This is a genomic window from Microbacterium sp. XT11 (assembly GCF_001513675.1).
Taxonomy (GTDB): domain Bacteria; phylum Actinomycetota; class Actinomycetes; order Actinomycetales; family Microbacteriaceae; genus Microbacterium.
This window is the reverse complement of record NZ_CP013859.1, coordinates 964,723-1,194,274: the sequence shown is the minus strand read 5'-3', so window position 1 is coordinate 1,194,274 and position 229,552 is coordinate 964,723. Positions and strand designations below refer to the sequence as shown.

Here is a 229,552-nt window from a genome sequence, read left to right as displayed (position 1 = left end):
TCTCCGAGCCCTCCGCACGCCTCGCGGGCGGAGTCGCGCCGCTACGCCATGGCCGCGTCGATGAGCACCTCGGCGGCGCTGCGCGCCTGCACGGCCACCTGCGGGTCCGCCGAGATCGCCGCGGTGCTCTGCGCGCCCTCGGCGAGTATCGACAGCTGTGCCGCGAGGGACGCGGGCGCGCCGGCGGCGACGACGAGCTCCGCCATGTACGTCTGGAACGATGCCTTGTGCTCCCGCACGATCCGCGCGACCTCCGGGTTGGTGCCGCCGAGCTCACCGAAGGCGTTGATGAACGCGCACCCCCGGAAGTCCCCCGTGCAGAACCAGTCCTCCAGGTACCGGTAGACGGCGAGCAGCCGCTCGCGCGGGTCGTCGCCGGCATCCGTCACCGCCGCGGAGAGGGCGTGCTCCCATTCGCGGTGCTTGCGCGCGAGCACGGCCGTGACGATGTCGTTCTTCGCGGGGAACAGCCCGTACAGCCGGCGCAGTGACACGCCGGCCTCCGCCCGCAGCTCGTCCATGCCGACGGCCGCGTACCCCTTGCGGTAGTAGAGCTCCTCGGCGGCGGACAGGATGCGCTCGCGTGCCTCGTCTTCGGTCATGGCACCAGTGTACTTGACATGAGAACGATCGTTCTCTAGATTGATCCCCATCAGCGAGAACGATCGTTCTCGCCTCACCGAAAGGACAGGATCATGGGATACATCACCGTCGGCACCGAGAACAGCACGCCGATCGAGCTCTACTACGAAGACCAGGGAGAGGGACAGCCCGTCGTGCTCATCCACGGCTACCCGCTCGACGGCCACAGCTGGGAGCGCCAGACGCGCGAGCTGCTCGCCCAGGGCTACCGCGTCATCACCTACGATCGCCGCGGCTTCGGGCAGTCGTCGAAGGTGAACTCCGGATACGACTACGACACGTTCGCCGCCGACCTGAACACGGTGCTCGAGACGCTCGACCTGCGCGACGTCGTGCTCGTCGGCTTCTCGATGGGCACCGGCGAGCTCGCCCGCTACGTCGCCAGGTACGGCCACGAGCGCATCGCCAAGCTCGCCTTCCTCGCTTCGCTCGAGCCCTTCCTCGTGCAGCGCGACGACAACCCCGACGGCGTTCCGCAGGAGGTCTTCGACGGCATCGCCGCGGCCGCGAAGGGCGATCGCTACGCCTGGTTCACCCAGTTCTACGACGACTTCTACAACCTCGACGAGAACCTCGGCTCGCGCATCAGCGAAGAGGCCGTGCGGGCCAGCTGGAACGTCGCGACCGGCAGCGCCCCCGTCGCGGCCTACGCCGTGGTCCCCACCTGGATCGAGGACTTCCGCGGCGACGTCGAGGCCGTGCGCGCGGCAGGCAAGCCCACGCTCATCCTGCACGGCACGAAGGACAACATCCTTCCCATCGACGCCACGGCCCGCAGGTTCCGCGTGGCGGTGCCGGATGCCGAGTACGTCGAGGTCGACGGCGCCCCGCACGGGCTGCTCTGGACCCACGCCGACGAGGTGAACGCGGCCCTGCGGGCCTTCCTCGCCCGCTGAGCCGGGCCGGGCGCCGCGCCGGCGGACGTCGCGCGATGCGGCGGCCGGTCGGCGCCGGCTGCTCAGGCGTCGCGCGACCGCCAGAGCAGCCACACGAAGTACGGAGCACCGAGCAGCGCCACCACGAGGCCCGCGGGCAGCTGCGCCGGCTGGATCACCGTGCGGCCCAGGGTGTCGGCCAGCGTGACGAGCACGGCCCCGAGCAGCACGGAGACCGGGATGACCCGCGTGTGCCGTGCGCCCACGAGCGCGCGTGCGGCGTGCGGGGCGACGAGTCCGACGAAGCCGATCACACCGACGGCCGCAACGCTGAACGACGCGAGCACCGCGGCGACGACGAGCAGCACGAGGCGGGTGCGCTCGATCCCGATGCCGACCAGCCGCGGGGTGTCCTCGTCGAGCGAGAGCACGTCGAGCTCGCGGCGGGCGGAGAACACGAGCGGCAGCGCGACGAGCAGGACGATCGCCACGGGGATCACCTGCTCCCAGATCCGGCCGTACGTGGTGCCGGAGAGCCAGGTGTAGATCTTCGGCGTGTCCCACGGGTTGGCTCGGAGGAGGAAGAACGTCGTCAGGGCGGTCGTGCCGTAGGAGACGCCGATGCCGATGAGGATGAACCGGTCGGCGTTCAGTCCTCCTCGCCAGGCGAGTCCGTAGACGAGGGCGAACGCGAGGATCGATCCGACGAGCGCGGCGGCGATCATGCCCGCCGTGGAGGCGACCGCGCTCGTCACCACGAGCACGGCTCCGAGTCCCGCGCCGCCGGTCACGCCGAGGATGCCGGGGTCGGCCAGCGGATTGCGGCTGACGGCCTGGAAGATGCCGCCGGAGAGCGCGAGCGCGGCGCCGGCGACGAGCGCAGCCACGACACGTGGTGCTCGCTCGTCGAGAGAGAAGGAGATGAGCGGAGGCGCCTCACCACGCAACCAGAGCGCGATGTCGCCGGTGAGCAGCCAGGTGCTGCCTGCAAGCAGCCCGAGCAGCAGAGCCCCCGCGACCGCGGCGATCGCGACGACGAGCACCACGGTGAATCGGCGCGTGCTCCGCACCCCGAAGCGCACCTTCGGCGGTTCGCGGGTGGGGCCGGAGTCGCGCAGACGCCGCGCCATGAGGATGAGCACGACGGCGCCCAGCACCGTCGTCGCGACCCCGGTCGGCACCGAGATGGCGCCCTCCGCGCCGATCAGCGCCCGCAGCAGCGCGTCGGCGAGGATCACCACGAGCGCGCCGATCAGCCCGGCGGCCGGTACGACAAGCACGTGCCGGCCGAGCGCGGGAACGATCCTCGCCAGCAGCCGAGCGAGCACGGGCGCGCACAGCCCGACGAAGCCCATGGGCCCGGCGAGCGTCACCGAGGCCGCGATGAGCACGACGGCGAGCAGGATGCCGACCACCCTGGTCGAGCGGATCGGGACGCCGAGAGACGAGGCCGTGTCGTCGCCGAGCGCGAGCACGTCGAGCCGGCGCGACAGCAGCAGGGCTGCGCCGGTGACGACGAGCACCACGGGAGCGGCCTGGAGGAACGCGTCGAGCCCGAGCTGCGACAGGCTCCCGTTGCCCCAGGCGAGCAGCCCCTTGGTCTCCTCGTCGAAGAGCACGAGCAGGGTCGAGGTGCAGGCCTGGAAGGCGAGCGCCAGGGCCGATCCCGCGAGGATGAGACGCGTGGTGGACGACCCTGCGCCGCCGGCGAGCCCGAGCACGATGCCCGCTGCCACGATGCCTCCCGCGAACGCCACCGCGCCAGACGCCCACACGGGGATCGCGATGCCGAACGCGGAGACCGCCGTCACCGCCAGGTAGGAGCCCGCCGTCACACCGAGCGTGTCGGGCGAGGCCAGGGCGTTGCGCGCCAGGGACTGCAGGAGCACGCCCGCCACGCCGAGCGCGACGCCGACGGTGACACCGGCGGCGAGCCGCGGCAGCCGAGACCCCGTGAAGATCACGCTGTCGCCGAGGCCCGCCTCGCTCGTGCCTTGCGTGAGGTGCCACAGGCCCGCTGCGGCGAGCGCCAGCGCCAGGAGCAGCAGGACGCCGAGCGTCCCGAGCATCCGGCGCGGTCCCCCCGCCCCCGCGCCGCCCGCCGTCGCCGCACCCGCATCCGCGTCCGCGTCCGCGGGCGGTTCGGCGAGATCGACGGATGCGGTCGGGGGCGGGGTGCGGGTCACTTCGAGAGCACCTCGACGAACGCGTCGACGATCTGCTCGGTCGACCGCGGGCCGCCGAACGTCCACACGCCGGCGGGGAACGCGTGCACCCGTCCCTCGGCCACGGCGGGCAGCGACTGCCAGACCGGGTTGCTCTCGACGCCGTCCATGAAGCTCGATCCGTCGGTCTCCGCCGTGCCGGTGTGGAACAGGTTCGCGGCGCCCACCGCCGTCATGCCCTCGATGTCCGTCTGCCCCAGGCCGTACGCCGGGTCGACCTCACCCGTCCAGGCGTTGGTGAGGCCCAGCGCCTCACCGACCTCGCCCACCAGGGAGCCCTGACCGAAGGGACGGATCGACACGTTGCCGCCGTCGACCCACCCGTCGAAGAACACGAAGTCGGTGCTGGCCGGGGCGAGCTTCTCGACCTCCGCCTTCGCCTCGGCGATGTGCGACTCGAACTCCTCCGTGACCTGCTCCGCGCGCTCTTCGCGGCCGGTCGCCTGGGCGATGAGGTCGAACGTGCTGAGCATCTGGGCGATCGGGTCGGCGGCATCCGCACCGAGAGTCGCGAGCACGGGCACGCCGTACTTCTCGAGCTGCGCGATGATCGCGTCGTCGCGCGTGTACGCCTCGACGATGACGAGGTCGGGCTCGGTCGCGAAGAGCGCGTCGAGGTTCGGCTCCTGGCGCGTGCCGACGTCTTCGACCCCCTCGGGGAGCTTCTCGGCCTGCACCCACTGGCTGTACCCCTCGACGTCGGCGACGGCGACGGGCACGACGCACAGCGTGAGGGCATCCTCGACCTGCTGCCACTCGAGCACGGCGACGCGTTCGGCGGGCTTGTCGAGCTCGACGGTGCGCCCGAACGCGTCGGTGAGGCTGACCGGCCCATCGGACGTCGTCGTGGTGTCCGCCTCGCAACCTGCGCTCGCCGCTGCCGCGGGCGCGTCGTCGGTACCGGATGCCGGCTGCGTCGTGCCGCATCCGGTGAGGGCGAGCAGCAGCGCGCTGCCGATGGTCACGGCGGACAGGGAGGTCTTCTTCATGTGATTCGCTTCCTCGTTCGGGTGGTGCGGGTGCAGGGTTCAGTGCTGGTGCGGTGTCAGGGTCGGGTGGTGCGGTGTCAGGCTCGGATGCTGTGCGACATCAGGGCGCGGCGACGGGCGCGGTGCGCCGCACACGGTCGTGGTGCCGGCCGTGCGGAGCGACGTGGACGCGGCCTGTCTCCTCGTCGACGGTCGTGTCGATGCGGAGGCCGTAGACGTGCGACAGGTTCTCGCCGGTGAGCACGTCGTGCGGGTGGCCGGCGGCGTGCACGCGGCCTCGGTGCAGCAGCACGATCTCGTCGGCGACGGATGCCGCATGGTCGAGGTCGTGCAGCACGACGCCGACCGCCGTCCCGTGGTCGTCGGCGAGGTCGCGCACGAGGTCGAGGGTCTCGATCTGATAGCGCAGGTCGAGATGGTTGGTGGGCTCGTCGAGCAGCAGGATGCCGGTGTCCTGCGCGAGCGCCGTGGCCAGCCACACGCGCTGCAGCTCACCGCCGGAGAGCTGGTCGACGGCACGGTCGGCCATGGCCTCGAGCCCCGTGAACGCGAGCGCCCGGGCGATCGCCGCTCGATCCGCGTCGCTCATGCCGGCGAAGCGGCCACGGTGCGGATGCCGTCCGTACGCGACGACGTCGCGCACCTCGATGCCGGAGGGATGCGGGCGCGACTGGGACAGCATCGCCACCGTGCGCGCGAACTCCCTGGCCGACAGCGTCGAGGCGTCGCGCTGCTCGCCGTCGTCGTCTCCGATACGCACGCGGCCCCCGTCCATGCGGTGCAGGCGAGCGAGGGCCCGCAGCACCGTCGACTTGCCGCTGCCGTTCGGGCCGATCAACGCGGTCACGCGGCCCGGGGCGATCCGGAGCGAGACGTCGTGCACCACCCGCGACCGGCCGTAGCCGAGCGCAAGACCCTGCGCGTCGAGGAAGACGCTCGTGGATTCCGAGTGCATCCGTCGTCCCCTCAGCCGCGCATCGCGACGCCGCGTCGCCAGTAGCCCATGAACGCCACTTGAGCGCGGTCGATGCCGAGGTCCTTGACCAGGTGCCGGCGCAGCGTGGTGACGACACCGCTCTCACCGGCGATCCAGAAGTAACGGTCGGCGGGAGCATCCGTCGCCGCGATCTCCTCGCCGAGTCCGGAGTAGTCCGGCGTCTCCCAGAGCAGCGCCTCGCCCTCGATGTCGCGCACCTCCACGTGCGTGTGCGCGTCGCCGAGGTGGGCGAGCACGGCGGGGATGAGCGCCGAACCGTGCAGCTCGCCCGCCGCCCGCGGCAGCCAGGTGACCTCGACGCCCGACGGTGCGTCGATGGAGAGGATGTCGGATGCCGTCGGCACCTCGATGAAGGCCGTGCCGCGGAGGTCTCGCGGGGCATCCTCGAGGATGCGGGCGATGGCCGGCGCGGCCGTCTCGTCGCCGGCGAGGAGCACCGACCGGGCCGAACCGGGGGCGAACTCCGCGCCGCCGTGCTGCGAGGCGGGGACGCCGCGGCGCGGGCCGACGATGAACACCGGCTGCCCCACCTGCGCCGTGCTCGCCCACGTCGACGCGGGTCCGGTGAGCCCCGGCTCCAGATGCAGCACGAAGTCGACGACCAGCTCGGTGCCGGTCGTGCCCGATGCGCCGGTCGGATCGGCGACGGTCAGCTCGCGCACCGAGTACGTGCGCATGGAGCCGCGCTCCTCCTCGGGAACCGCGAGGTACGACCCCCACCAGTCGTCCGTCTCCCGGTCGATGGGGGGAACGGCGAACGGCGACGGCGGGAAGATGATCTTGATCCGCGCGTCGAACACGTCGCCGGGCGTGCCGAACTCGTCGAGATCGGCGCCGCCGAAGGTGATGCGCACGAAGCTGGGCGACACCCTCTCGACGCGCCGCACCTCGGTGAGCGCCAGCGCGTACGTCGGACGATCCGTGGTCGTGGTGCTCTCAGCGGACATGATGCCTCCCGATCGGGGTGACCATCGGCTTGCCGGAAACCGGGTCTGTGGTGATCTGATTGGCCAGCCCGAAGACGTCTTCGACGAGCTGGGATGTGACGATCTCGTGCGGGCTGCCGACGGCGTACACGCGTCCGTCCTTCATGGCGACGAGCTCGTCGGCATACCGGGCGGCGAGGTTCAGGTCGTGCAGCACCATGACGATGGTCGTGCCGCGCGAGACGCTCAGGTCGGTGAGCAGATCGAGCACCTCCACCTGGTGCGCGACGTCGAGGAACGTCGTGGGCTCGTCGAGCAGCAGGATGTCGGTCTCCTGCGCGAGGGCCATCGCGATCCACACCCGCTGCCGTTGGCCTCCGGAGAGCTCGTCGACGCTGCGATCGGCCAGCTCGGTCGTGCCGGTCACGGCCAGCGCGTCGGCCACCACCTCGTAGTCGTGCGCGGTCCAGCGCGACAGCATCCGCTGATGCGGGTGCCGCCCTCGACCGACCAGGTCGGCGACGGCGATGCCCTCGGGCGCGATGGGCGACTGCGGCAACAGGCCGAGCACGCGCGCGACCTCCCTGGTCGGCTGGGCGTGCACCGACTTGCCGTCGAGCACGATCTGTCCCGAGTCCGGCGACAGCAGCCGCGCGAACGAGCGGAGCAGCGTCGACTTGCCGCATCCGTTCGCCCCGACGATCGTCGTGATCTTGCCCGGGGCGAGGGTGAGGTCGAGTCCGTCGATGATGGTGCGGGCGCCATAGCCGAGCGTGACGGACTCGGCCGACAGGGTGTGCGCTGCGGTCACAGCGAGCCTCCCGAGCGGTTGGTGCGGATGAGCAGGTAGATGAGGTACGGCGCGCCCAGCACTCCTGTGATCACGCCGACGGGGTAGCGGGCGCCGAGGGCGAACTGGCCGACGAGGTCGCCGCCGAGCACCAGCAGGGCTCCGACGAGCCCGCTGGGCAGCAGCAGATTCGCACCGGGGCCGGTGAGGCGCGCGGCGATCGGGCCGGCCATGAACGCGACGAACGCGATCGGCCCCGTGGACGCGGTGGCGACGGCGAGGAGCACGACGGCGCCGAGGATGAACAGCAGCCGCGTCCGGGTGACGCGGATGCCGAGGCCCGACGCCGAGTCATCGCCGAGCTGCATGGCGCCGAGCGCCCTGCCCTGCGCGAGCATGAGCGGCACGGCGACGACGACCGCGACGACGAGCGGGAGCACGCGCTCCCACGAGGCGTTGTTGACGCTGCCCGTGAGCCACTGCATCGCGGTCTGGATGTCCCAGTTCGCGGCCCGGGAGAGCACATACGAGATGACGCTCTGGAGCATGGCCGCGACGCCGATGCCGATGAGGATGAGGCGTGTGCCGGCGAATCCGCCCTTGTTCGAGAGCAGGTAGATCACCGCGGCGGTCAGCACGGCGCCCCCGAGCGCGAGGGCGGACACCGCCGGTCCGTCGAGCGACAGCACGACGATGCCGACCACCGCTGCGGCGCCGGCGCCCTGCGAGATGCCGATGATGTCGGGCGAGGCCAGCGGATTGCGCAGCAGAGTCTGGAACGAGACGCCGGCGATGCCGAACGCGAGCCCGGCCAGCACGGCGAGCACCGCGCGCGGCAGGCGCAGCTCCCCCACCGTGAAGGAGGCTCCCGGCACGGTCTCGCCGAGGACGACCCGCAGCACCTGGTCGAGGGGATAGAAGGTGTTGCCGACCATGAGCGCCACGGCGAACACGACCGTGAGCAGTGCGGCGAGTGCGACCGTGACGGCGGCGTGCCGACGGTGACGTGCGCGGCGCCCGGCGATGACGGCGGCGACGGCAGGTGCTGCCTGCGAGCCGCGCGCAGCCGGAGCAGAACCGATGCGGATGCCGCTCACAGTTCACGCACCTTCTGGCGGCGGACGATCCAGATGAAGAACGGGGCGCCGATCAGGGCGGTGACGATGCCGACCTGGATCTCCTCCGACGAGGCTGCCAGCACCCGTCCGACGATGTCGCCCGCCGTGAGGAGCGCCGCTCCGGTGAGGGCCGAGAAGGGCAGCAGCCACCGGTGGTCGGTGCCGACCAGCATCCGGCAGATATGCGGGACGACGAGTCCGACGAACCCGATCGGGCCGGCGATGGCCGTCGCAGCGCCCGCGAGGATCACGGCGCCGAGTGCCGAGACGAGGCGCGTGCGGCCGACGTGCTCGCCCAGCCCCGCGGCCATGTCATCGCCGAGCGCGAGGGAGTTCATGCCCCGAGACGCGGCGATGCAGATGAGCGCGCCGAGGGCCAGCACCGGTACGGTCATGGCGATGCGCGGCCACTCGGCGCCGCCGACGCCGCCGATCTGCCACGACTGGTACGACCGCAGCAGATCGACCCGCGGCAGCATGATGGCGCTGACGAGCGAGGCGAAGGCGGCCGAGGTGGCGGCCCCCGCCAGTGCGAGCTTGAGCGGGGTGGCGCCGCCGCGCCCGAGCGAGCCCACCGTGTAGACGAAGACGGCGGCGAGCGCGGCGCCGGTGATCGCCAGAGCCATCTGTCCGTACGGGTCGGTGAGGCCGAGGAACGCGATGCCGATGACGACCGCGAGGGCCGCCCCGTTCGAGACGCCGAGGATGCCGGGGTCGGCGACCGGGTTGCGGGTCACGGCCTGCATCGTAGCTCCGGCCAGGGCGAGGGCCGCCCCGACGAGCAGTGCCAGCACGGTGCGCGGGATGCGCTTGACGATCGCCGCCTGCGCGATCGTGTCGTCGTGCCCCGACAGCGCCGCCACGATGTCGGGGGGCGACACCTCCCGCACGCCGAACGACACGGACAGGATGCCGAGCACGAGCAGCACGACGAGGCCGGCGAGCAGCCACGCGGTGCGCGCGGCCACCGGGCGCCGCAGGTCGGCGGTGCCCGGGGTCTCGCGGCTCGGCGTCTCCCTGCCTGGCGCGATGGCGGTCACGGTCGCTGGTCTTCCCGGATCGGGTCAGGAGGCGGCGAGAGGCTTCGCGAGCACGGCGAAGTAGTCGTCGAGCCCCCACGGGATCGACAGCGGCGACGGGTTCGCCGAGGCTGCCAGGGGCGTGGCGTCGCCGAGCACTGCGATGCGGCCTGCCGCGACGGCGGGGATCTTCGACAGCAGCGGATCGGCCTGGAGCAGCGGGATGATCGAGTCGTCGCCGTACGTCACGAACACGTCGACGTCGCTGAAGGCGTCGGCCTCCTCGGAACTCACCGTGAGGTAGAACTCCGAGGTGTCGGCGTTCTCCTCGACGATCGACGGGAACGGCAGCCCGATGTCGTGCAGATATCCGGGACGCGTGTCGATCGCGGTGTAGTACCCGATCTGGCTGAGGTCGCTCGGATCGATGTACGCGAACAGCAGCTTCTTGTCCTTGAGCTCGCTGTGCGCCTCGAGCGCGGCATCCGCCTGTGCATGCAGATCATCGATGAGCGCCTCGCCCTCCTTCTCGAGACCGAGGGCCGTGGAGTCCATCCGGATCATGTCGTCGACCGACGTGCCCCACGCGATGTCGGGGTAGGCGACGACCGGTGCGATCTTGGACAGGGTGTCGTAGTCCTCCTGCGTGAGTCCGGAGTATGCCGCGAGGATCACGTCGGGCTTGGTGTCGGCGACGGCCTCGTAGTCGATGCCGTCGGTCTCGTCGAAGAGCACGGGGGTGTCGGCTCCGAGCTCCTCGAGCTTGTCTTCGACCCACGGCAGCACGCCGTCGCCGTCGTCGTCGCCCCAGGTCGCCTTGCTCATGCCGACCGGCACGATGCCGAGGGCGAGGGGGACTTCGTGGTTGGCCCACGACACCGTCGCGACGCGCTCCGGCTTCTCGGTGATGGTGGTCTCGCCGTACGCGTGCTCGATGGTGACGGGGAAGGCGTCGTCGGATGCCGGGTTCTGGGCACCGGCGGAGTCGCTGCTCTCGGGCGTGGAGGTGGCGCAGGCCGTGAGGCTCAGGGCGAGCGCGGCGGCGGCGCCGAGGGCGAGGAGTCGGGAGGTGCGCACGGGCGTTCCCTTCGGTGTCGGGTGTGGGGCGTGGCGCCTCAGCGCCTGTCGGGCTTCGGTAAGCCTGACCTAACCTAACACACGCACTTAGGTCGCCCTAACCCCCGCCGTAACCGTTGGTCGCCGATGCCCCTGGTTGCGGGTTCCGGGCTCACCCGCCGGTTCAAGTCGCACGATTTGCCCTGTTCTGGGCCGAAACAGGGCAAATCATGCGACTTGAATCGCAGACGGGGCCGGGGCCGGGGCCGGAGCCGGGGGCTGGGGCGGGAAACCAAAAGCCGGCCGGATCCGAGGATCCGGCCGGCTCAGGAAGCCAGTACGCGATCAGAGACCGCGGATGTTCGCCGCCTGCATGCCCTTGGGGCCACGCTCAGCGTCGAATTCGACCTTCTGGTTCTCGCGGAGCTCCTTGAAACCGGAGCCGGCGATCGCCGAGTAGTGAGCGAAGAGGTCTTCCGAGCCGTCATCGGGTGCGATGAAGCCGAAGCCCTTCTCCGAGTTGAACCATTTCACAGTGCCGGTGGCCATGTGTTTCTTCTTTCTGTTGAACTGACCGCTGGCGCGGTCCGTGCCGCGCCGGAGCATCCGACACATGCCCGGTCAACGTATCACGGCCGCATGGCTGCGACACCGGGAATCGGTCAACGGACAGCGAGTTCGCCAGCAGCAGACAGAGGGGCGGATGCCGTGACCGCTCCCTCGGCGGCGCCGGCCAGCCCGGGCTGGGCCTCACGTCGGGCCATCACCGCCGCCTCGGTGCGCGTGCTCGCACCCAGCTTGCGCAACACCGCCGAGACATGCACGCTGACCGTCTTGACGCTGATGAACAGCCTCTCCCCGATCTGCCGGTTGCTGAGCCCCTCGGCGATGAGGTCGAGCACCTGACGCTCTCGAGCCGTGAGGGGATCGTCGCCGTCGACCGGATGCTCCGCGCCGCGGAGTCCCGCCGATGCGGCGAACTCGCCGACCTCGCGCCTCAGCTGCGCGTGCCCGATGCGGTCTGCCAGCTCGCCGGCCTCGTCGAGCAGCCGCGAGGCCGCGGCCCTGTCGCCGTCGCGCACGTGCAGGCGAGCGCGTTCGAGCCGCAGCACACCCCGGAACGTCACGGGCACGTCGTCGTGCTGAGCGACTCTCAGCGCGTCATCGAGACCGGCCGGCGTCGGGTCGAGGAGCGCGAAGAGCACCGCCTCCCAGTTGTCTCGGCGCAGCTGCGGATGCTGCGCCTCCCACGCCTCGCGAACGGCCTGCATCGCGGCGGAGACATCGGACCCGCTCGCGCGCAACGACGCGATGATCCACCCGGACTGCAGCAGCAGTCGGCGCTGATGCAGCGTGCGCGGGCCGTCGTCGTCGAGCATCCGCAGGATCGCGGCGAGCGCGCCGTCGAGGTCTCCCCTGCTCTCGGCGACCGCGACGGTCATCACCACGATGTCGTACCAGATCTGACGTTCGACGGTTCCTGTCTCACGGAATGCCGGCAGCGACTCGCTGAGCACGTCGGCGGCTTCTTCGTGGCGTCCGCGCCACGAGAGCACACGCACGCGGGTCATCGTGGTGTACATGCGGAACACGCGGAGGGTGTTCTGCGCGAGCTCGCGCGCGAGCATCTCTTCGACCCTCTCGATCTCGCCCAGCTCGAGCAGCGGCACCGCCATGTTCTGCGTCATGACCGAACCCGAGGTGCGCTCCACGCCGAACCGACGGGATCGGGCGAGCCCCTCTTCAGCCAGCTCGACGGCCTCGCGGTAGCGGCCGAGGAGAGTGAGGAGGTCGGAGTAGTTGACCCGGTAGCGCAGCTCTGCCGTCGAGCCGCGGGCGAGTCGCCGGGCGTCCTCGTACTCGCGCATGCCGAGCTCGACATCTCCCGCGTGCGCACTCGTCGCGGCGCGCACGTTCGCGGCGATCGACGCCTCGTCGTCGGAACCGGCCCGCTCGGCGTACTTCCCCGCTTCGACCGCCAGTGCGTGTCCGCGTTCGAGATCGCCGGCGATCATGTGACGGCTCGCGAGGTTGTTGAGGATCGTGGCGCGCAGGCGATCGTCGTCGACGCGACCGTCGAGCACCGACAGCGCCTCCTGCAGCAGGGGGATCGCGCCCGGCCGCCCGAGGTTCATGGTGTAGTACGCCTTGTCGCGCAGCAATCGCGCGTGCAGACGGGGGTCGACGGCGCCGGGGTCGACCTCGCTGAGCGCGAGGTTGGCCACCGCGAGCGCGCGCTCGGCATCGCCCGCGTTGCGCAGGATGGAGCCGAGCACGAGGAGCAGGTCGAGCCGCTCGATCGCGGCCGCCTCGGCGGCGTCGGGCACCTTCGACCACAGCCCGAGCGCGAGCTCGCCGAACCGCGCGGCGCTCGCGAAGGCGAACCGCGCCTTGGCATGGCGCATGGCGTCGACGGCGGCGATCAGCGCCTTGCGGTCGTCTTGGGCGAGCTGCCAGTGGTACGCCAGGGCCGCGGCGTCGGCCGTATCCGTATCGTCGCGTTCGGACTCCAGAGTCTCGGCATACGCGCGGTGCAGGCGAGAGCGCTCTCCGGGGAGGAGGTCGTCGTGCACTGCTTCGCGCAACAGCGCATGGCGGAACCGGAACTCGTCGTCGACGACCACGAGGATGCCGCTGCGCGTCGCCTCGCGCACGGCCTCGTCGAGCCGGTCGTCGGGGAGGGCGGCGAGCCGCGCGAGGAGAGGATGGGACACGGGCCGCTCCGCACCGGATGCGACCTGCACGACGTGTCGCGCGTCGTCGGACAGCCGGTCGAACCGGGCGAGCAGCAGGTCGCGGAGACCATCGGGCAGCGGACCCTTCGAGCATCCGGCGATCTCCTCGACGAAGAAGGGCACTCCCTCGGCCCTGTCGTGGATGCGTTCGAGGGCTCCGTCGCTCAACGGGTGCCCCGTGATCTGCTCGGCGATCTCGCGCACCGCCTCGATCCCGAGCCGCTCGAGCGAGAGTCGTTCGAGCAGCCGCGCACGCGTGGCCTCACCGATGAACCGGCTCACGGCATCGCCTCGGCGCACGTCGTCGGAACGGCACGACAGCAGGAGCAGGATGCGCCCGCGGCCGAGGGCGCGGAGCAGGAAGGAGAGGATGGCGAGCGTCGAGTCGTCGGCCCAGTGCAGGTCTTCGACCACGAGCACCTGAGGCGCCCGCTCGGACGCCCCTTCGATGAGGCTCGCGATGGCGTCGCGCAGCCTCTCGGGGCTGGTCGACGCGCGGTCCGTCTCGCGTGGCGCGAGCTCGGGCACCAGCATCCCCAGGGCGTCGACTCCTGGACCCACCGCCTCGCGCACGCCGTCGACCCCGAGCGTCTGCACGAGCGAACGCAGGATGCCGGTGAGCGGGCCGTACGGAGACCGCGCAGGGCCGAGATCGAGGCACCACCCGACGTGGATGTCAGCTCGACGCGCCACCTCGTCGGTGAACTCGCGCAGCAGCCGCGACTTGCCGATGCCCGCTTCGCCGTCGACGAGGAGGGCCGTCGGGATGCCGCCGCTCGCGCGCTCGAAGAGGGCGCGCACCTGCGCGAGGTCGGCGTCGCGGCCGACCATCGGGGCGCTCGCGGCGTACGGTGGCATGAACTCATCGTGCCACTCCCCTCCGACATCGGGGTCCGATCCGCTGATCGCCGTCGTCACCGCGCAGGGACCGCGTCGCAGGGCACGCCGACGGGCCGGTCCGCGCGCCCTCCCCGGGCGACGAGGCGCCGCAGCATGCGACGGATCGGACCGGCCGAACGCTCGACGATCTGCTCCGGATGCTCGTTGATGAAGCGGCGGCGTTCGACCGCACGCTCCAGCTGCTCGCGCTCGAAGTCCGTGATCCGCTGGCTGAGGTACGGGTGCTCGTACATGGTGTCTCCTCTGTGTGTACCCCTACACTCCGCTCTGAGGCGGAGGAGCCACATCGGACACCTTCCCTATCTTCTGCACCTGGGCGGGGATGCTTCTCCCTAGAGCATCCGGCGGACGCCTGAGGCGCGACGGGGCCGACCTTCAGCGGAGCCGCAGCGTCGCGCGCGCGGACGGACGGGACGCCTCGGGCGCGAGGATCGCGAGGACCCGCACGAGCGTCGTCATCCAGAGCAGCCCGAGGCCGACCACCATCGCCTCCAGGGCCGTGACGCCGTAGAGCCGCGGCCCGACGCACAGCACGACCGCCATGATCACCAGTGCCACGACGCCGATCGTCGTGATGGTGAGCGCGCGCGGCCGCTGCGGGAACGCCAGCGCGGTCACGACCGCCGCCACGGTGAACAGCGCGAGGGTCGCCACCGCCGCGATGTCGTGCGGAACCGGGAGCCGGTCGAGCGGGAGCAGTCCGACCGCGGCGAGCGCGACGCCGGTGACCGCCCACAGTGCCACGACGCGGGAGATCCGCGTGAGGGCCTCGTCGCCGAGCATCCGATGCAGGTCGCGTCCGATGTACGAGCCGACGGTCGCGACGAGCAGTCCTGCGACCACGAGGGTTCCGTTGAACGCCCAGCCGCCACCGCCTCCGAGCGTGGAGAAGTTGTGCTGCCACCAGCGGGGATCGGCCGCCGTCGCCATCGCGAAGAGCGTGCCGATGACGAGATACCCGAACAGGATGCCGGCGATGTCGGACGTGCGCAGGCCGATGCCGGCGCCGTAGGCGAAGCGTCCGCCGACGGCCGACGCCACGCCGGCCAGCATGCCGCCGCCGACCGTCGCGAGCCGGAGTCCTTGCAGCCCGCCGGACAGCACTTCGGCGGCGAGCAGCACTCCCATCGCGGCCACGGCTGCGAACGCTAGCGTGAGCGCGATCGACGACACCACCGATACGGTCGCCTGCCACCGCGGCATCGGCGCCGTCTCACCGCGGCGATGGCGCAGCGTGCTGACGATGAAGGCGGATGCCGTGACCGCAGCCGCCATGGCGGCGATGGGGACGGCCAGTCCGTGCTCGCCCGTGAGCGGACGCGGTTCGCCGCCGAGCACGGCCGCGCCGCCGACGGCGCCCACGACGAACGACGCGGCCGTCGCCCAGACGGCCTCGGTCTCGCCTCGCAGGCGCTGCGTCTCGTCGCGCGTGCGCCGCGTCTCGTCACGCATGCGTCCATCGAAGCATCCGCCGCCGACACTCCGCCGCGCGACGCGCGTCACCCTCAGTACCCCGCACACCCCGCACAGGGTCCAGTCAGGGCGGACGGATGCTCAGGCGGCGAGCCGGCCCACGGCGCGGGCGCGGATGAGCACCGCAGTCCCGTCGGAATAGGCCGCGGGAAGCTCCTCGACCGCGACGACCTCGATCGTCGACGGCTCCGCGCCCGCCAGGCGCGCCCGTTCGACGGCTTCGGCCGCGGCATCCGCACGGCATTCGCGACGGTCGCCGCCCTCGACACGGTAGATCTTCTCGACCTGGCCGGCCACTTCGCCGAGCGCCGCGGTCACGGTGGTCGGAACGGACGAGCGTGGCAACGCCGTCGAGCGACCATGGAGCGACTACGCCGTCGCCCACACCAGCCGATGCAGCAACGTTGTAGCAAGTCCAGCTGCGCGGCGAGCGAGCTCGGGTCGCTCCAATAACTTGACCAGGAGCGAAGGCCTAGCCCAATCGCTCGATCGCGAGAACCTCCGGGGCGTCACTCCCTGCGCCTCGGACATCCCGACGTGCGGTGCACTTTCTCAGGCGCGGCGGTAGAGGCAGGATGCTCGGAGTTCTCATTCGAGGACGCGACCATGCAGGCAACGCACCGCAACCCCGAGCCTGCCGACTTCACGACGACGGCAGCACGCGCTCCCAGACCATGGCAAGGGCCGCTCGCGGGGAGGATCACCCTTAGCCTCAACGACTACCCCTCGATCGATCCTGTCATGAGCCCTCGCCAGCACGGGGGGCGTGACCGCAACGGCCCGCCATGCGCGCAGTAACACGCCAACGACAGACGTTGACATATCTCAAAGACCGCGGGACTATGTCCCCGACCACCAAACATTGCCGAGCAAGGATAGAGAAAAGCATTGAATCTCAAGAAGAAGACTTCGGCAATAGCCGCCTTAACACTGACTTTAGCGGCAATTCTTGGCGGTGCGACAGCAGCCAATGCAAATGGTGGCGCAAATATCCACGACGCCCAGGCCGTTATCAAGAGCATAAGCCCCGAGCTGTTACCGCAGACCGCAAGCCTGACCGATTCACCTCTAGAACTATCCACCTCGCAGGCCGAAGCGGCGGTACTGACGATCGATCCGACGGACCTAGATGAAGCAGCTGTGCAGTCGAGATCCTCGAGTAATGCTCAGCAGATGGAGACCTCTCCGGCACTTTCAATTGAGCCTCAATATCTGAAGGAGAAGCTGTCAAGCGACGGTGGGATAGAAGTTTGGTCAACAGATTCGGATGCAGCAGCGGCTTATGTTCAGCCAACCATTGATGGCGTCCGAGTATTTACAGCCATCGCAGATAGAAGCGCGCCGACTCAGTATAGTTACAAAATGGATATTCCCGAAGGTTCGACACTTAGGAGAAACGGAATCGGATACCTAATTAGCGATCCTTTCGGATACAACCTCGGCGCTATCCTCGAGCCCTGGGCAAAAGATTCCCTCGGACGAGACTTGCCAACTGAGTACACGTTCACTGGCAACGGTGGATATCTCAGATCCAGACATTTCATTTCCTGTACTTATCGATCCCGCTTGGAGTTACACACATATTGCGGACCTCGTACTAGTTACCCCCGCGCAAGTCCACAACAAACTAAAGAGTTGCTTCAACTGCTACTTCCCTGTTGAGGGCGCTCCGGCTGGATGGCCGTCAATGAATCAATACTTGCCGCTGAAAGTGAGGCCCTTCGTCGGCTCACCCATCTGGTGGGACTTTAGCTGCTATTTCCAGACGTACTACATGGAATGGGATGGACCTCGAAGCTATTTTGGATATTACTTCACGGCGAGTTCAACACATGTCGACGGGGCAGGCTCATCGATTTCATTCGACTTCAACCCGGTGCTCGTTAGTGGTTCCAGCTACAGAACACAGCTCGTGGTCAATGGGTACATCATGAACACCGATCCACTAGGCACTGGACAGCCTGCCTATACTTTTGCGGCGTCCGCCACATGGAATAACTTCGCTTACAATCTAGATTTTACGTAATATGCGTATTCGAGCTGGCGTCGTTCGCGATTGGGTACTGTCTGCACTCGTCTTGGCCATAGTGCTGCCGCTGGGCGCGATACTAGTCGGCCCCTTCGGATGGTCCATGCTCCCGCCGTTGGCAATTTGCGTGCTCATTTCCGTCGTAATCGGCACTGGAATTGTGTGGGCAATTTCTCGGTACTCGCACCTGAAGGCGTCCCATGCTGTTGCTGTTCTGATTGGCGTATGGATTGTGGTTTTCGGAATCAGTGTCGTCCTCGCAGTTGCTTTTGTGGAAATGCCCCGAGGACTCCATAGCTCACTCGACTCAGCAGCGACGTGGGCGATACTCATCTCTCCGATTCCCGTTTGCGGCATCGTTGCGACACTTGCAGTGCACTGGCTCCGCCGGCGCGTGAGGAACGAATCCATCACTGAGCGATAGGCGCACCCGAGATGCCCATCAGGCCCGAGTAGCGTGGTGGCATGCGCATCCCCGTCGCGATCCGGGCCGCCCGGCGCTCACCCCTGCTGCAGGTGGTGAAGTCGGCCGCCGCCACGATCGCGGCATGGCTCATCGCGGGATGGGTGTTCCCCGCGCAGCTTCCGGTGTTCGCCGCGATCGCCGCCCTGCTCGTGGTGCAGCCGAGCGTCAACCAGTCGCTCTCTAAGGCCCTCGAGCGCAGCATCGGCGTGATCGCCGGCGTGGTCATCGCGCTCGGACTCGGCTGGCTGCTCGGCTCACCGGGCTGGATCGTGCTGCTCGCGGTCGTCGTCGCGATGCTCGCCGCGTGGGCGTTCCGCGCGTCGCCCGGAACGGGCAACCAGGTCGCGATCTCGGCGATGCTCGTGCTCGCCCTGGGGTCGTCGACGCCCGAGTACGCCGTCGCCCGCATCGTCGAGACGCTGATCGGCGTCGCGATCGGCATCGTCGTGAACGCCCTCATCGTGCCGCCGGTGCTGACCGCTCCCGCTCGCCGCGACCTGGGGCTGCTCGGCAGCGAGCTGGCCGCGAGCCTCGACCGGCTGGCGGCGGCGCTCCCCCACCCGCAGACTCCCGAGAAGCTGCAGGAGCTCATGGTCGAAGTGCGGCTGCTGCGGCCCATGAAGGATGCCGCAGCCGCGTCGATCGCGGCGGGAGAGGAGTCACTCACGCTGAACCCGCGCAGCGCCGCGCACCGTGCGCAGCTGCGCGAGATGCGGGCGCTCCTCGATCGGCTGTCGCCCATCGTCACGCAGACCATCGGCATGACCCGCGCCTACTTCGATCACTACGACGACACCATCGGCCAGGAGCCCGCGGTGCATGCCATCGCCGACCAGCTGCGCCGCGCAGGCCACGACGTGCGCCTCGCCGTGCAGATCGCCGACGTGGCTCCGGAGCCCGACGCCCTGACCTCGGCGATCCCTGCCCTCACCTCGCCGCTCGTGATCACCCCGCCGGCATCCGGCCACTGGATCCTGATCGGCTCGCTCATGGAAGACCTGCGTCGCATCCGCGGCGAACTGGTCGGCGACACGTGAGCCCTGAGCACGCAGGGCCCCGGCTCACGCTCTCTTGTCGTCGTACATGGCCTGGTCGGCGCGGTGCAGCAGCGACTCGACCGTATCGCCGGGCTGGAACTGCGCGACGCCCCACGACCACGGATGGCTCGCGAACCGGCGCAGCCTCAGCATGAGGGCAGCAGCATCGTCGGCATCCGTCTCGGGAAGCAGCATGGCGAATTCGTCGCCGCCGAGCCTGCCCACGATGTCGGTCGAGCGCGACATCGACATCCACTGCGCCGATACTGCTCGCAGCACATAGTCGCCCGCAGCATGCCCGGCTCCGTCGTTGACGTCTTTGAACTTGTCGAGGTCGAGCAGCGCGATGCTGAGCGGACGGTCGTGGCGGAGCGCGCGCCGGATCTCGGCTGCGGCCTTTGCCTCGAAGCCGCGGCGGTTCAGCGTGCCGGTCAGCTCGTCGGAGTGCGACTCGAGCCGCACGCGGTGGCGCATGAAGATGCCGGCCTCGAGACACATCCAGGTGAACAGCGCGGCGCCGACCATGTTCACCGGGCCGAGCAGGCCGCCGGGTCCTGTGAAATCCCCGACCGCAGTGGCGGCGCCCACCGCGACGATGATGACGAGCATGCCGATGCGCGCCAGCTTCGCGGCATAGAACCACGAGAAGTACATCGCCATGATGGGCAGTTCCTGGAAGGCGGCGATCGCGTTCTGGCGCTCGTCCGAGAACCCGAGGTAGTACACCGACACGAGCGCGTGAGCGCCGACGAGCGCGATCCCCGACCATGCGGGAAGCTCGACCGCGAACAGCGCGACAGTCGCGAACAGCCCGAGGCACACCGCGAGGATGCCCCACGACAGAAGCCGCTCGAACACGGTGAGGTCGGCTTCGAAGAGCTCGAAGACGCCGAGCACGCCGAAGTACAGCAGCAGTGTCGCCGTCACAACCGAGAAGGTCGACGTCCGCTCCCGTACCGCTTTCAGCCAGCCGAATCGCAGCCAGCGCAGATCTTCGGCATCCGATGCCTGAATCCCCTGAACGACCATGCATCCTCCCCAGGTGCGCGTTCCCCGGCATCCAGGGTACGGGATATATTGCGGGTCGAGTTATAAGGTGAACCGTGACCACTCGCGGGACCGCAGCTGCTGTCGAACCCCTCGACGGATTCCCGCACGCCCGCATCGTCTTTCAGCCGATCGTCGACCTGCGATCCTGGGCGGTCGTCGGCTTCGAGGCGCTCGCGCGATTCGACGACGGGGGCTCGCCGCCGTCGTACCTCGCGCACGCCGAGGAGCTGGGCGTGAGAGAAGAGCTGGAGCTCTTGCTCATCGCTCAGGCCGTCGCGATCACGCCGGAGCTCCCGGAGGGCATGTCGGTCACGGTCAACGCGTCGGGTGCGACCGTGCTCCGCGAAGAGCTCGCGGCGGTCGTCGCTCCCGTCACGCGGCGTTGGGGCGTGGAGATCACCGAGGGCGAGACGGAGGCCGATCTCGCGGCCGTGCGTGAGCGGGTCACTGCGCTCGGCGGCGGCTTGCTCGTCGACGACGCGGGTGCCGTCTGCGCCGACGAGACGCGCATCGCCAGGCTGCGGCCCGACGTGGTGAAGATCGACAGGGGGCTGTTCTGGCAACCGGCCGGAGACCGCGACGCACGCGCCCGGCTCGACAGCCTGCTGGCGGCGGCGCGAGAGGCCGGTGCCGGCGTGCTCGTCGAGGGCGTGGCGGATGCCGAGCATGTCGAGCGCGCCATCGCGCTCGGCTTCGATTACGGCCAGGGCTATCATCTCGGCATGCCGACGCCTGTCGATCAGATCGGTGAGCTGCTCTCAGACCTACACCGGAGCATCGGGGTGGATGCTCCTGGTCTCTGACCGCCTGCTCGCCCCGCGGTATGCGCGCCGCACGCGCACTTTCGGCACGATCTTGACGATGCCGAGGACGACGTAGATCAGGGTGTTGATCGCGACGAAGGTCGCCAGCACGCTGAACCACTCGGTCTGCAGCCACTCCTGCGGAAGAAGGATGCCGGTGTGGATCATGACGCGTCACCCATCGAGGCGCTCGGGGCGCTGGAGGCGCTCGGGGCGTTGGAGGCGCTCGCGGCGCTGGAGGCCGGGGCGGAGTCCGCGGAGACGACCGATGCCGCCGCGCCGTGGTCGACATGCTTCCAGGTCGCGCTGCGGGCGAAGGCGATCTCGAACACGCCCTTGAGGAACGCCAGGTCGAGGAAGCAGTCGTACACGAGCTCAGGGAACACGAGCACGGCCACGAACCTCGCACGCCACCCGCCCCGCCAGGCCGTGACGACCCGCTCGATCGCGAAGAGCACGCCGATGCCGAGCCAGAACGGGAACCACACCCAGGTGTCCATCGCGAGCAGCATGAGCACGAGGAGCGCGAAGTACGAGAACAGTGCCAGCACGCCGTAGCCGATGCCGACCTGCTGCGCCCAGTACCGCAGGGTCTGCGGCGTCAGGCCGTACGCACCGAGGTTCTCGAGCGCTCCGCGCTGCCAGCGCAGGCGCTGCGCCCACAGCATCCGCCAGGTCGGCATGAGCTCGGTGACGACCGTGCACTCCATGGGCGAGATCATCAGCGCGCCGAGCGACTTCAGCGCGATGGTGAGCTCGTTGTCCTCGGTGAGGGCGAAGGTGTCGTAGACGTCGCCCTTGATCCCCGGCAGCTCACTGCCTCGAGCATCCGCCACGGCCCGCAACCCCGAGGCGCGGAACACCGACGCGGTGCCGGTGAGCACGAAGACCCGGCCGCGGCGACGCTGGATCTCGCGCCGGTAGCGGATGTACTCGTTGCGCTGGAACTGCCCGAGCAGCCCGTGCCCTTCCTCCCCCTCGAAGAGACCGCCGACCGCCATGAGCGCGCGGTCGTCGGTGAAGCGTCGCACGGCCGCCGTGAGGAAGTCGTCACCGATCTGGCTGTCGGCGTCCATCACCATGACGGTGTCGTTGTCTCCGAGCCGGGGCAGCAGGTCGCGCAGGACCTGGTTCAGCGCACCGCCCTTCTTGTGCGTGTTGCCGACCGTCTCGAAGACGTCGACGCCGTGTGCTTTCGCGACCTCGACCGTGCGATCGGTGCAGTTGTCGGCCACGACGATGATGCGGTCGGGCGGGGTCGTCTGCTTCGTGAGCGAGACGAGGGTGGCGGGGAGGGATCGCTCCTCGTTGTGCGCGGGGATGAGGACCGTCACGGTGACGGGTCCGCCGAACACACCGCGCGTGCGCTCCATGACGGCGCGGGGCGCGAGGGTGAGCTTCGTCACCTCGCTGCCGGCGCGACGGTATCGGCTCGCGACGACGCGTTCGCCCACCACCACGAACAGCACCATGAGCAGCGCGATGCCGACGGCGGCGGCCATGATGCCGACGTTCGGGAGCTCCGCGCTGTACATCACCTGCCAGACTCCCGCGAGCGTCAGGTGCACCGGGTGCCAGAACGAGGGAGGGTCGGTCACGACGATGCCCCAGGTCAACAGCGCGGCCGCGAGCAGCACCACCAGAATGACGGCGAGCCCGACGGATCGCTGAAAGAACCTGTTCACTGTGAACCCCTCCACATGGCGCTTCCGCGCCCTCCCTCTCTGCAACCCTGCCATGCCGGATGCCTCGTGTCTGCCGAATCGCGCAAACGATGTTCTCCTGCGTCGAGATCGGGGACTCCGTCCGCTGCGAAAGGACCCTGAGACCGCGACGCGGCGCGGCTAGCCTGGTCACATGACGCTCGACGACGCACTCGCAGCCATCGCCGCGCTCGAAGACCCGAAGATGCGCGCGGCGAACGAGAAGCGCGGCGACGACCACGGCATGAACCTCAGCCGCCTGCGCGCGCTGGCGAAGACCATCAAGACCGATCACGAGCTCGCGCGCGAGCTGTGGTCGACGGGCGAGACCGGTGCACGGCTGCTCGCGCTGCTGGTCTGCGCCCCCGCCCGGTTCACGGCCGACGAGCTCGACCGGATGCTGCGCGAGACGCAGCCGCCCAAGGTCAACGACTGGTTCGTGAACTACGTGCTGAAGAAGTCTCCGCACGCCGAAGCGCAGCGGGAACGGTGGATGGACGACGCCGACGACACGGTCGCCGCGGCGGGCTGGGCCCTCACGGCTGTGCGCGTGGTGAAGAGCCCCGACGGCCTCGACCTCGATGCTCTCCTCGACGAGATCGAGCGCGACATGCGCGATGCGACGCCGCGCACGCAGTGGGCCATGAACGAGACGCTGGCGCAGATCGGCATCCGGCATCCGGCGCTCCGCGATCGAGCCGTCGGTATCGGAGAGCGGCTGCAGGTGCTCGCGGACTATCCGACGGCTCCGGGCTGCACGTCGCCGTTCGCGCCCCTCTGGATCGCCGAGATGGTGCGTCGGCAGGGCTGACCGCCTCCTGCGGAACCGGGTCGGCTCGTGAGTAGGGGATGATCGAAGGATGCTCCTCGACCCCGCCGCCCTGCCAGACGGCTCCGACGCGGATGCCGTGTACCTGGCGTTCGTCGAGTGGGCGGAGTCGACCGGCATCCGCCTGTACCCGGCGCAGGACGAGGCGCTCATCGAGATCGTCTCCGGGAACAACCTCATCCTCTCGACGCCGACCGGCACGGGGAAGTCGCTCGTCGCCGTCGGCGCGCACTTCTCGGCCATGATCGCGCCTCTTGTTCGATTGAGTTCCCCAGAAGACGTTCCCCGGAGTCATCTTGGCGAAGGTCCGAGGCACGTCGCCAAGCCGGAATACTGGTTGACCTCCGTCGGGGGTCATCATTCGGCATACGGGGTCAGGCCGCCGCTCTCTTCACGTGGCTGCGCGCGTGCGCGACCGCCGCGTCGAGGTCGTCGAAGAGATGGTTCTGGTGCCGCAGCGAGGCGAGCACCCCCACCCGCTCCGCCACGCCGCGGTGCTGCGGGGCGATCCCCTTGACCAGAACGGTGATGCCGCGGCGCTCCAGCGAGGTGATGAGCTCGGTGATGACCTGGGCGCCGGTCGCGTCGAGGATCTGCAGCTGCGACATCCGGATCACGACGACCTCCACGTCGCGCAGAGCGCTCACCCGCTCCAGCATCCGCTCTGCCGCACCGAAGAACAGGGCTCCCTCGAGCCGGAAGAGGGCGATGCGCTCGTCGCCCGCCTGGACGGCACCGGGCAGCTCCTCTCGATGCACCCCGCTCGTGCGGGCGAGCTGTCTGAGCGCGAAGAAGCCGGCGGCGAGCAGGCCGATCAGCACGGCGTAGATGAGGTCGACGCTGACGGTGATGACCGCGGTGAGGCAGAAGACCACGGCATCCGACCGCGTCGAGCGCAGCACCGTGCGCACGGTCGACGGGCTCATCATGCGGCACGCGGTGACCATGAGCACCCCGGCGAGAGCCGCCAGGGGGATGTGCGAGACGACGGACGCGCCGACGAGGGCGATCGCGAGCAGCAGCAGGCTGTGCGTCACGGCCGCGATGCGGGTGCGGCCCCCCGCGCGCACGTTCACGGCGGTCCGGGCGATCGCTCCGGTGGCCGGCATCCCGCCGAAGAGCCCGGCAACGAGCGAGGCCAGACCCTGCCCGACCAGCTCGCGATCGGCGTCGAACGGACCCGTGTCGGCCAGCGTGACGGCCACACGGGCCGACAGCAGCGACTCGATCGCCGCGAGAGCGGCGACCGCCGCCGCGGGGCCGGCGAGAGCGAGCAGAGAGGCGGGATCGAGCGCGGGCAGGGAGGGTGCGGGCAGGCCGGCCGGAAGCTCCCCGATGCGGTCGACCGGCATCGCGAGACCGGCGACGGAGGCCACGACGATCGCCAGCAGCGAAGCGGGGAAGCGCGGGTGCAGTCGCTGGGAGCCGATCATCACCACGACGACGATCATCACGAGCAGCAGCGACCAGCCGATCTTCGGCCACACGGCCGTGCTGAGCGCCTCCACCGCGGCGATCGCGGCGTTGGTGCTCTCTCCTGTCCTCGTTCCCGTGGCCGTGGGCACCTGCTGCAGGAAGATGATGATCGCGATGCCGAGGGTGAATCCCTCGATCACCGGCCACGGGATGTAGCCGACCGTGCGCCCCAGCCGCAGCACACCGGCGAGCAGCACGAGCACACCGGCGAGCAGGCACACGGTGGCAAGGGCACCGGTGCCTCGTTCTGCAAGGATCGGCGCGAGCACGACCACCATCGCCCCGGTGGGTCCGGAGACCTGCACGTTCGAGCCTCCGAAGACGGCGGCGACGACGCCCGCGACGATCGCGGTCACCAGTCCGCTCTCCGCGCCGGCCCCCGAGCTGACCCCGAAGGCCAGGGCGAGCGGAAGCGCGACGATACCGACCGTCACGCCCGCCAGCAGATCGCTCTTCCACGTACGAGGCACGTCGCCGTAGTCGGATGCCGACGGCACCAGTGTCAGCGGGTTCATGCGCGGCCCGGGATTGCCGGGAGCCCTCCGGTCTCGATCAGCTGCCGCTGGGTGGTCTCGAGGATCTCCCCCAGCAGCGTGCGCGCCACGCGCAGCAGGTCGGCGACCTCGGGGTACGCGAGCCGGTAGTAGACGAGGCTTCCTCGTCTCTCAGAGGAGACCAGGCGGTTCCGTCGCAGCACGGCGAGGTGCTGCGACACGTGCGAGGCCTCGAGGCCGACGACGTCGAGCAGGTCGGACACCGATGCCTCCCGTGCGGCGGAGAGGACCTCCAGGATGCGGATGCGGATGGGGTGCGCCAGTCCCTTGAACAGTCCCGCCTTGACCTCGTAGAGGGGCCGGTTCAGATCGTCGAGCACCACCGTCCCCCCGTTCTCACTCCATCAAATGATGGTTTCATCATATCGCTCTACCGAAGCCTCTGCACCTCGGCCGTATGGGGGATGATCGAAGGGTGCCCCTCGACCCCTCAGTGCTTTCCGGCGGATCCGATGCGGACGCCGTGTACCTGGCCTTCGTCGAGTGGGCGGAGTCGACCGGCATCCGCCTGTACCCGGCGCAGGACGAGGCGCTCATCGAGATCGTCTCCGGGCACAACCTCATCCTCTCGACGCCGACCGGCACGGGGAAGTCGCTCGTGGCCGTGGGGGCGCACTTCGCGGCCATGGCAGCCGGGCGCCGCTCGTACTACACCGCCCCGATCAAGGCCTTGGTGAGCGAGAAGTTCTTCGCGCTCGTCGACATCTTCGGCGCCGCGAACGTCGGCATGGTCACCGGCGACTCCTCCGTCAACGCTGACGCGCCGATCGTCTGCTGCACGGCCGAGATCCTGGCCAACCTCGCGCTGCGGCAGGGTACGGATGCCGAGGTGGGGCAGGTCGTCATGGACGAGTTCCACTTCTACGCCGACCCCGACCGCGGCTGGGCGTGGCAGGTGCCGCTGCTGGAACTCCCGCAGGCGCAGTTCGTGCTCATGTCGGCGACCCTCGGCGACGTGAGCGGCCTGGCCGCCGACCTCACCCGACGCACAGGGAGGGAGACGGCATCCGTCACCGGCGTCGAGCGCCCTGTGCCGCTGCACTACTTCTACGAGACGACGCCCATCCACGAGACGATCGACGACCTGCTGAACACGGGGCAGGCGCCGGTGTACGTCGTGCACTTCTCGCAGGCGGCGGCCATGGAGCGCGCACAGGCGCTGTCGAGCACGAAGATCGCGACCAGGGAGCAGCGCGACGAGATCGCCGAGCTCATCGGCGGGTTCCGCTTCACGACGGCGTTCGGCAAGACGCTGTCGCGGTTCCTCCGCGCAGGGATCGGCGTGCACCACGCGGGGATGCTGCCGAAGTACCGCAGGCTCGTCGAGCAGCTGGCCCAGCGCGGGCTGCTACGGGTGATCTGCGGCACCGACACGCTCGGCGTGGGCATCAACGTGCCCATCCGCACGGTGCTGCTCACGGCGCTCACCAAGTTCGACGGCACGCGGATGCGTCAGCTCACCGCACGCGAGTTCCATCAGATCGCCGGGCGCGCGGGTCGTGCGGGGTTCGACACCGCCGGGACCGTGGTGGCGCAGGCTCCCGAGCACGAGACCGAGAACCTGGCGGCGATCCGCAAGGCCGGAGACGACCCCAAGAAGAAGCGCAAGATCATCCGCAAGAAGGCGCCTGACGGCTTCGTGTCGTGGGGCGAGCCGTCGTTCCGCAAGCTCGTCGACGCGGAGCCGGAGACGCTGACGTCGCACATGCAGATCACCAGCGCCATGATGCTCAACGTCATCGCTCGCGGCGGTGACGTGTTCGGGAGCATGCGGAGGCTCGTGTTCGACAACCACGAGCCGCGCGCACGCCAGCGGCAGCTCGCACTGCGGGCCATCGCGATCTACCGCACGCTGCTCGAGTCGGGGGTAGTGGAGCGCACGGATGCCGGCGACATCCGGCTCACCGTCGACCTGCAGCCGAACTTCGCGCTCAACCAGCCGCTGTCGCCGTTCGCGCTGGCGGCCTTCGAGCTTCTCGATCCCGATTCCGCAGGCTTCGCGCTCGACATGATCTCCATCGTCGAAGCGACCCTGGACGACCCCCGGGCGGTGCTCAGCCAGCAGGAGTTCCAGGCGCGCGGCGAGGCTGTCGCGGCGATGAAGCAGGAGGGGATCGAGTATGAGGAGCGGATGGAGCTGCTCGAGCAGATCACCTATCCGAAGCCTCTCGATGAGCTGCTCGGCGCCGCGTTCGAGACGTTCGGCGCCGCGCAGCCGTGGATCCGCGACTTCGAGCTGCATCCGAAATCCGTGGTGCGCGATATGTACGAGCGGTCCATGTCGTTCGGGGAATACGTCGCCTTCTACAAGGTCGCGCGCTCGGAGGGCGTCGTGCTGCGCTACCTGTCGGACGCCTATCGTGCGGCATCGCAGACGATTCCGGAGCACCTGAAGGACGACGACCTCCGCGACCTCATCGAGTGGCTGGGCGAACTCGTGCGCCAGGTCGACTCGAGCCTGCTCGACGAGTGGGAGGAGCTGGTCAGCGGCCGCCCTGTCGACCACGAGGACGGCCCGGTGGTGCCTCCCGCGCCCACGCGCCTGACGAGCAACGTGCGCGCGTTCCGTGTGCTGGTTCGCAACGAGCTGTTCCGGCGGGTGCAGCTCGCCGCCAGGGAAGATGTCGACGCGCTCGCCGAGCTCGATCCGCATCTCGGCGCCGACGGGTGGAACGACGCGCTCGACGCCTACTTCGCCGAGCACGACGAGATCCTCACGGGTGCGGATGCGCGAAGCTCACGGATGCTGCTCATCACCGAGGGTTCGGGCGAGTGGACCGTTCGGCAGATCATCGACGACCCCGCCGGGGACCACGACTGGGGGATCTCCGCGACCGTCGACCTCGCGGCATCCGACGAGGAGGGCGCCGCCGTCGTCACCGTGACGGCGATGGACCGGCTGTAGCCGAGCGGCGCGCGCGCACCCATCCGACTGCGAGCAGCGGATCGAACAGCACACCGAGCCGCAGGCGCACCAATGCCGCATGCGCGGCGAGGCACAGCGCGATCACGACGGCCGTGAGCACGACCGGAGCGACGGCTTCGACCACCGGGGTGGTGCGCAGGCCGCTCGCACGGAGGGCAGCGTCGAGAAGCGCGAGCGGGATCATGTGGATGACATAGATCGGCAGCGTGCGACGGCCGAGCCACCGCAGCGGGCGCGCTATTGCCTCCGCTCTGCGGTCGAGCAGGGCGCACACCGTGATGCCGAATCCTACCGCAACCAGCGACAGCAGCGGCCAGACAGCCGGCCAGTGGCGCAGCCCGAGCACGCCCACCACCGCTGCGAGTCCCGCATATGCCGCACCGAGCATGAAGACCGTGAGCGCGCCGCTCCCGACGGCAAGGCGCTCGGCGAACGCGCGGAGCCGCACTCCGGCGAGGAAGAAGAACACGTTCTGCACGACCTGCCACAGGTTGCCGAGGTCGGGGAGAACGCCGGATGCCCCCACCGCCGACACCGCGAATGCGACAGGCAGCAGCACCACGGTCGGCACGGACCGCGCCATCCGCCCCACCGCGAGGTACACCGCCAGGGCGAGCAGATACCAGAGGTTCGTCGGGCTGAACGTCAGCTGCGCGAGCAGCTCACCGGCATCCGTCGCCCGCGCGGTGTCGAACTCCGGCGTGGGGGCGAGCGCGAACGTCTGGATGAGCACCCAGACGACGTAGAGCGCGGCCAGCCGCAGCGCGCGACGTCGCCAGTCAGCCCGGTCCGTCGCGGTCAGAGCGCGCGTCGCGAACATCCCGGAGATGACGAAGAACAGCGGCATCCGCAGGGGGAGCAGCTGCGCGTTCAGGGTGGCCCAGACGCTCGTGACCGCGCCCGCTCCGGGCACCTCGATGGCGTGCTTCGTGACGACGTGCCAGAGCACGACGAGGATGATGCACACGCCCTTGGCCACATCCGGCCACCCCTGTCGCCCTCGGTCGATCACGACCCCGCCCCGGGCACGACCGCGGCCCGGACGAGACGGTCCACGAGCTCGGGGTACGCGACATCGGCCGCGGCGAACATGCGCGGCACCTGCGACTGCGCCGTCAGCCCCGGCATCGTGTTCACCTCGTTCAGAACCGGTCCCTGCTCGGTGAGGAAGAAGTCCATGCGCGCCACGCCGGCGCAGCCGAGCGCGTCGAACATCGTCATGGCCGCGCGGGTGAGCGCCGAGGTCTCCGCCGATGAGAGCGCCGCGGGCACGCTGAACCGTGCGGTGCCGTCGTACTTCATGGCCGTGTCGAACAGCCCCGACGCATGGATCTCGAGAGGCGGAGCCGCCCATCGCACACCCCCGGACTCACGCAGCACGGCCACGTCGATCTCGCGCCCCCGCACGACCTCTTCGATGAGCACCCGCCGGTCGAACGACGCCGCCGTCCGCAGCGCGTCGAGCAGCTCCTCCTCCCGGCGCACGAGCGAGACCCCGTAGCTCGACCCTGCCGACACCGGCTTCACGACGACCGGGCCGCCGAACTCCACGTCTCCGATGTCGGATGCCGCGACGACCCGCCCTCGCGCGGTCGCGATGCCCGCCGCCGCTGCCACCAGCTTCGTCGCATGCTTGTCCATGCCGAGAGCACTGGCGCGAAGGCCCGATCCCACGACCCGCACTCCCGCGAGCGCGCACAGCGCCGCAAGGGCTCCGTCTTCCCCCGGCGCTCCGTGCACGGCCGGGAACACGACCTCGGCCCACGCGAGCAGTGGCATCGCCGCCGCGAGAGGCCCCGCCTTTCCGGCATCCGGCGCGGCATCCCACACCCCCTCCCGCGAGATCGTGACGCCACGCACGTCATGGCCGACCTCACGCAGCGCCGCCGTCACCGCGGCCGCCGAGGCGAGTGACACCTCATGCTCGGAGTTCTGCCCTCCGCCGATCACCAGCACCCTCGTCATCCTCTGCTCCTCTGCACGCGCGGGCCGATGCCCGTCACGATCGTGTGCGGAATGGTCCGCGCCCAGCGCGCCCAATCGTGCACGCTCGGCACCGGCCCTCCTTCGGGGCCGAAAACGGTGGCGACCGTGCCGCGCGGAACGGCACGGTCGCCGGTGTCGACGACGATCTGGTCCATCGACACCCTCCCCACGATCGGATGCCGCGACCCCCCGATCTCGACACCCGCTCCCTCCGTCAGCTCCCGCGGGATGCCGTCGGCGTACCCGACACCCAGCACGGCCAGGTGCGTCGCGGCCGCCGTCACATGCGTGCCGCCGTACCCGACCGGCGTGCCCGCCGGCACCCGCGAGGAGTGCACGACGGGGACGGTGAGACGCGATGCACCGTGCAGGGCGACGGTCTCCGACGGATCGATGCCGACCAGTCCCGCCCCCACGCGCACGAGATCGAAATGCGTCGCCGGGTCGGTGAGGGCGCCCGCGGTCGCCGCGAGATGCAGGAGCAGCGGACCGAAGCCGGCACGCAGCACCGCATCGCGCGCCTGCCGAAGGCGCAGCACCGCCGCTGCGTTCGCACCGGGGTCGGCCTCATCGGCGCGCGGCAGATGCCCCATGACGCCGACGACCTCGATCCGGCCTCGCGCCGCCCGCGCCGTGCCGAGCAGCTCGGCCCAGTCGTCGAGCGGGCAGCCGCCCCGCGACATCCCCGTGTCCATATGCAGGTGCACGCGCAGCGGCGCGACGGCATCCGCGGCCAGTTGACGCAGCTCCGCGACCGACCCGACCGCGATGTCGACCCGGTCGGCCGCGGCCTGCGCGGCATCGACGCCGGAGGGATTGAGCCACGCGAGGATCGGCACGTCGAGACCGGCGGCGCGGAGCTCACCCGCATCCGCGGCATCCGTCACCCCCAGCCACGTCGCCCCTGCCCCGACGGCCGCCCGGGCGACAGCGACCGCTCCGTGTCCGTAGCCATCAGCCTTGACGACCGCCATGATGGCGGCATCCGTGACCGCGCGCACACGCTCGACGTTCCGCGCCACCGCACCGGGCAGCGTCTCCAGCGTCGGTGCGTGCATGCGCGACAGCGACGCCGGAACGAGCACCGCGGTCATCGCTCGACCCGCGGATCAGCGGTCGGATCGGCGTACATCACGGGGCATCCATTCGCGGGAGCGGCCGGACGCAGCTCGAAGTGCCACGGCTCGTTCTCGTAGATCTGGCACAGACCGAACCGGGCGCCGTGGCGCGAGAGCCAGTCCTGTCCGGCCACCGGCCCGAGGTCGACGGCGTCACCCGACACATGCTCTGAGCGCTCGGGCGTCGCCACCCATCGCGCGGCCTCCTCCGCGGAGCCGTACTTCTGCACGGCATCCGCGAGCAGGGCGTTCTGATACGCCGGTGAACGCCAGCCGCTGTTCACGTGGATGCGCACGCCGTCGGCCTCCGCTACCGTCGCCGCGTCACGCAAGGCCGACAGCAGCGCGGGATCGAGGTTCGACACGGCCGGGGTGTCGTCGAAGACCGACACGCGGTCGGCCTCGTCGATGAGGCCGTCGTCCTCGCCCAGCTCGGTGTCGGTGAACGACGGGCCTGCCGACGAGGCACGGGCGGAGGACTGCTGCCCCGCGACGATGAGGGTTCCGATGGCGATGACGGCGATCAGCGCGGTGCCGAGCAGGAAGACGAGGCGTCGCTGTCGCAGAGAGCGGCTGGTGTTCATGCTCCCAGTGAAGAAGGATGCCCGTTGCGACGGCGTATGCGATTTTCCATACGTTCTCGATATGCCGGGGTGCGTAAGCTCTCAGCCATGCGCGTGCTGATCGTCGAGGACGAACCGTACCTCGCCGAGGCGGTTCGCGACGGCCTGCGCCTCGAAGCCGTCGCCGCCGACATCGCCGGCGACGGCGACACGGCCCTCGAACTGCTCAGCGTCAACTCGTACGACATCGCCGTGCTCGACCGCGACATCCCCGGCCCGTCCGGCGACGAGGTCGCACGGTGGATCGTCGCGTCGGGCAGCGGCATCCCGATCCTCATGCTCACCGCGGCCGACCGCCTCGACGACAAGGAATCCGGCTTCGAGATCGGCGCCGACGACTATCTCACCAAGCCCTTCGAGCTGCGCGAGCTCGTGCTGCGGCTGCGGGCGCTCGACCGTCGCCGTCACCGTGCGCGCCCTCCCGTGCTCGAGGTGGCGGGGCTGCGGCTCGACCCGTTCCGCCGCGAGGTGTTCCGCGACGGCCGCTACGTCGCCCTCACCCGCAAGCAGTTCGCGGTGCTGGAGGTGCTCATGGGCGCCGGCGGCGGCGTCGTCAGCGCCGAGGAGCTGCTGGAACGGGCCTGGGACGAGAACGCCGACCCGTTCACGAACGCCGTGCGCATCACCGTGTCGTCGCTGCGCAAGCGTCTCGGCGAGCCCTGGCTGATCCTCACCGTGCCCGGCGTCGGCTACCGGATCGGGACGGATGCCGATGACTAGGCGCCGCGGCATGACCGCCCGGATGAAGCTCACCCTGAGCTATGCGGGCATCGTGGTGGTGTCGGGCCTGCTGCTGCTCGCCGCCGTGGGGCTGTTCCTGCTGCGGTACGTGCCGGACACGGTCGACTTCTTCCCCAACCGCTCCGATCTGCTGCGGGCCTTCGTGCCGGTCGCCGCGCTCGTCATGATCGTGCTGCTCGTGATCGGGTGGGCCGGCGGCTGGTGGCTCGCCGGGCGGATGCTGGCGCCGCTCGACCGCATCGGCCACGCCGCGCAGCTCGCCGCACAGGGATCGCTCTCGCACCGCGTGGCCCTCGAGGGCCCCCGCGACGAGTTCCGCGATCTGGCGGACATCTTCGACTCCATGCTGGAACGCCTCGAGACCAACATGGCCGAGCAGAAGCGGTTCGCGGCGAACGCCTCGCACGAGCTGCGCACGCCGCTCGCCATCTCGCAGACGCTGCTCGAAGTCGCCCGCAACGACCCCGACCGCGACGTCGACGTGCTCATCGACAAGCTGCAGGACGTCAACGCCCGCGCCATCGAGCTCACTGAGGCGCTGCTGCTGCTCAGCCGCGCCGAACGCCGCTCGTTCACGCGCGAACCCGCCGACCTGTCGCTGCTCGCCGAAGAAGCGGTCGAGACGCTGCTGCCACTCGCCGAACGCCGGGGCGTCGCCATCGAGGTCGGCGGCGACCCGGCGCACGTGATCGGCAACACCGCATTGCTGCAGCAGCTCATCACGAACCTCGTGCACAACGCGATCGTCCACAACCTGCCGTCGGGCGGCCTCGTCACGGTGCGCACGCACTCCCGCCCCGACGCGGTGGCCCTGGTCGTGGAGAACACCGGGCGCCCGCTGTCGCCGTACGAGGTCGCGACACTCGCCGAGCCCTTCCAGCGGGGCGCCGAGAGGGCCCGCGCCGAGCGCGCCCCCGGCGACGACCACGCCGGAGTCGGACTCGGCCTCGCCATCGCCCGCCGCATCGCCGAGGCGCACGACGGATCGCTCGTGCTCACGGCGCGCCCCGAGGGAGGGTTGAACGTGACCGTGTGGGTGCGGCATCCGTTCCCCCTGCACGCGCCGGGCGCAGCGGCTTAGGCTGTCGCGGTGAGCGACGCACTCGACGACGGACCCTTCTTCCACGGCACGAAAGCCGATCTCGCCCCCCCGGCGACCTCATCACCGCGGGGTTCCGGTCGAACTGCCGGCCCGAGATCGTCATGAACCACATCTACTTCACGGCTCTGCGCGACGGGGCTGGACTGGCCGCCGAACTCGCCGCAGGAGACGGCGAGCCGCGCGTTTACCGGGTCGAGCCCACCGGACCGTTCGAGAACGACCCGAACGTGACCGACAAGAAGTTCCCCGGCAATCCCACGCGCTCGTACCGGAGCACCGATCCGCTGCGCGTCATCGAGGAGGTGCACGACTGGCCTCGGCTCGCACCCGAGGCGCTGCGGGAGTGGCGCGAGCGCATCGCCGCCATCCGCGCCGACGAACGCGCCGAGATCATCAACTAGAGCGGGGCACGTCGCCGGCGCGGCTGGAGCCGCTCAGGCGGCGTTACCCATCGCTGGCGCCTCGAAGGAACGCGAAGAGGCTGAGTGTGGTCTCGTCGACGCCAGGAAGAGCGAGGACGCGTTCAACCTGTGCGCGAGCGTACGCGAGGGCCGCATCTCTTGCAGGGTTCTCCGGCTGCTCAGCCAGCGCCCACAGCCTGAACAGATGGAGTTGCGCGGCGAGGTCCGGGCGCTCCGACTCCCACTCTCCGAGCCGAGACGCGACCGTGGTGAACGATTCGAGCGCTCCAGCGGAATCGCCCGCGTTGAGCTGCGCCTGCATGAGCCGCGCAGTGTCGATGCCCACTTCCTCGTGCACGTCGCCGAAGACCGCCCGGTCGATCTCGCGGGCACGGCGCAACAGCGCTGCCGCACGGCCGGGTTTGGTCAGCACGAAGGTGTCGGCGAGGGCGAACAGCAGCGCCGCATGCTCCCGGCTGGTCGGAGCGACCCCTTCATGCCGGCGCACGGCTGGTTCGAGGATGGAACGCGCCTCATCGAGCAGCCGCAAGCCCTCGGCCTCCGTGGACACCGTCCGTGCACGGAGCGTGAGGATGCGCGCGAGGTGCAGTTCGGGCATCACCGCGAGCGCGTGGTCCGGCGTCTCACTCCGGTAGATGTCGAGCGACCTCCGCAGGGATTCCTCGCCCTTCTCCAGATCGCCGGCAGCAATGTATGCCATGCCGAGGTCGTTGAGATCGCGGGCCACCGACTGACTGGCAGCTCCCGACGTCTCGGAGTCGATCTCCACGGCACGTGTCGCGAGATCGACGGCCGCATTCGGCTCCCCGCAGTCCAGGGCTGCGCGCGCTGCCATGACGAGGTAGAAACCCTCCATCCCGCCTCGGCCACGGGTTGAAGCGGCGAGGGCGGCGTACTCCGTCATGCGGCGCTTAGGGGCAGCGTCAAGCAGTGAGAAGTGTGAATGCAGCGCCTGGACGTCTCTGTCGGTCGGCACCAGGGTCAACGCCTCGGTGATCGATGCCTTCGCCGCTTCTGCATTGCCCAACAGGCTCTGCGACCACGCGACGATCACATGAATCGCCGCGACCACGTCGACCGGTCCGTCATCTCGGACTGTGTCCAGCGCGCTACCCGCCTCGCTCAAGGCCAGACGGGGAAGGCCCGCAGAAAGATGAACGCGGGCACACGCGAGGCACCGCGAGAGGTCGTCGACTCGTGTGCGCACCAGCGCGTCGGATGCCGCGACCTGCCGGTACGCGCTCGCGATCCTTCCGCTCTCCGCGAGAGCTCCCGCGAGGGAAAGGCGAGTCGGCAGGCGATGCTCGCTCTGCTCCGCAGCGTGGCCGTCCGCAGCGTCAACAACCGCGCTCAGCCGTGAGGTCGTGGCGCGACCCGGCGTCTCGCACAACGCGCTGACCGCTTCCAGGATGCGGTCTGCTGCGCGGCGGACTTCAGACGGGCCCGCGAGGTCGATGACAGTCGAGGCGATCAGCGCGTGACAGCTGAGCAGCCTCCTTCCGGCGGCTATGAGGCCGAGCCGCGCCAGTGCGTGCACCGATGGTCCGATGCCCCGCGGGTCCGTGTGCTTCGCGGCGACGATCTCCAGCACGTCGTGTGGCACATCGGTTGCACCGCTGACGGCGAGCGCAAGCAGCAGCGAGGCCGCGTACGGGTCGCTCGCGCGAAGCTCGGTGAACATGCGGGAGAGAACCTCGGTGAAGCTCGCCGGATAGTGCGGGCCGACCGGATCGGAGAGCACAGACGCGGGGGCGGATCGCAAGAGCGAGGACAGTTCGCTGATCCCCGCCCCGGTGGAGGCCATGTAGCGACACACCGTCACGATCGCCAGAGGGATCCGAGAGCACATCTCGAACGTCTCATGCAGTTCGGCATCACTGAGATGGGGAAGAATGCCACGCGCCATCCCCGCGAGGGCGTCCTCACCCACGGAGTCGAGCGAGACGACCTGCGAGGGGTGGAACGCCGACGTCGACCTGGTCGTTATGACCGTCTTTCCGCCGCGATGCCCTGCGGGGACGACGGCGCTGACGACAGACTGATCCTCGGCGGCGTCGATCACCAGCATCCATCTCTCCCGTTCGGAGAGCAACGCGCGCACCTGTGCCCTGGGGTCGTCGCCGGGGCGGACGCCATGGGCGTCGAGCAATGCCTCGCAGGAGGCGAGCAGCTGCTCGTCGCCGGACGCCGACACCCACCACACGAGGTCGACCTCTCCTCCGTCGAGCGCTTCCTGCGCCGCTGCCCGGGCCAGGAAGCTCTTGCCCATGCCTGGTCCGCCCGCGAGAACGACGACGCCGCATTCCCGCAACACGGCATTCATCGCAGCTCTCTCGGCACGGTCCACGAAGGGTTCACCGGGCAAGGGCAGAGTCCAGAGATTGGACGTCCGCCCTGTGGGTGTCACAGGATGCTTCTCCGAGACGCGGTTACCGCTGCGGCCCTCTCGATCGAGCAGCAACGAGACCGCGAAGGCGTTGTAGAGCGGGCTCTCGAAACGCGAAGCCTCCCGAGCCACGATTTCCTCGAGGAGCACCGCAGCATCCTCGCTCAGCCGATCCAGGTCGATCTCGTCGGCGACGATCGCGGAATCGCCCCGGGCCAATGTGACGAAGGCACTCCTCCACCGCGCGCGGTTGGAGGCGCTGGCGAGACGCTCGAGCTGCGGCGCGAACAGGTCGAGCACCTCATCGGCGCTCACGCGGGCCATCACGGCAGTGGCGAGTTCATCGAGCCGCGTATCGCTCGCATCGGTGGCAGCGCGCATAGCCTCCTCGACGCACTTTCTCAGGGTGGCTGCGATGGCCGTTCTCTTGAGCAGAGGCCGACCGACAGCACCCAGGATCTGCATGGTGCTGGCGGTGCCGCCGAGGATGTCCACCATCCGATGCTAGCGACCGCGCGCCCTCATGAACCCGCTCCGCGAGGCGTCGCGTCTGCATCACACCGGAACACCGGTGTTGACTCCCCTCGTCCGAGCTCCGTCCGTCAGCTGTTTCCTCCACCCAGCCGGCGGGGCCGCTCAGGCGGCGTTGGAGCCGCGACGCTCGGCGAGTTCCCGGCCGTAGGTGCGGGCGGAGTCCTCGGCGGCTTCCTTGAGCTCGCGGGCGACGTCGGTGAAGGCGTCGAGGGCGGGGTTCACGCCGACGAGGGTGAACGGACGCTGCACCACGCGCAGGTCGAGCCCCCAGACGTCTTTGAGCACGCGACGCAGCCAGCCGGTCGAGTGGTCCCAGCCCTCCTTGGGCGTCCCCGGGGCGTAGTTGCCGCCGAGCACCGTGACCAGGGTCGCGGGCTTGCCACGCAGCGCGGTGCCGGTCGGGTCGATGCGCGGATCGGTGTAGGCGAGGTCGAACCAGGTCTTGAAGTGCTGCGAGACGCCGTAGTTGTACAGGGGAACGGCGAACAGCAGCGCGTCGGCGCCGATGAGCTCGTCGGCGAAGGTCCGCGCGAGGGCCCTGGCCTCGTTCTGGCGGTCGGTGCGCTGGTCCTCGGGGAGGAACCCGCCGGTGACGGCATCCGCCCAGGCCGTCGCCGGGACGGGGTCGGCGGCCAGGTCGCGGCGGGTCACCGTCGAGTCGGGGTGGGATGCGGTCCACTCCGCTTCGACGAGGTCGGCCAGTGCGCGGCTTGCCGAGGATGCGGGAAAGATGCTGGCGTCCAGGCGGAACAGGGACATGATGACCTTTCGTAATCGGAGTCGCTCTGTTTTTCTTAGCGACTCGCGTTAACGTAGCACAGGTAGGATGGGGGCATGGCCGAGGCCGACGAAGACATCCAGCAGTGCGACGCCGCAGTCACACTGGCCTTCAGCGTGCTCGGCAAACGCTGGAACGGCATGATCATCTCCGCCCTCGGCGCGGGACCGACGACCTTCGTCGCACTGCGCCGGGCGGTCGCGGGGATCAGCGACACCGTGCTCTCCGATCGACTCGCCGAGCTCGCCGACGCCGGACTCGTGGTACGCACCGTCGACCCAGGGCCGCCCGTCACCGTCTCCTACACGCTGTCAGCCAGCGGCGACGGCCTGCTGCCGATCCTCGATCAGCTCGGCGCGTGGGCCTCGGCGAACCTCGCCTCACGCGCGCACTGAACCGGGCCGGGGCCCCGGGCCGCGCATCACCAGGGGCTGGGCACCGCCGTGGCGACGGTCACCAGGGGCTGGGCCCGTAGTCCTTGAGGAAGACGCCGTGGATGTCCTCGCCGGCCTCGCCGCGCACGATCGGGTCGTACACGCGGGCAGCGCCGTCGACGAGGTCGAGCGGGGCGTGGAAGCCCTCCTCCGCCAGTCGCACCTTCGTGAAATGCGGACGCTCGTCGGTGATCCAGCCGGTGTCGACGGCGGTCATCAGGATGCCGTCGGTCTCCAGCATCTCGCCGGCGCTCGTGCGCGTGAGCATGTTGAGCGCGGCCTTCGCCATGTTCGTGTGCGGGTGCCCCGGCCCCTTGTAGCGGCGGGAGAACTGCCCTTCCATGGCCGACACGTTCACGACGTACTTGCGGCGAGCCGGAGACGCAGCCATCGACGCGCGCAGGCGGCTGATCAGCAGGAACGGCGCCGTGGTGTTGCACAGCTGCACTTCGAGCATCTCGAGCGGATCGACCTGGTCGACCGACTGCACCCAGCTGTTCACGCGGTTCACGTCAGGCACGAGCCCGCCGGCGTCGATCGCGGTCCCGTCGGCGTGCTTCGCGAGCGACGACGAGCCGGGGGCCATCGCGAGCCGTGCGAGGTCTTCGGCGGTGAGCGCCTGACCGCCCTGCTCCGCGACCGTGCCGCCGAGGGCCGCGACCGACAGCAGCGGATGCGCGTCGACCGATGCCTGCAGCGCCTGCGGGTGCGGGTCGGCGGTATGTCCGAACGTCTCCATCTCGGGCAGCGGTCCGTCGGGCAACGGCTGCAGCTCGGCATCCGCCAGCAGCGAATAGGCGCCGGGCGAGCGCCGCACGGTCTGGGCGGCGTTGTTGATGAGGATGTCGAGCGGACCCTGCGCCGCGACCGAGTCGGCGAGGCCGATCACCTGGGCCGGGTCGCGCAGGTCGATGCCCACGACGCGCAGCCGATGCAGCCAGTCGGCCGCGTCCGGCAGCGCCGAGAAACGCCGCACCGCGTCGCGCGGGAACCGCGTCGTGATGGTGGTGTGCGCGCCGTCGCGCAGCAGCCGCAGCGCGATGTGCATGCCGATCTTCGCCCGACCGCCGGTGAGCAGGGCCCGCTTGCCGGTGAGGTCGGTGCGGGCGTTGCGCTTGCCGTGGCTGAACCGCGCGCAGTCGGGGCACAGCTGGTGGTAGAACGCGTCGACGAGGGTGTACGGCTGCTTGCAGATGTAGCAGTTGCGGGGTTTGATGAGCTCGCCCGCGATGGGGGCGTCGATCACGCTCGAGGCCAGGTCGATGCCGCGGGTCTCGTCGTCGATGCGGTCGGGGGCGCCGGTGGCGGTGCGTGCGACGACGGCCTTGTCGGCCTCAGCGATGGCGTCGCGGATCTCCTTGCGGCGGGCGCGCTTGACGGCCTTGAACATCTTCGCGGTCGCGCGGCGGACGGCGACGAAGTCCGGGTGGTCCTCGTCGAGCTCGTGCAGGCCGCCGAGCACGCGCAGAGTCGTCGCGAGGTCGGCGGGGTCGATGCCCCGGCCGGGTGCGTTGTCGTCGCCCGGGCCGGGAGCGGTGTCGTCGCCCAGGCCGGGAGCGGTGTCGTCGCCCGTGCCGAGGTCGGGGGTGGCGTCGGGCGCGTCGGTCATTGTGCCGATTTTACGCGACCCCCGCCCACCCCGCTCAGGTATGAGTTGTGGTCGGTTTTGGCGGCATTTTCCAGCCACAACTCATACCGGAGCGAAGGGGGCGAGGGGCGAGGGCGCGAAGGGATGGGGGCGGGAGGCTAGGACGCCGGGGGGCCTACGACCACGAACTCGCCGGGGACGACGTCGAGGGTTGCCGAGGCGACGACCTCACCCGTATGCAGATCGACGGCATGGATGCTCCTCGACGCCGGCTCCGTGACATACGCCAGGTCACCGACCACACGCAGACCCGGATGCGGCTGCTGCCACTCCTCCGGGCTCTCCCACGCTTCGATGACGGGCCACGAATCCTGCACGGCGCCCGCCTCATCCAGCACGACAAGCGAACCGTCGGCGCTCAGCACCACGATGCCGCCGTGCGCATCGCGACCCACGCCCCGCCAGGTGTATTCGACGCCGGCGGGCAGCTCGACCACCGACAGCGAAGGCGCCGCGGTGTCCACGAGCGTCAGGGCCGAGAGCAGGTACCCCTCCTGGTCGGGGTCGGACTTGTAATCCCCCACGGCGATCGCGCTCGAGTCGGTCACGTAGGCGTTGCCGGTGCGCCCGAACTCGTCGGGGGCGTCGAGCTTCGTGAACGCGCCGTCGTCGAACACCAGCATGCCGTTCTCACAGCCGAACACGACGACCTCGTCCTTCACTGCGCCCTCACCGTGCACGCCGGGGCACTCCTCGTTGCGGGCGAGTTCCGACCCGTCTGCCGCGAGATGCCGCACACCCGACCGCGACTCCGCCGTGCCGATCGTGGACAGTGTGGTGCCGTCGGACAGCTCGATCGCGACGCCGTGGTGTGCTGCCGGCGACTCGATCGTGTCGAACGCGGGCAGCTCGCCCGAACCGATCGCGTCGGTGTCGAACACCCGCACGGTTCCGGTGCCGTCGTCGAAGAGGGCGGTGCGTCCGGCGTGCGGCGTCACATGGCCCGGCGTGACCGCGTCGAACACCTCGCCGGTGAAGGAGACCTCACCGCTCTCGAGGCCGGTGTCGAGCACGTGGAAGCCGTCGTCGGCCGTGACGAACACATGGCCGGCGGTGTCGCCCGCACCGTTCACGCGCAGGAAGCCGTCGAGCGCGGCATCCCCCACCGGCTCCAGCGACGCGCCGTCGAGCACGAGCACGCCACCGTCATACGCGACGGCGACACGGGTGGCGGTGTCGCTTGCGGCCTGTTGCGAGGGTGTGGCGGTGGCAGCCGGCTGGACACCGGCGCATCCGGCCAGCGCGGCAGCGGCGGCCGCCGTCAGGATGCCGGTCGCGAGACGGCGCCGAGCGTGGCGCCATGACGGATCGGACGGGGAAGACGCGACAGTGCGCGCGGAAGGGAACATGGGCTCCTCCTTCTTTCGGTTGGACTTATCGGGCTCATCCGACGAGTTCGAGGAACCGCGGATCGGGCGCGTCGAACGTGCGTGAGACGATGCCGGTGTCGAGCTCGACCTCGTGGATCGCGCCGGCCTCCGGGTCGCTGACGTAGGCGTGTGACGAGTCGAGTACGAGGGCCACCCGGTCGCGCGTCCGCGGATCGGCGAGCGCCGCGGCGACGAGCGGCTCCGTGCGGGCGATGACCTCTCCGTCCTCCGCGAGCACGCGAAGCGCCCCCGCTGCGTCGATCGCGACGGTGCGGTGCGCGTCGTCGCCGAGAGCGGCCGCGCGGACGAGAGGAGCGTCGGACTCGAGCAGCGTCCAGGCACCCGCGCGCACGTCGAGACGCCACACCCCGAGATCACCCGCAGGCGCGGCGAGGTCGGGGCGATCGCCTCGCCCGGCGAGCGCCTCAGCCGGAGGAGCGATCCCCGCGACCGGGTCATCCGAGACCGAGACTGTTGAGCGCGGGGATGCCGCGGCCTCGCCGCCTGGGAGCGTCCCGTCCGACGGCGCGAAGGGCACGGCCCCGACGGAGAGGGCGCCGCCGACCTCGCGGCTCACGATGACGGCCGCGTCCGCGCAGGTGAAGACCGTTCCGGCGCGGGTCGTGTCGACATCGCGCACGCCGGCGCACGGCACCGACTCCTGTCCAGGGACATCCACCACCCCGTGCACCGCACGCACGAGTTCATCGCCGACCACCACGGAGAGCTCCGCACCGTCCGCGGCGACGCGCGTCGCGGCATCCGTTCCCTGCGATGCGAGTTCCTCGTACCGCAGGGCGACCATTTCGCTCCCGTCGAAGGTGATCGCCACGGCGTCGGCACCGACCACGACCGCCGCGTGGCCGGCTCCCGAGATCTCGCCGACCACCCTCGCCTCGCGATGGAAGTAGTGCGAGTGGTCGCCGTGCGGCTGCGTCCAACGACCGGAATCGACGATGAGCACCGAAGTCTCCGCCGCGTGCGTGCGAGCGAGGAAGAGGTACCGGCCGGAGCCGTCGACCGTCTGCACGGCGGAGCCGGCCGCCGCGATGACCGATCGCTCCTCGGTCGCGAGGTCGATGAGCGTGACGGCGCCGCGCTCGTCCACGACCGCGATGGCACGAGCCGGGCGGGCGACCTCGGCCGCACCGCCCCCGTCGACGGCGTCCGGCGCGTGCAGCGGCTCGGCGGTCGTCGCCGGGCGGGCAGCAGGAGCACACGCGGTGATCGCGGCGGCGCTGATGAGCGACACAGCGCCGACGGCAAGGCGGTTCCGGCGGCGCGGCTGGTGAAGACGGTGCGGGTGGTGCGTGGTCACATCGCCACCTTATTGATAATGATTCTCAAATTCAATTCGGCAGACCGTCCCGTGCGATTCGAGTCCCGTGTCGTGCAGCCCCGCGCAACCGAGCACCAGCGGCCCCCGTCCGCACGCGCGCAACGTCGGCACCCCGGCGTAGTGTCGGGGCATGAGCAGTCGCACAGCACCACACGGAGTCGTCCCCTCGTATCTGCTCGCGCGCCTCGCCGAGTCGGGCCGCTTCCCGCGCGCCGCCGCAGCCGCCCGCCAGACGCTCACCGCCGGCCGACCGCCGTTCCGCGCGCGCATCGACCTGTCGATCGACGAGAACGGCGACCTCGTCGCCCAGCTTTCTTCCGATGCGCCTCGGCGCAGCATCAGCGACGCGGGCAACACCCAGAAACTCCCCGGCGCGCTCGTGCGCAGCGAGGGCGAACCGCCGGTCGACGACGCCGCGGTCAACGAGGCGTACGACGGCCTGGGCGCGACGTTCGAGATGCTGCTGGGCGCGTTCGGCCGCAACTCCCTCGACGGCGCCGGGGCTCCGCTCGATGCGAGCGTGCACTATGGCGTCGACTACGACAACGCATTCTGGGATGGGTCGCGCATGGTGTTCGGCGACGGCGACGGCGAGGTCTTCACGGGCTTCACCCGTTCGACCACCGTGATCGGGCACGAGCTGGCGCACGGCGTGGTGCAGCACACCGCCGGTCTCGAGTACCAGGGGCAACCGGGAGCTTTGAACGAGTCGATCGCCGACGTGTTCGGTGCTCTCACAGAGCAGTACCTGCGCGGTCAGACAGCCGCCGAGGCCTCCTGGCTGATCGGCGCCGAGATCTTCACGGATGCCGTGCAGGGGCAGGCCCTCCGGTCGATGCTCCACCCGGGGACCGCGTATGACGACGACGAGCTCGGCAAAGACCCGCAGCCCGACCACATGAGCGGCTTCGTGCGCACCACGGAGGACAACGGGGGCGTGCACATCAACTCCGGCATCCCCAACCGCGCCTTCGCCCTCTTCGCGATCGACCTCGGCGGCAACGCCTGGGAACGTGCGGGAACGGTCTGGTACCGCGCGCTCACCGAAGGACTCCCCGCGACGGCGACCTTCGCGCAGTTCGCCGAGGCGACGATCGCCGCGGCGTCGACGCTCGACGAGCAGGAGGGAGGGAACCAACTCGCCGAAGCGGCTCGACGGGCATGGTCGACCGTGGGAGTCTGGGAGGGTGAGCGCGTCCCCGCAACCGACTGACGACAGGGTCGTCATCGCCGTCGTGCGCACCGGAGGGATCGCGGGTCTCCGTCGACGATGGCGGGTCGAGCGGGACCCCGCCGACGCCGAAGATCTCATCGCCCTGATCGACAGCTGCCCGTGGGATTCCGAGCCCGCCGCCGCGACCGGGGCAGATCGATTCGTCTGGAGCATCCGCGCCCGCACACCGGAGCACCAGCACGAGCAGGAGCTCCCCGATGCGGCGCTCGACGGACCCTGGCGCGATCTCGTCGACGCGGTGAGGGCAGCATCCCGCTGACCGCCGGCATCCAGCATCCGGCATCCGGCATCGGCATCCGGCATCCGGAATCGGCATCCGGCGTCCGGCATCCGCTCTCCCCACCGCACCGCGCCCCGACTACGCTGATCCCACACGACTCGCAGGGGGGACCATGCTCACAGCCGACGAAGCTTCGCGCCTGCTGGCCCTGTCACGCGATGCGCACGCGCGCGGCAACCTCCTGCTGCACCTGCAGGTGGAGGTGGGGCGGCTGACCGGCCAGACCTCCTCGTGGGGTTCAGCGGACAACGCGCTCGCCAGCAACGAGAGCGTCGGCTACTTCCTCGGCGAGGTGGAGAAGATCGGGTGGCGCCTCGAACACACCGGCTACACGTTCATCGAGTCGGGCGCCACGACGTCGAACCGCATCTTGAGCACGGGTACCGGCGTGGTCAATCACGGTGCGGTGTCCGGGTACTTCACGTTCCGTCGGGTACCTGCGGCGTCTTGAGCCCGCACAATGGATGCATGGGACTGTTCCAGCACCGTCCGGAAGAGGAAGAGAGCCAGTGGACTCTCCCCTCGGAGCCGTTCGAGCACGACACCGCCGACATGCTCGAAGCTGCGCCGTCGGTCGACACCCTGATGCTCGGGATGCCGAACCCGGCGTCATCGATCGTGTTCCCCGTCGCGGCACCGGCGCCCGAAGCCGCGGATGTCGAGTCCGGCGAACCCGAGGACTGACCCCGCTCACCGCGGGCGAGCGCTGTCCCCGGCCCCGGCTACGGTGGATGCATGACGATCACCGCCGCCGCAGACGGCTCCGCCCTGGGCAATCCCGGCCCGAACGGGTGGGCCTGGTACATCGACGACGCGAACTGGGCCGCCGGCGGGTCGCCGCACGGCACCAACAATCAGGGCGAGCTGCAGGCGGTGCTCGAGCTGCTGCGTGCGACAGCCGGTACGGATGAGAAGCTCCTCATCGAGTGCGACAGCCGGTATGTGATCGATTCGGTGACCAAGTGGATGCCGGGATGGAAGCGCCGCGGTTGGCGCAAGTCCGACGGCGGCCCGGTGCTCAACCGCGACCTGCTCGAGGCTATCGACGAGGCCCTTCGCGGACGTCAGGTCGAGTTCTCTTGGGTGCGCGGCCACGCCGGCCATCCGCTCAACGAGGCCGCCGACGAGCGCGCCAACGCCGCCGCAAAGGCGTACCAGCAGAAGCAGGAACCACGGCGAGGCCCCGGTTTCACCAGGGCGACGGATGCCGGAGCCGCCGTCGCCGCGTCAGCCGCCGTCGCCGCGGCCGCCACGGCGGGCACGGGCACGGGCGCGGTCGCCACGGCGGGCGCCAGCGCGCGCGCGGTCGCGGACGCGGTCGGCGACCTCCCCACGACGTCGAGCGCGCCCCCGAGCGTCGGCGACGACGGATGGGTCGACAGCCCCGACGTGGAGTGGCCCGACGCGCCCGTCGCGACGCCCTCACAGACCGAGCCGTTGTGGGCCGAAGCCTCCGATCTGCTTGAAGGTCTCGACGAGCCCCCGGCCGCGCCCGTCGTGCTGCGCGTGACGCTGACGGCCGACGAGCACGCACGGCTGTCCGACCGCGCGGACGCTCAGGGCATCTCGCTCGAAGAAGCCCTGCGCCGCCTGATCTGACGGCGCCGTCACGCGAGAGCCGGCCGACCCCGACATCGGGACCGGCCGGCTCTTCACACGCGGGAGAGTCAGAGCGCGGGCACCCGGGCGGCGCTCTGGCACGACTGCGCCGACGTCTCGCCGCCACCGCAGGCCGCGAACCGGGCGAACTGCGCCTGGATCTGCTCCTTCTTCGCCGCCGGCAACTCCTCCCACGGAAGCGGGGAGTTCAGGCGCCCGGCGGACGGCCCCTCCACCGAGTACCGCGAGATCGTCCCGCGATCTGCGCCCGTCACATGCTGCACGTAGAGCTCGCCGTTCGCGCGCAGGGAGAAGAAGCCTTCCTGCACCAGAGTTCCCGGCTCCGAGTCCGGGCCCGCCGTGCTCGGATCGGAGACCTTCGTGTGCACCGAGTACGCCCACTGCCGCCAGTTCGACACCTGCTCGCCGCGAATGAGAGGCAGGAGGTCCATGCCGTCGTTGTCCGCGAACGTGGTCTGCACACCTGAGATGCTCGGCTGCATCGCGGAGAAGGTCGGCAGCAGATCGACAGACTGTGTGAGCTCGGTGCGCACCATCCCCTTCGCGGCATCCGCACCCGCGACGACAAGCGGAACGCGCAGGTCGGTCTCGTATGGCGATCCCTTGCCGATCTTGTAGGGATCGCCGCCGTTCTCGATGAGACCGAGGTCGACCCCCTGCCCGAGGTGGAAGCCGTTGTCGGAGGTGAACACGAGATAGGTCGAGTCCCACAGCCCGTTCTTCTCCAGCTCGCTGCGCACCGCTCCGATGAGCTCGTCGAGCGACTGGGCCATGCGGATCCTGTCGTGCAGATACTGCTGCAGCTCGCAGGCGTCGTCCTTGCCGTCGGGCTTCGCGTAGGGCAGTTCGTAGAAGTCCTTGGCGCAGTCCATCTTCCCGTTGCCCGGCAGCGACTCGATGCGGATGTCGTAGCAGGAGCGCTGTACGCCGTCGGGCTGCTTACCGCAGTCGCCTCCGGGGAACTCTCCCGCGGGGTTGGCCGCGGTCTTCGGCAGATCGCGCGGGGCGGCGGGGAAGCTCCGCACCTCGGGGTTCTTCAGATCGCCGGCGTGAGTGGAGAACGGGACGAACGTCGCATGGAAGCTCTTGCCGAGCTTCGCCATGTTCGGAATGAAGCTGCGGGCTCGGTTGATCTGAGTGTCGGTTCCGTAGGTCGTGTTCTTGATCGCCTTCTTGCCGGGGATGCCGATGGCGAAGTTCATCTCCCCATAGGCGCCGTTGTTGTACGGACGCCACATCGTCCAGCCTGCGGGGCGGCGCACCACGTCACCCACCCCGAACGCGTTGTTGTAGCCGTTGAGATATTTGCCCTCGAGCATCGTGTAGTAGCCGCGGTCCTGTGCCTGCACCGCATAGGTGAACTGCTCGTTGTCTCGGGTCTCCCCCGACTGCATGAGCCCCCTGCGGAAGGCCTCGATTCCGCCCATCGGGCCGGAGTTCTGGTAGACGCCCGTGTTGTGCGGGAAGCGGCCGGTGAGGATCGATGACCGAGACACGCAACACAGGGAGTTCGTGACGTAGTAGTTGTCGAAGGAGACACCGTCGGCCATGAGCCGTTGAAGTTCGGACATGTACGGCACCAGGTCCCACGAGAGGTCGTCGGCCATGATCATGACGACGTTGCGCGGAGCGCTCGCCGCTTGCGCCTGCATCGGCGTCACCGCGCCTCCGCCGAGGAGGGTCACGACAACGGTGAGCACCGCGAGTGCAGCCATCCGCTTCGGCCTGCGCCTGGCAACCTGGCTGCGCATCGTGTTCAGAAGCGCGTTCGCCCCCATGACCGTCCCCTTATCGGGGGCACACGAGCGGGCGCCGCGAACGGGCCCCCACAACCGATCGCGCGCCCAGTACGGTAACAGCGCCACCGACGCACGGGGAACGGCCCTGCACGATGCGACGACCGGGTCAGACGGAATGACAGCGACGCCTCGGAGCGCAGTATCCCGCTTCCCGATTCGTCGGCGCAGACCGCTCTGATCTGCGCAGAACACCGCTGCCGCCGGCCCACCCCGGCATCGGGACCGGCCGGCGGCAGCGAGGTCAGGCGACAGGGTCGGCCGACAGCACCTCGCGTTCGAGGCGGGCGTACGACGCTTCCATGCCCTCGGCCATGCCGGTGGCGAGGATCATGTCGCGCGTCTCCTTGTCGGGGTACTCGATGATGAGCGTGACGAGGGTCGCGCCGTCTTCTTCGTAGAGGTTGAGGTCGTTGAGCGTGTCCGGACCCTCGGTGCCCTGCATCCGCTCGGTCGTGACGGCGCGACGGGGAGCGTCGACGAGGATGACCTCGCCCTCGAAGCCGAAGGCTTCACCCTCGGTGTCGCCGACCGGTGCCCACGACGTGCGGTGCGTGTCGCCGGGCGCGGTGCCGATGACGCACTCGGTCATCTCCCATCCGTCGGGTCCGAGCATCCACTTCCGCATCAGCTCCTCCTCGTTGTACGCACGCCAGACCAGCTCGCGCGGGCCTTCGACGAGCCGGGTGATGCGCACATGGGTGTCGTCGAGCAGCTCGACGATGGTGCCCTTGCCCTGCGCGAACTCGCGCAGATCCTGCAGCACGGCGTCGAGCTGGCTCATGGCCATCTTCGTGCCCTCGATGACCCCCATCGCGACGACCTGCTCCAGTGCCTCGACCGAGTCGAAGTAGCTCTTCCCGACCATGCGGGTGCCCTCGGCGGTCGGCTCGAACGTCAGCTTCATGCGCATCGGGGCGAAACCCTCGAGCGGGTTGCCGTCGTCGTCGACGAACGAGTCGAGCACCTCGAAACTGTGCGGTCCGTCGATCGACAGGAACTCCCACGAGCCAGACGACTTCTCTCCGCGCGGGCCGGTGAGCGTGTAGTAGGCGCGGCCGCCGACGGTGTGGTCCCAAGCGGTGAAGGTCGCCGGCCAACCGGGAGGGCCCCAGAAGCGCTCGAGCTGACGCGGGTCGCTGTAGGCGCTCCACACCCGTTCGACGGGTGCGGCGAAGTCGGCGACGATCGTCATCGTCAGGTTCTCCGGGTCGGTGGTGACGTCGGTGACGGGCATGTCAGTTCCCCTGTTCTGTCGGTTCGGTGGGTGCCGGCTCTGCCAGCAGGTCGTCGAGGCGGGCGATGCGCGATCGCCACAGTTCTTCGTATCGGGCGAGGAGCGCCCTGGCGCGGGCGATCATCTCGGGGTTCGCGCGGACGAGCCGCTCGCGTCCCTCGGCACGCTTGACGATGAGGTTCGCGGCTTCGAGCACGGCGACGTGCTTCTGCACCGCAGCGAACGACATCTCATATTCGGAGGCGAGGGTCGAGACGGACTGCTCCCGCTCGATCGTCCGGCGCAGGATGTCGCGCCGGACCGACGTCGCCAGTGCGTGGAACACACGGTCGACCTCCGCTTCGCTCAGTTCATGTACAACCATTTGGTTGTACATTATGGCGGCGCGGATGCCGTGTCAAGAGGGGTCGTGTGGGCAGGGTCAGCTCGGCCAGTAGCGTCGTGCCCGCGCGGCCGGCTCCTCGACCGACCCCACGTCGATGGTCACGTGCGTCTCGTCGATGCCCAGAGCCGGCCACTGCAGGACGACGTCGATCGGCCCAGCCGGGGGCAACGGCCAGAGCCACAGCTCATCCGCCGCCGAGTAGGTGCTCCCAGAGCCACCGCCTCCCCGTTGAAGACGACTCAGAACATGACCCTCGCGCCCGAAGGATGGATCCGCATGCCCCAGAAACGGGTGCGGATCGGCCAACACCTTCTCGCCGTCCGCCAGCTCGACCCCGAAGCGGAGGCGACCGGCGACATCGGTGGCGTCGAAGGGCGCCATGTGCTCCATGAATGTCTGACACAGCTCGTTCCACTCCCGCATCGGGATGCCGTTACGACGGATGAGGCGCTCCACGCGAAACGCGATGCCCTCGCTGTGCACGGCGACACCGGCGAGCACGAGGGCGACCTGATCGGTTCTGGCGAGGAACTCGGAGATCGGCAGGATCACCGGCAGCTCATCCTCCGGCGCCTGCCACCATGCCGGCTGTTCGGACTCGACGGGCTCCGGCTCGGGAACGTCGGGATCAGGAGGGAAGAACGGCATGCCGACAGCCCACCATCACACGGATGCCTGCGCAAGAGCGGCGTCGGTGTGGCCGCAGGCTGTGGCGGCAGGTGACATCCCGTGGAGCTGCCGGCTCTCGCAACTCCGGGGCTACACCCAGCCCCGTTGACGGCAGGCAGCGGCGATCAGCTCTGAGACCGTGCGCTGGCCCTCTGCGGTCAGATGAACGGCGTCCTTCCGGATGCGCGCGGGGACCACGGATGCCTCCTCACCCGATGCCGCGTAGGTCCGCCTCAGTTCCTTGTCCACATCCAGTACGTGGTCTTTCCAGGTCGTCGAGATCGCGGCGTTCAGAGTGGTGATGGCTTGACCGGTCGTCGCCAGCGGATGATCATCTTCGCCGTGCAGCACGGTGAGAACGAGGAAGCGGTCGGTCTTCAGCCTCGCGATCATCGCAGAGAGGTCCCTGATCACAGTGTGGACGTCGCGGAAGTTGTTCCTGCCGACCCAGAGCACCCCGATGCCCGAGAGATACGCATCGTGCACATACGGCATGAAGGCGGCGTGGCCCGCGAGAGGTGGTGGTGAGTCGCCGTCCGCGACGAAGACGTATCCTCCTTCGCCGTCGTCGCGCGCGAAGACCATCCCGGGCACCCCGTCGAGCCAGCCGCCAAGCAGGCTGTTCGCAGTGCCGCTTCCCTGCAGCAACGGGCGGAAACCTGCGGGTGAGACGAATGAGATGAGATATTCGCGGGGGTCGGGACTCCGGGAGACGGAAGCGGTTATCGGGAGAGCGCCCATGCGCCCGGCGACCGTCGTCGATGTCTCCCCGCCGACGCCCGCGTTGAGAACGGCTGCGCGAGTGAGCGCGCTGAGCCGCACATCGTCTCCCTGTTGTGTGAGCGAGTCGCCCCACCGAGCGATTATCGGTCGGGACGACCCTGGTGGGCTCTCGACGAGGGCGGCGATCATGCGAGGAGCATCTGCTGGGAGTGGCTGACGGCATGCGGCGTGGAGCCCGTCGTGATCACCCTCCTCAGTTCATCGAGGATGAATGCCGTCATCCGGTGGATGTCATTCCCCATAGCGCCCGCGATGTGAGGTGTGATGAAGCAGTTCTCCATGGTGGGCAGTCCACTGTTGGCTGGAAGCGGTTCGGGTTCGGTCACATCGAGATAGGCGAAAAGACGTCCACTGGTGCACTCGGCGGCTATCGCCTCGGTGTCGATCAAGTCCCCTCTCGCGGTGTTGATCACGGTTCCTCCGTCACGAAGCGCCGCGAGGCGGGAGGCATTGATCATCCCGCGCGTAGCGGGGAGAGATGGCGCATGCAGCGACAGGATGTCGCACCACCGGATGAGCTCGTCAAGCCCTCGAGGTTCAGCGCCGGCGGACGTGATCTCTTCGTCGCTGAGTGTCGGGTCGTACACCGAGACGTCCACGTCGAAACGCCGCAGCAGGCTCAGCAGATGCCGGCCTGTCGCAGACAGCCCGACGATGCCGATGCGGGTACCGTACAGCCCGGCGGTGGGGCGAATCGCAGGACTCCAGTAGTCAGTCCCCGTGCGGAGTCGATGCGCGAACAGGGTTGCGCGCTTGGCAGCCATGATCACGCAGGCGAGGGCGTACTCGGCGACCGGCACGGCGTTGGCCGTGCGCGCGGAGACCACGATCAGATCAGGACGCCACGCGGCTTCCGGGAGGAGGCCGTGAAGGCTGCCGCCGATGTGGAGGACTGCCCGAACGTCAGAAGTGATCAGTTCCGCTGGGATCCGACCGGCGCCCCACCCTGTCAGAAGAAACGCATGGTCGGCACGACTCGGCAATTCACCAGGGCGGATGTGCACCCAGTCGACGAGTTCCGTCATCGTCTCTCGCAGGGCGGGAGAGAACGCCGCACCGGCATCCTCTTCGCTTGCATACAGAACTGCGCGCGGGCGCGCAGCGGCTCCCTCATCGTCGCTCTCGATGCGTGGACTGCCCCCGAGCGCCTTCTCGCGTATGCCGTCGACGTTCACTTCGTCTCCGCCGGTGCAGCTGGCGCTGGACGCCCAGCGACTGCGAACTCGATCTCGATCTCGGACCTGGCGCCTACCGGGACAGACAGCTGGTGGACGCGCCCGGTGCCACCGAGCAAGGTCATGGAAGTGGGCGAGAGCGTCACCGCCGACTCGACGCCCCAGGAGATCTGCATGCGCACGCCGTTGCGCTGCACGCTGACCCAGGTCGCGTTCGCGGCGCTCGTTGCGTTGAACTGTGCGGTCGCACCACCCGAGTAGGTGACGTCGTCTGTCGCGCGCAGCACGAGAGGCACTCGGAATGCGCCCGCGGCCGCGGATTCCGTACGCAGGCTGAGGCCCGTGTTTCGCAGGGTGGTCAAGGTCCTCGTGCCGCTCGCGGAGCTGATCGCGTCGAAGGTGATGACGCCCGTCTCTGCGTCGAGCGCTTCCGGGGCGATCACCGCGCCGGAACCGCTGCCGCCGTGGCGATACACGACCGCCATGTCGGACAGGGTGGTGTCGGCTCCAGTCGAATCCACGAATCCCCACGAGGCCGCGCCGACCTTCGTGTTCGTCGCCGCCAGCACCGTGCCCATCTGCGGATGCCAGAGCAGACCCGGCCCCATTCGGTTCGGCGTGTCGGAGCGGGCGCCGAAGAGCGAGGAGAGGTAGTACGCAGGGCGGCGGGCGAAGACATAGTCCTGTGCGAGGGTCCCCACCCGCCGCTTCGTGAACCTCTCGGACGTGATGTACGGCAGCGACGCCTCTGACGCTGCACGATCGGCGTTCGACGGCACGTTGGGCCGCTCGACGACGTGCATCCAGAGCCGCGGGGATGTCGCCTGCTTGGCACGTGCGACCACCGGCTCGGAACGTGCAGCCCACGCGCCCCGCGACGCAAGCTTCTCCTCCAACGTCGTGAGGAAGGCCGCGAGCTCCGGAACCTCCGGGGCGAGCGCTGCACTCAGCGCACCGCGTTCGGCATCGTCGGTGAAGTCGGTCAGGAAGTTCCAGTCCGCCGTCCGCGAGCACGCGGCGGAGTGGGCGATGTAGCCCGACACATCCGGTTCGCGCACCACGGCGTGGCGGGCGAAGTCCGTCCACTTCTTCGTCATGTCGAGAACGACGGGGTTGCCCGTGATGGTGTGCAGGTCGGCAAGGTCTGGCAGCATCACGAAGAAGTTGTATCCGAAGTCGAAACCGAAGGGCTCGTGGAAGAACCCAGCCGGCGCTTGCCCGTGCTCGGCGATGAAGTCGATCCGGTCGCTCAGATCGGATACCAGCTGAGGATCGTCGAGGACGCGTGCCGCTCGCGCGATACCGGCGAGCCCGCCGACCGTCTGGTTCACGAACGGGAGCGGGATCTTCCAGTGGCCGTTCGTGAGATCCATGAACCAGGTCGCCGCGTTACGCAGCGCCGCCTCCAATTCGACCTGACGCTCGGGCAGCGCATTCGCGGACCGAAGATTCGCGAGCGCTTCAGAGAGAGCGACCATGCCGAACGCCGTCGCCGCGCGCGAGAACTCGGTCGTCGTGTACTCCGGGAACGAACCGTTCGGGTGCTGGATTCGCAGATAGTGCCCGATCGCGGCATCCAGCCGACCCAGCAGCGCGCTGTCGAGGTAGTACGGGTTCCAGGTGCGTTCGTTCGCGTAGAACCAGCTGAGTGTGGCCACATGTTCCTGCACGCGCGCGTTGAACGGCTCGCTCGGTGTGCGCCACCAGCCTCCGCCCATGAACCCGAATCGGTCCGGGTCATCGTCAACGATGTCGTTCGCCATGGGCGCGACGATCATCAGATACGCAGCAAGGACCTGCTCATTGGGTGCGAACAGCGTGCGATCGGGGGCGCCCTGAGGCAGGGCGTTGACGAGCGGGAGAACCGTGCCGGCGCTTGCTGCCGCGGCAGGCGAGCGATCGACGACTCCTAGCGCTGTGAATGCTGCTGCTCCGAGGCCGGCGAGGAGGAGGGTGCGACGCGAGATCGGCGGAAGCAGCGGAACGTCGGCAGAGAGGGAGGGATCAGTCATCGGTGACTCCTTTGTCGTGACGTGCGATGTGGATACTGCGAGACTCCGTCAGCCCTTGAGGCCGGATCGGGTGAGCCCTTCGACGAACTGCTTTTGAGCGAAGAAGAACACGATCAGCACCGGGATGACGCTCAGAGTGGTGGCGCCCAGCTGTGTGGTCCACAGGGGTTCGCCGTAGCCGTCCTGGTACCGGGTCAAACCCAGGCCGATCGGGAACAGCTCGGACGAGCGGAGGAAGATGAGCGGCTCGAAGTACATGTTGAAGCTCTTCAGAAACGTCATGATCGTGACCGTGGCGATCGCGGGCCCCGCCAATGGCATCGCCACACGGGCGAAGATCCCCAGGCGCCCCAGCCCGTCCAACCGAGCCGCCTCTTCGAGCTCGAGGGGGAGGCCGAGAAAGAACTGTCGGAAGATGAACGTCGAGACCACGGCGCCGGGGCCGAAGATCGGCAGGATGATCAACGGCCAGTACGTATCGACCAACCCCCAGGAGTTCACCACCTGGAAGATCGGAATGATGGTCACATCCGCGGGCACCATGATTCCGGCGAGCGTAAGGATGAACAGCGGTCCGGCGAGCGGGAACCTCATTCGCGCAAATGCATAGCCGGCGAGCGCGGACACCAGCACGGTGCCCGCGGTGGTGATCGCGGCCAGCCCCAGAGAGTTCGCGTACTGCCGGGCGAATGGATTTGCGGTGAACACCTTGGACCAGCCATCCAGCGTCCACGTCTGCGGCCACAGCGTCGGCGGGATCGCGAAGATCTCGCTGGTCGGCTTGAAGGCGGAGAAGACCATCCACAGCGTCGGGTAGAGGAAGGGAATCGCCAGCACAACGAGCAGCCCATAGAGGATGACCGTGCTGACGATCCGTCGGTGTCGTGCGCTCCGCGAGTCCCGCTGGGGGCGCGCCGGTCGAGGGCGCGCCGGTGTGCGGGGCCGCGAGTCCGCCACGACGGGGGCCACGTCCGGGGCAGTGTCGAGCATGTCAGACCTCATCGTGTACCCATGTCCTGCGCACCTTCCATTGCAGTGCGGTGATGGCGAGCGTGATCACGAAGAGAAGCACACCCAGCGTGGCGCCGTAGCCGAACTGCTGCTGGCCGAAGGCGGTCTGATAGATGTAGTAGGAGAACACCAGCGTGGAGTTCCCCGGCCCGCCACCGGTCAGGAGCTGCACCGGTGCGAACACGTCGAACGCGGAGATGGTGGTGATGATCAGCACCATGAGCAGCGTCGGGGTGATCAGCGGAAGCGTGATGGAACGGTAGGTCCGCCAAGGACTCGCGCCATCGAGGCGAGCGCTTTCCTTCAGTTCGGAAGGTACGCCCTGCAGCGCCGCCAGGAACAGGATCATGTTCATTCCCACGCCCTTCGACACCTGGACGATCACGAGGGCCGCCATGGCCCAGCCCGGCTCAGCGAGCCAGTTGGGCCCCTGTATGCCGAACATGCTCAGCACACCGTTGATGCCGCCGTTCGAGGCGAGCAGGAAGTCCCAGATGATGACCCACGCGACGATGGAGACCACCACCGGCGAGAAGAAGATCGATCGGAACACCACGGTCCCACGCAGACGCTGATTCAGGAGCGACGCCAGCGCCAGAGCGACCGCGACGTTCGTCACAACCAGGCCCAGGGCGAAGATTCCGGTCGCCTGGAGTGATTGGGCGACCGTCTTGTCCGTGAACATACGGACGTAGTTGTCCAGCCCGATGAACTCGAACGAGCCCAGGAAGACATTCCAATCGTGGAAGCTGTACCAGACCACGAAGCCGAACGGGATGATCCCCAGCAGCACGATGCCCAACACCTGCGGCGCGACGAAGGTGAGTCCGAGAATCCGATCAGCCCTCGCGTCCGGAAGCGGGCGCCCGGCGCGGGCTGCTTGACCGACGCCGGGCGCTTTCAGGGACGTCATCCCGCGCTCGCCTCCAGTGCCGGCTGGATGGCGGTGCACACGTCGCCGAGCACCTGAGCCACGTCGGCCGACGGGGTCCAGAGCGCGTCGAAGTTGGTCTGGATCACCGGGCTCACCTGGCTGTAGACGATCGAGTTCGCCTTCGTAATCGCATCAGGGATCGCATCGATCACGGTCTGCTGAATCTGCTCGGGAGACAGCGCAGGAGCGGCCTGCTGCAGGGTGTCGACGGTCAGCAGCGATGTGCGAGGAGCCGGAAAGAACTGAGCGAGCTTTGCGGCATTCTGGGCATCCGTGAAGTACGTGAGGAAGTTCGCGGCGGCTTCCGGGTGTGCACTCTTCGCGATCACGCCGATGGCGGCCTGGCCGACGACGTCGGTCTGCCCTGCCGGACCGGCCGGCAGGGGAAGGAAGTCCCAGTTCATGGACTCGTCGATGCCACCCGACGAGCTCATCTGCGCGATGAGCATCGCGGCACCGCCAGAGCCGAAGGAGAAGGTCTCGCCCGGCTTGGCGAACGCCGACGCCGCGTAGACCTGGTCGTGGTACCAGCTGACAGCATCCTTCATCTCCTTGGAGTCGAAGGTGCAGGTCGTGCCGGCCGCGTCCCACGGTGTCGCGTCCCAGCCTGCCCAGACCGTGGTCAGACCGTCCCACTGCTTGTCAGGGGCTGTCCCGATGACGATCGGTCCGGTGCCCGGTGTGGCTGCGGCCGCGGCAGCGGCGATCTGCGCTGCGGCGTCCCAGGTCCACTTTCCCTCAGCCAGGAGATCGGCCGGCTGCGGCTGCCCTGCGGCGGCGACGAGGTCGCGATTGACGAAGACGCCGAAGGGGCTCGTGGAGAACGGGTAGGCGTATATGCCCTTGTCGTCGCTCCAGAGATCAAGCGCGCTCGGGACCACATCATCGAATTCGAACTCCTCGGAGTCCGTGAAGTAGTCAGCGACGTCGAGCAGCACGCCGTTCTTGACGAACTCGGTGGCGTTGGCTTCGGCTACCCAGGCGAGGTCCGGGGTGCTCCCACCGGCGATCTGCGTCGTGAGGGTCGTGAGATAGTTACCTGCCAATGGCTGGAAGGTGACCGACTTGACCTCGTCGCCGTGCTCAGCGATGTAGGCGTCGGCGATCTCATCGAACACAGCGAGATGCTTGTCGTTGGTCGTCCAGACGGCCATCACCAGGTCCACGGGGCCGTCGGTGGCGGAATCCGGGTTCCCGGCGCAGGCCGACATCGTCAGCGCGCCGCAGGCAAGGGCGGCGGCGGCGGCATATCGCATGCCACGAGGGCTCTTCTTCACGATCAGTGCTCCTTTGTACTGTCCTCCCTCGCAGGCGAGGGCCTGGCGAGTGGAGCAGCCTGATCAATCGAACATCCCGTTCCGGAAGCATCAAGGCTCCTCCGAAACCCACTGTACCCGCGTTCCCGAGAATCGCAAGCAAAATTTGCGACAATTATTTCGCTCAGTCGGGCTGACGCGCTTGTGAGGACGCCCGGACGACGAGAGAGGTGGCGAGTTCCATGTGGTGCGTCGAGGGCTCCTCGCCGCCCGTCATCATGATGGCCGTGCGCATGGCGAGTGCACCCATCTCGGAGAGCGGTTGGCGCACGGTCGTGAGCGGCGGGGATGCGGACAGCGCGATCGGGAGATCGTCGAATCCGACCACACTGAGTTCCTCCGGCACGCGGATGGCGCGCTGGCGGGCGGCCTCGATGACGCCGAGCGCCTGATGATCACTGGCGGCGAAGATGGCGGTGGGCGGTTCGGGCAGCGCCAACAGTTCCAGCGCGCCCTCGACTCCAGACTCGAAGGTGTACTCCCCGGGCAAGATGAGCGCCGGGTCCACAGCGATGCCTGCAGCGGTGAGCGCTGCGACGTACCCGTGCTCGCGCGCACGCGAGGCGAGTGCGTTGCGGACGCCGATGAGCAAGCCGATCCGACGATGCCCCAGTGCGAGCAGGTGCTCCGTCCCGGCAAGTCCGCCGTTCCAGTTCGTACTGCCGACGCTCACCGTCTCGGGCTGCGGATCGTTGAACGGGTCGACGATCACGAGGGGGAGGCCGACCTCGTTCAGCCGGTCGATCTCCTTGGCGTCGAGCATCGACGTCACAGCGATCACCGCGTCGCGGCCGGCACGGACCATCGACTCGATCCAGGAACGGTCATCGCTGTCGTCGCGGTAGAGCGAGAGCACCAGATCCGCATCCGCGTGCTCGACAGCGGTCGCAGCACCTCGGAGGATCTCCAACGTATATGGCGAAGTCATGCTGCGGGCGAGCACGGCGATGGAGAGGCGACTGTCGCCTCGTCGGTCACGAGGCGGCACGTACTGGTGACTGCGGAGCGCCTGCTCGACTTTCCGGCGGGTCGCATCGGAGACATCGGACTTGCCGTTCACCACTTTGGAGACCGTTGAGATGGATACGCCCGTCTGCTCCGCGATATCGGCCAGGGAGGGCCTTCGCTGGGTTTCGACGGGACTCGACGGGCCGGCGTGACTCTTCATGACGTCCTTACCGTGCGGAGAAGATTGTGTTCCGCACTGACTTGCATTATGCCCCAGGTTCTGCAACCGTTGCCGATAACTTTTCGAAGAACTTGCGCCAATGGAGACTCATGCTTGACACGAATGCGGATGTGCTGGTCATCGGAGGAGGCTTCGGCGGGGTCTCTGCAGCACTCGCGGTGCTCCGTCGTGGGTACCACGTCATCTTGACGGAACAGACCGCCTGGCTCGGCGGCCAGTTGACCAGCCAGCTCGTGCCGACCGATGAACACATCCATATCGAGCGCACCGGGGCGAACCAGAGCTACCGTGACTTTCGCGATGCTCTGCGTGATCACTATCGCCGCTGGTATCCCCTGACGCCGGAGGCCCGCGCCGACGCCCACCTGAACCCGGGGGCGGCCTGGGTCAGCCCGGTATCGGTCGAGCCTCGAGTGGCGCTCTCAGTGATCGAATCGATGCTGCTTCCGTACGAGGCAAGCGGTCGGCTGCAGATCCTCCGTCGGACTCGGCCAGTCGCGGTGGAGAGTGACGGAGACATCGTGCGCGCAGTCGTGGTGGAGGGGATCGACACTGGTGAGCGAACCACGCTGACCGGCTCCTATGTCCTCGACGCGACCGAACTCGGCGACCTGCTGGAGCTGGGCGGAGTGGAGTTCGTCAGCGGGCGCGAAGCCCAGGCCGACACCGGCGAGCCGGGGGCGGCCGAGACCGCAGACCCGACCGACATGCAGGGTGCCACCTGGTGCTTCGTGATGGATCACCGAGCGGGCGAGGACCACACGATCGACCGTCCGGCGAACTATGAGCGCTACCGCGACGCCATTCCGCCGCATGCCACGAGCCCCCGCCGCCAACTGAGCTTCGTCACCGCGGTCGACGCCACGGGAGCGCCTACAGTGACCTACGGATTCCACCCCAACATGGATGATGATCCGGCTGCGATCGACCTCGACCACCACCAGATGGGCGCGGCGCCCGAACTCTGGAACTATCGTCGGGTCGCCGCGCGTCGACAGTTCACGGCGGGCTTTTATGCCAGTGACATCGTGGTCGTGAACTGGCTGCAGAACGACTACACGGACGGCCCACTGTTCGGCGTCCCCGATGCCCAGCGGCACTGGCAGGGAGCGAAGGACCTCAGCGCGGCGACGCTCTACTGGTTGCAGACCGAAGCGCCGCGGCCTGACGGGGGCACCGGCTGGCCGGGTTTGCGACTGCGTCCAGACGTCGCGGGGACCACGGATGGGTTCGCGATGATGCCGTATGTCCGAGAGTCGCGCCGCATTCGCGCGCGCAAGACGATCGTTGAGCAAGAGGTCTCGCTCACGTATCGGCCCGAAGGCGCCGTGCAGTATCGGGACACGGTCGGTACCGGCCACTACTTCTGGATCGACCGCCACCCGACCACGGGCGGCCACAGTTATCCGGCGAGTCTCCCCCAGCCGTTCGAGATCCCGCTCGGCGCTCTCATCCCACAGCGAGTCAGGAACCTCATCCCGGCCTGCAAGAACATCGGCACCACTCAGATCACGAACGGCTGCTACCGGCTGCACCCTGTCGAGTGGAGCATCGGCGAGGCGGCCGGTGCGCTTGCAGCCTTCTGTCTTCGCGCAGAGAGCGAACCCCATGCGGTGCTGGACGACGACGGGCGCCTGGAGGACTTCCAGGACGATCTGACCCGCGGCGGGGCGCAGCTGCGGTGGGACCGCTCACTGCTCGCCTGAAATTCACGTCTGCGAGAAGAGGAACCAATGCACGATCTCAGCGTGGCGCGCGCACAGCGCAGCACGGACTATCGTGACCAGAACGTCGCGTTCCCCGCGTCCTTCGTCTTCGGTGCGGCAACAGCGGCCTACCAGATCGAAGGTGCGGCCGCGGAGGACGGCCGTGGCGCGTCGATCTGGGATGTCTATTCCCACGAGCCGGGCCGCATCCTCAATGGCGACACCGGCGACGTCGCCGCGGATCATTATCACCGCCTCGACGAGGATCTCGATCTGCTGTCGGCTCTGGGGATTCCCGCGTACCGCTTCTCGACCTCCTGGTCCCGCGTCTTCCCCGACGGCCGCGGGCCGGTCAACGCCGCGGGGGTCGACTTCTACGACCGGCTCGTTGACGGTCTCCTCGCCAGAGGTATCACCCCCTACCTGACGCTGTACCACTGGGACCTGCCGCAGGCGCTCCAAGAGCAGGGCGGGTGGCGGAACCGCGAGACAGCGGAACGATTCGCGGATTTCGCCGGGTTCATGGGGCGCCACTTCGGGGACCGAGTGCACAAGTGGACGACGCTCAACGAACCCTGGTGCGCCGCCTACCTCGGTCACGCGTCCGGGGTGATGGCCCCCGGAATCACCGAGCCACTGGCGGCGTTGGAAGCGCTTCACCATCTGAACCTCGCGCACGGGCGCGCCGCGCAGGAGCTTCGCTCGGGCATCGCGCCTGGCGGGGAGGTGTCGGTGACCCTCAACTTCCAGTGCGCTCGCGCGTCGGGCCCGACCGGAGGCCAAGCGGTCGAGCGCATCGACCTCATGTCGAACCGGTCGTTCGCCGACCCGATCCTGCTCGGACGGTATCCGGAGCGACTGTTCGAGATCACATCGCACGTGACGGACTGGAGCTTCATCGCGGACGGCGACCTGGCTACGATCCACCAGCCGTTGGACTTCCTCGGGGTGAACTACTACTCGACGCTGTCGGTACGGATGTGGGACGGGCATTCGCCGCGGCTCGTGGAAGACGGGCACCGGCCGGGCGCATCGCCCTGGGTGGGGGCCGAGGATGTGGAGTTCCTCCCGCAGCCTGGGCCGTACACCCAGATGGGATGGAACATCGCTCCCGATGGGCTGGATGAGCTGCTGCGGACGCTCGGCACGCGCTATCCAGGCACCCCGCTGGTGGTCACGGAGAACGGCATGGCCTGGGATGACCGTGTCATCGCTGGACATGTCGACGACCCTGAGCGGGTCGACTACCTCCACCGACACCTCGCGGCGGTGAATCGCTGCATCGAGGATGGCGTCGACATCCGCGGGTACTTCGCCTGGTCGCTGCTCGACAACTTCGAATGGGCTCATGGCTACGAGCGGCGCTTCGGTCTGGTCCATGTCGATTACGAGACGCTCGTGCGAACACCGAAAATGAGCGCGTACTGGTACGCCGAACTCTGCCGAACGGCAGCGCTCCCGTCGCAGTCGATCCGGTGATCTGACTTCTCCTCAAGGAATGAGCGACATGGGAGACCGGGAAGAGGTCCTGGTGCATGCTCTCGGATCCACTGACCTTCGGTACGTCCGGCAGGACGGGATCGTCGGGCTCGAGATCGTCCCGACCGCGAGGCGGGGGGACCGACAGCCCCGCCGATCGAGGATCGACGACGTGCCGGCCGTCGACGCACTGCCTTTCGGCGCCGAGCTGCCAGCGGGACGGATCGATCCGCTGGTGTCTTTGCAGCTCCGCGGGGATTCAGCGTCGGGGATGTTCACGCAGGGTCGATCGACGCACTGGGCACCCGCCGGGAGTCGTCTTGAACTGGTCGAGCAGACGGCGTCGCTCGACTCCGTCTGCACGGTCCTGCAGAGCCCCGACGGATTGCAGGTCGTGCACAGCGTTGAGCTCGTGGCCGGAGGTGCACTCTTGTTCCGGTGCACCGTCGAGAACCTCTCCGCAGAACCGGTGGTCATCGAGGCCTTGTCGAGCTTCTGTCTGTCGGCGATCACGCCGTTCGCCCGGGACGACGCCAGTGGGCGCCTGGTCCTGCACCGGATGCGCAGCGCCTGGAGTGCAGAAGGTCGTCTCGTCTCCGAAGGCCTGGAAGACCTCCACCTCGAGCGCTCTTGGCTCGGTGTTGCGGGCATGAGCGAGCGGTTCGGTCAGGTCGGTTCGATGCCTGCGCGCGGCTGGATGCCGTTCGTGGCTGTCGAGGATCGTGTCGCGGGGGTCACATGGGGAGCGCAACTCGCCTGGGGAGGCAGCTGGCAGCTCGAGGTCGCGCGACTGGGCGATGACGTCGCACTCGCAGGCGGGCTGGCTGACCGGGAGTTCGGGCACTGGGCGAAGACGATCTCCCCTGGTCAATCGCTCACCTCGCCGGAGGCGATCGTGGCCGTGGTGTCCGGAGGTGTCGACGAGCTCCACGACGTTCTGCTCGAGGCGCAGGACGGACACGCTGATGATGCTCCCGAAGTGGAAGCCGACCTCCCCATCGTCGTGAACGAATGGTGTTCGAGCTGGGGGAGTCCGAGCCACGAGAGCCTTGTCACCCTTGCCGACCGCCTGGCGGGATCGGGCGTGCGCTATCTCGTCATCGATGCGGGGTGGTTCCGCCCCGAGGGCGAGAAGGCCTGGGCACAGGCCCATGGCGACTGGATCCCCAACACTGAGCAGTTCCCGTTCGGAATGAAGGGCGTCGCGGACGCCCTTCGCGAGCGCGGACTCATCCCGGGCCTCTGGTTCGAGCTGGAGACCGTCGGAGCCGACTCGATGGCATACCACTGCGTCGATCGGCTGCTCCACCGCGACGGCGTCCCGCTGACGGTCGGTTCACGGCGCTTTTGGAATCTCGCACGGCCGGAGGTGGTCGATCATCTCGTCGACACCGTCGTCGACGTGCTCGACGGCGCCGGGTTCGGTTATCTCAAGATCGATTACAACGAGACGATCGGCCTTGGCAGCGACCATGAGGACGGACTCGGAGAAGGCCTGCGCCAGCAGGTCCTCGGCAGCTATGGGCTGCTCCGGAAGATCAGAGAGCGGATGCCGGATCTGGTCGTGGAGAACTGCGCCAGCGGAGGGCATCGGCTTGAACCGTCGTTCGTCGGGCGGACCGCCATGACCTCCTGCTCTGATGCTCACGAGATCGTCGAGATCCCGATCATCGCGGCAGAAGTGCAGCGAGTCGTTCTGCCGCGAAAAGCACAGGTGTGGGCCGTGATCCATGCGGAGGATCCTCTCGACCGAGTCACCTACAGCCTCGCCGCCGGTTTTCTGGGTCGCCTCTGCCTCTCCGGAGCTCTCGCCGATCTCGGGGAGGAGCAATGGGCGCTCGTGCGCCGAGCGATCGATCTCTATCGGAATACGGCGCCGATACTCAAGCGGGGCACAAGTCGACGGTTCGGCCGCCGAGGAGGCTCGTGGCGCAGACCGGAAGGATGGCAGGCCGTCCGTCGACTCAGCGAGGACGGACGCCGCGCCCTCATCGTGCTGCATTCCTTCAGAGACGCCCCGAACCGATCCGACGTCCCTCTCGAGGGCGACGGGTGGTCCGTCGCGAGCGTGCTTCGCTCGACGGGCGGCGACGTGAGCATCGCCTCAGGCATGGTGAGCTTCGAAGACATCGTCGATTTCGAAGGGATCGTCGTGGAACTCGTGCGCGAATGAAAGGCGGAAACACATGGATGCTGTGCTTGCTGCACCCGACAGGCTGATGGTGCAGGACGACGGTCTGAGCATCGCAGAGTACGTCTTCGCGCCCCAGGAGGCGATCGTCGACTCGCCGCGTCCGTCCATGATGCTGCGCACGCACCAGGGACGTCCGGTCACGGCCAGCGCACCCGAGGACCATCCCTGGCACCGAGGACTCTCGCTTGCGCTTCCTTACGTCGGAAGCTCGAACTTCTGGGGCGGGCCGACGTACGTGCACCACGACGGGTACCGCGCGCTGCCGAATCACGGCATCCAGCGACATCGCGCATGGGAGATCCTGAGTCATGGCCGCGCGGGGTCCACAGAGACGGTCCGGGCACGTGAGTCTTTGGAATGGATCAGCCCCTCCGGCGAGCGCCTGCTCGCCGAGCAGCGCACGCTCATCGTGTGGCCCGTGAGCGACGGGACATGGGCGGTCTTCTGGCATAGCCGGTTGACCAATGAGACGCACACTCCGCTGTCGCTTGGATCTCCTGCGACGAACGGTCGGCTCGGCGCGGGGTACGGCGGAATCTTCTGGCGGGGATCGGCTGCGTTCCGCCACGGCAAGTTCATCGGCCCCTCAGGAGAGATAGACGAGCGGGAGGTCTCCGCGCGTCCTGCTGACTGGCTGTCGATGCTCAGTTCCGATGGGGAGATCGGCGTGCTGATGGCCGTCGACGAGCGCTCCCTGTGGTTCGCTCGGTCAGACCAGTACCCGGGACTTGGACCCGCACCGTTCTCCCGAGATGAAAGGCTGCTGCCGCCTTCGGAGGCGATCACGCTGGCCGTGACGACGGCGGTGATCGAAGGCCTCGCCGGTTGCAGCGACCCTCTGGGCCACATCCTGGAAGCGGCCGAGAGAACTGCAGACGCGCACAAGCGCCTCCATGCCGAGTCGACGGCGAAAGCATGAGCGAACGGATCCTTCGCTGCGCGATCGTCGGTGCCGGTGGGATCGCGCCGGAGCACGCCCAGGCCATCGCCTCCCACCCGCGGGCGCGGCTTGTCGCCGTTGCCGACGTATCGCGAGAACGCGCGGTCTCGCTCGGCGACAAGTGGGGCGCCACGGCATTCGACGCGCTGGACACTCTGCTCACGAACGAGGCCCCCGATGTCGTGATCCTCGCCACCCCGCCAGGTCTGCACCATGACCAGACCGTCACGGCTCTCCGCGCCGGTGCACACGTGGTCGTCGAGAAGCCGCCCGCGATGTCGGTGGCGGAGCTCGACCACATGACGCAGGTCGCCGTGGCCGTGGGACGGCGACTGGCCGTGGTGTTTCAAGGCCGCTCAGGCTCGGCCGCCGCCCACATTCGGAGCCTCCTCGCAGCCGGTGAGTTCGGGCGGCCGCTCGCTGCGGTGTGTGAAACGCTCTGGTATAGGGATGCGGACTACTACGCCGTTCCGTGGCGAGGCAAGTGGGCAACGGAAGGTGGCGGCACCACACTGGGTCACGGCATCCACCAGCTCGATCTGCTGACCTATCTGCTCGGCGACTGGCAGTCCGTTCAAGCCCGGCTCTGGCGCACAGACCGCGACATCGAGACCGAGGATGTGTCGACCTCCACGATCAGATTCGCCAACGGAGCCATCGCGCAGGCGATCACCAGTGCTGTCTCACCGCAGCAGGTGAGCCGCATTCGCATCGACACCCAGCTCGCGACGATCTCGGTCACGCACCTCTACGGTCACAGCAACGAGAACTGGGAGGTGACACCCGCGCCGCATGTGCCGCCCCATACTGCCGCGAGGTGGCGCTTCCATGGACCCGACGTCGCGAGCGGTCACACTCCGTTCATGCGAAGCGTGTTCGATGCGTTGCTCGATGGATCCCCCTTTCCGCCCGAAGCCCAACACCCCGCTCGCACGTTCGAGCTCGTCGCCGCGATGTACGCGTCGGCACGCCAAGACGGAGCCGTCATCACCCGCAAAGATGTGACGGACGCTGCGGCGGTTCGGAGTTCTTTGCGGAGCACCGTCATCGATGTCCGCCCGCCGGAGTAACCGAGATCGCTTGAGCGAACCCGGCGGCGGCGCGAAGCACGATCCCCTCGCTGTGCGACGACGTCGCAGGTGCATCCCCTACGCGTTGCTAGCGTGGGCACATGCCCGCACACGACGCCGCGATCTTCGATCGCCTGGCCGACCAGGGCTGGCCCGCGATCGAGAGCGAGCCGCTCGGCGCATGGAGACTCCGGGCGTCCTCCGGAGTCACCAACCGTGCGAACTCGGTGCTCGCATCCGGGATCGTTCCGCACCTGTCGAACGTGGTGGACGCGGCGGAACGCTGGTACGCGTCGCGGTCGCTTCCCCCGGTCTTCCAGGTGAGCCCGGCGTCTCCGCCGGAGCTCCCGGGACTGCTCACCACTCGCGGCTACGGCGCGCATTCGCAGACCGACGTCCTGGTCGCCGACCGGGCGGCGGTGGCGTCGGCCGCTCAGCACGGCGTCGTGATCGAAGACACGCCGACCGAGGGCTGGCTCGACACCTGGTGGGCTGTCGACGGCCGTGGCGGCGACCGCGAACGAGCGGTGGCATGGCGCATCCTGACCGGCGGCCCCGCCCTGTACGCGTCGTCTGGCGACCCCGCAGCGCCCGACGCCGTCGCACGCCTCGCCCTCGTCGGTCAGTGGGGTGGACTGTACGCCGTGGCGACCAGGCCAGAGGCGCGGCGACGCGGACTCGCCCGCGCCCTCGCCGAAGCTCTCGCGTCGGCTGCTGCCGAGTCCGGCGTGGACCGGCTGTGGTTGCAGGTGCTCCACGCCAACCATGCGGCTCGCGCCCTCTATGCATCACTCGGCTTCCGCGGCGCTTCAGGCTACGCGTAGTGGTCGCGCTGACCTCGGTGAGCGGCGCCGTCAAGCGTTCTCGTCGGGGCCGCTACTCGATGGCGGAGACCAGCTGAATGTAGTCGAGAGGAAGTTTGTAGCCCAGCGAGCTGGTGTTCTTGCCGACAGCCGTGAACGTGAACTCGTGGACGCCCGCGCTCAGCGTCACGCTTCCCAGATCGACAACCACCACTTTGCCCGACGGTCGAAACAGATCCACAGGGGCGCCGACGTCGTTCCCGTCGATCTGCAGCTGATACGTGCCGTTGTCGCTGAATCTCATGGTGCCGAGGACCAGGTCGTATGCCCCAGCATGCGATACAGGAACCGCATAGTCGATCTGCTCCGCGACGCCGTACGCGTTGAAGATCCGGTACTGGCCTCCGCTGGCGTCGGCATTGCTCTTGATCACTCCCGAACTGGCGGTCAGCGCCTCGGCCTCCAGCCTGGTGCTGACAGCAGCGGTCGTCGCGGTCGCTGCCGCACTGGCCTCCGAAAGACGGGCGGCATGGTCATACGCCCTCACGGTGTAGGTGTAGGTCGTCGACGGCGCCAACCCCGTGTCGCTGAAGGAGGTCGTCGTCGAGCTGCCGACCTCGGATCCGTCGCGGTAGATCCGGTATCCGGCGACCCCGTCTTCGCTCGTCGAGGCTGCCCAGCTGAGATCGATCTGCGAAACCGAGACGGCCAGGGACTCCAGATCCGTCGGCGCCGTCGGCGGCTGTGGATCACCTCCTCCGCCGTCCGCAGGGATGAGACGGAGGTAGTCCAGCATCAGCTTGTACCCCGAGGCGCTCGCGTTCTTGCCTGTCGTCGTCAGCCGGAAGAGGTGGCTTCCCGGCGTCGCGAAGGTGTGCGAGCCCAGGTCGAAGTCCTTGCCGGTCTCGGATGTGTTCCAGAACATGTCCCGGGGTGCTCCTGCATCCGTCCCGTCGACCGAGAGCTGGTATGTGCCGTTGTTGCTCGCTTTCAACGCCCGAGCACTCACTGCGTATGTCCCGGGCTGGGTCACGTCGACGCTGAACTCGACATAGTCGCCGATCGCGTTGTTGTTGATGCCCAGCTTTCCTCCTCCGCTGGCGTTCGCGTCGGTGTACACGGAGACGGAGTCGGTGCGGGAATGCACAGGCAGTGTTTCGGCCTCGTACGGGTCGGGGATCGCGATCGGCGCCGGGTTCGGCGTCTCCGCGCCGCTCAGCGAGAACTTCGCCGTGAGGGCCTTGCCGCGCGTACCGTTCACGTCCACCTTGAGGACGACCGTCGGCCGATACTGGATGACGGTGACTTCCGGATCCTTCGAGATCAACCCCGTCGCGCTCGCGTCGAGCGTCAGATAGATCATCCCGACGTTCTTCTGAGTCGGGTCCGAGACCGAGAGCTCGAGCTCGTCGGCGGTCTCGCTCACCATGACGGATGCTCTGCGGTCGGAGGTGACCCCGCCCGCCTTGGTCGGTTCGTCCTTCCAGAAGTTGATCCCTGTGACGTTCAGGCTGTTCTCCCTGACCGCTTGGACCGACTCGGAGTTCTCCAGGATGCTGATGTCGGGCGCCGCCGCGTAGGCACCCACCTGCGCGCTCGTCTTGTTCGGAAGCAGCACGTACGAGTATGACTCGTCAGTCGGATTCGTCCCATGGCCGATGGCCAGGGTCACGTAGTTCCGGGTGTGCGGGGTCGAATCCCCCCAGGCGGCGGAGGAGTTCACCTGCCTCCAGTTCCCCGTCCGCGCCTCACGCAACCCCTCGAGCGTGGCGCCTCCCGGGAAGTAGTAGCCGATGTCCGAACCGGGGACCGTGCCCGCGAGGTGCGCGTAGTCGACGCCGGTGAGCGTCTCCGACCATCCGAGAGCCGTCGGCTCCACCGCACCGTTCACGGTGAGCACGTTGTCGCCCGCGTCGTTGAGCTTCCTGTTCTCGACGATCGTCTCGGTGGCTATTCCGTCGGTGCTGCTGATCCCCGTCCCGAGGGCGACGATCTCATCGTCGAACATGAACCAGGACTTCTTGGCCTCCAAGCTCCGCCCCACCGGGTGCAGCTGCATTCCGGCCACCCCGTACTCTCCGCGCAGACCGGCGCCGCCGACCCAATCCTCGCCGTTGCGCGCGTTGGCCGCCTGCGTCGTGTTGCGCAACACGGTGGTGCCCGGCAGCCGGTAGCTGTCGACCGTCGGCCAGAAGTCGTCGTTGAACTGGCTCAGGTCGTCGTTGTACAGGTAGGTCATACCGTCGCCGGTGTGCCAGCCCTTGTTGTTCTCGGAGTTGATGGCCTCGTAGTTGCCGATACGGCTGGAGGACATGCTGATCCCGAACCCGAAGTCAGGACGCAGGTGGACGGTGCGATCCATGGCCGAGAACTGTCGGTGCGTCGTCAGTTCGCCACGAGCGGTGACGGACGGATCGCCCAGCATCCCGTTCGCGGCGACGATCAGATCCACGGGAGCCTGCTCGTGGAAGGTCTTGTCCGTATCGAGCTGCAGCCAGTACTTGACCATGCCCTTGAACGCGGAGGAATCCGCGGGCGATGCGACGTCGAACAACCGAATCATGGCCTCGAGCACGTCGACGGCCGCATCCAGATCCTGGGTTCCGTGGCGGGATATCTCCCTGCCGCGCACCATGTCCATCAGATTCCCCTTGTAGATGAACGGTTCATACGCCTCGTAGATCCACCGGAACACGTTGGCCTTGTTCGGGTCGACGACCTCCCAGGCTGAACCATGCAGCAGGTAGAGAAGGTCGGAGATCCCAGCGAGCAACGACACGCCGTAGCCGCCGTTGTACGCGTAGAAGCTGTGTTGGACGAAGGAACCGTCGGTCGAGAAACCGTCCCCGGAAGTGACGTAGGGGAACAGTGCGCTCAGACCATCGCGGCCCGCGGCGACCCGGGAGGAGTCCTTGGCGTTGATACCGGAGAGCGCGATGACCTGACTCTCCCACAGCCGGTTGGCTCCGGTCATGGTGACGCTCGGCTGCGTGTACGCGATGGCGGCCATGTAGTCGGAGACTTGCGTCGGCGTCAACTCGTCGTACAGCAGGGCGACGATGTCGTTCAGTGCCAGGGGGGCACCGATCTGCCAGTGCCACCAGTTCTGGTACATGGTGACGCCGTCGAAGAACTTGTTGGCATTCATCCAGTCCAGCGCGCTGATCAGGTCGGCCTTGAGCGCCGGGTCGCCTTCCAGATCGGAGCCGTGAGTCGAGTAGGCGAGCGCCATGTCCCGCAGACGGCTGTAGGTCGTCGTCATGCTGGCCGAGTCGCTGCCGAACGATGCGTCATTCCACAGACGCACGCGATCCGGCGCCTTCTGCATCGTGTCCCAGAGTCCCTGCGCTGCATCCGTGATCTGCACCACTCTCGCGGCGATGTCGGGGTCGGAGAGGCTGTACCCCGTTCCTCCTGTCAGCATCGTCCGGTACTTCTCCCTGAGCTCGTCGAACGCGTCCGCGACGCCGACCTCCGCCGCCGGACCGACGACGCTCGTGCTGTGAGGCATGTCAGCTCGCGCGTCGACAGGGGTGAGCAGCAATGCGGTCGTGACCATCAGCACGGCTGACGCGCTCAGCGCGCCCTTCATCGAGATCCTGAACATCTTCGTCCTCATCTGGTTGGCGGTGTGCGGGTGATGGTCTTCGGGCCCAGCGGACGGTGACCTCGTCGCCGCACACGCACCTCGAAGAGGTCGCGCACGGACGATCCGCGATCATCATGTGGTCGATGCCATCCGGTAGCGCAGTGTCATGATCTGGAACGGGCGCACCACGAGGTTCACACGACTCGGATCCCCGTCGATCCGCTCCGCGTCAGGCAGCGGCCGCTCCAGCAGATCCACGATCTGCACGTCGACGACCGCGGCATCGGTCGCGACCACGGTTGAGCGTCGTCCCCCGCTCGATTCGTACAGACGCACGACCATGTCACCGGTACGATCCTCGGCCAGCTTCACTGCTTCGATCCGCACGGCGGGATCGGTGGACCACACGAGCGGAGCGACCTCGTGGGCGCCCGAGATCTCGCGAAGGGAACGGTCCAGGCGATACCCCTCGGCCGCCGAGTCCGCGATCGAGGCACCGGGGCGGAGGGCGAAGCGGAGCACATGCCGCCCCTGATCCGAGTCCGGGTCGGGGAACGTGGGAGCACGCAGAGCCGAGAGCCCCACCCACGTCGTGGTGCCCCCGTCGGCCCGGACGTCACGAGTGACGGAGTGTCCGAAGGTCGAATCGTTCGCGATCGCCACTCCGTACCCTTCTTCCGCGACCCGTATCCAGCGGTGCGCCACGAACTCGAACCGAGCCTCGTCCCACGACGTGTTGGCATGGGTCGGGCGATCCACGTGACCGAACTGGATCTCCGAGGTCGATCGGTCGGCGTGCACATCCAGAGGGAAGACGATCTTGAGCAGCTTGTGACGTTCGCGCCAGTCCACGTCGAGTGTGATGTCGACGGCATCGCGGCCCGGTGCGAGGGCGATCGTCTGCACGATGAGCGACGCGCCCACACGCCGGGTGGCTTCCACGACCGCGACATCGTTGCGGTTCGTCGCCGTGACCTTCTCGGCGGAGACGAGGTCGACCGCTGCGGCCTGGTGATGCCGATCGATGTCCCACGCGTCCCACTTGTCGGGCACATCTCGGTGAAGGCGCAGCAGAGCGCCGCGCTCGCCGGGAGCGATGGCATCCCGCTCCGACTTGTCGCGCACCGACTGCAGGAACCCGTCGGCATCGACCACGACCCGCACGCGGCCGTTGTCGAGCACCCATCCTGACCGCCCGTCGCCGAGATCCTCGGCTCTGATCGTCGCCGGGGACGGCCGAGACGTCGGCGCCGCGGCGATGGCGCCCGCCGCGACGCCGTCGAGCGCGACGGCGGCCGAGTTCGCCCGGAGAGAGAGCGCACCCACCCCGGTGAGCGCCCTGATGGCCTGCTGCACGATCCGTTCGAGCTCGGCGGCAAGGCGTTCATGGTCGGCCTCCGCTTCTCGATGCACCCACGCGATCGAGCTCCCGGGGAGGATGTCGTGGAACTGCAGGAGCAGGGTCCGCCGCCAGATCCGCTCGAGATCGTCATAGGGGTATGGCGTGCCCACCGTGACCGTCGCAGTCGTCGACCAGAGCTCGGCCTCGCGGAGGAGTCGCTCGACCCGACGGTTGCCCTGCTTGGTGCGCAGTTGACTGGTCAGCGTCCCCCTGTGCAGCTCGAGGTACATCTCCCCCGACCAGACCGGCAGCTCCTCTCGCTCGGCGCGCGCCTGTTCGAAGAACTCTCGCGGGGTCCCCAGCTGCACGCGCGGCGACCCGTCGAGGTCGGCTTGACGATGGGCCGCCGCCACCATCTCGCGCGTGGGCCCACCGCCTCCGTCACCCCATCCGAAGGGCGCGAGAGAAACCGTGCCCGTTCCGTGATCGCGATACGTCCGTTGCGCGTGCGCCAGCTCGGCCGGCGAGAGCTCGGCGTTGTAGGTCTCGATCGGCGGGAAATGTGTGAAGACCCGGGTGCCGTCTATGCCCTCCCACCAGAATGTGTGATGCGGCATCGAGTTGGTCTGGTTCCACGAGATCTTCTGCGTCATGAACCAGTCCGACCCGGAGAGCCGGATGATCTGCGGCAGGGATGCCGTGTACCCGAAGGTGTCAGGGAGCCACACCTCGGTCGTCTCGACGCCGAACTCCTCGAGGAAGAATCGCTTGCCGTGCACGAGCTGTCGCACGGTGGACTCCCCGCCCGGCATGTTCGTATCGGGCTCCACCCACTGCCCGCCCACCAGCACGAACTGCCCGGCGGCGACCTTCTCGCGGATACGGGAGAACAGCTCGGGGTAGCGTTCCTTCACCCACGCGAGCTGCTGAGCCGACGAGCACGCGAACCGGAAGTCGGGATGCTCATCCATCAGCGCGATGACGTTGGAGAACGTGCGCGCACACTTGCGCACCGTCTCGCGGATCGGCCAGAGCCATGCGGAGTCGATGTGCGCGTGGCCCGTCGCCACCAGCTTATGGGCGCTCCGCGCGGCGGGCGCTGCGAGCGCCGGAGCGAGCGCATCGCGAGCTGCGGATGCCGTCTCTCCGACCGCGTCCGGATCGATCACGTCGAGCGCGGCGTCCAGCGCCGTCCACAGTTGTGCCGTTCGCGGAAGGTCGGGCGGCAGCTGCTCGGCGAGGCCGCGGGCGATCTCGATGTCCTGCAGCAGTTCCCACACCTCACGGTCGACGAAGGCGAGCTCCAGACGGCGGAGGCGGTACAGCTCCTCCGTGCCGGCGGTGCTCTTGTCTCCGAGTGCTGTGGTGCGCCAGTGGGACTCTGGAGGGATGCTCGGGTTCGCGGCGAGTTCGAGGAAGACGTCCACGACCCCTCCCGGATCGACGGGAAGGTGCGAGTTGCGAGGCGACACCCCTTTGACGATGGTCCCGTCCGGGCGGAACGCGAGCGCTTCCGCCTGGAAGCCGGGCGCCAACCCGTCGAAGCCCAGATCGATCGCCACTTCGGCGCGGTGGCGGAGGTCGAGCACCCAGTCGTCGGGGACCGCACCGCGAACGCGCAGCCATCGCGTGCTCCACGGTCTCCCCCACCGGGTGCCGACAGCGAAGGGCTCGAAGACCTGCTCCCGAGCCTCGTTGAAGGGGACGGGTTCGTCCGGCACCTCCCAGCTCGAGATCTCGAGCGGTGCGGTACGAGTACACAACGCACCGCGGAGGCTCTCCTCGACGAAGCGCGTGAGCCGGTCTCGGGTGCGGCGGGGATCGGAAAACACCAGTCGCTCGTCTCGTCAGCGCACAGGAGCGGCGGTGAGGGGAAACCCGACCGGATAGAGAGGATCGACGGTGTCGTTGGGCACGTCCTCCTGCGAGTTGCGCACCGCTTCCATCGACCGGGGGATCTCGAACGGCAGGCGTCCGCGCGATCCGACGACGCCGGTGAGCGCGGCGATGAGCGCGGCGTCGCTCGTTCCGAACGTGGCCACCAGCACCGAGGCCAGCGGCGCGAGCGGCGTGAGGATCGCCGGCCGATCAAGGGTGACGTCGAGCACGAGCGGCACCCGGTCGGCGATGCGTGAGAGTCGTGCCACGAGTCCTGGGCGGAACTCGAGCGACCCTTGACGGAATCGCGACTCGAACAGCAGATCGTCGCGCGGATCGAACGGTGCGGCGATGCGCACAACGGCGAGGTCGGCGTCCTCCACCCTTTCGACGACGACGCCCAGCACACGCGCGGCCTCCGGGCCGAGCCCCTCGACGTAGACGCGCCGCGCGGGGTCGGCGCCGAGCGGCAGCACAGTGACACCGTGGGGTCCGCCGTCGCGGAGGACGGTGACTGCCTCCGCCTGTGCTCGGAACCCTGCGGCTCGGTGCTCAGGGCGACCGACGACGGCTTCCGCGGCATCCTCGTCGACGAAAGGATCGTCGAAGAGACCAAGGCGGAACTTCAGCTCGAGCAGGCGCCGCGCCGACTCGTCGATCCTGGACTCGCTGACCCTCCCCTCACGCACGAGGTCGATCAGCAGATCGACGCACTCCTCGCCGCCGAACTGGTCGCAGCCCGCATCGAGCACCTTGATCAGCCGCTCCGCCGGGTCCAGATGTTCGACACCCCAGGCCTTCGCAGGGAGCACCTGCCCCTGTGCGACGTTGTCGTTGATGAGCTCCCAGTCTGTGACGACCACGCCGTCGAACCCGAGCTCGCCACGGAGAAGTCCCGTCACGATCTGCCGGTTGTAGCCGAATCCGACCTCCTCGATCGGGACCCCGTCTCGCACGAGGTCGATGGGCATCCCGTAGTACGGCATCATTCCGGCGGTGCCTGCCGCGATCGCCGTGCGGAACGGTTCGAGATGGAGGTCGAAGGCGCCACCCGGGTACACCTGCTCGCGACCATACGGGAAGTGCGCGTCCTCGCCGTCCTTCTGCGGGCCTGCGCCGGGGAAGTGCTTGGTCACGCAGGCCACGGACTCGGGCCCGAGATCGGCGCCCTGGAAGCCCTCGATGTACGCGGCCAGCGCACGGGAGGTCCGTTCGGGGTCGGAGCCGAAAGTGTGCAGCTGCCGCCCCCAGCGTGGTTCCGTCGCGAGGTCGACCTGTGGGTGAAGCGCCATCCGAATCCCCACTGCGAGGTACTCGCGACGGGCGATGTCGGCGAACTCGCGGATGTCGTCGTCGTCCAGGGCGGCCAGCCCGAGGGGCTCCGGCCACTGCGAGAACGAACCGGCGGCGAACGACGTGCCCTCGTTCTCGAAGAAGCCGTGCCGCGGATCGGTGCTGATCGTCACCGGGATGCCGTGCGGCGTCTGCGCCGCGAGGCGCTGCAGAGCATTCGCCCACCGCGCCGCGTCGCGCGCGGGTCCGAGCGCATGGACGTTGAAGTGGTTCATGTGCTTTCCGAGCACGACCGTGCTCGTCGGAGACTTGCTCAGCGCGCCGGGGGTCTCGAGGAGCTCCCCACCGGGTCCTGCCTCGATCACCGTGTGGAACATGAGCCCGACCTTCTCTTCGAGGCTCAATCGCCCCAGGAGGTCGGCCGTGCGTTCTGCCGGCGTCAGACGCGGATCCTCGTAGGGATCAAGGCGTCCGTTGCCGTTGAGATCGCGCCACACGAGGTCAGGGGAGTCGTCGGCGACGGGGAGGGATGCGGGCACGGTGAAGCGGTTCCTTTCGATTCGAGAGGTCAGCCCTTGAGGCCGGAGAATCCGATCCCCCGCGCGATGGAGCGCTGGAAGATCAGGAAGATCAGGATCGGGGGGATGCTGGCGATCAGCATCCCGGCGATCAGGTAGGCCGGATCGGTGGCCTGGGCGAGGCGCGGAAGGGCGACCGCGAGGGGCTGAGTGGTGGGGTCGGTCAGCACGATCAACGGCCAGAGGAACTCCTTCCAGGCCGTCATGATCGACAGGAGCGACACGACGGCGAGGATCGGACGCGACATCGGGAGCACGATGCGCCAGAAGATCGTCCACCATCCGGCACCGTCGAGCTGCGCGGCCTCGAAGAGGTCACGGGGGATCTCCTCGAAGAACTGCTTCACCAGCAGAATCGTGAACGCGTTCGCACCGGCGGGCAGCCACACAGCCCACGGGGTGTCGGTGAGCCCGATCCCGAGGAGCGGCATGTCGAGCACGGTCAGATACAGCGCGATGAGCGTCACGGTCCCCGGCACGAACAGCGTCACGAGGAGAGCGCCGTACACGATGCGCCCGAACCAGGGCCGGATGACCGCGAGGGCATACCCGGCGGTGGCCGAGACGAGCAGCTGCACCAGCCATGACCCTCCGACGAGGACGACCGTGTTCATGAGGTAGTGGCCGATGTCGAGCAGGTTCCACGCGGTGGGGATGTTCTCCCAGCGCGCGGGCTCGGGGATGAGGCTGAGCGGGCGCTGCACCAAGTCGGTGGTGCTCGAGATCGCGGCCCTCAGCATCCAGACCACCGGGACAGCACCGAGGGCGATGAGACTCGCGAAGAGCGCGATGTGCATCGCCCCCCACCCCACGAAGACGCGCGGGCGGCGCCAGTCGAATGCCGACAGGAGACCGCGCTCCCGTGTTCTGGGCTCACGGCGAGGCGTGCGCAGGGACGATGTCGGGGCGGTCATCGGGAGCTCCAGGATCGGGTCAGCCTGAGGTAGACGGCCGAGATGATGATGAGGACGACGGCGAGCAGGATGCTGAGGGCCGTGGCGACTCCGTAGTTGCCGAACAAGAAGGCATACCGGTAGATCATCAGCAGGATGGTGACCGTTGCGTTCGCGGGCCCCCCGTCTGTCATGACATACGGTTCGGTGAACACCTGGATCGCGCCGATGATCTGCAGAAGCAGGAGCACCAGGATGACGCCCCGCATCTGCGGCAGCGTGATGAAGCGCACACGCTGCCATATCGAGGCGCCGTCGAGCTCGGCGGCTTCGTACAGTTCGGCGCTCACCCCCGTGAGAGCAGCGAGGTAGATGAGGATGGCGGTGCCCGCACCCGACCAGGTGGCGACGATGACGAGGCTCGGCATAGCCAGTTCGGGAGACTGGAGCCACGGGAGCGGTCCGATGCCGACGACCGCGAGGAGGGAGTTCACGACCCCTGTCTCGCCCGGGCTGAAGAACACCTTCCACAGGAGCACCGCGACCACAGGGGGGACCACGACCGGCAGGTAGGCGAGCACCCGGGCGAGCGCACCGCCGCGCCGCAGCTCCGACATCAGCACTGCGCAGAGAAGCGGCACGGGCAATCCGATGGCGAGCGAGAGCACCGTGAACCACAGCGTGTTCAGTACCGCTCTCGGCAGCAGCGGGTCGGCGAACAGCACCTCGAAGTTGCGCAGGCCCACCCACTCCGCCGGCGCGACGAGGTTCGTCTGCTGGAAGGCCAGCATGATGCTCTGAAGGATCGGCCACCAGGCGAAGTAGCCGAATGTCACGAGTGCGGGGATCAGGAAGAGCAGCGCGGCGATCGCGGCGCGCCGGCGCTGCGGACTGCGCCGCCGCCGTGCGCCGGTCTCCCCGGGCGCCGCCGAAGTGGCGCGGTCGGTGACCGCACCACTTCGGCGTTCGGAGACCATCGTCATGACGCGTGCTGCGCCAGGATCGCGTCGACCCGGGACTCCGCGTCAGCGAGCAGAGCGTCGATGTCGGCGTTCGGGTCGGTCAGGACCGCCTGGACAAGCGGGTCGAGCGCCGCATAGATCTCCTGCGAGGCGACCGCAGGCTCCGGGACGTACTCGAAGGCATCCAGCGAGGCCACGTAGGGAGCGAAGTTCTCGACCGGGACGTTGACGTACTCGGCGATGGCCTCCTTGTACGCGGCGTAGGCCTCCTCGCTGAAGATCGGCGCGACGGGCACTCCGACGGGCAGTCCGTCCGCAGCCGAGGCCTCGGCGGTCTCGGCAGCGACCTCGAGGTCGTAGTTCGGGCGGAGCGCGCGCCAATCGATCCACTTCACGGCGGCGGCCTTCTCTGCGTCGGTCGCCTGCGCGTTCACCATGAGGACGGTCGCACCCGCGAGGGTCGCATCCGCTCCGCCTTGAGGCATGGGCCCTGCACCGAACGCCTCGGGGTCGCCCCCTGCGGCGATGTAGTTCGGGTAGACGTCAGGCGGTGCGGAGACCCACATTCCGACGTTGCCCGCCGTGAACTCGGCGACGAGATCCTCCTGCTTGCCGAGCACGTTGTCGCCCAGGGAGTCGTCCTCCCAGCGCATCGCCTTCCACAGCTCCAGCACCTTGCGTGCGTTGTCGTCGTTGAACGACGCCTTCCAGTCGCCGCTCGAGTCCTGTTCGATGATGCGCCCACCGAAGGTGTAGTCGTAACCGGTGAGATGCCACCCGCCGCTGTTGTTCGTGGTGATCTCACCGAAGCCGGTCTTGCCGGTCTTCTCCGCGATCTGGGCGGCGTACTCGCGGACCTCTTCCCAGGTCTTCGGCGGACTGTCCGGATCGAGGCCTGCCTGCTCGAAGAGGTCCCGGTTGTAGACGAGACCGAAGGCATAGCTCTTCTCGGGGATGCCGTAGACCGCTCCGTCGCGCTCGAGGAACTGCATGACGCGCGGGTTGAGGTCATCGAAGCTGTCCAGCTCCGATGCCACGTCAGAGATGTCGGCCACCTGTCCCCGCTCGATGAGCGCGGGCGGCTCAGTGAGCGGAACGCGCAGAAGCGTCGGCGCGCTTCCGCCCGCGAGGCGGGCGGCGAAGGTCTTCGCATCCCACGGTACGTCTGACGCTTCGATGGTGATGTTCGGGTTCGCCTCCTCGAACTCCGCAACCTGACGCTCGAACAGCGCCACAGCTGCCGTGTTGGTCGCCGCGGGCTTGCCCATGATCGTGATGGTGACTTTCTCGTCGCCGGCCTCATCAGGGCCTTCGTCTGGGCTGCTCGAGCAGGCAGCCATGCCTGCGAGGAGCGGGACCACGACGAGCGCCGCGACGGCGCGGCGGGTGCGTCGATGCATGTTTCCTCCGTTTCGGCGCGGCCGCTGCTGCAGCCGCGATCGTCGCCGACGGGCGGCAGTCCGGAGGTTCCGGGTAAACACCACGTCGTGCGTCACGCCCAGTATGCAGACAATCGGAACAGTTCGCAATTCTTATTATCATTTTGCTACATCTATCTTTCAATCTTGTGAACTTTGTTGCTTCTGTGCTCAGATGGTCTGCATGGCACAACTCATCGGAGAGCGCACAGATCGGGACCGCCCCTCGGGCCTCCTTCTGATGAATGCGCGCGCGTTCACCGACCTCTTCGACCCCGCTCGCCTCGCGAGACTGCACAGGCTGATCGCCCTGGACGACCCCATCCGCCTCGACGACCTGCACGGGCCAGACGCAGCGGCCCGCCTCGCCCGCACCGAGATCCTCATGACGGGCTGGGGCTCTCCCGTGCTCGGACCCGAGGTCCTCGCCGCGGCGCCGCGGCTCCGCGCCGTCATTCACACCGGCGGCTCCGTCAAACAGCACGTCTCGCCCGTTTTCTGGGATCAGGGCATCCTCGTCACGAGCGCCGCCGACGCGAACGCGATCCCCGTCGCCGAGTTCACGCTCGCCACCATCCTTCTCGAAGGCAAGCGCGCGCCCAGCTACATCGACGGGTATCGACGCCACCGCGAGGTGGGTGGAGCATGGCGCGACGCGATCCCCTCGGCCGTCAACTTCGGCGGAACTGTCGGCCTCATCGGCTTGTCGCGCGTGGGCCGCCGTGTCGCCGAGCTGCTGCGTCCGTTCGAGCTGCACGTGCTCGTCGCCGATCCGCACGCCAGTGCCGCCGATGCGGCCGCGGTGGGCGCCCGCCTCGTCGATCTCGATTCGATGCTCTCGGCGAGTGACATCGTGAGCGTGCATGCCCCGGAACTGCCCGACACCCACCACCTGCTGGATGAACGTCGCATCGCGCTGATGCGTCCGGACGCGGTGCTGATCAACACCGCCAGAGGATCGCTCATCGACACCGAGGCCCTCGTCCGTCGCTGCCGGACCGGAACCCTCCGCGCGATCCTCGACGTGACCGATCCCGAACCGCTTCCCGCGGATTCGGCGCTGTTCGATACGCCCGGAATCGTGCTCAGCCCACACATCGCCGGTGCGATGCACGCCGAGACAGGGCGCCTCGCCGACTCCGCGCTCGATGAGATCGAGCGGCTGCGTCAGGGCCTTCCGCCGGTGCACCGCGTCGAGAGCTCATCACTCGGCATCATCGCCTGACGTCTCGGGACGGGAATCCGGAGCTGACCGGATGCGGCGGGGTTCGCCCCGCCGCATCCGTCCTCTCTCAGCCCACAGCGACTCCCGTCACCAACGGCGTCTCGACCACCGCGGATGTCGTGTCGGTCGTGCGCACGAAGTAGCTGTGCACGCCCTTCACGAGCGACACGGCGACGGAGTACTGCGCGCCATCGGTCACGTCGGTATCACCGGGATCGACGGGCGACATCCGATGGATCACACCGTCGACGACGAGCTCGACGGCATAGGGGGCGACTCCGTCGGCGTCGGTGTAGGTCGCCTGGACCGTGACCGGGGTCGATGGTGTCAGCGGGCCGGCCGTATGGCTGACGTCCGAAAGAACCGGCGGGGTGCCGGCCTCCTCGTTCGTGAACTCCACCGAATCGACGAAGAGCTCCCCGTCGGTGTCGGCGGTCTGCTGCAGCCAGAACACGAGCTTCGCCTGCGACCGATCGAGGCCGGGGAACGCCGCAAGATCGAAGTCGTACGTCATCCAGTCGTTCGAGATCGCGATCGGCGTGGTCCCGGTCACCCGGTGGTTCGAGTCCGCGTCCGAGACCTCGATGCGCAAGCGGAGATTCGGCGATGGGCTGCGCATGGTCACCGACAGATAGCGATACCCGTCGGCGTCCACCGAGTGATGCCACGGCTGGAACTTCGCCTGCGACTGCTCGGTGGCGGGGTTCTGGAAGAAGCGACCGACGGTACGTCCATCCACGATCGTGTTGGTCACCTGCCCGACGCCGGCATGGTTGTTGTACCAATTCGCCCAGGTGTACCCCTGCACGCCGAACAGGCCGTCGCGACCGAAGCCGTCGTACAGCAGCGGCGCGTCGGGAGCCGGCAGGGGTGGCGCGACGGTGTAGTGCGTAGAGCTGTAGCTGTGGGCACCGCTCGCCTGCGTGCCGCGCACGTCGATACGGGCGTTCGTGTACGGCGCAAGGCCGCTCACATCGACCACACCGGTCGAGACTCCGGCCGACGAGGTCATCGGCGTCCAATCCGGACCGAGCGCGTGCGCCGTGAGCGAGGAGCCGCTCTGCGCGAACACGGTCACCTCGCCGGTGACGTACTGGCCGATCTTCGGGGATCCGATGGTCAGCGCCGTCGGCGGTGTCCCGGTGGACCACGGCGCGTCGCCGGCGGCGGCGAGCCCGAACACGGACGAGAACAGCCCAGCCTGGATGCTCACGCTGTACTCGTTGTATCGCCACTGCTGACCGACATCGGCGGAGCCTGGACGATCTTCGTACCAGGGGCTCGCACTGGTCGCGTCGAGCGGGTCCTTCGCATTCGGTCCCGAGACGAGCGCCCCCGGCAGGATGATCCCCGTGCCGCCCTGGGTCTGCGCCTGCTCGTCGAGCCGCGTGTGCAGGAACATCGTGTGCTTCTCACCCACGCCGGAGACCCAGCTCGTCCCCCACGGGTTGTTGCCGAACACCCAGTACAGGCCCTTCTGCACCGCTCGCAGGGCACGCTGGTCTCCGAACAGCTCCCAGTAGCGCAGCGCGTCGGCCATGTAGGAGACGTGCGGCTCGTTGACACCGAAGTTCTTGAACTGGTTGATCACGCCGTAGGGGGTGTCGTCGGTCGAGGAGAGGACGTAGTCGAGCTGCTTCTTGAGGTAACGCTGGATGTTGATCTTTCCGGTCGCCGTCGCAGCGGGATACAGCTCAGCCATCGACAGCGGCGCCATGTCCCAGTAGTTCGTACTGGACAGGATCGTGAACGGGGTCGCGGCGATCGTCGCTTCGGCCGACGTGCGATACGCCGCGTCGCCCGACAGAAGGTAGAGCTGCACTTCGGCGAACAGCAGGGAGTTGGCGATGCCGCCGCGCGTGGTCGAGTACCCGCCGAGCGGATCTCCGCGGTGCGTGTCGGCGTACTCGTAGAACGCGACCGCTGCTTCCTCGGCCTCGGCGGCCCGGGTCTCCCAGGACGCGGCGGCTCCGGCGTCGATGTCTCCGCTGTCGATGGCGGCGCGGATCGCTCTCGCTGTGGCGGCGAGCGAACCCGACGCCTTGGCCGAGCCGCCCACACCCATGCCGGAGACACGTCGGTCGTCAGCCGTTCCGATCACGCCGTCGGTGTGGAACTCGGGATGCCGGAAGCCGCCGCTGCCCTTGACATCCCAGAACGGGCCCCCGAAAGCGTCCAGCATCCGGAGCAGGTACTCGCTGCCGAACCAGGCCTCGTCGACGAGATCGGGCACGCCGTTCGAGTCGCCGTCGAACCCGACCGCGGGTGTGTCGCCGTATCGCAGATACGAGATGGCGATGTTCCCCGCGACCCACTGGTTCCCACCGTAGATGCCGTAGTCGCCGGCGTCGTACCAGCCACCCGTGAGGTCGTAGTGCTGCGTGCCGTCCTCGGACGCGGCATCGTCGAGATGACCGGCGGCGTGGAAGACCTTGTCGGACGGGGCGATGCTGCTGTAGCCCGCGGGGTATGCATCCTCGGTGTCCATTCCCGAGCGTTGCAACCTGTAGAACGCGATCATCTCATCGAGGTAGCCGGACCAGACGTTGTCTTCGATCGCGAAGCGCGGGGAGCGCACACCCCCGATCTCGAGGGCGAAGTCGGTGCCGACGTCGTCGAACGCGCTGAAGTCGACCTGATACACGCGGTCGCCCCAGGTCGTGCCGCGATCCAGAAGAGTGCAGGACGGCAGCACGACCGTCTCGCCCTGGAGCAGGCGACAGCTGGTCGAACCCGGAACTGCGCTGTCGGCGACGGCGAAGCCGACCTTGTAACCGCTGGCGCTGTAGCCCGCCTGGCTGACCGTGACCTTGTCGATGGTGGCGGCCGCGGCGGGCGGCGCAGCGATCACCGCCCCGCCCAGCACGACCGCCGTGACGACTGCCGCACCTCTCCACATCGAACTCGCTCGTCGTCGGGACATGACTTCTCCTTTGAAGGGTTGAGTCGGCATCATCGCCGGCGCCTCAGTATCGACACATTTGAAAACTAAACGCAAGGTTTGTATACTTGTCTTCACTCAAGCGCAAGCTTTAGCGCAATGATGATCGTTCCCGTTCGGCGTCCTATGATGGCGTGACACACTCAGCCCAAAGGAGGGGAACATGCTCGCAGCCGAGCGTCGAGCGCTGATCCTCGATCGTGCGAAGCATGACGGCGCTGTGCGTATCGCCTCGCTGGTGGACGACATCGGGGTCTCGCACGTCACGATCCGCCGCGACCTCGACGCGCTCGTCGCAGAGCGCGTCCTCGACAAGGTGCGAGGCGGGGCGGTGCTTCGCGACGGCAACGCCGCGCACCAGACCAAAGCCGCATTCACCGGCACGATCGGTGTGGTCGTGCCGACCTCCTACTACTACCGCTACGTCGTGGAGGGCGTCAGCGAGGCGCTGACGCCCGGCGGCGACATGAAGCTCGCGATCTCGGAGTACGACCTCGACGAGGAGTACCGCCTGATCGACGAGTTCATCCGCGAGGGCGTCGACGGCCTGCTCTGGGTGCCGACGGTCTCCGAGCGCGAAGCGCCCACCGAGTTCCGCGAGAAGGCCGAGAGCCTCGAGATTCCTGTGGTGTTCGTCGAGCGTGAGATGCCGGGCGGCGGGCTGGGTTCGATCTCGTCGGTGCGCTCCGCTCACGAACGCGGCGCGATGAGCGCCTTGAGCCACCTCTACGAGCTGGGTCACCGTCGACTCGTCATGGTCAGCCGTGGCAGCTCCCAAAGCTCGGAGTTCGTGCGGCGAGGGTGGCGCGACGCGCTCGATCGACTCGGCATGGACGAGCAGAGCGTCATCCTCGGACCCGAGGAACTCGGAGCAGGTCCCCGCTGGCAGCGCGGCAGCGCCGACGTCGTGCTCGACACGGTCGAGCGAATCGGCGCTACGGCGCTGTTCTGCCATGGCGACGAGAACTCTCTGTTCGGGCTTCTTCAGAGCGCACGCGCACGAGGGCTGTCGGTGCCCGACCGCCTCTCGATCGTCGCCTATGACGACGACGTCTCGGCGCACGCAGAGCCGCCCATCTCCGCTGTCGCACCCGATCGCCGGCGCGTCGGCGTCCTCGCGACGCAGCTTCTCATCGATCTCATCCGCGAGCCGAACGACGAGCCACCGCTTCAGATCCAGGTCGAACCCCGCCTCGTGCTGCGCGCATCGACCGCTCAGGCGTCGTGATCCCGGCTCCGTGAGGGCCCCCTGATCCGCCAAAAATATATAGACCGGTCTATTCTCGGATCATGACATCCAAGGGAGACCTCACCAAGGCGCGCCTGGCCGAGTCCATGCTCGAGCTCATCCAGACCAGCGGCTACAGCGGCACGGGACTGAACGCGGTTATCGACCACGCCGGGGCGCCGAAGGGGTCGGTGTACTTCCACTTCCCCGACGGCAAGGAGGGGCTGGGCGTCGCCGCGGTCGAACTCGCCGCACGGCAGTTCGAAGCGCTCATCACGGAGGTCGCGGCATCCGCAGGCGGCGCCGGCGAGGCCGTCCGCGCCGCGATCGCCGCACTGGCGAGCATCGTGAGCGGGAGTGACTACCGCCTGGGGTGCCCGGTCTCCATCGTCACGCTCGAGATGGGCGCCGAGAGCGAGCGCCTGCGTCAGGCATGCGCCTCCGCCTTCGAGTCGTGGATCGCCCCGACGACGGCCCTTCTCCAGGCCGACGGGGTCGGCCCCGACGAGGCCAGGTCGCTGGCCACCGTCGTCGTGTCCACGATCGAAGGAGCGGTCATCGTCTCCCGCGCCCTGCGCAGCACCCATCCCCTCGATGCGGCAGCCGATGTCGTGTCCACTCTCGTCGGGCAGCGCACCGGAGCGACCGGAGCCGCGCGATGACCGGATCCTCCTCCCGCCGCGCGCTCGTCTTCGGGGCATCCGGCCTCGTGGGCCGCCACCTCGTGCTGGCGCTCGCCCAGGCCGGCGCCGACGTCACGGCGGCGGTGCGGACGCCGGAGTCCGCCGAGCGGGTGCAGCGGTGGCTCGGCGAGCACGGGCCGGCCGAGCGCATCGCGACCGCGATCGTCGATTTCGATGCGCCCGAGATCATCACCGACCGCTCGGTGGATCTCGCCGAGGTCACCGAGATCCACAACTGCGCGGGCGTCTACCGATTCGGCATGACGGCACAGGAGGCTCGCAGCGCCAACGTGGGCATCGTCGAGAAGCTGATCGCCTTCGCCGCCGGTCTCCCGCGCCTGCAGCGCCTCGTCCACATCTCCGGGTACCGCGTCGGAGGGCAAGACCCGTCCGCTGTCCCGTGGTCGGACGAGCACCGCGCCGCGGTGTACGACGAGCTCGGCGCCTACGAGGCATCGAAGGTGGAGTCCGACGCGATCTTCCAGGCCCTCGCCACGGAGCACGGCATCCCGTGGACGATCGTGAACCCGGCCAGTGTGATCGGCGACAGCCGAACCGGAGAGTCCGACCAGAGCATCGGGCTGGCGGCCACCATCGAGCAGATCTGGGACGGCACCGCCGCAGCCCTTCCCGGCGACGACACGACGTTCCTCCCGGTCGTGACGGTCGACTACTTCGCCGCCTTCATGACGGCGGCGGCCGTCGATCCGGATGCCGTCGGCGCGGCGTACTGGGTGCTGGACGACGCCACCCCGCCCCTGGCCGAGCTGCTCACGCACGTCGGCCGCCACCTCGACGCAGCGGTCCCTCGATTGCGGATGCCGGTCGGCGTCATCACGCGGCTCCCGCGGTGGGTCACCAAAGCCGACCCGGAGACCCTCGGCTTCCTGTCGTCGGACCGCTACCCCACGGCATCCGCGAAGGAGCTCGCCGCCAGGCACGGCATCCGGATGCCGGACGTGCGGACGTCGCTGGAGCGGTGGGCCGACCACCTCGCGGCACACCGGTTCGGCGCGGCTCCCGCCGACGACCGCCGATTCATCGACGTGGGCGGAGTGAGGACGTTCGAGCTGGGCGCTCGCGGAGCCGATCGGGTGATCCTGCCCGGTCTCCCCGTGAACGCCGACACCTGGGCCGGGGTCGCGTCTGCGATCGGTGCACGGGCCGTCGACCTTCCCGGACTCGGCCTGAGCGGAGGCACGGGCGTGCCGGACTGGGAACAGTGGCTGCCCGCTCTGCTCGACGGAGACCCCGTCGAGCTCATCGGCCATTCCCTCGGCGCTGCTGCGGCGGTGATCGCGGCGGATCGGCATCCCGACCTGGTGCGGTCCCTCACACTGGTCGCACCGTTCTTCCTCCAGCCACCGACGGGGGCGCCGGCACGGATGCGCCCGCTGGTGCGCGCCTATCTGCGGCACACCGACGCGGCGCGGCTCTCGCGCCGGCTGACCGGATCGGACTCGAGCGCCGCCGCGCTGGACTCCAGCGTCCGCGACCTCCGGCGACGCACCGCCGGCAGGGCGGCCGAACAGCTGGCCCTGACGGCGTCGCCGCAGTGGCGGGCCGGGCTGAGGGAAGCGCTCGGCCGGTTCCCGGGGCCGGTGCGCATCATCACGGGGGCCCGAGACCCGCTCTCCTCCAACACCCGCAAGCTCCTCGCGGCGCACGAGAACCTGACGCTGAGCATCGTGCCGGATGCCGGTCACCACCCGCAGCTCACGCACGGCGACGTTCTCATCCGCGAGCTCACGAGCGCGCAGGCGCACGCGACTCCACGGTCATGAGACGCCGCTGACTGCGGCGGCCGTATCAGGCGCTCATCGCATGCAGACCGCGCACGGCATCCGCGCCGGCGTGCTGCTCGCGCGTGAGGTCGAGCCCCGCCGACGAGTTCGCACCGGCCATCATGGCGAGGAGGCGCTGCTTGCTCAAGGACGCCTGCTCGTCGACCATGAACCTCAGCGGGATAGACGCGTGCAGCCAGATGGTCTCTGCGACCTCGTCGTGTCCGCGCACCGTGAGGGCGAAGGACTCGCTGCGACGCAGCTTCGTCAGCGTCACGGATCTCACGTGCGCGAGGAGGTCGTCCTCGAGTTCGATCACGCGAGTGCCGCCGTAGATCAACTGCCCCATGTCGGTTCCTCCTCATTTCGTTCGATAAACACGTTACTAGTTAACCTAACTACATAGCAATGGCCGTTGGTCCGACCGCGACGACGCGCGGCAGGCAAGGACGTTTCATCCGCCCCGCCGACGGCGGATGGTCGCATTCACCAAGGGGCAGGGGTGCGAAGATGGAAGCCTGCCGGAAGGAACGCATGCTCGAGCGATCGCCCCTCGAAGAGACGGGCTACGTCCTCTACGACGATCTCGTCGCCCGGCTGCGCGACCGGTTCCCCGGCATCCCGATGGCACGCCTGGAGCAGATCGTGCTGAGCGAGAACGACGCCATCACCGGTGGCCGCCTGCACGTCGTGCCCGCCGAGGTGGAAGCAGGAGCCGACGAGATGCTGCAGCGCGAGTCACGGCGCTGGAGCGACGCGACGGAGGTCGCGTGAAGGAGAACGTGGACGACTACACGCCGTCGGGCTATTGGTACCCGGACACCGAGGCGGCGAGCACTGTCGATGTGCTCAACCAGCTGCGCCGCTATCGCGCCGCCGAGACCGCGATGCGCGCACGCACCCGCGCGCTCATGGGCATGAACGAGACCGATCTGATGGCGCTGCGCTACCTGCTGCGCGAGCATCGCGCGGGGCGCCTCGTGCGGCAGATCGACATCGCGCGAGTGCTCGACATTTCCACCGCATCCACGACGGCGCTCATCGACCGCCTCGAACGGGGCGGTCATGTGCGCCGCGAGCCGCATCCCACCGACCGTCGTGCGGGCATCGTCGTGCCGACCACGCACAGCGACGAAGAAGTGCGCACCACGCTGGGCGCCATGCACCGACGGATGCTGGCACTCGTCGACAGACTGAGCGACGAGGATCGCGCGGTCATCACGCGCTTCCTCGCCGGGATGACCGCGGCGATCGAAGAGGCCTCCGAGAACGACGACGCGGAGCACGACGCCGCGGCGCATGAGACAGACCGAGCACACGACACGGACGAGGCCGGCACGATCCGCGAATGACGCGGACGGCGGGCGCGTCGACCACCGGCGCACCGGCCGGAACCCGCATCCCGTCACGCACCCGGCGAGAGATCCGGATGCGCTGTCGTGCCGAACTCGTGCCGCAGCGCGGACAGCGCGGCGAACCAGCCCGGCATCCCGGTGACGCCGGGCCCGGGAGAGACGGATGCCGACGCGAGATAGACGCCGGGGATCGGAGTGCGCCACGGGTCGAGGCTGAGCACGGGGCGTCGCACCATCTGCCACAGGTCGGGCGACCCCGCCGCGATGTCGCCGCCGGGGTAGTTGGGATCGTGCCGCTCGACATCGCGCGCCGTGCGCGAGCTCACCGCCAGGATCGTGTCGCGGAATCCCGGCGCGAAGCGCTCGATCTGCGCTATCACAGCCTCGGCACGGTCTGCCGAGCTGCCCGCCGGCACGTGCGTGTACGTCCAGAGAGTGTGCGCGCCCTGCGGAGCACGCTGCGCGTCGAACAGGGAGGGCTGCGAGACCAGCACGTACGGCCGCTCCGGAAGGCGTCCGCGATGCACGCTGTTCTCGGCGTGCGCGACCTCGGCGCGTGTTCCTCCGAGATGCACGGTGCCGGCGCGACGCACCTCGGCGTTGGTCCACGGCACCGGCTCACGCAGCGCGAAGTCGACCTTGGCCACGCCGTCGCCGTAGCGGAACCGCCGCAGCGCGCGAGCGTAGCGGTCGGGCATGGCTCTTCCGGCGAGACGCACGAGGGCGTCGGGAGTGACGTCGAGCAGCGTCGCCGTCGCGGCGGGCAACTGGTCGAGAGCGGTGATCTCACTGTCGAGCACCAGCTCTCCGCCGTGCGCGCGCAGATCGTCGACCAGCGCATCGGCGATGGCCTGGCTCCCGCCGACCGGGATCGGCCACCCGCGTGCGTGCGCGTACGCCGTGAGGGCGAGTCCGGCGCCCGCCCCGGCGAGGCTCGGCTGCGCGAGGATGGTGTGGGCCGCGACCCCCGTGAGCATCGCCGGAGCTCCGTCGCCGCGAAAGCGCAGGTTCCACAGCGGCGAGCCCTGTTCGAGTGCACGCAGGCCGAAGCGCGCAGCGGTCATGGGATGCTCGGGGATGCGCAGAAGCGGCGCGCCGGTGAAGCCGGCCACCCGCGTCGACCGCTCGACCAGCGGGCGCATCAGGCGTTCGTACGCCCGGCCGTCGATCCCGAGCTCATCGCGGGTTCGCGCGAGGTCGCGGTAGGCGATGGCCGCGGCACCGCCGTCGAGCGGATGCGCGAACGAGACGTCGGGAGTCACGAACTCCACGCGCTGCGGAAGGGCGAACTCGCGGAAGAACCGAGACTCGAACGCCATCGGATGCACGGCGGAGCACACGTCGTGCCGGAACCCCGGGAGGGTGAGCTCAGCCGTCGACGCGCCGCCTCCGGGCTGTGACGATCGCTCGTACACGCGCACGGACAGCCCCGCGCGCGCGAGGGTCACGGCAGCCGCGAGGCCGTTCGGCCCGGCGCCGACGACGACGGCGTCGAGCTCGGCGCGACCGCGGCGAGCGCCGCCCCTCACGATGACGCGCCCCGCCCCTCGGCGGCAGCCTCCCCGTCGGCATCCGTCGCGGGTCCAGCCTCAGCCTCAGCCTCGCCCTCGCCCTCGGCCGCCACGCCGGATGCCGGTGACACGACGTACTCGACGGGCGCCGCGCGACCTTCGGCGAGATACGCGAGTCGGTGCAGCGTCTCGGCGTTGCGCCAGTGCAGCATCGCGTCCATGAGGACGCGCGGCACGAGGCGCCCCGGCCCTGCGATGGCCTCCTCGTGGATCCGCACGACGCAACCCGACCCGCGTTCCTTCACCTGCAGGGTCACGCGCGCCTCGCCGACCGGCCATCCGCGTGCCCGCATGACCATGCGGCGCGGCGGCTCGTACTCCTCCACCACCGTCTTGTCGTTGATGAGTACGGGCCACACGCCGACCGAGTGATGCAGTTCCGAGCCCGGCTGCGGCCACGTGGCGTCCACATCGCGCATCCGCGATGCGCCGACCACCCACGACGGATACAGCCACCCTTCGGCGAGCACCTCGAACACATCGGCGGGCGCGCACTGCAGCACCCTCACATTGCTGGACATCGCGTCTCTCCCTCGGCCTCGGCTCCCCCACACTCACGCTAGAGGCGCGGCCGACTCCGCGGCGAGCGGGTTGCGGCAGCGAGCCGTGTATGGCAGCCGGAGAACGCCGCGTCAGCGAGGTCCGCGGATTCCGCGGGCGAAGAGGGCGTGCAGCAGCGGCAGCGCCGACGCCGACATCAGGACGATCCCGAGCGGAGGCACCGGGGTCACGAGAATCGCTCCGCCGACGAGAAGACCCGCGAACAGCACACCGGAGGCGATGCGGCGCGCCACGCCCTCGAGCCTGTCCAGCCGACGCTCGAGGCGCGAGGTGTCGAACGTCACCGCACCCTCGTCGATGCGTGTGAGCAGCCCATCGATGCGCGTCGGCATCCGCCACAGCACCGCCGCGCTCGTCGCCGCCTGAGAGGCGAGATCCCGCACGAGCCCGGCGCTCTCCTCGCCGAGCAGCTGCGTCGCGTAGGGTTCGACGGCGTCCCACACGTTGAACTCGGGATCGAGCGCGCTGCACATGCCCGACGTCAGCGAGACGGCGCGGATGAGCAGCAGCAGCCGCTCGGGCAGCTGGAAGGGCAGCGACCGCATGACGTCGCCGAACTCCACCGCGAAATCCTGGAACTCGCGGGGGTCGACCTCCTTCAGCTGCGCGAAGCCCATGCCGCCGAAGCGCGTGAACAGCGCCGTGAGGGCGCGCTCCAGGTCGGCCGTCTCGGTCGTCGGCATGAGCACCCCGATCGCCCTGGCCGCTTCGATCATGCCGCGGCCGTCGCGCGCGGCGATCGCGATCACCAGGCTGCGCAGGCCGGAGCGGAGGCCGGCGGGCACCTCGGCCATCATGCCGAAGTCGATGAACGTCAGGCGGAAGGTGCGCGCACCGGCATCCGACGGCGTCACCGGCGTGACGAAGATGTTGCCCGGGTGCGGGTCGGCGTGCACGAACCCGTGCGTGAAGACCTGGTCGAACATCACCTCGGCGAAGACCTCTGCCACGGCCGACGGATCGATGCCGGCAGCGCGCAGAGCATCCGTGTCGTTGATCTTGATCGCCGTGACGTCTTGCAGCGTCAGCACGCGGCGGGTGCTCCGAGACCACACGACGGCCGGGGTCGTGATGCGGGGATCATCGGCGAAGTTCTCGGCGAACCGCTCCGCGCTCTCCGCCTCGTGCAGATAGTCGATCTCCTCGAGGCTCGTCTGGGCGAACTCCTCGACGAGAGCCGGGGCGTCGACCCGGCTCGACACGGCGCGCACCCGCCGCAGCCACCCGCCCACCTTGCGCAGCGCAGCGAGGTCGGTCGCGACGACGCGATCGATGCCGGGGCGCTGCACCTTGACGATCACGGGGCCGAGGCCGGTGTCGAGCGCGTCAGGGGCCGAGAGCCGCGCCCGATGCGCCTGCCCGAGCGACGCCGCGGCCACCGGAGTCTCGTCGAACCACGCGAACACCCGGTCGAGCGGAGCGCCCAGCTCGGCCTCGGCGAGCGGACGGATCTCCGCGAACGGCACCGCGGGCACCTCGTCTTGCAGGCCGGCCAGCTCGTCGGTGATCTCCGGAGGCAGCACATCGAGGCGCGAGGAGAGGAACTGACCGACCTTGATCATGAGTCCGCCGAGCTCGACCGCGAGATCGTGGAACCTGCGGGCGAGGGCCCGCAAGCGCCGCGTCCGGGAGCGGTCCGACACGCCGCCGAGACCGATGCGGGGCAGGAACAGCTCGAACCACCACAACTGCACGAGCTGCCGCGACGCGAACGCGAGGATCCGGCGGTACCGTCGTTGATCGGCCGGCGAGGCGGGCACGTGCACGGTCGCGCGCCGAGGCGCCTCGGCATCCGTCATCGCGCTCCTCCCGCCGGCATACTGCCGACCGGCATCCGATCAGTCCTGGGCGAGGATGGAGTACAGCTTACGGCGGGCGTCGTCGAGCACGTCGATGGCCTGCTGCACCTGCTCGGGCGAACCCGTGCGGCCGACCTGCGCGGCCGCCGCGGCGAGATCGACCCCGGCCTTCGGGAGCGCGCTGAAGCGGGCGTGGTCGCGCGAGCCGTCGCGGGTCGTCGACTCCCAGGGCGCGGGCGATTCGGATGCCTCGGCGGCGACGGCGGCGCCCGCTTCGGTGAGCGAGTAGGTCTTGCGGCCGTTCTGCTCCTCGGCTGTGATGAGCCCCTCGTCGGCGAGCAGCTGCAGCGTCGGGTACACCGATCCGGCGCTCGGCTTCCAGGTGCCGCCGCTACGCTCGGCGATCTCGCTGATGATCTGATACCCGTGCATGGGCTTCTCGGCGAGCAGCGTGAGGACGGCCGTGCGGACGTCGCCCCGGGCCATGCGCGAACCGCCGCTCGGGCGAGGGTCGAACGACTTGCGGAGCTGGTCCATGGCCTCGAAGAAGGCGGATGCCGCGCCGCCGGCGCCGCCGAAGCCCGGGCCGCCGAAGCCTGGACCACCGAAACCGGAGCCGCCGCGCCCGGAGCCGCCGTGACCGCCGAAGGGGAACGAGCTGTTGTTCATGATGACCTCCCGATATCGGTAGCGATAGTCAACGATATGTCGTTGAGACGCTCAGCGGAAGGCCTCGGTGCCCCGCCCTCAGGCGCGGATGCCGTTGAGCATGAGATCGAGGTGACGTCGCCAGTCATCCCCGTCGGACATGTTCGCCATCGCGCCTCGAGCGACCAGGATGAAGTCCTGAGCCGAGAAGTCGGCTCGCAGATGACCGGCATCCACCGCTCGACGCACGATGCGCCGGATGATCTCGCCGAACGCGTCCTTCTCGGCGGCGATGCGGTCCCACGCAGGCTCCCGCCGGTCGAGGACCGCCAGGCGGAAGGCGACGTCGGGCTCGGCGGACTTCAGGTACTCGACGAGCAGCGTCTCGAACGCCGCCCACGGATCCTCGAGCTCCTCGGCGGCGCGCGCGATCGCGATCATCGCCTCGAAGCGTCGGCCGATGATCGCCGCACGCAGAGCCTCCTTGTCGGCGAAGTGCCGGTACAGCGTCCCCACGCCGAGTCCCGCGCGCGCGGCGATCTCGCCCATCTGCACGTCGTCGCCGCGCAGGGCGAAGAGCTCGGATGCCGCGTCGAGCACCGCATCGCGGTTGCGACGCGCGTCGGCGCGCAGCGATCGGGAGGAAGCGTTCATCATCACCTCACTGTAGTTGCCCGGTCGTCCCATCTCCCCTATATTCGGAACCGGAATTCATGTTCACTTTAAAGGAGATCCCATGATCGTCGTCACCACCCCGACCGGACGCGTCGGCCGCCGGCTCGTTTCGCATCTGCTCGAGCGCGGCAGCGCCGTGCGCGTCATCGTCCGAGACGGGAACCAGCTCGACAGCGGCATCCGAGAGCGAGTCGACATCGTCGAGGGGACGCATGCCGACGAGCGCGTTCTCGACCGCGCTCTGCGCGGGGCCGAAGCGCTGTTCTGGCTCGTCCCGCCCGACCCGACCGCGCCCAGCGCGGAGGAGCACTATCTGCGCTTCGCTCGTGCGGGAGCGGCATCCATCCGCCGCAATCGCGTCGGCCGCGTCGTCGCCGTGACGAGCGCGGGACACGGATGGCGCGGGCCGGCCGGGCTGCTGTCGGCGGCGTTCATGATGGATGCCGAGCTGCGGGCCACGGGCGCCGCCTTCCGGGCGATCTCGCTGCCGTTCTACATGGAGAACCTCGCCGGTCAGCTGGACGGCATGCGGACCCGCGGAACACTCTCTCTCACCTTCGCCCCCGACCGGCCGCTCGCCATGGTCGCGACGCGCGACATCGCCGCGCACGCCGCCGATCTGCTGACGGATCCATCGTGGTCGGGCCAGCAGGACGTGCCGCTGTTCGCGCCCGATCGCTGGACGCCCGACGACATCGCCCGCGTGCTGAGCGAGGAGATCGGCTCCCCGGTCGCCTACCGGCGCATGAGCATCGACGACTTCGCGGGGATGCTGCGGGCGCGCGGCGCGGGCGAGCGGGCGATCAGAGACACGGTCGAGATGTTCGCGGCCCAGGACCAGGGGATCTACGACGAGGACTGGAAGACCGCGACGATCGCCGCGACCGACTTCCGTACGTGGTGCAGGGAGGAGCTGCTCATCGGGACGGACGAACACCCGGCCGGGGCACGCCGCAGGACCGGCGCGGACGCGGTGCTGCCGAGTTGACAGCGCACTCCTGCCCGATCGGGTCGACGCGTGAGCGGGGTCAGCGCCCTTCGGCCCGCTGACGCCGGAACGCCTCGACCTCCGCCAGGTCGGGGCAGGACGACTGCGCGCCCGAGCGCCTGCCCGCGCACGCACGTCCCCCGCCCGCAGAAACCAGCACCGGCCCCAGGCCCTCTCCGCGACTGTTCACCGCTCAGCATCCGCACGTTCATGCAGACCCTCTACCTTGAGTGCGGTCGCGCGAACGCGGCTACAAATTCAGAAGTTCTTTGTACGCAACCGACAAGAGCGGGGTAGGGTCGATTCCGACACTCCTCGACGACGAGAAAGGGCGACCATGGTCGACATCCGAAAGAAGCGCTGGGCCCTCATCGGGCTCACGGCCGCGGCAGCAGTTGCACTCAGCGGCTGCGCCGGCGAGAGCGGCGACGCCGCCGGCACCGAGGGTCCCGACGCGGGCGGCTCCGGCGAGAAGATCATCGTCTACACGAACTCCAACAGCGACGGCCGCGGCGAGTGGATCACCGAGAAGGCGAAGGAGGCCGGCTTCGACATCGAGATCGTCGGACTCGGCGGCGCTGACCTCACGAACCGCATCATCGCCGAGAAGAACAACCCGGTCGGCGACGTGGTCTTCGGCCTCAACAACATGTTCTTCGAGCAGCTCAAGGCCGAGGACGCGATCGAGGCGTACGAGCCGAGCTGGAGCGGCGAGGTGCCCCAGGAGTCCGGCGACCCCGCAGACGGCGCATACTGGCCGCTGGTGGAGCAGGCGATCGTGACCGTCTACGACCAGAACCGCATCACCGACCCGCCCGCCGACCTCGAGGAGCTGTACACCGGCACCGGCTACGCCGGACGCTACGAGGTCAACACGGCACTCGGCCAGGCCACGCCGCAGCTCGTGCTCGCCAGCATCCTCACGGAGAACCTCGACAAGGACGGCGACCTGGGCGTCAGCGACAAGGGCTGGGACCTCGTCGCGGACTACTTCGCCAACGGGTCGCCCGCGGTCGAGGGCACCGACCTGTACGCGCGCATCACGCGCGACGAGGTGGACTACGGCGTGCTGCCCTCCAGCGGGATCGCAGCACGCGACGAGGAGTACGGCACCAAGACGGGCATCATCGTCCCCGAGTACGGCGTCCCGTACGTGACGGAGCAGATCGCGCCGATCGCGGGCTCCGGAAACGAGGAGCAGGCGCAGAAGTTCATCGACTGGTTCGGCAGCGCCGAGGTCCAGGGCGAGTTCGCGGCGGAGTTCAACGCCATGCCCGTGAACGAGAAGGCCATCGAGAAGGCGAACCCCGAGGTCGTGAAGCTGATGGACAACCTGCCCCGGCAGGACATCGACTTCGGCTTCGTGAGCGAACACCTCGGCGACTGGGTCGAGAAGGTCACGCTCGAGTACATCGGCTGATCCGGCAATCCGGACCGTCAGGAAAGACAGAATGATCCGTTTCGACGATGTCGAGGTCGCATTCGGCGATCACCGTGCGGTCTCGCACCTCGATCTGGAGATCCAGGAGGGTGAGTTCTTCACCCTCCTGGGTCCGTCCGGATGCGGGAAGACCACCGCCCTGCGCACGCTCGCCGGGTTCATCCAGCCCACCGGCGGCAGCATCCACATCGCCGGCCGCGACGTGACCCGCGTGCCGAGCGAGAAGCGCGGCGTGGGCATGGTGTTCCAGAACTATGCGCTCTTCCCGAGCATGAACGTGCGAGACAACATCGCCTTCGGGATGTCGGTGCAGAAGGTCTCGAAGGCCGAGCGGAACCGCCGCGTCGACGAGATCGCGGAGCGCACCGGGCTCGCCTCCGCCCAGCTCGACAAGAACGTGTCCGAGCTGTCTGGCGGTCAGCAGCAGCGCGTCGCGATCGCCCGCGCTCTCGTGCTCACGCCGCGGATCCTGCTGCTCGACGAGCCGCTGTCGAACCTCGACGCGAAGCTGCGCGTGCAGCTGCGCGAGCAGCTCAAGGAGCTGCAGCACGAGGTGGGCGTGACCACGGTGTACGTCACGCATGACCAGGAGGAGGCGCTGACCCTCAGCGACCGGATCGCGGTGCTCGACGCCGGCCGGTTGCAGCAGGTCGGCACCCCGGAGGAGATCTACGACCGCAGCGCGACGCCGTTCGTGTGCCGGTTCATCGGCGAGAACAACCGGCTCACCTCTGCCCAGCTCGCCGGCATCGGCGCGGGCCTCGACCCCGCGGCGGAGAGCTACGTGCGGCCCGAGAAGCTGCGTCTGGACGCCGCGGATGCCGCGGCATCCGCCCCTGCGCTGGACGGCACGATCGTAGACCGGACGTACCACGGCAGCCACAGCGTCTACACGGTCGCCGTCGCGGACTCCACGCTCCGCGTGAGCGTGCCGGCGGCCGCGTCAGCGCGGCGGTGGAACCCCGGCGACGCGGTGCGCGTCGGCGTGGACCCGCAGTGGATCCTGCAGTACCCGGCGGCGTGAGAGGAGCAGGAACATGAGCGATCCGTCCTCCCCCAGCGATCCGTCCTCCCCCGTCCCGCCGCCGTCCGCGGGCCTCCCCGGCGAAGCGGGCGTGCTGACGAGCGTCGCCGACCCGCGATCCCGGCGCCGCACGCGCCGGCCGGGCAGCATCGCCGCGATGCTGCGCTCCCCGCTCGCGTGGGTCACGATCGTCGTCGTGCTGTGGTTCGCCGCGGCCTTCCTCGTGCTGCCGAACGCGGCACTGCTGGGCGTCACGTTCTTCCCGGACGGGCAGTTCAGCTTCCGAGCTGTCGAGAAGCTGCTCGGCAGCGAGCGCGCGCTGAAGACGCTCGGCAACAGCTTCCTGCTCGCGGTCACGCTGTCGGTCACGGTGAACGTGGTCGGCGTGTTCATCGTGCTCGTGACGCAGTACTTCCAGGTGCGCGGCTCGCGGCTGCTGTGGCTCGGATACGCGACCACGCTCATCTACGGCGGCATCGTGCTGGCCGCCGGATACAACTTCATCTACGGCCGGTTCGGGTTCTTCACGAACCTCATGGTGAACGTCTGGCCGGACCTGGACCGCGGCTGGTTCTCCGGCTACTTCGCCGTGGTGTTCGTGATGACCTTCGCGACCACGACCAACCACATGCTGTTCCTGTCGTCCTCGCTCGGCAAGGTCGACTACGCGTCGATCGAGGCCGCGAAGCTCATGGGCGCGTCGACCTGGACGATCCTGCGCCGCATCGTGCTTCCGGTCATGAAGCCGATGCTGTTCGCGGTGACGGTGCTCACGTTCCTGATCGGGCTGGGCGCCCTGACTGCGCCGCTCGTGCTCGGCGGACCCGACTTCCAGACCGTCGCGCCGCTCATCATCGACCTGTCGCGCAGCCCCGTCACGCGCGACATCGCCGCACTGCTCGCGATCGTGCTCGGTGTGGCCACGATCATCCTCATCGCCGTCATGAACCGCGCGGAGAAGTCCGGCGTGTACTTCTCGGTCGCGAAGGTCGCGACCCCGATCCAGAAGCAGCCGATCCGCAACCCGGTCGCGAACGCGATCGTGCACGTGATCGCGTACGCCCTGTGGGTGATCTACCTGATCCCGGTGGTGCTGATCGTGATCTTCTCGTTCGTGGATGCCCGCAGCATCCTGGCGGGGTCCATCACGTTCGACAGCTTCACGCTGGAGAACTACATCACGGTGTTCTCGAGCGCCGAGGCGATCCGCCCGTTCCTCGTGAGCGTCGTGTACAGCGCTCTCGCGTCGCTGATCGTCGTGGGCGGCCTGCTGTTCGTGGCGCGCCTGCTGCAGAAGCACCGGAACGTGGTCACGTCCGCGATCGAGTACGTGCTGCACATCCCGTGGATCCTGCCGATCGTGCTGATCGCGCTCGCCCTCGTCATGGCGTTCGACCGGCCGCAGGGCATCGTCGCGAACGTCGTGCTGACCGGCACGCCGGTGCTGCTGCTGATCGCGTACATCAGCGTGAAGATCCCGTTCACGCTGCGGCTGCTCAAGGCCGCGTTCGCGTCGGTGCCGGACTCGCTCGAGGACGCCTCCCGCATCCTCGGCGCGCGCTCGCTCACGACGTTCCGGCGCGTGCTGATCCCGCTCGTGCTGCCGACCGCGGCCGCGATCACGGCGCTGAACTTCAACAGCCTGCTGGACGACTACGACGCCGCGATCTTCCTGTACCACCCGCTGTACAAGCCGCTGGGCGTCGCGATCCAGGAGAGCACGCGCGGCGAGAACAACCTCGACGCGATGCCGATCACGTTCGTGTACACGGTGCTGCTCATGATCATCATGGGTGTCACGATGTATCTCGTGTATGGACGAGGTGCGCGGGCAGGGTCGCCACGACGACGGAGGTCGCGTTCGTGAGCCCCTCATCGGATGCCGGGACGGCGGATGCTGGGAAGCCGGATGCCGGGCGGCCGCAGGCCGCGTCGGCAGACAAGACGAAGGCGGATGCCGCAGGCCGCGGCGCCGCGACCCCCGCGCTGCGTGTCACGATCAGCGACGTCGCGGCGGCGGCGGGCGTCTCGCGGGCGACCGCGACGCGCGCGCTCAAGGGCGAGGGCCGGTTCGCGCCCGAGACGCGCGACCGGATCCTCGAGGTCGCCGAACGGCTCGGGTACGTGCGCAACACCATGGCCGCGGAGCTCGCGGCGGGGCGCACCGGCACGGTCGGCCTCATGCTCCGGGACGCGAGCAACCCCGCGTACGGTCTGCTGTTCTCCCGCCTGCAGGACGAGGGGCACCGTCGCGGGCTCGACCTCGTCACGGTCACGATCGGCGCCGACGAGCAGGGCGCGAAGCAGGTGGGCGCCCTGCACCGACTGCTCGGGATGCGGGTCGCAGGCCTCATCGTCGCGACCGGCGGCATCACGGCCGCGCAGCTCGAGCCGTTCGCCGACCAGGTGCCGATCCTGCGCGCAGGGCGCGTGGAGTCCTCGGAGCGGATCCACACCGTGCACTACGACGACTCCGGCCACGGTCGGCTGCTCGCCGAGCACATCCTGTCGCTGGGCCACCGCAAGGTCGTCGTGCTCGCTGGCAGCCCCGAGGCGTCGTACCCCGAGCATCTGCGAGCGACCGCGATGCAGGAGACGCTCAGCGCGGGCGGCGCCGAGGTGACGATGATCGCCGCGGGCGCCGGCCCAGCCGAGGGCGTGGACCAAGCGCTGTCGGCCGTGCGCGTGGGAGCGACCGCCGTGATGTGCGCCTCGGACTACCGGCAGCTCGCGGTGATGCGCGCCGCGCGCGCAGCCGGGATGGACGTGCCCGGGGACGTGAGCGTGACCGGGTGCGACGGCATCCTTCCCGGTGCCGACCTGCTGGGCCTCACGACCGTGCGGATCCCTGTGGAGGAGGTCGCGGCCGCCGCGGTCGAGACCATGCAGACGCTGCTGACGACCGAGAGTCCCGTTCCGACCGTGCGCCGCGGATTCACCGGCACGCTCGTGCCGGGGACGACCGCGGCCTCACCCTGACCTGTTCGCTGTTCGCTGTTTGTTACTCGCTGTTCGCTGTTCGACCCGGAAGAGACATGATCCTCACCGAGCACCCCCGCCCTTCGCACACCTTCGTGCACATCTCCGATACACACCTGCCGGGTGAGCGGTCGCCGCTGTACGGCAGCGGGGCCGATGCCGATTCCAATCTCTCGCTCCTGCTGTCGCGGCTCGTGTCGTCCGGGCTGAGGCCGGACGCGCTGCTCATGACGGGAGACCTGACCGATCGCGGCGACGCGTCGGCGTACCGGCGGCTGCGGGCGCTGATCGAGCCGGCTGCGGAGGCGCTGAAGTGCGAGGTGGTGTGGGTCGCGGGGAACCATGATTCCCGCGCCGCAATGCGCACCGAGCTCCTGGACAGCCCGAGTTCAGCCGACCCGATCACCTCGGTCACGTGGTTCGGCGACCTGCGCGTGATCGCGCTGGACTCCACTGTCCCAGGCGCGCACTGGGGAGAGCTCGACGATGCGCAGCTGTCGTGGCTCGCGGAGGAACTCGCGACCCCGGCGCCCGGAGGGACGCTCCTGCTCATGCACCACCCGCCGCTGCCCACCGTGCTGGACCTTGCGGTGACGGTCGAACTGCGCGACCAGCCCCGGCTCGCCGCGGTGCTGCGCGGCTCGGACGTGCGCGCGATCCTCTCCGGGCACGTGCATCACCCGTCGTTCGGCACGTTCGCCGGCATCCCGGTCGCGGTCGCATCGTCGAGCGCGTACGGCCAGGACCTCGCGCAGCCGGTCGGCGCGACGAGAGGCCAGGATGCCGCGCAGGGCTACAACCTCGTGCAGGTGTACGAGGCGACCGTCGTGCACTCGGTGGTCTCCCTGGAGCGCGGAGCCGACGTCGGTGAGGCGGTGCCGGCCGACGAGGCCGGGCGCCGGATCGCGGGGCGCGGGATCGGGTGGCGCGGGCAGCGCTGAAGGAGCCAGGTCGACGAGATCGCCGCCGTAGTAGATCAGCTGCACGCCGAGTTCGACGTCGCCGACCCCGGCGCCGCAGCGACTCGGCCATACGGCTTCGTGTTGCCTCGCGTCGGATCGCGGCAGCGGCTACCTGATCGCGTGGACGGATGCGGAGCCCACGGGATCTGCCAGCGTGAGGCCGAGATCGACGAGCACGAGACGTCCTGCGAGACGCGGCCCGTCGCCTGTTGCCAGACCTGCCTTCACGGCACCGAACGTCACGGTCGTCTCGGCCGCGAGCACGGTCCCGTCGGTGTCACCGGTGTCGGGATCGAGCCCGCTCGGGATGTCGACCGCGATCACCCGGGGATGGTGCGGGAGGAGCGCCTGCACTGCGTTGCGCGCCCGGCCGCGCAGTGCGCCGCGAGCGCCGATGCCGAGGATGCCGTCGAGGACGAGGTCATAGCCCGCGGGCTCGAGGAGGTCGAGTTCGACCTCCCGCGCACCCGCATTCATGGCCGCGGCGAAGCCCTCCTCGTGGGCGCGATCGGAGGTGCGGAGCACGTCGATCGCTGTGCCGCCCGACGCGAGCTCGGCGGCAGCGAAGAGCGCGTCGCCGCCGTTGTCTCCGGATCCGGCGATCACCAGCATCCGCTTCGGATCGCGTTCTGCGATCACTGCCGCGAGCGCGCGAGCAGCCCGGCGCATGAGCGGGACGCCGGCCGCGAGCAGCGGCGCCTCCGCCGCCCGCACCTGATCGGCGGTGTACGTGGGGACAGTGTGCGGCATGAGGAAACGGTAGCGCCGGGTACCGCAAAGCGACACGCGGAGAACGCCCGGACCGCCTGCCCGCTCGCAATGGTGGCCTTCGTGCTGCGCGCGCGGCGGGCCGACTGAGCCTGGCGGCTCACGAGCTGTAGACCATGGCCCGGTGACAGACTGGGGGCATGTGGATCGGCTGGATCGAGTTCGACGTGCTGCTCGGCGACGTGCACTCGCTGAAGGAGAAGCGCAGCGTGATCCGGCCGATCATCGCCGACCTGGCCCGGCGCACCGAGGCGGCGGCCGCAGAGGTCGGAGCGCAGGATCTGCATCGGCGCACGGCCATCGGCGTCTCGGTCGTGGCGACGCACGCATCGCATGTGCGCGACGTGCTCGACCAGGCGGAGCGGATGCTGTCGGAGCAGCATCCGGAGGTCACGGTGCTCTCGGCCCGGCGGGGCTTGCACTCCAGCGACGACTGACCGCCCGCGGCGAACCCGCCCGCCGCAAACGCGCCCCTGGCGAACCGGCCCGCGAGTATAGCCACGCTTCTTCTCTTGTCGACCCCCTCGGTCGTTCCGTTCGGGCTGCCTAGCGTCGGGAATCCGCCGCAGGTGGCGGCGAACTCGGAAAGGAGCAGAGATGAGCGACCAGAATCAGGGACAGTTCGGCAACCGCGAGGACACCGAGGAGCAGGCCCGCAAGGGCGGGCAGCAGAGCAGCGGCCAGTTCGGCGCGGAGAACGGCGCCGACCCCAGCGAGGCCGGACGTGAAGGCGGTCAGCAGAGCAGCGGCCGGTTCGGAGCCGAGAACGGCGCAGATCCGACCGAGGCCGGGCGCGAAGGCGGCCAGTCGTAAATCGACCTCTTCCGGATGCTGAGCATCCGGAACACGAGCAGAGCCGGTGACCCTCGTTATGGGAGGAGGGCACCGGCTCTCTCATGTCGAGGGCCCCTGTTGCTATCCGGTCACCGCGCCAGAGTGAGGATCTCTGCGCCGGTCTCCGTGATCGCGATGGTGTGTTCGGAGTGTGCGGTGCGGCATCCGGTGGCGCTTCGGAGCGTCCAGCCGTCATCGGGATCGGTGAGGAGATCGTCGGTGTCGGCCATGACCCACGGTTCGAGCGCGAGGAGCAAGCCTGGACGCAGCTGGTAGCCGCGCCCGGGGCGTCCGTCGTTGGAGATGTGGGGGTCCTGGTGCATGGTCGACCCGATGCCGTGGCCGCCGAACTCGAGGTTGATCGGGTAGCCGGCGTCGCGCAGCACCGAGCCGATGGCGTGGGAGAGGTCGCCGGTGCGCGCGCCGGGCCGTGCGACGGCGATGGCGGCGGCGAGAGCCCGCTCGGTCGCATCGATCATGGCGAGGTCGGCCGCGGATGCCGCCTCCCCCACGACGAAGCTGATGGCGGCGTCTGCGGCGATTCCGTGCAGCGAGACGGCGAGGTCGAGGGTGAGGAGGTCGCCGTCGGCGAGCGCGAAGTCATGGGGCATGCCGTGCAGCACCGCGTCATTCACGGCCGTGCAGATGTAGTGACCGAAGGGACCGCGGCCGAACGAGGGAGCGTAGTCGACGTAGCAGGACTGCCCACCGGCATCCGCGATGAGCTCTTGCGCCCAACGATCGAGGTCGAGGAGGTTCACGCCGGGCCTGGTGCGCTCTTTGAGGGTGTGCAGGATGGTGCCGACGAGAGCGCCTGCCTGCCGGGCTCGCACCAACTCGTCGCTCGTGAGGATCTCGATCATGTGCCTCGCCTTCCAATAAGTATCCCGGTAATACTATCCCGGGATTAGAATGGGTGCCATGATGGTCCGGATGCCGCTCACCCCCGCCGACGTCGAACGCGGCGAGCGCCTCGGAGCGATTCTGCGCCGCGCGCGAGGCGGGCGATCGATGCTGAGCGTCGCCCTCGACGCCGGCATATCGCCGGAGACGCTGCGCAAGATCGAGTCGGGTCGCGTCGCGACGCCGTCGTTCTCGACGATCGCCGCGATCGCCGGGGTGCTGGGCCTGTCACTCGACGAGGTCTGGGCCGAGGTCGGAACGGATGCCGCGGGGCGCGTCGCCTCGTAACCCCTGCGCCACCCGGCCCGCCGCCGGCGCCTGATGCCCGACACCCTGCGGCCTGATGCGCAGCACCCGCGCCCGGCGCCTGATGCGCGATCCGAATTTCGGACAATGCCACGTTCTTCGGATGATCCGCGCGATTCCCTCCGAAGCCCCTCGAACTCTCCGAAGTTCGGAGGGCGTGAACAGCGTCGGACGGCGCCCGGACGAGCCAGGGTGGACGAGCCAGGGGCGGACGAGCCAGGGCGGGCGAACCGCGGCGGGCGGCGGGAAGCCGCCTCAGGCGTTCAGCACCGAATCCAGCAGGCCCGGGAAGCGCGCGTCGAGGTCGTCGCGGCGCAGGGTCAGCATCCGCCGGCGGCCGTTGGGCTCGTTGCGGATGACGCCCGCTTCGCGGAGCACCTTCATGAAGTGCGACTTCGTCGACTTCGGGAGGTTCGGGTCGGTCGCGTGGCAGGCGGCCATGTCGAGCGGACCGTCGGCGAGCTGCCGCGCGATCGCCAGGCGCTCGGGGTCGCTCAGCGCGAAGAGCACGTCGGTGAGCTGTATCTCGAAGCGCTCAGGATGAGGCAGGTCACCAGCCATGGTTCGATAATAGTTGAACAATCTGCAGCGAAGGCATACTCTTCGATGGTTCGATGATCTTCGAACCATAAGGAGCGTCATGACCACCACTCAACCCGTCACCGTGCCGGCCGCCGTTCTGGACGCTCCGCGCCGTCGATCCGGCGCCGCCTTCGTCCTCGCGGTCGTCGCCCAGATCACGATGATGGTCGGAGCGAGCGCCCCGTCGCCCTTCTACCCGGTGCTGGCACACGACATCGGGTTCGGCCCGGTCGTGATCAGCGCCGTGTTCGCGGTGTACGCGGTGGCGCTCCTACTGACCCTGCTGACGGCGGGATCTCTGTCTGACCACATCGGCCGACGACCCGTCGCCTTCGTCGGGTTCCTGCTGCTGGCCGGCAGCATGGTGCTGTTCTGGCACGCGGACTCCGTGGTGGTTCTCGTGCTCGCGCGGGCTCTTCAGGGCATCGCGAGCGGTCTGCTCATCTCGGCGCTCTCGGCCGCGGTGCTCGACCTGGCTCCCGCCGGGCGGGAGCGAGTGGCCGCGCTGTGGAACGCGCTGACCCCCGGCATCGGCCTGGCGCTCGGGGCGCTCGTCTCCGCAGTGGTGCTCGATACGACCGGTGAGCCGCTGCTCGACGTGTTCGCCCCGCTGACCGTCGCGTACGTCGCACTGGCCGTGCTCTTCCTCCTCGCGCCCGAGACCGCACCTCGGCGTCCCGGTGCGTTGGCGTCGCTCAGTTTCCGCCTGTCGCTGCCCACCGGCATCCGTCGCGACTTCCTGCATGCGTCGCCGGCCGTCATCGCGGGCTGGGCGACCGGCGGACTCTTCCTGTCGCTGGGTGCGAACATCGTGCGCGGCGAGCTCGGCGGCCAGGCGCACGTGTGGCAGGGACTGCCGGTCACCGTGCTCGCCGGGGTCGGAGCCATCACCGCACTGCTCATACGCCGTCGCAGCGCGCGCACCAGCGTGCTGTTCGGCACGGCCGCTCTCGGCGTCGGAACGCTGCTCTCACTCATCGCCCTCGGCGTGCAGTCGCTTCCGTTCTACCTCGTCGCCGCGGCCGTCACCGGTATGGGATTCGGCACCGCGTTCTCGGGCGTCGTGGCCTCTCTCGCCCCGCGCATCCCTCCGACGGAGAGGGCGGATGCTTTCGCCGTGATCTACCTGCTGGCCTACCTCGCCTTCGGCGTGCCCTCGGTGATCGCCGGAGCGCTCGTAAGCGTCGTCGGGCTGGGCGCCGTGTGCGTGGGCTACGGCGTGGTGGTGATCCTGCTGGCGCTGGTGGCGTTCGCGCTGCGGGTGCGGCGAGCGGACTGAGCGGGGCCGGATCGCTTCCTCCGGCCGATCCGAATTTCGGAGACCCGGGCGGGTTTCGGAGCATCCGTCCGCTTTCGTCCGAGATTCGTGCAATCGTCCGAAACTCGGCTGCAGCCCGCAGGCAGCCTGGGCAGCCGCAGAGAAGGAGCCGGTTGACGCACGAGCGAGCACTGTCGGCGGCATCCGCCAAGATCGAAGCATGACGTACCTGAGTCTGTTCGCGATGCCGAAGCCCGTGCGCATCACCGGACGCAGCTCGAGCATCACGAACTCATTCGTGAACGGCGTGATCCCCGTGGTGCCTCCCACGGAGGAAGAGGTGCGGGAGGCTCTCGAGATCCTGGGGATGCTTGACGGCATCGCGTGCGCATACTGCGGCGACACCAGCACCGAGTGGGATCACCTCAGGCCCCTCGTCGACATGCAACGCCCGACCGGATACATCTCCGAGATCCACAACCTCGTGCCCGCATGCGGCAAATGCAACCAGAGCAAGGGCAACAAGAACTGGCTCACCTGGATGCGCAGCACCGCACCACTCTCACCGACGGCACGCCGCATCGCCGATATCGAACAGCGGATCGAACGACTGCAGGAGTACGAACGGCGAGGATGCCCGACGCGTATCGACTTCGAGTCAGCGGTCGGCGTCGAGCTGTGGGAACGACATTGGGCACACCATCGTCGCATTCTCGACCTGATGCGCGAGGCGGAGGCGGATGCTCAGGACATCCGGCTCCGCGTGCGTGAGGCCTACGAGGCCCAACAGGCGACGGACTGAGGAAATAGCTGGTGTCGGCGGGATGCGCCATGATCGTGTTCAGGGCGGCGTCTGGTCGCCGGCGAAAGGTGGCGAGATGGACGATGCGCAGGTCGGCGAGATCGAGCTGATCACGGACGGCGACGGCCTCGCCCTGATCGGGCCGTCGGCTGCCGTGGAACGCTTCCTCACGTCGCATGGACTCGCATCCCGTGATCTCGAGTTGCCGCGTCTGAACCGCGCCTTCAGCGGGAGTGCCGCCATCGCACAGTCGGCGTCTGAGGTCGCCGCCCAGTCTGGGCGCTGGATGAAGCTGACCGAGGAGTCTTGGGCCGCGGCGCAGAAGCTTCCCCAGGTCACGAACTCGTCGGGAAACCTGCAGGCGACATTGCGGGCACCGAACGGACAGTTCGCGAAGAACCTTCAGTTCGTCAAGGGCCCGGGTTCCGTGCTCACCAATCCTGCGATGCTCGCCGGCGCGGCGGGATTGATGGCGCAGTTGGCCATGCAACAGACGATGCAGGAGATCACCGACTACCTCGCCGTCATCGACGAGAAGATCGACGATGTGCTCCGCGCACACGACGATGCCGTTCTCGCGGACATGATCGGCGTCGACCTCGTGCTCGACGAAGCGATGACGATTCGCGAGGAGGTCGGCCGCGTCTCCGATGTGACCTGGTCGAAGGTGCAAGCGACGTCGATTACGATCGCCCGCACCCAGGCCTACGCACTCCGCCGGCTGGATGCGCTCGCGGAAAAGCTCGAGACCAGATCGGTGAACGATCTCGCCGATGTAGTGAAAGACGTCGAGCGCAAGACCCAGGACTGGTTGTCGGTGCTCGCTCATTGCTTCTCGTTGCACGAGGCGGTCGGTGTGCTCGAACTCGACCGGGTTTTCGACACGTCGCCTGAGGAACTCGACCGGCATCGACTGGCTCTGCGGGCAGCCCGAACCAATCGCGTCGAACTCATCACACGGAGTACGCGCAGTCTGCTCGAACGCATGGATGCCGCGGCCGAAGTCGCCAATTCGAAGGTGTTGTTCAACCCGCTGGAATCTCCGGCGATCGTCAGCGCGCGCAACGGCGTCAACGGCTCGGTCGGGGAGTTCCACACACGGCTGGGTATCGAGGAGCTCCGCGAAGGCGTCGACGCCAAGCGATGGTCGAGGGCCGTCGCAGAGACGCGTGACGCTGCGCTGCACGCCGGCGGCATCGGAGTGAACGCTGCCCTGCGCGCGGGAGCAGAAGGAGCGGAGAGAGCGGCACGAGTCGGCGCGGAAGGACTCGACAAGGTCCGTTCGCTCGCCGGGTCCGTCGGCGGCCTCGCCGAGCGCACGTTCCGACGTCGCCCCGGCAGAGAGGACCCCGTCGAGTGACCGATTCAGACCTCTACACGTCGAGCCATCCGATCGCCGGCTGATGGCGTCGACGATCGGATGGCTCGATGTCTCGGCCGACGAACAGAGACGGATGCGCGAGCTCGCCTCCCTCTTCACTCTGCGCGACAGCCGCGACGAGCTCGGCCTTGGACTATTGCGCGACAGCATCGCCGACGCCCTCTTTCCCGGCACGTCGACGCTGCACACCCGGGCGCGATACCTGCTCTTCGTTCCCTGGTGCTTTCAGCATGCAGCTCGCGCGAAACCGGACCAGCGGTGGCGCCGGCTCGACGAAACGGAACGTTCGATCATCGCACCGTTGCGATCGTCTGCTGATCCGTCCGGTCTTCTCGGCGAGCGGGCGGGCACGGCGCTGAAGAACCTTCCCTCGTCGACGTACTGGACGATGCTGCAGCGCTACGGCATCCTGGCGCAGCCGACCACACGAGAAGACGCGCTTGCCGCCTCGGCGCCGACGCGCCTGATCGACGACGACGGGCAGACCACCGTCTCAACGATCTGGTCGGCACCGCCCATGCCTCCTGGCTTCCCAGCGGAGGTCCCCGACGGATTCTCCCTCTCGCACGACGAAGCGGCGTGGCTCCGCGATCGAGTACTGGAACACGCACACGGCACTCTGTTCGCGCATCTTGTGCAGCATCGTCCGGACGCCGACAGCACCGCGCCGTGGACCGACCACGCCGCCCGCACGGCTCCCGAGCGCGCAGCCGGCGTGCTGCGACAGGCCGAGGAATTCTCCGCTGTGATGCACGGCGCGCAGTTGCTCTACAACCTACTGCTCGCCGCGGACGCACTCCGCTTCGGCGTCGGCGACGGCGACCTCGTCACCCATTACCGCGACCGCCTCGATACCTGGGCGCAGGAGCTGACGCCTGCGGCCCGAGAGTGGCGGTTGGCCGACCTGCTCGACGTCTTGCGGAGTGAACACGAAGCCGCCCCGGCGATCACCCCGAGCACACGCGACTTCATCGTCCGTTGGTCGGCCCATGTCCGTGACGGAGACCCCCGGATGCTTCTCGACGACGAGGCCGCGCACACCCTCGTGCGACAGAGGGAGCGCATCGCGAAAGGTGCCAAGGCGCGGCTGAACAACCCGCGCCGACTGGCGACGTGGGGCGGCGCGTCCGGTAGTGCGCGACTCACCTTCCGCTGGGCGACGGTGCGAGGCATGCTCGACGACATCCATGAGGGGTTGCAGCGTGCTTGAACCCGATTCCCGCTCGCTCCTGTCTGAACTTCTGCGACCACCATCGGGCTTCACGCTGTCGCACGCCGTCGGCACGACGTTCACGCTGACGCTGGAGGCAGCGCTCGCCGTACCTCTCTCACTCGCCGGCTCCGGGGCGTCGGGCGACGACGCCCCGGGAATCCTCAGCGCTGTGCGCCGGGCCACCGACCGCATCGACCTGTTCGCCCAGACCGGCTATATCGGGCTCGGCACGGCGAGCGAGCTCGTCACGGTGCTCGAACCCATGATCCACCCGGTGTCGATGCCTGCTGGGCGGCTGTTCCACCCGAAGGTGTGGTTCCTCGAGTTCGCCTCCGGCGACGAACGTCGTTATCGCTTCGTGTGCAGCAGCCGCAACCTCACCACCGACAGGACGTGGGACGCGGTCGTCGCACTCGACGGTCACCCCGGCGAGGCTGCGGATGAGGCCAATGACGACATGGTGCGGATGCTGCGCTGGCTCGCCTCCGGCGGCCGCACGACACCGCAACTACCCGGCGCACGCCGAGCACGCCTCCTGAGATTCGCCGAGTCGTGGCGGTCGATCCGGTGGGAGCAACCGGAGCATGTGCGTCGCTTCGCGGTGCATGTTCTGGGCATCGGAGGCGACGCGCCGCCCGTCCTCGACGGCATCCGCTCCCTGATCGTCTCTCCTTTCGTAACCGACAGCGGCCTGGCTCGCCTGCGCGCCCGCCCCGGTCGCCCCACGACGCTGGTCAGTCGTCCGGAACAGCTCGACCGACTGGCACCGGCCTCGTTTGATCACCTGTCGATGTACGTGCTCGACGACTTCGTCGATCAGGCACTCGCTGACGCCGGGACCGAGACCGAAACGGCACAGGCAACCGGCCTCGTCGGTCTCCACGCGAAGATCGTGGTGCATGACCGCGCGATGGGCGGATCCACTGTCTTCCTCGGCTCGGCGAACGCCACCGAGCCGGCATGGGGTTCGAACGTGGAGGTCATGGTGCAACTCGACGGCCCTACGAAACAGCTGGGAGTCGATGCGATCACACAGTCGCTCGCCCCGTTGCTCGACGAGTACGAGACCGAGGGCGGAGCCACGGCATCCGAAGACGAAGCCGCCGAACGTGACCTCGACAGTGCGCTCCGTACCATCGCCACTGTCCGCCTCACGCTGCGCGTACATCCTGGCGAACCGTACGCTGCGTCGCTCTGGGCCGCCGATCCGGTTCCGGTTGTTCCCGACGGACTCTCACTGTCCTGGCGACTGCTGACGGGAACGGATGCTCGAAACGGCACCTTCCCGACCGCGGCGGACCCTCACCTGTTCGAATCACTTGCCCTCGCAGAGATCACCCCGTTCGTTGTCGTGTCGCTGACGGACTCGGGTGGGCGGCTGCGGCAGAGCGTCGTGATCGCCGAGATCATGGACGACGTGCCCGGCCGTCAGGATGCGATCGTTGCCGCACATCTGACACAGCCCGGTGCGTTCGCTCGGTTCATCCGGTTGATGCTGCAGCAATCGGGGCCGACCGGAATCGCGGACGCTTCGTCCTTCTCGTCGTTCCGGTCGCCGTTCGGAGGCGGCGTGAGCGAAGACGGCTCGGGGCTCTTGGAGCTTCTCGTCCGCGCGACGGCGACAAACGCCGGTGCCCTGGCTGACATCGAGCGCGTGCTCTCTCACCTGTCGGCCGATGAGCGCTCCGCCGCGCTTCCGGCCGGCTTCAGCGAGGTCTGGGCCTCAGTGGTCGCTGCGCTCGATGGGGAGGCGAGTCGTGCGGGTTGACGTCGACGCGGTGATGCGCGGACTCAAGGGTTTCCAACGCGACTCCGTGGATCACGTGATCGATCGCTTCTACGGCCCGGATGCTGGTAGCGGACGATTTCTCGTCGCCGACGAGACGGGCCTGGGAAAGAGCGTGATCGCCCGCGGTGTGATCGCGAAGACGATCGAGCGCCTCGAGCGCGACGACGCAGTCGAGCGCATCGACATCGTCTACATCTGCAGCAACGCCGACCTGGCGAATCAGAACCTGCGTCGACTCAACGTCACGGGTGACAAGCATCTCGCGATGGCGACGCGGTTGACGCTGCTTGCCCGCGAGAGTCACCGGCTCGCCGAGCACGACGGCGACGGCAAGAAGGTGAACCTCGTCTCGTTCACCCCAGGCACATCGTTCAAGGACGGCGGCTGGCGGTCGGGCAACGCGGAGGAGCGTGCCCTGCTCTGCATCCTGCTGGAGCACCTGCTTCACCCCGATGATGGGGAGAAACGCGCCATGCGAAGGCTCTTTCAGGGCGGAGTGGCGAAACTGTCGAACTTCGAGTGGCGGATCTCCCGAATGCGGGAGCAACTAGGGAAGGCGGGACCGGACGCACGCATCGCCGAAGAGTTCTCGGCGCTGATCACGGCGGACGGGACGTTGTCGCGCTTCCTGCGGTTGCGTGACCGGGTACGAGAGCACGGGACGAAACCGACGACGGGCGAGCTCTGGCACGAGACCGCCGAGGTCACGGCGGCGCTGCGCCGGAACCTCGCGAAGGCCGGCGTCGAGGCGTTGGAGCCCGACCTCATCATCCTCGACGAGTTCCAGCGGTTCCGCGCGCTGCTCGATCCATCGACCGACAGCGAGGCCGCGGAGCTGGCTGACAGCCTCTTCACCTACGGCGATGCGAAGGTGCTGCTGTTGTCGGCAACGCCGTACAAGCCGTTCACGACCGCCGACGACGGCGACGACGATCACCAGCGCGACTTCCTCGAGACCATCGACTTCCTCGCCGGCCGCGACGCGGCATTGGTCGGAGACGTGAAAGAGGCGCTGGAGGCCCACCGTCTGGCGTTGGTCACGGGCGGCGACGCGTCCTCGACCGCGGCATCCGTGCGTCGTGCACTGCTGCGGTACATGTCGCGGTCGGAGCGACCACCGCTGGCCCGCAACAGGGATATGGTGATCGACCGACCGCTCGACGGCGGCGTGCCATCCGCCGTAGAGATCGCCGACTGGATCGCACTGCACCGTCTCGACCAGCACCTCGGCGCACGCATCGACATCGAGCAGTGGAAGTCCATCCCCTACTTCGCCACGTTCATGGACACGTATAAGGCCGGTACCCGCGTGCGCGAGCTGCTTAATGCTGAAGGCGGCGAGGCAGTAGCGCCGCTGCTGTCGGGGGCGCGGGGACTCACCGCAGAACAGGTGGAGCAGCGCGCCGAGATCGACCTCGGCAACGGGATGCTGCGTGCTCTCGCGGCCGAAACCATCGGCCGCGGGTGGTGGAAGATGCTCTGGATGCCGCCGTCGATGCCGTATCTGCGGCCTGGCCCGGTGTATTCGTCGATCGGCGACGAGGTGACGAAGCACGTGGTGTTCTCGGCATGGAACGGGGTGCCGACGGCGATCGCTGCGCTGCTGAGCCACGAGGCGACGCGCCTCTCGCATCGAGGGCGGAGTCGTTCGTCCGACAGCTCCGCGATCCGTTTGGCATGGTCGCTGAACGAAGAGGGGCGCCCGACCCAGATGAGTGCGCTCGCGCTGTTCTGGCCGCACCCTGGTCTGGCGTCGGCGGCTGACCCGCTTGCCGCAGCACGCGCGGCGGGCGGCGCGGTGGACGCATCGTTCGCCAGTGCGGCCGTGCCGAGCGAAGGAGACGCCGCCGAGCCATCGTCGGCGTTCTTCGCCTTCCCCGGCGCGACGCCGGTGGGCGTGGAGCCGTCGCGCCTGGCCGCTCTCATCGGCGGTGAGCCAGACGACGAGTCGGATGCCGGCAGCCGATTCGCGGAGTACCTCGACGCGGCATCCGCGGCAATCGGTGCGGAGCCCTCCGGGCATCCCGACCTTGGCCGGCTCGCCGCCCACGCGCCAGGGTCGATCGCTTACCGCGCGCTGCGCGCCGCCGCGTCGCCCGAGGCCACCGACATCGGGCTGTGGCGGGCAGCGTGGGAACTGTCTCTCGCGTTTCGATCACTGTTCGCGAGGCCCGAGTCCGCAGCATTGCTCGACACGCTCAATGAGACGGATGCTCCGTACTGGAGTGTCGTGCTCGACTACTGCGCCGATGGCAACCTACAGGCAGTGCTCGACGAGTACGTGTTCCAGCTGCGCAGCGAGGCCGGCGGCGCATTGCTCGACGACGAGGGTCTGATGGTCGCCGCGCAGCAGATCGGTGCTGCGGTACGAATGAGGGCCGCCGCGGCCTTCGGCCATGAGACCACCGCTGCTCGGAGCGCAATCCGGTTCCCCACCCGGTTCGCCGTGCGATACGGCGGCTCGGGGACCGATGCCGACGAGAAAGTCGCCGCGCGACAGAGCGGTGTGCGGGCTGCCTTCAACAGTCCGTTCGCGCCGTTCGTGCTGGCCTCGACCAGCGTCGGTCAGGAGGGCATCGACTTCCACTGGTGGAGCCATGCCGTGGTGCATTGGAACCTGCCGTCGAACCCCGTCGACTTCGAGCAGCGCGAGGGGAGGGTGCACAGGTACATGGGTCATGCCGTGCGCAAGAACGTCGCCGCGAAGCACTGGGGCGATGTGCTGGCGTCGTCGGGTTCTGCGTGGGACGCGGCGTTCGCGGCCGCCGAATCAGAAGCGACCGATCAGTTCTCGCCGTGGTGGGTGTATGACGGAGAGGCCCGCATCCACCGGAGGATCGCCGCGTTCACGCTGAGCCGCGACCACGACAAGTACGAGCGACTGTTGGATGCATTGACGCTGTATCGCTTGACCCTGGGGCAACCGCGACAGGAGGACATGCTGCGGTTGATGCGGCAGAACGGAGTCGAGGCGGAAGACGCGGGCGTTGGGCGCGGGGCGATCGATCTGCGGGCGCCCAGGACGGTGCGCGTTGTCGGCGCGGTGATCTCGCGAGACGGATTGGTACTTGCCGCACAGCGGGGAGCCACGCAAAGACTAGCCGGGCTGTGGGAGTTTCCCGGGGGCAAGGTCGAGCTGGGAGAATCGCCCACGCATGCGCTCCGTCGGGAGGTACGTGAGGAACTCAGGTGCGACATCATCGTCGGCGACAGGATAGTCACAACTCGACACTCGTACCCGTTCGGAACGGTCGAGCTCACTACGTTTCATGCAACGGTCGAAGCAGGAGAGCCACGTGCCACAGAACACTCTCAGCTGCGTTGGCTAGGCGCGAGTGAACTTGTTTCGTTGCCGTGGGCGGATGCGGATATGCCCACGGTCCACTTCCTGGCTGCTTCTTGTGATTAGTCACGCAGCAAACAGCGCGAACTTCTCCGCCAACTTCTCCTTCGACGGGTAGTCGGCCGGACGGCGAGGAAGCGTGAGTGGGCGACCGTGCATGTCCTGGAGACCGTGGCGAAGCATAGGACCGTCCACCTCTTCGAGGAGATCTCGGTCGATCCTGACCTCATAGTCCGGCGTGATGCCGAGCAGGTTCTGATCGTAAGACGCATGGTGAATCTTGCAGAGCGCTAGTCCGTTCGTCACTTCCGCGACGCCGCCGATCTGAGCGTCAGCCACGATGTGCGCGGCGTCGAGCAGTTCAGCGTGCTTCAGGTTGCAGATGGCGCACGTCGTCTCGTAGGCCCGGAGCACTCGGGCGCGAAACATCGGTTGATGCAATCGAGTCTTGACGAGACGTTCGGCGTAACGCCTCTCGTACTCCTTCAGGTTCAGTGGGTCATCGAAGTAGCGGAGCGATTCATCCAGGGCGATGCTTACCTCGCGACGAACCGGGTCGTCGTGAACGATGTAGACAGGGTAAAACGCGACGAAGTAGCCCGGGCGGACGCCAAGGAAGTACACGAGGGGATCGCCGTGGTCGAACGCATTCCGGAGCTTGACGTTATCGCCGCCTTCTCGGGACTGGTATGAGTACGTGACCAGACCCTCCGGGCCGATGCCGTCCGAGTATTGGGTCTTCTTCGAGCTGGTCATGATCGTCAGCGTCGCATCGAAGTCAGCCGGGTTCCGAATGCCCCGACCTGTGTCAAGGAGCGGGATGCGCTCGCCGTTGTAGGTGTAATTGATCAGCTCATCGCGACTGTACTCGTAGGCACCTGCGTTCCGCCGCGCGTCGAGCCATCGAAAAACGTCCTCGCGGATCGCCTGCTGCTCGGATAATGGGCGGCGGCTCATGTGATCAAGATAGCCCGTTCACTACCTCCATCCCAGCCCCGAGCTTCGGGCCCGCTCCGAACGGCTCACTCACTCAAGATCGATTACCGCTCCGTGTTCCCGGAGCTTCGTGAATCTCTGCCGCATGCTGGAGGCGAACTCGACGTCGTGAACGACGACTCCGGCTTCAAGGTTCGATTCGGCTCCGGCGGTGGAGAGGTTCGCGCTGGTGACGAACGCGGTCCGCGAATCCACGATGAGCACCTTCGAATGCTGAAGGGCGTATTTTCCGTCCGGAGCCCCGTATGTCCAGAATCGGGCCCCTGTGAGCTTGGCCCGAAGCATGGAGGCAGTCTTGCCGTCGTTGACCGTCGAGTCGACGAGAAGTGTGGGAACTACTGGCGCGTCCTCTAAGGGCTGAGTTCCCCGACATCGTGACCGTCGCGGGCCACCTCACCCGGCAGGAGGCGATCGACGCCGTCGCCGCGGCCACGGGTGACCGCATCGACGGACTCGCGAACATCGCCGACATCAACGACGACTTCTCCCCGGCGGGCGAGACGACGGATGCCGTGTGGGACCGCGTCATCGCGATCAACCTCACCGCACCGTTCAAGCTCATGCGCGCCGTGCTCCCGATCATGGAGGTCGCCGGGACCGGCGCGATCCTCAACGTGTCGAGTGAGGCCGGCCTGCGCGGCAACGCCTCGGGCAACGCCTACACGGCCAGCAAGCACGGCATCATCGGCGTCACGAAGTCGGCCGCGTTCATGTACGGCCCGAAGGGCATCCGCGTGAACTCCGTCGCACCCGGCGGCGTCGCCACCGGCATCCCGATGCCGCCGAACATGTCGGAGTACGGCTCCGCCCGACTCGCCCCGTTCCAGCAGGCCATCCCCACGGTCGCGACCGCCGAGCACCTCGCCGCGTCGATCACGTTCCTGCTCTCGGACGACGCCGTGAACATCAACGGCGCCGTCCTCGCGAGCGACGGCGGCTGGTCGGTGCAGTAGCCGGCTCGACCGCGATGGCGACGGCGTCGCCTGTGACTGAAACCCCACGCCCCCGGCATCCGTGATCTCCACATCGTCACCGTGATCGCCCGCGCGCGAGCGACGCGGCCTGTTTTGCTACCGACATGCAACCGCTCTTGATCGCTTTCATCGGCGTGCTCCTCCTGGCACTCGCGGCCATGATCCTGGGACATGCGCGCGCACGCAACAGCTGGAGGCTGCAGCGCGACGCCGAAGCCGAGGCGCACTCCTCGCTCACCGCCGAGCTCGAACGCGCGCATGCCGAGGCTCTGCGTGAACGCGACGCCGATCACGATGCCGCACTCGCGACGCAGAGCCTCGCCCACTGGCACAAGATGCGCAACGCCGAGCGCCGGCACGAAGAGAAGCTCGCCGAGCTCGAGACCGAGCTGACCCGCAAGGATGCGGTGCTCACGCGCGCCCTGGCTCAGGCCTCCACCGGCATAAAGTGGGAGCTCGCATCCCGGTCCGCCATCGTCGCCGCCTGCGAGACGGCCGACATCGACGCGATCGTCGCGACCAACATCGTGTTCGTGCCCGACGAGGATGCCGACGACGTCTTCTGCGCCCAAGTCGACCACCTGGTGCTCTCACCGAACGCGGCCCTCCTCATCGACAGCAAGCGCTGGAACGGACTCGTCTTCGACGGCGTCCGCCCTTCCACGCGCGCGCAGCCGCTCGCCGCCCTCTTCGACGAGAGCGCCTTCACCGGCTCCTTCGCCCTGCACCTCACCCCGCGCGGCAAGGAAACCCGCAGCATCGACGTGCGCACCTACCTCGACGCCGACGCGCCCGCGCAGCGCGCCCGACTGCAGGCCATCAGGCTGCTCCGCTACCTCCGGCTCCAGGCCGCAGCTCTCGACCACATCGACACGTGCGTCTTCTACTCGCACCCCGACGCGACCGTCGTCACCAGCGGGTACGACGGCTCCGGACGCTTCCGCACGCACATCGCCCACACGCACACCCTCGCCGGCGTGCTGCAGCGCGTGCACAGCGGCGGCGACGGCGGCATCGACCCGCAACAGCTCACCCGCGTGGCATCCGTCATCCGTCGACTCGGCGCCGACCTCGTCGGCACCGGACGCTACGCCTCCGAGTACACGAGCCCGATCCCCCTCACCAAGCACGACCGGCTGACCGCCGCACGCCCCTCGTAAGCCCGGCGAACGGCGGATGCCGACCGGCATCGGCGCTCCGCCACGGATGCTGCGCACCGTCTCCCGCTCCGTCGAGGCAGCCCTGCTCCCGCCCCCTCGACGCAGGCTGGCTCTGCATCAACCGATCAGGTCACGCGGGTGACGGTCGTACGGCACGTCGCTCGACGGCCCCTCCTCCGTTCGGACCACATGCTGCACCTGACGGGCGACCGCCGCCCCGCGCCCCACCTTGACCGCTTCCGCCTTCGACTCGAAGCTCATCCCGAGCGTGTGCGCCTCGCCCTCGATGCGGTTGAACCAGATGCCGTCTCGCTGGAAGGTCTCGATATCTCCTGCCGCCATCACCGTCCTCCTCGTGTGCTTCATTCATATGCCGCATCTCGAATGTCGGCGCACCCCCTTGACACACGGAACGACCCGCTCGCTGGTAACGTTCCCTAAGATCGCACCCGTCGGAGTCGGAGGGCAGCATGGGCGAGCGGGCTCATCGACCGACCATCAAAGAGGTCGCTCAGCGAGCGGGCGTAAGCCCGATGACGGTGTCGCGCACGCTCTCCGGCGGGCTCAACGTCAAACCCGACGTGCAGGAGCGCGTGCTCGCCGCGGTCGCCGAGCTGGGCTACCACCGCAACGAGAACGCCCGCAGCATCCGCCCCGGTCACTCGAGCGGCCTCATCGGCGTGGCCATCACGAACATCGCCAACCCGTACTACAGCACCTTCGCGCTGGGAGTCGAAGAGGAGGCGGCTCTCGCAGGCCGCCGCATCCTGCTGGGCAACACCTCCGAAGACGTCACACGCGAGGCCGAGCTCGTCAGCGACTTCCTCGGGCGCCGCGTCGACGGACTCATCGTCGTGCCGGCGGGCGCGGCATCCGATCACCTCGCGCACTCGCAACTCCAGGGTGTGCCCGTGGTGCTGGCGTCGCGGCGCATCGAAGGCCTCGCCGCCGACAGCGTTGTGCTCGCCGACGACGACGGCGCCCACCGTGGCACCACCGCTCTGATCGACCGCGGCCACACCCGTATCGGCTACCTCGGCAACTCCGTCTCGATCTTCACGGGCGAGCGCCGCCACGCCGGCTTCGTGCGCGCACTCGAGGAACGAGGGCTCACCGTCGACCCCCGCATCGTCGCCACCAACCAGCAGACCGTCGACCAGGCGCGTGACGCGATGCGCGCGCTGCTGCGCACCAAGAACCCGCCCACCGCGGTCTTCTGCGCCAACAACCGCAACGCGATCGGCGCGCTCAAGGAGATCAGCACGCAGCTCGCGACAGGCCTGCGCGCCCCCGCCGACTTCCCGGAGATCGTCAGCTTCGACGACTTCGAGCTCGTCGAGCTCTCGCCCGTGCCGATCAGCGTCATCGACCACGACCCGCGAGAGCTCGGGCGCACAGCCGCACGCCTGCTGCTCGACCGCCTCGACGGCGGCCTCCGCGACGCAGCCCCACGGACCATCGAACTGCCGGTCTCGCTGCGCGTCGGCGTGCGCTGACGGCATCCGTCGTCCGTCACCGCCCTCCAGGGCGGAATGTCGCGCGGAGGGGCCTGGTCAGCACCGAGGCGAAGACTCCTGTTGACACCCCCTCCACCGATTGATAACGTTACCAGCGATCGACGAGGAGGACCGATGGAGCTGTGCATCGACTTCGGCGGCACCGAGATCAAGCTCGCCGTTATCGCCGATGGTCGCGTCATCGCGTCGGAGAGCATCCCGGTCGCCGGAACGACCGACGACCTCGCCGCGGCGGCCGTGGCTGCCCGCACGCTCGTCGACAGCACGGGCCGGGCAGCGGATGCCGTCGGCATCGCCGTGCCCGGCGTGGTCGACCCGTCGACCGGACGGATGCTGCACGCCAATGCCAAATACGACCACCTGCGCGACCGCGACCTGAGTTCGTGGTCGCACGCGCAGTTCGGCGTCACGGCTGCCGTCGAGAACGATGCACGCGCCGCCCTCGTCGGCGAGACGTCGAGCGGCTGCGCGTCAGGCGAGCGCGATGCGGTGCTCGTCACCCTCGGCACCGGCATCGGCACCGCCGCGATGATGGACGGCGTCGCGCTCCGCGGGCGTACAGGGCATGCCGGCATCCTCGGCGGACACGTCACTGTGGACCTCGACGGACCGACCTGCCCCTGCGGCAACGTCGGATGCGGGGAGGCTCTCGCCAGCGCCTGGGCACTGCGCGCGTCGACCGGACTCCGCATGACCGACCTCTTCACGGCATCCGCGCCCGCGACGGCCTCCGACGCCGCCTCATCGCACGCGCCGACCGCCATGCCCGCCTCATCGCCCACGCCGGCCGCCACGCCCGCCTTTGCCCCCACGCCCACCTCGTCCCCCGCGCCGGCCGAGCTCACCGCCCTCCGCGACCGGTTCCTGCACACGTGGGGCGCGACCGTCGTCACCCTCGTGCATGCGTACGACCCCGCCGTCGTCGTGCTGTCCGGCGGCATCCTGCGCGCGGGCGCGGCGGTGGCCGGTCCGATCGAGACCTACGTCCGCGCGCACCTGTGGCCGTCGATGACGGCCCCTCGTTTCCTCGTCCCGCCCGAGCCAGAGCTCTCCGTCGCGCGCGGCCTGAGCGTCCTGGCCCGCTCGCGCGACGCCCGCCCCCGTCAGGAGGATCAGTGACCACCCCGATCAGCGACATGCACGAAGGCCACACGGTGCGCGGACGGTACGACACGCAGCCCACGGTGCCGCTGCCGCCGGGCGAGCGCATTCTCCGCGGCGCCGAGAGCTGGCACTCCGCGGCCGCTCTGGCCGAGGGCCGTGACGGCCACGCCGTGCTGCTCGTCGACACGTACCCCGGCGTCGACCTCCCGGCCCTGACGGCGCAGATCGCCGCGGCGCTCCCCGACTGGACGATCGTCGACGTCGAGTCGGCTGCCCTCCCTGTCGCCGAGGTCGAGCAGCTCATCGCGCCGAACCTCACCGACGACCGGGTGTTCGGCGTCATGAGCCACTTCACCCTCTCGGACTTCTACGACGCCGACCGGCTCGATGCCCTCGCGGCGACCATCGCCGAGAAGACCGTGGTGGTGGGCTGGGGCGCCGCCCTGCTGCGCGGGCGCATCAGCGGGGAGCCCGTGACCGTGCTCGTCGACATGGCCCGCTGGGAGATCCAGCTGCGGCAGCGCGCCGGCGCCACCAACTGGCGCGCGGACAACGCCGGAGAGGACAATCTGCGCAAGTATAAGCGCGGCTTCTTCGTGGAGTGGCGTGTCGCCGACCGACACAAGCGCTCGCTCTTCGACGTGGTGGACTTCGTGCTCGACGGCAACGCCATCGCGCCGGCAGAGCCGCACCCCGACTCCCCGGATGCAGGCATGATCACGGGCACCGCCTTCCGTGCGGCGCTCGAGAACGCGGCGTCCCGCCCGTTCCGCGTCGTGCCGTTCTTCGACCCCGGCGTCTGGGGCGGCCAGTGGATGAAGAACCTCATCGGGCTCGACCCCTCGAAGGACAACTACGCGTGGTGCTTCGACTGCGTTCCCGAGGAGAACTCGCTGCTGCTGGAGGGCGAGGGCGGCGTGGTCGAGATCCCCGCGCTCGACCTCGTGTTCAGCCGCCCCGTGGAGCTGCTGGGCGCCAAGACGTTCTCGCGGTTCGGCGCCGAGTTCCCCATCCGCTTCGACTTCCTCGACACCATGGACGGCGGCAACCTCAGCCTGCAGGTGCACCCGCTCACCGACTACATCCAGAACACGTTCGGCATGCACTACACGCAGGACGAGAGCTACTACATGCTGGATGCCGCCGACGACGCGGTCGTATACCTCGGCACCAAGGAGGGCATCGACCGCGAGGAGATGCTGCGCGATCTCGCCACGGCGCAGGATGGAGAGCATCCGTTCCCCGCCGAGAAGTACGTCAACTCGTTCCCGGCGCGCAAGCATGACCACTTCGCGATCCCGGCCGGCACCGTGCACTGCTCCGGTGCGAACTCGATGGTGCTGGAGATCTCGGCGACGCCGTTCATCTTCACGTTCAAGCTGTGGGACTGGGGGCGTGTCGGCCTCGACGGCATCCCCCGCCCCGTGCACCTCGACCACGGCGCCCGCAACATCCAGTGGGACCGCGATACCTCCTGGGTCGAGCGCAACCTCGTCGGCCAGGTCGAGACCGTCCGCGTCGACGGCGACGTGATCGAGGAGAGCACCGGCCTGCACGAGCTCGAGTTCATCGAAACCCGCCGCCACTGGTTCACCGAGGCCGCCGATCACGACACCGAGGGCACCGTCAACGTGCTCAACCTCGTGGAGGGCGACGAGGTGCGCGTGGTCAGCCCGACGGGCGCCTTCGACCCCTTCACGGTGCACTACGCCGAGACGTTCATCGTCCCGGCATCCGTCGGCGAATACCGCATCGAGCGCACGGAGCACTCACGCAGCGCCCGCTTCGCCACCGTCAAGGCCTACGTGCGCGGCTCGCGCACGAGCGACAACTGAACACCGTCCCGCACCACAGGGAGGCTCCGCACGGAGTCTCTTGCACCGCACTCATCACCTTGGTAGCGTGAACCCAGATTTCTGGTAACGATACCAACCGAACAAGGGAGTTCTGAATGATTTCGCGACGCAAGATCGCGGCCGCCGTCGCCGGTCTGATGATCGGCGGACTCGCTCTCGCCGGATGCTCGGGAGACTCGGGGTCCGGGTCATCCGGAGAGGTCACCGGCACGCTCGACTTCTACACCGACAAGGCCGCGTGGAAGCCCGACTTCGAATCGCTCAACGGCACGAGCGGCAAGGACGTCGACATCACCCTGAAGACGACCGGCTACTCCGACGCCAACCAGTACGACGCCTTCATCAAGCAGTCGTTCCGCACGGCGAAGTCGCCCGGCCTGTTCACCTGGCACACGGGCGACTCGCTGAAGCAGCTCGTCGACGAGGGCCTGGTGGCCGAGACCACCGACATCTGGAAGAAGGCGATCGACGAGGGCTGGGTGAGCGAAGACCTCGCCAAGAGCTACACCTTCGACGGCAAGCAGTACTGCGTGCCGATGAACATCGCCTACTGGATCATGTTCTACAACAAGAAGATCTTCGCCGACAACGGCATCCAGGTCCCCACCACGTGGGACGAGCTGAACGCCGCGGCCACCACGCTGAAGTCCGCCGGCATCACGCCGTACTACCAGACGAGCACGCTCTTCACCTTCCAGTGGTTCGAGCACCTCGTCGCGTCGACCGACCCAGACCTCTACGCGGGCCTCGCCGACGGCAGCGTGAAGTACACCGACCCGAAGATCGTCGACATCATGAACGTCTGGCTCGACGAGCAGAAGAAGGGCTGGTTCAGCGACCCTGGAAGCACCACCGATCCGGCCGTCGCACTGAAGCAGGGCGACTTCGCCATGATCAACTTCGGCACCTTCTTCGCCGGCAACCTCAAGGGTGCGGGCATGACGACCGACGACTACGGCATGTTCGCCATCCCCGCCGTCAACGGCGACCTGAAGACCACCCCGGTCGCCGTCGAGTCCGGCCCCATGTGCACGGCGGAGAACTCGAAGCAGCGCGACCTCGGGCTCGCCTACGCCGAATGGTGGATGTCGCCCGACGCGCAGACGGCGTGGAACGAGGCGCACGGCGACGTGGCGTTCAACCCGAAGGCGACGGTCGCCGACCCCGCCCTCGCCGAGATCGGCTCGCAGATCGCCGGCGCCGACTACTCGCTGTACGACCGCTTCTTCGAGGCCATGCCGACCGAGATCGTCACGACCGCGATCGAGCAGTTCGGCGCGTTCAACGCCAACCCCGGCGACCCGATGCCGTTCCTCGAGAAGATCCAGGCGACCGCAGACAAGTACTGGGCAGAGCAGAAGTAACACGGATGGCGCATCAGAAGACGCCCTATCAGTGGTCCGCCCGGGGCTTCGTCGCCCCGGGCGTGATCCTGGTCGCCGTGCTGCTCTACCTCCCGCTGCTGTGGACGGTGTTCCTCAGCTTCACGAGGTACAACGGCCTCGGCAGCCCGAAATGGATCGGCATCGACAACTACGTCGAGATGTTCACCGACGGCGACTTCATGGGGTCGGCGGCGAACACCGTGCTGTGGGTCGTCGGCACCCTCATCGTGCCCGTCGGCATCGGCCTCGCGATCGCGCTGCTGACCTGGAACCTCGGCGGGGGCATCTGGCTGCGCCTCCCCTTCCTCATCCCGTACGCCCTCTCCGGCATCGGCGTCGGCGTGGTGTGGTCGTTCATCCTCTCCTCGGGCGGCGCGCTCGACCAGGCGCTCGCGGCGTTCGGCGTCACCGATCCCCCGCGGTGGCTGCTGGATGCTCCGCTCAACACGGTGGTCATGATCGTCGCGTCGTCGTGGCAGGGGGTCGGCGTGAACGCTCTGCTCTTCACGATCGGCCTGCAGGCCATCCCGAAGGAGCCGCTCGAGGCGGCGCGCATCGACGGCGCCAGCGGCATCCGCCTCTTCGGCAGCATCCTGTGGCCCATGCTGCGCCCGCTCACCGCCGTCGTCGTCGGGCTCTCGATCGTCGCCAGCCTGAAGACCTTCGACATCGTCTGGGGCATGACCAAGGGCGGACCGGGAACGGTGTCGGAGACCCTGGCGCTGACGATGTACAAGGAGACGTTCGTCAACAGCGACTACGGGCTCGGCTCGGCCATCGCGGTGTTCCTCACCGTCATCACCCTCATCGCCTCGGTGCTCTACCTGCGCCAGCAGCTGTCCCCGAAGAACGAGATGTGACCATGTCCAAGATCATCCGCACCGCCGTGCTCGTCGTCCTCGGGATCGTCTGGCTGCTGCCCGCCTACCTGCTCGTCGTCAACGCCATGAAGGACCCGGCGACCTTCACGTCGAAGACCTCGTGGATCCCCACCGACTTCCACCTGTTCGAGAACATCTCCGCCGCCTTCGCCCTGTCGGGCCTCGGCAACAGCGTGCTCAGCACCCTTCTCTACTCGATCGTCTCGCCCACGATCGCCGTGCTCGTCGGGGCCGCCGCAGGCTTCGCGATCGTGGCGCTGCGCCTCAAGCGAGGGTTCCTCTGGTTCGTCGTGATCTTCGGCGGCACCGTGTTCCCGCTGCAGATGGTGCTGCTGCCGCTGTTCGACGCGTACTCGCGCACCGGCTTGTTCGACACCCGCCTCGGCATGGTCATGATCTACACGGTGATCTCGGTGCCGTTCTCGGCGTTCGTGATGCGCAACTTCTTCACCGGCGTCGCGCACAACGTCTTCGAGGCGGCCGTGCTCGACGGCGCCACCACCTGGCGCATCTTCACCCGCATGTACCTGCCGATGGCGGCGAGCGCGCTCGTCGCGATCTTCATCCTGCAGGCCACGTTCGTGTGGAACGACCTGCTGCTGGGCCTCACGCTCAGCCAGTCCGACGACATCCGTCCGATCATCACGACCCTCTCCGGCATGCAGAGCACCTACGGCGGCGCGCAGATGTCGGTCGTGCTCGCCGCGGCCGTGCTCGTCTCGCTCCCCACCGTCGTGCTGTTCCTGTGCACGCAGAGGTTCTTCGCCAAGGGACTGGCGCTCGGCCAGTACTGACCCGCTCGCACGATCCACCCGCTCGAAAGGCATCATGCATCCGCTCATCCCCACCGTCGAAGATCTGGCCGCCGACTCGATCACGCACCACTTCGACGACATGATCGCGCCCGCCGGGCTCACGAACATGCTCGGCACCGTGCGCGTCGACCACGACCTCACCGCGATCAGCGCCGTGCAGTTCCCGCCCGTGTCGCAGGGGCTCACCCAGACGGCGGTGCTGTTCGTCGACGGGCGGCTGTTCGCGTCGTACGGCGTTCCCGTCACGCACGAGTGGCGGCCAGACCGGGTGGTGCGCCGCGCGGCAGCCGACGGACTCGAGATCATCACGACCACGGTGTGCGTCCCGGGTCGCACGGCGGTCGCCATCGACATCGCCGTGCACAACACGACGGATGCCGACCGAGAGGTGCGCCTCGGGCTGTCGGCCGCAGCCCGGGTCACCCGGTCGGCGGATGCCTGGCTCGACGCGGAATCCCCCTCGGCACGCAACACCGCGCACGTGGACGGCGAGCGCCTCATGTGCGGAGCTGCGGATGCCGCGGCGTGGAGCGTGCAGGGACTCGCCGGCGGCACAGCGGCGCTGAGCGGCGTGGCCGAGCTGCCTGACCAGTTCGACACCGGCATCGGCGGCAACGGCCGAGGCGGCGAGCTGCGCGTCACGCTCGCGGTGCCGGCGGAAGGCACGGCCCGCACCGGCTACGTGCACGCGATCGGGCTCACGGAGCAGGAGGCCGCGGATGCCTACGCCGCCGTCGCGGGCGATGTGCCGGGAGCCGTGGCCGCCGCCGAGGAGTTCTGGAACCGTCAGCTGCGTGCCGCGTTCGACCCCGACGACCCGGAGTTCTCGGGTGCGCTGCCCGTGCTCGAGACGGCATCCGCACCGCTCCGCCGCCTGTACTGGTGGGCGGCGCTCGGCGTGATCTGGTTCCGCCGCGACTTCGCCGGCAACGTGCTCGGCCGCTCCTACGACACCCTCATGCCCAACTACTGGGGCACCACGACGTTCATCTGGGACTACAGCCTCAGCTCTGTCAGCCATGCGCTGCTCGACCCGGCCGAGATGCGGAACCAGGTGCGGCACTGGATCTCGCTCGACATCCACTCGCACTTCGGCACCTCGTCGCTCACCGGCGGGCCCGTCGGGCGCTGGTACTCGGTGAACGACTACGCCATGACCCGGCTCGTGCACGACTACGTGCGCTTCACCGGCGACACGGCGTTCCTCGACGAACTCGTCGGCGACGAGACCGTAGCCGCCTCCGTGCGGCAGTGGGCCACGGCGTGGAAGAGCCTCCGCCGCGGCACGGCCCTCGCCGACTACGGCGAGATCGACAACCTGCTCGAGTGCGTGAGCTCGTACACGCACGAGGTCGCCGGCCTCAACGCGGCGAACGTGTGGAGCATGCGCGCCGCGGCCGACCTGCTCGACCTGCACGGCGACGCCGCGGCGAGCGCCGAGCTGCGCGCCGAGGCTGACGCGCTGCTGCCTGCGATCGTGGAGCGCTACCTGCCCGGCCATGGCATCTTCGCCGCCGGACAGCCCGACGGCACGCTGCTGCCCGTGCGGCACTGCTACGACTTCAGCGTGGTCGGCACGAGCATCGCGGACGACCTCGCCCCCGGCATCCGCGCCGAGATGGTGGAGTTCTTCCGCCGCGAGCTGCAGACCGAGAACTGGATGCGCGCGCTGTCGCCGTGGGACGCCGACGCGAGTTACAGCGTGCGGCCCGACCACCAGTGGAACGGCGCGTACCCGGCGTGGCCAGCGGATGCGGGCAGGGCGCTGGCCGCGCTCGGCGCCCCCGAGGTGCTCACCGACTGGATCGAGGGGCTCTCCCGCAGCGCGAACCAGGGCCCGATGGGGCAGGCGCACTTCGTCGAGGAGGCCGTGCCAGGCGTCAACGGCGGAGCGCGCAAGGCGCCGCCGCAGCTGCCGTACATCATCGACTGGGCGTGCTCATCGTCTGGTGCGTGGATCGAGCTCATCATCGAGGCGCTGTTCGGCGTCTCCGTCGGCGTCAACGGCTCGGTGCGCGCTGCGGGCTGCGTCGCGGCCCTCGATCCGCACGCCGTGCTGCGCGGGCTGCGCGTCGCCGACCGGTACTACGACATCGACGCCTCCGGACGCGTCGCCGAGACGGCTCGCTGAGCTTCCGAACCACCGGACACGAAGGAGTGATCGCATGAGAACCCGACCGATCGCGGCGACCATCGCCGCGGCAGCGCTCTGCGCGGGCGGGGTGGCTGTGCCGGCCGCGGCATCCGTCCCGACCGGTATGCCGAGCAGCACCGCGACCGGTGGCGGCCCCGGCCAGTGCCACCTCGTCGACCGCACGCTCACGGCCACGGCATCCGTGAACCAGACCCTCACCTCGCAGTTCACGACCTACGGGAACACGGGCGGCGAGTGGACCGGCGGCGACAGCACGTTCTCGCTGCCGCTCGGCAAGGGCTCCACCGGGTGGTTCTTCTCCGACACCTTCCTCGGCACGGTGAACCCCGACGGCTCACGCCCGCAGGACTCGCCGTTCGTGAACAACTCCGTCGTCGTGCAGGACAGGCACGGCGGCATGACCACGATCACCGGCGGCACCCCCGACGCTCCGGCCGGCATCATCCCGCCGGAGCCCGACGGGCGCTGGTACTGGATCGGCGACCCGACCCCCGGCCCCGACGGCACGGTGCAGGTGCCGCTGCTGCAGTTCGCGCGCACCGGCTCCGGCCAGTGGGACTTCGCGTGGACCGCGAACCGGCTCGCCACGCTCGACGGCGACACCCTGCAGCTCGAATCCATCGTCGACCGCCCGTCGGCCACCGGCATCAACTGGGGCTCGTGGACGCTGGAAGACGGCGGCACGACCTACATCTACGGCATCGCCGACCCCGGCGGCATCCGGTCGGCCTACGTCGCGCGCGCCCAGGGCACCGGCATCGCCGGCGACTGGGAGTTCTGGGACGGCACGGGCTGGTCGGGCCAGGAGACGGATGCCGTGCCCGTCGTGCCGTACGTCGCGAACGAGTTCAGCGTGGCGCCGTACCGTGATGGGTACCTGCTCGTCACGCAGGACACCTCGGAGCTGTTCAGCACGCGCATCGTCGCGCGCACCTCGTGCTCGCCTCTCGGGCCGTTCACCGATCCGGTCGAGCTGTACCGCACGCCGGAGACGGGACTCTTCGGCAGCTACGGCGACGCCGACGTGTTCACCTACAACGCACACGAGCATCCGAACCTGCGCACCGGCAACCGCATCCTCGTGTCGTACAACGTGAACACCTTCGACAACGTCGGCGACGTGTACGACGACGCGTCGATCTACCGGCCGCGGTTCATCGACGTGCAGCTGAGGGTCACCGGGTGACGGCCGACCTCGACCGGATGCAGGGGCTGGTCGCCTCGGATCGGCCCCTCACCTGGGTGTTCACGGGCGACTCCATCACACACGGGCTAATCCACACGCGCGGCGCGCGCTCGTATGCGGAGCACCTGCACGAGCTGATCCGCGGCGACCTGGGGCGGGTGCAGGACATCGTGATCAACACGGCGATCACCGGATGGCGCGCCGACCTGATCCTCGGCGACTTCGACCGCCGCGCGGCCGCCTGGCGTCCGGATGTCGTGTCGCTGATGATCGGCACGAACGACTGCACGACCGTGTGGCTCGACCCCGTGATCGAGCCAGACGCGTTCGAGGCCTCGATCGCCGAGTTCGTGCGGAGGGTGCGGGCGCTGGACGCCCTGCCGGTGCTGCAGACGCCGCCCACGGTCGACCTGCTGCACGCACCCGACCGGGAGCGGATCGGCGAGTTCGCCCAGCGGATCCGCGACGTGGCGGCGCGCGGGGGCGTGATGCTCGTCGACCAGCACGCGCGGTTCGCCGAGTTCTCGGCCGGCACGGGACCGGGCAACGAGGGCATGCCGTGGGGGCTGCTCGACGACGCCTTCCACCCGAACGCCGCGGGGCACGCGCTGCTCGCGCTCGAGTGGGCACGGACGCTCGGCCTCGACGCGCGTACCGCGGAGTCGCGGGTCCTCGCCGACCTCACGGCCCGCGTCGCCGTGGCCCGGCATCCGCACTGGCCATCCGCCTGAGCTCCCGGTCCTTCCCCTGGCGCGCTCAGGTGGGGGTGACGAACGAGAGGGCGAGGGTCGACAGCACCACGGTGAGCGGGGCGACCACGATGCCGAGGAGCACGTAGCGGCGCCAGCGGATCTCGACCTGCATCGACGTCAGCCGCTGATGCCACAGCAGGGTCGCGAGCGAGGCCCACGGCGTGATGAGCGGCCCCGCGTTCACGCCGATCAGCAGCGCGACCAAGCGCAGCGGCGTCTCGGCGGCGGGCTCGAGCGCCAGGTACGCCGGAAGATTGTCGATCGCGTTGGCGCCCAGCATGCCCGTCAGCGCCAGGCGGAGCAGGGCCGGCGGCGACTCCCCCTCACCCGACACCGCCGCGAGCACCCCGCCGAGCCCCACCGAGTGGAGCGCCTGGATGAACAAGAAGAGGCCCGACGCGAGCACGACGAGCTGCCACGGGAGCAGCCCGATCCGCAGCACCCCGCGGCGCCTGACCGCGAACACGGCGGTGAGCGCGAGCGCGGCAGCCAGCGCGGGAATCCATACCGGGATGCCGGAGACAAGCAGCGGCACGAGCGCGCACACGACCACGGCACTCCAGCGGAACAGCACGGGATCGTCGACGGCCGCGGCCTCGCCGGTCGTGTACCGCGCAGTGAGACTGCGGCGGAAGAGCACGAAGACCACCGCGAGCGGCACCAGGATCGCGACCGCGGCGGACGCAGCCGTGAGTGCGGCGAACGCGAACGGGCTGGGGTCGCCCATCGCGTGCTGGGCGAGCAGGTTGGTGAGGTTCGACACGGGAAGCAGCAGCGACCCGGTGTTCGTCAGCCACACCGTCGTGAGTGCGAACGGCAGCGGGTCGAGTCCTGCGTGCCGCGCCAGCACGACGACCACCGGGGTCAGCAGCACCGCGGTCGTGTCGAGCGACAGGAAGATCGTGCTCAGCGTCGCGAACAGCGCCACGAGCAGCCACAGCGCCCACGCCCTGCCGCGGCCCCAGCGCGCGGTGCGCTGCGCGATCGCCGTGAACAGCCCGGCCGCCGCGGCGAGCTCCGTGACGACCGTGATCGCGAGCACGAAGAGCAGGATGGGCCAGACGCGATCCCACAGCTCCCCGACGTCGGAGAGGGGCAGGATGCCGGCCGCGGCGGCGACGCCTCCGACCACGAGCAGCACGGCGCCGACGACGGCAGTGCGCATCGGTCCTCCTCAGGCTGCGGGCGCCGGGTCTCGGGCTGCGACCACTCGGCGACTGTGCGAGCATAGCGCCGCCGGCCCCCGCGCCCGCCCCGGCGCCCCCCCCCGCCCCCGCGTCCGGCGCGCGAGCCGCACAGCTCTCCCCGCGGTCGAGGGGAGAGCTGTGCCGCGAAAGCTCAGCGCACGGCATCCTCGGCGCGCACGTCGAGCACCCACGTGACGCCGAAGCGGTCGGTGAGCATGCCGAACCCGGACGACCAGGCCGACGCCGCGAGCGGCTCGATGACCTCCGCCCCGTCGACGAGACGCTCCCAGTACCGCGCGAGCTCGTCGAGAGACGACGCGCTGAGCGACTGGAAGAAGGTGCGGTCGGTGATCGTCATGCCGTTCTCGCGCCGCGTCGCGCCGGCGATCGCCTGGCCGTCGGCGTCGTCGTGACCGGGCACGTCGTAGGCCATGAGACGGATGCCGGCGGGCGAAGACACCTGCCCGAACACGATCTTGTCCGCCCCGGGGACATCGGCCGGCATCCCGAGGTCGGCGTAGCGGGTGAGCGTCGCCTCGCCGTCGAACACGGTCGCGTAGAACTCGAGCGCCTGACGCGCGGTGCCGCGGAAGTTGAGGTGCGTGGTGGTGGTGAGGGTCATGAGAACTCCTGGCTTGTCGATCTGTCGTCACGCGGCGATCCGCCGCACGTGAACAACGATCGCAATCGAAGAGGCCAGATTCTGTCCTCTACTCGGAGCAGAATTGACGGCATGACCTCATCCCCGTCGTCGCGCATGCTCGCGCTGCTCTCGCTGCTGCAGACGCCGCGCGACTGGCCGGGTCACGTGCTCGCCGATCGCCTGGGTGTGAGCGTCCGCACCGTCCGCCGCGACGTCGACCGGCTGCGCGAGCTCGGCTACCGCATCGGTGCGGGCAAGGGTCCCGACGGCGGGTACCGCCTCGCAGCGGGCTCCGAGCTCCCGCCGCTGCTGTTCGACGACGAGCAGGCCGTCGCGATCGCCGTCGCTCTGCAGGGCGTCTCCGCGAGCGGCATCGACGTCGGCGACGCGGCCGCCAGGGCGCTCGCGACCGTGCGGCAGGTGATGCCGTCGCGACTGCGGCACCGGGTCGACGGCATCCGCTTCTCCGGCGAGACCGCGGAGGTCAGCGTGAACCCCGCCGTGCTCGAGGCCGTCACAGCTGCCGTGCGCGATCGCATGGTGCTGCGCTTCGGCTACCGCGACGACGACCGGCCGCCACGGCGCACCGAGCCGCACGCGGTCGTCGCCAGGGAGGGCCGTTGGTACCTGCTGGCGTGGGACCTCGACGCCGGCGGCTGGCGCACGTTCCGGCTCGACCGCGTGACGCCGCGCATCCCGGTCGGCCCGTCGTTCACGCCTCGGCCGATCCCCGAGGGCGATGCGGCGACGTACCTCGCGGCCAGAGCGAAGGGATCGGATGCCGGAGATCAGTGGCCCTGCGTCGGTTCCGTGGAGATCGAGCTGCCGGCGCACCGGGTCGCGCCGTGGGTGGATCACGACGGCACGGTCGAGGCCATCGACGACACGCGCTGCCGCGTGACGCTCGGATCGTGGTCGTGGATCGGGCTGCTCGCCGCCGTCGCCCGCTTCGACGCGCCCTTCCGTGTGCTCGACCCCGCACCGCTGCGCGAGGCCGCTGCCGCGCTCGCAGGCCGTTTCGCGGCGGCATCCGCGGATTAGGCACTCCTCAGCCAGTCTCCCGGGCGCGTAGCATGATGACTGCAGTGACAGCACTGCAGTCAGGAGGCTCCGCGATGGCCACGATCACCGTGCGTGGGCTCGACGACGATGTCGTACGAGCCCTCAAGATGAGCGCAGCGCGTGAAGGACGCTCCATGGAAGCCGAGATCCGCAGCATCCTGACCGCCGCCGCTCGTCGCGCTTCTTCGCCGCCGCCACGCGTGGGCGAAGGATTCGGCACCCGCCTCGCTTCGATCTTCTCCGACGGCACGGCGCTCGAGGTCCCTCCCCGCGACGACTATCCCCGACCGCTCGATCTCACATGATCGTCCTCGACACCAACGTCCTGTCGGAGTTCATGCGATCGCGGCCGAGCGAGCGCGTGCGGAAATGGCTCGACGGGATCCCCGAGCGCGAGGTGTGGACGACGACCGTTGTGATCGCCGAGATCGCGGCGGGCATCGCCCTTCTCCCGCAGGGCGCCCGCAGACGAGTCCTCGCCGAGGAGTTCGATCGGATGCTGCAGCTCTTCGCAGACCGCATCCTGGTGTTCGATGCGAGTGCGGCGGTCGAGTACGGAACCATCGTGGCGTACCGCGCACGGCTCGGACGCCCCATCAGCATCGCCGACGCGCAGATCGCGGCCATCGTGACCGTGAACGGGGCGGTGCTCGCGACTCGCAACGTCACCGACTTCGACGGCCTCACGGTCGACCTCGTCGACCCCTGGCACAGCCCATGACCGAGAATTAGGCCGCTAAATGCGCCGGTAGACTGGAGACGCCCCGCCGGCCCCGATCTTGGAGTGCGCGTGACCACCGCCCCTGCACCTGCCCACAAGCACGTCCCCGACTCCGTCGAGAACGCGATCGCGACCCCCGAGAAGGAGCAGCCGTACGCGGCTCTCGGGCTCAAGGACGACGAGTACGCGCGCATCAAGGAGATCCTGGGCCGCCGCCCCACGTCGGGCGAGCTCGCGATGTACTCCGTCATGTGGTCGGAGCACTGCTCGTACAAGAGCTCCAAGAACTACCTGCGCCGCTTCGGCCAGAAGGTCTCCGACGAGATGAAGCAGCGCCTCATGGTGGGCATGGGCCAGAACGCGGGCGTCATCGACGTCGGCGAGGGCTGGGCCGTGACCTTCAAGGCCGAGTCGCACAACCACCCGTCGTTCATCGAGCCCTTCCAGGGTGCTGCCACCGGCGTCGGCGGCATCGTCCGCGACATCATCTCGATGGGCGCCCGCCCCGTCGCGGTGATGGACGCCCTGCGCTTCGGCGCGATCGACCACCCCGACACCGCCCGCGTCGTGCACGGCGTCACCGCCGGCATCAGCTTCTACGGCAACTGCCTGGGCCTTCCGAACATCGGCGGCGAGACCGTGTTCGACGCCGTCTACCAGGCCAACCCGCTCGTCAACGCGCTCGCGGTCGGCGTGCTCCGCCACGAAGACCTCAAGCTCGCGAACGCCACGGGTGTCGGCAACAAGGTCGTGCTCTTCGGCGCCCGCACCGGCGGCGACGGCATCGGCGGCGCCAGCATCCTCGCCTCCGACACGTTCGCCGACGGCGGCCCCACCAAGCGGCCCGCCGTGCAGGTCGGCGACCCCTTCGCCGAGAAGGTGCTCATCGAGTGCTGCCTCGAGCTGTACGCGAAGGAGCTCGTCGAGGCCATCCAAGACCTCGGCGCCGCCGGCATCTCGTGCGCCACGAGCGAGCTCGCCGCCAACGGCAACTCCGGCATGCACGTGTCGCTCGACAACGTGCTGCTGCGCGACCCCTCGCTGACCGCCGAAGAGATCCTCATGAGCGAGAGCCAGGAGCGCATGATGGCGATCGTCGCGCCCGAGAAGCTCGACGCGTTCCTCGAGGTCGTGAAGAAGTGGGACGTCGAGACCTCTGTGCTCGGCGAGGTCACCGGCGACGGCCGCCTCGTCATCGACTGGCAGGGCGAGCGCATCGTCGACGTCGACCCGTCGACCGTCGCGGTCGACGGCCCCGTCTACGACCGCCCCGTGGCGTACCCGACGTGGATCGACGCTCTGCAGGCGGATGCCGCCGAGAATCTGCCGCGCTCGAACGACCCTGCCGAGCTGCGCGAGCAGTTCCTGCGCCTCGTCGCGTCGCCGAACCTCGCCGACACGCGCTGGATCACCAACCAGTACGACTACTACGTGCTCGGCAACACCGCCCTCGCCTTCCCCGACGACGCCGGCATGATCCGCGTCGACGAGGAGTCGGGCCTCGGCTTCGCCATCGCGACCGACGCCAACGGCCGCTACTGCCAGCTCGACCCGTACGCCGGCGCGCAGCTCGCGCTCGCCGAGGCGTACCGCAACGTCGCCGTCACGGGTGCCGTGCCCACCGCCATCACCGACTGCCTCAACTTCGGCTCCCCCGAGAACCCCGAGGTCATGTGGCAGTTCGGCCAGACGGTCGACGGCCTCGCCGACGGATGCTACGAGCTGGGCACCCCGGTCACCGGCGGCAACGTGTCGTTCTACAACCAGACCGGCGACGTGCCGATCCACCCGACGCCGCTCGTCGGCGTGCTCGGCATCATCGACGACGTCTCGCGCCGCATCCCATCAGGGTGGCAGGACGAGGGGCAGAACATCTACCTCCTCGGCACCACGCAGACCGAGCTCAGCGGCTCGGCGTGGGCTGACGTCGTGCACCAGCCCCTCGGCGGCCGCCCGCCGAAGGTCGACCTCGCCGGTGAGAAGCGCCTTGCGGGCCTGCTCGCGGCGGCGCGCGACGAGTGGCTGATCTCGTCGGCGCACGACCTCTCCACGGGCGGTCTGGCCCAGGCGCTCGCCGAGGGCGTCATGCGGTTCGGCGTCGGCGCGCGGGTGTGGCTCACCGAGCTCATGGAGCGCGACGGCGTCGACGCGGCATCCGCCCTGTTCTCCGAGTCGACCGGACGCGTCATCGTGACCGTGCCGCGCGAGGACGACGTGAAGTTCCGCGGACTGTGCGAGGGTCGCGGCTACCCGGTGCTGCGCATCGGCGTGACCGACACCGAACCGCAGCTCGAGGTGCAGGACGTCTTCACCGTCTCAGCGGCCGAGCTGCGCGAGCGCTCGCAGGCCACCCTTCCCGCGGCCTTCGGCCCGACCGTGACCGAGCCGGTCGGCGCGTGAGCGGCCGAGCTCTGAACCGGTGAGGTGTCGATGAGCCACGACAGCGAGGACTACGGCGACCTCGACGCGCGCCGCAATCGCCGCATCCGCATCGTGGCGTGGACGGTCATCGTCGCGCTGATCCTCGGTGGCGGCGGCGCCACGGTTCTCACGCTGCTGTTCGGGTGAGCCGCGATCGGACGCTGCGTGATCGGGGCCGATGAACGAGTGGTGGTTCATGCCGACTCAGGTCGATCCAGGGAGCGCATGGCCTCCATGAGGGAGGTGTAGACGAGGCTGGGCTTGCGGTCGTGCCAGTCGGTGTCGCTGTCGCGCTCCTCCTGGCGCAGGGGATGGGTCGTCGGCTCGTAGATCCACCAGAGGTTGCGCCACGGGTCGAGAGCGCGCGCGATCCGGTATCCGCCGTAGAAGTCACTGACGGGAGTCACCATGCGTCCTCCCGCCGCGACAGCCCTGTCCAGGCAGCCCTGGGCATCGGGGACGTAGACCTGCAGGAAGGCTGGTGTGAAGGGCCAGTCGGGCTTGCGATCGCACAGCATGATCGTGGAGTTGCCGACCGTGACCTCGGCATGGATGATCGAGCCGTCGCGATCGGGGGTACGGACGTGTTCTGCTTGGCGTCAAGTATCGCCAGGGGGCCAGCTTCCTCCTGGCGACCCTCGGACGGCGCGCAGAGAGAGCATGGGCGACTCACCTGGCAGGGCAGGGGATCACCACGGCCCAGTCCTCTGCCATGGCTGCCCTCGCGGAAGGTGAACGGACACAGGCACAGGTGGCGACCGCCACCGCGGTCGACCCGCGGAACATCGGTGCCACCATCAGGAAGCTCATCGATGCGCGATGGGTCCAGGCTCGGCCGAACCCCGCCGATGCCAGGTCGCGGCTTCTGAGCCTGACCCCCGAGGGGCAGCAGCGGTGGAACGACCTGCAGCCCGGCCTGCGCCGGGGTCGTGATGCCTTCTTCCATGCGCTGACCCCCGACGAGCTGACAGCCCTGGAGCGACTACTCGGCAAGCTCGATGCCTCACACGCGGCGGACGTGATCGACGTCCCCGGTCAGTACAGCTAGCGGTCGACGGCTCGTCGCGTCAATCCCCCTGCCGCCGCCCCCGGGATCGTCCATGCTCTGGTCATGGACACAGGGGCAGACGCGGATGCCGTGGCGCGGGTGTCGCGTTTTCTCGACGTGCACGAGGGTGACATCATCGACCGGTTGACGGAGTGCCCCCTGCTCGCCGCGCGACCCGAGGAACAGGAGGGATCGCCATGACTCTCGCGCTCGGCGCAGACCCGGAGCCGCAGCAGCATCCGGCCGAACTCGTCCCGCTCCCCGGACGCCTCGTCGGGCTGGAGGAGGAGCTGCTGCTCGTCGACGCCGAGACCCTCGAACCGGTGCCGGCGGCCACCCGCATCCTGCACGGCGGCCCGCTCACGCTCCCGTGCGGGTCGCAGCTCGAAGCCGAGGTGAAGAGCGAGCAGATCGAGGTCGTCACACCTCCGCTTGGCGGGTACGACGACATCGTCGCGACGATCGTCGGAGGACGGCGGGCGGCGGACCTCCGCGCCCAGCAGCACGGCGCGCGGGCCGTCGCGATGGCCACCCCCGCTCACGCGTGCGACCCGCACCTCGTGCACACTCCGCGGTACGAGCGGATGCGGGAGCGCTTCGGCCTCACGATGGACGAGCAGCTGACGTGCGGGCTGCACGTGCACGTGTCGATCTCGTCACCGCAGGAGGGCGTGGCAGTGCTCGACCGCATCCGTCCGTGGCTGCCCGTGCTGCTGGCGCTCAGCGCCAACTCGCCGTACTGGCACGGTGTCGACTCGCGCTTCGCGAGCTACCGCTATCAGGCGTGGAGCCGGTGGCCGAGCGCTGGCGCATACGACCGGTTCCACACGGCGGAGGGGTACGCCGCGGCGGTCGACGCGGTGCTCTCCGCCGATGTGTCCCTCGACCGCGGCATGATCTATTTCGACGCGCGGCTGTCGTCGCACGCGCCGACGGTGGAGATCCGCATCGCCGACGTGTGCCTTCGTCCGCAGGACGCCGCGTGCCTCGCCGTGCTGATCCGCGCGCTCGTCGAAGCGTCGGCCGCGTCGTGGCGCGACGGCGTGCCCGCCGCAGACACCCCGACGAGCCTGCTGCGGCTCGCATCGTGGCGGGCGAGCCGCTGGGGCCTGTCGCAGGAGCTCATGAGCCCGGCGCTGAGCCGCCCCGTGCCGGCGGCCGCCGCCGTCGACGAGCTGCTGGCGTTCGTGGGTCCGCACGTCACCGACGCCGCCGAAGGGCGGATCGTGCGGCACGGCATCCGTGAGATCCTCCGGCGAGGCAACGGCGCCGACCGTCAGCGGAGCGTCGGCGCCTCGGGCGGCGGTCCGGGCGCCGTCGTGCGCGACGCCCTCGCGCACACGCATGACGCGGGATGAGGACGACGCCGGCCGATCGTCAGCCGGCGTCGGACTTGCGGCTTCCGGCCTCCAGCACGTCTCCGGCAGGTCGCTCCTGGTGACCGCCGAACTGCAGGCGCATGGCGGAGAGCACCTGGTTCGCGAAGCGGTCCTCGTCGCGCGACGCGAAACGCTCGAACAGCGAGGCCGCCAGAACGGGAACGGGAACGCCGACGTCCACCGCGGCCTTGACCGTCCACCTCCCCTCGCCAGAGTCGGACACCCGGCCGGCGAGACCGTCGAGCGTGGGGTTCTCGTGCAGAGCGGCGGCGGTGAGGTCGAGCAGCCACGACGAGATCACCGATCCGCGCCGCCACAGCTCGGCGACCTTGGCCGTGTCGATCGGGAACTGGTAGAACTCGGGCTCCTCCAGCGGCGCGACCTCGGCCGAGTGCTCGGCCTCGCGCACTCCGGCATCCGCGTTCTCGAGCAGGTTGAGACCCTCGGCGATGGCGGCCATGATGCCGTACTCGATGCCGTTGTGCACCATCTTGACGAAGTGGCCCGCGCCGGACGGCCCGCAATGCAGGTACCCCTGCTCCTCCGGCGACGGCTCTCCGCTGCGGCCGGGCGTGCGCTCGATCTCGCCGATGCCCGGTGCGATGGTCTTCAGGATCGGCTCGATGTGCTGCACCGCCGCATCCGATCCGCCGACCATGAGGCAGTAGCCGCGTTCGAGGCCGAAGACGCCGCCGCTCGTGCCGATGTCGACGAACTCGATGCCGCGCTCGCGCAGCGCCGCCGCCCGGCGCACGTCGTCGCGATAGTTGGAGTTGCCGCCGTCGATGATGATGTCGCCCTTGTCGAGCACTGCGGCCACCTCGTCGACGACGCGACCGGTGAGGGATGCCGGCACCATGAGCCAGACCACACGGGGCGACTGCAGCTTGGCGGCGAGGTCGGCGACGCTGTCGGCGCCGATCGCGCCCTCCGCGGCGAGCGCGGCGACGGCATCCGGATTGACGTCGTAGACGACGCACTCGTGTCCGTCGCGCATCAGACGGCGGACGATGTTGGCGCCCATCCGTCCCAGTCCGATCATGGCCAGCTGCATGTCTGCTCCTCCCGACGGGATCCGTCCACGGCGGACCGATCCGCGCTCATCCTGGCACGCGCACCTGTGCGACTCAACGCCCTGGACGGCCCGGCGTCGGATGCTCCGCCTAGAGTGTGCGCATGACCTCCGACGACGCACGGTTCCGCGCCCTGCTCGGCGAACTGCGAGCACAGGCCGAGGCACGGCTCGCGGCGACGCGCGCGACTCTCGACGCGCTCGCGCACGACCGCGAAGGGTCGAACGACGACGACGAGCACGACCCCGAGGGCGTCACACTCTCGTCCGAGTGGTCGCGGCTGACCGGGCTCACCGACGCGGCGGCCGCCGAGCTGCGGGCGGTCGACGATGCGATCGCCCGGCTCGACGCGGGGAGCTACGGGGTCTGCGCGTCGTGCGGAAACGAGATCCCGGGCGCCCGCCTCGAGGTGCGGCCTTTCGCGTCCCACTGCGTCGCGTGCGCCGAGAAGCTCGGCCGCTGAGCGTGCGCGACGGCGGCGTGCCCCGCACGAGGGCATGGTCAGGCGTCCGGTCGCACGGCATCCCTTCGCGCGACCGGACGCCCGCGCTCACGCCAGCCCGTAGACCCGCTGGGCTGCGCGCTCCGCCGCAAGCAGGTCGCCCTCGACGAACGCATCGGAGAGCAGGTGGAGGGCGCGGATGCTCTCGGCCTGGCCCGCGGGCGAGATGCCGATGCGGGCGAGGTTGCGCAGGATCAGGTACCACGAATCGCCGAGCAGCGACCGGTAGAGATCGTTGTGGGCGCGGTCGGCGAGATAGCCGAACAGCGCGATCTGCGCGGTGAGCCACTCGGCGTTCGACGGGACCTTCTCGATCGCCGCAGCGATGAGCTCCACGACCTGGGCCCGCTCGGTCTCGCCGAGCCGCGGGAACGCGAGGCGCACGACGTTCCCGGCGAAGAGGCCGGTGAACTCCCACGTGGCCCGGGCCATCTCGGGGGTGATCGCGGTGACGACGGTGTATCGGCTCGGGTGCATCTCGACGAGTCCGATGCGTTCGAGGCGCTGCAGAGCCTCGCGGACGGGTGTGCGGGAGAATCCGAACTCCTGAGCGAGCTGCTTGTCGCTGATGCGGTCGCCCGGCTGATAGATGCCATTGGCGATGCGGCCGGCGATGCCGTGGAAGGCTTCCTCGGCGAGAGCCGACACGGCAGGGCGGCTTCTCCTCAGGGAGATCGTCGGGCCGTCGTGGGCGGTGAACGAAGGGACGGAGGTGGATACGGTCGAGGGGTGCTCGACGACATCGGCCAGGGACATGGAGGTTCCTTGCATGGTGAGGAGGGGCACGGCGAGAAACCGCGAGATCAGCGCCGGATTCGGGTAGGCGTCTTCAACCGAAGGTCGCTCGTCGACGACGGCAGAGGGGATACCGTCGCAAACATCGTACGGCTGCGAGCACGACGACATGCGGTGGACGTACCGCGCGGTGGTGTCGCGAAGTAGGCTGAGGCATCATGCAACCCCTCTTCGAGTGGCTCGGCCACTATTGGTGGCTCGTGTTCCCGCTCATGGGCGTGGCCGGCGCCGCGGCCAAGCGCTGGGAGTGGGCGGCGCGCCGCCGCCACGAGCGACGCCTCGAGACGCTGCGCGTCAAGGCGCAGCTCAAGGCCGCAGAGTTCGAGGCGCGGTCCGTGATGAGCGGTCCGGCGCCTACCGGGGCGCACGTCGTCGACACGACGGCATCCGTGGCTCCCTCCGAACTGCTCACGCGCCTGTTCGCCGAGCACGACGAGATCACCGCGCGCTGGCTCGACTACGAGCTCGACGTCTCGAAGCTCATCGCGTACCCGGCCATGAGCGACGGCCGCCAGCCGCTCGTCGCCGCCTTCCTCCGCGCCAAGAAGACGGCGGACGCGCTGCGTCCGTCGTCAGCCGACGCGCCGGTCTCGGACAAGCAGATCTCCGACTACCTCGACGCGGTCGGCGCGTACGCCGTGGCGTTCGAGGTCGCCGAGAAGGACGCGCGGCGCCTGCGCGACTCGACCTTCTCGGAGGCGGAGCGCAAGCGCTTGGAGCGCGCGCAGCAGCTGCTCAAGGTGGCCGTCGACGAATCCGCCACGCAGGCCGAGCGCAACGTCGCCTACAAGCGCGTGCGCGACGAGCTCGACGGACTCATCCTGCTCTCCGACGAGGCGGTCGAGGTGCTGGAGAAGAAGGTCGCCCGCGAGCTCCCCGCCGAGCCTGCGGCCGGCGAATAGGCTCGAAGGCGTGCTGACCGCCGAGAACGTCACTGGACCTATCGCGCACCACGCCGAGGCGCCGGTGTGGTGGGCGGAGGAGCGCACTCTGCTGTGGGTCGACGGCGAGGCCGGCGATCTCCTCGCGCTCACACCCCACGGCATCCGCAGGCGCCACGTCGACGACGAGTACCTCGCCTTCGTGCGGCCGCGCGCGGCGGGCGGACTCGCCGCGGTGGGCGCGCGCACGCTGCACCTGTCGTCTGAGCCCGATGGCCGGTTCGACCCTGTGATCGCGCTGACGCACGACGGCCGTGTGCGGATGAACGACGGATGCTGCGATCCGGCGGGCCGACTTCTCGCGGGCTCGATGGCGTACGACGGCACGAGCCCCTCCGGCACCCTGCTGCGCGTGGACGGCCGCCTCGGCACGACGACCGTCCTGACCGCGGTCACGGTCTCGAACGGGCTCGGGTTCTCGGCGGGCGGGGAGCACGCGTATTACGTCGACAGCGCGACACACCGCATCGACGTGTTCGACGTGCACGACGACGGCGCACTCGTCGACCGCCGCCCTCTCGTCGAGATCCCCGAGGAACAGGGCATGCCCGACGGGCTCACCGTCTCGGCCGATGGACGCGTCTGGGTCGCGCTGTGGGGAGGCTCGGCCGTGCACGCGTACTCCCCCGACGGCGCGCTCACGGAGCGCGTCGGCCTGCCGGTCGCTCAGGTCAGCGCTTGCACGTTCGGCGGAGACGACCTCTCGACGCTCTACATCACGACCTCCGCGCAGGGCCTTGACGGCGATCACGACACCGCTGCGGGCTCGCTGTTCGCCGTTCGCCCCGGCGCAGTGGGGGTCGCCGTCACGCCGTTCGCCGGCTGACGATCTCCGCCCACGGCACGGTGCACTCAGCGAAGAACCGTGCCGCGGGCGCAGACCGCCGCCGTTCCCCGGTCAGCCGACCACGGCGCGCTCGGTGCGCTGCTGCTGGCGGCCGAGCCCCTCGATCTCGATGGTCATGACGTCGCCGTCGGCGAGGTACGGGAACCGGCCCGAGAGCGCGACGCCCTGCGGTGTGCCGGTGTTGATGACGTCGCCGGGCTCGAGCACCATGTACTGGCTCAGCTCGTGCACGAGCTGCAGCACCGGGAAGATCATGTCGGCCGTCGACGAATCCTGCCGGGGCTGGCCGTTGACGAAGGAACGCAGCCTGAGTGCCTGCGGATCGAGCTCGTCGGCGGGCACGAGCACGGGTCCCAGCGGGTTGAACGTCTCAGAGCACTTGCCCTTCGACCACTGCCCGCCCGACACGTCGAGCTGATACGCGCGCTCCGACACGTCGTTCGAGATCGCGTACCCCGCGATCACGTCACGCGCGGCGTCCGGCGACCCCAGATATCGGGCCTTCCGCCCGATGACGACGGCGAGCTCCACCTCCCAGTCGACCTTCTCCGCGCCGGGCGGGAGCAGCACCACGTCATCCGGACCGACGACCGTGTTGGGGTGCTTGAAGAAGACCACCGGATGCTGCGGCTGCTCGGCCCCCGACTCGGCCGCGTGCGCGGCATAGTTCTGGCCGATGCAGATCACGGCCGACGGCCGCGCGATGGGTGCGCCGATCCGCAGCCCGTAGACATCGGCCTCGGGGCGCCCCCCCGCCGCGAGTGCCCTCCGCACGCGGGCGACGCCGTCGGCGGCGAGGAACTCCCCGTCGATGTCGGGCGTCAGCGGCGAGAGGTCGCGCACGACCCCTGCATCGTCACGGACGTAGGGGCGCTCGGCCCCGAACGGCCCTCTTCTCATGAGCTCCATGGCTGCTCCTCCCTCGCTTCTCGCGTCACGCGGTCGCCGCTGTGGTTCCGGCGTACTCGCGGTTGACGATCGCCGGCACAGGGCGCCCGGCGAAGAAGTCCACGAGGTTCTGCGCCGCGTGCACCGGCAGGTCCTCCATCGCCTGGGGCGAGTACCAGGCGGCGTGCGGGGTGAGCAGCACGTTCGGCGCATCGCGCAGCGCAGCATCCGGGGCCAGCGGTTCGGTCTCGAACACGTCGAGGGCCGCAGCGCCGACGCGCCCGCTCCGCAGAGCGTCGACGAGGGCGCTCTCGTCGATCAGCGGGCCGCGGCAGGTGTTGACGATCACGACGCCCCGGCGCATCATGGCGATGCTGTCGGCGTCGATGAGGTGCCGCGTCTCGTCGGTGAGCGGCACGTGCAGCGTGAGCAGGTCGGCGCCGGCGATGGCCTCGTCGATCGAGACGGGTTCGCAGTCGGCGGCGCGCACCGCCTCCGCGGGGGCGTACGGGTCGGCCACGAGCACGCGGAACCCGAGCGCTCGGCATCCGCGGGCCACGAGCGAGCCGATGCGGCCGAACCCGAGCACCGACACCGTCGTCCGCGACGGCCGCACGGCCATGGGCCGCGCGGCGACCGGCCTCCACTCACCCGCACGCAGGGCGCGGTCGTACTCCGGGAGTCCGCGGGCCTGCGTCATGATCATGGCGATCGTGTGCGCCGCGACCTCCTCGACGCAGTACCCGGGAGTGTTGGCGACGGCGATGCCGCGGGCGGTGGCCGCCGCCACGTCGACCATGTCGTAGCCGATGCCGAGCCGGCTGATCATCCGCAGCTTCGGCATCCGATCGAGGAGGCTGCCGTCGATGCGGTGCCACTGCACGATGAGTCCCTCCGCCTCGGCGCCGAGCCGCGCCAGCGTGTCGAACGAGGTGTCGGGCGCCCGCTCGACGCGGATGCCGGCGGCGCGCAGCGTCTGCTCGGCAGCGTCGCCGGGGAGATCGCAGTCGGTGAGGAGGACGAAGGGAGTTACCATGAATCAGAATGCTATAGCATCTAGCAACATGGGCATAAGCGGTTCCTTCGCACCCGAATTTGCTATAGCGTTTGGTGTATGACTGTTCGCCGCGCACTCCTCACCGGCGCCAGTTCCGGCATCGGAACGGCATCCGCCCTCGAACTCGCCCGCGACGGGTACGCCCTCTGGATCACCTATGCAGGACGTGAGAGCGAGGCCGCCCGCGTCGCCGACGACTGCCGACGCGCCGGGGCCGCCGAGGTGCGCGTCTCGCGCCTCGACCTGCGCGATCCGGCATCCGTGATGTCTCTCGTGAAGGAGATCGACGAGGCGTGGAGCGAGCTGCACGTGCTCGTCAACAACGGCGGCGTGTGCCCCTACACGCCGTTCGACGACATCGACATCGACGAGTGGGACCTCGTCATGGAGACCAACGCCCGCGGGACCTTCCTGCTCACGCGCGCCGCGCTGCCGCTGCTGCGCGCAGCCGAGGGCGACCGGTCGGTCGTGAACATCTCGTCGATCGCGGGGCAGGTCGGCGCGCTGCAGACCGGGATGCACTACGCCGCCAGCAAGGGCGCGATCCTCGCGATCACCCGCAGTTTCGCGCGGCACCTCGCGTCTGAGGGCATCCGCGTCAACGCCGTGACGCCGGGGCCGGTCGCGAGCGCCATCACCGACCAGCTGCAGGGAGCGGGTCGCGAGAAGCTCGAGGCCTCCATCCCCCTCGGGGCGTTCGGCCGGCCCGCCGACGTCGCCTGGATCATCGCGTCGCTCGCCTCGGACCGCGCCCGCTTCATCACCGGAGCCACCTACGACGTCAACGGAGGAGTACGCATTGACTGAGCCCGCCGCCCTCGACCGTCCGGCCACCGGGCGTTCCGCCCTCGATACCGTGCAGGCGCAGCTCGACGCGTTCAACGCGCACGACCTCGACGCCTTCGTGGCCGCCTACGCGCCGGATGCCGTCATCACCGGGGTCGCCCCCGAGCCGCTCACGGGCTCCGCCGCGATCCGCGCGTTCTACGAGCCGCGGCTGCAGAACCCCGAGCTGTCATGCGTCATCGACACGACCGTGCAGTTCGGCACGCGCTGGGTCGTCGCGCAGGAGCGGGTCATCAACGCGGGCGTCGCCACCGAGACCATCGCGACCTTCGACGTGGTCGGCGGGCTGATCTCCCGCGCCTCGATGCTCAAGGCCTGACGCCGCGCGGGGTCAGGAGCGGAAGCGGGCCCGCAAGGCCGGGTCCACCGAGACGTCGCCGAAGGATGCCGTCCAGCCGCCGTCGACCGCGATCGACTGTCCCGTGACATACGGCGCCTCGTCCGACAGCAGGAACGCCGTGATCGCGGCGACCTCCTCGGCGCGGGCGATGCGCCCCATCGGCGGGCCCTCGGCGAGCGCCCTCTCCTCGGCCGCGGGATCGGCGGCGGCCGCGATCTGCGCCTCCAGGTGGGGTGTGCGCACACCGCCTGGCGCGACCGTGTTCGCGCGGATGCCGAGCCCGCCGTACGTCACCGCGACGCTGCGGGTGAGCGCGTCGATGCCGCCCTTGGTGAACTCGTAGGCCGCGTGGTCGGGGTGGCTGGCACGACCGTGGATGGAGCCGATGTTCACGATCGCGCCGGGCACGCCCTGGTCGACGAAGGCGCTGACCGCCGCCGAACACCCCCAGACGTAGCCGAAGCCGTTGATGCCGACGATCTCGCGCACGACGTCCTCGTCGAGCTCGTGCAGCGCGGTGCGCTTCGTGATCCCGGCGTTGTTCACCCAGCCGGCCAGCGGCGCCCTCGCGATCGCGGCCTCGGCGGCGCGGAGGTGCGCGGCTCGCTCCGACGAGTCGCCGAGCACGACCTCGGCGCAGATGCCCTCCTCGACGGTGCCGGAGCCCGGGGAGCGCTCCAGCCCGACGACGATCCAGCCGTCGGCCGTCAGCCGTTCGGCGATGGCCCGGCCGATGCCCTTGCCGCTGCCCGTCACCACGGCGCTGCGCGGACGAATGGATGCCGTCGTGCCGGCATCCGACGAAGAATCCGTCGAAGACGTGGTCATCGTGCGCTCCCTCCGAAATCGAACACCCCGCTGTCGAGCGTGAAGCCGAGGCCCGGCGCGTCCGCGGGTACGACCCGTCCGTCGAACGACGGACCCCCGCGCACGAACGACGGCGCAGGGTCGTACGGGTTGACGCCGCGCGCGAAGGTCTCCACGCCGATGCCCAGGTGCGCCGTGACCTCGGGATACACGTGGCCCGAGACCGGCACACCGCGCTCCGCCGCCCACGCGATCACGTCCAGCGCCGGCGTGACACCGCCGATCGCCACGACGTCGAGCCGCAGCACGTCGACGGCCTGTTCATCGACGAGCCTCCGCAGCACGTCGGGGTCGGTGACCTCGTCGCCCACCCCGATCGCGAGACCCGACTCCCGGCGGATGCGCGCGCACCCGGCCGCGTCCTCCGGCAGCAGCGGGTCTTCGAGCCAGGCGAGCCGCGGGTCTCCCCACTGCGCGATCTCGGCGAGCGCGGCATCCGCGTCGGTCCACCCGAAGCCCACGTCGACCACCAGCCCCGTCTCGACGGGGAGCTCGGCTGTGATCAGCGCGATCAGCTCACGCATGTACGACGGGTCGGGCGTGCGCGAGATCTTCACCGTCGACCAGCCCGCGGCCTGGGACAGCACCTCGTCGGCGACCTCGCGCGGGGTCCGCGACGGCGACGGGTAGGCAGCCACGAGCATCGCGTCGCTCGGGGCGCTCCCGGTGCCGAGCATCCGCCAGAGCGGCTGCCCTGCTCGACGGGCGGCGATGTCCCACAGAGCGATGTCGACGAGGCCGATCGCGCGGCGCACCAGCCCTACGCGCCCGACGATGGCGCTGCCGCGCAGCATCCGCTCCCATGCGGATGCCGGATCGTCGGCGTCCGCCCCTCGCGCGTGCGGGGCGACGAGCCGCTCGACGATCTCGGCCATGGGCGCTTCGCGCGACAGGCAGTAGGCGACGCCCTCGACGCCGTCGGCGTCCACGACCCGAACGGCGCTGTACTCGCGCCGCGTCACCGTCATCGCGCCCAGCTGCAGCGGGGCGGGAAGGGGGAGCACCGCCGTCGCGGTGTCGATGCGCGCGATGGCGGTCATTCCGGCTTCTTCGCGAGAGGGATGCCGTAATCGACCATGAAGCCGCCGTCGACGTACAGCGTCTGCCCGTTCATGTATCGCGACTCGTCCGAGACGAGGAAGCTCACGGCCGCGGCGATCTCGCTCGCGTCGGCCAAGCGCTTCGCGGGGATGCGCGCGAGGATCGTGTCGAGGCTGAGCGTGCCCTGCTCGACGCCCTGGCGGAAGACACCGGTGTCGACGTAGCCGGGGGCGACCGCGTTGACGCGCACGCCCCTGGCCGCCCACTCGGCGCCGGCGGTGGCGGTGAGTCCGATGACGGCGGCCTTGGTGGTGGCGTACGGCGCCCGCCCCGCCGATCCGCGCGACGAGATCGACGAGATGTTCACGATGCGCCCGCCGCCGTGCGCCAGCATCCGCTTTCCTGCCGCCTGCAGCGCCGAGAACACGCCGTGCAGGTTGACGTCGACGACGGCTGCCCACTCGTCCCAGGTGAGGTCCTCGATGCCGCGGTGCCGCTGAATCCCGGCATTGTTCACGAGCACCTCGATGGGGCCGAGCTCGGCCTCGATCTCGCCGAACACGCGATCGACGGCGGCGTGGTCGGTGACGTCGAGCTCGCGCCAGAGGATGCCGGCGGGGTTGTCGCCCTCCGTGAAGCCGGGGACGCGGTCGGCGGCGATGACGAGGTAGCCGTCGTCGGCGAGGCGGCGGCCGATCTCCCAGCCGATGCCGGCCGAGCCTCCGGTGACGATCGCGACGGGTGCCTGTGTCATGTCTCTCCTCCGAGTTTTGCTATAGCAAGCCTAGTGGCCCCGGGTTTCGAGTCGCATGTTTTGCCCTCTCCTGGGGCGAATGAGGGCGATTCATGCGACTCGAAACCCCCGGGGGTCAGCGGCCCAGAAGACCGGCGACCACCGAGACGGCGTGCTGCTCCAGCGCGTCCAGCGCGCCGGGGGCGAGCGGGGTCTGCCATGCCTGGTACGCGCCGCGGTCGTACGCGTCGCGAGTGGGCAGGTACACGAAGCCCGGGCCGTTGGTGAGGTTCATCACGAGAATCGGCGTGTCAGGGAACCGCGCGCGCAGCGTGGTCTGCAGCCGCGAGTACGCCTCGCCCGGATGCGCGACGAGCACCGCGTCGCCCCATCGCCACGCCCACACCGGATGCTGCACGGTCGGCCCGTCGATGTACCCCTCGCGCAGGTTGCGCGCACGACCAAGACGCTCCTCGCGCGAGCGCGGGTCGATGTCCTTCCACTCCTCGGCGAGCTCGTCGAGCGTCGGCAGATCGCGCAGCGTCAGCTCGACGCTCGTGAGAGACCCCGCCGCCGCATCGCCGGCCTCCGCGGGCGCGCCGGCCCAGATCGCCAGCGGCGCCCCCGACTCGACCACGCCCTCGAGCGTCAGCTGCTCGCCCGGAGCCGGCAGCGCATCGAGCGCGGCGAGCACGGCGTGCCCCAACGAGCGCCCGTGCCGGTCGGCCACCCCGACGTCGCCCGTGTACTGCTCGCGCGGGGCCAGCTCTCCAGACGCGCCCTGCACGAACAGGCACGGCGCCCCGGTCTCCCGCTCGACGATGTCGCGCATCGCGCCGACGTAGTCGGGCGACACCTCGCGGTTCTGCCAGGCGAGAGTCGTCGGGTGGCACGCGTAGTTCACCAGCGTCGCGCGCACCTCGCCGCCGACGCTGAGCCGGCCGATCATCACGGTGTCGTCGGCGGGAGCGCCGGGGTTGTAGCCCACCAGCGCCCTCCCGTCGACGTCGAGCTCGCGGTCGGCGGCAAGGGTGCACCGGCCCGACGTCCACTCGATCAGTCCGGGTCGAGCGCCGTCGAGCGCATCGCGCCCGGCCGCGACGCCCGCCGCGGCGAGCGACTCCAGATATCCGGGGATGAGCTCGCCGCCGGGCAGATGCGCGTCGGCTGCGCACAGCACGGCGCCGGCGTGGGTGTGCGACAGCGACACCATGAGCTGGTCGGGCTCCAGGCCGAGCGCGTCGAGGATCGTGCCGCGCACGCCCCGCTCGTCGGCCACACGCCGCCACCAGGTGCCGTCGACGGCCAGCAGCACGCGCGGGCGCCCATCCCCGCCGATCACGGCGAGGGCGGTGAGCGTGAACGGTCGGTGCGCGCCCTCGGAACGCTCCCAGTCGGCGGGGCCCCAGTTCTTGGCACGGATGCCGACGGGCGGGGTGATGTCGCGACGGGCGACGCCGATGCGGGCGGCCGTGCGGGGGATGCGGATGCTGTCGCCGATGCGCGTCCGCGATGCGGTGTCGTTCACGCGTGGTCCTCCCTGGTCTCCATGATGCCGTCGGTCACGCGCTCGTCAGCACGTCGGCGATGAGCACGCGCGGTCCCGCCTCGGGCAGCGCGGTCTCGACGCCGCGCTCCACCGTGTCGGTGTACAGCAGTGTCGACGGCTCGGCGAACCCGTCGGCGAGCCGCAGCCGTCCGCCGGTGAACTGGCCGCCGATGATGCGCGCGTGGTTGACGCCGGTCGCGATGTCGAGGTGCGCTGCGCCCTTCGGCACCGTCGAGGTCACCCCGGTCACGCGCCAGGTGACCACGCCGGCGCCGGCCGCCCTGGATACAAGGGCACCGTCGGCGCGCTCCGTGCCGAACTCGACCCCGTCGAGCACGAAGAGTTGGTCGCGCACCGCGGTGGCGCTCAGTCGCACGTCGCGCACCGAGCCCCCGCGGAGGGTGACCCGCGCGCCGCCGATCTCCATCGGCGCTCCCTCGACGGGACCGCTGAGGCGGCAGTCCACGAACTCGACGGGACCGGAGCCGCGTGCCTTGACCCCGTCGATCCCGGTGATGGTGCAGCCGACGAAGCGGACGGATGCCGTGACCGGCGTCTGGACGAGCACCTGGTCCTTGGGGAGGGCGAAGGCGGAGTCCTCGATGACCGTCGGCCGCGAGGAGCGCGACGAGCGCTGCCCGATGGCGAGCAGCCCCGCGGTGCAGCCGCGCACCTGCGCGCCGTCGGCGTTGATGGTCATGGTCGCCTGCGGATCGAAGGTCGAGCGGCCGATGACCCGCACGTTCTCCAGGGTGAGGTCGCTGATCTTCGTGCCGGCGACGAACCACGAGCACACGTGGTCGCGCACCGTGATGCGCTTGGCGGCCGTACCCCACTGTGCGCCCGAGTTCGCGATGTCCATGAGGCCGGAGTTGCCGATGAAGGTGAGGTCGTGCTCGTACTGCCCGTGCGTGGTGAAGGGGTTGCCGCCCTGGTCGTCGCCGTCGCCGTGGCAGTTCTCGACGATGCAGTAGGCGCTGGCGGTGAGGTCGTTGAGGTGCCGGGCGTTCGACGAGCTGCAGTCGCTCACCCGCCCGTAGAGGCTGTAGATCTGCTGCGTGAGGTACCCCGCGCCGCCGTAGAACACGGTGGGCGGGTTCTCGACGGAGCAGCGCTCGGTCGTGAAGTGGGTGTTCCACCGCCGCATGATGACGGGCCACCAGGTGCGGCTCGCGTGCACGTCGGCGACGTCGCAGTGGATGGCGTACTCGAACGCGATCGGATGCGATCCGGTGAGTTCGCGGGAGTCGGGGAAGGAGCCGTCGGTCGGGCCGTCGAAAGGCCCCGCCCCGAGGAATCGCATGTTCGCGATGCGGATGCCGGACACGGGGTCCATCTGCCGCCAGGTGAGCCGGCGGCCCGCGTCGAGGGGCCAGCCGTTCAGGTAGTCGATCCGGATGTGCGTGCCGTCGATCTGCTGCGTCACCCGCACGAAACGCTGGAGCTCGCGCTCGTCCGCTCCGCCTCCGGCGACGGGGTCGCACTGCACCGCCCACCACGAGTCGACGGGGAAGCGCGAAGCGTCCGGCACGGCGACGGCGTCCGTCAGCTCCGGCCAGGGCTCAGCGAGCGGATGCTCGACCACGACGTCCTTCGACACACCGGTGAAGAACAGCACGGCGCCGAACGGGTTGTCGTGGGTGTTCTTCTCGATGCCGTCGGTGGTGACGAGGTGACCGCCGAAGTCGATCTCCAGGTGGGACCGCGTGAAGCGGTGCCGCCGCTGGAACAGCAGGTCGGTTCCGGCCTCGATGCGGCGGACACGGGGGTCGTTCACCATGGCGTCGAGCGCGTCGTCGGCCGGGGCCTCGGGCCCGGTGATGCCGAAGACCCGGAAGTCGACCGTGCCGTCGTGCTGCAGCATCCAGCGGGTGTCGCGGGCGCCCGCGATGACGGTGCCGCCGTTGGCCGCGGCCGTCGCGTCTTCGCTGCCCACGTACACGAGCAGTCCGGCATCGCCCGGTGTGCGGTAACCGGCGACGACCGCCACCTCGCCGTCCCGAGCCTTCAGGCGCGCCAGGTCGGCGACCGATTCCGCTCTCGTGACGTCTTTCGCACCGGCCGCGAGGGGAGCTGCCTGCGCGGACGCCGAGCCCCCGAGGGCGCCGGCCGCACCCATCGCGACCGCGCCGAGTCCGGCCATGAGCGCACGGCGGCGGCCCGCCGACCGCACCTCGTCGCCGGCGACCGCTGGTGCCCCGTCCTCCGCGTCCAGGATGGTCATCGTCCGTCTCCTGCCAGTCCCGTGCCGCGACGGGTCACGGCATCCCCGTCATCGGATGCCGGCACGGCTGCGCCGTCGACCGCGGTCACGGGGTCGGGTGCGGTCACGGCGTCGGGCGCGGTCGTGAAGTCCGCGCGGCGGCTCAGCACGAACGCGATCACCGCGCCGAGCAGGGTGAGGCCCGAGACGAGCAGCAGTCCCCATACGGCGGATCCCGACGCCTGGCTGACCCAGCCGATGGCATACGGACCGGCGAACCCGGCGAGGTTGCCGACGGAGTTGATGAACGCCAGCCCGGCTGCCGCCGCCGTGCCGGTGAGCACCATCGGCGGCAGGCTCCAGAAGAGCGGCGTCGTCGAGAACAGCGCCGACATGCCGACGCACAGCGCGATGAGCGCGACGACGGGCGTGTCCTGCGCGGCGACGGCGGCGATCAACGACAGCGCGGTGACCGTCAGCGTGATGCCGATCTGCAGCGGGATGTTGCCCTGCCTGCGCGCGGCGCGCTCCCACGGCAGCATCACCAGCGCGGCGCAGAGGTTGGGCAGCGCGACGAGCCAGCCGGTGGTGCCGTTCGAGAAGTCGCCCATGTTCTTGACGATCGTCGGCAGCCACATCCCGAGGCCGTAGGCGCCGAAGACGACACCGAAGAACAGCACGATGAGCGTCCAGAGCCTGCCGTTGCCGAAGACCTCGCGCAACCGGAGCCGTCCGTGCCTGCGCTCGGTGGCCTGCGTCTCAGCGGCGAGGGTGTCGGTGATCCAGCGCTGCTCCGCGGCATCCAGCCAGCGGGCGTCCTGCGGGCGATCCGGGAGCCAGAAGAACACGACGAACGCGAGGAGCACCGCGGGGATGCCCTGAAGCAGGAACACGAGCTGCCAGCCGTCGAGTCCCCACAGACCGTGCAGCTCCAGCATCCATCCGGACAGAGGCGCGGCGACGGCGTTGGCGATCGGGTTGGACAGCACGAACACCGCGAGCACCTGGGTGCGGTACTGCCGCGGGAACCACAGCGTGAGGTAGAGCAGCACGCCGGGGAAGAATCCGGCCTCGGCGATACCGAGCACGAATCGAGCGATCGCGAACTGCGTCTCGTCCTGCACGAAGGCCGTCAGGGCGGCGACGATGCCCCACGAGATCATGATGCGGGCGATCCACTTGCGGGCGCCGAAGCGCTCGAGCAGCAGGTTGCTCGGCACCTCGAACAGCAGGTAGCCGATGAAGAAGATGCCGGCGGCGAACCCGAAGGCGGCCTCGGTGATCTGCAGCGCCTGGGTCATCTCGAGCTTCGCGAACCCTGCGTTGTTCCTGTCGATGTACGCGACGAGGTACAGCAGGCCGAGGAACGGCCCCAGCCGCCAGATCGCCTTCTTCATCGCACGTGCACCGACCTCCTCCGGGGGACGTACGTCGGTGGCCGCTCGGGTCTCGGACATCACAGCTCCTTCGTCTCGCTCAGATGTTTGCTATAGCATCTAGCACTCCGACGGATTTGTCCACCCTCTCCGTGGATGCCATAGCATCGAGCGGACGACGGATGCGCACCACCGCGACGGAAACGGCGTGTGCGCGGCGTCGAGGAGGGTCGCACTCATGCGCAGTGTCTCGGATCAGAACATCGCCGAGCAGGTCACCGACGAACTGCGGTCGGCGATCCACTCCGGCGAGCTCGCCCCGGGTGAACGTCTCGTCGAGCGCAAGCTCGCCGAGCTGCTCGGCGTCAGCCACATCCCCGTGCGGGAAGCCCTGACGCGGCTCGCCGAGGAGGGCCTGATCACGCGGGAGCCCCGCCGCGGAGCGCGCGTGGCGGAGCTCAGCGCCCGCGACCTCGAAGAGATCGCAAGCCTGCGCATCGTGCTCGAGCAGTTCATGGCCGTGCGCGTGCAGGAGCGCTGGACGAGCGAGTCCGCTGCGCGGCTGGAGGCGATCATCGCGGCGATGGAGGCCGCCGAGCCCGGCGACATGGCGGAGGTGCTGCGACAGGACCGCGCGTTCCACCAGGCGCTCGCCGAGCTCTCCGATCACCGCTTCCTCACCGAGCTGAGCGCACAGCTGCGCGGACGGATCACCGGCTTCATCACCGCGGCCAACGCCGCCCTGCCGCCCCGTGAACAGGCGGAGCACGTGCGCAGCCATCGCCTCATCCTCGACGCGATCGCCAGTGGCGACCCCGACCGCGCGGGCCAGGTGATCGCCGAGCACGTGCGCCAGGCCGTCGACCGCATCGCACACCTCGCCGAACCCGCCGCCGACGCCGGCTGAGACGGAAAGAACGCGAGACCTGATCGCGTTCACCGGCGGAGCGGGACGCCGTCCGGCATCCCGCCCCGCCTCGGTCATGCCACCACGTTCGCGGTGTCGACGACCCTGTCGCCCGCCTCCGGGAACGCGGTGCGCGTCACCCCGAGCTCGACGTTGCCCGTGTGCAGCAGCGTCGATCCGTCGCCGAACCCGGAATCCCGCAGCTCGATCGCTCCGCCCTCGAAGCGGGTGCCGACGGCACGGTAATGGTTGCGCCCGTCGGTGAGCGCGACGTGAACGGCGTCCTTCCCCCGCAGCGTCGACCCGGAGAGCAGCACGCGGCGCTCCCCCGAACCCGCACGCGAGATCACCGCTCCTGACGCCCCTTCGACCGTCGTGCCGGTGAACTCGATCTCCTGTCCGTCCGGCCCCGCCGCGACGACACGCGCACCCGACAGGGTGGCCCCGTCGAAACGCACGCGCGCCGATGCAAGCGAGACGGGATCCGCCGTCGCGGGTGCGGTCAACGTCGCACCGCGGAACGTCACGGCACCGGGGCCGTTGACCTTCATGCCGCCCACGCCGTCGAGCACGGTGTCGACGAACGTCACGGGCGTCGTGACCGAGGCGTTCGTGAGCTCGCTTGGCGCGGTGAACGTGAAGTTCGAGTCCGCGATGACGGTCGGTCGCGACGAGGCATCCGACTGCTGGGTGATGATGAGCGTGTCGGATGCCGTGCACCCGCGCAGCTGCGCCCCGTCGGCGTTGATCCACAGCATGCCCGACCCCGCCAGCGACGGCTTCCCGATGACCCGCACGTCCTCCAGGGTGAGGTCGGTGACGCGCACGCGGGCCACGAACCACGAGCAGACGTGCTTGCGCACCGTGATGCGCTTTGCCGCAGAGCCCCACGCCGCGCCCGAGTTCGCGAACGTCATGAGGCCCGAGTTGCCGACGTAGGTGAGGTCGTGCTCGTACTGTCCGTGGGTGACGAACGGCCCCTGGTCGTCGCCGTCGCCGTGGCAGTTCTCCACCAGGCAGTAGGCGCTCGCCGTGAAGTCGTTGAGGTGCCGTGCGTTCGACGTGTGGCAGTTCGCGACGTAGCCGTAGAGGCAGTAGATCTGCTGCGTCAGGTACCCGGCGCCGCCCCAGGTGACCGACGTCGGGTTGGTCAGGTTGCAGCTCTCCGTCGAGTAGTAGGTGTTCCACCGGCGCTGGATGAGCGGCCAGAACGTGGCGGTGCCGTCGATGTGGTCGACGTCGCAGCGCACCGCGTATTCAAACGCGAGCGGATGCGATCCGGTGAACTCGTCGGCCCCGCCGCCTCGGAACCGCAGGTTCGAGACGCGCACGTCGTGCACGGGGACGATGCGCCGCCACGTGATCGAGCGGTCCTTCCCCAGCGGCCAGCCGTTCTGGTAGTTCACGCGGATGTGCGTGCCGTCGACGATCTGCGTGACCTGTACGAGCCGCTGCAGCTCGCGCTCCCATCGGCCCTTGAGCGGATTCACCTCGGCCGCATACCACTCGCCGACCGCGAAGAACGACGAGTCGGCCACGGGGAAGACGTCGGCGAGGTCGGGCACGTCCTCGCCGAGCCGCGCCTCCTGCACGGCATCCGTCACCTCGCCGCGGAAGAACATGACCGCGGCGAACGGATCGTCCTTCCCTGCGTTCTCGATGCCCTCGGTCGTCATGAGGTGGTTGCCGAAGTCGAACGCGATGTTCGAGCGCGAGAACCGGTGCCTGCGAACGAAGTTGAGGTCGGTGTGCGCCTCGATGCGGTGGATGGAGGGATCGCCCACCATGGCGTCGAGCGCGTCATCCGCCGGCTGCGAGGCGTCGAACAGCCCGAACACCCGGAAGTCCACCACGCCGGAGTGCACGAGCACCCACGATCCGCCCTTGCCCGCCACGACGGTGCCGCCGTTGGGTGCGGGCGGGTCGGCGGTCACGAGCCGGTATGTTCCGCCTCCGCCGTCGCCGGGTGTCGTGTGTCCGGCCACCGCGACGAGGTCGCCGGCCTTGCCCTTCACCCCGCTGAGCTCGTCGACGGTCCCGGCACTGCCGACCGAGCGGGCGCTCGTCGCGGCCTGCGGCACGGCCGGCCCCGCCGCCTGCGCCGGCGTGTGCGTGGCCACGGCCGCCACTCCGCCGAGCGCGGCTGCCCCGAAGCCGGCCAGCACCATGCGCCTGCTGCGCAGCGCGCCGGGGTCGGTGTTCTCATCACGCGTCATCGTCATCCCTCCTCACGGCGACATCGCCGCTGTTTCCTGGGCGGACCGGTCGGCCGCGCCTCGTATCGATCCCCAGTTCCCCAGAGTCGGTGTCGAACCTGTTCAGAAGTAGTCGGCCTCCGTGAAGTGTCGGATGCCGTCGAGGCGCGGACGGCGCCGCAGTGCACGAGTCATGCCGGTGTGATCGGTGAGGCGCCTCGCCTCCGGCGCGAAGCCAGCGAACGCGCCCTCATCACCGGGGCGGGCGGGAACAGCGATGTCGCAGTCCGTCACATCGGCGGCCTCCCAGTCCGCGGCGAGCGCGGTGAGGAGCGCATGACGGATGCCGTCGGCATCGGCATCCGTCGGCAGCGCGGCCTCGCACACCACGCCGGTCGTTCCGCGGATCGTGGCGACGACGTAGGCCGAGTCGGTCGTCTCGTGCGTGTACAGGAGCGCGCCGCGGAGCCGCACGGCGGCCATCTCCCAGTCCACCTCCCTGCGCACCGGCGCGAGCACCAGACCTTCCCGGGAGTGCTCGTAGGCGATGCGCACGGCGTCGGGAAGGACGGCAGCTCCGGATGCCGAGGGCCGGCCGCCGTTCGCACCGATCCGCCGCCGCAGCACCCCGTCGCCGGTGCCGGCGGGCACTCCGGCGGCTCCCTCCGCAGCGGACGGTGCTCTCCACGGCCCCGCGAGCACGCGATCCATCGCGAACGTCTCGAAACCGCTCGACCGGTAGACCTCGGGGGTGCCGGTGAACAGCAGCGCCCAGTCCGCATCCCCCGCCGTCTGCAGCGAGGCCGCGACGAGACGGCGCGCGAGTCCCCGGCCGCGCGCCCTGGCGTCGACCGCGACGCTGCCGATGGCGTGCACGGCGGCTGTTCCGCCGTCGCGCTCGCGCAGTCTCTTGGGCACGCCGTAGATCGACCCGCACAGGCCGTCCGCATCCTCCGCGACCAGCGTGTGCTTGTGCCGCCGCGCATCCACGAGCCATTGATCCGGTGCCAGCGGAGGCGTGAACGCGGCGGCCCAGAGCCGGGCGAGGGCGGGTTCGTCCGCCGCGGTCGCCGGTCGGATCACCGCGTCGCCGCTCATCGACCCTCCCGCGCGGCCATGGCCGCCGTCACGGTGTTGCGCACGACGACCTCCGCCTCGCTCCACGGCGCCGCCGCGCGACCATCACCGGCCGCGGCGCGCAGCGCACGCACGAGTCCGGCGAAGCCGAGCGATTCGTTCGCGTCGTCGACGTCGAGGTCGGCCGCACGCACGCCGGCGGCCGTGACCACCTCGATCCGGTACGCGTCGGGGCCTGGCACTCCGGATACCAGCACCTGCACCGGGATCCGCTCCACGGCCGACGCCACACGTCCGGCGGTCGACGCGGGCACGGCCGGTGGTGCAGCCCGCGAGGTCACCGCCGCGCCCGGCACCTCCAGCATCCCGCACACGACGCCGAGGTCTTCCGAGCGCGTCGCCGATCCCGCGATCCGCCGCGTCGACCCCGACGGCGCGACGAGCGCCGCGCCGGGCAGCACCGCGTCGACCATCTCCCATGCGTGCACCCCGACGGTCACGAGGGTGCCGCCGCCGCGCTCGGGGTCGTCCTGCCACTCGCGCCCCGGCAGGCGGAACGCCGCGGCGTCGTGCTGCGCGTGCACGCGGACCGCGAGCACCTCCGCCCCTGCCGCACGGTCTGCGGCGACAGCCTCGGCCAGCGCGACGACCGCAGGGGCGAACCGCAGCACCGACGAGGTGCCGACGGCGACGTGCGCGTCCGCCACGGCGGCGGCGAAGGCCGACACCTGCGCCGGCGTCGCCGCGACCGTCTTGTTCACGAACACGGGGGCCGCGGCATCCGCACCGGTCAGCCCGCGCAGGGCAGGCACCGTCTCGTCCCACCGCGGCGTCGCGATCACGAGGTCGGCGCCGTACGACGCCAGCGCCTCGGTCGACGGCGCCACGACCGCGTCGAACCGCCCGGCGAAGCCCGCCGCGGCCGCAGGATCCGCATCGTGCACCGCGACGACCTCCCCGCCCTGCGCGAGCACGTTCTGCGCGTCCGTGAACGGATGCGAGTGGGCGAGGCCGGCGAACGCGACGCGGAGAGCCGTCATCGTCAGCCCATCGTCGACAGCTGCGAACGGTCGACGGCGTGCACGAGGGGCTCTCCTGCCGAGAAGGCGTCGAGCTCGTCGGCCACGATGCGGCCCTGACGCAGCCGCCCCTCGGTCGTCCCCGCGGCACGGTGCGGTGTCAGCAGCACCCCGGGGACACGACGGAACGGGCTGTCCGCGGGCAGCGGCTCCTCGTCGAAGACGTCGATCGCCGCGCGCAGGCGTCCGCTGCGCAGCTCGGTCAGCAGCGCCTGCTCGTCGACGAGCCACGAGCGCGCGGTGTTGACGAGGCCGGCGCCGTCAGGCATCAGCGCGAGTTCCGCGCCCCCGATGAGGTGATGCGTCTCCGGCAGGGTCGGCGCGTGCACGGCGACGATGCGCGCGCGCCGCAGCGCCTCGTCGAGGGGCACGAGCGCGGCGCCCAGCTCCTCGGCAGCGGCCGCGGTGATCGTGGGGTCGACGAGCAGCGGCTCCGCCCCCAGCGCCCGAAGCAGCTCCAGGTACGCACGGCCGGTGCGCGAGGCGCCGATCACGGCGATGGGAGCCCCGAGGAGCTCATGCTGCGCACCGACGGCTTCGGCGTCGTACCAGCCGCCCGCGCGCACGGCCTCGTGCATCTCGGGCACGCGGTGCAGCAGCGCCAGCGTGAAGGCCAGCGACACTTCCGCCACCGATCGGGCCATGCCCGCGCCGGCCTGCGTCACCCGCACGCCGCGGTCGAAGAGGGCATCCGTGGCGAAGAACTTCACCGTCGCACCGGTGTGCGCGACGAGTTCGAGCGCGGGCAGAGTCGCCAGCACGGTCTCGTCGAACGGGGGAGCACCCCAGCTCGTGATCACGACGCGCGCCGCCGATGCGTCGACCTCGTCGAGCCGGTCCACCCGCACGAACTCCCCGCCGAGGCGCTCGGCCGCCGCCCGCAGGCGTGCCTCGTCGGCATCCGAGAAGAACTCCGCGAACAGCCCCTCCGGCACCACGGCTACCACGGCGGGGGCGACCGCGGCGGCGGCGCTCATCGCAGCCAGTCCTCGAGGTGCTCGGCGATGAAGGCGTCGTCGTTGAGGTGGGGGTAGGCGCGTCGCACGCGGGCGATCTCGTCGGCCTGTCCAGGAGAGAGGCCCTCGGCGGGGTCCAGGCACCAGATGCCCTCGAGCAGTCCCTGCTGACGCAGCATCTCGTGCACGCCGGCGATCACGCCGTGGAAGTCGTTGCCGGGGTCGAACACTGCCTGGTTGACGTCGACCATGTCGGACGCCAGCAATCCCAGCTCGCGGTACGCCTCGGCATCCCCCTCCATCGCGCTGCGCGCCCGCTCCAGCAGGGCGACCGCCGCACGCGTGCCCACCGCCCACTGGCCGAGCAGGCCGCCGACGAAGCGCAGGGTGCGCCGCCCGTCGGGGGAGTCGACGTGGAACTCGGAGAGCAGGTCGGCGACGATCGCGTCGTCGTTGCCGGTGTACAGGGAGATCTCATCGGCGCGACCGGATGCCGCGACACCGCGCACCAGCTCCAGCGTGCGGTAGCGGTCGAACGGCGCGGCCTTCACCGCGACCACGGCGGGGATCGAGGCGAACTCGCGCCAGAACTCCCGGTCGAGCACGGGGCCGCCGATGGCGGTCTGCAGGTAGAAGCCGACGACGGGGAGCACCTCGCCCACGGCGCGGGCCCGGTCGAGCAGAGCGCGCTCGTCGGCCCCGGCCACCCGAGGACTCACGAGCACGGCGTCGTAGCCGAGGCTGCGCGCGAGCTCGGCCTCGGCCACCGCCTGCGCCGTGTCGCCGGCGACGCCCGCGATGCGCACGATCTCGGCACCCGCCCTGGCGTCGAGCTCTTCGGCCGCGAGCGCGAGCACGGGCTCGAACAGCGCGTGCTCGGGGTCGCGAATCTCGAACTGGGTGGTGTGCACGCCGATCGCGATGCCGCCGGCTCCCGCATCGAGGTAGTACCGGGTGAGCGCGCGCTGACGGCGTTCGTCGAGACGCCGGCCGGCGGTGAGGGCGAGCGGATGCGCCGGGATCACGGCGCCTCTGGCGAGGGTCGCCGCGGCCTGCGGGCGGAGTGCGGGAACGGACATCAGAACTTCCCGTCCCGCACGGCCCACTTGGTGGGCTTGGCCGACAGGGGCAGTCCGGCGGCGATCCACTCGGCCTGCAGGCGGATCAGCTCCTCGGCAGGCACGGACGGGTACCCGAACAGCGCCATGCAGCGGCGCGCATCGCTGAGCAGGGCGGTCGGCTGCGGGTCGTCGACGATCTCCACCTCGCGGTCGAACAGCGCCCCGAAGCGGTGCGCGATCGACTCGACGCTGAGCAGCTCGGGGCCAGTGAGGTTGATGGTGAAGACGTCGGTCGAGGCGTGCGAGAGGCTGCGCAGCACGACCTCGTTCGCGTAGCCCTGCCACACGACGTTCACGTTCGCCGTCGCGACCGACACGGGCTGACCGGAGTGCACGGCGCTGCCGATGTCGGCGAGCACGCCGTAGCGCAGGTCGACGGCGTAGTTGAGGCGGATGAGCGACACACGCGTGCCGCGCTCCTGCGCGCCGAACTCGAACACGCGCTCGCGGCCGAGGCACGACTGCGCGTACTCCCCGATCGGCGCGGGGGCGACGTCTTCGGATGCGCCGCCCGACGATGCGGGTACGAAGGGGTAGACGTTGCCCGTGGAGAGCACGGAGATGGCGCTGTCGCGGTAGCGGCGGGCGACGCGGTCGGGAAGCGCCGCGTTGACCTCCCATGCCCAGGAGGCGTTGGTCGCCGCGCCGAACTTGGCGCCGACCATGAACACGACGTTCGGCGCATCGGGCAGCGACGAGAGGTCGTCGTTCTCGATGAGGTCGAACGGCACGACCCTCACGCGAGCATCCTCGAGGCGCGCACGGAGCGCGGCGTCGCCGAACCGCGACACGGCGTAGACCTCGTCGCCTTCGCGCCCCGCGGCATCCAGCCCGCGGCGGGCGAGCACCGCGAGGGTCGGGCCCATCTTGCCCCCGGCGCCGAGGATCACCAGGTCGCCCGATCCGGCGGCGAGGTCGTCGACGAGCGCGCGGCTCGGCGTGGTCAGCGCCTCCTCCAGCTCGGCCTCTGAGGCGAATGCATGCGCAGTCACGGTGATGTCCTTCCCTGTCAGCCCTTGATTCCGGTGCCGGCGACACCCTCCTGCACGTACCTCTGGGCGATGAGGTAGGCGAGGAAGATCGGCAGCAGCGCGACGACCGACCCTGCGAGCATGGTGCTCAGCGGGACGTTCTGCTGCTGCAGCGAGGAGATGCCGACGGTGAGTGTGAACATCGCGTTCGACTTCGCGATGATGAGCGGCCAGAGGAAGTCGTTCCAGTGCCACAGGAAGACGAAGATGCCCAGGGTGGCGAGGATCGGCTTGCACAGCGGCAGCACGATGCGGAGGAAGATGCGGAACTCCCCCGCGCCGTCGATGCGCGCGGCCTCGAACAGCTCGTCGGGCAGCCCCTGGATGAACTGACGCATGAGGAACACGGCCTGCGCGTTCGCGAGCGTGGGCAGGATAAGTCCCCAGTAGGTGTCGACGCCGCCGAGGTTCGCCATGAGGATGAAGGTCGGGATGAGCGTGACGTGGAACGGCACCATCACCATGGAGAGGAACGACCAGAACATCACCTCCTTGCCGGCGAAGCGCTTCTTGGCGAAGGCGTATCCGGCCATCGCCGACAGGAAGAGCACGGCGACGACGGAGACGAGCGAGTAGACGAGCGTGTTGCCGAGCCAGCCGAGGATGTTCTGGCCGCCGAGGACCTGCGCGTAGGAGTCGAACGAGATGTCGGTCCACGGGAGCAGGGAGCCGGGCAGCTCGACGACCTTGCCCGGCTTCAGGCTCAGCACGACCATCGCGTAGAAGGGGAAGAAGCTGAGGATGCCGGCGATGCTCAGCCAGATCCAGCGGACGACGACGCCCCACCCCGTGGGCTCGAGCGCGCGGAACGAGCGGTTCCTCGATCGGTTCATCGTCGGGCTCACGGCGGTCATTTCTGCTTTCCGATCACGAGGCGCTGGATCAGCGCGACGACGAGGGTCATGAGGAACAGGGCGACGCCCACGGCCGCCGCGTACCCGTAGTCGAAGTACCGGAAGCCCTGGTCGTAGAGCAGGTAGACGAGCGAGTAGCTCGCGTTGGCGGGGCCGCCCTGGGTCATGACGTAGATGACGTCGAAGACCTGGAAGGCCGCGGTCGTCTCGATGACGGCGAGGAAGAAGATGGTCGGGCGCAGGTGCGGCAGCACGATCCACCGGAAGCGCTGCCACGCGTTGGCGCCGTCGACGAGCGCGGCCTCCTCCAGCTCCCGCGGGATGTCCTGCATGGCGGCGATCATGATCATCATCCCGTAGCCGAACCGCGACCAGACGCCGACGACGACGATGGCCGGGATGACGAGCACGGTGCTGCCGAGCCACGATCCGCCGAGACCCAGCGGAGCCATGACCGCCGACCACGGGCCGGTGCTGGAGAAGATCCACACGAAGATCGAGCCGGCGAGCACGAGCGAGGTGATGACGGGGAGGAAGAAGATCGACCGGAAGAAGCGCGCGCCGCGGAACGCCCTCCGCACGCCGAGCGCCATGACCGTCGACAGCACGAGAGCGATCGGCACCGCGAACACCGTGTAGATCACGGTGGTGCCCATCGCACGCCAGAACAGCGGATCGGCGACGAGCCGCTGGAAGTGGTCGAGCCCTCGCCAGGCGACCTCGCCGCTGATGTCGTAGTCGAAGAAGCTCAGCGCGACGCCGACGATGCTGGGGCCGAAGCGGAACGCGATGAAGAGCAGGAAGGCCGGGAGCACGAAGAGGAACGCCACGCGGGCTTCGCGCCGGGACAGCACCCTGGCGACCCGCCCTGCGGGCCTTCTCTGGCTCGTTGCCGTCGTCATTGGTCGATACCTCGCGGGTCGGGGGGCGGGATGGCGGGGCGCACGACGGTCGGCCGTGCGCCCCGCTCGTGTCACTTGTTCAGCAGGGGCGCCGCGGCGTCCGCCGCGGCGGACAGCGCGTCCTTCGGGGACTTCTGGCCGAGGAGCGCCGCCTGGATCTCGGGAGCGAGCACGCCCATGAGCGCGCGCGAGCTCGTCGCGAGCTCACCGACCGTGGTGTCGGGCACGTACTTCTCGACCTCGCCGAGGAGCGGGTCGTCGGCGTACAGCGGACCCGTGGTGCTCAGCGCGGAGAAGTAGCCGGCCGCCTTCAGGTACGGCTCGACCACGTCGGCACCCGTGGCGAACTCGACGAACTCGGCCGCGGCATCCTGCGCCTTCGACCCCTTCAAGACCGAGAGCGAGCCGACCGTGCCGTAGGCGACGGACTTCTCGTCGGTCAGCGGAGCGAGGACCTTGACGTTCTCCTCGCCCCAGAACGGCTCGACCTCGGTGACCGCGTTGTTCCAGGTGCAGGCGACCTTGCCCTGCGCGATCGCGGTCTGCTCGAGAGGCACGTTGGTCGTGAGCGCCTCGGGATCGAGCGCTCCCGCTTCGGCGAGATCGGTGAGGAACGTCAGCGCCTCTTCGCCCGCCTTGCTGTCGAAGCCGACGCCTCCGTCCGTCGAGTAGACCTCGCCGCCGGCCTGCCAGAGCAGCGGATAGAACGTGAGGTTGAGGGTGTTCTCGGCGGACGCCGGGTAGTTGAGGACGTACATGCCCTTCTCGGTGAACTTCGGGGCGATCTCGGTGATGTCGTCCCACGTCTCGGGGTACTCGGTGACGCCGGCGGCCTCGAAGGCGGCCGCGTTGCACAGCAGGGGCTGAGCGCTGGTGAGGATCGGCGCGCCGAGGATGTCGCCGTCGATGGTGACGGACTCCTTGACGTTCGGCAGGATCTCGTCCTGACGCTCGGTGCTCAGCAGCGAGTTCAGCGGCGCGATCGACTTCTGGTAAGCGGCGAGCTGATCGGGGATGAGGTAGACCACGTCGGGTCCCTTGCCTGCGGCGATCGCCGTCTGGAGCGCTTCGTCGCGATTGGCCCACGGGAAGATCTCGTAGTCGACCGTGATGTCGTCGTGCTTCTTCTCGAAGTCGGCGATCGTGGTGTCCCAGAAGTCCTTGTGCACCGCTTCGTCGGCGATGACCGGGTAGAGCCAGACCGTGATGTGCTTCGTGCCTTCGGCGGCGTCTCCGCCCGCCGAGCATCCGGCCAACAGCGTGGCGGCCGCGACGCCCGCGGTGACGCCGATGAACTTACTGACGCGCATGGTGCTCCTTTGCTCATACCGTGCTGAGTACGGTTTATTATGACATTGAAGTGGGATAATTCGTCAAGTACACCGTCTCATCGCTTTGTTACACGCGTGTTTCTCGCAGGAAAACAACGCCTGTGATCTAAAAATCGAGTGTGCTATTTTGATCGAAACCTGCGACAGCGAGAAGGAAGGTCCGCACATGGCCGTGCCAGCGCCCTTGTCGATCGTCGCGCGTTCCGCGCTCCACCTGCGCGACGTCGGACCAGCCACGGTCAGCGAGCTGTCACGGTCGCTGGAGGTCTCCCGCACCTCTGTCGAGACCGCCGTCGGCGTCCTCACCCAGGCGGGGCTCGTCGCCGACGCCCCCCTCGTCCCCGGCGGGGGAGCGGGACGCCCGGCCCGCCGCTACGCCTTCCAGTCGGATGCCGGAGCCGTCGTCGGCGTCGACATCGGCGTCGCCAGCATCCGCGTGGTCGTCTCCGACCTGGGCGGTGCCGTCGTCGCCCAGCGCACCTTCGACGGCGTCGCCGGACGCCCGGACGGGCCTGCCAAGCTCGCCGCCGTCATCGACGACATCCGCCGCACGCTCGCCGACGCGAGCATCCCCGCCTCGCGCGTGCGGACGATCGGCGTCTCGCTCCCCGGCATCGTCGACGACGCCGGGAGGGTCACAGCATCCGTCGTCATCCCCGAGTGGTCGGGCATCGACATCGGTTCGCAGCTGCGGCACGCCTTCGGATGCCCCGTCGCGGTCGACAACGGCGTCCGCCTCGCCGCCGTGGCCGAGCACCACCTGGGGGTCGCGCAGCTCGTCGACGACGTCGTGTACCTCTCGGTCGGCAACCGCATCGCGATGGGCCTCATCCTGGGCGGCCAGCCGCGGCGCGGCATCCACAACGCCGCCGGCGACATCGGCCGCCTCGCGTTCCGCGGGATCAGCAACGAGACCGGCCAGCTCCTGTGGCGCACGGCACCCACCGCCGCCGAGGTGTTCGCCCTCGCGCGCGGCGGGGACCGCGACGCGCAGGCCGAGCTCGACGCCTTCATCGAAGAGCTCTCGCACGGCATCGCGATGCTCATCATGACGGTCGACCCGGCGATGGTGGTGATCGGCGGCGGCCTGTCCGAGGCCCATGAGCGGCTGCTCGACCCGCTTCGTGAGGCGCTCCCCCGCCACATCCGTCTGCCGTTCCAGGTGCCGCTGACCGAAGCGCGGCTCGGCGCCGAGGCCGCAGCGCACGGAGCCCTGGTGCATGCGTTCCGCCGCCACCCCGGCGAGGTCTACGGCCTCGACGACATGCCAGTTCCCCCGATCACGCCGCTGCCGCACGACGCCGCAGCACCAGATACCACCGAGGAGAAGAAGTGAGCACGCTGAAGGTCGGACTCATCGGCGCAGGGGGCATCTCCCGCGTGCACGCCGACGCGTGGCGCGCACTCGGCGCCGAGGGGTTCGTGACGTCGCTCGAAGGCGCAGACGAGATCGCCGCCGAGTACGGTTTCACCGAGGTCGCCGACGTCGACACCCTGATCGACCGCGTCGACGTGGTCGACATCGTCACGCCGAGCAGCACGCACGCCGACTTCGCCCTCCGCGCCATCGCCCGAGGCCGGCACGTCGTGTGCGAGAAGCCGCTCGCCCCCACCGCCGCGGATGCCGCGGCCGTCGCGCGCGCCGCCGATGCCGCCGGGGTGCGGCTGTTCCCCGCGCACGTGGTGCGGTACATGGGCGAGTACCGCAAGATCAAGGAGACCATCGACGCAGGGCGCATCGGCACCGTGGCAGTGCAGCGCTTCAGCAGAGCGGGATCGGCCCCGCTCACGCCGTGGTTCTTCCGCGAGAGCACGGGAGGAGGCGTGGTGCGCGATCTCATGATCCACGACATCGACCAGGCGATGTGGTTCGCCGGCCCTGTCGCCCAGGTGTTCGCGGTGCAGAACCCGCCGACCGTCGACGACCGCGTGCCTGCGCCCGTGACGTCTCACGTCGTGCTCACCCACCGCAGCGGCGTCATCAGCCACATCCACGGCAGCTGGGTGGCGGCGGGCATGCCGTTCCGCACGAGCGTCGAGGTCGCAGGCTCCGCCGGGCGCGTGCGCTACGACAGCGCAGAAGACCTCTCGCTGCGCACGGATGCCGTCGCCGCCCCCGGCTCCCCCGACTACCTGCCGCCGATGTCGCCGCAGGAGAGTCCGTACTACGCCGAGATCGCCGACTTCGTCACCGCCATCGCGGAGGGCCGCGACGCCCTCGTCACTCCGCGCGACGGCATCGACGCGGTGGCCGTGGCCGAGGCGGCGTACGCGTCGATCGCCGCCGGGGCCCCCGTATCGCTGACCGCCGAGGCCGAGGAGGACCCCCGATGAACACCCCCGCACCCCTGCGGATCGCCGTGCTGTCGTTCGCGCACACGCACGCCCTCAGCTACGTCAGCGCGCTCACGGCGATGCCGGGCGTCGAGGTGATCGCGGCCGACCCCGACGGCGCGGCCGCCCCCGACGACGCCCCGCGCGGCGCCGCTCTGGCCGCCGAGCTCGGTGTCGCCTACGTCGACACGTACGACGAGGCGTTCGCGTGGGGACCGGACGCGGTGGTCGTCACCGCCGAGAATGCGCGGCACCGCGAGCTGGTCGAACGCGCGGCGGCGGCCGGAGCGCACGTGCTGTGCGAGAAGCCCCTGGCCACCACGGTCGACGACGCCGTCGCGATGCGCGAGGCGTGCGAGCGCGCCGGCGTGATCCTCATGGTGGCGTACCCCGTTCGGTTCGCCCCGGTCGTGCGCGACGCCGTGGCCCAGCTGCGCAGCGGCCGGCTGGGGCGCGTGCTGGGCGTCACCGGCGTGAACAACGGCAAGCTGCCGCAGGACAGGGCGTGGTTCACCGACCCCGCGCTCGCCGGCGGCGGGGCGCTCGTCGATCACGTGGTGCACTGCGCCGACCTGCTCGACGAGCTGCTCGGAGAACGCGCGGCCTCGGTGCGCGCCGTGTCGAACAGCATCCTGCACGGGCATCGCGACCTCCAGGTCGAGACGGGCGGGCTCGTCACCGTGCAGTACCCCTCGGGTGTGATCGCCACCATCGACTGTTCGTGGAGCTGGCCGATGAGCTCGGCGACCTGGGGAGGCGTGACGCTGCAGATCGTCGCCGAGCACGGCACCCTCACGGTGAGCCCGTTCGCGAAGGGGGTCGCCGGTCACGACGCCCAGGGCGAGACGTGGGATCCGGTGGGCGCAGACCTCGACGCCCTCCTGCTCGACGAGTTCGTCGCCGCCGTGCGCGAGGGGCGGCAGCCGCAGCCCGACGCCGGAGTCGGCATCCGCACCGTCGAGATCGTGAAGGCCGCGCAGGCGTCGGCCGCGCGAGGCGGCGAGGTCGTCGCGCTCCCCTGACTCGCCCAGACGAACAGGAGTATGCTGGTCTATCGGGTCCGGCGACCCCCGAGTGCGCGAAAGGCGGTGATGGCGATGTCCGGTGATAGTCACGACGCCGCCTTCGCTGCGTCGCGCACGGCCTCGCGTTGAGCATCCGCTCCGCGATCCCGCAGGCCTGATCTTCCGCAGCCGTCGGCGGCGTCCTCCGCACCCCCGATGGATTCGCGCACCCGGCACGACGACGCCGTGTGCGCCCGCGAGAACGGAGCCGCATCATGGCGCTCATCGACAACGGCGTGTACGTCCAGGGACGCCGAGTGGAGACCCCGAAGAACCTCGACGAGACCTACCGCATCCTCGACGCGGTCGGAGGCATCGCGTGGATCGGCCTGTACCGGCCGAGTCCGCAGGAGGTGCACTCGGTCGCGCGCGAGTTCGACCTGCATCCGCTGGCCGTCGAAGATGCGCTGTCCGGGCACCAGCGCTCCAAGGTCGAGCGCTACGGCGACACCCTGTTCGCGGTGCTGCGGCCCGCCCGCTACCGCGACGAGCAGGAGTCGGTCGAGTTCGGCGAGCTGCACCTCTTCATCGGCCCCGACTTCGTGGTCACGATCCGGCACGCCGAATCGCCGAACCTCGCCGCGGTCCGACGCCGCATGGAGGCGAACCCTGAACTGCTCGCGATGGGCCCGGAGGCCGTGCTCTACGCGATCCTCGACGAGGTCGTCGACGAGTACGAGCCCATCGTCGCAGGGCTCGAGAACGACATCGACGAGATCGAGGACCAGCTGTTCGGCGACAGCGACGACGACGCGCTCTCCCGCCGCATCTACGAGCTCTCGCGCGAGGTCATCAACTTCCAGCGGGCGGTGCACCCGCTCACCGGGATGCTGGAGTGGCTGCGGCGCGGCTCGGACAAGTACCGCATCGACGAGGAGCTGCAGCGGTCGCTGCGCGACGTGCTCGACCACACCATCCGGGTCAACGAGCGCGTCGACTCGTTCCGCGCGATCCTCGAGAACGCGCTGACCGTGCAGTCGGCCCTCGTCGCGCGGCGGCACTCCGAGGCCGGGCTCGCGCAGAACGACGAGATCAAGAAGATCTCCTCGTGGGCCGCGATCATCTTCGCGCCCACGCTCGTCGGCACGGTCTACGGCATGAACTTCGAGGTCATGCCGGAGCTGAAGTGGACCTACGGTTACCCCCTCGCGATCGGCGCGATGGCCGCCTTCGCCGTCGGCCTGTACGGGGTCTTCAAGTACAAGCGCTGGCTTTGAGCGCCGTCCCCGCGGAGGCGCGGAGCGGATGCAGGAGCGCGGAGGGACGCTCGGGAGCGCGGCGGGGTCAGGTCAGGCCCGGGATCAGGTCAGGGTCAGGCCCGGGATCAGGTCAGGGTCGGGGCGGGGTCGCGGCAGCCGACACGGCCTCGAAGTACCGGGCGACGGTCTCGAGCTCCGCGACGGTGAACTGCTCGTGCGCGCGCTCGACCTGGGCCGTGACGTCGGCGTAAGGGTCGCCCTGCTCGCCTGAGGCGAAGCGCTCGAACGCATCAGGGCGCGGGTGCAGCACGACCCGGCGCCGGTCGGCAGGATCGGCGGCGCGCTGCAGGAACCCCTCGCGCTCCAGCCGGTCGATCACGCGCGTGGTCGTGCTGGTCGGCAGCTCGGTGCGCTGGCTCAGCTCCCCCGCCGTGAGCGGACGCCCCGCGCGGACCAGCACGCCGAACGCCTGAAGGTCGACGACGCTGAGCCCGAGCGACCGTGCGATGCGCTCGTTCGTGAGCACGGCATCCGCGATGAACACCTGCATGAGGTCGAGGAGGCGTCGCGTGACGTCGGCCTTGCTTGACATGGAGGACCCCCAGTCATATTCTCTCCGTCGTGGGATCTTCCCACTTTGGGAATATCTCATTCCTGAGACACCTCATTCTAGAAGGGGGCCTCGCATGGCCGACACCTCTCGCCGCGGCCTGGCCGTCGGCATCCTGCTCTTCGCCTCGTTCATGGACCTGCTCGATGCGACGATCGTGCAGGTCGCACTCCCCGCCATCGGCCAGGGTCTCGACGCCCGCGATGCGGAGCTGGAGTGGATCGTCTCCGGCTACATGCTGGCGTTCGCGGTCGCGCTCATCACCGGCGGCCGGCTCGGCGACATCTTCGGCCGCAGGCGCCTCTTCCTCGTCGGCATCGTCGGCTTCACACTTGCATCGGCAGCGGGAGCCGCCGCGTGGTCGGGCCCGCCTCTCGTCACCTTCCGCGTGATCCAGGGACTCTTCGCCGCGCTCATGGTGCCGCAGCTGCTGGCGACCGTGCAGGCCCTCTACACGCCACGCGAGCGCACGCCCGTCTACGGCATCATCGGCGCCGTCAGCGGAATCGCCGCCGTCGTCGGCCCGATCCTCGGCGGCTGGCTCGTCGACGCCGACCTGCTCGGGCTCGGCTGGCGTTCGATCCTGCTCATCAACGTCCCCGTCGGCGTGGTCATCTACGCGATCGCCGTGCGCAGCGTGCCCGAGACCCGCTCCGACCGTCCCCTTCGCACCGATCTCACCGGCGTCGCGCTGCTCACCGCCGCACTGCTGTGCCTGATGATCCCGCTCATCGAGGGGCGGACTCTCGAGTGGCCCGCGTGGCTGTGGGCCCTCGACGCGACAGGCGTCGCGCTGCTCGTGCTGTTCGTCGCCCACGCACGCCGCCGGGCGGCACGAGACGGCTCGGCCCTGCTGCCGCTGCCGCTGTTCCGCAACCGCGGCTTCTCGGCCGGACTCGTCACGCAGGCGATGTTCCAGGGCGCGATGAACGCGTTCACGCTGCCGTTCATCCTCTACCTGCAGCTCGCGCTCGGCTTCGACGCCCTCGCCGCCGGACTCAACCTGCTCGCCTTCAGCATCGGGGCCATGATCGGCACGGGGATCGCCGTGCCGATGACCACCAAGCTCGGCAAGATCATGATCGTCATCGGATGCGTGCTCATGGCCGCCGGCATCGCGTGGACATTCGCCGTGCTGTCGGCAGACGGCGCAGGCTTCGGCGGATGGACGGCGGCGCCCGCGATGCTCACGGCCGGCGTAGGGCTCTCGCTCATCATCATCCCGCTCATCGACGTCGCCCTCGCGACCGTGCCGGTGTCTGATGCCGGCGCCGCCTCCGGCACGTACAGCACATTCCAGCAGCTCGGGGCCGCAGCCGGCATCGCCGTGTCGACCACGGTGTTCTTCGGCGTCGTGAACGGCGAGTGGACGCAGCCGCGCGTGCTCGACGCCCTCGGAGCCTCGGTGGTCGTGGCGCTGATCGGGCTCGGTGTCGCGGCCGCCGCGGCCCTGCTTCTTCCCGGCATCCGGGCCGTCCGCGCCCATCTCGAAGCCGAGCGCGAGCAGATCACGGAGGCCAGTCCGGGGCGGTGAACGCCGACACGGGAACTTCTTCAGTATTCGGTGTTGCTGAGTAGCGGTACCTAGTGTTACTTTGTACCGGTACTCAACAACACCAAGTAGTGAATGGAGGGTCCGATGGGCAAGCAGATGACCGAGATGCTCAAGGGCACGCTCGAGGGCATCGTCCTCGCGCTCCTGGCGGAGCAGCCGGCGTACGGATACGAGATCACCGCCAGACTGCGCGACCACGGATTCACCGACATCGCCGAGGGCACGATCTACGCCCTGCTCGTCCGTATCGAGCAGAAGAGCCTCGTCGACGTCGAGAAGGTGCCGAGTGAGAAGGGTCCGCCCCGCAAGGTGTACTCCCTCAACGCGCAGGGCGCCGCCGAGCTCGAGGAGTTCTGGAAGACCTGGGACTTCCTCGTGCAGCACATCGAGAAGCTGAACACCCACAAGACCGACACCACGTCGAAGGAGAACTGACATGGCCGCCAAATGGATCGAGATGATCACCGGGCCGCTCGACCAGAAGAAGCAGTACCGCGAGGCGAAGAAGCGCATCGAGGCTCTCCCTGAGCCTTACCGCGGGGTCGCGACCGCACAGCACCGCTACTACCTCGTGTACGGAGGCGTCACCGACGGCGACACCCTCGTGCAGATGTTCACCGACCTCGCCGACCTGTGGGAGCGCGCCGCGATCGACGGCACCCCCGTCGGCGCCATCGTCGGCGACGACCCCGTGGAGTTCACCGAGACCTTCGCCGAGTCGTACGGCGGCAAGCGCTGGATCGACAAGGAGCGCACGAAGCTCATCGCAGCCGTCGACGAGGCCATCGGAAAGGAAGGACGACCATGACCACCCCCGCCATCTCGGTGCGCGGCATCGAGAAGTCCTACAAGGACCTGCACGTGCTGCGCGGCGTCGACTTCGAGGTCGAGAAGGGCTCGATCTTCGCCCTGCTCGGCTCGAACGGCGCCGGCAAGACCACCATGGTGCGCATCCTGTCGACGCTGCTCACACCGGATGCCGGTACGGCGTCGGTGCAGGGGCACGATGTCACAGCCGACCCGCTGAAGGTGCGCGAGTCGATTAGCCTCACCGGCCAGTTCGCCGCGGTCGACGAGGTGCTCACCGGGCGCGAGAACCTCGTGCTCGTGGCGAAGCTGCGGCATCTGCCCGACCCCGGCGCGATCGCCGACCGGCTGCTCGCGACCTTCCGGCTCACGGATGCCGGTGGCCGCAAGGCCGGCACGTACTCCGGCGGCATGCGGCGCCGGCTCGACATCGCGATGAGCCTGGTCGGCGACCCCGAGGTCATCTACCTCGACGAGCCGACGACGGGCCTCGACCCCGAGGCGCGCATCGAGGTGTGGGAGGTCGTGAAGCAGCTGGCGAGCTCCGGCACCACGGTGCTGCTCACCACTCAGTACCTCGACGAGGCCGAGCAGCTTGCCGACCGCATCGCGATCCTGCACCAGGGCCGCATCATCGCCGACGGCACGCTCGCCGAGCTCAAGGCGCTGCTGCCGGCGGCGAAGGTCGAGTACGTCGAGAAGCAGCCGAGCCTGGAAGAGATCTTCCTCACCCTCGTCGGACCCGGTTCCGACCCTGAAACCCAGAAGGAGCGCGCAGCATGACCACGCACGTCATCGCCGACACGGCGACACTCACCGGCCGCTCCCTGCGGCACATCTTCCGCAGCGCGGACACCATCATCACGACCGCGGTCACCCCGATCGCCCTGATGCTGCTGTTCGTGTACGTGTTCGGCGGCGCACTGCGTCAGAGCACGGGCGCGGAGAACTACGTCAACTACCTGCTCCCCGGCATCCTGCTCATCGCGATCGCGTCGGGGATCGCCTACACGGCGTTCCGGCTGTTCACCGACTTGCAGAGCGGCATCTTCGAGCGGTTCCACTCCATGCCGATCGCGCGGTCGAGCGTGCTGTGGGCGCACGTGATCACGTCGCTCGTCGCGAACGCGATCACGCTGGCGATCATCTTCGCGGTGGGATTCCTCATGGGGTTCCGCACCGGCGCAGGCGTGCTGGCGTGGCTTGGCGCCATCGGCATCCTGCTGCTGTTCACGCTGGCGCTCACGTGGCTGGCGATCATCGCGGGGCTCAGCGCGAAGACCGTCGACGGAGCGAGCGCGTTCTCGTACCCGCTCATCTTCCTGCCGTTCATCAGCTCGGCGTTCGTGCCGACCGACACCATGCCGGGCCCGGTGCGGTGGTTCGCCGAGAACCAGCCGGTGACCTCGATCGTCAACACGATCCAGGCGCTGTTCGCCGAGCAGCCGGTCGGCTCCGACATCTGGGTGGCGCTGGCGTGGTGCGTCGGCATCCTCGTGGTGGCTTACATGCTGGCGATGCTCTCGTACCGCAAGCGGATCCGGTGATCGCACCGAGTGAGACGGAACGCTCCGTCCGGGCTCTCCCCGGCCGGGGCGTTTCGCCGCGCTCGGACGAGGAGGGGACGATCACCCGCGTCACCGCAGTCCCACGGGCCCGAGGATCACGCGTCGGCCCGTGCGCACCCATCTGACCCCGTCCGCTCTGCGCTCGGCGCGTGTCGCGAATCGATACCGATACGACACGACGCGCACCATGCGCGGCTGCTCTCCGTGGAAGGGGTCGACGCGCAGCAGCGCCAGCGTCGGAGCATCCGCTTCGAGCAGCCGCACGAGGAACGCCGTGAACCAGTCGTCGAGCGATCGCCCCAGCGGGAGGAACCACATCAGCCAGTCGAGTCGCAGGTGGTACGGCGCGAACTGGCGGGGGATGCGGTGCACGTCGCCGGGCTTGCCCTTGAACTCGTACTCGCGCCACTCGGAGCCGTTGTCATCGGGCGAGCCCTCGACCACGTACTCGATGCGCTCCTTCGTGACGGTGCCGAAGGCGCCGTAGGCGTTCGCGAGCTGCCACCGGTTGAAGCTGGCATTCATGAGCTGGCGCCGGGCGAAGAGGTTGCGCAGCGCGGGCCAGCTGAGCACGACGTAGAGCAGGCCGACGGCGCACGTGATGACGAACCAGTACAGCGGGATGCCGGGCCAGTCGGCGCCGCGGTCGGACGGTGCCCCGACGCCAGGAATCGAGACCGCCGAGAACGCGATGACGATGGTCGCCCAGTTGAGCCACGCGAAGTTGCCGGTGAGCACGAGCCAGGCCTGCGTCGCGATCACGATCGCCGCGGCGACGGTCCCCACGATCTGCGGCACAGGGCCGGGCACCCACAGCGACAGGATCGGCGCGAAGAGGAAGAACGGCACGACCAGCTGCGCGAAGTGATTGCCGAGCACCTCCCCGCGATGGAACCACCTCGGCAGCAGGTGGGCCTGACGGCTGAGCGGACCGGGCATCGGCTGTGTCTCGTGGTGGTACATGAGCGCCGTGAGGTCGCGCCATTCGCGGCCTCCGCGGATCTTGATCATGCCAGCGCCGAACTCCAGCCGGAACAGCAGCCACCAGAACAGCACGATCACGACGGTCGGCGGCGGCTGGTCGCGTGAGCCGAGGAAGGCCGCCAGGAAGCCGCATTCGAGCAGCAGCGTCTCCCACCCGAAGGAGTAGAACGTCTGCCCGATGCTGACGATCGACATGTACCCGAGCCACAACGCGAGGAAGCAGATCATGGGCACCCACGGCGGGGCGAGCTGCGGAAGGCCGACGACGAGCAGCGCGGCCACGGCGATGCCGCACCAGCACAGAGCGACGAGGCGACGGTCGGTGTAACGGATGCGGCGGAACAGCGTCGGATGCAGCATCCGCCGGCGGGAGTCGGAGGCGGCCACCCACTCCAGCAGTGCCGGTGCGGGGAGAAGGCCGCGCTCGCCGAGCAGCGGGCGGAACTGGTTGAGCGTCGAGAGGAACGCGACGAGGTACAGCGCCGCGATGCCCCGCTGGAGCGCCTCGCGGGCGAACCCGAAGTCGACCGCAGCGAACCCGTCCACACCGACAGGCTACGCCCGCCGCCGTCTCGCCGGGTGCCCGTTGCACACCGCCGCCCTTTGGCCTAGCGACACGAACCGGGGCCGACACCCACCGGTCGGACGAGACGTGCATCCCGTCCGACATCTGGCGAGTCGGCCCCAGATGTGTATACGGGTTACTCGACGATCCAGTCGAACTGGTCGCCGTTCTCCTCGATCCACTTGTCGACGGCCTCGGCCGGCTTGCCCTTGTACTCCTCGCTGGTCACGAGGCCCTCGAGCGCGCCGTACTGCTCGTCGTTCAGCGTGATCTTGCCGAACAGCTCGGCGGCCTCGGGGAACTCGTCGCTGACACCGGCGTGCGCGATGAAGTTCAGCGTCTCGGGCTTGCCCATGGCGCCCTTCGGGTCTTCGAGGTCCTTCATGTCCCAGCTGTTGTACGCCCAGAACGGCCGCCACAGCGTAACGACGATGTCCTCCTCGGCGGCGTAGGCGGTGTCGAGCTCGGCGAGCATGCCCGCGGTCGACGAGGTGAGCAGCTCGTACTCGCCGTCGAGACCGTACTCGGGCATCATCGAGTCCTTCGTCACACCCGTCAGGCCCGCACCCGGCTCGATGCCGACGATCTTGCCGCCGAACCGGTCGGCCTGGCCTGCGAGGTCCTCGATCGAGTCGATGTCGTCCATGTACGACGGTACGGCGATGGTGAGCACCGCGCCGTCGTAGTACGCGCCGAGGTCCTCCAGGTCGTCGCCGTAGGTTTCCATGTACTCCTTGTGGGTGACCTGGGGCCACGCCGAGGGATACACGTCGAAGTCGCCCCTGGCGAGGCCGGTGAACAGCGGGCCCGCCTCGGTCATCTCCTCCATCTCGACCGTGTAGCCGAGCTTCTCGAGCTGGTCCTGCGCGAGGTAGGCCATGCTGAGGCCGTCGGTCCAGCTGGGCAGGTAGCCGAGGGTGATGGTGCCCTTGTCACCGTTGTCGCCGTCGCCTCCCGCGGCTCCGTCGTCGCCGCTCGCGCAGCCCGCGAGGGCGAGGGATGCGGCGGCAGCGAGTGCCACCCCTGCTGTGATGTGCCGGAACTTCTTCATGGTGCGTCCTTTCGTATGTTCTCGTGCGTTTCGTATGGGTACTGTGAGTCAGACGGCGACCGGCTGCGCCGCGGCATCCGCGATCGCCTGGCGGCGCGCGTTGCGGCGCCGGGCGAGCATGCCCAGGAGCGACGACGGGTGATCGCTCGGCGTTCCCAGCGCCGCGGTGACGCGGTCGAGGAAGACCGCGATGAACACGACGCCGAGCCCGGCCTCGACGCCCTGCGGGATGTTGATGGTCGCCAGCGCCGCGGCGACCTCCTTGCCGAGACCGTTGGCACCGCCGATGCCGGCGATGACCGCCATCGACAGCGCGAGCATGATGACCTGGTTGATGCCGGCCATGATCGTCGGCATGGCCAGCGGCAGCTGGATGCCGCGCAGGATCTGCCCCGGTGCAGCGCCGAAGGCGTGGCCGGCCTCAACGGTCTCGGAGTCGACACCGCGGATGCCGAGCTCGGTCAGCCGCACGCCGGGAGGCAGCGAGAAGATCACGGTCGCGATGACGCCGGGCACGAAGCCGACGCCGAAGAACACGATCACCGGGATCAGGTACACCATCGACGGCATCGTCTGCATGAAGTCGAGCACGGGCTTCACGATCGCGCTGACCCTGTCGTTGCGCGCAGCCCAGATGCCGAGCGGCACCGAGATCGCCACCGTCACCAGCGCCGCGACGAGCACGAGCGCGAGCGTCTCCATGGCGTGATCCCACTGGTCCATGCCGACGATGAGCGCGAACGTCACGGCCGTGCCCACCGCGAGCTGCCACGAACGCAGCAGCCAGGCGATCGCCGCGAACAGCACGATCATGAGGGGCGCGGGGAGGAAGTTCAGCACGTCGGCGAGCCCCTCGACGAGGAAGCCGACGACGTTCGAGACGACGTCGAGCAGGATCTTCAGGTTGTCGCGGATCCAGTCGACGACGAACTTCGCCGCGTCTCCGACGGGGATGCGGAAGCCGTCCGCCATCGGGGCGATGTTGAGCGCGGGCATCAGCGGTTCCCTCCCTCGATCTGCGGCGCCGCGGCGGGCTGCGCCTCGGCCTCCGCCGCCACCTCCGCTTCGCCGAGCACGGCGTCGATCTCGGCCTGCGGCATCGGCAGCAGAGGCAGGGTGAGCTCGCCGGTCGCGCCGGGTCCGGGGCCGAGCGCCGCCAGCAGCGTGACACGCGGGATCACGCCGACCAGGCGGCCGGCGGCATCCGTCACGGCCAGGGGCACGGGCGATTCGATGGACGGGATGAAGAGGTTCATGAGCACCTCGTCCTCGTTCACCGCGAGGGGCACCGGCTTGAGGATCGAGTCGAGGGTGGTCACGCCCTTGCGCACGAGCTTGACCGCGTCGCGGTCGGTCACGATGCCGACCAGCTGGCGGTCGCGGCCGACCACGTACGTCGCCGACATCGAGGAATCACGCATCTGCCGCAGAGCCGTGCGGGGTCCTGCCGTGTGCGCCACCACCGGGCGCGGACGCTCCATGACGTTCGCGGCCGTGAGCACGCGGGCACGGTCGACGTCTTGCACGAACTGCTCGACGTAGTCGTTGGCCGGGTCGGTGAGGATGTCTTCCGGCGTGCCGATCTGCACGATGCGGCCGTCGCGCATCACGGCGATGCGGTCGCCGAGGAACATCGCCTCGTTGAGGTCGTGCGTGATGAACACGATGGTCTTGTGCAGCTTCTGCTGCAGCTCGAGCAGCTGCTCCTGCATCTCCCGGCGGATCAGCGGGTCGAGCGCGCTGAACGCCTCGTCCATGAGCAGGATGTCGGTGTCGGCTGCGAGCGCGCGGGCGATGCCGACGCGCTGCTGCATGCCGCCCGAAAGCTCACTGGGCAGCTTGTCGCCGAGACCGGCGAGGCCGACCAGCGACAGGATCTCGTCGGCCTTCGCCAGGCGCTGGGCCTTGGGCACGCCCTTGAGCTCGAGCGGATAGGCGACATTCGCGGCGACCGTACGATGCGGCAGCAGGGCGAAGTGCTGGAACACCATCGAGATGCGGTCACGGCGGATCTCGCGGAGCTTCGACGCGGGGATGCCGGTGATGGGGTCGCCGACGACGACTACGCTCCCGTCGGTCGCCTCGTGGAGACCGTTGAGCATGCGGATGATGGTGGACTTGCCGGAGCCCGAGAGCCCCATGATCACGAAGATCTCACCGCGGTTCACGGTGAAGCTGGCGTCGATCACGGCGGCGGTGCCGGCATCGGCGACCTCGCCCCGGTTCTGTCCTGCTTTCAGGCGCCGTACGACCTGATTCGGGTTCCTCCCGAACACCTTGTACAGATGGCGCGCTTCGAGTGCGATTTCGGACACGTCTCCCCCACGGCTCACCTCGTGGGCGAGCCCGCTTCGGTTACGCCCGGGTGATGTTCACGGGGCCGTTTCGAGGGCAGTGCTGTGGCGGCGCAGGCGGCGGATTTCGGATCCACCGCAGAGAACATCGACCGTACGCCCACGCCTCTTCGCAGCACAGCAGATCGAAAGAAGGACGCGGCCGCGGACTGGTCTTGGGGCCGTGAGGCCCACAGACCAACCTAACGAAATGGCCGGTCAGGGGCAAATCCGTAACGCTGAGCCTCGTTCGGTTTCCTGGCCTGACCGGGGGAATGACGGGTCGCGCGCCGGACGCCGCGACTCAGGTCGCGTCGCCGATTCCGGGGCCAACAGGCCCGCCGTCTGCACCCCGTGCACGGGTCGCCTCGAGGGGCATCGTGCGCGCCATCAGCGTGCGGACATCTCCGTCGAGACCGTCGAGTCGGAGCTCGACACGATCGAGCCGCTTCTCCATGCCGTCGAGCCGCTTGTCCATCCCGTCGAGCCGCTTCTCCATGCCGTCGAGCCGCTTGTCCATCCCGTCGAGCCGCTCGTCCATGTGCTCGAACCGCCGGTCGACCGCTTCGAACTGCCGATCCACCGCCTCGAATCGGAGATGCACCTTCTCGAAGCCGGCGATCATCTCCGTGCGCAGCGCCTCCACCCTTACCGCGAACATCCCGCCGAACCCGTCGAACTGCGCCGCGATGGTGCGCATCATCAGCTGCGTCGCCACGGCGATCATGCCGGTGAGGGCCGCGGCAAGAATGCCGAGGGCTGTCCAGATCTGCGGTTCTGTCACGGTGAGCACCTTTCCATCATGGGTCCGTCCGCTCCCAGATTGCCAGTGCCCAGGGGAAGAAAAGCCCCGCTTAGCGGCCGAATTCCAGTATGTGTGGAGAACCCTCGGCTCACGCGGAGTGTGCAGGACGGGTCAGCGACGGATGCTTCGTGTGACGGTGAACTTCGGCGTGCGGCGGAGCTGCTCGGTCGGGCCGATGAGCGCCGTGAGCTCGGGGCGGTACGCCAGGGCGGAGTTGAAGACCGTGAGCAGCTCGCCGCCTGGGCGCAGCATCCGCGCCGCCGCCTCGAACAGCCGGGTCGCGGCTCCCGTGTGCACACTGCTGCCGAGATGGAAGGGCGGGTTGAGCAGCACGACGTCCACGCTCGCGTCGGGAATCCGCGATCCGGCGTCGTCGTGCGTCACCTCGATGCGGTCGGCGAGTCCGTTCGCCTCCGCCGTCGCGCGTGCCGAGGCCACGGCCGCTGCAGAACGATCGGTCGCGACCACCCGGGCGCCTGCGTGCGCGATCGCCGCGGAGACGGCGAGCGCGCCGGTGCCGCAGCCGAGGTCGACGACTGTGCGAACAGACGCAGGGGAAGAACCGGGGAGCTCGGCGAGCACGTCGAGCAGCACCCTGGTGCCGATGTCGAGCTTGGCCCCCGCGAACGCCCCGCCGTGCGCCACGAGCACGAGGCCTTCATGGTGCGCCCGCACGGGATACGGCGGCTGAGCCGGCACCGCACGCGGCTCCGTCGCGACGATCAGCCGGGACTTCCGCTCGGCGCGCTGCGGCTGCACCCGCGCGAAGCTGCGGCCGAGCACGTCGTTCTGGGCGAGGGTCATGTGCTTCACGCGGCCGCCTGCCACGAGCACGACGTCGGCTGCCGCCCACCGCGCGACCGCGTCTGCGATCTCCTCGAGCTCCGCGAGCGCCTTGGGCAGCTGCAGCAGCACGAGCCGCGCGCCGTCGAGCAGCGATCCGTCGAGCTCATGCGGCGAGAACCCCGCGAGCCCGAGCTCTTCCGCGTTGAGCGCGAGGGCCCGGCGGCCGGTCGCGAGGTCCTGATGCACCCGGATGCCGGTGAGGCCGGCATCCGTCAGCGGCAGGGTGATCGCGCCGTACGCGTCGCCGATGACGGCGATCTCGTGCCCCGGGACGCCGCTCTCGAGAGCCCTGCCCACGAGCAGGGCGTCGGTGGCGTCGTACGCCTGCAGGTTCGCGGCCTCGACGTCGGGCCGACGCCGCAGGCGCGCGTAGGGGAAGTCAGGCACTTCCCCACGATACGCGGTCGCACCGCGCCCGACGAGCGGGCACGAACACTCCGCCGTCCGTAAGCCGATCGGATCGGCGAGCCTAGCACTCACCACCCCGGGACGTTCATGGGGAAGCTCAGCGCGTCACTCGACTGGACCAACCAGGCTCTCACCGTCACCCTCAGCGCAACCAGCGAAGCGATCACTCTCCTGGCTCGTCGTCGGGTGCGTGTATCGTCGCTCTCTTATGCGGTCAAGAGTGCAGCGCAAGCCCTACCTCGTCACAGTCCACCCAGAGGGCCGATGGTGGCATGTCCGGGTCCCGGAACTCGGCCCGGCCGCGGTCTCCCAAGCGCTGAAAATCCGCGAGACCGAGCACCAGGCCCGCGACCTCATCGCAACGTGGCTCGACGTCGAGCCACACCGGTTCCACGTCATCATCAAGCGCCGTAGCGCCCTGCACCCCATGTGGTCCGACAGCCTCCTGAACGAAGGCAGCTCATCTGCGCCCGCCGCCACCACCCAGACGACAACGGGCATCATGGAGCGATGAGCTGGATCCGCCAAGGGCACGGCAACAGCCAGGCGCAGGAATTCCTCGGCATCGAAAGCGGATACGGCGACAAGCTAGCCGAATACTTCACCAGCCGATCTCGCGGGCGATGCGCGCCGCCGTGCGCTGCAGCAGCGGCACGCGCAGGGCCAGCTCGTCGAGGTCCTGCACCATCCTGATCGCGGTGAGCGAGAGCGCGCCGACCACGCCGACGGGGCTGCGGATGGGAACCGCGACGCAGTTGACGAAGTCCTCGAACTCCGCGTCGTCCACGGCCCACCCCCTCGCCGAGACCGCGTCGAGCTCGGCATCGAGGTCGGCCCGCGAGGTGATCGTCCGCGCGGTGTGGGGCGTCCAGTCCGTCCCGGCGAGCACCGCGTCTCGCCGCGTTCCGTCGAGGTCGGCGAGGATCGCCTTGCCCACCCCCGTGCAGTGCGGCAGCACGCGCGAGCCGATGCGCGAGTACATGCGTACGCCGCCCTGGTCCTCGACCTTGTCGACGTAGACGATCGTGTCGTCGATGAGCGCCGCGACGTGCAGCGTGTTGCCGACCACTTCGTGCAGCTCGCGCACGTGGGCGGACGCCGCCTGCCGCAGGTCGAGGTTCTCCAGCGCGACCTGCGCGAGCGAGACGAGGTGGAAGGCCAGCACATAGCTGCCGTCGGAACGACGGCGCGCGAACCCCACGTCCTCGAGCGTCTGCAGCTCACGGAACATGGTCGACCGGTGCAGACCGAACTCGACGGCGAGCTCGGCCACCGTCTTCGGCTTCGCGGCGATGGCGTCCAGGATCCGGGCCGCTCGGCGGACACTCTGCGACACGTGTGCTCCTCAGAAGAAGGTGCGAACGAGCTCGACGACGCGGTCGTCGTCGGCCGAGGCGACCACGGGCAGCAGATCCCACTTGTCGAAGGCCGTGCAGGGGTGGGAGAGGCCGAGCCGCACGACGTCGCCCACACCGGCATCCGCCCCCGCATCCGCGAGGCGAAGGAAGGAGTGCTGGTCGTTCATGGCCGAGATCGTCGCGTCCCCCAGCGGCGCACCGGCTCCCCCGAGCTCGCCGGCCACGGTCTGCGGCTCGGGCAGGCCCTCGTCGAAGGGGAAGTCGCGCTTGCCGCCGTCGACGAGCGCCAGGCCAGGCTCCGGATGCGACACCACACGGGCGTATCCGTGCATGGCGGCCCGCAGCGCGTCGTGCTCGCCCTCGTAGCTCGCGTCGAGCGGCGAGATGCCGCGGTAGAACCCGTCGTCGTGCACGATGTACGCCCCGGAGCGCATCGTCCAGCGCACGCCGTCGCCCGCACGGATCGCCTCGCCGTAGACATCCGCGACCACGTCGAAGTAGGCGCTGCCGCCCGCCGTGACGAAGACGTCGCCCTCGTCGTCGTACAGGTCCGACACGGCGGAGTGCAGGGCGAGCTGCAGCTGCAGGTACTCGCGCACCGCGGCGAGCGCCGCGGGCGAACGGTCGTGTCCGAGCGCCCCTTCGTAGCCCGCGACGCCGGCCAGGCGCAGCACATCGGATGCCGCGATCGCCCCGGCGATCTCCACGGCCTCGTCGAGCGTTCGGGCACCGGTGCGGCCGCCCGCCGCGCCGAGCTCGACGCACACGTCCACGCGCCGCGGGACGCCGGTCTCCCTCAGCGCGCCCTGCATGCGCTCGACGGTCGCGACCGAGTCTGCCCACGACACGAAGCGGAAGTCGGGGTCGGCGAGCTCCGCGGCCAGCCAGTGCAGCGACCGGCGGTCGACGACGGCGTTGGCGAGCATCACCTCGTCGAGCCCGAAGGTCCGCGCCGCGCGCACCTGGCCCATGGTGGCCAGGGTGATGCCGGGGCATCCGGCGTCGAGCTGGCGCTGCCACAGCGCTGGGGCCATGGTCGTCTTGCCGTGCGGCATGAGCTCCAGGCCGCGCGCGGCCGTCCAGTCGGCCATGACGGCGATGTTCGCATTCATCGCTGCGTCGTCGAGCGCGATGAGGGGCGTCCAGAACTCGCTGAGGCGCGGGCCGGTGGCGAGGAACTCGTCGACCGTGAGTCCGAACGCGCGCTCGGGGATGCCCTTCTCCCGTGGGGTGAGCACCTGCGCGCCCAGTCCGTCGAGCATCAGCCGCTGTGCCATGGAGTCCTCCCGGGTGATCGATCCGCGTCGTGCTCGAACCTACCCCCGATCAATGCACTGTGCATATGCTGCAACGCTCGTTGCGGGTGCTGCGCACCGTCGTCATCATGACAACCATGCATACCGCCACCCCCGAGCTCATCGCCCTCGGCGAGACCATGGCCCTGGTCACGCCGCGCGACGCGACACCGCTCGCCGACGCCGTCGACGTGCGGCTGAGCATCGGCGGCGCCGAGTCGAACGTGGCCGCGCATGCGGCAGCTCTCGGACGCCGGACGGCCTGGGCGGGCGCCCTGGGCGACGACGTGCTCGGCCATCGCGTGCACCGCACGATCTCCGCGCAGGGCGTCGATACCCGGTGGGTGCGGTTCGACCCGGATGCCCCCACCGGCGTCTACTTCAAAGACCCCGGCCGCGGGGTGCTCTACTACCGCGCCGGCTCGGCGGCGTCGCGAATGACACCGGAGAGCATCGCCGACGTACCCCTGGAGCAGGCGCGGATCGTGCACATCTCCGGCATCACGCCTGCGCTCTCGGCAGGATGCGCCCGCCTCATCGACGGCGTCATCGCACGCGTGGCTGCCGGCGATGCCCAGCTCAGCTTCGACGTGAACCACCGCGCCGCGCTGTGGTCGGCATCCGACGCGGGTCCCGTGCTGCGCGGTCTCGCCGACCGGGCGGACATCGCCTTCGTCGGTCTCGACGAAGCGCAGACACTGTGGGGCACGGCCACTCCCGACGACGTCAGGGCCCTGCTCCCCCACGCCGGCCGCCTCGTCGTCAAGGACGGCGACGTCGGGGCCACCGAGTACTCCGCCGACGGCACCGTGTTCGCCCCGGCCATCCCGACCGACGTGGTCGAGGCGGTGGGCGCGGGCGATGCCTTCGCCGCCGGATACCTGGCCGGTCTGCTCGCGGGCGACGCGCCCGCGGAGCGGCTGCAGGGCGGACACCGTCGGGCGCACCTCGTGCTGCAGTCGACCGGCGATGTCGTCGGAGCGGACGGTACGGATGCCGCGGAACCCCGCGCGCGATGACGAGAGGACGATGACGATGACGAACACGCTGGACAATTCCGGCTTCGAGGAGCTCTTCGGCGGCGCGACGCTCATGGCGATCCTGCGCGGCATGGGCGCGGAACGCAGCCTGGCGGTGTCGACGACCGCCTGGGACCTCGGCATCGATGTGGTCGAGCTGCCGATCCAGTCGGAAAGCGACATCGAGGCGCTGCGCGTCGTCGCCGCGGCCGGGCGGGAGCGCGGCAAGATCGTCGGCGCCGGCACGGTGGTGTCCACCGAGCACGTGGCGCAGGCGGCGGATGCCGGAGCCGCGTTCACCGTCAGCCCTGGGCTCGACCTCGACGTCGTACGCGCCTCGCACGACGCGGGGCTGCTGAGCCTCCCCGGCGTCGCGACCCCGAGCGAGGTGCAGCTGGCGCTGAAGTCCGGGCTCACCTGGCTGAAGGCCTTCCCCGCGTCGGTGCTGGGCACGCCGTGGCTGTCGGCCATGCAGGGGCCGTTCCCCCAGGCGCAGTTCGTCACGACGGGCGGCATGAGCGCCGCGAACGCGGGCGAGTACCTGCGCGCCGGGGCTCGCGTCGTCGCCGTCGGCTCGGCTCTTGAAGACCCGGCGCAGCTCCCTCTGCTGGCCGATCTGCTCGAGTCGAAGAACCGGCCGTGAGCGACATCGCGGCGCGCCTCGCCTTCGTCGACGCGCGGCTGTCGTACGAGATCGACGTCGTCGCGGCCGCGGAGGCGGTCGCCGAAGGGCGCGCCGTGCTCGTCGACACCCGGAGCCCGGCACAAGACCTCCGGTCATGTATCAGCAAGCCCTTGCCGCGCTCCTTGGTGATGTGATCACAATGGGACTCATGATCGACGGCGCTCCCGGCGACGCCGATCTCGCACCCGGGGACGGCGCCGCGCGGTGGACACGCGCGGCGCACTTCTTCGGCGCGTGGCGGGACGGCGACAGCCGTGCGATGGACGACCTCGTGCGGCTGATGACGCCTGTGCTGTGGCATGTGGTGCGCGCCTACGGTCTCGAACGCACCCTCGCGGAGGACGTCGTGCAGACGACCTGGCTGCGGCTCGTGCGGTCGCAGCGCACGATCGCCGACCCGAAGGCCGTGTCGGCCTGGCTCACCACCACCGCACGCCGCGAGGCGTGGAAGGCAGGCAAGGCTCAGGGCCGAGTCGACACCGCCGAGCCCGACGACCTCGACGTGCTCCTCCCCGAACAGGCTTCGGCCGAGGAACGCGCGGCGACGGGCGATGAGAATCGGCGCCTGTGGTCGGCCGTCCGCGCCCTGAACGAACGCTGCCAGCGCCTGCTGCGCGTCGTCGCGTTCGACGACCGCCCCGACTACGCCGCCATCGCCGCCGACCTGTCGATGCCGATCGGCAGCATCGGGCCGACGAGGCAGCGGTGCTTGGCGAAGCTTCGCGCGATGCTGCAGGCGCCTCGCGCGGAGGGTGCGACATGAGCGCTCGCGACCGGCCAGACGACGCCGCTCTGTTCGCGCGGCTCCGCGGCATGTGGGAGGCGCTCGACCCTGCACCCGTCACGCTCGCCGACCGCATGATCGCCGCGGTCGCCTCCGACGACCTCGCGTCGGAGTACGCCCTGCTCACCCTGGTCGAGCAGCCGCTCAGCGCCGTCCGTGCGGAGACGGACGCGCTCACCCTGCAGTTCAGCGACGGGACGACGAGCGTGCTGCTGCATGTGACCGCGACCGTCAACGGCCGTCACCGCGTCGACGGCTGGGTCGACACGGCTGCGGCCGAGGTCGTGCTCGAGCAGGGCGACCGCGAGCGCACGACGAGCCCGACCGAGACGGGGCGCTTCGCGTTCGACGACGTGCCATCGGGCATGACGAGGGTGCGACTCACCGCCCGCTCGGACGGCGACGAGCGCACGCTGTCGACTCCGCAGTTCGAACTGACTTGAGCGCCGGCCGCGCGGAGCTCGCCGCCGGGAGAGGATGACCGATGGATCAGCCACGGGGATGGTCGTGGCAGGACAGGGCCGAGGGCTCGATCCGCCGGGGGACGACACTGGATCCGAACGTCGAGCCGGTCGACGGCATCCGCGCGTTCCCGACCGCATACCTGCCGGAGCGGCTGCTCGTCACGCAGGACGACGACGAGGGTGCGTACGACAGGGAGATCCGCACCCTGCACGAGGCGGCGGGGTCGTTCGGCTGGCGGATCGAGCTGGAGGAGCCGGATCGGCGGCTCACGCGTCTCGACGATGTGCCGTGGTTCATCCGTGCGCACCTGACGACGCCGGACGAGCCGGTGCGCGGGGAGTCCCCCGTGCCGCCGGATGCCTGGCGCGTGCTGCAGCGCGCCCGGCGCATCTCGCGCACGTCGATGCCGCGCACAAGCCTGGAGCACGTGCTGTCGATCGACCCCGTCGGACTGAACCCGTTCACGCGCACCAATCCCTTCACCCGCACCAACCCGTTCACCCGGACGAACCCCGTTCGAGGCGCCGGGGCCGGCGGCAGCGACGACTACCTCGAACCGGGGCGTGGAGCGCGTCAGCCGGTGAGCTGGCTGGGGCCGGCGCCGGCACGCCAGTCCGCGCCGCGAAAGGGCCGCCGTCCGGTCGTCGCCGTGCTCGACACCGGATGCGGTGTGCACGAGTGGCTGCCCGACGACATCGTCACGCGGCGGATCGAGCTCGACGGCATCCCGGTCGGCCTCACCGACGACGCCGATCCCGAGCGCTTCCCCGATCTGTACGGGCAGCTCGACGGCGAGATCGACGCCGTGGCAGGGCACGGGACGTTCATCGCCGGCCTCATCCGGCAGGCGGCTCCGGATGCCGACATCCTCTCCGTCCGTGTCGCGGGGGCGCTCGGCGTCGTCGACGAGAGCACCTTCCTCACGACGCTCGCTCAGGTCGTGGAGCTCCTGCGGCTGCATCGCGAAGACCCCGGGACCGGGCATCCGATCGACGTGCTGAACCTGTCGCTCGGCTACTACCACGAGACGCCGGCCGATGGGCTGTTCAGTCTCACCCTCCACGCCCTGCTCGCGAAGGCGCGTGCGCTCGGGTGCGTGGTGGTGTGCTCCGCCGGGAACGACGCGATCGATCGACCGACGTTCCCCGCGTCGCTGTGGCCGTGGCCGGGAGCGGACAACGGCATCCCGCACGACAATGGCGCGCCGCTCGTCTCAGTGGGAGCGCTGAACCCGTCGGCCCGATCGGTCGCCCTGTTCTCGAACGTGGGGCCGTGGGTGCGTGTGTACGCACCGGGAGCCGGAGTGGTGAGCACGTCGCCCGCGTTCGTCGGAGGCCAGCAGGCCGCGACCCGCGCGGACGTCGACGGGCTGCGGCGCGAGACCATCGACCCCGACGACTACCGCGGCGGCTTCGCGATCTGGAGCGGCACCTCGTTCGCAGCGCCCGTCGTGGCCGGGCGGATCGCCGCGCAGCTGGGCACGGTCCCGACGCAGGGCGTGCAGACGGATGCCGCGACCGCAGCCGTCGACGCGGTGCTGAAGGGCCTCCCCGCCCCGGCCGGGGAGTAGCCGCGGGGGGCGGATTCGGCATCCGCCAACCTGCCCGGATTCGGCATCCGCCGGCACGTGTCGGCCCGCCCGGCTTCGGCATCCGCCGGCATCCGCATGCGGGCCACGACACCGCGCCTGCGCCCAGCGCACGCCACCCGCGCGAGCGCGTCCAGTTTGTCGGGAGATTTCCTATTTGTCGGGAGAGAATCCGCTTTCCCGGGCCGATTCCAGCAAATCTCCCGACAAACTGCACGCGGGGTGAGTCCGGCATGACCGCGGCCGGGCCGGAGGCACACACGGATGCCGACAGCAGACACGGATGCCGAGAGCAGACACGGATGCCGGCAGCCGACACGGATGCCGGCGCCCACGCACATGCCGACGCGGATCCGCGGCCTACCGCGGCGCGGCGCCGACACGGCATCCTGGGAGGATGGCCCTGACCGCGAGTGAGCTGCACCGACGCGGTGTCGCGGCGGCCAACGCACGGCGCTTCGCCGAAGCTCGACGTCTGCTGGCGACGGCATCCGCCCGCACCGACGATCCAGACCTCCGCGCGCGCATCGACGGAACCGTCGCGTACGTGCTCTCGCAGGTCGGCGACCAGGGCGAAGCCGAGCGGCTCACCCGCGCGGCCCTCGACCGCGCGGCCCTGTCCGGCGAGACGCGGGCCCTGCTCTATGGACAACTCGGCACGCTCCTGCTGCATGCCGGTCGACTCGACGACGCCGACGACGCCCTCACGCGCGCACTCGACGCGCTCCCCGCACCGACGCTCGAACGCGCCAATCTGCTGATGAACAGAGCAGTGGTGCGGATGCAGCGGCACCAACTCGCCGACTGCACCGCCGATCTCGAAGAGGCTGTGGCCGTCTACGAGAGCACCGGCGACCCCCTGCCGCTCGCCGAGGCCCGGCACAACCTCGGCTATGCCGCGCTGCTCGGCGGCGACCTCGTCACGGCTCTGGAGATGATGACGAGGTCGCGTCCGGTGCTCGCGGCAAGCAGCGACCTCGCCGCCGCGATCAGCGACCTCGACCGCGCCGAAGTGCTGCGCGACGCGGGCCTCACCACCGAAGCGGAGACTCTGCTCGGCGAGGTCGCCGCGCGGTTCGGCGCACAGCGCATGCGCCAGGCCCGCGGCGAGGCGGAGTTCCACCTCGCTCGATCGCTGCTGCGGCACGACCTGCGCGCTGCCGAACGCACAGCGGCGATGGCGTCAAGACGCTTCGCAGCACTCGGCAGCGACGGATGGGCTGCGCGCGCCGAAGCCGTGCTGCTCGAAGCCCGAGTGCGGGCTCATCGTGGACGTCACGCCTCCCCAGACGACGTCGCACGCACCGCCGCCGCCCTCGATCGAGCGGGCTTCCGCACGGAGGCGACGGGCCTGCGCCTCACCGCGAAGCTCGCCGAGCCGGGACCCCTGCCGCGGCTGCCCGCCGACGCCCCGACCCCGTTGCGGCTGCGGGCGCATGAGGTGCGGGCGGTCCGCGCCGCCGCGTCGGGGCGGGACGGGCTCGCGATGCGCACGGCCGCCGCCGGCCTCGACCTGCTCACGACCTGGCAGCGCTCGTTCGGCGCACTGGATCTGCAGGCATCCGTCGCCATGCACGGCACCGACCTGATGCTGACGGGGCTGGCGGCGGCTGCGCGGACGCGCGACCCCGCACGGCTCTTCGAGTGGTCCGAGCGCGCACGGCACCTCAGCCAGCAGGTGGCACCCCTGCGTCCGCCGCGCGACGCGGAGCTCGCGGACGACCTCGCGGAACTGCGGATGCTGCGCGCCGAGCTCGCCGGTGGGGACTGGACGGTCGACGCGAGAGTGCGCCGCCTGCGGGACCGCGCGCGACAGAGGCAGTGGTCGGCGACCGGAGCCGGAGACGCCAGGACCCGCGTCACCCTCGCAGAAGCCCAGACGGCTGTGGGCGCGGACACCGCGGTGCTCTCGTATGTCTTCACCGGTACAGAACTGCTCGGCGTGGCCGTCACGGCATCCGCTGCGCGGGTCGTCCCGCTCTCGTGGTCGCGCGTTCGAGCTGCCGCCGACGGACTGCGCGCCGATCTCGACGTCGCGGCTCTCACACGCGGAGGGCCGATGGCCGCGGTGATCGAGAAGTCCCTCGACGACCGGCTCGCGCGCCTCGACGCCGCGCTCCTCGCCCCGATGCTCGCCGCGGTCGGCGGTGCGCGGCGGGTGGCGCTCACGGCGCCCGGCGTGCTGGGCGGCATCCCGTGGTCCATGCTGCCCGGCATGCGCGGCATCCCGTTCACCCTGGCTCTGTCGGTCTCGCGCTGGCTCGGGGACCGCACCGCGGGTGGCGCTCCCGCTCCCCTCACCGCGCCTCCCTCGGCAGGCACGACGGCCGCGATGGTGGCAGGACCCCGGGTCGCGCGCGGCGAGGAGGAGGTGCTCACGGCAGCGGCGGCGTGGCCCGATCCCGCCGTCCTGCTCGGCGATGCCGCCTCGGTGTCGCCCGTCACCGAGCTCGCCGCGACCAGTGACGTGCTGCACATCGCCGCGCACGGGCGCCACGCGGTCGACAATCCCCTGTTCTCGGGTTTCGAGCTGGCCGACGGCACGCTGTTCGGCTACGACGTCGACCTGATTCCGCGCGCTCCCGAGACCGTGCTGCTGTCGGCGTGCGAACTCGGGCGGTCGTCGGTGCGCTGGGGCGAGGAGGCGCTGGGTATGACGCGCGTGTGGCTGCATGCCGGAACGCGGTGCGTCATCGCGACGCCCGTCGTCGTCCCCGACGACATCGCGTGCGAACTGCTCGCCGCCGTGCACAACGGCCTCGCGCGCGGGGTTCCGCCAGCCGACGCCCTCGTCGCCGCCTCGGCCGTTACCGGACACCGCGCCCCCTTCCAATGCCACGGCGACGGCCTCGGAGAAGTTCTCTGAAGAATTCTTCCAATCGATGTATCAGAAGATCGGCCGCCCGCTCCTGATCTGCGGACGGTGAGATGCGAAGGGCTTCGGAAGGGCGAAGCGCGCGGGAGGCGCAGTCGAACTGGGGATCCGTGCACTGGGGAACACGGAAAGACGACACACACCGACCAGGCAGGGGGTGCCGCGGAGGCGACCGCGGCACCCCCTGCACTCGCCACCAGGGAAGCGCCCCCTGCTGTCGCCACCGGGGAAGCGCCCCCTGCACTCGCCACCAGGGAAGCGCCCCCTGCTGTCGCCACCGCGGAATCAGTCCGCGAGGAGCACCTCGTACCCCGCGTCGCGCAGCGCTTCGACGGATGCCGCGTCGGCCTCGGCATCCGTGATCACCGAGGGGAACAACTCGACTCCGCCCACGGCGGCGAAGGCGGAGAGGCCGAGCTTGCTCGAGTCGGTCACGACCACGGCGCGGCGGGAGCGCTCGGCCATCATCCTGTTCACGGCGGCCTCGCGCTCGTCCTGCGTGGTGGCTCCGGATGCCGCGTCCATGCCGTTCACGCCGATGAAGGCCATGTCCAGCCGCACTCCCCGCAGCAGCTGCTCGACGAATGGCCCGACGAGCTCGTACGTGCGCGAGTGGATCACGCCGCCGGTGACGACGACCTTGATGTCGGGACGCGTGGCCAGCTGCGCCGCGATGTTCACGGCGTTCGTGACGACCGTGAGTCCGCCCCCGCCCGAGAGGTCGTCTCGGGCCGCGAGCGCCGCGGCGATGGCGGTCGTCGTGGTGCCGCCGGAGAGCCCGACGACCATTCCTGGTGCGACCAGCGACGCGGCAGCCTGCGCGATGCGCTCCTTCTGGTGCGTGCGGAGATGGCTCTTGTAGCGGATGGGCAGCTCATAAGCGACGGCCTGCGCCACGGCGCCGCCATGGGTCCGGGTGAGCAGACGCTGCTCGGCGAGGCTGTCGAGGTCGCGACGCGTCGTCGCCGGTGAAGCGCCGAACCTCTCCACGAGCTCCTCCACCGTCACCTCTCCGGCATCGGCGAGGAGGTCGAGGATCGCGTTCAGCCGCGCCGCCCGCTTCATGCTTCGCCCTCCAGCGCGAACAGCCGCAGCATCCGCGACGCCTCGCCGGCCAGGGCTTCCCGCGCGGGCTTCAGGTACTTGCGCGAGTCGACGAGCGACTCGTCCGCGGCCAGGCCGGCGCGGATCGCGCGAGTGAAGAAGCCGTTGAGGTGCGTGGAGACGTTGATCTTGGTCATGCCCGCCCGCACCGCGTCGACGATCACAGCGTCCGCGACGCCCGAGGAGCCGTGCAGCACGAGGGGCACGTCGAGCGCGGCGTGCAGGCGGGCGATGAGGTCGAGGTCGAGAGACGCCGACCGGTCGAGCATGGCGTGCGACGAGCCGACCGCGACCGCGAGGGCGTCGACGCCCGTCGCCGCGACGAAGGCGCGTGCCTCCTCCGGGTCGGTGCGGACGCCGGGCGCATGCGCGCCGTCCTTGCCTCCCACCTCGCCGAGCTCGCCCTCGACGTACACGCCGGCCTCGTGCGCGCGGGTCGCGACCGCGGCTGTGAGCGCGACATTCTCGTCATAGGGCAGCGCGCCGCCGTCGAACATCACCGAGCCGAAACCGAGGGCGATCGCCTCGTCGACGAGCTCCGGGCGCTCGGCGTGGTCGAGATGCACGGCCACGGGCGTCTGCGCCCGGCGCGCCACCGCCAGCGTGGCCAGCGCGATGGGCTCGAGGCCGCCGTGGTAATCGGCGCAGTTCTGCGAGATCTGCAGGATCACCGGCAGCTGCGCCTGCTCCGAGGCGCGGACGAGCCCCTCCGCGGTCTCGAGGTGGATGACGTTGAACGCGCCGATGCCGGTGCCGCGGCGTGCGGCATCCGTCACCAGATCGCGAGCGGAGACGAGGGTCATTCAGGGTCCTTGGGAGCATAGGGGCCGACCGTGAGGGCGGCGTCGAGGTCGGTCCAGGTGTCGGAGATCTCGCCGGCGAGCGGCATCAGCACCGCCGCCGCAGACCAGGCGGTGGCACGGCGGAGGATGCGCTCGGGATCGCGCTCCCCCTCGGCGTAGAGCACGGCGCACGCGGCGACGCCGGCGTCTCCTGCCCCGGTCGGATTGCCCGACAGCGGCGCGTCGAGACGGGCGTGCAGGGTGTCGGACGCCGTGACGGCGAGCATTCCGTCGGCCCCCAGCGACAGCAGCACCAGCTCCGCACCGCGGTCGAGCAGCGATCGTGCGCCCTCCACCGGGTCGGGGATGCCGGTCGCATCGGCGAGCTCGGCCGCATTGGGCTTGAGGACCGTGGCCCCCGCGTCCGCCGCGCGGAGCAGGGCGGGGCCCGAGGTGTCGACGATGACCGGCACCCCGGCGTCGCGGCCGACACCGATGAGCAGGGGGAGGAGGCTGCCGGGCGCGCCGGGGGGAAGGCTGCCCGAGACCACCAGCACGCGCGCGGTCGGCAGCCGGTCGACGACCTCGGCGAGCACTGCCGCCCACTCCTCATCCGACGGGTTCATGCCGCGCTCGTTGATGACCGTCGTGTCGCCGAGCGCCTCGTCGACGATCGCCACGCTCTGCCTCGTCGCTCCGGCGACCTCGATGAGCGCGTGCGGCACGCCCGACGCGGTCAGCTCCGCGGCGAACTCGATGCCCGTGCGACCGCCGACCGTCGTGATCGCCACGACCTCGGCACCCTGGGCGTGCGCGACCCTGGCGACGTTGAGCCCCTTGCCGCCCGCGCGCACGGCGCCGGCATCCGCCCTGTGCGTCGCGCCGACGACGAGCCGGTCGACGTGCCAGGTGAGGTCGAGTGCGGGGTTGGGCGTGACGGTGAGGATCATGCGAGCTCCCTCGCGCGCAGCGCGGCACCGATGAGGCCGGCGTTGCCCGACAGCTCCGCCGGGACGAGCTCGGGGATGCGATGGAAGCTCAGCCTCGCGGCGAGGCGCGCGCGCAGCTCGTCGAACAGGGCGCCGCCGGCGCGCGACAGGCCGCCGCCGATGACGACCGCCTCGGGCGCGACGACCGCGGTCAGCTGCGCGAGCGAGAGGGTGAGCGCGTCGATGGCCGAGTTCCAGATCTCCGCGGCGATCTCGTCGCCCGCCGCGGCGCGCGCGATGACGTCCTTCGCGCCGTCGGGTGCGATGCCCGTCGCTTCGCGGTAGCGGCGCGCGATGGCTCCGGCCGAGGCGACGGCCTCGAGGCACCCGCGGGCTCCGCACGCGCAGACCGGACCGTCGGCGATGGGCGAATGACCGATCTCGCCGGCGTAGCCCCCCGCGGTGTACGGCACGCCGCCGACGAGGAGGGCGCCGGCGATCCCGGTGCCGATCACCAGCACGACGGAGTCCGCGTGGGCGCGCGCGCCGCCGAGCCGGTGCTCGGCCCAGCTCGCCGCCCGCACGTCGTGGTCGAAAGCGACGGGGAGGCCGAGAGCATCCGCCGCCAGGTCGCGGATCGGGGAGTCGTGCCAGCCGAGGTTGCTCGCGAACACACCGAGGCCCGCATCGGCGTCGACGATGCCCGGCACGACGAGACCGACGGCCTTCGGCTCGACGTCGGGGTGGGCGGCGCGCAGTTCGCGGGCGAGCACGACGAGCCGCTCGATCAGCACTCCGGTGCGATCGCCCTCGGCCACCGGAGTCGGCGTGCGGCGCAGACCGAGCGCGGTGCCGTCGGCGTCGAAGAGCGCGGACTTGATGTCGGTGCCGCCCACGTCGAAGGCGAGCACGGGCGCCCCCTGCCCGAGCGACCGCACGGCGGCGAGCCTCTCGCCTGAGGCGTCGCGCACGACGTCCGGCACGACGGCGCCGCTCGGGTCAGGGGAGGTCATCATGCATCAAGGATGACGGAACGCGTGAGGTTGCGCGGCTGGTCGGGGTCGAGGCCGCGCGACACGGCCCGGTCGAGGGCGACGCGATGGAGGCGCACGAGGTCGGCCATCGGGTCGATCGGATGCTGCACGAAGCGCGCTCCCGTCGCCTCGACCTGCGCGGCGAGGCCTTCGGGCGCCTCGCCGAACTGCCAGGTCACGCGGCCGGGAGCCGCGATCGCGATCGGGCCGTGCCGGTAGTCCATCGACGGGTACGACTCGGTCCACGACTGCGACGACTCGCGCAGCTTGAGCGCCGCTTCGTGAGCGAGACCGATCGTCCAGCCGCGGCCGATGAAGGTGTACTGCTCGGCATCGCGCAGCCCGTCGTCGTCGGTTGCGGCGAGCACGGCCTCCGCGTCTGCGATGGCGCCGGTGAGGTCTTCGCCGAGCGAGGCGCGGAACAGCGCGAGCGCCGTGGTCGCGAACCGCGTCTGCACGACCGACTTCTCGTCGGCGAACGGCAGCAGCACGGCCTCGTCGACCATCGAGACGAGCGGAGACGTCGGGTCGCCGATCACTCCGATCGTGGGGACGCGCCCCTTGATGCGGTCGACGAGTTCGAGCACCTCGGTGGTGGTCCCCGATCGGGTGAGGGCGACGACGGCGTCGTAGCCGCGGTCGATGAAGGCCTCGGATGCCGCGTACGCATCCGTCTCGCCGAACCCGGCGCTCTCGCGGCGTGCGGCATAGGACTGGGCGATGAACCACGAGGTGCCGCAGCCGACGACGGCGATACGGGCGCCCGAGGCCGGAAGCTGCGCCTGCGCTTCGCGCAGGTCGGCGGCCTTCGCCCAGGTCTCGGGCTGGGAGGTGAGTTCGGTGCGCATGTGCACGCCAGGCTGGACGTCGGTCATGGCTCGGCCTTCCTGAGGCAGAAGTTGCGTAGTTGTGATTGTTTGGAGATGGATTCGATCATAGTATTGCGATCGGAACGATTCCCACAAGCCGATGCTTGATTTGTTCGTTCGCCTGACAAATAATCGAACAACTCCGCCGCCCTCCCCCGGGCGGCTCACCACGCACCGTCGCGTGAAGTGTTGCGACTGTGCACGACGTCCGCTCTCCGCGAGCGGGCATCCGCTCCCCGAGCGGAACAAACACAGTGAGGATGCACCACACATGAAGAAGTCACTGCGATTCGGCACCGCGGCCGTAGCAGCGGTCGCCACTCTCTCGCTCGCGTCGTGCGGTTTCGGCGGCGGCAGCGGAGGAGACGGCGGCAGCGGCGACGGAAGCGGCACCACGCTGAACATGCTCGTCCCCAGCTATTCCGACCAGACCAAGGGCCTCTGGGAGGACGTGATCGCCGGGTTCGAGAAGGAGAACCCCGACATCACGGTCAAGCTCGAAGTGCAGTCGTGGGACAACCTCGAGAAGGTCATCTCGACCAAGATCCAGGCGGGCGACGCTCCCGACATCTACAACGGCGGCCCGTTCGCGGGCTTCGTCGGCGACGACCTGCTCTACCCGGTCGAGGAGGTCGTGTCGGAGGACACCTACGCCGACTTCCAGGACGCCTTCCTCGCGAACGCCGAGGTCGACGGCACCGCGTACGCGCTCCCCCTCATCGCGTCGGCGCGTGCGCTGTTCGTCAACAACACGCTGCTGCAGCAGGCCGGCGTCGAGGCGCCGACCACCTGGGACGAGCTGCTGGATGCCGCCACCAAGGTCTCCGCCCTCGGCGGCGGCGTCGCCGGTTACGGCATGCCGCTCGGATCCGAAGAGGCGCAGGCCGAAGCCGCCGTGTGGCTCTGGGGCGGAGGCGGCTCGTTCGGCGATGCCTCGGAGATCACGATCGACACCCCCGAGAACCTGGCGGGTGCCGAGCAGATCAAGAAGATGATCGACGCGGGCGCCACACAGGCCGACCCCGGTTCGACCAACCGCTCGCCGCTCATGGACATCTTCGTGCAGGGCAAGATCGGCATGCAGGTGGGACTGCCGCCGACCGTCGGACAGATCGAAGAGGGCAACCCCGAGCTCGACTACTCGGTCGTGCCGATCCCGACCAAGGACGGATCGCCGTTCACCCTCGGCGTCATGGACCAGCTCATGGCGTTCAAGAACGACGGCGACAAGGCCGATGCGATCACCAAGTTCTTCGACTACTACTACTCGGCCGACGTGTACGTGCCGTGGGTGCAGGCCGAGGGCTTCCTGCCTGTGACGAAGTCGGGCGCGGAACAGCTCGGCAGCGACGAGAAGCTGAAGCCGTTCCTCGACGTGCTCCCCGACGCGCAGTTCTATCCGTCGACGAACCCGAAGTGGTCGGCCGCCGACGGCGCGTTCAAGTCCCTGTTCGGTCAGCTCCAGTCGCAGCCCGCCGCCGATGTGCTGAAGCAGATCCAGGCGCAGGTCGACGCGGGCTGAGCCCGCAGAGAGGGAGAGGTTCGGGTACGACCATGAGCCAGACGACACAGTCCTCGAACCTCGCGGGGGCGGCGAGCAGCCGCCCCCGCACCTCGGCGCCGTCGGGAGCAGCGCGCGGTCGCCCCGGCATGAAGGACCTCCTTCAGGCGCTGCCGTGGATCGCACCGGCTCTGGTGCTCATCATCGGCGTCGTGCTCTTCCCCGCCGGAGTGATGTTCTACAACTCCACGCGCAAGATCTCGCTCTCGGGACTCGACAAGGGCTCTGTCGGCTTCGACAACTTCGCCACCGTGTTCGGGTTCTCCGAGTTCTGGCCCATCTTCTTCCGCACGATCGTGTGGGTCCTCGTGGTGGTGGCGTTCACGGTGGTGATCTCGCTGGCACTCGCGCAGATCCTCAACAAGGCGTTCCCGGGACGTCAGATCGTGCGCATGGCCGTCATCATCCCGTGGGCGGCATCCGTCGTCATGACGACCATGGTGTTCTACTACAGCCTCGAGCCGTACTTCGGCATCGTGAACAAGTTCCTCTACGACGTCGGCCTCTCCGGTGATCCCGTCGGCTACGGCTGGACCAAGAACCCCACCACGGCGTTCATCTGGTCGATCGTCATCGCGATCTTCGTGTCGCTCCCCTTCACGACCTACACGATCCTCGCCGGACTGCAGACCGTGCCGTCCGACTCGATCGAGGCCGCGAAGATGGACGGCGCCGGAGCCGCCCGCACCTACTGGACGATCGTGCTGCCGCAGCTGCGCAGCGCGCTGGCCGTGGCGGTGCTGATCAACATCATCAACGTGTTCAACTCGCTGCCGATCCTCAAGGTCATGACCGGGTCGATCCCCGGGTACGGCGCCGACACGATCATGACGATGATCTTCAAGTACATCGAGCTGCAGAAGAAGGTCGACGTGGCCAGCGCCCTGTCGGTCGTCGCCTTCCTCATCGTGATCGTGATCGTGGCCGTCTACGTCAAGGCCGTCAAGCCGATGAAGGAGGTCTGACCATGACCGTCACCGAGACCGCCCTCGTCACCACCCGCGGCCCCGGGGCGCGCGCCCCGCAGATCGGCCGCAAGCGCCGCTACACCGAGGACCAGGTGTCGCTGCCCCGCGTCATCCTCCGGACCGTCGCAGGCTTGCTCGTGCTGGCGGTCTTCGTGCTGCCGTACCTCGTGATGTTCTTCGGCTCGGTGAAGACCAAGCCGCAGATCCGGTCGGTGGACCCGACCTATTTCCCCACGGAGTGGCACTGGGAGAACTACATCTCGATGTGGTCGACGCCCGAGACGCCGCTGCCGTACAACCTCGTCTCCACGATCGTCATCTCCGTCTTCGCGACGCTGCTCGTGCTCGCGGTGTCGCTGCCCGCGGCGTATTACACGGCGCGCTTCCGGTTCCCCGGGCGCATGGTGTTCCTGTTCCTGGTGATCGTGACGCAGATGCTGCAGCCGGCAGTGCTCACCTCCGGCCTGTTCCGCCAGTTCACGACCCTCGGCATGGGCGACACGTGGGCGGCGATGATCTTCATCAACGCCGCGTTCAACCTGTCGTTCGCCGTATGGATCATGCACTCGTTCTTCGCCGGCATCCCCAAGGAGGTCGACGAGGCCGCGCAGATCGACGGCGCCGGACGCTTCACGGTGCTGTTCAAGATCAACCTGCCGCTCGTGTGGCCGGGGATCGTCACGGCCATCGTGTTCACGTTCGTCGCGTGCTGGAACGAGTTCGCCGCATCGCTCGTCATCCTGTCCACCGACAAGAACCAGCCGCTCTCCGTGGCGCTCACGAAGTTCGTCGGCCAGTACGAGACGAGCTGGCAGTACGTGTTCGGGGTCTCGATCGTCGCGATCCTGCCCGTGGTGATCCTCTTCATGCTCATCGAGAAGCGCCTCGTCGGCGGCCTCACCGCCGGCAGCGTGAAGTAGGGCCCCCAGCCGCTTCAAGTCGCATGATTTGCCCTCTCCGGCCCGAGATCGGGGCAAATCGTGCGACGTGAAACGGACCGGCGCCTCGTCAGGAAAGCGCGGATGCCGAGCGCAGCTGCTGCGGGTTCCAGCGCACCCCGAGCGCGGCGGTGAGGGCGATCTGCGCGACCCCGAGGGAAAGGGCACCATCGGCGGCGGCGTACCGCACCGGAACATCGGCCGTGCCCGTCGCAGAGTAGGCGACACCGGCACGCACCCGCTCCAGGAACGGTTCACCCAGCGCGCGCACCGGCCCGCCGATCACGACCTCGGCGGCGTCGAGCACCGCGGCGATGAGCTTGATCGTGCGTGCGAGCGCTCGCGCCGCGTCGTCGAACAGGGCGGGGTCCGCGGCGTCGGCAAGAGCCCGGATGCTCGCCGCGTCCAGCGCGTCGTCGAACGCCTCCCCGAGCATGGCCGTCATCGACGAGGCCGACTCCAGGCAGCCGTGCCGTCCGCACCGGCACGGCCGAGCTTCGTCGCCGAACACCACCTGCACGTGCCCGATCTCACCGGCGCGATCGCGAGGACCCGGTGCCGGCTCCCCGTCGAGCGTGACCGCGGCGCCGATGCCGACGCCGATGTGGAGGAAGAGACGATGCCCGGAGGCTCCTTCCTCGAGCGCCGCCTCGGCGATCGCCTCGGCGTCGACATCGTTCACCAGCAGCACCGGCACATCGAGGAGCCGCTCGAACCGGTCGGCGAGCGGCACGTCGCGCCACCCGAGCTGCACACTCTCGAGCACCCGCCTGCCGTCGGTGGCCCCTGGCAGCTGCGCACCGGCGATCAGCAGCCGTCCGGCGTACTCCGCCCCGATGCGCGCCAGTTCGTCGTCGAGTCTCCGCTCACGCGTCGCGGCGTCGTAGGTGATGCTGTGCGCCTCGACCTCCGCGCCGTCGAGGGCGACGAGCGAGATGCGGGCGTCCGTCGGCCTGATCACGATCACGAGGATGAGGTGGTGACCGGCATCCATGCGCAGCGTGGTCGCGCGCTTGCCCCCGGTGCTCGCCGCCTGCTCCCCCTCGACCACGAGGCGGCCCTCGATGAGCTCCGCGACGAGCGACGACGCCGTGGCCGGCGTGAGGCCGGTCGCCCTGGCGATCCCGGCCCGCGTCTGCATGCCCGGGCTGTCGAAGACCAACTGCAGCGCTCGGCGGAGGTTGGCGCGCCGCACCGAACCCTGGGTGTCGAGAGCGTCATCGCTGGTGAGCATGGGCTGGTTCCGGGGTCGCAGAGAATGTTGACACACGACGAGGCAGTGCGTAGCCTCGACATAGTTTATTCATTAAACGAAGTTGGGCGCCCCGGGCGGGCGAGTGCTGCACACACCTGTCGCCCGCCCGGGGAGCTCGATCAGCGGCTCTCCGCCGCCTCCGTGTGATGGCGGATGACCTCGGCCACGACGAAGTTGAACCACTTCTCCGCGAACTCCGGGTCGAGGTGCGCCTCCTCCGCAAGTGCGCGCAGACGCGCCACCTGCTGCTCCTCCCGGCGCGGATCGGATGCCGGCATCCGATGCTCCGCCTTGAGCTGCCCGACCTGCTGCGTGGCACGGAACCGTTCCGCGAGCAGGAAGATCAGGGCGGCGTCGATGTTGTCGATGCTGGCGCGCAGCCGGAGCAGTTCAACGTTCGGGTCCACGGCGTCGGTCATGGTCATACTCTACGGACCCGCGGCATCCCATCCGGGCGCAGGCACGCAAACCGCGCAAGCGCGGAAACGGGCGCAGGCACGGAACCCACGCAGGCACCGAAACCACGCAAACGCGAAACCGCCTGACACGGAAACCGCGCCGGCACGGAAGCGACGTGAGCCGTCTCCGCGCCGACGCGGGGTATCAGACGAGCCCCTGGTCCTTCAGCCAACCCGTGGCGATCTCCTCGGGAGACTTCTGGTCGACCGTGCTCTGCACATTGAGACCCACGAGCTCCTCGGTGGTGAGCTTCGCGCTGATCCCGTCGATGACGTCGGCGATCTCGTCGGCGACATCGCTCGATGCGATCGGGACGACGTTCGACGCGAGGATGATGTTCTCGGGGTCTTCGAGAGCCACGATGCCCTCGGTCTGGAAGGCCGGGTCGGCCGAGTAGATGTCGGCCACCTGGATCTCGCCGGCGAGCAGCGACTCGAGCGTGGTCGGCCCCGTCGCGGAGAACGCGAGATCCACGCCGTAGACCTCCTTCGCGGCGGCCGGCCCGTACGGGCGCTGCTCGAACTCCGGCGCCGCACCGATGGTCACGGGCGTGGTGACCTTCGACAGGTCGCCGATCGTCTTCAGACCGTGCTCGTCGGCGAAGCTCTTGAGCACCGTGTATGTGTCCTGATCCGAGGCCTCGGCGTAGTCGAGCGCCGTGAGGCCGTCGGGCAGCGCGTCCTTCAGCGCCGCGTAGACGTCGTCGGGGCTCGTCGCGGTCGCGCTGTCGTCGAGGTACTCCAGCAGGTTGCCGGTGTACTCCGGGAACAGGTCGATCGCCCCCGACTCCACATCGGGCATGTACGCGTCGCGCTGGCCGATGCTGAACTGCCGGTCGACCGTGAAGCCGACGTCTTCGAGCGCCTGCGCGTAGATCTCGGCGATGATCTCGTTGGAGTAGTAGGCCTGCGAGCCGATGACGATGGTGTCGCCGTCGCCTCCCGAGTCGGAACCGGAATCGGATGGGGTGTCGAGCGGATTGCTGCTCGCGCAGCCGGCGAGGACCAGCGCAGCGGCGACGGCCGTGCCTGCGGCGAGGACCAGACGTGACTTTCGTGCGGTGAACATGGGATTTCCTCTTCTCTGTGGCGAGTTCTCTGTGGCGACTTCTCTGTGGCGAGTTCTCTGTGGCGACTTCTCTGTGATGACTTCGGTGTGACGGCTCTGGTGTGGCGGGCTGTGGTCGGCGGCGGATGCGTTGGTCGGAGGGGGAGGCGGAAGACGGTAGGAGGCAGATCAGGCGGATGCCGGAGCGGGAACGACGGGCCGGCGGCGGACGCGGCGCGGCGTGCGCACTCCGGCTGGGACGGCGGCGTGCTGCGCCGCGGCGAGCAGGAGGTCGACGATCAGCGCGAGCAGGGCGACGAGGATCGCACCGCCGAGCACCTGGTCGAACCTGCGCAGCGGGATGCCCTGGATGATCGGCCATCCCAATCCGCCGAGGTTGACGTATGCGGCGATCGTGACGGTCGCGATCACCTGCAGCAGCGCGGAACGGAGACCTCCGACGAGGAGCGGAAGCCCGAGCGGCACCTCGACCTTCGTGAAGATCTGCCACTCCGTCATCCCCATGGCTCGCGCGGCATCGATCACGCGGCGGTCGATGGCTTCGAGCCCCGTGTACGCGCCCGCCAGCAGCGACGGGATCGCCAGCAGCACGAACGTGATGATCGCGGCTTCGGGCACGTGCAGCACACCGAGCAGAAGCACGAGCAGCACCATGAGGCCGAACGACGGCACGGCGCGCGCGGCGCCCGAGATGGCGACCGCGATCTCACGGCCCTTTCCGGTGTGGCCGATCAGCCATCCCGCCGGAAGGGCGATCACGGCGGCGATGAGCACCGAGATCAGCGTGTAGAGCATGTGCTGTCCGAAGAGCACGGGCAGGGAGTACGCCCCCTGCCACCGCTCGGGCAAGAACAGCCAGGCGAGTGCGTCGGCGAAGAGGTTCATGCGGCAGCCCTCACCGTCGCGATGCGGGGCGCTGACGTGCTCGCCGCACGAGTCCAAGGCATGAGCGCGCGCCCGAGGAGGAGCAGCACCAGGTCGACGATCAGCGCGATGACGACGACGGCGACGACGCCCGACAGCACCTCGGCGATGATGCGGCGCTGCAGCCCGTCGGTGAAGAGGTACCCGAGGTTCTGCACGCCGATGAGGATGCCGACCGTCGCGAGCGAGATGGTGCTCACGGCCGTGACGCGCAGACCGGCGAGGATCACCGGGCCGGCGAGCGGCAGCTCGACCGTGAAGAAGCGACGCAAGGGCGCGTAGCCCATGGCCGTGGCCGCCTGCCGCACGTCGTCATCGACCGAGTCGAGACCGTCGGCGACGGCGCGCACGAGGATCGCGATCGCGTAGATCGTGAGCGCGACGACGAGGTTCGAGTCGGTGCGGGCAGAGTAGCCGAACAGCGACGGGAGCAGGATGAGGAGCGCGAGCGAGGGGATCGTGTAGAGCAGCCCGGTCACCGCGACGATCGGTCCGCGCACGAGCCGGTATCGCCACGCCACCCAGCCGAGCGGCAGCGAGATGAGGAATCCGACCACGATCGGGATGACGCTCTGCCTCAGGTGATCGAGCGTGAGGCCGAGGATCATGCCGAAGTTGTCGGCGACCCAGGTCACGACGGTCCCGTCGTCCCGCCGGCGACCGTCAGGCCATCGGCATCCGACCCCACGATCGCACCCTGTGTGCGCCCCTCGGTGTCGACCACCACCATTCCGCGTGGCGTCTGCTTGAGGCGAAGCGCGCGGCGTCCGCGATCGGCGCCGATGAACGCGGCCACGAAATCGTCGGCGGGGTTCTCGATGATCTCGCTGGGGCTGCCGACCTGCACGATGCGGGCGCCCTTGTCGAGGATCACGACCTGGTCGCCGAGCAGGAACGCCTCGTCGATGTCGTGCGTCACGAACACCACCGTCTTGTCGAGCTCGCGCTGGAGCCGGATGGTCTCCTGCTGCAGGTCGGCGCGCACGATGGGGTCGACGGCGCCGAAGGGCTCGTCCATGAGCAGGATGTTCGGGTCGGCCGCGAGGCCGCGTGCCACCCCGACCCGCTGCTGCTGACCGCCGGAGAGCTGGCTGGGATAGCGCTCGGCGAGCCCGCGGTCGAGGCCGACGGTGTCGAGGAGCTCCCGAGCCCGCTCGTGCGCGGCCCGGCGCGAGACGCCGTTGAGGCGCAGCACCGTCGCGACGTTGTCGATCACGCTGAAGTGCGGCATGAGCCCCGAGTTCTGCATGACGTAGCCGATGCGACGCCGCAGCGCCACGGGATCTCCGCCCAGCACGCTCTCGCCGTCGATCTCGACCTCGCCGCTCGTCGGCTCGACCATGCGGTTGATCATGCGCAGCAGCGTGGTCTTGCCGCAGCCCGATGATCCGACGAACACGGTGGTCTTGCGCGAGGGCAGCACGAGGCTGAAGTCGTCGACGGCGAGGGTCCCGTCGGGGAAGCGCTTGGTGACGTTGCGGAACTCGATCATCGGCTGCTCCCGTCGACGCTCAGGGCGACACCTCGACGCCCGGCGCGAAGGCGACGTAGCCCGAGAAGTCCTTGCCCACGCGGTCGAAAGCGCTCGGATAGGGATGCGGGTACGACCAGGCCTGATCGACGTGCACCTCGTCTCCGGTCTTCACCGACCAGTACTGGCACTCGCCCTTCCAGGGGCAGGTGTACGGCGTGGGGCTCTCGATCAGCACGCCGGGCGTGACGGATGCCGGCGGGAAGTACCAGTTGCCTTCGATGCGGATGAGATCGCTCTCGTCGGCTTCGGCGATGACGGTTCCTGCGAGTACGGCCTTCATGGTCCTGCCTCCTCGGATTCGGGTTCGAGCGTATAAGAGGTCGCCGACATCGGTGCCGACGTCGCGCCGCGGCCCGTCAATGTCGGAAACATTCCTGTTCTCCTTCGGTGCGGCCGCTCCGGCTCGGATGCCGTGTCGTCTCGCCGGATCAGGCCGAGTCCCGGCCGTACGCCTCGAGCAGCCGCAGCCAGATCTCGCTGACGGTCGGATAGGACGGCACGGCGTGCCACAGCCGCGAGAGCGGTACCTCTCCGACCACGGCGATCGTCGCCGCCTGCACGAGCTCGGCGACCTCGGGTCCGACGAACGTCGCGCCGACGACGACCTCGCGGTCGGTGTCGACGACGAGCCGCGCCTGCCCCGCGAATCCGTCCTCGTAGAGGCTCGCGCCCGCCACCCAGCCGAGGTCGTAGTCGACCGATCGCACCGCGAGCCCGGCATCCGTCGCCGCCTTCTCCGTGAGGCCGACCGACCCCACCTCGGGGATCGAGAACGTCACCTGCGGCACCGCCCGGTGGTCGGCCGACGCGACGTGCCTGCCCCAGGGCGCGTCGTCGATCTCGCCGCCCTTCGCCCGCGCAGCGATGACGTCGCCCGCCGCACGCGCCTGGTACTTGCCCTGGTGCGTCAGCAGCACGCGCCCGTTGACGTCGCCGACCGCGTACAGCCAGTCGCTGCCGGGGACGCGCAGCGTGTCGTCGACCTCGATCCAGCGCCCCGGCTCGAGCCCGACGGTCTCCAGCCCGATGTCGTCGCTCCGCGGGGACCGGCCCGTCGCGGCGAGGACCTCGGATGCCGTCACCGTCGAACCGTCGTCGAGCGTGATCGTCACGCCGTCGTCGTCGCGCCGCACGGCGGTCGTTCCCGTCGAGGTGCGCACGTCGACGCCGAGTTCACGCAGCCCTGCGGACACCCTTTCTCCGGCGAACGGCTCCATGCCGCCGAGCAGTCCGCTCCGCGCGATGAGCGTCACCGTCGAGCCGAGGGCGGCGTAGGCCGTTGCCATCTCGACGGCGACGACCCCGCCGCCGATCACCGCCAGCGACTCCGGGAGCTCCTGAGCGCTCGTGGCTTCGCGGCTCGTCCACGGGTTCGCCTCGCGCAGTCCCTCGATCGGCGGGATCACGGCATCAGACCCCGTGCTGATCGCCACCGCGTGCCGCGCCCTCAGCACGCGCGTCGCGCCGTCGGCATCCGTCACCGTCACCTCACGCTCGCCGCTGAGGCGACCGTGGCCGCGGACGAGATCGATGCCTGCGGACTCCAGCCAGCGCACCTGACCGTCGTCGGACCAGTTGCTCGTGAACGAGTCGCGGCGGGCGAACACGGCGCTCACGTCGAGGCGTCCGGTGACCGCTTGAGCCGCACCCTCGACGTGCTGGGCCGCCCGCAGCGCCTGGGCCGATCGCAGCAGCGCCTTCGATGGCATGCACGCCCAGTAGGAGCACTCGCCGCCGACCAGCTCGCTCTCCACGATGACCGCGGTCAGCCCGCCCTGCACGGCACGGTCGGCGACGTTCTCGCCGACCGGACCCCCGCCCAGCACGATCAGGTCGTATTCGTCGGTCATCGCGGCTCCCATCGTCGCCTTCAGTCTTGCTGATCAGCAACGTCGAGTCACGGGCGGGTTGTTCCCGGCGGTGGGAGATTCAGACTCCGGCGTCGACGACATCCGCCCCGTCGAGCGCGAGCAGCACGCGGTCGACGGTCAGCAGATGCGTGCGCTCGGCGGAGCCCTGCGCGAGCAGGAGACGATCGGACGGATGCCGCACGGATCAGCGCACGGGCAGGAAGTGCGTCGGCGTGGGCACCGGGGCCTGGTGGCGGATGCCGAGCGGTGCGCCCGTGCGCTCGTCGAGGTCGAGCAGGGCGATCGTGTCGGAGCGCTGTCCGGCCACGAGCAGCTTGCCCTCGTGCACGAGGTGGTGTCGCGGCCAGTCGACGCCCGACTCGGCGACGGCGACGGGTTCGAGGCTCTCCCCGGCTCCCCGAACGCGCAGCGCGGCGATCGTGTTGCTGCCGCGCAGGGCCGTGTAGAGGAACTGGCCGTCGCGCGTGCGGGCGAGCTCGGCCGGGAAGTCGGTGCCGACCTCGGCGATCGGCGTCGCCGGCACCGACGAGACGACGCCCCACGTGCCGTCAGGGCCCGAGGCGAGCGTGAACACCTCGCACGAGTACTCCGTCACGACGTGCAGGTGTCCGCTCGGGTGCACGACCATGTGCCGCGGACCGACGCCGAGCGGCAGCACGACCTCATGGTCCAGGGCGAGTCCGGACGGCGAGGCCCGCCAGAAGCGCACGAGGTCGAAGCCGAGATCGGTGGTGGCGATGCGGCCGTCCGGGAGGAACGCGGCGGCGTGCGCGTGCGAGACGCGGTCGTCACCGGATCCGGCGTACGGGTCGGATGCCGGAGCCGCTGTGCCCGCGGGGGCTCCCGTGTCCTCCAGCGGCTCGCCCAGCAGCGCTGCGCGCAGCTCGGCGGCCTTGTGCGCGGCATCCGGCACCAGGCGCCCCGCGCCGTCGATGCCGATGCGCACCACCCGGCCGTCTCCGTAGCAGCTGGCGATCAGGTACGCGCCGCTCGGAGCGACGGCCACATGGCACACGTACTGGCCCGCCTCGACGGGGTCGCCCAGCGGGGTGAGCGCCGACTCGCCCGTGCGGGCGAACGCCTGCACCGCGGCATCGCCCTCCAGCGCCGCGTACACGACGTCGAGGGCCGGATGCTGCGCGAGCCACGAGGGCGAGGGCGTGTCCGTGACCGCGCCGCGGTAGGAGAGCGCCGTCTCCGCGCCGGGCTCGCCCGCGAGCAGGCCGATGCCCTCGGCGGTTCCGTCCATGGCCGGGCCATAGCCGCCGAGCCAGAAGCGCGTCATGTCTCTCCTCCGCGTCGCGGCTCAGTCGAGCAGGTCGTGACGCACGATCACCTGATCGCGCTCCGGCCCGATGCCGATCACCGAGATGCGCGTGTTGCTCATCTCCTCGAGCGCGAGCACATAGTCCTGTGCGTTCTGCGGCAGCTCGTCGAAGGTGCGGGCCGAGGAGATGTCCTCGCTCCAGCCGGGGAAGTACTCGAGGATCGGCTTGGCGTGGTGGAAGTCGGTCTGGTTGACGGGGACCTCGTCGAAGCGCACGCCGTCGACGTCGTAGGCCACGCACACCGGGATCTGCTCGAGCCCGGTGAGGATGTCGAGCTTGGTGAGCACGAGATCGGTGATGCCGTTGATGCGGGTCGCGTAGCGCGTGATCGGGGCGTCGTACCAGCCGACGCGGCGCGGACGCCCCGTGGTCGTGCCGAACTCGAAGCCCTGCTTGCGCAGCCACTCGCCCTGCTCGTCGAAGAGCTCGGTGGGGAAGGGCCCGGACCCGACGCGCGTCGTGTACGCCTTGACGATGCCGACGATGCGGTCGAGCGCTCCGGGGCCGATGCCCGAACCGGTCGACGCGCCGCCTGCGGTCGCCGACGATGAGGTCACGAAGGGATAGGTGCCGTGGTCGATGTCGAGCATGGTGGCCTGGCCGCCCTCGAACACGACGACCTCGCCGCGCTCCAGCGCCTGCGCGATGAGGTAGCCGGTGTCGGCGACCATCGGGCGGAGGCGGTCGGCGTAGGACAGCAGCTCGTCGACGATCTCGTCGACCGTCACCGCGCGGCGGTTGAACACCTTCACCAGCAGGTGGTTCTTCTGGTCGAGGGCGCCCTCGACCTTCTGGCGCAGGATGTTCTCGTCGAACAGGTCCTGCACACGGATGCCGACGCGGTTGATCTTGTCGGCGTATGCCGGTCCGATGCCGCGGCCGGTGGTGCCGATGTTGCGCTTGCCGAGGAAGCGCTCGGTGACCTTGTCGAGCGTGCGGTGGTACTGCGTGATGATGTGCGCGTTGGCGCTCACCCGCAGGCGCGACACGTCGATGCCGCGGGCGCCGAGGGCCTCGAGCTCGCTGAACAGCACCTCGAGGTCGATGACGACGCCGTTGCCGATGACCGGGTTGACCCCGGGGGACAGGATGCCGGACGGGAGCAGGTGCAGCGCGTACTTCTCGTCGCCGACGACGACCGTGTGGCCGGCGTTGTTGCCGCCGTTGAACTTGACGACCCAGTCGGTGCGCTCGCCGAGCAGGTCGGTGGCCTTCCCCTTGCCCTCATCGCCCCACTGGACGCCGACGATCACGATTCCTGGCATGGGAGACCCCCTTGCTTTCGCCGGGTTTGCACCGGCCGATGAGCTGGCCCTTGTCGGGCGCCTCCATCCTATCGAAGGGTCCGACAGCGCCCGTCCGGGAGCGCCCGTCCGGGGGCGCCGCCGCAGTCAGAGCGCGAGGTCGACGCCGACCCCGTGCTGTGCGCGGAACCAGTGCTCGGCGGCATCCGCATCGCCCGCGAGCATCGCCTCGCGCAGATGACGGAATGCGTCGGTACGGAGCTTGGCCGACTCGGGCAGCTGGCGCAGGTGGCGGAGGTTGCGCGACACGAGCAGGTCGGCCTCCTTCATCACCCGCATGAACACAGGGTTGCCCGAGCGTGCCACGAGGTAGCCGAGGAACTCCTGCGAGGCGCGCAGCAGCGCACGCGACTCGCCCGCCTCCGCCTGCACGATCATCTCGTCGAGCAGCACCAGGGCGCCGTCGAGCTCCGCCGCGTCCATGCGCCGCATCGCGAGCCGCAGGGCGACGGATGCCTGCATTCCGGCGTATTCCAGGGTGCTGGCGACCGCCTCCTCCGTGACGGCGGTGACGCGCGTGTACCGGCTGGGCGCCGTCTCGATGAGGCCCACCCAGGTGAGGCGCTGCAGGGCCTCTCGCACCGGGGTTCGCGAGACCCCGAGCGCCGAGGCGATCTCCTTGTCGTTCACGCGCTCCCCCGGTGGCAGCACGCCGGTCGCGATCGCGTCGCCGACGATGTCGAACACCTTCTCGGCGAGCGGCGCGCCGTCGATGGTGAGTGGTGCGAGGCGCTTCCCCAGCGAGGCCTGCGGATCGGTCATCGGTTGCCTTCCCCCAGTCGGAATCGAGCACTCGCCTCCCCAGGCGATGCGCCCGCCGATGATACGCGGGCCCGCTTGACGTTCCCTGACCGGCATCCCGATACAGTGGCGTCGGAGGACCGATGACGACCTGGTGGCCATACGCACGGCTGGCGGCATCCGCACTGGCGGTGGCGGCGATCGCCGCCCAGCTGATCCGCACTCTCGACATCGCCCTGCGATCCGAGACACCCTGGGGCGGGCACATTCCGACGGTGGTGGCGAACTTCTTCAGCTTCTTCACGATCGAGTCGAACGTGATCGCCGCCGTGGCACTCGCGACCGGCGCCGTGTGGGCTCTGCGCACCCGGGACGAGCAGACGCCGGAGCCGCGATGGCTCGCCGTGCTGCTGATGTGCGCGAGCACCTACATGATCGTCACGGGCGTGGTCTACAACGTGCTGCTCCGCGGGATCGAGCTGCCGCAAGGCGCGACGGTGCCGTGGTCGAACGAGGTGCTGCACGTCGTGATCCCGCTGGTGATGCTCGCGGATGCCGTGCTGGCGCCGAGGCGCAGGGCACTCGGCTGGGGTGCGGTGGGCGTCGCGGCGATCTTCCCGGTCGCGTGGGTGGTGTACACGCTCGTGCGCGCGGGGACGGTGATCGCTCCAGCCACGGGCGACCCGTGGTGGTATCCGTATCCGTTCCTCGACCCTCACCGGCCGGGCGCGAGCTATGGCACCGTCGCGGTCTACGTCGTCGTGATCGCCGCGGTGATCATCGGGGTCGCGGCCGCCGTCGTGTGGGCGGGCAGACGGCGCGGAGTGCGCGATCCACATCGGATCCCGGCATAGGCACCCGGGAATCCCGATATATTAGCCGCACGCCCGCGCGGATCAGCACGCGGGGAACAGATCGGCGGTCAGCGATGCACGACGGGCAGGAGGGGCCCGCTCCGGAGCACGGCGCACCGGAGCCCGGTGATCGGCGCGCGACCACGGCGGATGCCGGGTCCGGCGCACTTCCCGCGGCCGGCACCGTCGCCCGCGTGCACGCAGCGGTGACGGGATGGTCGCGCGGACGCAAGATCCTCGCTCTCGGCTCCGCCCTCGTCGGCGGAGGCCTCATCGCGTTCGGGATCGCCACGTCCGGAACAGCCGACCCCGGCGCGCTCGCGCAAGAGCCCGTCACCACGTACGCCGACCGCGTCGACCCGACACCCGGCGCACGGGTCCCTTCGGGCGAGCGGCCCGTCGCCGACCCGCCCGGCTCCCCCGGCGACACGCGGGTGCACGACGCGTCGCGCCCGCCGGCGGCCTCGACCGACGACCCGGAGGAACGCACCGGCGACGAGCCGGCGACGCCGGGAGCATCCGCCCCGCACCCCGGTGAGCCCGGCACGACCGCCCCCGCACCCGAAACGCCGGCACCGACCCCCGGACCATCGGCGCCGACGAACCCCGGCACCCCCGCGCCCGGCACCGGCACTCCGGCGCCCGGAACCCCCGCGCCGGGAACTCCCGCACCGGGCACTCCGGCACCCGGTACGCCCTCGCCCGGTACGCCCTCGCCCGGAACTCCCGCGCCGGGCACTCCGGCACCCGGCACCCCGGCGCCCACCGATCCGGCGACGGCCCCTGCACCCCTCGGCTTCGCCGGGCTGACAAGCGACTTCGTCGAGGTCCTCGGCATCAAGCTCATCGGCAGTTACACGCTGTCGCTGACCGGTCAGCCCGGTGCCACGGCATCCGTCACCTACGGAGGCAGGAGCGTCAGGTCCGTGACCTTCGACGCCGCAGGACGCGCGACGGCCACCGTGGGCAGATCGCTCGTCGACCTGGGACTGTCGAACCCGACGATCCGGGTCGCGTACACGGACGGCACCGCCGGAGCCGCCATCGAGGCCCCGCGCGACTCCCTCTGAGCCGACCGGGATTCCCTGCAAACCCTCGGCCGATGGGGAGTTCTCCCCAGGGACGACGGCGACCCCGTGCCGTTACGCTGGACCGCGGGGGATCGCCGTCGTGTCCCCGTGCGAACGAGGAGACTGCCATGAACGACCCCTACGCGCCCGGCCCTTCCGCGCCGTCGGCCCCACCGCCTCCCGCTCCCCCCTCGCTCGCGACGCCTGCCGGCGCGACGACGCCGGTCGCGCCGCCGCCCGCTCCGGCGCCGCCCGCCGCATCAGCAGCCACGCCGCGGCCCGCCGCCCCGGCCGGCACGGCTCCTACCCCCGGCGGCGGCGCCAAGAGCGCGCCGACCGAGGCCGAACTCGCACGTGCCGGCGCCGTGCTCAAGGTCGTCTCCGACGCCTACTCGGCGAAGATGGTGGGCCAGGGGCGGCTGCGCATGAGCCTGCTCATCGCGCTGATCGCCGGCGGTCACATCCTGCTCGAGAGCGTCCCCGGCCTCGCCAAGACCACCGCCGCCAGCACGCTCGCCGACACGGTGAAGGCCCGCTTCAAGCGCATCCAGTGCACACCGGACCTGCTGCCGAGCGACATCACCGGCAACCAGATCTACGACGCGGCGACGGGCTCGTTCCGCACCGTGCTCGGCCCGGTGCACGCCAACTTCGTGCTGCTCGACGAGATCAACCGCTCCAGCGCGAAGACGCAGAGCGCCATGCTCGAGGCGATGCAGGAGCACCAGACCACGATCGGCGGAGAGATCCACCCGCTGCCGAAGCCGTTCCTCGTGATCGCGACGCAGAACCCCATCGAGCAGGAGGGCACCTACGAGCTCCCCGAGGCGCAGATGGACCGCTTCCTGCTCAAGGAGATCGTGGAGTACCCGAGCCCTGCCGAGGAGTTCGAGATCCTCGGGCGCATCGACTCCGGCGTGCTCGACCCCGACCGCCACGTCTCCAGCGCCGTGACGCTCGACGACGTGCGGCTGCTGCAGGACGTGGCGAGCCGCATCTACGTCGACCCCGCCGTGCGGAACTACATCGTGTCGCTCACCTACGTCACGCGGAACCCCGCGCCGTACATCGGCGAGGAGCGCGCCCGCTACATCAAGTACGGCGCGAGCCCGCGGGCGAGCATCGCGTTCCTGCAGGCCTCGCGCGCCCTCGCCCTGCTCAACGGCCGCGCGCACGTGCTGCCGGAGGACATCCGCTCGCTCCGTCACCTCGTGCTGCGGCACCGTGTGCTGCTGACGTTCGAGGCCGACGCCGAAGGCATCCGCAGCGAGGAGATCATCGACCAGATCTTCGCCGCCGTGCCGACCCCCTGAGAGCCCGCATGCCCAGCCTGATCACCCGGGTCAAGAGCAAGCTCTTCATCCACTCGTCGCGCAAGTCGCTGCACGCCCTCGACGGCGCGTACGCGTCGCTGCTGCACGGTGCGGGGTTCGACTTCGAAGACCTGCGCAAGTACGAGTACGGCGACCAGGTGCGCGACATCGACTGGCGCGCGACGGCACGCATGGGAACGCCGTTGGTCAAGCGGCACAGGGCCACGCGCATGCACACCATCCTCTTCGCCGTCGACACGGGCAGGTCGATGGGGGCTCTCGCGCACGACGAACGACCGAAGAAGGAGCTCGCGATCCTCGCGACCGGGGTGCTGGGCGTTCTCACGCTGCGCCACGGCGACGACTTCACCGTCGTCTATGGCGACGCGTCCGGGGCCAGGCGCCTCGCCCCCGCACGCAGCGAGGGGGCACTCGAGCACGCGCTGCGCACCATCGACAGCGCCATCGACGAGAGCACGGCGCCCAGCGACCGCGACACGCTGCTCTCGTTCATCACCCGCACGATCTCGCGACGCATGATCGTCGTCATCGTGACCGACGAGGCCCCCGTGACGGCCGAGACGGAACGGATGCTGCGCCGCCTCCGCGTGCAGCACGACGTCGTGTGGCTCACGATCCGCGATGCCGATGTGGTGCTCGACCACGCCGCGTCCGGCATCCGCACCGACGTCGACACGATGTGGGACGTGCCCGACTTCGTGCAGGGCGACGCCGACATCGTGCGGGAGCTGACCGCCCAGTCCGAAGCGGATGCCGCGCGGCTGGCCGACGTCCTGACGCGCCTGGAGATCAGCCACGGCGTGCTCGACGGACAGGACGACGCCGTCACGCAGCTGCTGCAGCTGCTGAACCGGAGGTCGCATGCCCGGCTCTGACGACCTCTATCCACCGGCGCAGTACAGCGGATGGTGGATGCTGCTCGCCTTCGGCATCATCGTGCTGCTCGTGGCGGCGGCATGGATCGTGATCGCGCTCACGCGCCCCCGCCGCAGCGTCACGGTGTACGACCCCGCGTCCGGCGCACAGCCGCTGCAGACCATGGACGTGCTGTCGCAGCTGCGGCTGGAGTACCTGGAGCGCATCGGCCTCATCGAGCAGGACTACCGCGATCGGCGCCTGAGCGCCCGCAACGCCAACTACGAGCTGAGCAAGGTCGTGCGCACGTTCGTCAACGAGTACAGCGGCCTGGAGGCTCCCGTGCTCGCGCTCGACGACCTCGTCGCCCGCGGCGTGCACCCGGCGCTCATCGACGCGATCGGGCGCCACTACTACCCCAGCATCTTCCGGCAGGGCCCCGCCATCGACCCGATCGCCGGGGCCGAGGCCGCCAGGACGGTGGTGCGCACATGGCACTAGCGTTCTGGTGGATGCTGCTCGTGGCGGCGGGCGTGGTCGTGGTGGCCGTCGGGATCGGCCTCCTGCTGGGGCTGCGCGGGCGCCCGCGCACGGCAGCAGGAGAGCGGGCGCGCATCGCCCGTGCCGAACGGCTGCGGGCCCTTCCGACCTTCCGCTCAGCGCTGCGCCGGAGAGTGCTCGCGCTCACCGGCATCCTCGCGCTGGGCGCGGTGGCGACGATGGCGGCCGGCGCTGTGGCAGCCCGGCCCCAGACGTCGCAGACCATCCAGCCCGTCAACACCAGCCGCGACATCATGCTGTGTCTCGACGTCTCGGGCTCCATGAGCGAGGTCGACGTCGAGGTGCTGAGCGTGTTCGAGGAACTGCTCGAGAGCTTCAAGGGCGAACGCATCGGGCTTACGATCTTCAACAGCTCGCCCGTGCAGATCTTCCCCCTCACCGACGACTACCCCTTCGTGCAGGAGCACCTCCAGAGCATCCGCGAGAGCTTCGACTACGTCGACGAGATCCCGGAGCACTGGGTGGGGACCCTCAACGGCGACGGGGCCTCGCTCATCGGCGACGGCCTCGCCGCGTGCACCATGGCCTTCGACCACCCCGACGACGAACGATCGCGCTCGATCATCTTCGCCACCGACAACGAGGTCAACGGCGCCTCGATCGTCACGCTCGAAGAGGCCGCCGGATACGCGAAGTCGGTCGGCGTGCGGGTGTTCGCCCTCAACCCGGTGCAGGGCAAGGACGCAGATGTGAGCGCGCAGCTCGCCGCGGCAGCCGAGACCACAGGCGGCGCTGCCTACGGCCTGCGCGACACGACGACCGTGGGCGACATCGTCGCCGAAGTGCAGAAGCAGGAGGCCACCGAGCTCAAGGGACAGGCACGGGTCGTGTGGAGCGACAACCCGAACCTGTGGATCGTGGTGCTGATGATCGCGATGCTGTCGTTCGTGGTCGTGCTCTGGAGGGTGAAGCTGTGATCCTCCAGCCCGTGCTCAACGTCTTCCTCCTCCTGCTCTTCTTCGCGCCGGTCGCCGCGCTCGGCGTCATGGCGCTGGTGAAGGCGCCCACCGGCGGCCTCAAGGGCCTGTGGGTGATGCGACTGGTCATGCTGCTCGCGTGCTTCGTCATGCTGCTGCGTCCCGGCATCCCGGGCGGAGCCGCCCGCACGCTCGCGACCGACACCGACATCGTGCTCGTGGTCGACACGACGGCGAGCATCGTCGCGGAGGACTGGAACGGCGACGAACCGCGCCTCGACGGGGTCCGCGACGACATCCGGTCGATCGTCGAGGAGTACCCCGGCGCGCGCTTCGCGCTCATCACCTTCGCGGCGTCGGCCGATCTCCGGATGCCGCTGACGACCGACACGACGGCACTGATCTCGTCGCTCGAGGTGCTGCGCCCCGAGGTGACGAGCAGGTCGCACGGCAGCTCCATCGGGATCGCCAACAAGCTGCTGTCCGACACCCTCGCCTCGGCTGCGAAGTCGTCACCCGACCGCTCGCGCATGGTCTACTACTTCGGCGACGGAGAGCAGACGGTGAGCACGCAGCCCGAGTCGTTCAGCAGCAGCGCGAAACTCACGGATGCGGGCGCCGTCTTCGGGTACGGCACCGACGAGGGCGCGCCCATGCGGCTCACCTCGGGCGACGTGTCGGAGACGGGAGCCGGGTCGGGGGAGTACATCGAGTACCAGGGCGAGAAGGCTCTGTCGTTCATCGACGAGAAGAACCTGCAGGCGATCGCCGATGAGCTCGGCGTGCCGTACCAGCATCGCTCCGCGGACTCCCGCGTCGAGTTGCCCGACGCGCCGTCGACGACGACGTCCTACGCGGAGTCGGGCGAGGTGGGCAACGTCACGGAGCTGTACTGGATCGCGGCCCTGCTCGTGGCAGCTCTGCTCGGTGTCGAACTGGCGCGCGCCACGATGCTCATCGCCCGGCTGAGGCTGCTCCGGCCCGACCGCCGCACGATGCCCGGAGGGGGATCATGACCACCACCACGGACGCGCCGGCGGTCACGGATGCCGCGGCCGCGGCATCCGCCCTGCTCGCGTCGAACCGGCGCCGGCGACGCATCCGGTTCTGGATCGCGATCGGCACGCTGCCGGTCACGCTGTTCGGGCTGCTCGTGGTGGGCAAGATCCTCAGCATGTACGCGTTCGCGCATCAGGCAGTCTCGGCGTACGTCGTCGACGACTACGCAGGTTCCGAGGCCTCGGCGCACGGGCAGGAGTTCCTGAACTGGTTCGAGCCGTACAAGGCGCCCTTCAACGTCGGCACCGCGCTGGCCGGCGCAGAGAAGCTGCCCGAGGCCAGGGCCGAGCTCGAGAAGGCTCTCGATCTCGCGCACGGACTCGAGGTGTGCGGTGTGCGGATCAACCTCGCCCTCGTGATCGAGCGGATGGGCGACGCCGCACGCGCAGACGGCGACGGCGAGAAGGCGGCCGAGCTGTACGGCGAGGCGCTCACCGTCACCGCCGAGATGCCCCCCGAGTGCGACAGCGAGGAAGCGCAGAAGCAGTCGTCGGATCCGGAGCGCGACATGCAGAAGACCACAGACGACCTCGAGGACCGTCTCAAGCAGAAGCAGCAGGAGCAGCAGCAGCCGCAGGAGCCCTCGCAGCCGCAGGAGCAGGAGCCGCAGCAGCAGGAGCCGCAGCCGTCGGAGGACAAGCTCGACGACCTCAAGGACAAGCTGGAGCAGGGCACGCAGGAGCGCGATCAGCAGCAGGGCGGCGACGAGCCCGGGGGCTCGGGAACGGACAAGCCATGGTGATGGATCGGGAGAAGCAGCGCCAGCGCTACCTCGCCGGCACCGAGGGCGCGCCTCCCCTGCCGCCACCGGGGGGCTACCGCGGGGCGCGTCGTCAGCAGCCGGCCCCTGCTCCGCGCGCGGCGGGAGGTGCGGCGGGCGCGGCCGGCGGTGCCGCCGGAGCCGGGCTGCCCGGTGTGCAGACGATCGCCGTCGACGAGAGCGCGCAGAGGCAGCCGTCGAGCGTGTTCAGCCGTGTCGTGCTCGGCGTGGCCGGGCTGTTCGCGCTCGTGCTGCTGGGCACTCTCGTCGCGGGAGGCACCGACGTGCTGTACGGCGTGACGATGCTCGCTCTGCAGCTCGTGGTCGTGGCCCTCGTGATCGCCGCCATTGTGTCGCCGCGAGGACGGATGCTCGGCGGGATCGCCCTCGCGGTGACCCTCGTCTTCAACGTCGCGACGGTCGGCGGCCTCAGCGCCCTGCAGACGTCGGCATCCGGCAGCTACACCGGCATGAAGTCCGACAAGCAGAAGCACGAGGAGGCGTACCCCGGCATCAAGGGGCAGAATCCGCAGGACGCCCTCGACCAGCCGTCGCTCGAAGAGGTCAGAGCGGATGCCGAGGGCCTGTTCGCCGACATCCGCGAACGCGTGACCGCGGAGTTCGGGTACGACTGGGTGCAGGTGGGAGACGAAGACCTGCGCCCGGAGCGCAACGGCTACGGCGGCGAGTCCATGCTCATCGAGTACACGTCGACCGGCTGGGCCACGACGGAGCCGATCAACGACTATCAGCGCAAGCTCGCCGTCATGGATGTCATCGACGAGGTGGTCGCCGAACACGGGCTGTACTCGCTGTACGCCTTCAACGACCCCACCGTGTCGGGGATCGACCCGTCGATGATCGCGAAGCTCTACGGCAGCGACGATCCGCGCACGCAGCACACGTGGGAGTGGTACACCGAGGACTATCCCGACCCGCTGCGCTTCTACGCCGACATCTACGACCTGTCGAACGGCGACGACGGCTTCCGCAGCGCCCGCGAGGCGCAGAACGCGCGCACGGGAGAGCCGCTCGAAGGGCTGCAGATCGTCGTGCTCGCGAGCGGCGTGCTCAGCGAGGCCGACCGGGCGGCGTTCCAGGAGAAGCTCAAGGAGTATCCGGGGTTCTACTGAACCGCGGTCGACGGGCGCCAGGAGACCGACGCCCGTCGAGTGAGCCGGACGCGCCCTCGGCGACCCGCGGTCGTCGTGGCCCGTTGTGCGCGGACGCGCCCGGCTCGGAGATCACTGAGCGCCGATGGACTCCAGCACGTGGTGCCCCTGGTTCAGGTAGACGTTGATGCCGCGCACCTGGCCGAGCATCGCCTGGCACTCGGGGCTCAGCGTGGTCAGATCGATCGCCGCGATGCCCGGAGTGCTCGTCCAGCCGGCCTGAGCGGTCTCGCACCACGTCCAGTCCGGGCCGAGCTGCAGCGCGGCCTTGGCGTCGAAGCCGGTCGTCGACGAGACGTCGAGCAGGACCTCGGTGCGACCGCTCAGATCGAGCGCGCCGGTCCAGCTCACCCATCGCGTCGACGGCGCCCTGCTCGTCGATCTCCGCGTCGACGATCCGCGCACCGCCTATTTCACCGAGCATCCGGAGTTCGCGACGGTGGCCGTGGCCGACCCCTCGGCCGCGCCGGGGCTCACGACGGTGTGGACCGACGACGCCGAAGCCATGCGCGAAGCCGTGCGCGCGCTCGCGGAGCTGGGGCACCGGCGCATCGCCCGCGTCGCCGGGCTCCCTGGCCTCGCGCACACCCAGATCCGCGACGCGGCGTTCCGCGAGGAGACGGCAGCCCTCGGCTGCGAGGGCCTGCTGCTGCGGACGGACTACTCGCCCGAGCAGGGCGTGGCGGTGACCGAAGAGGCGCTGCGCCGGCCGGATGCCCCCCACGGCCTTCGTGTACGACAACGACATCATGGCGATCGCAGCCCTCGGTGCCCTGCAGCGCTCGGGCGTGCGCTGCCCGGATGACGTCTCGATCATCGCGTGGGACGACTCGCTCATCTGCCGCCACACCGCGCCGCGCCTCTCCGCCCTCAGCCACGACGTGGTCGCGTTCGGAGCGCATGCGGCACGCAGGCTGTTCGAGGTGCTCGGCGGCGCCCAGCCCGCTGGGCACTTGGACTCGACCCCGAGTCTCATCGTGCGCGAGTCGATGGGACCGGCGCGCCGCGGCTAGCGCTCAGACCGCGAGGCGCTCGGCGAGCCACGCCGCCTGACGCTGCCAGTGCACGCCCAGTCCGCCCTCGTGCTGGTTGAACGGGTACGCCACCACCTCCGCGCCGCCGCGGTGACGGTTGGCCGCCGCGTACACGGTCGACGGAGGGCAGACCTGGTCCATCAGGGCCACCGAATAGAGGGCGGGAGCGGATGCTCGCGCTGCGAAGTTCACGCCGTCGAAGTACGACAGCGTGCGGAACACCGGCTCGACGGCATCCCGATGCACCGACAGGTAACGCACGATCTCCTGGTACGGGTCGGAGTCGGTGAGCCCGACCGCGCGCTCGAAGTGGCAGAGGAACGGCACATCGGGCATGACGCCGACGAGTCCCTCGCTCAGTCCGGCGGCGGCGATCGCGAGCCCGCCGCCCTGGCTGCCGCCGGTGACCGCGACGCGCGCGGCATCGACTTCGGGCAGGCCGCGCACGGCGTCGACGAAGAGCGCGGCATCCGTCATCACACGCCGGTAGTAGTACTCCTCGGGGTCGAGGATGCCGCGGGTCATGAACCCGGGCACCGCGGGGCCGGCACCGTGCGGGTCGGGCGTCGATCCGCCCGTCCCCCAGACGCTGCCCTGTCCGCGCGTGTCCATGAACGCCCACGCGTAACCGGATGCCGCCCAGCCGAGGCGCTCGTGCGGGAGGCCGCGGCCACCGCCGTAGCCGTTGTACTCGATGACCGTCGGCAGCGGCCCCTGCGCGCCCGCGGGCACGACGAGCCATCCGCGCACCCGGTCTCCGCCGAAGCCGCTGAACTCGAGGTCGTACACATCGACGAGCGTCAGCGGGCCGTCGACCGGCGTCCGCGTCGTCGGCGCCGCGAGCGCACGCGACTCGGCGAGGGTGCGCTGCCAGAACGCGTCGAAGTCGGCGGGCTCGGCGACGTCGGGTCGGTACTCGCGCAGCTCGGCGGGTGACAGGTCGAATCGAGGCATGGGGGTGCTCCAGGTCGTTGCGGCGGGTCAGGAACACGCTATTGCAGGACGCCGTCCGCCGGGAACAGGCGAACGGCCGAGAACAGGATGCGCGCGGCATCCGTCCTGATCTGGGGCGGTGTTCCCGATCCCGGCACGCCGCACCCGTCGTCCCGCCTGGCACCGCCGAAACAGCCGACACGCCGCCGATAGACTGGGGAGCATGTCCAAGGTCCTTCAGTCACTGCCCGTCGGCGAGCGCGTCGGCATCGCCTTCTCCGGAGGACTCGACACCTCCGTCGCCGTCGCGTGGATGCGCGACAAGGGCGCCGTGCCGTTCACCTACACCGGCGACCTCGGGCAGTACGACGAAGACGACATCGCGTCGATCCCGGGTCGCGCGCTGGAGTACGGCGCCGAGGCATCGCGCCTCATCGACTGCAAGACCGCCCTGGTCGAAGAGGGCTTCGTCGCCCTCTCCTGCGGCGCGTTCCACATCCGCTCGGGCGGCAAGACCTACTTCAACACCACCCCCCTCGGCCGCGCCGTCACCGGCACGCTGCTCGTGCGGGCGATGAAGGAAGACGGCGTCGACATCTGGGGCGACGGCTCCACCTACAAGGGCAACGACATCGAGCGGTTCTACCGCTACGGCCTGCTCGCCAACCCCCGCCTGCGCATCTACAAGCCGTGGCTCGACGCCGACTTCGTCAGCGAGCTCGGCGGACGCCAGGAGATGAGCGAGTGGCTCGTCGCCCACGGCTTCCCGTACCGCGACTCCGCCGAGAAGGCGTACTCCACCGACGCCAACATCTGGGGCGCCACGCACGAGGCCAAGACGCTGGAGCACCTCGACGTGTCGCTCGAGACCGTCGACCCCATCATGGGCGTGAAGTTCTGGGACCCGTCGGTCGCCATCGAGACCGAAGACGTCACCGTGACCTTCGACGGCGGTCGTCCGGTCGCCATCAACGGCACCGAGTACAGCGACCCGGTGGCCCTCGTCATGGAGGCGAACGCGATCGGCGGTCGCCACGGCCTCGGCATGAGCGACCAGATCGAGAACCGCATCATCGAGGCGAAGTCGCGCGGCATCTACGAGGCGCCTGGCATGGCGCTGCTGTTCATCGCCTATGAGCGCCTCGTCAACGGCATCCTCAACGAGGACACCCTCGCGACCTATCACGAGCAGGGCCGCCGTCTCGGCCGTCTCATGTACGAGGGACGCTGGCTGGAGCCGCAGTCGCTCATGCTGCGCGAGTCCATCCAGCGCTGGGTCGGCTCGACGATCTCGGGCACCGTCACGATCCGCCTGCGCCGCGGAGACGACTGGACGATCCTCGACACCGTCTCGCCGAACCTCTCCTACGGCCCCGAGAAGCTATCGATGGAGCGCGTCGGCGACGCGGCCTTCGGCCCGGTCGACCGCATCGGCCAGCTGACCATGCGCAACCTCGACATCGCCGACTCGCGCGCCCGCCTGGAGCAGTACGCGAGCCTCGGCCTGGTCGGGGGTGCGACGGGTGAACTGGTCGGACGCGTCACTGCGGGCGAGTCCGGCGAGATCACGGGCTCAGTCGAGGAGGTCGACGAGAAGCTGGCGGATGCCGTCGACACGGCGTCCGAGGGTGCCGCCTTCGACTCCGGCACCGACTGACGGCTGTCTTATCGGAGGGGCGGATGCTGCACAGCATCCGCCCCTCCGTCGTTCCCAGTGACTTCCCCGCCCCCCGAATCGGGGGCGACACGCCACATCGGGGGGCCTCCTCGCGATTCCGTCCCCCGATCTGGCGTGTCGGCCCCCAGATGCGAAGCGACGAGAGGGCGGATGCTGTGAACTCCCCGAGTTATCTTGCACAAGCGTGTGCATCATAAGTACCGTGGAAGCATGACCACTCGTGCACCTCGCCGCGACGCCGTCGAGAACCGCGCCGGCATCCTGTCCGCCGCCCGCTCCACTTTGGCGAGCGACCCCCACGCCTCCGTCGACGTCATCGCACGCAGCGCCGGCCTCTCCCGCCGCACCCTGTACGGGCACTTCGACGACCGCGACGCCCTGATCCGCGAGCTCATCTCGAGCGGTGCCCAGCGCTTCAACGCGATCGCGGAATCGGTGACCGACGACGACTCCCGGCTCGCGCTCGCCCGCCTCGCCTCTCGCCTCTGGGAGGAGGCCGCGCACGTGCAGGTCGCCGCCGCCCTCGCCCTCGACGAGGCGCACGTCGAGCACACCGCCGCCGCGCTCGCACCGCTGCGCCGGGCGGTTGCCGGCCTGGTCGAGCGTGGCCAGGACGACGGGAGCTTCCGGCGCGATCTCGCCGCCCCGACGCTCGCCCGCCTGATCGAGGAGACCGCCCGCACGGCGATCGCCCGGACGGATGCCGCGACCGAAGGAGCGTCGAATCTCGCCGTGCGCGCCGTCCTCAGCATCGCCGGGCTCTCCTGGCGCGAGGTCGATGCGCTGCTGGCCGCACACGCAGGCATCGTCGCGACGGATACGCCTTCATGAGACGATTCGCACCGGGTCATACACTCGACATGCCGAGGAACGCGCCGAACGGAGCACGATGCACAACTCGTTGAGCGTCTTCACGCGCGATGTCCGCCGTCTGGCCCGCGTGAGCAAGGCGTGGATCATCATCATCGGCGTGATCGTCACTCCTTCCCTGTACGCGTGGTTCAACATCATCGCGTTCTGGGATCCGTATTCGAACACGCAGCACGTCAGCGTTGCGATCGTCAATCATGACGAGGGCGCCACCTCCGAGCTCACGGGCGACATCGATGTGGGCGGCGAGCTCGTCGACCAGCTTAAGAAGAACGACCAGCTCGGCTGGGATTTCGTCGACGAGGACGAGGCGATGGATGCTGTCCGCAGCGGACGCAGCTATGCCGCGATCGTCATCCCCGAGGACTTCAGCCGCGACTTCGTCAGCATCACGACCGGCGATTTCACCCGCCCGTCGCTGAAGTACTTCGTGAACGAGAAGGCGAACGCGATCGCTCCGAAGATCACCGACGTCGGCGCCTCGACCCTCGACGCCCAGATCAACAGCACCTTCGTGTCGACGGTCGCGGAAGCCGTGACCGAGCAGCTGAAAGACGCCGGAGAGGGAGCGGAAGACCGCCTCGGCGACGCGCGCGACAACACGGTCACCGCACTCGACGACGCCGTCGGCAAGGTCATGACGGCACGCGAGCGCATCACCGAGCTGCAGACCGGGCTGAGCAACGCCCAGGCCGGACTCGACAGCGCTTCGGCCGCTCTGGGCGACATCGACACCGCTCTCGCCGGCGTGCAGAGCTCGGTCGCGCAAGCCCAGGCAATCGCCGCCGAGGCCCAGCAGGAGCTGCTCTCCTTCACCGATCAGGTGACGTCGGCGTACGTCTCGGGCGCCACCCTGCTCGCCGACGCCTCGTCGAAGATGAACACCTCGATCACGACGCTGTCGACCAGTCTGCAGCAGGCGAACGTCGCGGTCGGCGCCGCGATCGACGACGTCTCGGCCGTGATCGCCGCCAATGCCACGACGCTCGACGAGCTGCAGGAGGTGCTCGACGGCACAGAACCGGGCTCGGATGCCGCGCAGCGCCTCAGCGACGCGATCGACGCCTTGAAGGCGCGCAACGACGCCGACGCCCAGGTGCTCGAGCAGCTCAAACAGCTCAACACCGACGTGTCCACCACGATCGACGCCGTGAAGACCTCCGCCGACACGATCGACTCCGCCGTCAGCTCCGCCTCGACATCCGCAAGCGCCATCCGTGACGCGCTCACACAGAGCGTGCCCGAGCTCAACCATGCGATGTCGGTGCTGTCATCCAGCGCCGACGCCTTCTCCTCCGCCGTCGGCTCGCAGCGCACCCAGCTCACCCAGGCGCAGAACCTGCTCGCGGGACTGAAGACCCAGCTCACGTCGACCACCGCCGCGCTCACGGCACTCGATGGCAACCTCGCCGCCGCGGAGTCCGGTCTCGGAGGCGTGCGCACCGATGTCCTGGCTCTCAGCGCAGCCGACATCTGGAATCGGCTCAGCACGATCAGCGGATTGGATCCCGATCAGATCGCCCGGTTCATGGCCTCTCCCGTCGAGGTCGACGAGAATGTCCTTTTCCCGACCCAGGCGTACGGCTCGGCGATGGCCGCTCTGTTCACGAACCTGTCGCTGTGGATCGGCGCCTTCGTGCTCATGGTGATCATGCGGCTCGAGGTCGACACCGAGGGCGTGGAGGGCGTCACGGTGCGCCAGGCGTACCTCGGCCGCTGGCTGCTGCTCGCGGCGATCGCCGTGTGCCAGGCTGTGCTCGTCACCGTCGGCAACCTCGTCATCGGCGTGCAGACCGCCAATGCGTTCGCGTTCGTCGGCACCGGTGTGCTCATCGGACTCGCCTACCTCAGCATCATCTACGCCCTGTCGGTGTGCTTCGGCATAGTCGGCAAGGGGCTGTGCATCCTCCTCGTGATCTTCCAGATCCCCGGCGCGTCGGGCCTGTATCCGATCGAGATGATGCCGGACTTCTTCCGCGGTCTCTACCCGTTCCTGCCGTTCACCTACGGCATCGACGCCCTGCGCGAGACGATCAGCGGCTTCTACGACGGGCACTGGTGGCGCTTCATGGGCACACTGGCGATCTTCGTCGTGCTCGCCTTCGTGCTCGGGCTCTTCCTGCGCCGCCGTCTGGGCAACTTCGCCCTGCTTTTCAACACCCGTCTCGCTGAGAGCCAGCTGTTCGTGAGCGAGGACGTGCAGATCACGGGCCGCCGCCGCACCCCCGAGATCATCCGCGCTCTGACCGACGGCGACGGCTACCGTGCCGAGGTCGCGCAGCGCACGCGGCGCTTCACCGACCGCTACCCGACCGTGCTGCGACTGACCCTGATCGTCGGCGTCGGCGTCATGGCGATCCTGGGCCTGGCAGCCTGGCTCGCGCCCGACGCGAAGGCCGGGATGCTCGGTCTGGGCGCCCTGTGGTGCCTTATCCTGATCGCGTTCCTCGTGACTCTGGAGTACGCCAAGCAGAGCATTCAGCAGGCCGCCGAAGTGGGCGCGATGCCCGAGAGCGAGCTGCGCCGCGAGCTCGCGGTCGAGAACGGCAAGGATGCTCTCCTGCTTCCCGCCACGGCGGCCGGTGCGGGCGCGGCGGCCGGTGCCGCCGCCGCTCCCACGGCGGTTCTGGAGCGGACGGATGCCGACGAAGACGAGCCGCGCGACGACACCGTCGTGCTGGAAGAGCTCTTCGGCCCGGACCACGACGACGATGGCGACCCGGACGCGCGGGTCCGGCCCGAGACCGTCGACGAGCCGGACGGGCCCAGAGAGTCGAGCGCTCCGACTGAGCCGACCGCACCGATCGGCGAAGACGAGCAGGATCTCGGCGCCCCCGACGGCGGCGGCGATCCGCTCGAAGACACCCGAGAGACCGAAGACCACCCGGCCACCCGTGACGACGACACCCAGGAGGGGCAGGAGCGCAAGTGAAGAACATCCTGAGCGTCTTCCGGTTCGACCTGCGACGGGCCGTCAGCAGCGTCATGGCGGTCATCGTGCTGTTCGGTCTGGTCGTCATCCCCTCGCTGTTCACGTGGTTCAACGTGATCGCGAGCTGGAACCCCTTCGACAACACGAAGAACCTGACGGTCGCCGTCGCCAGCACCGACGAGGGCTACCAGAGTGATCTGGTCCCGATCCGCCTGAACGTGGGCGAGCAGGTGCTCTCGGCCCTGCGCGCGAACGACGACCTGAACTGGGTGATCACCTCGGAGGATAAGGCCATCGAGGGCGCGAAGTCTGGCGAGTACTACGCCGCGATCGTGCTCCCGCCGACGTTCAGCGCCGACATGATGACGTTCTACTCGAACGGCTCGGAGCGCACCTCGATCGAGTACTACACGAACGAGAAGAAGAACGCGCTGGCGCCGAAGATCACCGAGCAGGGTGCAAGCGAGGTCACCTCGCGCATCAACAAGATGTTCACCGAGACCCTCAGCGAGGCGGGGATGAACATCATCACCTCGCTGTCGGGCTACCTCGACGACGCCGACACGCACGCGATGCTGTCCCGCCTGCAGACGCACGCCACCCAGGTGGCCTCGCAGATGCGTTCGGCATCGGCGACAGCCGACATGTTCACGTCTCTGATCGCGTCGAGCCGACCGCTTGTGGACAGCGCATCAGGGCTGGTGTCGGCATCCGGCGACGCCCTCGACGACGCCACGAGCGCGCTCGGTCAGGGCAAGGACGCGGCAGGGTCGCTCAAGAACGTCCTCAGCTCGACGGCCGCGACGATCGGCAACGCTCTCTCGGGGACAGCCGACAGCTACCAGGCGGTCGCCGACAGCATCGACGGCGTGTTCGCCGCGATGAGCACCCAGTCCACCGACTCCGCCGCCGCGATCGAGGCCCTGGCGACACGCGTCCAGACGCAGATCGACCAGTACCAGGCGCTGCGCGACACTCTCGTGAACGACGTCCGTCCGCAGCTACCGGAGGCGACTCTCGACGAGTTCGATCGGGCCGTGTCGCGGATCGACGCAGCGATCGCGAGGCAGCAGGAGCTGCACGACGGCCTCGCGGCGGCTGCGGCGGATGTGACGGCGACGGATGCCGACATCCAGACGCGTCACGCCGAGATCACCGGGCTCGTCGCGAGCGCCAAGACGGCGGTGGAGGACGCACGGAAGGCGTACACCGACAGCCTCAAGCCCAAGCTCGATGCCCTCGCGGACACGCTCGCCGCGATCGGCAGCAGCGTCGACTCGCTGGGCGCGGATCTCGATTCCGTCGCCGATTCGCTCTCCGGAGCAGACTCGCTCGGCACCGCGCTGAGCAACGCCGAATCGCTGACGACGGGGATCTCGGAGTCGCTCACCGAGACGGCGGATCGCTTCGACGAGCTCGCGGCCGCCCTGGCGAATGCCATCGACACCGGCGATCTCAGCGAGCTGACCGAGGTGATCGGCGCGAATCCGCACGCCCTCGCGATGCATCTCGCCGAGCCCGTCGAGCTGAAGCGGGTTCCGGTGTACTCCGTCGTCAGCTTCGGAGCCGCCATGACGCCGCTGTACACAACGCTCGCCCTCTGGGTCGGAGCGCTGCTGATCTCGGTGTCGATCCGGGTGGATCCTCCGCAGGGCGAAGGCTCGCCGCTTCCCGCGCTCTCCCCCAACCAGACCTACCTCGGCCGGTTCGGCATCTTCGCGGTGGTCGGGTTCCTGCAGAGCTCGCTGGTCTGCCTCGGCAGCCTCCTGTTCACGCAGGTCCAGCCGGAGCATCCGTTCCTTCTCCTGCTGACCGGCTGGGTCATGTCGCTCGTGTTCACGCTGATCGTCTACACCTTCGTGGTGACCTTCGGCAACGCCGGCAAGGCGCTGGCCGTGCTGCTGCTCGTGGTGCAGATCTCCAGTTCGGGCGGCGCGTACCCGCTGCAGGTGCTCCCGCAGTGGTTCCAGAACATCAGCCCGTTCCTGCCCGCCACCCACGCGGTCAATGCGATGCGCTCGGCGATCGCCGGCATCTATCACAACGACTACTGGGTGTCTCTCGGCCTGCTCGCCGCGTTCATCGTGCCGGCCCTGCTGCTGGGGCTCGTGCTGCGCCTTCCGCTCATCGGCTTCAACCAGAAGCTGCTGCGCGCCCTGGCCTCCACCAAGCTCATGTGATTCGCGCCGCGGCGCGCTGGGTATGATGCGAGGACGCGTTCTGGAACGCGGACCTGGGCTCTGTGGGACCGAGTCCCAGGCGCCTACCCGAAAGAGTTCTCGCCGATGACAACCGATTCGCAGATCACTGCCGCGCCACAGCGTCGGCCGCTCGCCGCTCGCATCGGCCGGATCGCATTCCTCGTGATCGCCGCCGTCGTCGCGGTCGCGGTCGCGGCAGCCATCTTCCTCGTCTGGACGATCCAGCGATCCTTCCCGCAGACCGAGGGCACCCTCGAGCTCGACGGGCTGAAGTCCTCGGTCGCCGTGCAGCGCGACGCCCGCGGCATCCCGACCATCACGGCCGATTCCACGCACGACCTGTTCTTCGCAGAGGGCTTCGTGCACGCGCAGGATCGTTTCTTCGAGATGGACTTCCGCCGCCACGTGACCGCCGGCCGCGTCTCGGAGATGTTCGGCGAGTCCCAGGTCGGCACGGACTCGTTCCTTCGCACTCTCGGCTGGCGAGACGTCGCAGATGCCGAGGTCGCAGCGATGGACGAGACGATCCTCGGCTACTACCAGGCGTACGCCGACGGCGTGAACGCCTATCTCTCCTCGCATTCGGGAGCCGAGCTCTCTCTCGAATATGCCGTCATCGGCATGCAGAACGCCGACTATGCGCCGGAGCCCTGGACCCCGGCGGACTCGGTCGCGTGGCTCAAGGCGATGGCCTGGGATCTGCGTACCAACGTCGAGGACGAGACCGAGCGCGCGCTGCTCGCGGGCGAGCTCGCGGCATCCGGATACGACGCGGCCCAGACGCGCACGACGATCGACCAGCTGTACCCCGGCTACCCGTTCGGTGAGAACCCCGTCATCGTCCCGAAGATCTCGAGCGTCCCCGCGGCGGAGACGGATGCTGATGCCGCCGCCTTCACGCCCGGATCGGGCTCGGAGGCGCAGGCCGCGAGCGCGAGGATCGACTGGCAGACAGCATCCGATGTCATCGAGGCGGCCAGCCTGCTGATCGGGGACGTCGGGGAGGGGATCGGCTCGAACTCCTGGGTCGTTTCGGGCGCTCTCACCGAGAGCGGGCTGCCCCTGCTGTCGAACGACCCGCATCTGGGTGCCGCGCTCCCCTCGGTCTGGTATCAGGTGCAGCTGAAGTGCTCGAAGGTCACAGACAGCTGCCCCTTCGACGTCGGCGGCTTCTCGTTCTCTGGCCTGCCGGGCATCGTCATCGGACACAACCAGCAGGTCGCCTGGGGCTTCACCAATCTCACCACCGACGTCACGGACCTCTACATCGAGAGGATCGACGGCGATCAGTACTGGCGAGACGGCGCTCTGGTCCCGCTCGAGGAGCGCACCGAGACGATCAAGGTCGCGGGCGCCGGCGACGTCACGCTGAAGGTCCGCTCCACCGTGCACGGCCCGATCATCTCGGGCCTGGTCGACGACTTCACGGCGCTGGCCGAGGACCCGGACGCTGCCCTCGCAACCGGGGGCGCAGCCTCCGTCCCCGCAGAGGAAGGCGCCGAGTATGCCGTCAGCCTGCGCTGGACCGCCCTCGACCCGGGCACCGCCGCGACCGCGATCTTCGCCCTCGCGACCGCGAAGGACTTCGAGGACTTCCGGAAGGCCGCATCGCTCTTCGACGTGCCGGCGCAGAACCTCATCTACGCCGACACCGAGGGCAACATCGGATACCAGGCGCCCGGCCGGCTGCCGATCCGCGGCGCCGGCGACGGGTGGATGCCGCAGCCGGGATGGGACAGCGCCTACGACTGGACGGGGTTCATCCCCTTCGAGGACCTGCCGGTCTCGTACAACCCGGCTTCCGGGTACATCGTGACGGCGAACAACGCGATCGTGACCGACGACTACGAGCACTTCCTGTCGAAGGACTGGGACTACGGATACCGTGCCGCCCGCATCGCCCATCTCATCGAGCGCCGCTCGGCCACCGCGCCCCTGACGGCGCAGGACATGCGCGAGATCCAGATGGACAGCGAGATGTGGATCGGCAAGCAGCTGGCCGCAGCCCTCGTCGACGTCGAGGTCTCGGGTGCGGGACCGAAGGCGGCGGTCGAGCTGCTGCGCGGCTGGGATGCGCAGAACGCCGCCTCGTCTGCCGCAGCCGCCTATGCGAACGTGCTGTGGTCGAACCTCGTGCAAAATCTGTTCTCGCGTCGCGACCAGCCACTGCCCATCGACGGTCAGGGCCGCCTCTTCGCGGTTGTCGGCGCCCTCCTCGATGACCCGTCCGATCCGCTGTGGACCAACGAGAAGATCGGCGTCTCCGGTCGGGACGAGATGCTTGCCCTCTCGGCCGAGCAGGCCTATGACGAGCTGGCGGCCCTGCAGGGCACGACGGTCGCCCTGTGGAACTGGGGCGACCTGCACGCCATCACCCTCACCAGCTCGACGTTCGGCACCTCGGGCATCGCCCCGATCGAGTGGCTGTTCAACCGCGGACCCTACGCGGTGAGCGGCGGAGCCTCGGTCGTGAACGCGACGGGGTGGAAGCTCGGCGAGTCCTACGCCACGACGACCGTGCCGTCGATGCGCATGGTGGTCGACCTCTCCGACTTCGACTCCTCGACGTGGATCCACCTGACCGGAGCATCGGGGCACGCCTTCCACGCGCACTACACCGACCAGACCGCCGACTGGGCCGCCGGCGTGCAGCGACCCTGGGCGTTCTCGACGAAGGCGGTGAAGGCGGCGACGACTCAGACGCTCATGCTCAGCCCCCGCGGGTAGGGGCGCGCGAACCGCGGCGTCTCGCCGATCAGGCCGGTGCCGGGTCG

General features: G+C 69.4%; 209 protein-coding genes and 4 pseudogenes (1 of these 213 cut by a window edge). 104 read left to right on the top strand and 109 right to left on the bottom strand.

The window, feature by feature from the left end; all coding sequences use genetic code 11:
• Positions 1–41: 41 nt before the first annotated feature.
• Positions 42–602, bottom strand: a complete 561-nt coding sequence (locus tag AB663_RS05600; RefSeq protein ID WP_067196559.1) for a TetR/AcrR family transcriptional regulator — start codon at positions 600–602, stop codon at positions 42–44.
• A 93-nt stretch (positions 603–695) separates the two neighbouring features.
• On the opposite strand from AB663_RS05600, the gene AB663_RS05595 reads away from it, so the two are divergent.
• A complete protein-coding gene (locus tag AB663_RS05595; protein WP_067196557.1) occupies positions 696–1,538 on the top strand; it encodes an alpha/beta fold hydrolase in 843 nt (280 codons plus the stop codon).
• A gap of 62 nt (positions 1,539–1,600) precedes the next feature.
• Here AB663_RS05595 and AB663_RS05590 read toward each other — a convergent pair whose 3' ends face one another.
• The 13 genes from AB663_RS05590 to AB663_RS05530 form a co-directional block, all read right to left on the bottom strand.
• Complete coding sequence (locus AB663_RS05590) at positions 1,601–3,703, bottom strand: iron ABC transporter permease (protein ID WP_067196555.1); 2,103 nt, start codon at positions 3,701–3,703, stop codon at positions 1,601–1,603.
• Complete coding sequence (locus AB663_RS05585; RefSeq protein WP_067196553.1) at positions 3,700–4,731, bottom strand: ABC transporter substrate-binding protein; 1,032 nt, start codon at positions 4,729–4,731, stop codon at positions 3,700–3,702. Before AB663_RS05585 ends, AB663_RS05590 begins: the two co-directional genes overlap by 4 nt.
• 100 nt (positions 4,732–4,831) lie before the next feature.
• Positions 4,832–5,686, bottom strand: a complete 855-nt coding sequence (locus AB663_RS05580) for an ABC transporter ATP-binding protein (protein ID WP_067196551.1) — start codon at positions 5,684–5,686, stop codon at positions 4,832–4,834.
• Between the two features lie 11 nt (positions 5,687–5,697).
• Positions 5,698–6,675, bottom strand: coding sequence for a siderophore-interacting protein (locus AB663_RS05575; protein WP_067196549.1), 978 nt, complete (start codon positions 6,673–6,675; stop codon positions 5,698–5,700).
• Positions 6,665–7,465 (bottom strand): ABC transporter ATP-binding protein, encoded by an 801-nt coding sequence (locus AB663_RS05570; protein ID WP_067196547.1) that lies wholly within the window; start codon positions 7,463–7,465, stop codon positions 6,665–6,667. The genes AB663_RS05575 and AB663_RS05570 overlap by 11 nt, the downstream gene beginning before the upstream one ends.
• Positions 7,462–8,532 (bottom strand): FecCD family ABC transporter permease, encoded by a 1,071-nt coding sequence (locus AB663_RS05565; RefSeq protein ID WP_232304676.1) that lies wholly within the window; start codon positions 8,530–8,532, stop codon positions 7,462–7,464. Before AB663_RS05565 ends, AB663_RS05570 begins: the two co-directional genes overlap by 4 nt.
• A gap of 5 nt (positions 8,533–8,537) precedes the next feature.
• A complete protein-coding gene (locus AB663_RS05560; RefSeq protein WP_067202230.1) occupies positions 8,538–9,593 on the bottom strand; it encodes an iron ABC transporter permease in 1,056 nt (351 codons plus the stop codon).
• 33 nt (positions 9,594–9,626) lie between these two features.
• Positions 9,627–10,658: an iron-siderophore ABC transporter substrate-binding protein gene (locus tag AB663_RS05555; protein WP_067196545.1), complete on the bottom strand. Its 1,032-nt coding sequence runs from the start codon at positions 10,656–10,658 to the stop codon at positions 9,627–9,629.
• 324 nt (positions 10,659–10,982) lie between these two features.
• Positions 10,983–11,186, bottom strand: a complete 204-nt coding sequence (locus AB663_RS05550; protein WP_067196543.1) for a cold-shock protein — start codon at positions 11,184–11,186, stop codon at positions 10,983–10,985.
• Between the two features lie 113 nt (positions 11,187–11,299).
• Positions 11,300–14,230 carry a helix-turn-helix transcriptional regulator gene (locus AB663_RS05545; RefSeq protein ID WP_157540906.1) on the bottom strand — a complete coding sequence of 977 codons (2,931 nt, stop codon included), beginning with the start codon at positions 14,228–14,230 and terminating at the stop codon, positions 11,300–11,302.
• A gap of 56 nt (positions 14,231–14,286) precedes the next feature.
• Positions 14,287–14,505 (bottom strand): hypothetical protein, encoded by a 219-nt coding sequence (locus tag AB663_RS05540; protein ID WP_067196539.1) that lies wholly within the window; start codon positions 14,503–14,505, stop codon positions 14,287–14,289.
• Between the two features lie 142 nt (positions 14,506–14,647).
• Positions 14,648–15,724, bottom strand: coding sequence for a DUF998 domain-containing protein (locus AB663_RS05535; protein ID WP_232304651.1), 1,077 nt, complete (start codon positions 15,722–15,724; stop codon positions 14,648–14,650).
• Positions 15,725–15,826: 102 nt separating this feature from the next.
• Complete coding sequence (locus AB663_RS05530) at positions 15,827–16,063, bottom strand: hypothetical protein (RefSeq protein ID WP_067196537.1); 237 nt, start codon at positions 16,061–16,063, stop codon at positions 15,827–15,829.
• Positions 16,064–16,633: 570 nt separating this feature from the next.
• On the opposite strand from AB663_RS05530, the gene AB663_RS17120 reads away from it, so the two are divergent.
• Positions 16,634–17,407: a hypothetical protein gene (locus tag AB663_RS17120; RefSeq protein WP_157540903.1), complete on the top strand. Its 774-nt coding sequence runs from the start codon at positions 16,634–16,636 to the stop codon at positions 17,405–17,407.
• A gap of 832 nt (positions 17,408–18,239) precedes the next feature.
• On the top strand, positions 18,240–19,277 hold the full coding sequence (locus AB663_RS05525; RefSeq protein ID WP_067196535.1) for an FUSC family protein: 1,038 nt from the start codon (positions 18,240–18,242) through the stop codon (positions 19,275–19,277).
• Positions 19,278–19,301: 24 nt separating this feature from the next.
• On the opposite strand, the gene AB663_RS05520 is transcribed toward AB663_RS05525, so the two are convergent.
• Positions 19,302–20,306 carry a GGDEF domain-containing protein gene (locus AB663_RS05520; protein WP_067196533.1) on the bottom strand — a complete coding sequence of 335 codons (1,005 nt, stop codon included), beginning with the start codon at positions 20,304–20,306 and terminating at the stop codon, positions 19,302–19,304.
• 74 nt (positions 20,307–20,380) lie between these two features.
• On the opposite strand from AB663_RS05520, the gene AB663_RS05515 reads away from it, so the two are divergent.
• Positions 20,381–21,130, top strand: a complete 750-nt coding sequence (locus AB663_RS05515) for an EAL domain-containing protein (protein WP_067196531.1) — start codon at positions 20,381–20,383, stop codon at positions 21,128–21,130.
• Here the strand turns inward: AB663_RS05515 and AB663_RS05510 are convergent.
• Both AB663_RS05510 and AB663_RS05505 read right to left on the bottom strand, forming a co-directional pair.
• Complete coding sequence (locus AB663_RS05510) at positions 21,092–21,298, bottom strand: CobW-like GTP-binding protein (RefSeq protein ID WP_232304650.1); 207 nt, start codon at positions 21,296–21,298, stop codon at positions 21,092–21,094. The genes AB663_RS05515 and AB663_RS05510 overlap by 39 nt on opposite strands.
• Positions 21,295–22,815, bottom strand: coding sequence for a glycosyltransferase family 2 protein (locus tag AB663_RS05505; RefSeq protein ID WP_232304649.1), 1,521 nt, complete (start codon positions 22,813–22,815; stop codon positions 21,295–21,297). Before AB663_RS05505 ends, AB663_RS05510 begins: the two co-directional genes overlap by 4 nt.
• 172 nt (positions 22,816–22,987) lie before the next feature.
• On the opposite strand from AB663_RS05505, the gene AB663_RS05500 reads away from it, so the two are divergent.
• On the top strand, positions 22,988–23,644 hold the full coding sequence (locus AB663_RS05500; RefSeq protein WP_067196529.1) for a DNA alkylation repair protein: 657 nt from the start codon (positions 22,988–22,990) through the stop codon (positions 23,642–23,644).
• Between the two features lie 49 nt (positions 23,645–23,693).
• Positions 23,694–23,906 (top strand): annotated as a pseudogene (locus AB663_RS17740) (hypothetical protein); the annotation flags it as partial.
• 130 nt (positions 23,907–24,036) lie between these two features.
• On the opposite strand, the gene AB663_RS05495 reads toward AB663_RS17740, so the two are convergent.
• Both AB663_RS05495 and AB663_RS05490 read right to left on the bottom strand, forming a co-directional pair.
• Entirely contained in the window at positions 24,037–25,653 is a 1,617-nt protein-coding gene (locus AB663_RS05495) for a SulP family inorganic anion transporter (protein ID WP_067196527.1), read from the bottom strand.
• Complete coding sequence (locus tag AB663_RS05490; RefSeq protein ID WP_083511327.1) at positions 25,650–26,012, bottom strand: ArsR/SmtB family transcription factor; 363 nt, start codon at positions 26,010–26,012, stop codon at positions 25,650–25,652. Before AB663_RS05490 ends, AB663_RS05495 begins: the two co-directional genes overlap by 4 nt.
• Before the next feature lie 77 nt (positions 26,013–26,089).
• Here AB663_RS05490 and AB663_RS05485 point away from each other — a divergent pair, with 77 nt between their 5' ends.
• Complete coding sequence (locus AB663_RS05485; RefSeq protein WP_067196523.1) at positions 26,090–28,597, top strand: DEAD/DEAH box helicase; 2,508 nt, start codon at positions 26,090–26,092, stop codon at positions 28,595–28,597.
• Here the strand turns inward: AB663_RS05485 and AB663_RS05480 are convergent.
• The 4 genes from AB663_RS05480 to AB663_RS05465 are packed head-to-tail and all read right to left on the bottom strand — an operon-like array spanning position 28,569 to position 32,306.
• Positions 28,569–29,630: an acyltransferase family protein gene (locus AB663_RS05480; RefSeq protein ID WP_083511129.1), complete on the bottom strand. Its 1,062-nt coding sequence runs from the start codon at positions 29,628–29,630 to the stop codon at positions 28,569–28,571. The genes AB663_RS05485 and AB663_RS05480 overlap by 29 nt on opposite strands.
• Complete coding sequence (locus AB663_RS05475; RefSeq protein WP_067196519.1) at positions 29,627–30,583, bottom strand: D-alanine--D-alanine ligase family protein; 957 nt, start codon at positions 30,581–30,583, stop codon at positions 29,627–29,629. The genes AB663_RS05480 and AB663_RS05475 overlap by 4 nt, the downstream gene beginning before the upstream one ends.
• On the bottom strand, positions 30,580–31,698 hold the full coding sequence (alr, locus tag AB663_RS05470) for an alanine racemase (RefSeq protein ID WP_067196517.1): 1,119 nt from the start codon (positions 31,696–31,698) through the stop codon (positions 30,580–30,582). The genes AB663_RS05475 and alr overlap by 4 nt, the downstream gene beginning before the upstream one ends.
• Positions 31,695–32,306, bottom strand: a complete 612-nt coding sequence (locus tag AB663_RS05465) for a M15 family metallopeptidase (RefSeq protein WP_067196515.1) — start codon at positions 32,304–32,306, stop codon at positions 31,695–31,697. The genes alr and AB663_RS05465 overlap by 4 nt, the downstream gene beginning before the upstream one ends.
• Positions 32,307–32,393: 87 nt before the next feature.
• Between AB663_RS05465 and AB663_RS05460 the strand changes: the two genes are divergently transcribed.
• The 3 genes and pseudogenes from AB663_RS05460 (at position 32,394) to arr (ending at position 34,589) form a co-directional block, all read left to right on the top strand.
• Positions 32,394–33,065 (top strand): response regulator transcription factor, encoded by a 672-nt coding sequence (locus AB663_RS05460; RefSeq protein ID WP_067196512.1) that lies wholly within the window; start codon positions 32,394–32,396, stop codon positions 33,063–33,065.
• Between the two features lie 10 nt (positions 33,066–33,075).
• Positions 33,076–34,167, top strand: a complete 1,092-nt coding sequence (locus AB663_RS05455) for a sensor histidine kinase (RefSeq protein WP_067196510.1) — start codon at positions 33,076–33,078, stop codon at positions 34,165–34,167.
• A 9-nt stretch (positions 34,168–34,176) separates the two neighbouring features.
• Positions 34,177–34,589, top strand: a pseudogene (arr, locus tag AB663_RS05450) (NAD(+)--rifampin ADP-ribosyltransferase).
• A gap of 43 nt (positions 34,590–34,632) precedes the next feature.
• On the opposite strand, the gene AB663_RS05445 reads toward arr, so the two are convergent.
• Both AB663_RS05445 and AB663_RS05440 read right to left on the bottom strand, forming a co-directional pair.
• Complete coding sequence (locus tag AB663_RS05445; protein ID WP_198147939.1) at positions 34,633–37,377, bottom strand: tetratricopeptide repeat protein; 2,745 nt, start codon at positions 37,375–37,377, stop codon at positions 34,633–34,635.
• A 255-nt stretch (positions 37,378–37,632) separates the two neighbouring features.
• Entirely contained in the window at positions 37,633–38,289 is a 657-nt protein-coding gene (locus AB663_RS05440; RefSeq protein ID WP_067196506.1) for an FMN-dependent NADH-azoreductase, read from the bottom strand.
• Positions 38,290–38,364: 75 nt separating this feature from the next.
• Between AB663_RS05440 and AB663_RS05435 the strand changes: the two genes are divergently transcribed.
• Positions 38,365–38,703: a winged helix-turn-helix transcriptional regulator gene (locus AB663_RS05435; protein ID WP_067196504.1), complete on the top strand. Its 339-nt coding sequence runs from the start codon at positions 38,365–38,367 to the stop codon at positions 38,701–38,703.
• A gap of 58 nt (positions 38,704–38,761) precedes the next feature.
• Here AB663_RS05435 and AB663_RS05430 read toward each other — a convergent pair whose 3' ends face one another.
• The 3 genes from AB663_RS05430 to AB663_RS05420 form a co-directional block, all read right to left on the bottom strand.
• The gene (locus AB663_RS05430; RefSeq protein WP_232304648.1) at positions 38,762–40,351 is read right to left on the bottom strand and encodes an SDR family NAD(P)-dependent oxidoreductase; all 1,590 of its coding nucleotides are present in this window, start codon (positions 40,349–40,351) and stop codon (positions 38,762–38,764) included.
• A gap of 137 nt (positions 40,352–40,488) precedes the next feature.
• Positions 40,489–41,739 carry a hypothetical protein gene (locus tag AB663_RS05425; protein ID WP_083511128.1) on the bottom strand — a complete coding sequence of 417 codons (1,251 nt, stop codon included), beginning with the start codon at positions 41,737–41,739 and terminating at the stop codon, positions 40,489–40,491.
• A 34-nt stretch (positions 41,740–41,773) separates the two neighbouring features.
• The gene (locus tag AB663_RS05420; protein ID WP_157540900.1) at positions 41,774–43,078 is read right to left on the bottom strand and encodes a hypothetical protein; all 1,305 of its coding nucleotides are present in this window, start codon (positions 43,076–43,078) and stop codon (positions 41,774–41,776) included.
• Between the two features lie 151 nt (positions 43,079–43,229).
• Here AB663_RS05420 and AB663_RS05415 point away from each other — a divergent pair, with 151 nt between their 5' ends.
• From AB663_RS05415 to AB663_RS05395, 5 genes are all read left to right on the top strand, one after another.
• Positions 43,230–44,312 (top strand): M4 family metallopeptidase, encoded by a 1,083-nt coding sequence (locus AB663_RS05415; RefSeq protein WP_067196500.1) that lies wholly within the window; start codon positions 43,230–43,232, stop codon positions 44,310–44,312.
• Positions 44,287–44,592, top strand: a complete 306-nt coding sequence (locus AB663_RS05410; RefSeq protein ID WP_067196498.1) for a protealysin inhibitor emfourin — start codon at positions 44,287–44,289, stop codon at positions 44,590–44,592. Before AB663_RS05415 ends, AB663_RS05410 begins: the two co-directional genes overlap by 26 nt.
• A gap of 133 nt (positions 44,593–44,725) precedes the next feature.
• A complete protein-coding gene (locus AB663_RS05405) occupies positions 44,726–45,064 on the top strand; it encodes a hypothetical protein (protein WP_067196496.1) in 339 nt (112 codons plus the stop codon).
• 17 nt (positions 45,065–45,081) lie between these two features.
• Positions 45,082–45,297, top strand: coding sequence for a hypothetical protein (locus tag AB663_RS05400; RefSeq protein ID WP_067196494.1), 216 nt, complete (start codon positions 45,082–45,084; stop codon positions 45,295–45,297).
• Between the two features lie 51 nt (positions 45,298–45,348).
• Entirely contained in the window at positions 45,349–46,212 is an 864-nt protein-coding gene (locus AB663_RS05395) for a ribonuclease H family protein (RefSeq protein ID WP_067196493.1), read from the top strand.
• A 68-nt stretch (positions 46,213–46,280) separates the two neighbouring features.
• Here AB663_RS05395 and AB663_RS05390 read toward each other — a convergent pair whose 3' ends face one another.
• The 11 genes from AB663_RS05390 to AB663_RS05340 form a co-directional block, all read right to left on the bottom strand.
• Complete coding sequence (locus AB663_RS05390; protein WP_067196491.1) at positions 46,281–47,948, bottom strand: sulfatase-like hydrolase/transferase; 1,668 nt, start codon at positions 47,946–47,948, stop codon at positions 46,281–46,283.
• Between the two features lie 325 nt (positions 47,949–48,273).
• Entirely contained in the window at positions 48,274–49,266 is a 993-nt protein-coding gene (locus AB663_RS05385; RefSeq protein ID WP_067196489.1) for an SRPBCC family protein, read from the bottom strand.
• A gap of 1 nt (position 49,267) precedes the next feature.
• Positions 49,268–49,630: an ArsR/SmtB family transcription factor gene (locus tag AB663_RS05380; protein WP_067196488.1), complete on the bottom strand. Its 363-nt coding sequence runs from the start codon at positions 49,628–49,630 to the stop codon at positions 49,268–49,270.
• Positions 49,631–49,687: 57 nt separating this feature from the next.
• Positions 49,688–50,299 carry a hypothetical protein gene (locus tag AB663_RS05375; RefSeq protein WP_067196486.1) on the bottom strand — a complete coding sequence of 204 codons (612 nt, stop codon included), beginning with the start codon at positions 50,297–50,299 and terminating at the stop codon, positions 49,688–49,690.
• Between the two features lie 111 nt (positions 50,300–50,410).
• Positions 50,411–51,232, bottom strand: a complete 822-nt coding sequence (locus AB663_RS05370) for a hypothetical protein (protein ID WP_157540897.1) — start codon at positions 51,230–51,232, stop codon at positions 50,411–50,413.
• Entirely contained in the window at positions 51,229–52,278 is a 1,050-nt protein-coding gene (locus AB663_RS05365) for a hydroxyacid dehydrogenase (RefSeq protein ID WP_067196482.1), read from the bottom strand. The genes AB663_RS05370 and AB663_RS05365 overlap by 4 nt, the downstream gene beginning before the upstream one ends.
• Complete coding sequence (locus tag AB663_RS05360; protein ID WP_067196480.1) at positions 52,275–54,290, bottom strand: hypothetical protein; 2,016 nt, start codon at positions 54,288–54,290, stop codon at positions 52,275–52,277. Before AB663_RS05360 ends, AB663_RS05365 begins: the two co-directional genes overlap by 4 nt.
• Positions 54,291–54,338: 48 nt before the next feature.
• Positions 54,339–55,280, bottom strand: coding sequence for a carbohydrate ABC transporter permease (locus AB663_RS05355; RefSeq protein WP_083511126.1), 942 nt, complete (start codon positions 55,278–55,280; stop codon positions 54,339–54,341).
• 1 nt (position 55,281) lies between these two features.
• Positions 55,282–56,214 (bottom strand): carbohydrate ABC transporter permease, encoded by a 933-nt coding sequence (locus tag AB663_RS05350; RefSeq protein WP_083511125.1) that lies wholly within the window; start codon positions 56,212–56,214, stop codon positions 55,282–55,284.
• Positions 56,211–57,512 (bottom strand): extracellular solute-binding protein, encoded by a 1,302-nt coding sequence (locus tag AB663_RS05345; protein WP_157540894.1) that lies wholly within the window; start codon positions 57,510–57,512, stop codon positions 56,211–56,213. Before AB663_RS05345 ends, AB663_RS05350 begins: the two co-directional genes overlap by 4 nt.
• Positions 57,513–57,675: 163 nt before the next feature.
• Entirely contained in the window at positions 57,676–58,719 is a 1,044-nt protein-coding gene (locus tag AB663_RS05340) for a LacI family DNA-binding transcriptional regulator (protein WP_067196476.1), read from the bottom strand.
• A gap of 110 nt (positions 58,720–58,829) precedes the next feature.
• Between AB663_RS05340 and AB663_RS05335 the strand changes: the two genes are divergently transcribed.
• From AB663_RS05335 to AB663_RS05310, 6 genes are all read left to right on the top strand, one after another.
• Positions 58,830–60,446 carry an FAD-dependent oxidoreductase gene (locus AB663_RS05335; protein WP_067196474.1) on the top strand — a complete coding sequence of 539 codons (1,617 nt, stop codon included), beginning with the start codon at positions 58,830–58,832 and terminating at the stop codon, positions 60,444–60,446.
• 27 nt (positions 60,447–60,473) lie between these two features.
• The gene (locus tag AB663_RS05330; protein WP_067196472.1) at positions 60,474–61,925 is read left to right on the top strand and encodes a GH1 family beta-glucosidase; all 1,452 of its coding nucleotides are present in this window, start codon (positions 60,474–60,476) and stop codon (positions 61,923–61,925) included.
• 172 nt (positions 61,926–62,097) lie between these two features.
• Positions 62,098–64,098, top strand: a complete 2,001-nt coding sequence (locus AB663_RS05325; RefSeq protein WP_198147937.1) for a glycoside hydrolase family 36 protein — start codon at positions 62,098–62,100, stop codon at positions 64,096–64,098.
• Positions 64,099–64,111: 13 nt separating this feature from the next.
• Positions 64,112–65,038: a DUF6807 family protein gene (locus tag AB663_RS05320; protein WP_083511123.1), complete on the top strand. Its 927-nt coding sequence runs from the start codon at positions 64,112–64,114 to the stop codon at positions 65,036–65,038.
• Positions 65,035–66,129 carry a Gfo/Idh/MocA family protein gene (locus tag AB663_RS05315; RefSeq protein ID WP_067196467.1) on the top strand — a complete coding sequence of 365 codons (1,095 nt, stop codon included), beginning with the start codon at positions 65,035–65,037 and terminating at the stop codon, positions 66,127–66,129. The genes AB663_RS05320 and AB663_RS05315 overlap by 4 nt, the downstream gene beginning before the upstream one ends.
• A gap of 101 nt (positions 66,130–66,230) precedes the next feature.
• Complete coding sequence (locus AB663_RS05310; RefSeq protein WP_067196465.1) at positions 66,231–66,953, top strand: GNAT family N-acetyltransferase; 723 nt, start codon at positions 66,231–66,233, stop codon at positions 66,951–66,953.
• 52 nt (positions 66,954–67,005) lie between these two features.
• Here the strand turns inward: AB663_RS05310 and AB663_RS05305 are convergent, their stop codons facing one another.
• From AB663_RS05305 to AB663_RS05280, 6 genes are all read right to left on the bottom strand, one after another.
• Entirely contained in the window at positions 67,006–70,539 is a 3,534-nt protein-coding gene (locus AB663_RS05305) for a polysaccharide lyase family 8 super-sandwich domain-containing protein (protein ID WP_067196463.1), read from the bottom strand.
• 114 nt (positions 70,540–70,653) lie between these two features.
• On the bottom strand, positions 70,654–73,695 hold the full coding sequence (locus AB663_RS05300; RefSeq protein WP_067196461.1) for an alpha-mannosidase: 3,042 nt from the start codon (positions 73,693–73,695) through the stop codon (positions 70,654–70,656).
• Positions 73,696–73,710: 15 nt separating this feature from the next.
• On the bottom strand, positions 73,711–75,573 hold the full coding sequence (locus tag AB663_RS05295) for a glycoside hydrolase family 3 protein (protein WP_067196459.1): 1,863 nt from the start codon (positions 75,571–75,573) through the stop codon (positions 73,711–73,713).
• A 29-nt stretch (positions 75,574–75,602) separates the two neighbouring features.
• Positions 75,603–76,526: a carbohydrate ABC transporter permease gene (locus AB663_RS05290; RefSeq protein WP_067196457.1), complete on the bottom strand. Its 924-nt coding sequence runs from the start codon at positions 76,524–76,526 to the stop codon at positions 75,603–75,605.
• A complete protein-coding gene (locus AB663_RS05285; protein ID WP_067196455.1) occupies positions 76,523–77,488 on the bottom strand; it encodes a carbohydrate ABC transporter permease in 966 nt (321 codons plus the stop codon). The genes AB663_RS05290 and AB663_RS05285 overlap by 4 nt, the downstream gene beginning before the upstream one ends.
• Positions 77,485–78,867 carry an ABC transporter substrate-binding protein gene (locus AB663_RS05280; protein WP_067196453.1) on the bottom strand — a complete coding sequence of 461 codons (1,383 nt, stop codon included), beginning with the start codon at positions 78,865–78,867 and terminating at the stop codon, positions 77,485–77,487. Before AB663_RS05280 ends, AB663_RS05285 begins: the two co-directional genes overlap by 4 nt.
• 202 nt (positions 78,868–79,069) lie before the next feature.
• Between AB663_RS05280 and AB663_RS05275 the strand changes: the two genes are divergently transcribed.
• Complete coding sequence (locus AB663_RS05275; protein ID WP_198147936.1) at positions 79,070–80,110, top strand: hydroxyacid dehydrogenase; 1,041 nt, start codon at positions 79,070–79,072, stop codon at positions 80,108–80,110.
• A 67-nt stretch (positions 80,111–80,177) separates the two neighbouring features.
• Here the strand turns inward: AB663_RS05275 and AB663_RS05270 are convergent, their stop codons facing one another.
• The gene (locus tag AB663_RS05270) at positions 80,178–83,033 is read right to left on the bottom strand and encodes a glycoside hydrolase family 9 protein (protein ID WP_198147935.1); all 2,856 of its coding nucleotides are present in this window, start codon (positions 83,031–83,033) and stop codon (positions 80,178–80,180) included.
• Positions 83,034–83,214: 181 nt separating this feature from the next.
• On the opposite strand from AB663_RS05270, the gene AB663_RS05265 reads away from it, so the two are divergent.
• The 3 genes from AB663_RS05265 (at position 83,215) to AB663_RS05255 (ending at position 86,746) form a co-directional block, all read left to right on the top strand.
• Complete coding sequence (locus AB663_RS05265) at positions 83,215–84,279, top strand: substrate-binding domain-containing protein (protein WP_067196449.1); 1,065 nt, start codon at positions 83,215–83,217, stop codon at positions 84,277–84,279.
• A gap of 62 nt (positions 84,280–84,341) precedes the next feature.
• Positions 84,342–84,941 (top strand): TetR/AcrR family transcriptional regulator, encoded by a 600-nt coding sequence (locus AB663_RS05260; protein WP_083511120.1) that lies wholly within the window; start codon positions 84,342–84,344, stop codon positions 84,939–84,941.
• The gene (locus tag AB663_RS05255; RefSeq protein ID WP_067196447.1) at positions 84,938–86,746 is read left to right on the top strand and encodes an alpha/beta fold hydrolase; all 1,809 of its coding nucleotides are present in this window, start codon (positions 84,938–84,940) and stop codon (positions 86,744–86,746) included. Before AB663_RS05260 ends, AB663_RS05255 begins: the two co-directional genes overlap by 4 nt.
• Positions 86,747–86,771: 25 nt before the next feature.
• Here the strand turns inward: AB663_RS05255 and AB663_RS05250 are convergent, their stop codons facing one another.
• Positions 86,772–87,095, bottom strand: coding sequence for a DUF7882 family protein (locus tag AB663_RS05250; protein WP_067196446.1), 324 nt, complete (start codon positions 87,093–87,095; stop codon positions 86,772–86,774).
• A 185-nt stretch (positions 87,096–87,280) separates the two neighbouring features.
• Here AB663_RS05250 and AB663_RS05245 point away from each other — a divergent pair, with 185 nt between their 5' ends.
• Positions 87,281–87,520: a hypothetical protein gene (locus AB663_RS05245; RefSeq protein ID WP_067196444.1), complete on the top strand. Its 240-nt coding sequence runs from the start codon at positions 87,281–87,283 to the stop codon at positions 87,518–87,520.
• A complete protein-coding gene (locus AB663_RS05240; protein ID WP_335338562.1) occupies positions 87,517–88,098 on the top strand; it encodes a MarR family winged helix-turn-helix transcriptional regulator in 582 nt (193 codons plus the stop codon). Before AB663_RS05245 ends, AB663_RS05240 begins: the two co-directional genes overlap by 4 nt.
• A gap of 53 nt (positions 88,099–88,151) precedes the next feature.
• On the opposite strand, the gene AB663_RS05235 is transcribed toward AB663_RS05240, so the two are convergent.
• From AB663_RS05235 to AB663_RS05215, 5 genes are all read right to left on the bottom strand, one after another.
• Positions 88,152–89,630 (bottom strand): phytoene desaturase family protein, encoded by a 1,479-nt coding sequence (locus AB663_RS05235; protein WP_067196443.1) that lies wholly within the window; start codon positions 89,628–89,630, stop codon positions 88,152–88,154.
• The gene (locus AB663_RS05230) at positions 89,627–90,193 is read right to left on the bottom strand and encodes an SRPBCC family protein (RefSeq protein ID WP_067196441.1); all 567 of its coding nucleotides are present in this window, start codon (positions 90,191–90,193) and stop codon (positions 89,627–89,629) included. Before AB663_RS05230 ends, AB663_RS05235 begins: the two co-directional genes overlap by 4 nt.
• A gap of 111 nt (positions 90,194–90,304) precedes the next feature.
• Positions 90,305–92,032, bottom strand: coding sequence for an ABC1 kinase family protein (locus tag AB663_RS05225; protein ID WP_067196440.1), 1,728 nt, complete (start codon positions 92,030–92,032; stop codon positions 90,305–90,307).
• Positions 92,033–92,071: 39 nt separating this feature from the next.
• Positions 92,072–92,701, bottom strand: a complete 630-nt coding sequence (locus AB663_RS05220) for a PadR family transcriptional regulator (protein WP_067196438.1) — start codon at positions 92,699–92,701, stop codon at positions 92,072–92,074.
• A gap of 78 nt (positions 92,702–92,779) precedes the next feature.
• Positions 92,780–93,337 carry a TetR/AcrR family transcriptional regulator gene (locus AB663_RS05215; RefSeq protein WP_232304647.1) on the bottom strand — a complete coding sequence of 186 codons (558 nt, stop codon included), beginning with the start codon at positions 93,335–93,337 and terminating at the stop codon, positions 92,780–92,782.
• 79 nt (positions 93,338–93,416) lie between these two features.
• Here AB663_RS05215 and AB663_RS05210 point away from each other — a divergent pair, with 79 nt between their 5' ends.
• The 6 genes from AB663_RS05210 to AB663_RS05185 all read left to right on the top strand — a co-directional run bounded on the left by AB663_RS05210 (position 93,417) and on the right by AB663_RS05185 (position 100,728).
• Positions 93,417–94,343: an NmrA family NAD(P)-binding protein gene (locus tag AB663_RS05210; RefSeq protein ID WP_083511119.1), complete on the top strand. Its 927-nt coding sequence runs from the start codon at positions 93,417–93,419 to the stop codon at positions 94,341–94,343.
• A gap of 337 nt (positions 94,344–94,680) precedes the next feature.
• Positions 94,681–95,763, top strand: a complete 1,083-nt coding sequence (locus AB663_RS05205; RefSeq protein WP_067196436.1) for an extracellular solute-binding protein — start codon at positions 94,681–94,683, stop codon at positions 95,761–95,763.
• Positions 95,764–95,794: 31 nt separating this feature from the next.
• On the top strand, positions 95,795–96,808 hold the full coding sequence (locus AB663_RS05200) for an ABC transporter ATP-binding protein (RefSeq protein ID WP_067196434.1): 1,014 nt from the start codon (positions 95,795–95,797) through the stop codon (positions 96,806–96,808).
• Between the two features lie 13 nt (positions 96,809–96,821).
• The gene (locus tag AB663_RS05195; protein ID WP_232304646.1) at positions 96,822–98,675 is read left to right on the top strand and encodes an ABC transporter permease; all 1,854 of its coding nucleotides are present in this window, start codon (positions 96,822–96,824) and stop codon (positions 98,673–98,675) included.
• A complete protein-coding gene (locus AB663_RS05190; RefSeq protein ID WP_067196433.1) occupies positions 98,672–99,787 on the top strand; it encodes a LacI family DNA-binding transcriptional regulator in 1,116 nt (371 codons plus the stop codon). Before AB663_RS05195 ends, AB663_RS05190 begins: the two co-directional genes overlap by 4 nt.
• Positions 99,788–99,843: 56 nt before the next feature.
• Positions 99,844–100,728, top strand: coding sequence for a metallophosphoesterase (locus tag AB663_RS05185; protein ID WP_067196430.1), 885 nt, complete (start codon positions 99,844–99,846; stop codon positions 100,726–100,728).
• Positions 100,729–100,857: 129 nt separating this feature from the next.
• Here the strand turns inward: AB663_RS05185 and AB663_RS05180 are convergent, their stop codons facing one another.
• A complete protein-coding gene (locus AB663_RS05180) occupies positions 100,858–101,499 on the bottom strand; it encodes an NAD(P)H-hydrate epimerase (protein ID WP_067196428.1) in 642 nt (213 codons plus the stop codon).
• A gap of 158 nt (positions 101,500–101,657) precedes the next feature.
• On the opposite strand from AB663_RS05180, the gene AB663_RS05175 reads away from it, so the two are divergent.
• Positions 101,658–101,954, top strand: coding sequence for a DUF503 domain-containing protein (locus AB663_RS05175; RefSeq protein ID WP_067196426.1), 297 nt, complete (start codon positions 101,658–101,660; stop codon positions 101,952–101,954).
• Between the two features lie 160 nt (positions 101,955–102,114).
• Positions 102,115–102,330 carry a stress protein gene (locus AB663_RS05170; protein ID WP_067196424.1) on the top strand — a complete coding sequence of 72 codons (216 nt, stop codon included), beginning with the start codon at positions 102,115–102,117 and terminating at the stop codon, positions 102,328–102,330.
• Positions 102,331–102,440: 110 nt separating this feature from the next.
• On the opposite strand, the gene map is transcribed toward AB663_RS05170, so the two are convergent.
• Entirely contained in the window at positions 102,441–103,214 is a 774-nt protein-coding gene (gene map / locus AB663_RS05165) for a type I methionyl aminopeptidase (protein WP_067196422.1), read from the bottom strand.
• Between the two features lie 61 nt (positions 103,215–103,275).
• On the opposite strand from map, the gene AB663_RS05160 reads away from it, so the two are divergent.
• Complete coding sequence (locus AB663_RS05160) at positions 103,276–103,542, top strand: helix-turn-helix domain-containing protein (protein ID WP_067202198.1); 267 nt, start codon at positions 103,276–103,278, stop codon at positions 103,540–103,542.
• A gap of 273 nt (positions 103,543–103,815) precedes the next feature.
• Here the strand turns inward: AB663_RS05160 and AB663_RS05155 are convergent, their stop codons facing one another.
• Complete coding sequence (locus tag AB663_RS05155; protein WP_067196420.1) at positions 103,816–104,121, bottom strand: ArsR/SmtB family transcription factor; 306 nt, start codon at positions 104,119–104,121, stop codon at positions 103,816–103,818.
• A 79-nt stretch (positions 104,122–104,200) separates the two neighbouring features.
• Here AB663_RS05155 and AB663_RS05150 point away from each other — a divergent pair, with 79 nt between their 5' ends.
• The 6 genes from AB663_RS05150 (at position 104,201) to AB663_RS05125 (ending at position 113,994) form a co-directional block, all read left to right on the top strand.
• The gene (locus tag AB663_RS05150) at positions 104,201–105,421 is read left to right on the top strand and encodes an MFS transporter (protein WP_067196418.1); all 1,221 of its coding nucleotides are present in this window, start codon (positions 104,201–104,203) and stop codon (positions 105,419–105,421) included.
• A gap of 199 nt (positions 105,422–105,620) precedes the next feature.
• A complete protein-coding gene (locus AB663_RS05145; protein WP_067196416.1) occupies positions 105,621–106,202 on the top strand; it encodes an HNH endonuclease in 582 nt (193 codons plus the stop codon).
• A 76-nt stretch (positions 106,203–106,278) separates the two neighbouring features.
• Positions 106,279–107,562 (top strand): hypothetical protein, encoded by a 1,284-nt coding sequence (locus AB663_RS05140; protein WP_067196415.1) that lies wholly within the window; start codon positions 106,279–106,281, stop codon positions 107,560–107,562.
• 43 nt (positions 107,563–107,605) lie between these two features.
• Positions 107,606–108,793 carry a DUF6361 family protein gene (locus tag AB663_RS05135; RefSeq protein ID WP_067196413.1) on the top strand — a complete coding sequence of 396 codons (1,188 nt, stop codon included), beginning with the start codon at positions 107,606–107,608 and terminating at the stop codon, positions 108,791–108,793.
• Entirely contained in the window at positions 108,786–110,564 is a 1,779-nt protein-coding gene (locus AB663_RS05130; protein WP_067196411.1) for a phospholipase D family protein, read from the top strand. The genes AB663_RS05135 and AB663_RS05130 overlap by 8 nt, the downstream gene beginning before the upstream one ends.
• Positions 110,554–113,994 carry an NUDIX domain-containing protein gene (locus tag AB663_RS05125; RefSeq protein WP_067196409.1) on the top strand — a complete coding sequence of 1,147 codons (3,441 nt, stop codon included), beginning with the start codon at positions 110,554–110,556 and terminating at the stop codon, positions 113,992–113,994. Before AB663_RS05130 ends, AB663_RS05125 begins: the two co-directional genes overlap by 11 nt.
• On the opposite strand, the gene AB663_RS05120 is transcribed toward AB663_RS05125, so the two are convergent.
• Both AB663_RS05120 and AB663_RS16835 read right to left on the bottom strand, forming a co-directional pair.
• The gene (locus AB663_RS05120; protein ID WP_157540888.1) at positions 113,995–114,885 is read right to left on the bottom strand and encodes an HNH endonuclease; all 891 of its coding nucleotides are present in this window, start codon (positions 114,883–114,885) and stop codon (positions 113,995–113,997) included.
• A 69-nt stretch (positions 114,886–114,954) separates the two neighbouring features.
• On the bottom strand, positions 114,955–115,209 hold the full coding sequence (locus AB663_RS16835; protein ID WP_083511117.1) for a phospholipase D-like domain-containing protein: 255 nt from the start codon (positions 115,207–115,209) through the stop codon (positions 114,955–114,957).
• An 86-nt stretch (positions 115,210–115,295) separates the two neighbouring features.
• On the opposite strand from AB663_RS16835, the pseudogene AB663_RS05115 reads away from it, so the two are divergent.
• Together AB663_RS05115 and AB663_RS05110 are read left to right on the top strand one after the other, a co-directional pair.
• Positions 115,296–115,877, top strand: a pseudogene (locus AB663_RS05115) (SDR family NAD(P)-dependent oxidoreductase); the annotation flags it as partial.
• A 125-nt stretch (positions 115,878–116,002) separates the two neighbouring features.
• Entirely contained in the window at positions 116,003–117,058 is a 1,056-nt protein-coding gene (locus tag AB663_RS05110) for a nuclease-related domain-containing protein (RefSeq protein ID WP_067196407.1), read from the top strand.
• 117 nt (positions 117,059–117,175) lie between these two features.
• Here AB663_RS05110 and AB663_RS05105 read toward each other — a convergent pair whose 3' ends face one another.
• A complete protein-coding gene (locus tag AB663_RS05105; RefSeq protein WP_067196405.1) occupies positions 117,176–117,400 on the bottom strand; it encodes a hypothetical protein in 225 nt (74 codons plus the stop codon).
• Between the two features lie 128 nt (positions 117,401–117,528).
• Between AB663_RS05105 and AB663_RS05100 the strand changes: the two genes are divergently transcribed.
• The 9 genes from AB663_RS05100 to AB663_RS05060 all read left to right on the top strand — a co-directional run bounded on the left by AB663_RS05100 (position 117,529) and on the right by AB663_RS05060 (position 128,688).
• Positions 117,529–118,554, top strand: a complete 1,026-nt coding sequence (locus AB663_RS05100; RefSeq protein WP_067196403.1) for a LacI family DNA-binding transcriptional regulator — start codon at positions 117,529–117,531, stop codon at positions 118,552–118,554.
• Between the two features lie 135 nt (positions 118,555–118,689).
• Positions 118,690–119,694: an ROK family protein gene (locus AB663_RS05095; protein WP_067196401.1), complete on the top strand. Its 1,005-nt coding sequence runs from the start codon at positions 118,690–118,692 to the stop codon at positions 119,692–119,694.
• Positions 119,691–121,514 (top strand): class I mannose-6-phosphate isomerase, encoded by a 1,824-nt coding sequence (locus AB663_RS05090; protein WP_083511115.1) that lies wholly within the window; start codon positions 119,691–119,693, stop codon positions 121,512–121,514. Before AB663_RS05095 ends, AB663_RS05090 begins: the two co-directional genes overlap by 4 nt.
• Positions 121,515–121,630: 116 nt before the next feature.
• A complete protein-coding gene (locus tag AB663_RS05085) occupies positions 121,631–122,899 on the top strand; it encodes an ABC transporter substrate-binding protein (protein WP_067196399.1) in 1,269 nt (422 codons plus the stop codon).
• Positions 122,900–122,904: 5 nt separating this feature from the next.
• Entirely contained in the window at positions 122,905–123,780 is an 876-nt protein-coding gene (locus tag AB663_RS05080; RefSeq protein ID WP_067196397.1) for a carbohydrate ABC transporter permease, read from the top strand.
• A 2-nt stretch (positions 123,781–123,782) separates the two neighbouring features.
• Positions 123,783–124,595, top strand: a complete 813-nt coding sequence (locus tag AB663_RS05075; RefSeq protein ID WP_067196395.1) for a carbohydrate ABC transporter permease — start codon at positions 123,783–123,785, stop codon at positions 124,593–124,595.
• A 34-nt stretch (positions 124,596–124,629) separates the two neighbouring features.
• Positions 124,630–126,747 carry a hypothetical protein gene (locus tag AB663_RS05070; RefSeq protein WP_198147934.1) on the top strand — a complete coding sequence of 706 codons (2,118 nt, stop codon included), beginning with the start codon at positions 124,630–124,632 and terminating at the stop codon, positions 126,745–126,747.
• A gap of 34 nt (positions 126,748–126,781) precedes the next feature.
• A complete protein-coding gene (locus tag AB663_RS05065) occupies positions 126,782–127,957 on the top strand; it encodes a DUF4185 domain-containing protein (protein ID WP_067196391.1) in 1,176 nt (391 codons plus the stop codon).
• Positions 127,954–128,688, top strand: a complete 735-nt coding sequence (locus tag AB663_RS05060) for an SGNH/GDSL hydrolase family protein (protein ID WP_067196389.1) — start codon at positions 127,954–127,956, stop codon at positions 128,686–128,688. The genes AB663_RS05065 and AB663_RS05060 overlap by 4 nt, the downstream gene beginning before the upstream one ends.
• Positions 128,689–128,713: 25 nt before the next feature.
• Here the strand turns inward: AB663_RS05060 and AB663_RS05055 are convergent, their stop codons facing one another.
• Entirely contained in the window at positions 128,714–129,874 is a 1,161-nt protein-coding gene (locus AB663_RS05055; protein WP_067196387.1) for an SLC13 family permease, read from the bottom strand.
• Between the two features lie 173 nt (positions 129,875–130,047).
• Positions 130,048–130,518, bottom strand: a complete 471-nt coding sequence (locus AB663_RS05050) for a VOC family protein (RefSeq protein WP_067196385.1) — start codon at positions 130,516–130,518, stop codon at positions 130,048–130,050.
• Positions 130,519–130,629: 111 nt separating this feature from the next.
• Between AB663_RS05050 and AB663_RS05045 the strand changes: the two genes are divergently transcribed.
• The 5 genes from AB663_RS05045 to AB663_RS17340 all read left to right on the top strand — a co-directional run bounded on the left by AB663_RS05045 (position 130,630) and on the right by AB663_RS17340 (position 134,890).
• Positions 130,630–131,580 (top strand): helix-turn-helix transcriptional regulator, encoded by a 951-nt coding sequence (locus AB663_RS05045; protein WP_067196383.1) that lies wholly within the window; start codon positions 130,630–130,632, stop codon positions 131,578–131,580.
• Between the two features lie 74 nt (positions 131,581–131,654).
• Positions 131,655–131,906, top strand: coding sequence for a FitA-like ribbon-helix-helix domain-containing protein (locus tag AB663_RS05040; protein WP_067196381.1), 252 nt, complete (start codon positions 131,655–131,657; stop codon positions 131,904–131,906).
• Positions 131,903–132,322 carry a type II toxin-antitoxin system VapC family toxin gene (locus AB663_RS05035; protein ID WP_067196379.1) on the top strand — a complete coding sequence of 140 codons (420 nt, stop codon included), beginning with the start codon at positions 131,903–131,905 and terminating at the stop codon, positions 132,320–132,322. Before AB663_RS05040 ends, AB663_RS05035 begins: the two co-directional genes overlap by 4 nt.
• A 69-nt stretch (positions 132,323–132,391) precedes the next feature.
• Positions 132,392–134,722: a phosphoribosylformylglycinamidine synthase subunit PurL gene (purL, locus tag AB663_RS05030; protein ID WP_067196377.1), complete on the top strand. Its 2,331-nt coding sequence runs from the start codon at positions 132,392–132,394 to the stop codon at positions 134,720–134,722.
• 30 nt (positions 134,723–134,752) lie between these two features.
• Entirely contained in the window at positions 134,753–134,890 is a 138-nt protein-coding gene (locus AB663_RS17340) for a hypothetical protein (protein WP_198147933.1), read from the top strand.
• A gap of 47 nt (positions 134,891–134,937) precedes the next feature.
• Here the strand turns inward: AB663_RS17340 and AB663_RS05025 are convergent.
• Positions 134,938–135,303: pseudogene (locus tag AB663_RS05025) on the bottom strand (VOC family protein); the annotation flags it as partial.
• 29 nt (positions 135,304–135,332) lie between these two features.
• Between AB663_RS05025 and AB663_RS05020 the strand changes: the two are divergent.
• The 3 genes from AB663_RS05020 to AB663_RS05015 all read left to right on the top strand — a co-directional run bounded on the left by AB663_RS05020 (position 135,333) and on the right by AB663_RS05015 (position 137,149).
• Entirely contained in the window at positions 135,333–135,791 is a 459-nt protein-coding gene (locus tag AB663_RS05020; protein WP_067196375.1) for a MarR family winged helix-turn-helix transcriptional regulator, read from the top strand.
• Positions 135,792–135,854: 63 nt separating this feature from the next.
• Positions 135,855–135,992 carry a hypothetical protein gene (locus AB663_RS17115; RefSeq protein WP_157540886.1) on the top strand — a complete coding sequence of 46 codons (138 nt, stop codon included), beginning with the start codon at positions 135,855–135,857 and terminating at the stop codon, positions 135,990–135,992.
• Complete coding sequence (locus AB663_RS05015) at positions 135,989–137,149, top strand: carboxylate-amine ligase (RefSeq protein ID WP_083511113.1); 1,161 nt, start codon at positions 135,989–135,991, stop codon at positions 137,147–137,149. The genes AB663_RS17115 and AB663_RS05015 overlap by 4 nt, the downstream gene beginning before the upstream one ends.
• 19 nt (positions 137,150–137,168) lie before the next feature.
• Here AB663_RS05015 and gnd read toward each other — a convergent pair whose 3' ends face one another.
• Complete coding sequence (gene gnd / locus AB663_RS05010; protein ID WP_067196373.1) at positions 137,169–138,224, bottom strand: phosphogluconate dehydrogenase (NAD(+)-dependent, decarboxylating); 1,056 nt, start codon at positions 138,222–138,224, stop codon at positions 137,169–137,171.
• A 122-nt stretch (positions 138,225–138,346) separates the two neighbouring features.
• Here gnd and AB663_RS05005 point away from each other — a divergent pair, with 122 nt between their 5' ends.
• Positions 138,347–138,706: a TraR/DksA family transcriptional regulator gene (locus AB663_RS05005; RefSeq protein WP_067196371.1), complete on the top strand. Its 360-nt coding sequence runs from the start codon at positions 138,347–138,349 to the stop codon at positions 138,704–138,706.
• Between the two features lie 87 nt (positions 138,707–138,793).
• Here AB663_RS05005 and AB663_RS05000 read toward each other — a convergent pair whose 3' ends face one another.
• Complete coding sequence (locus tag AB663_RS05000) at positions 138,794–139,501, bottom strand: GntR family transcriptional regulator (protein ID WP_067196369.1); 708 nt, start codon at positions 139,499–139,501, stop codon at positions 138,794–138,796.
• Between the two features lie 197 nt (positions 139,502–139,698).
• Here AB663_RS05000 and AB663_RS04995 point away from each other — a divergent pair, with 197 nt between their 5' ends.
• Positions 139,699–140,442 carry a hypothetical protein gene (locus AB663_RS04995; protein WP_067196367.1) on the top strand — a complete coding sequence of 248 codons (744 nt, stop codon included), beginning with the start codon at positions 139,699–139,701 and terminating at the stop codon, positions 140,440–140,442.
• A gap of 10 nt (positions 140,443–140,452) precedes the next feature.
• Positions 140,453–141,307, top strand: a complete 855-nt coding sequence (locus AB663_RS04990; protein ID WP_232304643.1) for an SMP-30/gluconolactonase/LRE family protein — start codon at positions 140,453–140,455, stop codon at positions 141,305–141,307.
• Positions 141,308–141,379: 72 nt separating this feature from the next.
• On the opposite strand, the gene AB663_RS04985 is transcribed toward AB663_RS04990, so the two are convergent.
• Both AB663_RS04985 and AB663_RS04980 read right to left on the bottom strand, forming a co-directional pair.
• Positions 141,380–142,237 (bottom strand): fumarylacetoacetate hydrolase family protein, encoded by an 858-nt coding sequence (locus tag AB663_RS04985; protein ID WP_067196365.1) that lies wholly within the window; start codon positions 142,235–142,237, stop codon positions 141,380–141,382.
• Positions 142,238–142,262: 25 nt separating this feature from the next.
• Positions 142,263–143,252: a C-terminal binding protein gene (locus AB663_RS04980; RefSeq protein WP_067196363.1), complete on the bottom strand. Its 990-nt coding sequence runs from the start codon at positions 143,250–143,252 to the stop codon at positions 142,263–142,265.
• Positions 143,253–143,330: 78 nt separating this feature from the next.
• Here AB663_RS04980 and AB663_RS04975 point away from each other — a divergent pair, with 78 nt between their 5' ends.
• Together AB663_RS04975 and AB663_RS04970 are read left to right on the top strand one after the other, a co-directional pair.
• Complete coding sequence (locus AB663_RS04975) at positions 143,331–144,080, top strand: SDR family NAD(P)-dependent oxidoreductase (RefSeq protein ID WP_067196361.1); 750 nt, start codon at positions 143,331–143,333, stop codon at positions 144,078–144,080.
• On the top strand, positions 144,073–144,438 hold the full coding sequence (locus AB663_RS04970) for a nuclear transport factor 2 family protein (protein WP_067196359.1): 366 nt from the start codon (positions 144,073–144,075) through the stop codon (positions 144,436–144,438). The genes AB663_RS04975 and AB663_RS04970 overlap by 8 nt, the downstream gene beginning before the upstream one ends.
• 12 nt (positions 144,439–144,450) lie before the next feature.
• Here the strand turns inward: AB663_RS04970 and AB663_RS04965 are convergent, their stop codons facing one another.
• The 6 genes from AB663_RS04965 to AB663_RS04940 all read right to left on the bottom strand — a co-directional run bounded on the left by AB663_RS04965 (position 144,451) and on the right by AB663_RS04940 (position 152,309).
• Entirely contained in the window at positions 144,451–145,287 is an 837-nt protein-coding gene (locus AB663_RS04965; RefSeq protein WP_067196357.1) for an SDR family NAD(P)-dependent oxidoreductase, read from the bottom strand.
• Positions 145,284–146,366, bottom strand: a complete 1,083-nt coding sequence (locus AB663_RS04960; protein WP_067196355.1) for a mandelate racemase/muconate lactonizing enzyme family protein — start codon at positions 146,364–146,366, stop codon at positions 145,284–145,286. Before AB663_RS04960 ends, AB663_RS04965 begins: the two co-directional genes overlap by 4 nt.
• Entirely contained in the window at positions 146,363–147,121 is a 759-nt protein-coding gene (locus AB663_RS04955; protein WP_067196353.1) for an SDR family NAD(P)-dependent oxidoreductase, read from the bottom strand. The genes AB663_RS04960 and AB663_RS04955 overlap by 4 nt, the downstream gene beginning before the upstream one ends.
• A gap of 115 nt (positions 147,122–147,236) precedes the next feature.
• Positions 147,237–148,628, bottom strand: coding sequence for a hypothetical protein (locus AB663_RS04950; protein ID WP_067196352.1), 1,392 nt, complete (start codon positions 148,626–148,628; stop codon positions 147,237–147,239).
• A 34-nt stretch (positions 148,629–148,662) separates the two neighbouring features.
• Positions 148,663–150,873, bottom strand: a complete 2,211-nt coding sequence (locus AB663_RS04945; RefSeq protein WP_232304642.1) for a peptidase C14 — start codon at positions 150,871–150,873, stop codon at positions 148,663–148,665.
• The gene (locus tag AB663_RS04940; protein WP_232304641.1) at positions 150,870–152,309 is read right to left on the bottom strand and encodes an MFS transporter; all 1,440 of its coding nucleotides are present in this window, start codon (positions 152,307–152,309) and stop codon (positions 150,870–150,872) included. Before AB663_RS04940 ends, AB663_RS04945 begins: the two co-directional genes overlap by 4 nt.
• A 157-nt stretch (positions 152,310–152,466) precedes the next feature.
• Between AB663_RS04940 and AB663_RS04935 the strand changes: the two genes are divergently transcribed.
• The gene (locus tag AB663_RS04935) at positions 152,467–153,135 is read left to right on the top strand and encodes a GntR family transcriptional regulator (protein WP_067196350.1); all 669 of its coding nucleotides are present in this window, start codon (positions 152,467–152,469) and stop codon (positions 153,133–153,135) included.
• Between the two features lie 74 nt (positions 153,136–153,209).
• Here the strand turns inward: AB663_RS04935 and AB663_RS04930 are convergent, their stop codons facing one another.
• The 9 genes from AB663_RS04930 to AB663_RS04890 form a co-directional block, all read right to left on the bottom strand.
• Complete coding sequence (locus AB663_RS04930) at positions 153,210–155,357, bottom strand: peptidase C14 (protein ID WP_083511111.1); 2,148 nt, start codon at positions 155,355–155,357, stop codon at positions 153,210–153,212.
• A 96-nt stretch (positions 155,358–155,453) separates the two neighbouring features.
• Positions 155,454–156,428, bottom strand: a complete 975-nt coding sequence (locus AB663_RS04925) for a GNAT family N-acetyltransferase (protein ID WP_067196348.1) — start codon at positions 156,426–156,428, stop codon at positions 155,454–155,456.
• On the bottom strand, positions 156,425–157,447 hold the full coding sequence (locus tag AB663_RS04920; RefSeq protein WP_067196346.1) for a hypothetical protein: 1,023 nt from the start codon (positions 157,445–157,447) through the stop codon (positions 156,425–156,427). Before AB663_RS04920 ends, AB663_RS04925 begins: the two co-directional genes overlap by 4 nt.
• 2 nt (positions 157,448–157,449) lie before the next feature.
• Entirely contained in the window at positions 157,450–158,463 is a 1,014-nt protein-coding gene (locus AB663_RS04915) for a hydroxyacid dehydrogenase (RefSeq protein ID WP_067196344.1), read from the bottom strand.
• Positions 158,460–159,521 (bottom strand): dihydrodipicolinate synthase family protein, encoded by a 1,062-nt coding sequence (locus AB663_RS04910; RefSeq protein ID WP_067196342.1) that lies wholly within the window; start codon positions 159,519–159,521, stop codon positions 158,460–158,462. The genes AB663_RS04915 and AB663_RS04910 overlap by 4 nt, the downstream gene beginning before the upstream one ends.
• Positions 159,521–160,555 (bottom strand): NAD-dependent epimerase/dehydratase family protein, encoded by a 1,035-nt coding sequence (locus tag AB663_RS04905; RefSeq protein ID WP_067196340.1) that lies wholly within the window; start codon positions 160,553–160,555, stop codon positions 159,521–159,523. Before AB663_RS04905 ends, AB663_RS04910 begins: the two co-directional genes overlap by 1 nt.
• 17 nt (positions 160,556–160,572) lie before the next feature.
• Positions 160,573–161,448, bottom strand: a complete 876-nt coding sequence (locus AB663_RS04900) for a carbohydrate ABC transporter permease (RefSeq protein ID WP_067196338.1) — start codon at positions 161,446–161,448, stop codon at positions 160,573–160,575.
• Positions 161,445–162,278, bottom strand: a complete 834-nt coding sequence (locus AB663_RS04895) for a carbohydrate ABC transporter permease (RefSeq protein WP_232304640.1) — start codon at positions 162,276–162,278, stop codon at positions 161,445–161,447. Before AB663_RS04895 ends, AB663_RS04900 begins: the two co-directional genes overlap by 4 nt.
• A gap of 143 nt (positions 162,279–162,421) precedes the next feature.
• Positions 162,422–163,660 (bottom strand): ABC transporter substrate-binding protein, encoded by a 1,239-nt coding sequence (locus tag AB663_RS04890; RefSeq protein ID WP_067196335.1) that lies wholly within the window; start codon positions 163,658–163,660, stop codon positions 162,422–162,424.
• Positions 163,661–163,847: 187 nt separating this feature from the next.
• On the opposite strand from AB663_RS04890, the gene AB663_RS04885 reads away from it, so the two are divergent.
• The 4 genes from AB663_RS04885 to AB663_RS04870 all read left to right on the top strand — a co-directional run bounded on the left by AB663_RS04885 (position 163,848) and on the right by AB663_RS04870 (position 168,296).
• A complete protein-coding gene (locus tag AB663_RS04885) occupies positions 163,848–165,017 on the top strand; it encodes an ROK family transcriptional regulator (RefSeq protein WP_067196334.1) in 1,170 nt (389 codons plus the stop codon).
• Positions 165,014–166,015, top strand: coding sequence for a Gfo/Idh/MocA family protein (locus AB663_RS04880; RefSeq protein ID WP_067196332.1), 1,002 nt, complete (start codon positions 165,014–165,016; stop codon positions 166,013–166,015). Before AB663_RS04885 ends, AB663_RS04880 begins: the two co-directional genes overlap by 4 nt.
• Positions 166,012–167,037, top strand: coding sequence for a Gfo/Idh/MocA family protein (locus AB663_RS04875; protein ID WP_067196330.1), 1,026 nt, complete (start codon positions 166,012–166,014; stop codon positions 167,035–167,037). The genes AB663_RS04880 and AB663_RS04875 overlap by 4 nt, the downstream gene beginning before the upstream one ends.
• 257 nt (positions 167,038–167,294) lie before the next feature.
• Entirely contained in the window at positions 167,295–168,296 is a 1,002-nt protein-coding gene (locus tag AB663_RS04870) for a magnesium and cobalt transport protein CorA (protein WP_067196328.1), read from the top strand.
• A gap of 112 nt (positions 168,297–168,408) precedes the next feature.
• Here AB663_RS04870 and AB663_RS04865 read toward each other — a convergent pair whose 3' ends face one another.
• Positions 168,409–168,870: a MarR family winged helix-turn-helix transcriptional regulator gene (locus tag AB663_RS04865; RefSeq protein ID WP_067196325.1), complete on the bottom strand. Its 462-nt coding sequence runs from the start codon at positions 168,868–168,870 to the stop codon at positions 168,409–168,411.
• Positions 168,871–168,964: 94 nt separating this feature from the next.
• Here AB663_RS04865 and AB663_RS04860 point away from each other — a divergent pair, with 94 nt between their 5' ends.
• The 5 genes from AB663_RS04860 to AB663_RS04840 all read left to right on the top strand — a co-directional run bounded on the left by AB663_RS04860 (position 168,965) and on the right by AB663_RS04840 (position 172,797).
• The gene (locus AB663_RS04860) at positions 168,965–170,422 is read left to right on the top strand and encodes an MFS transporter (RefSeq protein ID WP_157540884.1); all 1,458 of its coding nucleotides are present in this window, start codon (positions 168,965–168,967) and stop codon (positions 170,420–170,422) included.
• Positions 170,423–170,527: 105 nt separating this feature from the next.
• The gene (locus AB663_RS04855; RefSeq protein ID WP_067196321.1) at positions 170,528–170,878 is read left to right on the top strand and encodes a PadR family transcriptional regulator; all 351 of its coding nucleotides are present in this window, start codon (positions 170,528–170,530) and stop codon (positions 170,876–170,878) included.
• A gap of 1 nt (position 170,879) precedes the next feature.
• On the top strand, positions 170,880–171,251 hold the full coding sequence (locus tag AB663_RS04850; RefSeq protein ID WP_067196319.1) for a DUF1048 domain-containing protein: 372 nt from the start codon (positions 170,880–170,882) through the stop codon (positions 171,249–171,251).
• Positions 171,248–172,033 carry an ABC transporter ATP-binding protein gene (locus tag AB663_RS04845; RefSeq protein WP_067196317.1) on the top strand — a complete coding sequence of 262 codons (786 nt, stop codon included), beginning with the start codon at positions 171,248–171,250 and terminating at the stop codon, positions 172,031–172,033. The genes AB663_RS04850 and AB663_RS04845 overlap by 4 nt, the downstream gene beginning before the upstream one ends.
• Positions 172,030–172,797 (top strand): ABC transporter permease, encoded by a 768-nt coding sequence (locus tag AB663_RS04840; protein WP_067196315.1) that lies wholly within the window; start codon positions 172,030–172,032, stop codon positions 172,795–172,797. The genes AB663_RS04845 and AB663_RS04840 overlap by 4 nt, the downstream gene beginning before the upstream one ends.
• Positions 172,798–172,887: 90 nt before the next feature.
• Here AB663_RS04840 and AB663_RS04835 read toward each other — a convergent pair whose 3' ends face one another.
• From AB663_RS04835 to AB663_RS04810, 6 genes are all read right to left on the bottom strand, one after another.
• On the bottom strand, positions 172,888–174,348 hold the full coding sequence (locus tag AB663_RS04835) for a lipase maturation factor family protein (protein ID WP_067196313.1): 1,461 nt from the start codon (positions 174,346–174,348) through the stop codon (positions 172,888–172,890).
• 155 nt (positions 174,349–174,503) lie between these two features.
• Positions 174,504–175,418: a glycine betaine ABC transporter substrate-binding protein gene (locus tag AB663_RS04830; RefSeq protein ID WP_067196311.1), complete on the bottom strand. Its 915-nt coding sequence runs from the start codon at positions 175,416–175,418 to the stop codon at positions 174,504–174,506.
• Between the two features lie 48 nt (positions 175,419–175,466).
• The gene (locus tag AB663_RS04825) at positions 175,467–176,414 is read right to left on the bottom strand and encodes an ABC transporter permease (RefSeq protein ID WP_232304639.1); all 948 of its coding nucleotides are present in this window, start codon (positions 176,412–176,414) and stop codon (positions 175,467–175,469) included.
• Positions 176,414–177,733, bottom strand: a complete 1,320-nt coding sequence (locus tag AB663_RS04820) for a quaternary amine ABC transporter ATP-binding protein (RefSeq protein ID WP_067196309.1) — start codon at positions 177,731–177,733, stop codon at positions 176,414–176,416. Before AB663_RS04820 ends, AB663_RS04825 begins: the two co-directional genes overlap by 1 nt.
• A 322-nt stretch (positions 177,734–178,055) precedes the next feature.
• The gene (locus tag AB663_RS04815) at positions 178,056–178,535 is read right to left on the bottom strand and encodes a hypothetical protein (RefSeq protein ID WP_157540882.1); all 480 of its coding nucleotides are present in this window, start codon (positions 178,533–178,535) and stop codon (positions 178,056–178,058) included.
• Between the two features lie 132 nt (positions 178,536–178,667).
• A complete protein-coding gene (locus AB663_RS04810) occupies positions 178,668–179,789 on the bottom strand; it encodes a class I SAM-dependent methyltransferase (protein WP_067196305.1) in 1,122 nt (373 codons plus the stop codon).
• 241 nt (positions 179,790–180,030) lie between these two features.
• Between AB663_RS04810 and AB663_RS04805 the strand changes: the two genes are divergently transcribed.
• Complete coding sequence (locus AB663_RS04805; RefSeq protein WP_067196304.1) at positions 180,031–180,324, top strand: hypothetical protein; 294 nt, start codon at positions 180,031–180,033, stop codon at positions 180,322–180,324.
• An 87-nt stretch (positions 180,325–180,411) separates the two neighbouring features.
• Here AB663_RS04805 and AB663_RS04800 read toward each other — a convergent pair whose 3' ends face one another.
• Together AB663_RS04800 and AB663_RS04795 are read right to left on the bottom strand one after the other, a co-directional pair.
• Positions 180,412–181,146 carry an IclR family transcriptional regulator gene (locus AB663_RS04800; RefSeq protein WP_067196303.1) on the bottom strand — a complete coding sequence of 245 codons (735 nt, stop codon included), beginning with the start codon at positions 181,144–181,146 and terminating at the stop codon, positions 180,412–180,414.
• 9 nt (positions 181,147–181,155) lie between these two features.
• Positions 181,156–182,445 (bottom strand): hypothetical protein, encoded by a 1,290-nt coding sequence (locus AB663_RS04795; protein WP_067196302.1) that lies wholly within the window; start codon positions 182,443–182,445, stop codon positions 181,156–181,158.
• Between the two features lie 107 nt (positions 182,446–182,552).
• Here AB663_RS04795 and AB663_RS04790 point away from each other — a divergent pair, with 107 nt between their 5' ends.
• The 7 genes from AB663_RS04790 to AB663_RS04760 all read left to right on the top strand — a co-directional run bounded on the left by AB663_RS04790 (position 182,553) and on the right by AB663_RS04760 (position 189,870).
• Complete coding sequence (locus AB663_RS04790; protein ID WP_083511323.1) at positions 182,553–183,482, top strand: sugar kinase; 930 nt, start codon at positions 182,553–182,555, stop codon at positions 183,480–183,482.
• A 16-nt stretch (positions 183,483–183,498) separates the two neighbouring features.
• A complete protein-coding gene (locus AB663_RS04785) occupies positions 183,499–184,125 on the top strand; it encodes a bifunctional 4-hydroxy-2-oxoglutarate aldolase/2-dehydro-3-deoxy-phosphogluconate aldolase (RefSeq protein ID WP_067202166.1) in 627 nt (208 codons plus the stop codon).
• Positions 184,122–184,301: a hypothetical protein gene (locus tag AB663_RS04780; protein ID WP_067196297.1), complete on the top strand. Its 180-nt coding sequence runs from the start codon at positions 184,122–184,124 to the stop codon at positions 184,299–184,301. Before AB663_RS04785 ends, AB663_RS04780 begins: the two co-directional genes overlap by 4 nt.
• 14 nt (positions 184,302–184,315) lie before the next feature.
• A complete protein-coding gene (locus AB663_RS04775; RefSeq protein ID WP_232304638.1) occupies positions 184,316–184,930 on the top strand; it encodes an RNA polymerase sigma factor in 615 nt (204 codons plus the stop codon).
• Complete coding sequence (locus AB663_RS04770) at positions 184,927–185,394, top strand: hypothetical protein (RefSeq protein ID WP_067196295.1); 468 nt, start codon at positions 184,927–184,929, stop codon at positions 185,392–185,394. Before AB663_RS04775 ends, AB663_RS04770 begins: the two co-directional genes overlap by 4 nt.
• A gap of 41 nt (positions 185,395–185,435) precedes the next feature.
• Positions 185,436–186,986 carry a S8/S53 family peptidase gene (locus tag AB663_RS04765; RefSeq protein WP_067196294.1) on the top strand — a complete coding sequence of 517 codons (1,551 nt, stop codon included), beginning with the start codon at positions 185,436–185,438 and terminating at the stop codon, positions 186,984–186,986.
• Positions 186,987–187,401: 415 nt separating this feature from the next.
• Positions 187,402–189,870, top strand: coding sequence for a CHAT domain-containing protein (locus AB663_RS04760; protein ID WP_067196293.1), 2,469 nt, complete (start codon positions 187,402–187,404; stop codon positions 189,868–189,870).
• A 294-nt stretch (positions 189,871–190,164) separates the two neighbouring features.
• On the opposite strand, the gene AB663_RS04755 is transcribed toward AB663_RS04760, so the two are convergent.
• From AB663_RS04755 to AB663_RS04735, 5 genes are read right to left on the bottom strand one after another with little or no spacing between them, the layout of a single operon-like run.
• Positions 190,165–190,944, bottom strand: coding sequence for a DeoR/GlpR family DNA-binding transcription regulator (locus tag AB663_RS04755; RefSeq protein WP_067196291.1), 780 nt, complete (start codon positions 190,942–190,944; stop codon positions 190,165–190,167).
• Positions 190,941–191,786, bottom strand: coding sequence for a class II fructose-bisphosphate aldolase (locus AB663_RS04750; protein WP_067196290.1), 846 nt, complete (start codon positions 191,784–191,786; stop codon positions 190,941–190,943). The genes AB663_RS04755 and AB663_RS04750 overlap by 4 nt, the downstream gene beginning before the upstream one ends.
• Positions 191,783–192,715: a 1-phosphofructokinase family hexose kinase gene (locus AB663_RS04745; RefSeq protein WP_067196289.1), complete on the bottom strand. Its 933-nt coding sequence runs from the start codon at positions 192,713–192,715 to the stop codon at positions 191,783–191,785. The genes AB663_RS04750 and AB663_RS04745 overlap by 4 nt, the downstream gene beginning before the upstream one ends.
• Positions 192,712–193,707: an ROK family protein gene (locus tag AB663_RS04740; RefSeq protein ID WP_083511110.1), complete on the bottom strand. Its 996-nt coding sequence runs from the start codon at positions 193,705–193,707 to the stop codon at positions 192,712–192,714. The genes AB663_RS04745 and AB663_RS04740 overlap by 4 nt, the downstream gene beginning before the upstream one ends.
• Positions 193,707–194,603: an SIS domain-containing protein gene (locus AB663_RS04735; RefSeq protein ID WP_067196287.1), complete on the bottom strand. Its 897-nt coding sequence runs from the start codon at positions 194,601–194,603 to the stop codon at positions 193,707–193,709. Before AB663_RS04735 ends, AB663_RS04740 begins: the two co-directional genes overlap by 1 nt.
• Before the next feature lie 265 nt (positions 194,604–194,868).
• Here AB663_RS04735 and AB663_RS04730 point away from each other — a divergent pair, with 265 nt between their 5' ends.
• The 3 genes from AB663_RS04730 to AB663_RS04720 are packed head-to-tail and all read left to right on the top strand — an operon-like array spanning position 194,869 to position 198,046.
• Positions 194,869–196,119, top strand: a complete 1,251-nt coding sequence (locus AB663_RS04730) for an extracellular solute-binding protein (protein ID WP_067196285.1) — start codon at positions 194,869–194,871, stop codon at positions 196,117–196,119.
• A gap of 32 nt (positions 196,120–196,151) precedes the next feature.
• A complete protein-coding gene (locus AB663_RS04725; protein WP_067196283.1) occupies positions 196,152–197,123 on the top strand; it encodes a carbohydrate ABC transporter permease in 972 nt (323 codons plus the stop codon).
• A 2-nt stretch (positions 197,124–197,125) separates the two neighbouring features.
• Positions 197,126–198,046 (top strand): carbohydrate ABC transporter permease, encoded by a 921-nt coding sequence (locus AB663_RS04720; protein WP_198147930.1) that lies wholly within the window; start codon positions 197,126–197,128, stop codon positions 198,044–198,046.
• Between the two features lie 88 nt (positions 198,047–198,134).
• Here the strand turns inward: AB663_RS04720 and AB663_RS04715 are convergent, their stop codons facing one another.
• From AB663_RS04715 to AB663_RS04665, 12 genes are all read right to left on the bottom strand, one after another.
• Positions 198,135–199,298, bottom strand: a complete 1,164-nt coding sequence (locus AB663_RS04715; RefSeq protein WP_067196282.1) for an ROK family protein — start codon at positions 199,296–199,298, stop codon at positions 198,135–198,137.
• 140 nt (positions 199,299–199,438) lie between these two features.
• Positions 199,439–199,738: a chorismate mutase gene (locus AB663_RS04710; protein WP_067202157.1), complete on the bottom strand. Its 300-nt coding sequence runs from the start codon at positions 199,736–199,738 to the stop codon at positions 199,439–199,441.
• Positions 199,739–199,922: 184 nt separating this feature from the next.
• Positions 199,923–200,846: an ABC transporter substrate-binding protein gene (locus AB663_RS04705; protein WP_067196280.1), complete on the bottom strand. Its 924-nt coding sequence runs from the start codon at positions 200,844–200,846 to the stop codon at positions 199,923–199,925.
• A gap of 168 nt (positions 200,847–201,014) precedes the next feature.
• Positions 201,015–201,731 carry an ABC transporter permease gene (locus AB663_RS04700; RefSeq protein WP_067196279.1) on the bottom strand — a complete coding sequence of 239 codons (717 nt, stop codon included), beginning with the start codon at positions 201,729–201,731 and terminating at the stop codon, positions 201,015–201,017.
• The gene (locus AB663_RS04695) at positions 201,728–202,405 is read right to left on the bottom strand and encodes an ABC transporter permease (protein ID WP_067196277.1); all 678 of its coding nucleotides are present in this window, start codon (positions 202,403–202,405) and stop codon (positions 201,728–201,730) included. Before AB663_RS04695 ends, AB663_RS04700 begins: the two co-directional genes overlap by 4 nt.
• Positions 202,402–203,262 (bottom strand): ABC transporter ATP-binding protein, encoded by an 861-nt coding sequence (locus AB663_RS04690; protein ID WP_067196275.1) that lies wholly within the window; start codon positions 203,260–203,262, stop codon positions 202,402–202,404. Before AB663_RS04690 ends, AB663_RS04695 begins: the two co-directional genes overlap by 4 nt.
• Before the next feature lie 19 nt (positions 203,263–203,281).
• The gene (locus AB663_RS04685; protein WP_067196273.1) at positions 203,282–203,584 is read right to left on the bottom strand and encodes a DUF427 domain-containing protein; all 303 of its coding nucleotides are present in this window, start codon (positions 203,582–203,584) and stop codon (positions 203,282–203,284) included.
• Positions 203,585–203,732: 148 nt separating this feature from the next.
• Positions 203,733–205,154, bottom strand: coding sequence for a dihydrolipoyl dehydrogenase family protein (locus tag AB663_RS04680; RefSeq protein ID WP_067196271.1), 1,422 nt, complete (start codon positions 205,152–205,154; stop codon positions 203,733–203,735).
• Positions 205,155–205,233: 79 nt separating this feature from the next.
• Complete coding sequence (locus AB663_RS17625; protein ID WP_257720795.1) at positions 205,234–205,356, bottom strand: hypothetical protein; 123 nt, start codon at positions 205,354–205,356, stop codon at positions 205,234–205,236.
• Positions 205,357–205,359: 3 nt separating this feature from the next.
• Complete coding sequence (locus AB663_RS04675; RefSeq protein WP_067196270.1) at positions 205,360–206,460, bottom strand: lactonase family protein; 1,101 nt, start codon at positions 206,458–206,460, stop codon at positions 205,360–205,362.
• A gap of 21 nt (positions 206,461–206,481) precedes the next feature.
• The gene (locus AB663_RS04670; RefSeq protein ID WP_067196268.1) at positions 206,482–207,768 is read right to left on the bottom strand and encodes an adenylosuccinate synthase; all 1,287 of its coding nucleotides are present in this window, start codon (positions 207,766–207,768) and stop codon (positions 206,482–206,484) included.
• Positions 207,769–207,894: 126 nt separating this feature from the next.
• Positions 207,895–208,569: a GntR family transcriptional regulator gene (locus AB663_RS04665; protein WP_067196267.1), complete on the bottom strand. Its 675-nt coding sequence runs from the start codon at positions 208,567–208,569 to the stop codon at positions 207,895–207,897.
• Positions 208,570–208,691: 122 nt separating this feature from the next.
• Between AB663_RS04665 and AB663_RS04660 the strand changes: the two genes are divergently transcribed.
• The 9 genes from AB663_RS04660 to AB663_RS04620 all read left to right on the top strand — a co-directional run bounded on the left by AB663_RS04660 (position 208,692) and on the right by AB663_RS04620 (position 217,091).
• Positions 208,692–209,402, top strand: coding sequence for a Pr6Pr family membrane protein (locus AB663_RS04660; RefSeq protein WP_067196266.1), 711 nt, complete (start codon positions 208,692–208,694; stop codon positions 209,400–209,402).
• Positions 209,403–209,476: 74 nt separating this feature from the next.
• Complete coding sequence (locus AB663_RS17110) at positions 209,477–210,472, top strand: hypothetical protein (RefSeq protein ID WP_067196264.1); 996 nt, start codon at positions 209,477–209,479, stop codon at positions 210,470–210,472.
• A 128-nt stretch (positions 210,473–210,600) separates the two neighbouring features.
• Entirely contained in the window at positions 210,601–211,785 is a 1,185-nt protein-coding gene (locus AB663_RS04650; RefSeq protein WP_232304637.1) for an AAA family ATPase, read from the top strand.
• A gap of 8 nt (positions 211,786–211,793) precedes the next feature.
• Positions 211,794–212,681 (top strand): DUF58 domain-containing protein, encoded by an 888-nt coding sequence (locus AB663_RS04645; RefSeq protein WP_067196262.1) that lies wholly within the window; start codon positions 211,794–211,796, stop codon positions 212,679–212,681.
• Positions 212,668–213,162, top strand: coding sequence for a hypothetical protein (locus AB663_RS04640; protein WP_067196260.1), 495 nt, complete (start codon positions 212,668–212,670; stop codon positions 213,160–213,162). The genes AB663_RS04645 and AB663_RS04640 overlap by 14 nt, the downstream gene beginning before the upstream one ends.
• Positions 213,153–214,139 carry a VWA domain-containing protein gene (locus AB663_RS04635; RefSeq protein WP_232304636.1) on the top strand — a complete coding sequence of 329 codons (987 nt, stop codon included), beginning with the start codon at positions 213,153–213,155 and terminating at the stop codon, positions 214,137–214,139. Before AB663_RS04640 ends, AB663_RS04635 begins: the two co-directional genes overlap by 10 nt.
• Positions 214,136–215,155 carry a vWA domain-containing protein gene (locus AB663_RS04630; RefSeq protein WP_067196254.1) on the top strand — a complete coding sequence of 340 codons (1,020 nt, stop codon included), beginning with the start codon at positions 214,136–214,138 and terminating at the stop codon, positions 215,153–215,155. The genes AB663_RS04635 and AB663_RS04630 overlap by 4 nt, the downstream gene beginning before the upstream one ends.
• On the top strand, positions 215,152–215,940 hold the full coding sequence (locus tag AB663_RS04625; protein ID WP_067196252.1) for a tetratricopeptide repeat protein: 789 nt from the start codon (positions 215,152–215,154) through the stop codon (positions 215,938–215,940). Before AB663_RS04630 ends, AB663_RS04625 begins: the two co-directional genes overlap by 4 nt.
• A complete protein-coding gene (locus AB663_RS04620; protein ID WP_067196250.1) occupies positions 215,934–217,091 on the top strand; it encodes a hypothetical protein in 1,158 nt (385 codons plus the stop codon). Before AB663_RS04625 ends, AB663_RS04620 begins: the two co-directional genes overlap by 7 nt.
• Positions 217,092–217,202: 111 nt before the next feature.
• On the opposite strand, the gene AB663_RS04615 is transcribed toward AB663_RS04620, so the two are convergent.
• On the bottom strand, positions 217,203–217,481 hold the full coding sequence (locus tag AB663_RS04615) for a hypothetical protein (RefSeq protein WP_067196248.1): 279 nt from the start codon (positions 217,479–217,481) through the stop codon (positions 217,203–217,205).
• On the opposite strand from AB663_RS04615, the gene AB663_RS04610 reads away from it, so the two are divergent.
• Both AB663_RS04610 and AB663_RS04605 read left to right on the top strand, forming a co-directional pair.
• Entirely contained in the window at positions 217,444–217,935 is a 492-nt protein-coding gene (locus AB663_RS04610; RefSeq protein WP_067196247.1) for a LacI family transcriptional regulator, read from the top strand. The two genes, AB663_RS04615 and AB663_RS04610, sit on opposite strands and share 38 nt — an antisense overlap.
• Positions 217,880–218,143, top strand: coding sequence for a substrate-binding domain-containing protein (locus AB663_RS04605; RefSeq protein ID WP_067196246.1), 264 nt, complete (start codon positions 217,880–217,882; stop codon positions 218,141–218,143). The genes AB663_RS04610 and AB663_RS04605 overlap by 56 nt, the downstream gene beginning before the upstream one ends.
• A 3-nt stretch (positions 218,144–218,146) precedes the next feature.
• On the opposite strand, the gene AB663_RS04600 is transcribed toward AB663_RS04605, so the two are convergent.
• A complete protein-coding gene (locus AB663_RS04600) occupies positions 218,147–219,118 on the bottom strand; it encodes an acetylxylan esterase (protein WP_067196244.1) in 972 nt (323 codons plus the stop codon).
• Positions 219,119–219,320: 202 nt separating this feature from the next.
• On the opposite strand from AB663_RS04600, the gene argG reads away from it, so the two are divergent.
• The 5 genes from argG to AB663_RS04575 all read left to right on the top strand — a co-directional run bounded on the left by argG (position 219,321) and on the right by AB663_RS04575 (position 229,505).
• Positions 219,321–220,754 (top strand): argininosuccinate synthase, encoded by a 1,434-nt coding sequence (argG, locus tag AB663_RS04595; RefSeq protein WP_067196242.1) that lies wholly within the window; start codon positions 219,321–219,323, stop codon positions 220,752–220,754.
• 231 nt (positions 220,755–220,985) lie between these two features.
• Positions 220,986–221,606 (top strand): TetR/AcrR family transcriptional regulator, encoded by a 621-nt coding sequence (locus AB663_RS04590; protein ID WP_067196234.1) that lies wholly within the window; start codon positions 220,986–220,988, stop codon positions 221,604–221,606.
• Between the two features lie 58 nt (positions 221,607–221,664).
• Positions 221,665–224,577 (top strand): YhgE/Pip domain-containing protein, encoded by a 2,913-nt coding sequence (locus AB663_RS04585; protein WP_157540871.1) that lies wholly within the window; start codon positions 221,665–221,667, stop codon positions 224,575–224,577.
• Positions 224,574–226,757 (top strand): YhgE/Pip domain-containing protein, encoded by a 2,184-nt coding sequence (locus AB663_RS04580; RefSeq protein ID WP_067196231.1) that lies wholly within the window; start codon positions 224,574–224,576, stop codon positions 226,755–226,757. Before AB663_RS04585 ends, AB663_RS04580 begins: the two co-directional genes overlap by 4 nt.
• A 105-nt stretch (positions 226,758–226,862) precedes the next feature.
• Positions 226,863–229,505 carry a penicillin acylase family protein gene (locus tag AB663_RS04575; RefSeq protein WP_067196229.1) on the top strand — a complete coding sequence of 881 codons (2,643 nt, stop codon included), beginning with the start codon at positions 226,863–226,865 and terminating at the stop codon, positions 229,503–229,505.
• Between the two features lie 28 nt (positions 229,506–229,533).
• Here the strand turns inward: AB663_RS04575 and AB663_RS04570 are convergent, their stop codons facing one another.
• Positions 229,534–229,552: the 3' portion of an MFS transporter gene (locus tag AB663_RS04570; RefSeq protein WP_232304635.1), read on the bottom strand. The gene runs 1,358 nt beyond the window's last position; the window shows 19 of its 1,377 coding nt (coding positions 1,359–1,377); its start codon lies beyond the right edge, outside the window; the stop codon is at positions 229,534–229,536.

Excerpts from the sequence above, each read along its gene's own strand:
- AB663_RS05600 (WP_067196559.1), bottom strand. The coding sequence starts at position 602 with ATGACCGAAGACGAGGCACGCGAGCGCATCCTGTCCGCCGCCGAGGAG.
- AB663_RS05595 (WP_067196557.1), top strand. The coding sequence starts at position 696 with ATGGGATACATCACCGTCGGCACCGAGAACAGCACGCCGATCGAGCTC.
- AB663_RS05585 (WP_067196553.1), bottom strand. The coding sequence starts at position 4,731 with ATGAAGAAGACCTCCCTGTCCGCCGTGACCATCGGCAGCGCGCTGCTG.
- AB663_RS05580 (WP_067196551.1), bottom strand. The coding sequence starts at position 5,686 with ATGCACTCGGAATCCACGAGCGTCTTCCTCGACGCGCAGGGTCTTGCG.
- AB663_RS05575 (WP_067196549.1), bottom strand. The coding sequence starts at position 6,675 with ATGTCCGCTGAGAGCACCACGACCACGGATCGTCCGACGTACGCGCTG.
- AB663_RS05550 (WP_067196543.1), bottom strand. The coding sequence starts at position 11,186 with ATGGCCACCGGCACTGTGAAATGGTTCAACTCGGAGAAGGGCTTCGGC.
- AB663_RS05545 (WP_157540906.1), bottom strand. The coding sequence starts at position 14,230 with ATGCCACCGTACGCCGCGAGCGCCCCGATGGTCGGCCGCGACGCCGAC.
- AB663_RS05540 (WP_067196539.1), bottom strand. The coding sequence starts at position 14,505 with ATGTACGAGCACCCGTACCTCAGCCAGCGGATCACGGACTTCGAGCGC.
- AB663_RS05535 (WP_232304651.1), bottom strand. The coding sequence starts at position 15,724 with ATGCGTGACGAGACGCGGCGCACGCGCGACGAGACGCAGCGCCTGCGA.
- AB663_RS05525 (WP_067196535.1), top strand. The coding sequence starts at position 18,240 with ATGCGCATCCCCGTCGCGATCCGGGCCGCCCGGCGCTCACCCCTGCTG.
- AB663_RS05520 (WP_067196533.1), bottom strand. The coding sequence starts at position 20,306 with ATGGTCGTTCAGGGGATTCAGGCATCGGATGCCGAAGATCTGCGCTGG.
- AB663_RS05510 (WP_232304650.1), bottom strand. The coding sequence starts at position 21,298 with ATGATCCACACCGGCATCCTTCTTCCGCAGGAGTGGCTGCAGACCGAG.
- AB663_RS05500 (WP_067196529.1), top strand. The coding sequence starts at position 22,988 with ATGACGCTCGACGACGCACTCGCAGCCATCGCCGCGCTCGAAGACCCG.
- AB663_RS05495 (WP_067196527.1), bottom strand. The coding sequence starts at position 25,653 with ATGAACCCGCTGACACTGGTGCCGTCGGCATCCGACTACGGCGACGTG.
- AB663_RS05485 (WP_067196523.1), top strand. The coding sequence starts at position 26,090 with ATGGGGGATGATCGAAGGGTGCCCCTCGACCCCTCAGTGCTTTCCGGC.
- AB663_RS05475 (WP_067196519.1), bottom strand. The coding sequence starts at position 30,583 with ATGACGAGGGTGCTGGTGATCGGCGGAGGGCAGAACTCCGAGCATGAG.
- alr (WP_067196517.1), bottom strand. The coding sequence starts at position 31,698 with ATGACCGCGGTGCTCGTTCCGGCGTCGCTGTCGCGCATGCACGCACCG.
- AB663_RS05465 (WP_067196515.1), bottom strand. The coding sequence starts at position 32,306 with ATGAACACCAGCCGCTCTCTGCGACAGCGACGCCTCGTCTTCCTGCTC.
- AB663_RS05460 (WP_067196512.1), top strand. The coding sequence starts at position 32,394 with ATGCGCGTGCTGATCGTCGAGGACGAACCGTACCTCGCCGAGGCGGTT.
- AB663_RS05455 (WP_067196510.1), top strand. The coding sequence starts at position 33,076 with ATGACCGCCCGGATGAAGCTCACCCTGAGCTATGCGGGCATCGTGGTG.
- AB663_RS05445 (WP_198147939.1), bottom strand. The coding sequence starts at position 37,377 with ATGCGCGCTGCCACCGATGCGAGCGATACGCGGCTCGATGAACTCGCC.
- AB663_RS05440 (WP_067196506.1), bottom strand. The coding sequence starts at position 38,289 with ATGTCCCTGTTCCGCCTGGACGCCAGCATCTTTCCCGCATCCTCGGCA.
- AB663_RS05435 (WP_067196504.1), top strand. The coding sequence starts at position 38,365 with ATGGCCGAGGCCGACGAAGACATCCAGCAGTGCGACGCCGCAGTCACA.
- AB663_RS05430 (WP_232304648.1), bottom strand. The coding sequence starts at position 40,351 with ATGACCGACGCGCCCGACGCCACCCCCGACCTCGGCACGGGCGACGAC.
- AB663_RS05425 (WP_083511128.1), bottom strand. The coding sequence starts at position 41,739 with ATGTTCCCTTCCGCGCGCACTGTCGCGTCTTCCCCGTCCGATCCGTCA.
- AB663_RS05415 (WP_067196500.1), top strand. The coding sequence starts at position 43,230 with ATGAGCAGTCGCACAGCACCACACGGAGTCGTCCCCTCGTATCTGCTC.
- AB663_RS05405 (WP_067196496.1), top strand. The coding sequence starts at position 44,726 with ATGCTCACAGCCGACGAAGCTTCGCGCCTGCTGGCCCTGTCACGCGAT.
- AB663_RS05400 (WP_067196494.1), top strand. The coding sequence starts at position 45,082 with ATGGGACTGTTCCAGCACCGTCCGGAAGAGGAAGAGAGCCAGTGGACT.
- AB663_RS05395 (WP_067196493.1), top strand. The coding sequence starts at position 45,349 with ATGACGATCACCGCCGCCGCAGACGGCTCCGCCCTGGGCAATCCCGGC.
- AB663_RS05390 (WP_067196491.1), bottom strand. The coding sequence starts at position 47,948 with ATGGCTGCACTCGCGGTGCTCACCGTTGTCGTGACCCTCCTCGGCGGA.
- AB663_RS05385 (WP_067196489.1), bottom strand. The coding sequence starts at position 49,266 with ATGCCCGTCACCGACGTCACCACCGACCCGGAGAACCTGACGATGACG.
- AB663_RS05380 (WP_067196488.1), bottom strand. The coding sequence starts at position 49,630 with ATGGTTGTACATGAACTGAGCGAAGCGGAGGTCGACCGTGTGTTCCAC.
- AB663_RS05375 (WP_067196486.1), bottom strand. The coding sequence starts at position 50,299 with ATGCCGTTCTTCCCTCCTGATCCCGACGTTCCCGAGCCGGAGCCCGTC.
- AB663_RS05370 (WP_157540897.1), bottom strand. The coding sequence starts at position 51,232 with ATGATCGCCGCCCTCGTCGAGAGCCCACCAGGGTCGTCCCGACCGATA.
- AB663_RS05360 (WP_067196480.1), bottom strand. The coding sequence starts at position 54,290 with ATGACTGATCCCTCCCTCTCTGCCGACGTTCCGCTGCTTCCGCCGATC.
- AB663_RS05355 (WP_083511126.1), bottom strand. The coding sequence starts at position 55,280 with ATGCTCGACACTGCCCCGGACGTGGCCCCCGTCGTGGCGGACTCGCGG.
- AB663_RS05350 (WP_083511125.1), bottom strand. The coding sequence starts at position 56,214 with ATGACGTCCCTGAAAGCGCCCGGCGTCGGTCAAGCAGCCCGCGCCGGG.
- AB663_RS05340 (WP_067196476.1), bottom strand. The coding sequence starts at position 58,719 with ATGAAGAGTCACGCCGGCCCGTCGAGTCCCGTCGAAACCCAGCGAAGG.
- AB663_RS05335 (WP_067196474.1), top strand. The coding sequence starts at position 58,830 with ATGCTTGACACGAATGCGGATGTGCTGGTCATCGGAGGAGGCTTCGGC.
- AB663_RS05330 (WP_067196472.1), top strand. The coding sequence starts at position 60,474 with ATGCACGATCTCAGCGTGGCGCGCGCACAGCGCAGCACGGACTATCGT.
- AB663_RS05320 (WP_083511123.1), top strand. The coding sequence starts at position 64,112 with ATGGATGCTGTGCTTGCTGCACCCGACAGGCTGATGGTGCAGGACGAC.
- AB663_RS05315 (WP_067196467.1), top strand. The coding sequence starts at position 65,035 with ATGAGCGAACGGATCCTTCGCTGCGCGATCGTCGGTGCCGGTGGGATC.
- AB663_RS05310 (WP_067196465.1), top strand. The coding sequence starts at position 66,231 with ATGCCCGCACACGACGCCGCGATCTTCGATCGCCTGGCCGACCAGGGC.
- AB663_RS05305 (WP_067196463.1), bottom strand. The coding sequence starts at position 70,539 with ATGTTCAGGATCTCGATGAAGGGCGCGCTGAGCGCGTCAGCCGTGCTG.
- AB663_RS05290 (WP_067196457.1), bottom strand. The coding sequence starts at position 76,526 with ATGACCGCCCCGACATCGTCCCTGCGCACGCCTCGCCGTGAGCCCAGA.
- AB663_RS05285 (WP_067196455.1), bottom strand. The coding sequence starts at position 77,488 with ATGACGATGGTCTCCGAACGCCGAAGTGGTGCGGTCACCGACCGCGCC.
- AB663_RS05280 (WP_067196453.1), bottom strand. The coding sequence starts at position 78,867 with ATGCATCGACGCACCCGCCGCGCCGTCGCGGCGCTCGTCGTGGTCCCG.
- AB663_RS05275 (WP_198147936.1), top strand. The coding sequence starts at position 79,070 with ATGGCACAACTCATCGGAGAGCGCACAGATCGGGACCGCCCCTCGGGC.
- AB663_RS05270 (WP_198147935.1), bottom strand. The coding sequence starts at position 83,033 with ATGTCCCGACGACGAGCGAGTTCGATGTGGAGAGGTGCGGCAGTCGTC.
- AB663_RS05265 (WP_067196449.1), top strand. The coding sequence starts at position 83,215 with ATGCTCGCAGCCGAGCGTCGAGCGCTGATCCTCGATCGTGCGAAGCAT.
- AB663_RS05260 (WP_083511120.1), top strand. The coding sequence starts at position 84,342 with ATGACATCCAAGGGAGACCTCACCAAGGCGCGCCTGGCCGAGTCCATG.
- AB663_RS05255 (WP_067196447.1), top strand. The coding sequence starts at position 84,938 with ATGACCGGATCCTCCTCCCGCCGCGCGCTCGTCTTCGGGGCATCCGGC.
- AB663_RS05250 (WP_067196446.1), bottom strand. The coding sequence starts at position 87,095 with ATGGGGCAGTTGATCTACGGCGGCACTCGCGTGATCGAACTCGAGGAC.
- AB663_RS05245 (WP_067196444.1), top strand. The coding sequence starts at position 87,281 with ATGCTCGAGCGATCGCCCCTCGAAGAGACGGGCTACGTCCTCTACGAC.
- AB663_RS05230 (WP_067196441.1), bottom strand. The coding sequence starts at position 90,193 with ATGTCCAGCAATGTGAGGGTGCTGCAGTGCGCGCCCGCCGATGTGTTC.
- AB663_RS05225 (WP_067196440.1), bottom strand. The coding sequence starts at position 92,032 with ATGACGGATGCCGAGGCGCCTCGGCGCGCGACCGTGCACGTGCCCGCC.
- AB663_RS05220 (WP_067196438.1), bottom strand. The coding sequence starts at position 92,701 with ATGAACAACAGCTCGTTCCCCTTCGGCGGTCACGGCGGCTCCGGGCGC.
- AB663_RS05215 (WP_232304647.1), bottom strand. The coding sequence starts at position 93,337 with ATGATGAACGCTTCCTCCCGATCGCTGCGCGCCGACGCGCGTCGCAAC.
- AB663_RS05210 (WP_083511119.1), top strand. The coding sequence starts at position 93,417 with ATGATCGTCGTCACCACCCCGACCGGACGCGTCGGCCGCCGGCTCGTT.
- AB663_RS05205 (WP_067196436.1), top strand. The coding sequence starts at position 94,681 with ATGGTCGACATCCGAAAGAAGCGCTGGGCCCTCATCGGGCTCACGGCC.
- AB663_RS05200 (WP_067196434.1), top strand. The coding sequence starts at position 95,795 with ATGATCCGTTTCGACGATGTCGAGGTCGCATTCGGCGATCACCGTGCG.
- AB663_RS05195 (WP_232304646.1), top strand. The coding sequence starts at position 96,822 with ATGAGCGATCCGTCCTCCCCCAGCGATCCGTCCTCCCCCGTCCCGCCG.
- AB663_RS05185 (WP_067196430.1), top strand. The coding sequence starts at position 99,844 with ATGATCCTCACCGAGCACCCCCGCCCTTCGCACACCTTCGTGCACATC.
- AB663_RS05180 (WP_067196428.1), bottom strand. The coding sequence starts at position 101,499 with ATGCCGCACACTGTCCCCACGTACACCGCCGATCAGGTGCGGGCGGCG.
- AB663_RS05175 (WP_067196426.1), top strand. The coding sequence starts at position 101,658 with ATGTGGATCGGCTGGATCGAGTTCGACGTGCTGCTCGGCGACGTGCAC.
- AB663_RS05170 (WP_067196424.1), top strand. The coding sequence starts at position 102,115 with ATGAGCGACCAGAATCAGGGACAGTTCGGCAACCGCGAGGACACCGAG.
- map (WP_067196422.1), bottom strand. The coding sequence starts at position 103,214 with ATGATCGAGATCCTCACGAGCGACGAGTTGGTGCGAGCCCGGCAGGCA.
- AB663_RS05160 (WP_067202198.1), top strand. The coding sequence starts at position 103,276 with ATGGTCCGGATGCCGCTCACCCCCGCCGACGTCGAACGCGGCGAGCGC.
- AB663_RS05155 (WP_067196420.1), bottom strand. The coding sequence starts at position 104,121 with ATGGCTGGTGACCTGCCTCATCCTGAGCGCTTCGAGATACAGCTCACC.
- AB663_RS05150 (WP_067196418.1), top strand. The coding sequence starts at position 104,201 with ATGACCACCACTCAACCCGTCACCGTGCCGGCCGCCGTTCTGGACGCT.
- AB663_RS05145 (WP_067196416.1), top strand. The coding sequence starts at position 105,621 with ATGACGTACCTGAGTCTGTTCGCGATGCCGAAGCCCGTGCGCATCACC.
- AB663_RS05140 (WP_067196415.1), top strand. The coding sequence starts at position 106,279 with ATGGACGATGCGCAGGTCGGCGAGATCGAGCTGATCACGGACGGCGAC.
- AB663_RS05135 (WP_067196413.1), top strand. The coding sequence starts at position 107,606 with ATGGCGTCGACGATCGGATGGCTCGATGTCTCGGCCGACGAACAGAGA.
- AB663_RS05120 (WP_157540888.1), bottom strand. The coding sequence starts at position 114,885 with ATGAGCCGCCGCCCATTATCCGAGCAGCAGGCGATCCGCGAGGACGTT.
- AB663_RS16835 (WP_083511117.1), bottom strand. The coding sequence starts at position 115,209 with ATGCTTCGGGCCAAGCTCACAGGGGCCCGATTCTGGACATACGGGGCT.
- AB663_RS05110 (WP_067196407.1), top strand. The coding sequence starts at position 116,003 with ATGCAACCGCTCTTGATCGCTTTCATCGGCGTGCTCCTCCTGGCACTC.
- AB663_RS05105 (WP_067196405.1), bottom strand. The coding sequence starts at position 117,400 with ATGGCGGCAGGAGATATCGAGACCTTCCAGCGAGACGGCATCTGGTTC.
- AB663_RS05100 (WP_067196403.1), top strand. The coding sequence starts at position 117,529 with ATGGGCGAGCGGGCTCATCGACCGACCATCAAAGAGGTCGCTCAGCGA.
- AB663_RS05095 (WP_067196401.1), top strand. The coding sequence starts at position 118,690 with ATGGAGCTGTGCATCGACTTCGGCGGCACCGAGATCAAGCTCGCCGTT.
- AB663_RS05085 (WP_067196399.1), top strand. The coding sequence starts at position 121,631 with ATGATTTCGCGACGCAAGATCGCGGCCGCCGTCGCCGGTCTGATGATC.
- AB663_RS05080 (WP_067196397.1), top strand. The coding sequence starts at position 122,905 with ATGGCGCATCAGAAGACGCCCTATCAGTGGTCCGCCCGGGGCTTCGTC.
- AB663_RS05075 (WP_067196395.1), top strand. The coding sequence starts at position 123,783 with ATGTCCAAGATCATCCGCACCGCCGTGCTCGTCGTCCTCGGGATCGTC.
- AB663_RS05070 (WP_198147934.1), top strand. The coding sequence starts at position 124,630 with ATGCATCCGCTCATCCCCACCGTCGAAGATCTGGCCGCCGACTCGATC.
- AB663_RS05065 (WP_067196391.1), top strand. The coding sequence starts at position 126,782 with ATGAGAACCCGACCGATCGCGGCGACCATCGCCGCGGCAGCGCTCTGC.
- AB663_RS05055 (WP_067196387.1), bottom strand. The coding sequence starts at position 129,874 with ATGCGCACTGCCGTCGTCGGCGCCGTGCTGCTCGTGGTCGGAGGCGTC.
- AB663_RS05050 (WP_067196385.1), bottom strand. The coding sequence starts at position 130,518 with ATGACCCTCACCACCACCACGCACCTCAACTTCCGCGGCACCGCGCGT.
- AB663_RS05045 (WP_067196383.1), top strand. The coding sequence starts at position 130,630 with ATGACCTCATCCCCGTCGTCGCGCATGCTCGCGCTGCTCTCGCTGCTG.
- AB663_RS05040 (WP_067196381.1), top strand. The coding sequence starts at position 131,655 with ATGGCCACGATCACCGTGCGTGGGCTCGACGACGATGTCGTACGAGCC.
- AB663_RS05035 (WP_067196379.1), top strand. The coding sequence starts at position 131,903 with ATGATCGTCCTCGACACCAACGTCCTGTCGGAGTTCATGCGATCGCGG.
- AB663_RS17340 (WP_198147933.1), top strand. The coding sequence starts at position 134,753 with ATGAGCCACGACAGCGAGGACTACGGCGACCTCGACGCGCGCCGCAAT.
- AB663_RS17115 (WP_157540886.1), top strand. The coding sequence starts at position 135,855 with ATGGACACAGGGGCAGACGCGGATGCCGTGGCGCGGGTGTCGCGTTTT.
- AB663_RS05015 (WP_083511113.1), top strand. The coding sequence starts at position 135,989 with ATGACTCTCGCGCTCGGCGCAGACCCGGAGCCGCAGCAGCATCCGGCC.
- gnd (WP_067196373.1), bottom strand. The coding sequence starts at position 138,224 with ATGCAGCTGGCCATGATCGGACTGGGACGGATGGGCGCCAACATCGTC.
- AB663_RS05005 (WP_067196371.1), top strand. The coding sequence starts at position 138,347 with ATGACCTCCGACGACGCACGGTTCCGCGCCCTGCTCGGCGAACTGCGA.
- AB663_RS05000 (WP_067196369.1), bottom strand. The coding sequence starts at position 139,501 with ATGTCCCTGGCCGATGTCGTCGAGCACCCCTCGACCGTATCCACCTCC.
- AB663_RS04995 (WP_067196367.1), top strand. The coding sequence starts at position 139,699 with ATGCAACCCCTCTTCGAGTGGCTCGGCCACTATTGGTGGCTCGTGTTC.
- AB663_RS04985 (WP_067196365.1), bottom strand. The coding sequence starts at position 142,237 with ATGGAGCTCATGAGAAGAGGGCCGTTCGGGGCCGAGCGCCCCTACGTC.
- AB663_RS04980 (WP_067196363.1), bottom strand. The coding sequence starts at position 143,252 with ATGGTAACTCCCTTCGTCCTCCTCACCGACTGCGATCTCCCCGGCGAC.
- AB663_RS04975 (WP_067196361.1), top strand. The coding sequence starts at position 143,331 with ATGACTGTTCGCCGCGCACTCCTCACCGGCGCCAGTTCCGGCATCGGA.
- AB663_RS04965 (WP_067196357.1), bottom strand. The coding sequence starts at position 145,287 with ATGACCACGTCTTCGACGGATTCTTCGTCGGATGCCGGCACGACGGCA.
- AB663_RS04960 (WP_067196355.1), bottom strand. The coding sequence starts at position 146,366 with ATGACCGCCATCGCGCGCATCGACACCGCGACGGCGGTGCTCCCCCTT.
- AB663_RS04955 (WP_067196353.1), bottom strand. The coding sequence starts at position 147,121 with ATGACACAGGCACCCGTCGCGATCGTCACCGGAGGCTCGGCCGGCATC.
- AB663_RS04945 (WP_232304642.1), bottom strand. The coding sequence starts at position 150,873 with ATGACCATCCTGGACGCGGAGGACGGGGCACCAGCGGTCGCCGGCGAC.
- AB663_RS04940 (WP_232304641.1), bottom strand. The coding sequence starts at position 152,309 with ATGTCCGAGACCCGAGCGGCCACCGACGTACGTCCCCCGGAGGAGGTC.
- AB663_RS04935 (WP_067196350.1), top strand. The coding sequence starts at position 152,467 with ATGCGCAGTGTCTCGGATCAGAACATCGCCGAGCAGGTCACCGACGAA.
- AB663_RS04930 (WP_083511111.1), bottom strand. The coding sequence starts at position 155,357 with ATGACGATGACGCGTGATGAGAACACCGACCCCGGCGCGCTGCGCAGC.
- AB663_RS04925 (WP_067196348.1), bottom strand. The coding sequence starts at position 156,428 with ATGAGCGGCGACGCGGTGATCCGACCGGCGACCGCGGCGGACGAACCC.
- AB663_RS04920 (WP_067196346.1), bottom strand. The coding sequence starts at position 157,447 with ATGACGGCTCTCCGCGTCGCGTTCGCCGGCCTCGCCCACTCGCATCCG.
- AB663_RS04915 (WP_067196344.1), bottom strand. The coding sequence starts at position 158,463 with ATGAGCGCCGCCGCCGCGGTCGCCCCCGCCGTGGTAGCCGTGGTGCCG.
- AB663_RS04910 (WP_067196342.1), bottom strand. The coding sequence starts at position 159,521 with ATGTCCGTTCCCGCACTCCGCCCGCAGGCCGCGGCGACCCTCGCCAGA.
- AB663_RS04900 (WP_067196338.1), bottom strand. The coding sequence starts at position 161,448 with ATGACCGCCGTGAGCCCGACGATGAACCGATCGAGGAACCGCTCGTTC.
- AB663_RS04890 (WP_067196335.1), bottom strand. The coding sequence starts at position 163,660 with ATGCGCGTCAGTAAGTTCATCGGCGTCACCGCGGGCGTCGCGGCCGCC.
- AB663_RS04885 (WP_067196334.1), top strand. The coding sequence starts at position 163,848 with ATGGCCGTGCCAGCGCCCTTGTCGATCGTCGCGCGTTCCGCGCTCCAC.
- AB663_RS04875 (WP_067196330.1), top strand. The coding sequence starts at position 166,012 with ATGAACACCCCCGCACCCCTGCGGATCGCCGTGCTGTCGTTCGCGCAC.
- AB663_RS04870 (WP_067196328.1), top strand. The coding sequence starts at position 167,295 with ATGGCGCTCATCGACAACGGCGTGTACGTCCAGGGACGCCGAGTGGAG.
- AB663_RS04865 (WP_067196325.1), bottom strand. The coding sequence starts at position 168,870 with ATGTCAAGCAAGGCCGACGTCACGCGACGCCTCCTCGACCTCATGCAG.
- AB663_RS04860 (WP_157540884.1), top strand. The coding sequence starts at position 168,965 with ATGGCCGACACCTCTCGCCGCGGCCTGGCCGTCGGCATCCTGCTCTTC.
- AB663_RS04855 (WP_067196321.1), top strand. The coding sequence starts at position 170,528 with ATGGGCAAGCAGATGACCGAGATGCTCAAGGGCACGCTCGAGGGCATC.
- AB663_RS04850 (WP_067196319.1), top strand. The coding sequence starts at position 170,880 with ATGGCCGCCAAATGGATCGAGATGATCACCGGGCCGCTCGACCAGAAG.
- AB663_RS04845 (WP_067196317.1), top strand. The coding sequence starts at position 171,248 with ATGACCACCCCCGCCATCTCGGTGCGCGGCATCGAGAAGTCCTACAAG.
- AB663_RS04840 (WP_067196315.1), top strand. The coding sequence starts at position 172,030 with ATGACCACGCACGTCATCGCCGACACGGCGACACTCACCGGCCGCTCC.
- AB663_RS04830 (WP_067196311.1), bottom strand. The coding sequence starts at position 175,418 with ATGAAGAAGTTCCGGCACATCACAGCAGGGGTGGCACTCGCTGCCGCC.
- AB663_RS04825 (WP_232304639.1), bottom strand. The coding sequence starts at position 176,414 with ATGCCCGCGCTCAACATCGCCCCGATGGCGGACGGCTTCCGCATCCCC.
- AB663_RS04795 (WP_067196302.1), bottom strand. The coding sequence starts at position 182,445 with ATGGCACAGCGGCTGATGCTCGACGGACTGGGCGCGCAGGTGCTCACC.
- AB663_RS04790 (WP_083511323.1), top strand. The coding sequence starts at position 182,553 with ATGACAACCATGCATACCGCCACCCCCGAGCTCATCGCCCTCGGCGAG.
- AB663_RS04785 (WP_067202166.1), top strand. The coding sequence starts at position 183,499 with ATGACGAACACGCTGGACAATTCCGGCTTCGAGGAGCTCTTCGGCGGC.
- AB663_RS04775 (WP_232304638.1), top strand. The coding sequence starts at position 184,316 with ATGATCGACGGCGCTCCCGGCGACGCCGATCTCGCACCCGGGGACGGC.
- AB663_RS04770 (WP_067196295.1), top strand. The coding sequence starts at position 184,927 with ATGAGCGCTCGCGACCGGCCAGACGACGCCGCTCTGTTCGCGCGGCTC.
- AB663_RS04765 (WP_067196294.1), top strand. The coding sequence starts at position 185,436 with ATGGATCAGCCACGGGGATGGTCGTGGCAGGACAGGGCCGAGGGCTCG.
- AB663_RS04760 (WP_067196293.1), top strand. The coding sequence starts at position 187,402 with ATGGCCCTGACCGCGAGTGAGCTGCACCGACGCGGTGTCGCGGCGGCC.
- AB663_RS04755 (WP_067196291.1), bottom strand. The coding sequence starts at position 190,944 with ATGAAGCGGGCGGCGCGGCTGAACGCGATCCTCGACCTCCTCGCCGAT.
- AB663_RS04750 (WP_067196290.1), bottom strand. The coding sequence starts at position 191,786 with ATGACCCTCGTCTCCGCTCGCGATCTGGTGACGGATGCCGCACGCCGC.
- AB663_RS04745 (WP_067196289.1), bottom strand. The coding sequence starts at position 192,715 with ATGATCCTCACCGTCACGCCCAACCCCGCACTCGACCTCACCTGGCAC.
- AB663_RS04740 (WP_083511110.1), bottom strand. The coding sequence starts at position 193,707 with ATGACCTCCCCTGACCCGAGCGGCGCCGTCGTGCCGGACGTCGTGCGC.
- AB663_RS04735 (WP_067196287.1), bottom strand. The coding sequence starts at position 194,603 with ATGACCGACGTCCAGCCTGGCGTGCACATGCGCACCGAACTCACCTCC.
- AB663_RS04730 (WP_067196285.1), top strand. The coding sequence starts at position 194,869 with ATGAAGAAGTCACTGCGATTCGGCACCGCGGCCGTAGCAGCGGTCGCC.
- AB663_RS04725 (WP_067196283.1), top strand. The coding sequence starts at position 196,152 with ATGAGCCAGACGACACAGTCCTCGAACCTCGCGGGGGCGGCGAGCAGC.
- AB663_RS04720 (WP_198147930.1), top strand. The coding sequence starts at position 197,126 with ATGACCGTCACCGAGACCGCCCTCGTCACCACCCGCGGCCCCGGGGCG.
- AB663_RS04715 (WP_067196282.1), bottom strand. The coding sequence starts at position 199,298 with ATGCTCACCAGCGATGACGCTCTCGACACCCAGGGTTCGGTGCGGCGC.
- AB663_RS04710 (WP_067202157.1), bottom strand. The coding sequence starts at position 199,738 with ATGACCGACGCCGTGGACCCGAACGTTGAACTGCTCCGGCTGCGCGCC.
- AB663_RS04705 (WP_067196280.1), bottom strand. The coding sequence starts at position 200,846 with ATGTTCACCGCACGAAAGTCACGTCTGGTCCTCGCCGCAGGCACGGCC.
- AB663_RS04700 (WP_067196279.1), bottom strand. The coding sequence starts at position 201,731 with ATGAACCTCTTCGCCGACGCACTCGCCTGGCTGTTCTTGCCCGAGCGG.
- AB663_RS04690 (WP_067196275.1), bottom strand. The coding sequence starts at position 203,262 with ATGATCGAGTTCCGCAACGTCACCAAGCGCTTCCCCGACGGGACCCTC.
- AB663_RS04685 (WP_067196273.1), bottom strand. The coding sequence starts at position 203,584 with ATGAAGGCCGTACTCGCAGGAACCGTCATCGCCGAAGCCGACGAGAGC.
- AB663_RS04680 (WP_067196271.1), bottom strand. The coding sequence starts at position 205,154 with ATGACCGACGAATACGACCTGATCGTGCTGGGCGGGGGTCCGGTCGGC.
- AB663_RS04675 (WP_067196270.1), bottom strand. The coding sequence starts at position 206,460 with ATGACGCGCTTCTGGCTCGGCGGCTATGGCCCGGCCATGGACGGAACC.
- AB663_RS04670 (WP_067196268.1), bottom strand. The coding sequence starts at position 207,768 with ATGCCAGGAATCGTGATCGTCGGCGTCCAGTGGGGCGATGAGGGCAAG.
- AB663_RS04665 (WP_067196267.1), bottom strand. The coding sequence starts at position 208,569 with ATGACCGATCCGCAGGCCTCGCTGGGGAAGCGCCTCGCACCACTCACC.
- AB663_RS04660 (WP_067196266.1), top strand. The coding sequence starts at position 208,692 with ATGACGACCTGGTGGCCATACGCACGGCTGGCGGCATCCGCACTGGCG.
- AB663_RS17110 (WP_067196264.1), top strand. The coding sequence starts at position 209,477 with ATGCACGACGGGCAGGAGGGGCCCGCTCCGGAGCACGGCGCACCGGAG.
- AB663_RS04650 (WP_232304637.1), top strand. The coding sequence starts at position 210,601 with ATGAACGACCCCTACGCGCCCGGCCCTTCCGCGCCGTCGGCCCCACCG.
- AB663_RS04645 (WP_067196262.1), top strand. The coding sequence starts at position 211,794 with ATGCCCAGCCTGATCACCCGGGTCAAGAGCAAGCTCTTCATCCACTCG.
- AB663_RS04640 (WP_067196260.1), top strand. The coding sequence starts at position 212,668 with ATGCCCGGCTCTGACGACCTCTATCCACCGGCGCAGTACAGCGGATGG.
- AB663_RS04635 (WP_232304636.1), top strand. The coding sequence starts at position 213,153 with ATGGCACTAGCGTTCTGGTGGATGCTGCTCGTGGCGGCGGGCGTGGTC.
- AB663_RS04625 (WP_067196252.1), top strand. The coding sequence starts at position 215,152 with ATGACCACCACCACGGACGCGCCGGCGGTCACGGATGCCGCGGCCGCG.
- AB663_RS04620 (WP_067196250.1), top strand. The coding sequence starts at position 215,934 with ATGGTGATGGATCGGGAGAAGCAGCGCCAGCGCTACCTCGCCGGCACC.
- AB663_RS04605 (WP_067196246.1), top strand. The coding sequence starts at position 217,880 with ATGGCGATCGCAGCCCTCGGTGCCCTGCAGCGCTCGGGCGTGCGCTGC.
- AB663_RS04600 (WP_067196244.1), bottom strand. The coding sequence starts at position 219,118 with ATGCCTCGATTCGACCTGTCACCCGCCGAGCTGCGCGAGTACCGACCC.
- argG (WP_067196242.1), top strand. The coding sequence starts at position 219,321 with ATGTCCAAGGTCCTTCAGTCACTGCCCGTCGGCGAGCGCGTCGGCATC.
- AB663_RS04590 (WP_067196234.1), top strand. The coding sequence starts at position 220,986 with ATGACCACTCGTGCACCTCGCCGCGACGCCGTCGAGAACCGCGCCGGC.
- AB663_RS04585 (WP_157540871.1), top strand. The coding sequence starts at position 221,665 with ATGCACAACTCGTTGAGCGTCTTCACGCGCGATGTCCGCCGTCTGGCC.
- AB663_RS04575 (WP_067196229.1), top strand. The coding sequence starts at position 226,863 with ATGACAACCGATTCGCAGATCACTGCCGCGCCACAGCGTCGGCCGCTC.